Origin of the sequence: Polaribacter uvawellassae, assembly GCF_039748955.1 — a bacterium.
Classification (GTDB): domain Bacteria; phylum Bacteroidota; class Bacteroidia; order Flavobacteriales; family Flavobacteriaceae; genus Polaribacter; species Polaribacter uvawellassae.
On record NZ_JBDIZN010000001.1, the window covers coordinates 576713 to 807398 of the forward strand.

At 30.6% G+C, this 230686-nt stretch carries 208 protein-coding genes and 3 tRNA genes (2 of these 211 cut by a window edge); 96 read left to right on the top strand and 115 right to left on the bottom strand.

The window, feature by feature from the left end; all coding sequences use genetic code 11:
• From ABDX67_RS02640 to ABDX67_RS02675, 8 genes are all read left to right on the top strand, one after another.
• On the top strand, positions 1-232 hold the end of the coding sequence (locus ABDX67_RS02640; RefSeq protein ID WP_347173350.1) for a cytochrome c oxidase subunit 3. The gene continues 353 nt to the left of window position 1, outside the view; only the last 232 of its 585 coding nucleotides appear in the window; its start codon lies off the left edge, out of view; it ends in the stop codon at positions 230-232.
• Positions 233-286: 54 nt separating this feature from the next.
• Positions 287-1267 (top strand): cytochrome c oxidase subunit 3, encoded by a 981-nt coding sequence (locus ABDX67_RS02645; RefSeq protein ID WP_347173351.1) that lies wholly within the window; start codon positions 287-289, stop codon positions 1265-1267.
• Between the two features lie 19 nt (positions 1268-1286).
• Positions 1287-1634: a cytochrome C oxidase subunit IV family protein gene (locus ABDX67_RS02650; RefSeq protein ID WP_347173353.1), complete on the top strand. Its 348-nt coding sequence runs from the start codon at positions 1287-1289 to the stop codon at positions 1632-1634.
• A gap of 50 nt (positions 1635-1684) precedes the next feature.
• Complete coding sequence (locus ABDX67_RS02655; RefSeq protein ID WP_347173355.1) at positions 1685-2332, top strand: hypothetical protein; 648 nt, start codon at positions 1685-1687, stop codon at positions 2330-2332.
• Between the two features lie 6 nt (positions 2333-2338).
• On the top strand, positions 2339-2983 hold the full coding sequence (locus ABDX67_RS02660; RefSeq protein ID WP_347173357.1) for an SCO family protein: 645 nt from the start codon (positions 2339-2341) through the stop codon (positions 2981-2983).
• Positions 2976-3521, top strand: coding sequence for a DUF420 domain-containing protein (locus tag ABDX67_RS02665; RefSeq protein ID WP_347173359.1), 546 nt, complete (start codon positions 2976-2978; stop codon positions 3519-3521). Before ABDX67_RS02660 ends, ABDX67_RS02665 begins: the two co-directional genes overlap by 8 nt.
• A 2-nt stretch (positions 3522-3523) precedes the next feature.
• On the top strand, positions 3524-3736 hold the full coding sequence (locus tag ABDX67_RS02670) for a hypothetical protein (RefSeq protein WP_347173361.1): 213 nt from the start codon (positions 3524-3526) through the stop codon (positions 3734-3736).
• A gap of 230 nt (positions 3737-3966) precedes the next feature.
• Complete coding sequence (locus tag ABDX67_RS02675; protein WP_347173363.1) at positions 3967-5301, top strand: TolC family protein; 1335 nt, start codon at positions 3967-3969, stop codon at positions 5299-5301.
• Positions 5302-5372: 71 nt separating this feature from the next.
• On the opposite strand, the gene ABDX67_RS02680 is transcribed toward ABDX67_RS02675, so the two are convergent.
• A complete protein-coding gene (locus ABDX67_RS02680) occupies positions 5373-6569 on the bottom strand; it encodes a serine hydrolase domain-containing protein (protein WP_347173365.1) in 1197 nt (398 codons plus the stop codon).
• Between the two features lie 139 nt (positions 6570-6708).
• On the opposite strand from ABDX67_RS02680, the gene tsaB reads away from it, so the two are divergent.
• On the top strand, positions 6709-7395 hold the full coding sequence (gene tsaB, locus ABDX67_RS02685; protein ID WP_347173367.1) for a tRNA (adenosine(37)-N6)-threonylcarbamoyltransferase complex dimerization subunit type 1 TsaB: 687 nt from the start codon (positions 6709-6711) through the stop codon (positions 7393-7395).
• Here tsaB and ABDX67_RS02690 read toward each other — a convergent pair whose 3' ends face one another.
• The 6 genes from ABDX67_RS02690 to ABDX67_RS02715 form a co-directional block, all read right to left on the bottom strand.
• Positions 7396-8070 (bottom strand): hypothetical protein, encoded by a 675-nt coding sequence (locus ABDX67_RS02690; RefSeq protein ID WP_347173368.1) that lies wholly within the window; start codon positions 8068-8070, stop codon positions 7396-7398.
• Between the two features lie 36 nt (positions 8071-8106).
• Positions 8107-8796 carry a hypothetical protein gene (locus ABDX67_RS02695; protein ID WP_347173370.1) on the bottom strand — a complete coding sequence of 230 codons (690 nt, stop codon included), beginning with the start codon at positions 8794-8796 and terminating at the stop codon, positions 8107-8109.
• A 20-nt stretch (positions 8797-8816) separates the two neighbouring features.
• Positions 8817-9617 carry a mechanosensitive ion channel family protein gene (locus tag ABDX67_RS02700; protein WP_347173372.1) on the bottom strand — a complete coding sequence of 267 codons (801 nt, stop codon included), beginning with the start codon at positions 9615-9617 and terminating at the stop codon, positions 8817-8819.
• A gap of 2 nt (positions 9618-9619) precedes the next feature.
• The gene (locus ABDX67_RS02705) at positions 9620-9982 is read right to left on the bottom strand and encodes a DUF1304 domain-containing protein (RefSeq protein ID WP_347173374.1); all 363 of its coding nucleotides are present in this window, start codon (positions 9980-9982) and stop codon (positions 9620-9622) included.
• Positions 9979-12021: a thioredoxin domain-containing protein gene (locus ABDX67_RS02710; protein ID WP_347173375.1), complete on the bottom strand. Its 2043-nt coding sequence runs from the start codon at positions 12019-12021 to the stop codon at positions 9979-9981. Before ABDX67_RS02710 ends, ABDX67_RS02705 begins: the two co-directional genes overlap by 4 nt.
• A gap of 85 nt (positions 12022-12106) precedes the next feature.
• Complete coding sequence (locus tag ABDX67_RS02715; RefSeq protein WP_347173377.1) at positions 12107-13321, bottom strand: OprO/OprP family phosphate-selective porin; 1215 nt, start codon at positions 13319-13321, stop codon at positions 12107-12109.
• A gap of 148 nt (positions 13322-13469) precedes the next feature.
• Here ABDX67_RS02715 and ABDX67_RS02720 point away from each other — a divergent pair, with 148 nt between their 5' ends.
• A complete protein-coding gene (locus ABDX67_RS02720; protein ID WP_347173378.1) occupies positions 13470-15728 on the top strand; it encodes an inorganic phosphate transporter in 2259 nt (752 codons plus the stop codon).
• Positions 15729-15783: 55 nt separating this feature from the next.
• On the opposite strand, the gene ABDX67_RS02725 is transcribed toward ABDX67_RS02720, so the two are convergent.
• The 6 genes from ABDX67_RS02725 to ABDX67_RS02750 form a co-directional block, all read right to left on the bottom strand.
• On the bottom strand, positions 15784-16155 hold the full coding sequence (locus tag ABDX67_RS02725) for a VOC family protein (protein WP_347173719.1): 372 nt from the start codon (positions 16153-16155) through the stop codon (positions 15784-15786).
• 151 nt (positions 16156-16306) lie between these two features.
• Positions 16307-18712 (bottom strand): helix-turn-helix domain-containing protein, encoded by a 2406-nt coding sequence (locus ABDX67_RS02730; RefSeq protein ID WP_347173379.1) that lies wholly within the window; start codon positions 18710-18712, stop codon positions 16307-16309.
• Positions 18713-18774: 62 nt separating this feature from the next.
• Positions 18775-19371, bottom strand: a complete 597-nt coding sequence (locus tag ABDX67_RS02735) for a hypothetical protein (protein ID WP_347173381.1) — start codon at positions 19369-19371, stop codon at positions 18775-18777.
• A 204-nt stretch (positions 19372-19575) separates the two neighbouring features.
• On the bottom strand, positions 19576-21126 hold the full coding sequence (locus tag ABDX67_RS02740) for a M28 family peptidase (RefSeq protein WP_347173382.1): 1551 nt from the start codon (positions 21124-21126) through the stop codon (positions 19576-19578).
• Positions 21127-21361: 235 nt separating this feature from the next.
• Positions 21362-22573 (bottom strand): 2-oxoglutarate dehydrogenase complex dihydrolipoyllysine-residue succinyltransferase, encoded by a 1212-nt coding sequence (gene odhB, locus ABDX67_RS02745; protein ID WP_347173384.1) that lies wholly within the window; start codon positions 22571-22573, stop codon positions 21362-21364.
• Between the two features lie 39 nt (positions 22574-22612).
• Positions 22613-25345 carry a 2-oxoglutarate dehydrogenase E1 component gene (locus ABDX67_RS02750; protein ID WP_347173385.1) on the bottom strand — a complete coding sequence of 911 codons (2733 nt, stop codon included), beginning with the start codon at positions 25343-25345 and terminating at the stop codon, positions 22613-22615.
• A 181-nt stretch (positions 25346-25526) separates the two neighbouring features.
• On the opposite strand from ABDX67_RS02750, the gene ABDX67_RS02755 reads away from it, so the two are divergent.
• Positions 25527-25600: transfer RNA gene (locus tag ABDX67_RS02755), tRNA-Asn, on the top strand.
• Between the two features lie 52 nt (positions 25601-25652).
• Here ABDX67_RS02755 and ABDX67_RS02760 read toward each other — a convergent pair.
• The 7 genes from ABDX67_RS02760 to pdxA form a co-directional block, all read right to left on the bottom strand.
• Positions 25653-26114, bottom strand: a complete 462-nt coding sequence (locus tag ABDX67_RS02760) for an Lrp/AsnC ligand binding domain-containing protein (protein ID WP_347173386.1) — start codon at positions 26112-26114, stop codon at positions 25653-25655.
• Positions 26115-26221: 107 nt separating this feature from the next.
• Positions 26222-27562: an acetyl-CoA carboxylase biotin carboxylase subunit gene (gene accC / locus ABDX67_RS02765; protein WP_347173388.1), complete on the bottom strand. Its 1341-nt coding sequence runs from the start codon at positions 27560-27562 to the stop codon at positions 26222-26224.
• Positions 27563-27632: 70 nt separating this feature from the next.
• A complete protein-coding gene (gene accB, locus ABDX67_RS02770; RefSeq protein WP_347173389.1) occupies positions 27633-28100 on the bottom strand; it encodes an acetyl-CoA carboxylase biotin carboxyl carrier protein in 468 nt (155 codons plus the stop codon).
• Positions 28101-28125: 25 nt separating this feature from the next.
• Positions 28126-29121, bottom strand: a complete 996-nt coding sequence (locus ABDX67_RS02775) for a beta-ketoacyl-ACP synthase III (RefSeq protein WP_347173391.1) — start codon at positions 29119-29121, stop codon at positions 28126-28128.
• A gap of 164 nt (positions 29122-29285) precedes the next feature.
• Positions 29286-29480, bottom strand: coding sequence for a 50S ribosomal protein L32 (gene rpmF, locus ABDX67_RS02780; protein WP_347173393.1), 195 nt, complete (start codon positions 29478-29480; stop codon positions 29286-29288).
• A 1-nt stretch (position 29481) separates the two neighbouring features.
• The gene (locus ABDX67_RS02785; RefSeq protein ID WP_347173395.1) at positions 29482-30018 is read right to left on the bottom strand and encodes a YceD family protein; all 537 of its coding nucleotides are present in this window, start codon (positions 30016-30018) and stop codon (positions 29482-29484) included.
• 73 nt (positions 30019-30091) lie between these two features.
• Positions 30092-31135, bottom strand: coding sequence for a 4-hydroxythreonine-4-phosphate dehydrogenase PdxA (pdxA, locus tag ABDX67_RS02790; RefSeq protein WP_347173397.1), 1044 nt, complete (start codon positions 31133-31135; stop codon positions 30092-30094).
• 64 nt (positions 31136-31199) lie between these two features.
• Here pdxA and ABDX67_RS02795 point away from each other — a divergent pair, with 64 nt between their 5' ends.
• Positions 31200-31790, top strand: a complete 591-nt coding sequence (locus ABDX67_RS02795; RefSeq protein ID WP_347173398.1) for a riboflavin synthase — start codon at positions 31200-31202, stop codon at positions 31788-31790.
• On the opposite strand, the gene ABDX67_RS02800 is transcribed toward ABDX67_RS02795, so the two are convergent.
• From ABDX67_RS02800 to ABDX67_RS02810, 3 genes are all read right to left on the bottom strand, one after another.
• Complete coding sequence (locus ABDX67_RS02800; RefSeq protein WP_347173400.1) at positions 31787-31969, bottom strand: PID-CTERM protein-sorting domain-containing protein; 183 nt, start codon at positions 31967-31969, stop codon at positions 31787-31789. The genes ABDX67_RS02795 and ABDX67_RS02800 overlap by 4 nt on opposite strands.
• Positions 31970-32054: 85 nt before the next feature.
• A tRNA-Ile gene (locus ABDX67_RS02805) sits at positions 32055-32128 on the bottom strand.
• A 62-nt stretch (positions 32129-32190) separates the two neighbouring features.
• Positions 32191-33162 carry a polyprenyl synthetase family protein gene (locus ABDX67_RS02810; protein WP_347173401.1) on the bottom strand — a complete coding sequence of 324 codons (972 nt, stop codon included), beginning with the start codon at positions 33160-33162 and terminating at the stop codon, positions 32191-32193.
• A 126-nt stretch (positions 33163-33288) separates the two neighbouring features.
• Here ABDX67_RS02810 and ABDX67_RS02815 point away from each other — a divergent pair, with 126 nt between their 5' ends.
• The 5 genes from ABDX67_RS02815 to ABDX67_RS02835 all read left to right on the top strand — a co-directional run bounded on the left by ABDX67_RS02815 (position 33289) and on the right by ABDX67_RS02835 (position 40488).
• Positions 33289-33909, top strand: a complete 621-nt coding sequence (locus ABDX67_RS02815) for a TetR/AcrR family transcriptional regulator (RefSeq protein ID WP_347173402.1) — start codon at positions 33289-33291, stop codon at positions 33907-33909.
• Entirely contained in the window at positions 33899-35242 is a 1344-nt protein-coding gene (locus ABDX67_RS02820; protein ID WP_347173404.1) for a TolC family protein, read from the top strand. The genes ABDX67_RS02815 and ABDX67_RS02820 overlap by 11 nt, the downstream gene beginning before the upstream one ends.
• Before the next feature lie 10 nt (positions 35243-35252).
• On the top strand, positions 35253-36425 hold the full coding sequence (locus tag ABDX67_RS02825; protein ID WP_347173406.1) for an efflux RND transporter periplasmic adaptor subunit: 1173 nt from the start codon (positions 35253-35255) through the stop codon (positions 36423-36425).
• A 10-nt stretch (positions 36426-36435) separates the two neighbouring features.
• On the top strand, positions 36436-39903 hold the full coding sequence (locus ABDX67_RS02830; RefSeq protein ID WP_347173720.1) for an efflux RND transporter permease subunit: 3468 nt from the start codon (positions 36436-36438) through the stop codon (positions 39901-39903).
• Positions 39904-40008: 105 nt separating this feature from the next.
• A complete protein-coding gene (locus ABDX67_RS02835) occupies positions 40009-40488 on the top strand; it encodes a regulatory protein RecX (protein WP_347173721.1) in 480 nt (159 codons plus the stop codon).
• A gap of 26 nt (positions 40489-40514) precedes the next feature.
• On the opposite strand, the gene ABDX67_RS02840 is transcribed toward ABDX67_RS02835, so the two are convergent.
• Both ABDX67_RS02840 and ABDX67_RS02845 read right to left on the bottom strand, forming a co-directional pair.
• On the bottom strand, positions 40515-43976 hold the full coding sequence (locus ABDX67_RS02840; RefSeq protein WP_347173407.1) for a T9SS type A sorting domain-containing protein: 3462 nt from the start codon (positions 43974-43976) through the stop codon (positions 40515-40517).
• A 21-nt stretch (positions 43977-43997) separates the two neighbouring features.
• Positions 43998-44528: a hypothetical protein gene (locus ABDX67_RS02845; protein ID WP_347173409.1), complete on the bottom strand. Its 531-nt coding sequence runs from the start codon at positions 44526-44528 to the stop codon at positions 43998-44000.
• 126 nt (positions 44529-44654) lie between these two features.
• Here ABDX67_RS02845 and ABDX67_RS02850 point away from each other — a divergent pair, with 126 nt between their 5' ends.
• The 4 genes from ABDX67_RS02850 to ABDX67_RS02865 all read left to right on the top strand — a co-directional run bounded on the left by ABDX67_RS02850 (position 44655) and on the right by ABDX67_RS02865 (position 47409).
• Positions 44655-45593: an NAD-dependent epimerase/dehydratase family protein gene (locus tag ABDX67_RS02850; RefSeq protein WP_347173411.1), complete on the top strand. Its 939-nt coding sequence runs from the start codon at positions 44655-44657 to the stop codon at positions 45591-45593.
• 112 nt (positions 45594-45705) lie between these two features.
• On the top strand, positions 45706-46299 hold the full coding sequence (locus tag ABDX67_RS02855; RefSeq protein WP_347173413.1) for a thioredoxin family protein: 594 nt from the start codon (positions 45706-45708) through the stop codon (positions 46297-46299).
• Between the two features lie 87 nt (positions 46300-46386).
• Positions 46387-46872 (top strand): ABC transporter ATPase, encoded by a 486-nt coding sequence (locus tag ABDX67_RS02860; protein WP_347173414.1) that lies wholly within the window; start codon positions 46387-46389, stop codon positions 46870-46872.
• 6 nt (positions 46873-46878) lie between these two features.
• Positions 46879-47409 (top strand): hypothetical protein, encoded by a 531-nt coding sequence (locus ABDX67_RS02865; protein WP_347173415.1) that lies wholly within the window; start codon positions 46879-46881, stop codon positions 47407-47409.
• Positions 47410-47450: 41 nt separating this feature from the next.
• Here the strand turns inward: ABDX67_RS02865 and ABDX67_RS02870 are convergent, their stop codons facing one another.
• The 6 genes from ABDX67_RS02870 to mce all read right to left on the bottom strand — a co-directional run bounded on the left by ABDX67_RS02870 (position 47451) and on the right by mce (position 51196).
• Positions 47451-47990 (bottom strand): hypothetical protein, encoded by a 540-nt coding sequence (locus ABDX67_RS02870; protein WP_347173417.1) that lies wholly within the window; start codon positions 47988-47990, stop codon positions 47451-47453.
• 35 nt (positions 47991-48025) lie between these two features.
• Positions 48026-48718, bottom strand: coding sequence for a tRNA pseudouridine(55) synthase TruB (gene truB / locus ABDX67_RS02875; protein ID WP_347173418.1), 693 nt, complete (start codon positions 48716-48718; stop codon positions 48026-48028).
• Between the two features lie 80 nt (positions 48719-48798).
• Complete coding sequence (locus tag ABDX67_RS02880; RefSeq protein ID WP_347173420.1) at positions 48799-49593, bottom strand: undecaprenyl-diphosphate phosphatase; 795 nt, start codon at positions 49591-49593, stop codon at positions 48799-48801.
• A 2-nt stretch (positions 49594-49595) separates the two neighbouring features.
• The gene (locus ABDX67_RS02885) at positions 49596-49841 is read right to left on the bottom strand and encodes a DUF3098 domain-containing protein (RefSeq protein ID WP_347173422.1); all 246 of its coding nucleotides are present in this window, start codon (positions 49839-49841) and stop codon (positions 49596-49598) included.
• Between the two features lies 1 nt (position 49842).
• Entirely contained in the window at positions 49843-50721 is an 879-nt protein-coding gene (locus tag ABDX67_RS02890) for a cell division protein FtsX (RefSeq protein ID WP_347173423.1), read from the bottom strand.
• A 73-nt stretch (positions 50722-50794) separates the two neighbouring features.
• Positions 50795-51196, bottom strand: coding sequence for a methylmalonyl-CoA epimerase (gene mce, locus ABDX67_RS02895; protein WP_347173424.1), 402 nt, complete (start codon positions 51194-51196; stop codon positions 50795-50797).
• Positions 51197-51258: 62 nt separating this feature from the next.
• Between mce and rbfA the strand changes: the two genes are divergently transcribed.
• Genes rbfA through ABDX67_RS02920 form a run of 5 tightly spaced genes read left to right on the top strand, consistent with a single transcriptional unit; the run spans position 51259 to position 55076 of the window.
• Positions 51259-51654 (top strand): 30S ribosome-binding factor RbfA, encoded by a 396-nt coding sequence (gene rbfA / locus ABDX67_RS02900; protein ID WP_347173425.1) that lies wholly within the window; start codon positions 51259-51261, stop codon positions 51652-51654.
• A 57-nt stretch (positions 51655-51711) separates the two neighbouring features.
• Entirely contained in the window at positions 51712-52917 is a 1206-nt protein-coding gene (locus ABDX67_RS02905; protein ID WP_347173426.1) for an ABC transporter permease, read from the top strand.
• Between the two features lie 5 nt (positions 52918-52922).
• Positions 52923-53975 carry a hypothetical protein gene (locus ABDX67_RS02910; protein ID WP_347173427.1) on the top strand — a complete coding sequence of 351 codons (1053 nt, stop codon included), beginning with the start codon at positions 52923-52925 and terminating at the stop codon, positions 53973-53975.
• Positions 53972-54487 carry a hypothetical protein gene (locus ABDX67_RS02915; RefSeq protein ID WP_347173429.1) on the top strand — a complete coding sequence of 172 codons (516 nt, stop codon included), beginning with the start codon at positions 53972-53974 and terminating at the stop codon, positions 54485-54487. The genes ABDX67_RS02910 and ABDX67_RS02915 overlap by 4 nt, the downstream gene beginning before the upstream one ends.
• A 7-nt stretch (positions 54488-54494) precedes the next feature.
• Positions 54495-55076, top strand: a complete 582-nt coding sequence (locus ABDX67_RS02920; protein WP_347173430.1) for a hypothetical protein — start codon at positions 54495-54497, stop codon at positions 55074-55076.
• On the opposite strand, the gene dusB is transcribed toward ABDX67_RS02920, so the two are convergent.
• The 5 genes from dusB to ABDX67_RS02945 form a co-directional block, all read right to left on the bottom strand.
• On the bottom strand, positions 55069-56070 hold the full coding sequence (dusB, locus tag ABDX67_RS02925) for a tRNA dihydrouridine synthase DusB (protein WP_347173431.1): 1002 nt from the start codon (positions 56068-56070) through the stop codon (positions 55069-55071). The genes ABDX67_RS02920 and dusB overlap by 8 nt on opposite strands.
• A gap of 86 nt (positions 56071-56156) precedes the next feature.
• The gene (locus ABDX67_RS02930) at positions 56157-59051 is read right to left on the bottom strand and encodes a T9SS type A sorting domain-containing protein (RefSeq protein WP_347173432.1); all 2895 of its coding nucleotides are present in this window, start codon (positions 59049-59051) and stop codon (positions 56157-56159) included.
• A 111-nt stretch (positions 59052-59162) separates the two neighbouring features.
• Positions 59163-59849 (bottom strand): LytR/AlgR family response regulator transcription factor, encoded by a 687-nt coding sequence (locus ABDX67_RS02935; protein ID WP_347173434.1) that lies wholly within the window; start codon positions 59847-59849, stop codon positions 59163-59165.
• The gene (locus tag ABDX67_RS02940) at positions 59842-61557 is read right to left on the bottom strand and encodes a histidine kinase dimerization/phosphoacceptor domain -containing protein (protein ID WP_347173435.1); all 1716 of its coding nucleotides are present in this window, start codon (positions 61555-61557) and stop codon (positions 59842-59844) included. Before ABDX67_RS02940 ends, ABDX67_RS02935 begins: the two co-directional genes overlap by 8 nt.
• Before the next feature lie 22 nt (positions 61558-61579).
• A complete protein-coding gene (locus ABDX67_RS02945) occupies positions 61580-62800 on the bottom strand; it encodes a M28 family peptidase (protein ID WP_347173437.1) in 1221 nt (406 codons plus the stop codon).
• 66 nt (positions 62801-62866) lie between these two features.
• On the opposite strand from ABDX67_RS02945, the gene ABDX67_RS02950 reads away from it, so the two are divergent.
• Both ABDX67_RS02950 and lepA read left to right on the top strand, forming a co-directional pair.
• Complete coding sequence (locus ABDX67_RS02950; protein ID WP_347173438.1) at positions 62867-63973, top strand: hypothetical protein; 1107 nt, start codon at positions 62867-62869, stop codon at positions 63971-63973.
• Between the two features lie 109 nt (positions 63974-64082).
• Positions 64083-65879 (top strand): translation elongation factor 4, encoded by a 1797-nt coding sequence (lepA, locus tag ABDX67_RS02955; RefSeq protein WP_347173439.1) that lies wholly within the window; start codon positions 64083-64085, stop codon positions 65877-65879.
• Positions 65880-65953: 74 nt separating this feature from the next.
• On the opposite strand, the gene ABDX67_RS02960 is transcribed toward lepA, so the two are convergent.
• The 4 genes from ABDX67_RS02960 to ABDX67_RS02975 form a co-directional block, all read right to left on the bottom strand.
• Positions 65954-66718 carry a LytR/AlgR family response regulator transcription factor gene (locus ABDX67_RS02960; RefSeq protein WP_347173441.1) on the bottom strand — a complete coding sequence of 255 codons (765 nt, stop codon included), beginning with the start codon at positions 66716-66718 and terminating at the stop codon, positions 65954-65956.
• Positions 66719-66813: 95 nt separating this feature from the next.
• Positions 66814-67821 carry a sensor histidine kinase gene (locus ABDX67_RS02965; RefSeq protein WP_347173443.1) on the bottom strand — a complete coding sequence of 336 codons (1008 nt, stop codon included), beginning with the start codon at positions 67819-67821 and terminating at the stop codon, positions 66814-66816.
• Positions 67811-68359: a hypothetical protein gene (locus tag ABDX67_RS02970; RefSeq protein ID WP_347173444.1), complete on the bottom strand. Its 549-nt coding sequence runs from the start codon at positions 68357-68359 to the stop codon at positions 67811-67813. Before ABDX67_RS02970 ends, ABDX67_RS02965 begins: the two co-directional genes overlap by 11 nt.
• A 16-nt stretch (positions 68360-68375) precedes the next feature.
• Entirely contained in the window at positions 68376-70748 is a 2373-nt protein-coding gene (locus ABDX67_RS02975; protein WP_347173446.1) for a TonB-dependent receptor, read from the bottom strand.
• A gap of 216 nt (positions 70749-70964) precedes the next feature.
• Between ABDX67_RS02975 and ABDX67_RS02980 the strand changes: the two genes are divergently transcribed.
• The 6 genes from ABDX67_RS02980 (at position 70965) to ABDX67_RS03005 (ending at position 75348) form a co-directional block, all read left to right on the top strand.
• A complete protein-coding gene (locus ABDX67_RS02980) occupies positions 70965-71996 on the top strand; it encodes an asparaginase (protein WP_347173447.1) in 1032 nt (343 codons plus the stop codon).
• 274 nt (positions 71997-72270) lie between these two features.
• Positions 72271-72990 carry a MotA/TolQ/ExbB proton channel family protein gene (locus tag ABDX67_RS02985; protein ID WP_347173449.1) on the top strand — a complete coding sequence of 240 codons (720 nt, stop codon included), beginning with the start codon at positions 72271-72273 and terminating at the stop codon, positions 72988-72990.
• An 8-nt stretch (positions 72991-72998) separates the two neighbouring features.
• Entirely contained in the window at positions 72999-73460 is a 462-nt protein-coding gene (locus ABDX67_RS02990; protein ID WP_347173451.1) for a hypothetical protein, read from the top strand.
• Between the two features lie 3 nt (positions 73461-73463).
• Positions 73464-74084, top strand: a complete 621-nt coding sequence (locus ABDX67_RS02995; RefSeq protein WP_347173452.1) for an ExbD/TolR family protein — start codon at positions 73464-73466, stop codon at positions 74082-74084.
• 20 nt (positions 74085-74104) lie between these two features.
• A complete protein-coding gene (locus tag ABDX67_RS03000) occupies positions 74105-74572 on the top strand; it encodes an ExbD/TolR family protein (RefSeq protein ID WP_347173453.1) in 468 nt (155 codons plus the stop codon).
• A gap of 101 nt (positions 74573-74673) precedes the next feature.
• Positions 74674-75348: a porin family protein gene (locus ABDX67_RS03005; protein WP_347173454.1), complete on the top strand. Its 675-nt coding sequence runs from the start codon at positions 74674-74676 to the stop codon at positions 75346-75348.
• On the opposite strand, the gene ABDX67_RS03010 is transcribed toward ABDX67_RS03005, so the two are convergent.
• The 10 genes from ABDX67_RS03010 to rplM all read right to left on the bottom strand — a co-directional run bounded on the left by ABDX67_RS03010 (position 75343) and on the right by rplM (position 85681).
• The gene (locus ABDX67_RS03010) at positions 75343-75942 is read right to left on the bottom strand and encodes a hypothetical protein (RefSeq protein ID WP_347173455.1); all 600 of its coding nucleotides are present in this window, start codon (positions 75940-75942) and stop codon (positions 75343-75345) included. The genes ABDX67_RS03005 and ABDX67_RS03010 overlap by 6 nt on opposite strands.
• 3 nt (positions 75943-75945) lie before the next feature.
• On the bottom strand, positions 75946-77403 hold the full coding sequence (gene rpoN / locus ABDX67_RS03015; protein ID WP_347173456.1) for an RNA polymerase factor sigma-54: 1458 nt from the start codon (positions 77401-77403) through the stop codon (positions 75946-75948).
• 20 nt (positions 77404-77423) lie between these two features.
• Positions 77424-78857, bottom strand: a complete 1434-nt coding sequence (gene asnS, locus ABDX67_RS03020; protein ID WP_347173458.1) for an asparagine--tRNA ligase — start codon at positions 78855-78857, stop codon at positions 77424-77426.
• Between the two features lie 106 nt (positions 78858-78963).
• Positions 78964-81345, bottom strand: coding sequence for an efflux RND transporter permease subunit (locus tag ABDX67_RS03025; RefSeq protein WP_347173459.1), 2382 nt, complete (start codon positions 81343-81345; stop codon positions 78964-78966).
• Between the two features lie 101 nt (positions 81346-81446).
• Positions 81447-82001: a ribosome recycling factor gene (gene frr / locus ABDX67_RS03030; protein WP_347173461.1), complete on the bottom strand. Its 555-nt coding sequence runs from the start codon at positions 81999-82001 to the stop codon at positions 81447-81449.
• Positions 82002-82029: 28 nt separating this feature from the next.
• Positions 82030-82737 carry a UMP kinase gene (gene pyrH, locus ABDX67_RS03035; protein WP_347173462.1) on the bottom strand — a complete coding sequence of 236 codons (708 nt, stop codon included), beginning with the start codon at positions 82735-82737 and terminating at the stop codon, positions 82030-82032.
• 163 nt (positions 82738-82900) lie between these two features.
• Entirely contained in the window at positions 82901-83872 is a 972-nt protein-coding gene (gene tsf / locus ABDX67_RS03040) for a translation elongation factor Ts (RefSeq protein ID WP_347173464.1), read from the bottom strand.
• Between the two features lie 24 nt (positions 83873-83896).
• Positions 83897-84691: a 30S ribosomal protein S2 gene (rpsB, locus tag ABDX67_RS03045; RefSeq protein WP_347173466.1), complete on the bottom strand. Its 795-nt coding sequence runs from the start codon at positions 84689-84691 to the stop codon at positions 83897-83899.
• 148 nt (positions 84692-84839) lie between these two features.
• Positions 84840-85226 carry a 30S ribosomal protein S9 gene (gene rpsI, locus ABDX67_RS03050; protein ID WP_347173467.1) on the bottom strand — a complete coding sequence of 129 codons (387 nt, stop codon included), beginning with the start codon at positions 85224-85226 and terminating at the stop codon, positions 84840-84842.
• Positions 85226-85681, bottom strand: coding sequence for a 50S ribosomal protein L13 (gene rplM / locus ABDX67_RS03055; protein ID WP_301402519.1), 456 nt, complete (start codon positions 85679-85681; stop codon positions 85226-85228). Before rplM ends, rpsI begins: the two co-directional genes overlap by 1 nt.
• A gap of 254 nt (positions 85682-85935) precedes the next feature.
• Here rplM and ABDX67_RS03060 point away from each other — a divergent pair, with 254 nt between their 5' ends.
• Positions 85936-88596: a DUF5916 domain-containing protein gene (locus tag ABDX67_RS03060; RefSeq protein ID WP_347173468.1), complete on the top strand. Its 2661-nt coding sequence runs from the start codon at positions 85936-85938 to the stop codon at positions 88594-88596.
• A 33-nt stretch (positions 88597-88629) separates the two neighbouring features.
• Here ABDX67_RS03060 and ABDX67_RS03065 read toward each other — a convergent pair whose 3' ends face one another.
• The 7 genes from ABDX67_RS03065 to polA form a co-directional block, all read right to left on the bottom strand.
• Positions 88630-90300, bottom strand: coding sequence for an RluA family pseudouridine synthase (locus tag ABDX67_RS03065; RefSeq protein WP_347173470.1), 1671 nt, complete (start codon positions 90298-90300; stop codon positions 88630-88632).
• A gap of 65 nt (positions 90301-90365) precedes the next feature.
• The gene (locus ABDX67_RS03070; protein WP_347173472.1) at positions 90366-91082 is read right to left on the bottom strand and encodes a LamG domain-containing protein; all 717 of its coding nucleotides are present in this window, start codon (positions 91080-91082) and stop codon (positions 90366-90368) included.
• A gap of 296 nt (positions 91083-91378) precedes the next feature.
• A complete protein-coding gene (locus ABDX67_RS03075; protein ID WP_347173473.1) occupies positions 91379-91576 on the bottom strand; it encodes a type II toxin-antitoxin system RelE/ParE family toxin in 198 nt (65 codons plus the stop codon).
• Positions 91576-91794, bottom strand: a complete 219-nt coding sequence (locus ABDX67_RS03080; RefSeq protein WP_347173474.1) for a hypothetical protein — start codon at positions 91792-91794, stop codon at positions 91576-91578. Before ABDX67_RS03080 ends, ABDX67_RS03075 begins: the two co-directional genes overlap by 1 nt.
• 235 nt (positions 91795-92029) lie before the next feature.
• Positions 92030-92782, bottom strand: coding sequence for a hypothetical protein (locus ABDX67_RS03085; protein WP_347173475.1), 753 nt, complete (start codon positions 92780-92782; stop codon positions 92030-92032).
• A gap of 174 nt (positions 92783-92956) precedes the next feature.
• Positions 92957-93337, bottom strand: a complete 381-nt coding sequence (locus ABDX67_RS03090) for a hypothetical protein (RefSeq protein ID WP_347173476.1) — start codon at positions 93335-93337, stop codon at positions 92957-92959.
• A gap of 11 nt (positions 93338-93348) precedes the next feature.
• The gene (polA, locus tag ABDX67_RS03095; RefSeq protein WP_347173478.1) at positions 93349-96213 is read right to left on the bottom strand and encodes a DNA polymerase I; all 2865 of its coding nucleotides are present in this window, start codon (positions 96211-96213) and stop codon (positions 93349-93351) included.
• A 172-nt stretch (positions 96214-96385) separates the two neighbouring features.
• Between polA and ABDX67_RS03100 the strand changes: the two genes are divergently transcribed.
• Positions 96386-97315 (top strand): isoaspartyl peptidase/L-asparaginase family protein, encoded by a 930-nt coding sequence (locus ABDX67_RS03100; protein ID WP_347173479.1) that lies wholly within the window; start codon positions 96386-96388, stop codon positions 97313-97315.
• 50 nt (positions 97316-97365) lie between these two features.
• On the opposite strand, the gene ABDX67_RS03105 is transcribed toward ABDX67_RS03100, so the two are convergent.
• Positions 97366-98229, bottom strand: coding sequence for a cyanophycinase (locus ABDX67_RS03105; RefSeq protein ID WP_347173481.1), 864 nt, complete (start codon positions 98227-98229; stop codon positions 97366-97368).
• Between the two features lie 94 nt (positions 98230-98323).
• On the opposite strand from ABDX67_RS03105, the gene cphA reads away from it, so the two are divergent.
• The gene (gene cphA, locus ABDX67_RS03110) at positions 98324-100966 is read left to right on the top strand and encodes a cyanophycin synthetase (protein ID WP_347173482.1); all 2643 of its coding nucleotides are present in this window, start codon (positions 98324-98326) and stop codon (positions 100964-100966) included.
• A 138-nt stretch (positions 100967-101104) separates the two neighbouring features.
• Positions 101105-101398: a thioredoxin family protein gene (locus tag ABDX67_RS03115; RefSeq protein WP_301402527.1), complete on the top strand. Its 294-nt coding sequence runs from the start codon at positions 101105-101107 to the stop codon at positions 101396-101398.
• On the opposite strand, the gene ABDX67_RS03120 is transcribed toward ABDX67_RS03115, so the two are convergent.
• Both ABDX67_RS03120 and ABDX67_RS03125 read right to left on the bottom strand, forming a co-directional pair.
• A complete protein-coding gene (locus ABDX67_RS03120; RefSeq protein ID WP_347173483.1) occupies positions 101395-102021 on the bottom strand; it encodes a polysaccharide deacetylase family protein in 627 nt (208 codons plus the stop codon). The genes ABDX67_RS03115 and ABDX67_RS03120 overlap by 4 nt on opposite strands.
• Before the next feature lie 11 nt (positions 102022-102032).
• A complete protein-coding gene (locus ABDX67_RS03125) occupies positions 102033-105146 on the bottom strand; it encodes a protein O-mannosyl-transferase family (protein ID WP_347173485.1) in 3114 nt (1037 codons plus the stop codon).
• Between the two features lie 160 nt (positions 105147-105306).
• Here ABDX67_RS03125 and ABDX67_RS03130 point away from each other — a divergent pair.
• Positions 105307-105378, top strand: a tRNA-Gln gene (locus tag ABDX67_RS03130).
• 55 nt (positions 105379-105433) lie between these two features.
• Here the strand turns inward: ABDX67_RS03130 and ABDX67_RS03135 are convergent.
• On the bottom strand, positions 105434-106261 hold the full coding sequence (locus tag ABDX67_RS03135) for a universal stress protein (RefSeq protein ID WP_347173486.1): 828 nt from the start codon (positions 106259-106261) through the stop codon (positions 105434-105436).
• Positions 106262-106422: 161 nt separating this feature from the next.
• Here ABDX67_RS03135 and rimP point away from each other — a divergent pair, with 161 nt between their 5' ends.
• The 3 genes from rimP to infB all read left to right on the top strand — a co-directional run bounded on the left by rimP (position 106423) and on the right by infB (position 110995).
• On the top strand, positions 106423-106884 hold the full coding sequence (gene rimP / locus ABDX67_RS03140; RefSeq protein ID WP_347173488.1) for a ribosome assembly cofactor RimP: 462 nt from the start codon (positions 106423-106425) through the stop codon (positions 106882-106884).
• A gap of 12 nt (positions 106885-106896) precedes the next feature.
• On the top strand, positions 106897-108153 hold the full coding sequence (nusA, locus tag ABDX67_RS03145) for a transcription termination factor NusA (RefSeq protein ID WP_347173489.1): 1257 nt from the start codon (positions 106897-106899) through the stop codon (positions 108151-108153).
• A 97-nt stretch (positions 108154-108250) separates the two neighbouring features.
• A complete protein-coding gene (gene infB, locus ABDX67_RS03150; RefSeq protein ID WP_347173490.1) occupies positions 108251-110995 on the top strand; it encodes a translation initiation factor IF-2 in 2745 nt (914 codons plus the stop codon).
• Between the two features lie 66 nt (positions 110996-111061).
• On the opposite strand, the gene ABDX67_RS03155 is transcribed toward infB, so the two are convergent.
• On the bottom strand, positions 111062-111412 hold the full coding sequence (locus ABDX67_RS03155; RefSeq protein ID WP_347173491.1) for an SPOR domain-containing protein: 351 nt from the start codon (positions 111410-111412) through the stop codon (positions 111062-111064).
• A gap of 222 nt (positions 111413-111634) precedes the next feature.
• On the opposite strand from ABDX67_RS03155, the gene ABDX67_RS03160 reads away from it, so the two are divergent.
• The 13 genes from ABDX67_RS03160 to ABDX67_RS03220 all read left to right on the top strand — a co-directional run bounded on the left by ABDX67_RS03160 (position 111635) and on the right by ABDX67_RS03220 (position 127759).
• Positions 111635-112921: a c-type cytochrome gene (locus ABDX67_RS03160; protein WP_347173722.1), complete on the top strand. Its 1287-nt coding sequence runs from the start codon at positions 111635-111637 to the stop codon at positions 112919-112921.
• Positions 112922-112993: 72 nt separating this feature from the next.
• The gene (locus ABDX67_RS03165) at positions 112994-116044 is read left to right on the top strand and encodes a TAT-variant-translocated molybdopterin oxidoreductase (protein ID WP_347173492.1); all 3051 of its coding nucleotides are present in this window, start codon (positions 112994-112996) and stop codon (positions 116042-116044) included.
• Between the two features lie 21 nt (positions 116045-116065).
• Positions 116066-117460 carry an NrfD/PsrC family molybdoenzyme membrane anchor subunit gene (gene nrfD / locus ABDX67_RS03170; protein WP_347173494.1) on the top strand — a complete coding sequence of 465 codons (1395 nt, stop codon included), beginning with the start codon at positions 116066-116068 and terminating at the stop codon, positions 117458-117460.
• Positions 117453-117977 carry a DUF3341 domain-containing protein gene (locus tag ABDX67_RS03175; protein ID WP_430438035.1) on the top strand — a complete coding sequence of 175 codons (525 nt, stop codon included), beginning with the start codon at positions 117453-117455 and terminating at the stop codon, positions 117975-117977. Before nrfD ends, ABDX67_RS03175 begins: the two co-directional genes overlap by 8 nt.
• A 10-nt stretch (positions 117978-117987) precedes the next feature.
• Positions 117988-118542 (top strand): c-type cytochrome, encoded by a 555-nt coding sequence (locus ABDX67_RS03180; RefSeq protein ID WP_347173496.1) that lies wholly within the window; start codon positions 117988-117990, stop codon positions 118540-118542.
• A gap of 26 nt (positions 118543-118568) precedes the next feature.
• On the top strand, positions 118569-119942 hold the full coding sequence (locus tag ABDX67_RS03185; protein WP_347173498.1) for a quinol:cytochrome C oxidoreductase: 1374 nt from the start codon (positions 118569-118571) through the stop codon (positions 119940-119942).
• A 26-nt stretch (positions 119943-119968) separates the two neighbouring features.
• Positions 119969-120976, top strand: a complete 1008-nt coding sequence (locus tag ABDX67_RS03190) for a cytochrome c oxidase subunit II (protein WP_347173499.1) — start codon at positions 119969-119971, stop codon at positions 120974-120976.
• Between the two features lie 32 nt (positions 120977-121008).
• Positions 121009-122778, top strand: a complete 1770-nt coding sequence (locus ABDX67_RS03195) for a cytochrome c oxidase subunit I (RefSeq protein WP_347173501.1) — start codon at positions 121009-121011, stop codon at positions 122776-122778.
• Positions 122779-122910: 132 nt separating this feature from the next.
• Positions 122911-123933, top strand: a complete 1023-nt coding sequence (gene ruvB / locus ABDX67_RS03200) for a Holliday junction branch migration DNA helicase RuvB (RefSeq protein WP_347173503.1) — start codon at positions 122911-122913, stop codon at positions 123931-123933.
• A complete protein-coding gene (locus ABDX67_RS03205) occupies positions 123934-125661 on the top strand; it encodes a SulP family inorganic anion transporter (protein WP_347173505.1) in 1728 nt (575 codons plus the stop codon).
• 15 nt (positions 125662-125676) lie between these two features.
• The gene (locus ABDX67_RS03210) at positions 125677-127089 is read left to right on the top strand and encodes an MBL fold metallo-hydrolase (protein ID WP_347173506.1); all 1413 of its coding nucleotides are present in this window, start codon (positions 125677-125679) and stop codon (positions 127087-127089) included.
• Positions 127090-127094: 5 nt separating this feature from the next.
• Positions 127095-127487: a rhodanese-like domain-containing protein gene (locus ABDX67_RS03215; RefSeq protein ID WP_347173508.1), complete on the top strand. Its 393-nt coding sequence runs from the start codon at positions 127095-127097 to the stop codon at positions 127485-127487.
• Positions 127487-127759 (top strand): heavy-metal-associated domain-containing protein, encoded by a 273-nt coding sequence (locus ABDX67_RS03220; RefSeq protein ID WP_347173509.1) that lies wholly within the window; start codon positions 127487-127489, stop codon positions 127757-127759. Before ABDX67_RS03215 ends, ABDX67_RS03220 begins: the two co-directional genes overlap by 1 nt.
• Before the next feature lie 95 nt (positions 127760-127854).
• Here the strand turns inward: ABDX67_RS03220 and ABDX67_RS03225 are convergent, their stop codons facing one another.
• Positions 127855-130227: a TonB-dependent receptor gene (locus tag ABDX67_RS03225; protein WP_347173511.1), complete on the bottom strand. Its 2373-nt coding sequence runs from the start codon at positions 130225-130227 to the stop codon at positions 127855-127857.
• 412 nt (positions 130228-130639) lie between these two features.
• Between ABDX67_RS03225 and ABDX67_RS03230 the strand changes: the two genes are divergently transcribed.
• The gene (locus ABDX67_RS03230; RefSeq protein WP_347173513.1) at positions 130640-131035 is read left to right on the top strand and encodes a hypothetical protein; all 396 of its coding nucleotides are present in this window, start codon (positions 130640-130642) and stop codon (positions 131033-131035) included.
• Positions 131036-131078: 43 nt separating this feature from the next.
• On the opposite strand, the gene ABDX67_RS03235 is transcribed toward ABDX67_RS03230, so the two are convergent.
• Positions 131079-132779 carry a helix-turn-helix domain-containing protein gene (locus ABDX67_RS03235; RefSeq protein WP_347173514.1) on the bottom strand — a complete coding sequence of 567 codons (1701 nt, stop codon included), beginning with the start codon at positions 132777-132779 and terminating at the stop codon, positions 131079-131081.
• 170 nt (positions 132780-132949) lie between these two features.
• Here ABDX67_RS03235 and ABDX67_RS03240 point away from each other — a divergent pair, with 170 nt between their 5' ends.
• On the top strand, positions 132950-134221 hold the full coding sequence (locus ABDX67_RS03240; RefSeq protein ID WP_347173516.1) for a peroxiredoxin family protein: 1272 nt from the start codon (positions 132950-132952) through the stop codon (positions 134219-134221).
• A 5-nt stretch (positions 134222-134226) separates the two neighbouring features.
• Here the strand turns inward: ABDX67_RS03240 and arfB are convergent, their stop codons facing one another.
• The 5 genes from arfB to ABDX67_RS03265 all read right to left on the bottom strand — a co-directional run bounded on the left by arfB (position 134227) and on the right by ABDX67_RS03265 (position 137415).
• The gene (gene arfB, locus ABDX67_RS03245; RefSeq protein ID WP_347173518.1) at positions 134227-134631 is read right to left on the bottom strand and encodes an alternative ribosome rescue aminoacyl-tRNA hydrolase ArfB; all 405 of its coding nucleotides are present in this window, start codon (positions 134629-134631) and stop codon (positions 134227-134229) included.
• A gap of 10 nt (positions 134632-134641) precedes the next feature.
• The gene (locus tag ABDX67_RS03250; protein ID WP_347173520.1) at positions 134642-135244 is read right to left on the bottom strand and encodes an AAA family ATPase; all 603 of its coding nucleotides are present in this window, start codon (positions 135242-135244) and stop codon (positions 134642-134644) included.
• Entirely contained in the window at positions 135205-135915 is a 711-nt protein-coding gene (pnuC, locus tag ABDX67_RS03255) for a nicotinamide riboside transporter PnuC (protein ID WP_347173521.1), read from the bottom strand. The genes ABDX67_RS03250 and pnuC overlap by 40 nt, the downstream gene beginning before the upstream one ends.
• A gap of 19 nt (positions 135916-135934) precedes the next feature.
• Positions 135935-136660 (bottom strand): phosphoglycerol geranylgeranyltransferase, encoded by a 726-nt coding sequence (locus ABDX67_RS03260; protein ID WP_347173522.1) that lies wholly within the window; start codon positions 136658-136660, stop codon positions 135935-135937.
• A 128-nt stretch (positions 136661-136788) separates the two neighbouring features.
• On the bottom strand, positions 136789-137415 hold the full coding sequence (locus tag ABDX67_RS03265) for a 4'-phosphopantetheinyl transferase family protein (RefSeq protein ID WP_347173523.1): 627 nt from the start codon (positions 137413-137415) through the stop codon (positions 136789-136791).
• 65 nt (positions 137416-137480) lie between these two features.
• On the opposite strand from ABDX67_RS03265, the gene ahcY reads away from it, so the two are divergent.
• The 11 genes from ahcY to ABDX67_RS03320 all read left to right on the top strand — a co-directional run bounded on the left by ahcY (position 137481) and on the right by ABDX67_RS03320 (position 148174).
• Positions 137481-138794, top strand: coding sequence for an adenosylhomocysteinase (gene ahcY, locus ABDX67_RS03270; protein WP_347173524.1), 1314 nt, complete (start codon positions 137481-137483; stop codon positions 138792-138794).
• Positions 138795-139004: 210 nt separating this feature from the next.
• Positions 139005-139493, top strand: coding sequence for a c-type cytochrome (locus ABDX67_RS03275; RefSeq protein ID WP_347173525.1), 489 nt, complete (start codon positions 139005-139007; stop codon positions 139491-139493).
• A 6-nt stretch (positions 139494-139499) separates the two neighbouring features.
• Positions 139500-140060: a fasciclin domain-containing protein gene (locus tag ABDX67_RS03280; protein ID WP_347173526.1), complete on the top strand. Its 561-nt coding sequence runs from the start codon at positions 139500-139502 to the stop codon at positions 140058-140060.
• Between the two features lie 27 nt (positions 140061-140087).
• The gene (gene nosZ / locus ABDX67_RS03285) at positions 140088-142046 is read left to right on the top strand and encodes a Sec-dependent nitrous-oxide reductase (protein WP_347173527.1); all 1959 of its coding nucleotides are present in this window, start codon (positions 140088-140090) and stop codon (positions 142044-142046) included.
• Between the two features lie 146 nt (positions 142047-142192).
• Positions 142193-142810, top strand: a complete 618-nt coding sequence (locus ABDX67_RS03290; RefSeq protein WP_347173528.1) for a hypothetical protein — start codon at positions 142193-142195, stop codon at positions 142808-142810.
• A gap of 28 nt (positions 142811-142838) precedes the next feature.
• Positions 142839-143276 (top strand): nitrous oxide reductase accessory protein NosL, encoded by a 438-nt coding sequence (locus tag ABDX67_RS03295; protein WP_347173529.1) that lies wholly within the window; start codon positions 142839-142841, stop codon positions 143274-143276.
• A gap of 9 nt (positions 143277-143285) precedes the next feature.
• The gene (locus ABDX67_RS03300; protein ID WP_347173530.1) at positions 143286-144524 is read left to right on the top strand and encodes a nitrous oxide reductase family maturation protein NosD; all 1239 of its coding nucleotides are present in this window, start codon (positions 143286-143288) and stop codon (positions 144522-144524) included.
• On the top strand, positions 144518-145225 hold the full coding sequence (locus tag ABDX67_RS03305; protein ID WP_347173531.1) for an ABC transporter ATP-binding protein: 708 nt from the start codon (positions 144518-144520) through the stop codon (positions 145223-145225). The genes ABDX67_RS03300 and ABDX67_RS03305 overlap by 7 nt, the downstream gene beginning before the upstream one ends.
• Complete coding sequence (locus ABDX67_RS03310; protein WP_347173532.1) at positions 145218-146000, top strand: ABC transporter permease; 783 nt, start codon at positions 145218-145220, stop codon at positions 145998-146000. The genes ABDX67_RS03305 and ABDX67_RS03310 overlap by 8 nt, the downstream gene beginning before the upstream one ends.
• Before the next feature lie 180 nt (positions 146001-146180).
• Positions 146181-146651, top strand: a complete 471-nt coding sequence (locus ABDX67_RS03315; RefSeq protein WP_347173533.1) for a DUF1569 domain-containing protein — start codon at positions 146181-146183, stop codon at positions 146649-146651.
• Between the two features lie 89 nt (positions 146652-146740).
• Positions 146741-148174, top strand: coding sequence for an alpha/beta hydrolase (locus ABDX67_RS03320; protein WP_347173534.1), 1434 nt, complete (start codon positions 146741-146743; stop codon positions 148172-148174).
• 18 nt (positions 148175-148192) lie between these two features.
• On the opposite strand, the gene ABDX67_RS03325 is transcribed toward ABDX67_RS03320, so the two are convergent.
• Together ABDX67_RS03325 and ABDX67_RS03330 are read right to left on the bottom strand one after the other, a co-directional pair.
• Complete coding sequence (locus ABDX67_RS03325) at positions 148193-149230, bottom strand: N-acetyltransferase DgcN family protein (protein ID WP_347173535.1); 1038 nt, start codon at positions 149228-149230, stop codon at positions 148193-148195.
• A 201-nt stretch (positions 149231-149431) separates the two neighbouring features.
• Positions 149432-150967 (bottom strand): YifB family Mg chelatase-like AAA ATPase, encoded by a 1536-nt coding sequence (locus ABDX67_RS03330; RefSeq protein ID WP_347173536.1) that lies wholly within the window; start codon positions 150965-150967, stop codon positions 149432-149434.
• 262 nt (positions 150968-151229) lie between these two features.
• On the opposite strand from ABDX67_RS03330, the gene ABDX67_RS03335 reads away from it, so the two are divergent.
• The gene (locus tag ABDX67_RS03335; RefSeq protein WP_347173537.1) at positions 151230-153968 is read left to right on the top strand and encodes an outer membrane beta-barrel protein; all 2739 of its coding nucleotides are present in this window, start codon (positions 151230-151232) and stop codon (positions 153966-153968) included.
• A gap of 63 nt (positions 153969-154031) precedes the next feature.
• Here ABDX67_RS03335 and ABDX67_RS03340 read toward each other — a convergent pair whose 3' ends face one another.
• The 6 genes from ABDX67_RS03340 to ABDX67_RS03365 form a co-directional block, all read right to left on the bottom strand.
• On the bottom strand, positions 154032-155522 hold the full coding sequence (locus ABDX67_RS03340; RefSeq protein WP_347173538.1) for a S10 family peptidase: 1491 nt from the start codon (positions 155520-155522) through the stop codon (positions 154032-154034).
• A 58-nt stretch (positions 155523-155580) separates the two neighbouring features.
• On the bottom strand, positions 155581-157569 hold the full coding sequence (locus ABDX67_RS03345) for a protein-disulfide reductase DsbD family protein (RefSeq protein WP_347173539.1): 1989 nt from the start codon (positions 157567-157569) through the stop codon (positions 155581-155583).
• 112 nt (positions 157570-157681) lie between these two features.
• Positions 157682-158992 (bottom strand): tRNA lysidine(34) synthetase TilS, encoded by a 1311-nt coding sequence (gene tilS, locus ABDX67_RS03350; protein ID WP_347173540.1) that lies wholly within the window; start codon positions 158990-158992, stop codon positions 157682-157684.
• A 17-nt stretch (positions 158993-159009) separates the two neighbouring features.
• Positions 159010-160311, bottom strand: coding sequence for a serine hydrolase domain-containing protein (locus ABDX67_RS03355; RefSeq protein WP_347173541.1), 1302 nt, complete (start codon positions 160309-160311; stop codon positions 159010-159012).
• On the bottom strand, positions 160311-160559 hold the full coding sequence (locus tag ABDX67_RS03360; RefSeq protein ID WP_347173542.1) for a hypothetical protein: 249 nt from the start codon (positions 160557-160559) through the stop codon (positions 160311-160313). Before ABDX67_RS03360 ends, ABDX67_RS03355 begins: the two co-directional genes overlap by 1 nt.
• A 1-nt stretch (position 160560) precedes the next feature.
• Positions 160561-161874 carry an anthranilate synthase component I family protein gene (locus ABDX67_RS03365; RefSeq protein WP_347173543.1) on the bottom strand — a complete coding sequence of 438 codons (1314 nt, stop codon included), beginning with the start codon at positions 161872-161874 and terminating at the stop codon, positions 160561-160563.
• A 98-nt stretch (positions 161875-161972) separates the two neighbouring features.
• Between ABDX67_RS03365 and ABDX67_RS03370 the strand changes: the two genes are divergently transcribed.
• Positions 161973-163793, top strand: coding sequence for a sodium:solute symporter family protein (locus tag ABDX67_RS03370; protein WP_347173544.1), 1821 nt, complete (start codon positions 161973-161975; stop codon positions 163791-163793).
• Positions 163794-163795: 2 nt separating this feature from the next.
• Complete coding sequence (locus ABDX67_RS03375) at positions 163796-164884, top strand: acyltransferase family protein (protein ID WP_347173545.1); 1089 nt, start codon at positions 163796-163798, stop codon at positions 164882-164884.
• Between the two features lie 2 nt (positions 164885-164886).
• Here the strand turns inward: ABDX67_RS03375 and ABDX67_RS03380 are convergent, their stop codons facing one another.
• Entirely contained in the window at positions 164887-166101 is a 1215-nt protein-coding gene (locus tag ABDX67_RS03380; RefSeq protein ID WP_347173546.1) for a hypothetical protein, read from the bottom strand.
• A 109-nt stretch (positions 166102-166210) separates the two neighbouring features.
• On the bottom strand, positions 166211-167611 hold the full coding sequence (lpdA, locus tag ABDX67_RS03385) for a dihydrolipoyl dehydrogenase (RefSeq protein WP_347173547.1): 1401 nt from the start codon (positions 167609-167611) through the stop codon (positions 166211-166213).
• Between the two features lie 45 nt (positions 167612-167656).
• Here lpdA and ABDX67_RS03390 point away from each other — a divergent pair, with 45 nt between their 5' ends.
• Together ABDX67_RS03390 and ABDX67_RS03395 are read left to right on the top strand one after the other, a co-directional pair.
• Positions 167657-168181, top strand: coding sequence for a heme-binding domain-containing protein (locus ABDX67_RS03390; RefSeq protein WP_347173548.1), 525 nt, complete (start codon positions 167657-167659; stop codon positions 168179-168181).
• Positions 168182-169423: a glycosyltransferase family 4 protein gene (locus tag ABDX67_RS03395; protein WP_347173549.1), complete on the top strand. Its 1242-nt coding sequence runs from the start codon at positions 168182-168184 to the stop codon at positions 169421-169423.
• Positions 169424-169431: 8 nt separating this feature from the next.
• Here the strand turns inward: ABDX67_RS03395 and ABDX67_RS03400 are convergent, their stop codons facing one another.
• From ABDX67_RS03400 to ABDX67_RS03425, 6 genes are all read right to left on the bottom strand, one after another.
• Positions 169432-170649, bottom strand: a complete 1218-nt coding sequence (locus ABDX67_RS03400) for a carboxypeptidase-like regulatory domain-containing protein (protein WP_347173550.1) — start codon at positions 170647-170649, stop codon at positions 169432-169434.
• 56 nt (positions 170650-170705) lie between these two features.
• On the bottom strand, positions 170706-172727 hold the full coding sequence (locus tag ABDX67_RS03405) for a M3 family metallopeptidase (protein ID WP_347173551.1): 2022 nt from the start codon (positions 172725-172727) through the stop codon (positions 170706-170708).
• 44 nt (positions 172728-172771) lie between these two features.
• Positions 172772-173383, bottom strand: coding sequence for a hypothetical protein (locus tag ABDX67_RS03410; RefSeq protein ID WP_347173552.1), 612 nt, complete (start codon positions 173381-173383; stop codon positions 172772-172774).
• 17 nt (positions 173384-173400) lie between these two features.
• Positions 173401-173880, bottom strand: coding sequence for a 5-(carboxyamino)imidazole ribonucleotide mutase (gene purE / locus ABDX67_RS03415; RefSeq protein ID WP_347173553.1), 480 nt, complete (start codon positions 173878-173880; stop codon positions 173401-173403).
• 85 nt (positions 173881-173965) lie between these two features.
• On the bottom strand, positions 173966-175123 hold the full coding sequence (locus tag ABDX67_RS03420; protein ID WP_347173554.1) for a 5-(carboxyamino)imidazole ribonucleotide synthase: 1158 nt from the start codon (positions 175121-175123) through the stop codon (positions 173966-173968).
• Between the two features lie 59 nt (positions 175124-175182).
• The gene (locus ABDX67_RS03425; protein WP_347173555.1) at positions 175183-175608 is read right to left on the bottom strand and encodes a hypothetical protein; all 426 of its coding nucleotides are present in this window, start codon (positions 175606-175608) and stop codon (positions 175183-175185) included.
• 118 nt (positions 175609-175726) lie between these two features.
• On the opposite strand from ABDX67_RS03425, the gene greA reads away from it, so the two are divergent.
• The 3 genes from greA (at position 175727) to ric (ending at position 177537) form a co-directional block, all read left to right on the top strand.
• Positions 175727-176200, top strand: a complete 474-nt coding sequence (greA, locus tag ABDX67_RS03430) for a transcription elongation factor GreA (protein ID WP_347173556.1) — start codon at positions 175727-175729, stop codon at positions 176198-176200.
• 127 nt (positions 176201-176327) lie between these two features.
• Positions 176328-176765 (top strand): RrF2 family transcriptional regulator, encoded by a 438-nt coding sequence (locus tag ABDX67_RS03435; RefSeq protein ID WP_347173557.1) that lies wholly within the window; start codon positions 176328-176330, stop codon positions 176763-176765.
• Positions 176766-176811: 46 nt separating this feature from the next.
• Positions 176812-177537 (top strand): iron-sulfur cluster repair di-iron protein, encoded by a 726-nt coding sequence (ric, locus tag ABDX67_RS03440; RefSeq protein ID WP_347173558.1) that lies wholly within the window; start codon positions 176812-176814, stop codon positions 177535-177537.
• A gap of 64 nt (positions 177538-177601) precedes the next feature.
• Here the strand turns inward: ric and ABDX67_RS03445 are convergent, their stop codons facing one another.
• Positions 177602-178243 (bottom strand): hypothetical protein, encoded by a 642-nt coding sequence (locus ABDX67_RS03445; protein WP_347173559.1) that lies wholly within the window; start codon positions 178241-178243, stop codon positions 177602-177604.
• Between the two features lie 60 nt (positions 178244-178303).
• Here ABDX67_RS03445 and ABDX67_RS03450 point away from each other — a divergent pair, with 60 nt between their 5' ends.
• Positions 178304-178696, top strand: coding sequence for an HIT family protein (locus ABDX67_RS03450; RefSeq protein ID WP_347173560.1), 393 nt, complete (start codon positions 178304-178306; stop codon positions 178694-178696).
• Here ABDX67_RS03450 and ABDX67_RS03455 read toward each other — a convergent pair.
• A complete protein-coding gene (locus ABDX67_RS03455; protein ID WP_347173561.1) occupies positions 178693-179841 on the bottom strand; it encodes a sensor histidine kinase in 1149 nt (382 codons plus the stop codon). The two genes, ABDX67_RS03450 and ABDX67_RS03455, sit on opposite strands and share 4 nt — an antisense overlap.
• 81 nt (positions 179842-179922) lie before the next feature.
• Between ABDX67_RS03455 and ABDX67_RS03460 the strand changes: the two genes are divergently transcribed.
• The 3 genes from ABDX67_RS03460 (at position 179923) to aat (ending at position 181886) form a co-directional block, all read left to right on the top strand.
• Positions 179923-180783: a flavin reductase family protein gene (locus tag ABDX67_RS03460; RefSeq protein ID WP_347173562.1), complete on the top strand. Its 861-nt coding sequence runs from the start codon at positions 179923-179925 to the stop codon at positions 180781-180783.
• A gap of 8 nt (positions 180784-180791) precedes the next feature.
• Positions 180792-181157 (top strand): DUF3127 domain-containing protein, encoded by a 366-nt coding sequence (locus ABDX67_RS03465; RefSeq protein WP_347173563.1) that lies wholly within the window; start codon positions 180792-180794, stop codon positions 181155-181157.
• 87 nt (positions 181158-181244) lie between these two features.
• Positions 181245-181886, top strand: coding sequence for a leucyl/phenylalanyl-tRNA--protein transferase (gene aat / locus ABDX67_RS03470; RefSeq protein WP_347173564.1), 642 nt, complete (start codon positions 181245-181247; stop codon positions 181884-181886).
• On the opposite strand, the gene ABDX67_RS03475 is transcribed toward aat, so the two are convergent.
• Genes ABDX67_RS03475 through ABDX67_RS03485 form a run of 3 tightly spaced genes read right to left on the bottom strand, consistent with a single transcriptional unit; the run spans position 181887 to position 185114 of the window.
• Positions 181887-183344: an aminopeptidase P N-terminal domain-containing protein gene (locus tag ABDX67_RS03475; RefSeq protein ID WP_347173565.1), complete on the bottom strand. Its 1458-nt coding sequence runs from the start codon at positions 183342-183344 to the stop codon at positions 181887-181889. It lies immediately after the preceding gene.
• A gap of 21 nt (positions 183345-183365) precedes the next feature.
• The gene (locus ABDX67_RS03480) at positions 183366-184643 is read right to left on the bottom strand and encodes a M24 family metallopeptidase (RefSeq protein WP_347173566.1); all 1278 of its coding nucleotides are present in this window, start codon (positions 184641-184643) and stop codon (positions 183366-183368) included.
• 51 nt (positions 184644-184694) lie between these two features.
• Complete coding sequence (locus ABDX67_RS03485; protein WP_347173567.1) at positions 184695-185114, bottom strand: N-acetyltransferase; 420 nt, start codon at positions 185112-185114, stop codon at positions 184695-184697.
• A gap of 101 nt (positions 185115-185215) precedes the next feature.
• On the opposite strand from ABDX67_RS03485, the gene ABDX67_RS03490 reads away from it, so the two are divergent.
• Together ABDX67_RS03490 and ABDX67_RS03495 are read left to right on the top strand one after the other, a co-directional pair.
• Complete coding sequence (locus ABDX67_RS03490; RefSeq protein WP_347173568.1) at positions 185216-185542, top strand: nucleotide pyrophosphohydrolase; 327 nt, start codon at positions 185216-185218, stop codon at positions 185540-185542.
• Complete coding sequence (locus ABDX67_RS03495; protein ID WP_347173569.1) at positions 185542-185790, top strand: hypothetical protein; 249 nt, start codon at positions 185542-185544, stop codon at positions 185788-185790. The genes ABDX67_RS03490 and ABDX67_RS03495 overlap by 1 nt, the downstream gene beginning before the upstream one ends.
• Before the next feature lie 46 nt (positions 185791-185836).
• Here the strand turns inward: ABDX67_RS03495 and ABDX67_RS03500 are convergent, their stop codons facing one another.
• Positions 185837-188947, bottom strand: a complete 3111-nt coding sequence (locus tag ABDX67_RS03500) for a WD40/YVTN/BNR-like repeat-containing protein (protein ID WP_347173570.1) — start codon at positions 188945-188947, stop codon at positions 185837-185839.
• Positions 188948-189001: 54 nt separating this feature from the next.
• Between ABDX67_RS03500 and ABDX67_RS03505 the strand changes: the two genes are divergently transcribed.
• From ABDX67_RS03505 to ABDX67_RS03520, 4 genes are all read left to right on the top strand, one after another.
• A complete protein-coding gene (locus tag ABDX67_RS03505; protein ID WP_430438071.1) occupies positions 189002-190243 on the top strand; it encodes a 3-phosphoshikimate 1-carboxyvinyltransferase in 1242 nt (413 codons plus the stop codon).
• A gap of 74 nt (positions 190244-190317) precedes the next feature.
• On the top strand, positions 190318-191367 hold the full coding sequence (gene queA, locus ABDX67_RS03510) for a tRNA preQ1(34) S-adenosylmethionine ribosyltransferase-isomerase QueA (RefSeq protein WP_347173572.1): 1050 nt from the start codon (positions 190318-190320) through the stop codon (positions 191365-191367).
• A gap of 110 nt (positions 191368-191477) precedes the next feature.
• Entirely contained in the window at positions 191478-192512 is a 1035-nt protein-coding gene (gene rlmN, locus ABDX67_RS03515) for a dual-specificity RNA methyltransferase RlmN (protein WP_347173573.1), read from the top strand.
• 114 nt (positions 192513-192626) lie between these two features.
• Positions 192627-193604, top strand: coding sequence for a polyprenyl synthetase family protein (locus tag ABDX67_RS03520; protein ID WP_347173574.1), 978 nt, complete (start codon positions 192627-192629; stop codon positions 193602-193604).
• Between the two features lie 7 nt (positions 193605-193611).
• Here ABDX67_RS03520 and ABDX67_RS03525 read toward each other — a convergent pair whose 3' ends face one another.
• Both ABDX67_RS03525 and ABDX67_RS03530 read right to left on the bottom strand, forming a co-directional pair.
• Positions 193612-195483 (bottom strand): mucoidy inhibitor MuiA family protein, encoded by a 1872-nt coding sequence (locus ABDX67_RS03525; protein ID WP_347173575.1) that lies wholly within the window; start codon positions 195481-195483, stop codon positions 193612-193614.
• Positions 195484-195621: 138 nt separating this feature from the next.
• Positions 195622-197157 (bottom strand): GH3 auxin-responsive promoter family protein, encoded by a 1536-nt coding sequence (locus tag ABDX67_RS03530; protein WP_347173576.1) that lies wholly within the window; start codon positions 197155-197157, stop codon positions 195622-195624.
• A gap of 112 nt (positions 197158-197269) precedes the next feature.
• Here ABDX67_RS03530 and ABDX67_RS03535 point away from each other — a divergent pair, with 112 nt between their 5' ends.
• Complete coding sequence (locus ABDX67_RS03535; RefSeq protein WP_347173577.1) at positions 197270-198064, top strand: DUF2797 domain-containing protein; 795 nt, start codon at positions 197270-197272, stop codon at positions 198062-198064.
• A 56-nt stretch (positions 198065-198120) separates the two neighbouring features.
• Here the strand turns inward: ABDX67_RS03535 and ABDX67_RS03540 are convergent, their stop codons facing one another.
• The 6 genes from ABDX67_RS03540 to ABDX67_RS03565 all read right to left on the bottom strand — a co-directional run bounded on the left by ABDX67_RS03540 (position 198121) and on the right by ABDX67_RS03565 (position 205583).
• Positions 198121-198789 (bottom strand): EndoU domain-containing protein, encoded by a 669-nt coding sequence (locus ABDX67_RS03540; protein WP_347173578.1) that lies wholly within the window; start codon positions 198787-198789, stop codon positions 198121-198123.
• Between the two features lie 74 nt (positions 198790-198863).
• Entirely contained in the window at positions 198864-200354 is a 1491-nt protein-coding gene (locus ABDX67_RS03545; protein ID WP_347173579.1) for an MptA/MptB family glycosyltransferase, read from the bottom strand.
• A complete protein-coding gene (locus tag ABDX67_RS03550) occupies positions 200354-201847 on the bottom strand; it encodes a cellulose synthase family protein (protein WP_347173580.1) in 1494 nt (497 codons plus the stop codon). Before ABDX67_RS03550 ends, ABDX67_RS03545 begins: the two co-directional genes overlap by 1 nt.
• Positions 201844-202548, bottom strand: coding sequence for a glycosyltransferase family 2 protein (locus ABDX67_RS03555; protein WP_347173581.1), 705 nt, complete (start codon positions 202546-202548; stop codon positions 201844-201846). The genes ABDX67_RS03550 and ABDX67_RS03555 overlap by 4 nt, the downstream gene beginning before the upstream one ends.
• 42 nt (positions 202549-202590) lie before the next feature.
• The gene (locus tag ABDX67_RS03560) at positions 202591-204213 is read right to left on the bottom strand and encodes a 4Fe-4S binding protein (RefSeq protein WP_347173582.1); all 1623 of its coding nucleotides are present in this window, start codon (positions 204211-204213) and stop codon (positions 202591-202593) included.
• A gap of 5 nt (positions 204214-204218) precedes the next feature.
• Complete coding sequence (locus ABDX67_RS03565; RefSeq protein ID WP_347173583.1) at positions 204219-205583, bottom strand: NAD(P)/FAD-dependent oxidoreductase; 1365 nt, start codon at positions 205581-205583, stop codon at positions 204219-204221.
• A 140-nt stretch (positions 205584-205723) separates the two neighbouring features.
• Between ABDX67_RS03565 and ABDX67_RS03570 the strand changes: the two genes are divergently transcribed.
• The 3 genes from ABDX67_RS03570 (at position 205724) to dcm (ending at position 208975) form a co-directional block, all read left to right on the top strand.
• Complete coding sequence (locus ABDX67_RS03570) at positions 205724-206728, top strand: glycoside hydrolase family 113 (RefSeq protein ID WP_347173584.1); 1005 nt, start codon at positions 205724-205726, stop codon at positions 206726-206728.
• Between the two features lie 86 nt (positions 206729-206814).
• Positions 206815-207648, top strand: coding sequence for a universal stress protein (locus ABDX67_RS03575; RefSeq protein ID WP_347173585.1), 834 nt, complete (start codon positions 206815-206817; stop codon positions 207646-207648).
• Positions 207649-207730: 82 nt separating this feature from the next.
• A complete protein-coding gene (gene dcm, locus ABDX67_RS03580) occupies positions 207731-208975 on the top strand; it encodes a DNA (cytosine-5-)-methyltransferase (RefSeq protein WP_347173586.1) in 1245 nt (414 codons plus the stop codon).
• Here dcm and ABDX67_RS03585 read toward each other — a convergent pair.
• The 6 genes from ABDX67_RS03585 to ABDX67_RS03610 all read right to left on the bottom strand — a co-directional run bounded on the left by ABDX67_RS03585 (position 208948) and on the right by ABDX67_RS03610 (position 213578).
• Positions 208948-209712: an Eco47II family restriction endonuclease gene (locus tag ABDX67_RS03585; RefSeq protein WP_347173587.1), complete on the bottom strand. Its 765-nt coding sequence runs from the start codon at positions 209710-209712 to the stop codon at positions 208948-208950. The genes dcm and ABDX67_RS03585 overlap by 28 nt on opposite strands.
• A gap of 48 nt (positions 209713-209760) precedes the next feature.
• Positions 209761-210576, bottom strand: a complete 816-nt coding sequence (locus ABDX67_RS03590) for a purine-nucleoside phosphorylase (protein WP_347173588.1) — start codon at positions 210574-210576, stop codon at positions 209761-209763.
• 29 nt (positions 210577-210605) lie between these two features.
• Positions 210606-211280, bottom strand: coding sequence for a TIGR04282 family arsenosugar biosynthesis glycosyltransferase (locus ABDX67_RS03595; protein ID WP_347173589.1), 675 nt, complete (start codon positions 211278-211280; stop codon positions 210606-210608).
• 60 nt (positions 211281-211340) lie between these two features.
• Positions 211341-212393, bottom strand: a complete 1053-nt coding sequence (arsS, locus tag ABDX67_RS03600; RefSeq protein WP_347173590.1) for an arsenosugar biosynthesis radical SAM (seleno)protein ArsS — start codon at positions 212391-212393, stop codon at positions 211341-211343.
• 99 nt (positions 212394-212492) lie between these two features.
• Entirely contained in the window at positions 212493-212825 is a 333-nt protein-coding gene (locus tag ABDX67_RS03605) for an arsenosugar biosynthesis-associated peroxidase-like protein (RefSeq protein WP_347173591.1), read from the bottom strand.
• 51 nt (positions 212826-212876) lie between these two features.
• Positions 212877-213578: a queuosine precursor transporter gene (locus ABDX67_RS03610; protein WP_347173592.1), complete on the bottom strand. Its 702-nt coding sequence runs from the start codon at positions 213576-213578 to the stop codon at positions 212877-212879.
• A gap of 78 nt (positions 213579-213656) precedes the next feature.
• Here ABDX67_RS03610 and fabD point away from each other — a divergent pair, with 78 nt between their 5' ends.
• On the top strand, positions 213657-214541 hold the full coding sequence (gene fabD / locus ABDX67_RS03615) for an ACP S-malonyltransferase (RefSeq protein ID WP_347173593.1): 885 nt from the start codon (positions 213657-213659) through the stop codon (positions 214539-214541).
• A 52-nt stretch (positions 214542-214593) separates the two neighbouring features.
• Here fabD and ABDX67_RS03620 read toward each other — a convergent pair whose 3' ends face one another.
• The 4 genes from ABDX67_RS03620 to ABDX67_RS03635 all read right to left on the bottom strand — a co-directional run bounded on the left by ABDX67_RS03620 (position 214594) and on the right by ABDX67_RS03635 (position 218414).
• Positions 214594-214788: a hypothetical protein gene (locus ABDX67_RS03620; RefSeq protein WP_347173724.1), complete on the bottom strand. Its 195-nt coding sequence runs from the start codon at positions 214786-214788 to the stop codon at positions 214594-214596.
• Between the two features lie 266 nt (positions 214789-215054).
• Positions 215055-216119 (bottom strand): magnesium/cobalt transporter CorA, encoded by a 1065-nt coding sequence (gene corA / locus ABDX67_RS03625; RefSeq protein WP_347173594.1) that lies wholly within the window; start codon positions 216117-216119, stop codon positions 215055-215057.
• A gap of 71 nt (positions 216120-216190) precedes the next feature.
• Positions 216191-217204, bottom strand: a complete 1014-nt coding sequence (gene galE, locus ABDX67_RS03630) for a UDP-glucose 4-epimerase GalE (RefSeq protein ID WP_347173595.1) — start codon at positions 217202-217204, stop codon at positions 216191-216193.
• Between the two features lie 82 nt (positions 217205-217286).
• Positions 217287-218414, bottom strand: a complete 1128-nt coding sequence (locus ABDX67_RS03635) for a DegT/DnrJ/EryC1/StrS family aminotransferase (protein WP_347173596.1) — start codon at positions 218412-218414, stop codon at positions 217287-217289.
• A 109-nt stretch (positions 218415-218523) separates the two neighbouring features.
• Here ABDX67_RS03635 and ABDX67_RS03640 point away from each other — a divergent pair, with 109 nt between their 5' ends.
• Entirely contained in the window at positions 218524-220905 is a 2382-nt protein-coding gene (locus ABDX67_RS03640; protein ID WP_347173597.1) for a penicillin acylase family protein, read from the top strand.
• Between the two features lie 470 nt (positions 220906-221375).
• Here ABDX67_RS03640 and ABDX67_RS03645 read toward each other — a convergent pair whose 3' ends face one another.
• From ABDX67_RS03645 to ABDX67_RS03670, 6 genes are all read right to left on the bottom strand, one after another.
• The gene (locus ABDX67_RS03645; protein WP_347173598.1) at positions 221376-224099 is read right to left on the bottom strand and encodes a ligand-binding sensor domain-containing protein; all 2724 of its coding nucleotides are present in this window, start codon (positions 224097-224099) and stop codon (positions 221376-221378) included.
• Positions 224100-224153: 54 nt separating this feature from the next.
• Entirely contained in the window at positions 224154-224891 is a 738-nt protein-coding gene (locus ABDX67_RS03650; RefSeq protein WP_347173599.1) for a nitroreductase family protein, read from the bottom strand.
• A 4-nt stretch (positions 224892-224895) separates the two neighbouring features.
• A complete protein-coding gene (locus ABDX67_RS03655; RefSeq protein ID WP_347173600.1) occupies positions 224896-226272 on the bottom strand; it encodes an aldehyde dehydrogenase in 1377 nt (458 codons plus the stop codon).
• 61 nt (positions 226273-226333) lie between these two features.
• Positions 226334-227020 carry an RluA family pseudouridine synthase gene (locus ABDX67_RS03660; RefSeq protein ID WP_347173601.1) on the bottom strand — a complete coding sequence of 229 codons (687 nt, stop codon included), beginning with the start codon at positions 227018-227020 and terminating at the stop codon, positions 226334-226336.
• Between the two features lie 5 nt (positions 227021-227025).
• A complete protein-coding gene (yihA, locus tag ABDX67_RS03665; RefSeq protein ID WP_347173602.1) occupies positions 227026-227637 on the bottom strand; it encodes a ribosome biogenesis GTP-binding protein YihA/YsxC in 612 nt (203 codons plus the stop codon).
• Between the two features lie 6 nt (positions 227638-227643).
• Positions 227644-228408: an alpha/beta fold hydrolase gene (locus ABDX67_RS03670; RefSeq protein ID WP_347173603.1), complete on the bottom strand. Its 765-nt coding sequence runs from the start codon at positions 228406-228408 to the stop codon at positions 227644-227646.
• Between the two features lie 209 nt (positions 228409-228617).
• Here ABDX67_RS03670 and mraZ point away from each other — a divergent pair, with 209 nt between their 5' ends.
• The 4 genes in view from mraZ to ABDX67_RS03690 are tightly spaced (at most 4 nt apart) and all read left to right on the top strand, a layout consistent with a single transcriptional unit that may run on beyond the window.
• Positions 228618-229082, top strand: a complete 465-nt coding sequence (mraZ, locus tag ABDX67_RS03675) for a division/cell wall cluster transcriptional repressor MraZ (RefSeq protein WP_347173604.1) — start codon at positions 228618-228620, stop codon at positions 229080-229082.
• The gene (gene rsmH, locus ABDX67_RS03680) at positions 229069-229965 is read left to right on the top strand and encodes a 16S rRNA (cytosine(1402)-N(4))-methyltransferase RsmH (RefSeq protein WP_347173605.1); all 897 of its coding nucleotides are present in this window, start codon (positions 229069-229071) and stop codon (positions 229963-229965) included. Before mraZ ends, rsmH begins: the two co-directional genes overlap by 14 nt.
• Before the next feature lie 4 nt (positions 229966-229969).
• Complete coding sequence (locus tag ABDX67_RS03685) at positions 229970-230299, top strand: FtsL-like putative cell division protein (protein ID WP_347173606.1); 330 nt, start codon at positions 229970-229972, stop codon at positions 230297-230299.
• A gap of 2 nt (positions 230300-230301) precedes the next feature.
• A protein-coding gene (locus ABDX67_RS03690) for a penicillin-binding protein (RefSeq protein ID WP_430438036.1) crosses the window boundary here: on the top strand, positions 230302-230686 show its 5' end (the start). The gene runs 1637 nt beyond the window's last position; only the first 385 of its 2022 coding nucleotides appear in the window; it begins with the start codon at positions 230302-230304; its stop codon lies beyond the right edge, outside the window.

Consider the following 230686-nt stretch of genomic DNA (forward strand, 5'->3'; position numbering starts at 1 on the left):
TTTTACTGGACCAAACAGTACAGTATCTACTTCTTTTATTATTGGTATTACATTTATGCACGTTTTACACCTAATTGCAGGACTAATTGTATTATTAGTTGTAATTTATAATCATTTTAAATCTAAGTATAATTCCGCAGAAATGCTTGGTTTTGAGCTAGGTGCAATTTTTTGGCACTTTGTTGGAGTACTTTGGATGTATCTATTTTTCTTTTTCTATTTTATTAGATGATGAAAATTATGTAATTTTGACAAACTATTTTAAAAATAATTAACATAGCTATTTATGGGAGCAACTATTGCTGTAAATTCTGAAGACAAAACTACCTGGGATGGTGGTGGAAAAAAACCTTTCGGAGCAAGTTACGGAAAAATGATGATGTGGTTTTTTATCGTATCAGATGCATTAACTTTTTCTGGATTTTTAGCCGCTTACGGTTTAACAAGATTTAAATTTATAGACTCTTGGCCAATTGCCGATGAAGTTTTTACTCACTTTCCTTTTTTACATGGAGTACATGCACCAATGTACTATGTAGCATTAATGACATTTATCTTAATATTTTCTTCTGTAACAATGGTGTTGGCTGTTGATGCTGGTCATCAAATGAAGAAAAAGAAAGTAGCTTGGTATATGTTATTAACCATTATTGGTGGTTTAATTTTCTTAGGCTCTCAAGCTTGGGAATGGAAAAACTTTATCAAAGGATCTTACGGTGCAGTTCAAACAACAGATGGTAAAATTTTACAATTTGTAAAAGATGGTCATCAAATTGCATTATCAGATTTTGTAGTTGAAGGAAATCAAGAAAGAGTAGCACATACAAGAAAAAATGGTTTATGGTTTGAAGGAAATGAAACATTACCAACCTATTCTCTTAACGAAGTTGTAAACTCTTACAAGAACAATCCGGAAGTTTTAATAAGAACAGAAAAAATTGATCTTGCTACAAAACAAAAAACAATACTTTCTAGAGAAGAAGGAGAGCGCTATTTATTGAATGCAAAACAAGTAGTTGAAGGTGCAAACCTTCAAGTAAATGAATATGGAAATCCAATTTTTGCAGATTTCTTTTTCTTTATTACAGGTTTTCACGGTTTTCACGTATTCACAGGAGTTCTTATAAATATTATCATATTTTTTAATGTTCTTATTGGCACCTACGAACGCCGTGGACATTATGAAATGGTAGAAAAAGTAGGATTATATTGGCACTTTGTAGATTTAGTTTGGGTATTTGTATTTACATTCTTCTACTTAGTTTAATTATAAAAAGATTATAAAAATGGCACACGCGCACGAGTCAAATACAAAAAGAATATGGATGGTTTTTGGAGTACTATCTGTAATAACAATTGTAGAAGTTATTTTTGGTATAATAAAACCTGATTTTTTACACTTAACAAGTTTTTTAGGAACTAGCCCTTTAAACTGGATATTCATCATTTTAACAATAGCTAAAGCTTATGGTATTACTTGGGCGTTTATGCATATGGAAGGTGAAAAAAAATGGTTTAGAAGAGCTGTAGTTTGGACAGCAGTATTTTTAATTTCCTATTTAGTTACTTTGTTATTAATTGAAGGAGAATACATATTTGATGTAATGGCTCCTTTAACAAAATGGAATTATTAATTTGTTTTAAAATATTTTAAGGTGGTTTTTACCACCTTTTTTTTTGGCATATGAAGAAAGTTAGAATTAAAAAAGGATTCGCATTATCGGCATTATTTTTAGGACCGTTAATCTTTTATATTTTTTTGTCTTTAGGAATTTATCATCATGCAAATTTGCCTATTCTAACAAAAAATGTAGAAAATATAAAAGGAGAAGTTTCTTTTAAAGATCATTTTTCTGTTGTTAGTTTTTTAGGAACAGATATCGAAAAAAGTAAAGGCGGACTTTTTAATTTAAACGAAGTTATATATAAAAGATATCGTAAAAGCATGTTTTTTCAATCTGTACTAATTGCCCCAAAAGGAACAGAAACTCAAGTAGAAGCTTTAAAAACTAAACTAAGTACTTATACAGATATTAAGAGTTGGAAGTTTGTTTTTATGGATGCTGACGATATTAAAACAGTGTTTAATAGTTTTGATTCTCCATATACAATCAATCAAGATTTAAGCTCAGAATACGTTTTTATTGTTGATAGAGAATTGCGTTTACGTGGTAGAAAAGACGATGAAGATACAGAAAACGGAAGGTTATATGGTTATGATATGAATTCTGTAAATGATCTTAAAAACAAAATGAAAAATGATATTGAAATTATATACTATCAATTAAAAAAATCGTTAGAAAAAGAGAAACGCTTTAAACGTAAAATATAAAGTAAAATGAAAAAAAAGTATTCTTATATCGGTATCTCATTTGTTATCTTACTTTTTGGAATTTATGTAGTACCAAAAGTGGTAAAGAAATTTCAAAAATCTGATTTGGTTACTTTTAATAAAGTTCCAGAATTCGAATTTATCAATCAAAAAGGAAACACAATTACCAATAAAAACTTTGAAGGTAAAGTATTTGTAGTTGAATTTTTCTTTACTACATGTCCGTCAATTTGCCCAATTATGAATCAAAAAATGATTGATGTGCAAAACGAGTTTTACGGAAACCCAAACTTCGGAATTGCATCTTTTTCAATCACACCAGACATTGATACTCCAGAAGTTCTAAGTCAATATAGAAAAGAACACAATATTACAAGTACTAATTGGCAAATGTTAACAGGTAAAAGTCAAGAATATGTGTACGATTTATCTAACAAAGGCTTTAAATTATACGCCGGAAATGGTGATGGAGAACATGGTGGATTTGAACATTCTGGCTTGTTTGCTTTAATAGACAAAGAAGGTAATATTCGCTCTAGAAGAGATGCACACGGAAACCCAATAATGTACTATAGAGCTTTAGAAGAAAATGGTTTTGCAGATCAAATAACAGAATTAAAAGAAGACATTAAGATTTTGTTAAATGAGTAAAGAGATTTCTAATCAAGAAAAAAAATACAATAGAATAATTATTTTTTTATCAATAATTATTCCTCTAGCTGTTGCTATTTTGTTTGGTGTAAACTTAAAAAAGTTAGGTTATAATGTAGAACCTTTATCTTTTTTACCTCCAATTTATGCAACAATAAACGGAGCTACAGCTTTACTATTAATCTTTGCAGTTATCGCAATTAAAAAAGGAAACAGAAAACTGCATGAGCAATTAACTACAACTGCAATATTTTGTTCAGCATTATTTTTGTTAATGTATTTAGCGTATCATATGACTTCAGAATCTACTAAATTTGGTGGAGAAGGAACAATAAAATACGTGTATTATTTTATTTTGATTACTCATATATTGCTTTCAATAGTTGTAATTCCTTTTGTGTTAATTACCTTTGTAAGAGCAAGATTAGGAAAGTTTTCTAAGCACAAAAAAATAGCAAAATTTACATTTCCTTTGTGGCTGTATGTTGCAATAACAGGTGTTTTAGTTTATATAATGATTTCTCCATATTATTTATAGTTATGAAAAAAAGTATCGTTTTAATAGTCGTTTTATTTTTTACAATTGATGCGAATGCACAATGCGCAATGTGTAAAGCTGTAGTAGAAAATGGCGATCAAGAAATGGCAGAAGGAATTAACTCTGGCATTACCTATTTAATGGCTTTTCCTTACCTTTTAGTTGCACTTTTAGCATATGTTTTATTCAGATATAAAAAAAGAATAAAAAATTAACGCTTCAATAAGATAAAAAATCTGTAACAAATTCTATTTTCGCTCGTCATATAAACACTATCAAATAAATTTGTGTTTGATTATAATTAATAGTGTTCATTATCAAACACTTGCATTTAATTACATTGATTTTAAATTACAGTAAAACAGGTACTTATATATTTATTTGTTTTGGCTTGACTATTGAATCATAATATAAAGAGTGAATAGAAACTAACAAAATATCATTAATGAAAACAAAATTTTTAGTAGTTATAGCATTAATTGCTTTTTCTTTCTCAGGAATATCTCAAAAAAAATGGGACTTAAAAGAAGCAGTTGAATATGCATTAAAAAATAACATCACTATAAAAAAAGGTGAATTAACTTTAGAAAAGGCAAACCAAAATATTATAGGTGCAAAAGGAAATTTTTTACCAAATTTAAATGCTTCTTCTGGAGCTAATTTAAATTTTGGATCTACCATAGATCCTGTAAGTAATGGTAGAATTTCTTCTACAAGCTTTAGCTCTTCTTATAGTATAAACAGTAGTGTTACTATTTTCAACGGCTTTAGATTATTAAATACCTATAAAAGTAACCAATTAACACTTATAGGTAATCAATTAGATTTACAAAATATTAAAGATGATATTTCTTTAAATGTTGTCAACTCTTATTTAAACATACTGTTTGCTAAAGAAAATTTAGCAGTTGCAAAAGTGCAAGCAGAAATAAGTAAAAAGCAAATTGAAGTAGCTAAAAATCAAGTAGATGCAGGTTCTAAGCCTAAAGGTGAATTACTAAACGCGCAATCTGCTTATGCAAACGATTTACAAACTATTGTTTCTTTAGAAAATACGTTAGATATTGCATTATTAGGTCTTGCTCAATTATTACAAGTTGATCCTAATAACTTTGATGTTGCAAAAATAGATGTTGGTGCTCCTTCTGCTTCTTTAATGTTTAAAAGTCCAGATGCAGTTTATAAAAAAGCTGTAGAAACTAGGCCTGAAATATTAAGTGCTAAATTACAAGGTGAATACGGAGATTTACAAATTGCAATTGCTAAAAGTGGATTTTTACCAAGTGTAAGTGCTTCTGCAAGTGCAGGAACTAATTTTAGTCACAGATTCACTATTTTTCAAGGACAACAAAATGATTATTTCTTTAAACAATTAAACGATAACTTTGGATATGGTATTGGTTTATCAGTGAATATTCCTATTTTTAATAGATTTCAGAACAAAGTCAATCTTAACAGAGCAATAATTGATAAAGAAGACTCAAAATTAAATCTTGAAAATGCAAAGTTAAGCCTACAACAAACAATTCAACGAGCTTTTTTAGATGCTAAAGCAGCATTAAAAAGTTATGAGGCAGCTAGATTATCTTTAGAAGCACAACAAGAAGCTTTTAAAAATGCACAACAAAGATATACTTTTGAAGCAATTACTTCATTTGAATTTGATCAAGTAAGAAATAGATTAGTAAATGCAGAATCAACATTAATTAGAGCAAAATACGATTATGTATTTAAATCTAAAGTATTGAAATTTTACTACGGAGAATCTGTATTTGATTAAACGTAATCTAAAAAACATAAAAAAATCCCTGAGAATTTTCTCAGGGATTTTTTTATGAACTATTTTTTAAGTTATGCATCAAAATTTTCATCAACAATCTTGCGAATCTTTTTATTTAAATAATCTATTGATCGGTAACTTGTATGCTCTAAAATAATAACCACCAAATCATCATCTTGATATTGAGTTATTCCTGTACTAAATCCATTCCATTTTCCATAATGATAAACAATCTTTTCGTCATTTTTGGTATTTATTCTAAAACCAAATCCATAAGGAATTTCACGTCCATATTTGTTCTTTCCTTTCGTGTACATCAATTCTAAAGATTCTTCAGAAATTAGTTTTCCGCTATTTAAACCGTTTACCCATTTTAATAAGTCTTCATTTGTGGCATAAATATTTTTATCACCAACAATTGCGTCATTAATTGTATTTGGTATTGTACGGTGTCTCCAACCTCTATATAATCGATAGCCAATTAATTGATTTGCTCTTATAGTGTCATTTTCAAAACTAAAAGCAAAAGAATTATTCATCTGTAGCGGTTTAAAAATAGTAGTTTCTAAAAAATTAGAATAACTCATTTTTGATATTTTCTCGATTAAAGATGCTAAAACAAAATAACCAGTATTTGAATAATCAAATCTTCTGCCAGGACTAAAAAACGTTGAAACATTGGTTGTTTCAAGAAACTCCATCATTTCATTATTACTTGGAGCTTTTTCTCTTTTCCATTGATTTTCTGCAACCCAAAAATATTTAGGTAAACCAGAAGTATGATTAAGTAAATGTTGAATTGTAATATTCTTAAAAGGAAATTTTGGAAAGTATTTGGTAATTGTATCTGTTAATTGTAGTTGATTTCTTTCCTTTAAAATCATAATTGAAGCAGCCGTAAATTGTTTACTTACAGATGCTAATTGAAAAATTGACTCTTCATTTAGTTTGCTTTTCTTTCTAAAATCTGCAAATCCAATTTGATTTTGATAAATTAATTTTCCTTTTTTTGCAACAAGAATTGAACCATGAAAATCGTGTCTTTTATTTATTCTTTTTAGTAAAGAGTCTAATTTGTGACTTACCTTTTTGGTTTCATCTATAGAAAATTTTTCTAAAATAATCGTTGGATCCTTTAGAATAACAGAATCTTTTACAACATCTTTAATGGCTATTTTTGGTGCTGCTTTTACAGTTTTAGTACTTAGTACAAAACTGCTTAAGAGTATGATAAAGAGACCAATAAGATATTTTAATTTAATTTTCACAAGGGGAATATATTGTGTTTCATATGCTAAAAGTAACAATGCTAGACGAACTTTCAAAATTTTATTTCATATTAAGGAATAATAATAAACTATATGTATTTTTTTGAAGCTTAATGTATCTTTGTAAAAAACTATTCTATTGGCATATATTTTAAATATTGAGACTTCTACAAAAAACTGTTCGGTGAGTATTTCTAAAGATGGAAAACTAATCGCTATTAAAGAATTAAACAATGGTAATTATTCTCATGCTGAAGTTTTACATCCTTATATAAACGATGTTATTACTAAAGCTAAAATTACTTTTAAAAAATTAGATGCCATTGCAGTAAGTAAAGGTCCAGGTTCTTATACTGGGTTACGAATTGGTGTTTCTGCAGCAAAAGGATTGTGCTTTGCATTGAACATTCCTTTAATTTCTGTAAACACATTGCAATCACTTGCAATGTCAATTACGTCTATTTCAGATGATAATAGTGTTATTATACCAATGTTAGATGCTCGTAGAATGGAAGTGTATTCGGCTGTTTTCAATTCAGATTATAATCAGATAAGAGATACAAAAGCAGAAATTATTTGCGAAACTTCTTTTCTTGATTATTTAGAATTTTCAAAAGTTTATTTTTTAGGTGATGGAGCAGAAAAGTGCAAATCTTTAATAGCACATTCAAATGCAATATTTATAGAAGCTAAATTCCCGTCAGCAAAAGAAATGGGCATTTTATCTAATGATAAATACAAAAAAAACGACATCGAAGATGTCGCTTATTTTGAACCTTTTTATCTAAAAGATTTTATTGTTGTTCCTCAAAAAAAGAGAGTATAGTTATTTTAGTGAAGTATAAAAATTAAAGATTTTAATTAAATCTTCCTCTTTCTTTATACCTAACCTTTCTTTTTTAATAAAACTCTTAATGTCATTTGCTTTTGAATTAAAAACTTTTAAAAATTTACTTTTTCTAGTTGGCAATTCAACAACAATATCTTGATTATTAAACTTTATGTAATATACATCATCCTTTCTTTCATACTTTGCTGGTTTAGCAATTTCAAAACTACTTTTTGGCTTAACCAGTGGAAAATACTTTATAAATTGTTTACTAAGTAAATGCGCATTTTCTTTTTTTGCTATTACTTTAAAGAATGCAAGCTTTAAATTTTCATATTCAAAAGCTTTATAAGTTGTATTATCATCAGTAAAGATAACTTCATAACGATGCTCTACAGCTGGTCCAAAGAAAAGAACCTTTCCTTTATTATCTATTTCAAAATAGTCAAGATTGGCATTGTATTTTCCTTTCATTGCAACACCTTTAATTTTTATATTTTGGTATTCAGTATGTAGAAAAGGAGAACCTTTAATGCTAGGATCATTTTGACGATTATACTTTGCGTCGACATCACTTTTTAAAGTATACATGTCTTCTAAATTGTTGATTTGATTTATTTGTGAAAATGCAGAAGCAGAAATAAAAAATAATGTTATTAGAATTGATTTCATGGTTTTTAATTTTAAGTTAGTAGCAATTTTTATTAATTATCGTGTTTGATTATCATATAGTTTTAATAACTGTATAAAATCATTTTCTTTTTTTACATTCAATTTGTTCTTTTTAATTAAAGAAGAAATTGTTTTAGAATCGTTTCCAAAAAACTTGATAACATCCTTTTTTCTAAGTCTAATTTCACTTAAAGCTTCAGCTCCTTTTATTCTTAAATAATATGTGTCTTTAACTCTTTTTAATTCAGGATTTTTATATTTTTCATAAGGTGTTTTAGGCTTTTTCTCTTCTACATAAACTATTTTTTCTTTTACTGCAAAATCGTAGTTTTTACCTTTACTTTTTATAACAAAAAAACCAGCTTTTAAGTCATCTTTGTATAAATAGTTATAGATTTTATAAGTTTTATTTAACGATATAAAGTGCACTTGTACTTTACTTTCTAGAGAAGGAACAATGTATTTTGTTTTTCCCATATGCTTTACTTCAAAATTATCTGTATAGCCATTATATCTTGCAGGATATTGAATAGGAATATCATCAATTTTTACAGTTTCAAAATTTTCATTGATAAACAAACTTCCTTTTATTGTTTTATCAAATTTTTGCTTGATGGTTAAAAAAGAATTTCCACCTTCTAACGCGAAAGAGGCTTCGTTTTGACCGTTAACAAACAATCCTATTGATAAAAACAAAAGCGTTACTGAATATTTTAAATTTTTCATTTTTGTTATTTTTTAAAGTGTTATTTTTTTATTTGTACTTGATGTGGATAAGGAATATCAATATTCGCTTTATCTAATGCTTCTTTAGTTTGTTCTAAAACTTCTGTGTAAACAGCCCAATAATCACTTGATTTTACCCAAGATCTAACAGCAAAATTAATAGAACTATCACCTAATTCTGTTAATAAAATTACCGGTGCAGGATCTTTTAAAATTAATGGATGATTGTTTACTATCGTTGCAAAAACATTTTTAGTTTCTTTAATATCTGCATCATAAGAAACGCCAAATTTTAAATCAACTCTACGTTTTTCTTCTGTAGAAAAATTAACAATATTGCTGTTTGATAATGCTCCATTCGGAATAATAATTTCTTTATTGTCTACAGTATTTAATTTAGTTGTAAATATTTCGATACTTTTTACCGTACCAGATTCTCCTTGAGCTGTAATAAAGTCTCCAATTTTAAATGGTTTAAAAATCATAATTAAAGCACCTCCAGCAAAATTAGCAAGAGAACCTTGTAAAGCTAAACCAACAGCCAAACCTGCAGCCCCAATAATTGCAACAAAAGATGTTGTGGGAACCCCAAGTTTAGAAATTACGGTAATTATTAATAACGCTTTTAAAATCCAACTTAATAAATCACTTAAAAATTTTTGTAATGTAAGCTCTACATTGCTTTTTGTCATGATCTTTTTTGATACTTTAACAAGCATGTTTATAACAAATAAACCAATAATTAAAATTAATAATGCTGTGAGCACATCTGGTCCGTATTTTATTAAAAAAGCTTCTGCTATCTCTATGTATTTATCCATTTTTAAGTTTTATTTATGAAAAAAATTATTACTGCTAAAATAGCTGGAATTGATTGAATATAAAAGAGTCTTATCTTTTTTGTTGAATAAGCTCCGTAAATACCTGCTACAATAACACAACTTAGAAAAAATACACTCACATTTAAGTCTTTTGTTAGTAAAGACCAAATTAATCCTGCGCTTAAAAAACCGTTGTACAATCCTTGGTTTGCTGCTAGTACCTTTGTTTCTTCTGCAAATTCTTTAGATTTTAATCCAAATGTTTTTATACCTTTAGGTGTTGTCCATAAAAACATTTCTAATACTAAAAAATAGAAGTGTTCTAAAGCAACAAAAGCAATAAGAATTATAGTTATTAGTGTCATTCAATATAATTTTTTAGTTGACAAATTGCTTCTTCGGTAATTTCTGTAGGTAAATTACACGTTTTATTTTTACAAATATACATTAGTGTTTTGTTTTCTATAAACCTGTTTTTTAACAAAGGTAAACTACTTTTAGTTACACTACCACAAATTAATTTATTAGGAATATATTCTTTATGAATTTCTAGTAATTTCTCTTTTGCATTAGCTCCACTAATTGCAATTTCAAAATAATTATCTATAAAATTACTGTATACTTCTAACCAGTTAGAATAAGCTGAGCCAAAATTTTGCATTGTACTCGTCATATTATTCAACATTTGTTTACTAGTTTTTAAATAGTATTCATTTTCAAAATAATGACTTAGTTTAAATAAATTCTTTGCCATCATCGAATTTGAAGAAGGCATAACATTGTCTTCAGTTTCGGTTTTTCTGGTGATTAATTCTAAATCTTTATTTGATGTAAAATAAAACATACTCGTTGCTGTATTAAAGAAATAGTCAAAACAAGTATCGGTTAGATTTTTAGAAAGCATCAGCCACTTTTCATCTAAAGTTACTTCGTATAACGAAATGAAAGCATCAATAACCATTCCATAATCTTCAAGATAACCGTTTATGCTTGCTTTTCCATTTTTATAATTACGATATAAAGTTCCGTCTTCTTTGAGCATCTTTAACTCTAAAAAGTGTGCGTTTTTTAAAGCAATTTTTAAAAAGCGGTTATCATTAAAAACGCGATATGCATCAACATAGCCTTTTAACATAATGCCATTCCAAGAAGTTAAAACTTTATCATCTAATCTTGGATATGCTCTTTTTGCTCTTTCTTTTAATAAAATTGCTTTCCATTTTACAACGTTGTTTTTTAAATCAGAAATTGCTAGATTGTGTTTTTTAGCAAACTCTGTGTCAGAACTATTTTTTATTAAATGATAGTTGTTTTGTTCCCAAAAACCGTAAGAATTTATATTATAATACTCAGAAAACATCACGAAATCTTCTTTTAAAACAGTTTGTAGTTCCTCTTTTTTCCAAACATAAAAAGCACCCTCTTCTAATTCGTTTTTAGCATTTAAACTATCTGCATCAATTGCAGTATAAAACCCGCCAGAACCATCTAATAGTTCACGCTCAATAAATTGTAAGGTGTCATAAACTGTTTCTTTATACAGTTGATTTTTTGTAATTAAATACGCATCTGCAAACAAACTTACTAATTGACCATTATCATAAAGCATTTTTTCGAAATGCGGAATATGCCATTTTGTATCTACAGAATATCTAGAAAATCCACCGCCAACATGATCAAAAATTCCGCCTAAAGCAATTTTTGTAAGTGTAGTATTTACATATTTTAGTAAAGATTTATCGTTGTTTTGATAAGCATGTCTCAATAAAAAATGATAATTATTTGGCATCGGAAATTTTGGAGCTTTGTTAAACCCGCCTAACTCTTCATCAAAATAAATACTCCATTTTTTTACAGTTTCATTTAAGTATTCTTTTGTAAAGAGCGCTTTTTCAGGATTTAAAGTTATCAATCCAGATTGTTGAATTCCTTCAGTTAATTTTTCGGCATATTCAACAACTTTCTCAGGATTTTTTCGATACAATTCTCCAATTTGATGTAAAATATTAGACCATTCTTTTTTCTTAAAATATGTTCCGCCCCAAACTGGTCTTCCGTCAGGTAAAGCGATACAGTTTAATGGCCAACCGCCAGCGCCAGTCATTAATTGAACAGCATTCATGTAAATTTGATCAATGTCTGGTCTTTCTTCTCTATCAACTTTTACATTGATATAATGATGATTCATAATTTCGGCAACAGCTTCGTTTTCGAAACTTTCTTTTTCCATTACATGACACCAATGACATGAAGAATATCCGATAGAAATCAATAATAATTTGTTTTCTTTTTTTGCTTTTGCTAAAGTTTCTGTATTCCAGGCAAACCAATTTACAGGATTGTTTGCGTGTTGCAATAAATACGGACTTGTTTCTGAAGCTAAATGGTTCTTAAATTTTTCCATTGGTGATTTTGTGTCTAACCAAAGATAAAAAAAGCGATTTGATAAAAACCAAATCGCTAGAAATTATAATTATATTAAATGTAGCTTAAAAATCGATTTGAAAACGAAATTGGAAAATGGTTGCTTTTCCTTTGTTTTTTACATCTGCAAAAACGTTGTTCACCATAAATCGAGTTGATGGGTTTAAGTACCAGTTAAGTCCCAAGGTAACATCAGTTTGCTCTCCGCCATAAATATCACGATTATTTAAATCAGAATTAGAATACCTTAAGGCTATTTCCCAAGCTCCAGATCCACTTTTACCATAATTATTTTTTGGACTTAATCGATCAAATCCAGCATAAGAGCTTTTAAATTTTTTGCTTTCTCCAGTTAAAAAATAACTTACTTCTCCGTAATAACTAGAAAAATGATAAGTATCAATTGGATTAGCAATTCCTGTATTTATTTTCGTCGTTAAATATTCAGCTTGAAAAGCAAAAGCTTTTTTTACATAAGCGGTTTCAAAATTAACTATACTTACATTTTTAACACTACTTATTGGACCAGTAAAGATATATTTAATTCTACTTAAATGACTTTCTGGTCTTGATTCAATTTTATATTCTTTAGAATTAGGTTTTCTATTTGTATAGGCAATCCCAGCATGTAACATTTCTTTTTGTTCTTTATCATTAATTAATAAACTTGTTACTCTACCTGTAATTGCATAACCATTATTTGCGGCTTTGTCATCTGAAGAATTGTCTTCGTTTAAAAAATAACCAGCTTGAACAGATAATTTATTGCCAAAATAATCATTAAAAAATACGATTCCGTTGTTTCTTGTTTGCATAAAATCATCGGCAAAAGAACGCTCCATGAAAGTCATGTATTTGCTGCTTGTTATTACACTTAACCTAAAAGGTTCTTTCACATGACCAATTCTAAGATTGCCAATTATTGGTAAATTTTTTAATCCAATATAGGCGTCTTTGATAGTTGATTTATTGTCTGCAAAATCTACAGAGAACTTATAATCTACATTCCCATATAAAGTTCCAGAAGTAAATATTCTAGCGCGTCTAAGTTCAGTTCCAGCTGTTGTTGTTAACGGATTAAAAGCAGCATCTAAACCTTCATCCTGAGAGAAGAATGCATGATCTATCATAATTCTTCCTCCAAATTTTAATTGAAATTGTTTGTCTGCATTTTCAACTTTAAACCCTTTGTCCCATTTAAAATCAAACGAATTTTGAGAAAAACCAATTTGACTGATTAACAACAGAATAAATGAAAAATAATTTTTAGATAACGTCATTTTAAATTTTTATTAAAGTGCAAATGTTATAAATTTTAAGATAAGTTAACATATACAATGTTATTTCATAACACTTTGATAACATTAAAATAACATTGCGTGAGGATGCTGTATCTAATTTTGCAGAATAATAATTTAAGTAAATAAAATGGAGAATCCATATATTTTAATGCTAATTGCATTGACCGCTTTAGCAATTATAGATTTAGTTGTTGGGGTAAGTAATGATGCAGTCAATTTTTTAAACTCTGCAATTGGTTCTAAAGCTATTTCAGTTAAGAAAATTTTGATTATTGCTAGTATTGGTGTTTTTGTTGGCTCAGTAACATCAAGCGGAATGATGGAGGTTGCTAGAAAAGGGATTTTTGTTCCGAGCGAATTCTATTTTAATGAAATCATGTACATTTTTATGGCCGTAATGATTACAGACATACTACTGTTAGATGTTTTTAACTCGCTAGGAATGCCAACTTCTACAACAGTTTCTATTGTTTTTGAATTGTTAGGAGCAGCTGTAGCAATGGCGTTGATAAAAATTTACACATCTGATAGTGGAGAAACTGCTGCAAATCTTGGTAAATATATCAATACAGAAACAGCAATGTTTATCATATTTGGTATTTTACTTTCTGTGGTTGTCGCCTTTTCTGTTGGAGCAATAGTACAATTTGTATCTAGGCTAATTTATTCTTTTCATATAGAAAGTAGACCTAGTTATGTAAATGCATTGTTTGGTGGATTTGCCATTACTGCAATAACCTATTTTATTGTGATAAAAGGGTTAAAAGGAACTCCTTTTTATAAAGATGTAAAGCACTTAATAGAAGGGAATCTTGCAATAATTTTGTTAATAGGATTTACTTTTTGGTCTATCGTATCTCAACTTTTAATAAAGCTATTTAAAGTAAACGTTTTAAAATTAATTATTGGTATTGGTACCTTCTCATTAGCGTTGGCTTTTGCTGGAAATGATTTGGTAAACTTTATTGGTGTACCAATTGCTGCTTGGAATTCTTATGAAGCATGGCAGGCATCTGGTGTTGCTGCTGATTCATTCTCAATGGGAGTGTTGGCTAAAAAAGTGCCATCTAATGTTTGGTTATTATTAATTGCAGGGGCTATAATGGTCGTAACTATCTGGACTTCTAAAAAAGCAAAAACGGTAATTGAAACTGGAATTAATTTATCTCGTCAAGGAGAAGGGCACGAGAAATTTCAGCCAAACCCAATGTCTAGAGTAGTAGTTAGAGCAGCAATGGGGTTAAATATTGGTATCAGTTATTTATTTCCAAAGAAAACATTAGCATATGTAGATTCTAAATTTCAAAAACCAGTCATAGAATTATCAAAAGATAAATCTTACGAAATGCCAGCTTTTGATATGATTAGAGCTTCTGTAAACTTAATTGTTGCCGGAATTTTAATTTCAGTTGGTACTTCGTTAAAATTACCATTATCAACAACCTATGTAACTTTTATGGTTGCAATGGGTACATCATTAGCAGATAGAGCTTGGGGAAGAGAAAGTGCAGTGTATAGAGTTGCTGGAGTGTTAAATGTAATTGGCGGTTGGTTTATGACAGCACTAGTTGCCTTTGTTGCAGCTGCAATAGTTGCATACTTAATTAACTTAGGAGGAATTGTAATGGTTGGTGTTTTACTTTTATTAGTATTTGGTTTGATTGCAAGAAATTCTATCAAACACACAAAGAAAAATCAAGAAGTTAAGAAAAAAATGTATATCGAAAGAGCAGAATTAATTACTATTAACGGTGTAATTGAAGAAAGTTCAGATCATATTGCAGAAGTGGCTTCTCGTGTTAACAAACTATACACAAATGTTGTGAATGATTTAGCTAATCACGATTTAAATAAATTACGTAAAACCGACAAACATGTTGGTAAATTAAACGATGAAATTGATGATTTAAAAGATGGTGTTTTCTACTTTATTAAATCGCTAGACGAAACATCTGTGCAAGCAAGTAGATTCTATATTTTAGTATTAGGATATCTACAAGATGTTGCACAATCTATTAGTTATATTTCTAGAGCAAGTTTTAAACACGTAAATAACAATCATAAAAATCTTAAAAAAGGACAGTTAAAAGATTTAAAAGAAATTGATAATCAATTAACAGAATTATTAAACAAAGTGAGTATTGTTTTTGAAAACAGAACTTTTGATCGACTAAACGGAATTTTAGTTGATAAGCAAGCGTTGCTAAACGATGTTTCTGAATCAATTGAAAAACAAGTTGCAAGAATTAGAACAGATGAAACAAGTCCTAAAAACACTACTTTATATTTTAGTGTTTTATTAGAAACTAAAGATTTGGTTGGTGCATTATTAAATTTATTGCAAACCTATCAAGAGTTTCATTTATCCACAAAAGAAGTAAAATAACACAAAGAGTTGTTTGAATTCACAATCCCGAGTTAATTTTAACTCGGGATTTTTTTTATACATGTTGATCTATTAAAATCGTATTACCGTCCGGATCAAAAAACACGATGCTTGCCGGTCCAAAATCAGAACCATCTGTTTCTCTTTCTAGTTGGATATGGTTTTTTTTCAAGTGTTTTTGAATATCTCTTACATCATCAAAATTGTTTAACTTGTTTGCGTTTTCATCCCAACCAGGGTTAAATGTTAAAATATTATTTTCGAACATTCCTTGAAAAAGCCCAACCAAAGCATTGCCATTTTTCATGATTAAATAACCCATTTCTAATTGACCTGCAAAAACACAAAAACCTAATTTTTCGTAAAACTCTTTTGATTTGTTGATGTCTTTTACCGCTAAACTGATAGACATTGCGCCTAATTTCATGTGATGTGTTTTTAATATTATCGCATTAAAGTTAGGAAATTCTTTTGTCATTTCGAAAGAGGGAAGAATGAACGACGAGAAATCTTACTTTTTTATAGATTCCTTAATCGACTAAAAAGTCTCATTTCGGGATGACAAATAAAACCTCAAACTATTTTTCCATAGAAAGCAACACCATTCTTAATTCCATAAATGTGAATGATTTATCTACTTTTTCTTTGAGTTCTGTTAAGTTTTTAAACTCAACTTCTTCTATTTTTTTGATGAGTTTTTTATATTTTTTCAACGGAATTAATTCTAAAACATCAATTTCTCCAGACGGAATATAACTAGCCAAATGACTTTCAATTGTACCAGTTGTTAAGCTACGTTCTTTCGCAATTTCTTTTACTGATAAACCGCTTTTAAACAACTCAAAAGAAATCTGTTTTGTTGGTTTTTTATCTTCTTTCTTCTGCTGATTTAAATGATTGATACCATTTTCTTCACAGTAAGAATTAATTAATTCTAAAATTTCTTCACCATATTTTTGAACACGGATTTTTCCCATTCCGTTTATTTTCAACAGCTCTTTTTCAGTTCTAGGAAGTTCATCACACATCAAGTATAACGTTTCTTGTGTAAAGATTTGAAAATGAGGAATGTTTTCTGCTTTGGCAATATCATCTCTTAATTCTCTTAATTTTAACGCAATAATTGGATCTCTTTTAGAAGCAACCTTCTTCTTTTTTGGTTTTTCTACATTTTGTAAAACCGCGTTTGCTCTAACTTGCAAATAGGTTTTTGTAGTAAAACCTTCTGTCATTTTTTTAAGAGCAAAAACTTTCTCGGTTAATACTTCTTGTAATGCATCAAACTGCTTGTCAAAATCTTTTTTTACCGCTTTGTTATCAGACGAAAAGGAAATTTTTGACAAAGGCTGAACGATGTTTTTAATAGTTTGTGTTAAAAAATAATCAACTGCTTTTGTAAATCTTTCTTGAACTATCGAACTATTTTCTGGTAAAATTTCATTTTCGGAAATTTGGTTTAGCTGGTTTTTAAACCCGTTTGCAACTTTCATCAAGGCTACAATTCCGTTGTCTTTTATAATTTGTAAATGCTCAATTACGTCACCTTTTATACTCGTTCTATTTTTATAAAAAATGTCAATTAATCGAGAAGTTGGATATAAAAATTGTTGATAATCAAACAATTCTGAGATTAAATTGAGTTGAAATTGTTTTTCAGATTCTATTAAAATACTTTCGTCAGGATGATTTTCTTCTACGCTTTTATTAAACGAACCAACAGTTGCATCGTTTATAATTGCGTTACTATTAATTTTTGTTTTCAAGACTATACCTTCTAACGAAGTACATCTACTTAACGCAACATAGGTTTGTCCGTGTGCAAAAGAAGCTTCGGCATCAATAATTGCCTTTTCGAAAGTTAAACCTTGACTTTTATGGATGGTAATTGCCCAAGCCAAACGCAACGGAATTTGAGAAAAAGAACCAGTAATATCTTCTTTTATTTCTTTGGTTTCATCGTTAATGGAGTAGTTGATATTTTCCCAAGTTTCTTTTTCGGTCACAATTTCGTCAATTTCATTGGCGCATTGTACGGTTACTGTTTCTTTAGAAATGTCTGTAATAACTCCAATTTTTCCGTTGTAATATCTTTTTTCTTGCGAAGAATCGTTTTTGATAAACATGACTTGCGCACCAATTTTTAATGCTAGTTTTTCGTCGTTCGGAAAAGAGTTTTCGTTGAATTTTCCAGAAATATCCGCTTTAAAGAAAGAAGTTTTGGATTTGAGCTTTTCAAGCTCTAAATTATTGATGGCATTTGCTCTATTATTATGCGTTGTTAAGGTAATATAACCATCGTCTTTTTTTGGAGAGAAAGTTGGATTGTAACGTTCGTTTAATGTTTTTGCGGATGCTTCAGACAAATTATCATTTCTAATTTCATTTAGAATTTTGATGAAATCTTCGTTTTTTTGACGATAAATATGTTTCAATTCTATAGAAACCACATTGGCTTCTTGATAAGCTTTTGAGCTAAAAAAATAAACCGTTTTATAATGTTGTTGTAGCAAACTCCATTCGTTTGGTTTTACAACTGGCGCTAATTGTTGTAAATCTCCAATCATTAAAACTTGCGCACCGCCAAACACTTTATTTCTGTTTTTATAACGACGCATCACTTGGTCAATTCCGTCTAATAAATCGGCTCTAACCATGCTTATTTCATCGATAATAATTAAATCTAACGATTTGATAATATCAATTTTTGTTCTAGAAAATTTACGTTGTGCGTTAGAAGTATTTGCAATCTGATTGGGTAAAATTGGACCAAAAGGCATTTGAAAAAACGAATGAATGGTAACACCTTTTGCATTAATTGCAGCAACACCTGTTGGCGCAACCACCACCATTCTTTTTAAAGATTCGTTTTTAATTTTATGTAAAAAAGTAGTTTTTCCTGTGCCTGCTTTTCCGGTGATAAACAAATTTCGATCTGTCTTTTCTATAAAATCTAAAGCAAGTTCTAATTCATTATTTTTTGACATGGTAGCATTTTTGTTGCAAGATAAACAATCAAAAAAAGAATATTTAAATGATGTTTGTTTTTTTAATACCTATGACCAATTATTATCCCAATTCTTGGATAAATAAGATATTGTGAGTTAAAACCAATACCAGCAATAAATTCTAAAGAAAAATTATTTTCGGCTAAATGTTTATATCCAACAGCAGCTCCAAGCCCAAACCCAAAAGAAGGCTGAATACCTTCATCAATTCCATCTTTATTAATATAATTGTATTTGTAGTAGGTGAAAAGACTATTTATTTCAGCAAAAAGTCCAGCAGCTATTTTACTATTTGAAAAATAATCTCTATAATAGGGCATGAAGGCGATATCTGGTAAACTAAAAAAACCAGGAATATCACTATAAGTTTCAGTAGAACCAAAAATAAATCTACCACCAAAAGAAAAGCCTATACTAGATTTTGGACTTAATATTCTCTCGTAATCAATGCTGTAAAAATAAAAATTATCATCTAAAATAGTAGAGTATAAGAGTAAATTAATTCTTAACTCATTTGGTTTTTCTATTTCTGTGACAGATAAATTTATATCAGTATTCATTTCTTGCCCTGTAACTTCAGTAAAAGACAAGAGCAGAATTAAATTTAACACAATTAGTGGATTAAATAATTTTAACATAGCATTTTTGTTGCAAGATAAACAATCAAAAAATGAGTTTGTAAAAAATGGATAAAATTGTTTAGATATAAAAATTTTGTTAAGCAACAAATAGGATTCCCGTTTTAATAAAATTTATCTAATGTTATCAAATTATTTGAAAGTGTAAATAAAAAAGCCTCCCAAACGGAAGGCTTTTTATAGTTTAGGTAAGTATGTATATAATTATTCTGTAGCTTTATCTACAACAATACGATCTTTTCTATTTGCTAATTCCCAAGCTGTATGGAAAACAAGACGAGATCTGTTTTCTAGCAAGTCATAGTTAATTTTGTCTGGAGTATCTGTATGTCTGTGATAGTCATCATGTGTTCCATTAAAATAGAAAATAATTGGAATGTTATTTTTTGCAAAGTTATAGTGGTCAGAACGGTAGTAAAAACGATTTGGATCGTTTTCGTCGTTGTACGTATAATCTAACTCAATATTTGTAAACGTTTTGTTTACTTGTTCAGAAACTTTGTGTAAATCTGTACTTAATTTATCAGCACCAATTAAATATATATAATTTCTGTCTCCTTCACGTTTTGGATCAATTCTACCAACCATATCAATATTTAAGTTTGCAACTGTATTTGCTAAAGGAACTAAAGGCTCATAATCTGTGTAATATCTAGAACCTAATAATCCTTTTTCTTCTCCAGTTACGTGTAAGAAAATAATAGAACGTTTTGGTGTATGACCATTATCAACCGCTTTTTTAAATGCTTGAGCAATTTCTAACATAGAAACTGTTCCAGATCCATCATCATCAGCTCCATTAAAGATTTCTCCTTTTGCATTTACGCCAACGTGATCTAAATGTGCAGAAATAATAATGTATTCTTCTGGTTTTTCAGAACCTTTAATCATTGCTACAACATTTTCTGATGGTTGAGAAACGGTAATACTTTTAAAATTCATATCAACTTTTGTAGCAACAGATGCAGTTTTAGTAGATTTAGTAATGTTACTTACCAATGCTTTCCCCATTTTTTCGCTAATTAAGAAATAGTACATTTCTGCATCACCACCTTCTTTAGTTGGTAATGATAATCTATTACTTCCTCCTTTTTCTTCACGTTCTTTATAGAATTTTGAGTATCGAGTAAATAATGCGTCATCCATAAAAAATAATGCTTTAGCACCATTTTCTTTTGCTGCATCTCTTTTTGAAGAAAGTGCTTGACGGCCATTAGACCATTTTGAAGCTTTTTTATCACCAGTAATTACATTGTTACCGGCTTTATCTGTTGGTTCTCCACCTCTAACAACTACTATTTTTCCTTTTACATCAAGGTTTTTGTAGTCAGAATACTTATCATCATCAATTCCGTAACCAGCATATACAACTTCAGAAGCATTTACTGTTCCTGTAGCTGCTGCAGTTTGTGAAATAAAATCGTCAAAATAACTAAATGATTTTCCGTTCACAGAAATACTTACTTCTGGAGTTTTTACAATGTTTAACGGTACATTTTGAAGATAGTTTCCATCAATTAAAGAGTTAATTCCTAAAGCTTCGTAGTGTTTTTTAATGTATTCAACAGCTTTCTTTTGTCCTGGAGATCCTGTATCACGTCCTTCGAATTCATCAGAAGCATAAATATATAAATGCTCTTTTAATTCTTCTTGAGTAATAGTGTTTCCGTAAGCGACAACATCCTCGTGTGTTGCTTCTTTTTTACAAGAAAATGCTATAAACATTACGCTTAATAGTAATAGTGTTTTTTTCATTTGATTCGGTTGTTATAGTTAAGTGATGCGATATTACAAAAAAGAACCATTAAGACGCTCTAAAAGCATGTCTTTTAACAGTTTTTAACATAATTTTTGTAATTGTTGCCTTCAAAGCTGTATAAATGTATTATTATTAGCAAGTTAGTTGTTAATAATAGCTAAAAAATCCCAAGCAAATGCTCAGGATTATTTTATCTAAAAATCGAAATTTCTAATAATCTAGAAACTCAATTTACATTTCTAATGCTTTTTTAATATCATTATCCATTAATAATTCTACAGGATTTTCTAATGCTTCTTTAACAGCAACTAAGAACCCAACAGATTCACGTCCGTCAATAATTCTGTGGTCATAAGATAAAGCAACATACATAATTGGTTGAATAACTACTTTCCCATCAACAGCCATTGGTCTGTTTACAATATTGTGCATTCCTAAAATTCCACTTTGTGGAGGATTGATAATTGGCGTAGATAACATTGAACCAAAAATTCCACCATTTGTAATGGTAAATGTTCCGCCAGTCATTTCATCAATAGTTATTTGTCCGTCTCTAGCTCTTAAAGCCAAACGTTTTACTTCTGATTCTACACCTCTAAAAGATAAATTTTCTGCATTTCTAATTACAGGTACCATTAATCCTTTTGGGCCAGAAACTGCAATAGAAATATCTTGAAAATCGTGTTTTATTTGAAAATCTCCATCAATCATTGAGTTAATATCTGGATACATTTTTAACGCTCTAACAATTGCCAATGTAAAGAAAGACATAAAACCTAAACCAACTCCGTGTTTTGCTTTAAAATCTTCTTTGTATTGAGAACGCAAATCAAAAATTGGCTGCATGTTTACTTCGTTAAACGTTGTTAGCATTGCAGTTTCGCTTTTTACAGCAACCAAACGTTCAGCAACTTTTCTACGCAACATAGACATTTTTTTACGCTCTGTTCCTCTAGAACCGTTGGTGGGTTGAGTACCCATAGAAGGTACTGCTTTTACCGCATCGTCTTTGGTAATTCTACCAGCTTTTCCAGTTCCACTTACAGAAGCTGCATCAATTCCTTTTTCTGATAAGATTTTTTTAGCAGCAGGAGACGCTGTTCCAGTTGCATATGTTGTTGTTTTCGGAGCTTCAACTTTCTTTTCTACAACTTTTACTGAAGGTTTTGAATCTTCATTACTTGTTGAGCTTCCTTCTGGTTTAGCAGCGCTTGTGTCTATTAAACAAACTACTTCACCAACAGCAACGGCATCGCCTTCTTCTGCTTTTAGCGTAATAATACCGCTTTCTTCAGCAGGTAACTCTAAGGTTGCTTTGTCAGAATCTACTTCTGCAATTGGTTGATCTTTCTCAACATAATCTCCATCTTCAACTAACCAAGTTGCGATTTCTACTTCTGTAATTGATTCTCCCGGAGAAGGAACTTTCATTTCTAAAATCATCAGTACTGAATTTTATTTTTATCTAAATTTCTTTATTTTTTAATCAAAAACTTTGTCTAAAACTTTTTGTTGTCTCTTTTTAAAACGTGCGCTAGATCCAGCTGCCGGAACCGCATGATATTCTCTAGATGCAACTTCTAATCTTAACTTCGGAAAACGCTCTAACATATAACTCCAAGCTCCCATATTCTTTGGTTCTTCTTGTGCCCAAACAAAACGTTCTGCGGTTGGATATGCGGCTATTACACTTTCTAATTGTTTTTCATTCAACGGGAATAATTGTTCAATTCTTACCAAAGCAATATCGTTTCTTTCTAACTTTTCGCGTTCTTCTATTAGATCATAATAGAATTTACCCATACAAAATACAACTTTTTTAACTTTTGATTTATCAACCAAATGATCATCTATTACTTCTTGGAAAGTTCCGTTTGCTAATTCTTCAATAGGATTAACAGCTTTTGGGTGACGTAATAAACTTTTAGGTGTAAAAACAATTAAAGGTTTTCTGTAGTTGCGTTTCATTTGTCTGCGTAAAATATGATACATGTTTGCAGGCGTTGTACAATTTGCAACAGTCATATTATCGATTGCGCATAATTGTAAATAGCGCTCTATTCTTGCAGAAGAATGTTCAGAACCTTGTCCTTCATATCCGTGTGGTAATAAGATTACAATTCCGTTCTGTAATTTCCATTTATCTTCAGATGCAGAAATATATTGATCAAACATAATTTGCGCTCCGTTAGAGAAATCACCAAATTGTGCTTCCCAAATTGTCAAACAATTCGGAAAGGCCATTGCGTACCCATAATCAAATCCTAAAACACCATATTCTGATAAGTGAGAATTGTAAATGGTCATATTTCCTTTATTCTCAGAATTGGTATTTAGTAAGTTGATTCTTTCTTCGGTAACTTCATCTCTTAAAATTGCATGTCTGTGCGAAAAAGTTCCACGTTCTACATCTTGTCCAGAAATACGTACGTTAAATCCTTCTTCTAATAAAGAACCATACGCAAGCGTTTCTGCCATTCCCCAATCTAATTCATTAGATTCGAAAACCATTTTTTCTCTTCCTTTTAAAATACGTTCAGCTTTTCTAACAAACTTTACAGTTCCAGGAACTGTAGAAACTACTTTTGCAATATTTTTTAATTTTTCTACAGAATAGCTTGTGTCAATAGGAGTTAACATTGCTTCTTTTCCTTGACGTTCAAAACCTTTCCATGTGGTTTTCATGAATTCTCTTACCTTAGATGATGTGTCTTGTTTGGCTTTTTCAAATTCAGCTTCTAACATAGACTTAAATTCATCTGTAATTTGTGTTAAATATTCACTTGTAACAGTTCCTTCATTAAGCAATTGGTTCGCATAAAGTTCTTTTAAATTTTTATGTTTTGCAATTGCTTTGTATAAGTTTGGTTGTGTAAAACGAGGTTCATCACCTTCGTTGTGACCATATTTTCGATATCCTAGAAGATCTATAAAAACATCTTTTTTGAATTTCATTCTGTATTCAATAGCAATTTCCATAGCATGGCAAACTGCTTCAACATCATCTGAATTTACATGTAAAACTGGAGATAATGTAACTTTTGCTATATCTGTACAATAAGTGCTTGATCTTGCGTCTAAATAATTTGTTGTAAAACCAACTTGGTTGTTAACTACTACATGGACTGTACCACCAGTTTTATAACCGCTTAACTGTGCCATTTGTACTATTTCATAGACAATTCCTTGACCAGCAATAGCTGCATCACCATGAATAACAATTGGCAATATTTTTGAGTTGTCTCCTTTATATTTTTTATCAATTTTAGCACGAACAATTCCTTCGGTAACAGCACCAACAGTTTCTAAATGCGAAGGGTTTGGTACTAAATTCATTTTAATACTTTGCCCGTTTTTATAAGTTTTACTGAGTGTTAAACCTAAATGATACTTAACATCACCATCTAAATCTTCATCTTCAAAATCTTTGCCTTCAAACTCGTTGAATAGTTCTCTAACAGGTTTTTTAAAAATATTTACAAGTGTACTTAACCGTCCACGATGAGCCATTCCAAGAACACATTCTTTTACTCCGAAATTTTCTGCAGCTGATCTAAGTAAAACACTTAAACCGGGTATTAATGCTTCTCCGCCTTCTAAAGAAAAACGTTTTTGACCTACATATTTAGTCTGTAAAAAATTTTCGAAACCAACAGCTTGATTTACTTTTTGTAAAATGTACTTTTTAGCATCTACATTGTAATTAGGTAAGTTGTTATTTTTGTGTAATCGATCTTGCCACCATTTCAATTCTTCAGGATTTCTTAGATACATATACTCAACACCAATAGAATTGCAATACACATTTTCTAAATGTTCAATAATTTGTGTTAGAGTTTTTGCTCCGATACCTAAAACATCACTTGCGTTAAAAACTGTATTTAAATCGTTTTGCGATAATCCAAAGTTTTCAATTGCTAAAGTTGGAGCGTATTTTCTTCTATCTCTAACCGGATTTGTTTTGGTAAATAAATGCCCACGAGTTCTATAACCGTTTATTAAATCGATTACTAAAAATTCTTTTTTAACATCTTCAGGAACTTCTACGTAAAATTCATCATCATCTGTTAATGAGTAATTTTCATTAGCCAAATCATAACCTTGAAAAAAACTCCTCCAACTTGGTTCAACAGCATCTGGATTTATTAAATATTGATCATATAAATCTCCTATAAAACCTGTGTGTGCTGCGTTTAAGAACGAAAACTTGTCCATATATTTATTTAATACTTTTGGTATAATAAAATAACTGACACAAAAATACAACTTTTGCTAAAAATGAGCTTTCTTTTTTTAATTTATTGAATGAATATTTCTTTCTTTTTTCTTGAAAAAAATTTGGCGGTTTTTTAAAAAGATTTATATTTGCACTCGCAAAACTTTTAGTCTTGCAAACTCCTCCTTAGCTCAGTTGGTTAGAGCATCTGACTGTTAATCAGAGGGTCCTAGGTTCGAGCCCTAGAGGAGGAGCAAAAAAGCCTTAACTAAATGTTAAGGCTTTTTTATTTATATGTGCTAAAAATCAAATAGTTATCTGTCTATCTATTTGTTGATCCAGTGAAATAAAGGTTTCAGTTCTAGCAACTCCTTTTATTTTTTGAATATCTTGATTTAACAAATGCATTAAATCTTCATTATTTTTACATAATATTTTAATAAAAATAGCATAATTACCTGTTGTGTAATGACTTTCTACTATTTCTGGTATTTCTTCTAATTTTTTGATGGCAGATGAGTACATACTAGCCGAATCTAAGAAAACACCTACAAAAGCAGTAGTTGTATAGCCTAGTGCTTTGGGGTTTAGTATCATTTTAGAACCTGCTATTAACTTAGAAGATTCAAGTTTTTTTAATCTTTGATGAATAGCAGCACCAGAAATTCCAACTTCTTTAGCAATAGTTAAAATAGGTGTTCGAGCATCATTAACTAGGTTTTTTATGATGATTTTATCAATACCATCGATTTTTACTTTATTAATCATAGCTTAAGGATGTATTTAGTTGATTTTATTATGTGTAAATATAAAAAAAATTAGGATATATAACTATATCCTAACTTTTTATTTAACTATTAAACTAAATACTTGATTTACAGTTTCATTTCGAAATTTTCCATGAATTTTGTAGTGTAATTTCCTGAAATATAGTCTGGATGCACCATTAATTGTCTATGAAATGGAATGGTTGTTTTTACACCTTCAATTACAAATTCATCTAAAGCTCTTTTCATTTTATTAATAGCTTCTTCTCTTGTTTGAGCAGTTACAATTAATTTAGCAATCATAGAATCGTAGTTTGGCGGAATAGAATATCCTGCGTAAACATGTGTGTCGATTCTAACTCCGTGCCCTCCAGGTGCATGAAAAGTTGTAATTTTTCCTGGCGCTGGTCTAAAGTTGTTGTATGGGTCTTCAGCATTTATTCTACATTCAATAGAGTGCATTTTTGGAAGATAATTTTTACCAGAAACAGGAACTCCTGCTGCAACTAGAATTTGTTCACGAATTAAATCGAAATCAATAACTTGTTCTGTAATTGGATGTTCTACTTGAATACGCGTATTCATTTCCATAAAGTAGAAATTTCTGTGCTTATCAACTAAAAACTCAACAGTACCAGCACCTTCGTATTTTATATATTCCGAGGCTTTAACTGCAGCATCACCCATAGCTAAACGCAATTCGTCTGTCATAAATGGAGAAGGAGTTTCTTCAGTTAACTTTTGATGACGACGTTGCACAGAACAATCTCTTTCTGATAAATGACAAGCTTTTCCGTATGAATCTCCAACAATCTGAATCTCGATATGTCTTGGTTCTTCAATTAATTTTTCTAAATACATTCCGTCATTACCAAAAGCAGCTTTTGCTTCTTGTCTTGCAGAATCCCAAGCATCTTGTAAATCTTCATCTTTCCAAACGGCACGCATTCCTTTTCCACCACCACCAGCAGTAGCTTTTAGCATTACAGGAAAACCAAATTCATGAGCTAATTTTTCACATTCATCAAAATCTTCGATAATTCCTTCAGAACCCGGAATACATGGAACACCAGCTGCAATCATTGTTGCTTTTGCCGATGCTTTATCACCCATCTTATCAATCATTTCTCCAGTTGCGCCAATGAATTTTATTCCATGTTCTGCACATAAGTTTGAAAATTTAGCATTTTCAGCTAAAAAACCATATCCTGGATGAATTGCATCTGCATTTGTAATTTCTGCTGCTGCAATTATATTTGACATTTTTAAGTAAGATTCGTTACTTGGCGGAGGTCCAATACAAACAGCTTCGTCTGCAAACTTTACATGTAAACTTTCTGAGTCTGCAGTAGAATAAACTGCTACAGTTTTGATTCCCATCTCTTTACAAGTTCTAATTACACGTAGTGCAATTTCACCTCTATTTGCTATTAATACTTTTTTAAACATATTTTATGTATTAGTAATAATGTTCAATTAAAATTGAATTGTAAAGACAATCAATTCAATCGATATTAAATTATGATGGATCTACTAAAAATAATGGTTGATCAAATTCTACCGGAGAAGAATCATCAACTAATACTTTAACGATTTTTCCTGAAATTTCAGATTCAATTTCGTTAAATAATTTCATGGCTTCAATAACACAAACTGTATCACCTGCATTAATTGTGTCACCAACTTCTGCAAAATTTGGTTTTTCTGGAGAAGGTTTTCTATAAAAAGTTCCTATAATTGGAGACTTAATTGTTACATAATTTGAATTTTCTTCAGTAGTTGCAGCTGGTTTAGGTGTTTCTGTAATTGTAGGTGCGGCAACTTGAGTTGGCATTTGCGCCACTGGATTAGCTTGTACAATAGTTGTTTCTGTTTTTTCAGAACCAGTTTTTATGGTGATTTTTATATCTTCCATTTCTAACTTTACTTCACTTGCACCAGATTTTGCTACAAATTTAATAAGATTTTGAATCTCTTTAATATCCATGTTCTTAAATTTTAGTTATTTGATTTTATGCGTTATAAGCCCATTTTAAGTAGATAGCTCCCCAAGTGAAACCACCACCAAATGCGGCAAAAATTATATTATCTCCTTTTTTTAATTGACTTTCATAATCGGCTAATAATAAAGGTAAGGTTCCTGAAGTTGTATTTCCGTATTTGTGAATATTTACCATTACTTTATCACTTTCTAAGCCAACTCTATTCGCGGTAGCTTCAATAATTCTATTGTTTGCTTGATGCGGTGCCAACCATTGAATGTCGTCTTTTACTAAGTTATTTCTAGTTAACATTTTTTCTGCAACATCTGCCATATTAGAAACTGCAAATTTAAATACAGTTCTACCTTCTTGATGCACAGAATGTTGTTTGTTTTTTAAGGTTTCTTCAGATGTTGGTAATATAGAACCACCAGCATCAATTTTTAGAAACTCTCTTCCATTTCCATCACTTCTAAGATATTCATCTTGTAAGCCAAGTCCTTCATTATTTGGTTCAAATAAAACTGCTCCAGCACCGTCACCAAAAATAATACATGTTGCTCTATCTGTATAATCAATAATTGAAGACATTTTATCTGCTCCAATAAGTAATACACTTTTATATCTGCCAGATTCAATATAACTAGCTGCTGTAGACATTCCGTATAAAAAACTAGAACACGCAGCCTGCAAATCGTAAGAGAAAGCGTTTGTTGCGCCAATTTTTGTTGCTACAAAAGCAGCTGTAGATGCTACTGGTAAATCTGGAGTAGCTGTTGCTACAATAACCAAATCTATATCTAACGGATTCTTATTGGATTTTTTTAGTAGGTTTTCTGCGGCTTTAATTGCCATATAAGAAGTTCCTTTTCCTTCTTCTTTTAGTATTCTTCGTTCTTTAATACCAGTTCTTGATGTTATCCATTCATCGTTGGTATCTACCATTGTTTCTAACTCTTTGTTGGTTAGAATATAGTCAGGAACATACTTTCCTACTGCTGTAATTGCTGCAGTTATTTTTGTCATATTTTACCTTAATTATTTAGAAGGAAACTTTAAATGCATTATTCAAAGAAATGAAAATTATTTTACATTTTTATGTAAAAAGCATCAAAAAGCATTTGAATTTAGTTAAAAAACAAAAAAAACTCTCAAAAATAGAGAGTTTTGTGTGTTTTATGGTTGGTCTATTATGCTTCTGCAACTGCAGATTCTAATACAATTTGACCTCTGTAGTATAATTTACCTTCGTGCCAGTGAGCTCTGTGATATAAATGAGATTCGCCAGTTGTAGGATCTACGGCAATTTGAGGAACACTAGCTTTGTAATGAGTTCTTCTCTTGTCTCTTCTAGTTTTCGATATTTTTCTCTTTGGATGTGCCATTTTATGTCTTTTTTTCTGTTATTAAACTTTTTAATTTATCCCATCTTGGGTCTACATCTTCTGTAGTTTTTACTTCTTTTACTCTTAATTTTTCTAACTTCTTTAGTGCTTCTGATTCCATTGAGCCATCTAAAACTTTTGGATGAACTCTTTTTGTTGGTACTGATAATACAATCATTTCATAGATGTATTGTGCAACATTTAATTGAAATTCTGAATAGGGAAGAATTAATATTTCTTCATTATCATCATTATATTCTTCTCCAAATTTTACAATTAACTTTAATTCGGTTTCAATTTCTTGATCAAAAGGTTCACCACTAACATCACAAGTTACATTAATGGTGCCTTGTGCATTAAACGATAAGTTTAACAATGTGTTTTTCTTATCTAGTGTTAAAGCGACATCAATATTGGCATCAAAAAATTCGTCAAAATTAAAAGCGTCAAAGAACGTTTTTCCAATTTGATATTCAAACAAATGACTTTCTTCTTTTAATCCTACGTATTGGATATTAAATTGTTTTAAGTCTTTCATCTACAAAATCAATTTGAGCGTGCAAAGATATAAAAAATTGTTTTATTAAATAAAGAATCTTTAAAAAAGAAATTTATCTTATTTGTTTCACTTCAAGTACGTTAAGAGTTAAGTTATTGTACTCTTTTCTTTTTCTGTAAATTTCGATTGCCGTAAAAAGTGCTTCTTTAAATGACGTGTTATTTGCTTCGTTTTTTCCAGCGATTTCAAATGCTGTTCCGTGATCTGGCGAAGTTCTTATTTTTGATAAACCCGCAGTATAGTTTACTCCGTTGCCAAAAGACAATGCTTTAAAAGGCGCTAAACCTTGGTCGTGATACATTGCTAATACACCATCAAACTGTTTGTATGTGTTAGAGCCAAAGAATCCATCTGCAGCATAAGGTCCAAAAACTAATTTACCAGATTCTTTTATCTCGTTAATTGTTGGTTTTATAATTTCATCATCTTCTTTGCCAATAACACCTTTATCTCCACAATGTGGATTTAATCCAAGAACTGCAATTTTTGGTTTGTTAATTCCAAAATCTTTTACCAAAGTAGCGTGCATAATTTCTACTTTCTTTTTTATTAGTTCTGGTGTAATTGTTTCAGAAATTTTAGAAATAGGAATATGACCAGTAATTAAACCGACTCTTAAATTGTCAGAAATTAAAATCATTAAACTATCGCCATCTAATTCGTTTTCTAAATATTCTGTATGACCAGGAAAATTAAAACTATCTGATTGTATATTTTCTTTGTTAATAGGGGCCGTTAATAAAACATCAACTGTGTTTTCCTTTAAATGTTTTACTGCAGATTCTAACGATTTAAAAGCATATTCTCCAGAAATTTTTGTGGCAGTTCCTATTTCAAACGGAACTTCTTCTTTCCAAATATTTAATAAATTAACTTTATTATTTGTTATTTGCTTTATGGATGTAATGCCGTGTATTTGTGTATCAGAATTTAATAGTTTCTTGTGATACGAAATACTTTTTGTTGACCCAAAAATAACTGGAGTACAAAAATCTAGCATTCTTTTATCCTCAAAAGTTTTTAAAATGATTTCAATTCCAATACCATTTAAATCTCCAATTGATATTCCAACAACTATTTTTTCTAATTTATCCATCATTTATGATTCAATATTATTAGTTTTGATTCGTGCAAAAATAACGAATTAAAATTTAGAATCTATGTTTACTGGAATTATTGAAAGCTTAGGAGAAGTAAAGCAAATCGTTAAAGAAAAAGACAATTTACATCTAACAGTAAAGAGTAATTTTACGAATGAATTAAAAGTAGATCAAAGCGTTGCGCACAACGGTGTTTGTTTAACGGTTGTTGCAATAGATAATGATGAATATACAGTAACGGCAATTAAAGAAACAATTGATAAAACTGCAATTGGCAATTTAGTTGTAGGCGAAAAAGTAAATCTAGAAAGAGCAATGAAACTAGGAGATCGATTAGATGGTCATATTGTGCAAGGTCATGTTGATGAAACTGGAGTATGCTCAACTATTTTAGAACAAAACGGAAGTACTGTTTTTACGTTTAGGTATAGTTCAAAAAGTAATAATTTAACCATAGAAAAAGGCTCAATAACGATAAACGGAGTTAGTTTAACCGTTGTGAACTCTAATGATTTTGAATTTAGTGTAGCCATAATTCCTTTTACAAAAGAACACACAACTTTTAATTATTTAAAAATAGGAGACAAAGTAAACTTAGAATTTGATGTACTTGGAAAATATGTTGTTAAGTTGAATGCTTTAAAAAACTAGTTTTTCTTTAGTTTTTTAACACCTAATAGTATTCCAGAAATAAGTAAAAATAAAACACCTCCATCAATTGGTAAACCTGGTGGTGGTGGTGGTGGTATTGGTGGTGGAACCATTTGTCCAAAAGTAAAAGTTGTACATAATACAACAAGAATGAACAATATTTTAGTTTTATATTTCACTTTTAAAATTTATTGAGATTATAAATAGTGATAAAAAATCAACACTTATACTCCCAAATATAGGGATTAAATTTAAATAAAATAGTGGACCCACCAGGGCTCGAACCTGGGACCCTCTGATTATGAGTCAGATGCTCTAACCAACTGAGCTATGGGTCCTACTAAAGTTTGGCAAAATTACTATCTTTTTTGAATTACACCAAACTAAAAATATGTTTTCTTTATACGCTGCGTGTCATTAACGCTTTTCCAAATTCTAACAATCCGTTTTTAGCATCATAAGAAATATTAATATCATCTAAAACAGCAAAAGCTTTTTGGCTATAATCATTTATTTGTGCTTTCATATAATTTGGTATCTGATATTTATCAAATACTTTTTTAACCAATGCTATTTTATCATTATTATCATCTAATTTAGATTGATAGAACTTATTTAACATGCTTTTATCTTCTAATGAAGCTAATTCTAAAGCTTTTAAATACAAATAAGTTTTTTTATTTTCAATAATATCTCCACCAACTTGTTTTCCAAAAGTTTCAGGATTACCATAAGTATCTAAATAATCGTCTTGTAATTGAAATGCGATTCCTAAGTTTAATCCAAAATCATATAAAATATCGGCGTCTTTTTCATTCGACTCACAAACAATTGCGCCCATTTTTAAAGCTGCACCAATTAAAACAGAAGTTTTTAAAGAAATCATTTTAATATATTCTTCAATAGAAACATCATTTCTTGTTTCAAAATCTACATCTAATTGTTGTCCGTCACAAACTTCAAGAGCAGTTTTACTAAATAGTTTTGCTAATTTTTGAAAAATATCAGCAGGATAATTCTCAAAATATTGATATGCTAAAATTAACATGGCATCTCCAGATAAAATTCCGGTATTGATATTCCATTTTTCGTGAACGGTTTCTTTTCCTCTTCTCAACGGAGCATCGTCCATAATATCGTCATGAACTAAAGTGAAATTATGAAACATTTCAACTGCATAAGCAGCCGGAAGTGCTTTTTTATACTCATCAGAAAACAAACTAGCCGCCATTAATGTTAGAACTGGGCGAATTTTTTTTCCGCCTAAACTTAAAATATAACGGATTGGTTCGTAGAGGTTTTTTGGCTCTCTAGTTAAGTTCTGAGCATCTTTATAAGCAAAAAACTCTTGCTGAAATTTTGATAAATCCAAAGTAATAATTTTAGAAAACAAATGTAACAAAGATTTTACATTGTAGCCTCTAATGTTAAAAGTTTTAAAAAACTTTGGAAACTTTTATTGTTTTTCTAGTTTCCTAATGTATATTTGCACTCGATTATGAAAGATAAAATATTACATAAAGCAACTGAGATGTTTTTAAATCTAGGGTTTAAAAGCGTTACAATGGATGATATTGCTAATGAATTAGGAGTTTCTAAAAAAACAATTTACACTCATTTTAGCAATAAAACAGATTTGATAAAAGAAGCAACAGATTCTGTTTTTGAGATTATTTGTGCAGGAATTGATGTTATTTGTAGTAAAGAAGAAAACCCGATAGACGAATTGTATGAAATAAAACGTTTTTCTATGGAATATTTAAAAAACGAAAAATCATCTCCACAGCATCAATTACAAAAATACTATCCAAAAATTTATGCATCGCTAAAAAGCAAACAATTTGACGTAATGCAAGATTGTGTTTTAGAGAACTTAAGAAGAGGTGTTGCACTAGGTTTTTATAGAGATACAATAGATTTAGGTTTTATTTCGAGAATTTATTTTCACGGAATGATTGGCTTAAAAGACATTGAGTTGTTTCCGTTAAAACAATTTTCGTTAAATAAAATCATGAGTTTTTATTTAGAATATCATTTAAGAGGAATTTGTACAGAAAAAGGAATTAATAAATTAGAAGAAATTATAATCAACAATCAATCAGAAAAAAATGCAAAATAAATTAATACTATTACTTAGTTTATGCTTTATTGCTTTAGGTTTCTCGCAAGAAAAAACAAAAGGTTTTTCTTTAAAAGAAGCTGTAGATTTTGCAATAAAAAACAACTATAATGCAAAAACAGCACAAAATAATGTGTTGGCAGCAAAAGAAAAACAATGGGAAACTACTACAATAGGTTTACCAAAAATTAGTGCAAAAGTAGATTACCAAAACTGGTTAAAACAACAAATTTCTTTATTACCAGCAGAAATTACTGGCGGTCCTGCAGGAACTTTTGTTCCAGTAACCTTTGGTACAAAGCAAAATATTAATGCAGCAATTACATTAAATCAATTAATTTTTGATGGATCGTATATTGTTGGTTTACAATCTGCAAAAACGTATTTAAACATTTCTAAACAAGCAAAAGAAAAAACAGAATTAAGTATTAGAGAAGCTGTAATTAATGCTTACGGAAATGTATTGATTGCAGAAAAAAGTATCGAAATTCTAAAAAGAAATTTAAAAACGTTAGAAAAAACACTTTCAGATACTCAGAAAATTTATAAAAACGGATTGACAGAAGAAGAAGATGTTGAGCAATTACAAATTACATTAACAACAGTAAAAAGTCAGTTAAACAAAACCATTAGATTAAGAAATATTGGCTATAAAATGTTAAATATTTCTATGGGAAATTTAATTGATGAAGAAATTGTTTTAACCGACAATTTAGACTCATTAATTTTAGGTAATATTGATTTAAATCTATTAGCTAAAAACTTTAATGTTGCAAATCATATAGATTATAAAATTGCAGAAAACACAAAAGAAGGAAATAGGTTATTGGTGTTGTTAGAAAAATCGAAAGCATTACCTTCTTTAAGTGCTTTTGTAAATTATGGTTATGCAGGAAATTCAAATTCGTTTGATTTTTTAAACAGAAATCAAAAATGGTACAATTCTTCTTTATTAGGAGTTAGTTTAAATATTCCAATTTTTAGCAGTTTTGAAAGAAGATCAAAAACTAGACAAGCTAAATTTGAATACGATAATGCAGATATTCAATTATTAGAACTCAAAGAACAACTAAACTTGCAAGCAGCTGCAGCAAAAAGCGATTATAAGTTTAGTATTGAACAATATCAAGCTGCGAAACAAAATTTAGAATTAGCAGAAAGAATAGAAAGAAAACAACAAGTAAAATTCTTTGAAGGTGTTTCTACAAGTTTCGATTTATCGCAAGCTCAAAATCAATTATATACACAACAACAAAACTATGTGCAATCAATGCTAGATGTAATTGCTAAAAAAGCAGCATTAGAAAACGCATTAAATATCCCATTAAAATAATCAATCAGGCATGAAAACAATTTATACAGTATTAATAGCAACCGTTCTTTTTATTTCTTGTGGAGAAAAAAAAGAACCAACAATAGATGAAATAATTGCAACCAATGATATTTCAAAAATTAAAGCAAAAAAAGCAGAATTAGAAACAGTTCAGCAAGGTTTTTCTGAGCAATTAATAAAGCTTAACAATAAAATTGATGCTTTAGATACCAATAAAAGAGTTCCTTTAATTACAACATTTAAAGCTAAAGAAGAGGTTTTTACACATTATGTAGAATTGCAAGGAAATGTAGAAACAAAACAGAATTTATTGATTTACCCTGAAATACCAGGAATCTTAGAAACTGTGTATGTTAAAAATGGACAAAGTGTTAAACAAGGACAAATTTTAGCAAAAATAAAAGATGGCGGAATGAGTCAACAATTAGCACAATTAGAAACTCAAGTAGCATTAGCAAAAACGGTTTTTGAACGTCAACAAAGATTATGGGATCAAAAAATAGGATCTGAGATGCAGTTTTTACAATCGAAGACAAATTATTTAGCACAGCAAAAAACGGTAGAACAATTAAAGGCTCAAATTGAAAAAACAACTATTACATCGCCATTTGATGGAATTGTAGATATTGTTTTTAAAGAAGAAGGCACTGTTGTTGCTCCAGGACCAGGATCAGAAATATTTAGAATTATAAACTTAAGTAATATGTATATTTCTACAGAAGTTCCAGAAAAATACATTAATAGTATTACAAAAAATAAAAAGGTTAAAGTAGAGTTTCCAGTTTTAGGAGAAACTGTAACTAGCGCTATTAGACAAGTTGGTAGTTTTATAAACCCAAACAATAGATCTTTTAAAATAGAAGTTCCGGTAGCAAACAAAAACGGTAATATTAAACCTAATTTAACAGCAAAACTTCAAATTAATGATTATACAAACCCTAGAGCAATCTTAATTCCACAAAGTATTATTTCAGAAAATGCACAAGGAGAACAATTTATTTATGTTGTAAAAAGCAAAAATGAAAATAAAGAGGGCGTTGCTCATAGAATAATTATTAAAACAGGTAAAACACAAGGAGATATTATAGAAGTTATAGCAAATGTTAAAGCCGGTACAGAAATAGTTAAAGAAGGCGCTCGTAGTGTAAATAACGGACAAACCGTAAAAGTTATCAATCAGTAAAAAATAAATGATGACAAAACAAAAAAAACAAGTAGATAAAGAGTTTAAATTATCATCTTGGGCAATTCATAATAAAACAACCATTTACGTAATAATGGCAGTCTTGTTTTTCTATGGTATTTCTGCCTATTTTTCTATGGCAAGAGAGAGTTTTCCAGAGGTAAAAGAAACTAAAATATATATAAGTACAATTTTTCCTGGAAACACAGCAGAAGATATTGAAAAGCTAATTACAGACCCGCTAGAAGATAAATTAAAAACGGTAAGTAATGTTGTAGAGGTTACATCAACTTCTCAAGAAGACTACTCAATGGTAGTTGTAGAATTTGATGAGAACATTACTGTAGATCAAGCGAAACAAAAGGTAAAAGACGAAATTGCTACAGAAACTTCTAGTGAAGATTGGCCAACTTTTAACGGTGCTAAAATAGAACCAAATGTTTTTGAATTGAGCATGTCTGAAGAAATGCCAATCTTAAATATTAATATTTCAGGAGATTACCCGGTTTATAAATTAAAAGAGTTTGCAGAATATTTACAAGACGAAATTGAAGATTTACCTGAAATTAAAAAAGCGGATATTCGAGGAGCACAAGACAAAGAAGTCGAAGTTGCGGTAGATGTGTATAAAATGATGGCCGCCAAAGTCAGTTTTAATGATATTACAAGCGCAATTAGTAACGGAAATGTAACGATGTCTGCTGGTAATTTTATTACAAGCGGTCAAAGAAGAACAATCAGAATTATTGGAGAAATTGATGCTCCGTCAGATTTAGGAAACTTTGTAATTAAATCTGAATTTAACAATCCAATTTATTTAAAAGATGTAGCAACAATTTCTTTTAAAGACAAAGACAAAACTACTTATGCAAGAGAAAGAGGTGCAGATGTTGTGATGTTAGATGTTAAAAAACGTGCTGGAAAAAACATGGTTGCGGCAGCAGAAAAAATTCGAGTAATTGTTGATAATGCCACCGAAAATTATTTTCCAAAAGATTTAAAAATTACCATAACAAACGATCAATCTTCAAAGACAATTGGACAAGTTGATGATTTAGTAAACAACATTATTTTCGGAGTAATTTTAGTAGTAACCGTTTTAATGTTTTTCTTAGGATTTAAGAATGCAGTATTTGTTGGATTTGCAATTCCGATGTCGATGTTTATGTCTTTAATGATTTTAAATTTATTGGGATATACAATGAATACCATGATTCTTTTCGGATTAATTATGGGACTCGGAATGTTGGTTGATAACGGAATTGTAGTGGTAGAAAACGTATATCGTTTAATGGATAAAGAAGGAATGAGCAGAGTAGAAGCTGCAAAAAAAGGAATTGGAGAAATTGCTTTTCCAATTATCATTTCTACAGCAACAACCGTTGCAGCATTTATTCCGTTAGGTCTATGGCCTGGTATTATGGGAGATTTTATGATTCTTTTACCAATAACACTATCAACAGTTTTAGGATCATCATTATTTGTAGCTATTTTCTTTAACTCAGTATTGGTTTCACAGTTTATGACTGTAGAAGATGTTGATATGCCTATGAAAAAAATTATTATCACAACAAGTATTATGGTAATAATAGGAATTTTAGTTTTAATTACTGGAGGCGACTATAGCTCTTTAGGGACGTTAATGATTTTTACAGCAATTATGTTGTGGATTTATAGGTTGTTTTTAAGAGGTTGGGCTAATAGTTTTCAAACAAAAGTGTTGCCAAAATTAGAGTCTTGGTATGAAAGACGTTTAGTAAGTGCTTTAACTGGTTGGCGTCCATATGGATTAGTAATAGGAACATTTATATTATTATTTGCTGCTTTTGCAACATTTGGGTGGTCTTTAGGTGCTCAAAGAACAAAAGTTGAATTCTTTCCAGATAATAAACCTAATCAGATTATAGTATATATTGAATATCCAGAAGGAACAGATATTGAAAAAACAAATACAATAACAAAGCAGATTGAAGAAAAAGTAGCTAGTGTTTTATACAGCGATACTTATATGGATGGCGATTATAACTTTATGATAGAAAGTGTTGTTTCTCAAGTTGGTGAAGGAGCAGGTAATCCTCAAACAGATATGGGATCTGCTGCAGAAATGCCACACAAAGGAAAAATAACTGCTTCTATGCGTGAATATAAGTTTAGAAGAGGTTTAGATAGTGAATTGTTACGTCAAAAGGTACAAACCGCTTTGGTTGGTATTTATCCTGGAGTATTAATTTCAGTTGAAAAAGATGCAAACGGGCCACCAGTAGGTTCTCCAATAAATATAGAAATTGAAGGAGACGATTATGCTGAGTTGATTCATACAGCTCAAAGAATGCGCGATTTTATCAATACAAAAAGTATTTCGGGAATTGATGAATTAAAAATTGATGTAAACAGAGATAAACCAGGAATGCAAGTGCTAGTTGATAGGAAAAAAGCTGGAGAATTAGGTGTTACAACTGGTCAAGTTGGACAACAACTAAGAGCATCAATTTTTGGAAACAAAGCAGGAATTTATAAAGAAAGTGGCGAAGATTATGATATTTATGTTCGTTTTAATAAAGAAGACAGATATAATAAAAGTGCAGTTTTTAATCAGAATATTATCTTTAGAGACATGGCTTCTGGTAAAGTAAAAGAGATTCCGGTTTCTGCAGTTGCAACACAAAGTAATAACTCAGGTTTTAGCGCCATCAAACACAAGTCTGTAAAAAGAGTTGTAACAGTTTACTCTGCATTAGCACCAGGAGAAACAGATGCAAGTGCAGTTGTTCGTAAAATTCAAGAAGAAATGAAGAGTTTCAAAGATTTACCGAATGGAATTAAGATTGATTACACAGGTCAGATTGAAGAACAAAACAAGCAAATGAACTTTTTGGTTGGCGCATTCTTTACAGGTTTAGGGTTAATTTTCTTTATTTTAATTTTCCAATTTAACTCTGTTTCAAAACCAGGAATTATTATGCTGGCAATCTTTTTAAGCTTTATAGGAGTTTTTGGAGGCTTGGTAATTTCAGGAGCATCTTTTGTAATTATGATGACAATGATGGGTATTATATCACTTGCAGGAATTGTTGTAAATAATGGGGTTGTATTGTTAGATTATGCGCAATTATTAATCGATAGAAAGAAAGAGGAACTAGGCTTAGATGAAAATGAGTATTTAGATAGAGAAAATCTTTTTGAAAGTATTGTAAAAGCTGGTAGAGCTCGTTTAAGACCAGTTTTATTAACAGCAATTACAACTATTTTAGGGTTAATTCCACTAGCAATAGGCTTAAATATAAACTTTTTTACATTGGCAAGTGAGCTAAATGCACATATTTATGTAGGAGGAGACAATGTTGTATTTTGGGGGCCATTAGCTTGGACAGTTATTTACGGTCTTTTAATTGCAACATTTTTAACATTAATAGTAGTGCCAATTCTATTTTACTTAATCACAAGATTTAAAATGTGGTTACGTTTAAAAATAGCATAATAATTATTTTTAATAGTTTAGAAAGGCTGAGGAAAATCCCTCAGCCTTTTTTTATTTTTAGCAATTATAAATTATTTATTTTTGAAAAGAAAAACATCAGTTTTTATGGATGAACAAAAATATTTTTCAATTGAAGAGGTTAAAAGGAAACTAGAAAGATATTGTGTCTATCAAGATCGTTGTCATAAAGAAATTGAGACAAAATTAAGAGAGTTCATTTTAATTGAAGAAGCAAAAAATCAAATAATTTTACATTTGATGGAACATGATTTTTTAAATGAGGAACGCTTTTGTAAAAGCTTTGCTAGAGGAAAATTCAACATTAAAAGTTGGGGAAAACAAAGAATAATTAGAGAGTTAAAATTTAGAGATATTTCTGAGTATAATATAAAAACCGCACTTAAAGAAATAGATGAAGGTGAATATTTAGAAACCATCAATAGAATAGCTCTTAAACGAAACTCAATATTAAAAGAAACAGATTTTTATAAAAGGAAAAAGAAATTAACAGATTACCTTATAAGAAAAGGGTTTGAATTTGATCTTATTTTTTCAACTGTAAAAAATGTATTAGAAAAAAAATAGCCTCTTAAAAAGAGGCTATTTTTAATTTATTTAAGAATTAACTTTTTAGTACTTAAAGAATCATCAACTTTAATTTTAGCAAAGTAAATTCCTTTACTGTACTTAGACATATCTAATTCAAATCTTTTTACTGCAAGAGAATTATTTTTTTCTTGTAAAACTAATTTACCTGTAATATCAAAAACAGAAATAGAGAAATCAGATCCTTGTAACCAATTAATGTTAAATACACTACTTGATGGATTTGGTGATACTTCTAATCCATCAATTTCATTAAATTCTTCAACTGGTAAAATACCTGTAATTACTAAATCATCAATTAAAGCTCCTTCTTCATTTGATTGATCATTTGCTAAAAATTTAAACCTAAAGATTACATTAGATTCATTTTTAAATGCAGCCAAATCAAAACTATAGTCATGTAATGTTGCATTTGTGCCTCCAAGAGGATTTGAATCTTCTCCTTCCCCTGTCCATTGTTTTCCTGGTAAGCTAGATCTTCCAGTAGCATCTGAGGTAGCAGAACTATTATACCAATTGGCATCTGTTGAAGAACCAAGAATAGACCAATTTTTTCCTTGGTCAGTGGTGTATTCTACATTCATATAATCCCAATCTTGCTCAATATCAAAAGCCATTTTAAAGCTTAATACTGGGTTTGTAACCAAGGTTAAATCATAACATTTTGTATACAAATAACCAATTGTTTTATCAGGATGATTTCCATTTAAACTAGTAACATAAGCTGCGTTTCCAGAACCAACAGTTGTTAAAAGTGATTTTATTGGCGTTCCTCTTTGCCACAAACCAAGTAATCCAGCGCCAGAACCACTAGCTTCAGTTACTAGATTATCGTTTGAAGATTCGAAAGTATTTACTGTTGTTGGCGTTGCGTTAGAACCATTTATAGAAAATGACACACTGTTAGCGTTGTTTGTAGTATAGGTATCATTATTGATAACAGTTTCTACGTTAAAAGTATGATTTCCTTCTGCTGCAGCAAATGCAGGAATATTTATTTGAGTAGTTTCATTTGAAGCTAAACTACCTGTCCAATTATAAACAGAATTTGCTCCTCCGTCAATATTGTAATTAACAGTAACAGCAGTAATGGTATTTGTACCTTTATTTTGAATTGTAATAGTTGGAGCAAGAGAACCACAACCTGTAGAATTATTTATTGGAGAATCAATAGAAACTAATTTTACTTCATTTTCGGGGAAAGAATTTGTAATGTCTGAAACCCAAACTCCTCTTCCATAGGTAGCAATTACTAACTTAGCTTCTTTTTCATTAATCTCTATATCTCTAACTGCTGTATTAGGTAAATTATTGTCAAAAGTTACCCAATTGGTTAGTGTATCATCAATATAATAAACGCCTAAAGTAGTTCCTAAATACACTCTATTATCCTTATTACCAGCATGATGTCTTAATACAAGTTTGTTGTCATTAAAAGGTAAGTTTCCGTTAATATTTGTAAATGTAGGATTCGCATCATGTATGTTTGTGGTTTTATATACAGCTCCATTAGAAACCAACCATGCTACATTACTATCATTATGACTTATTTCTATTGAGTTTATCGTTGAAGTACTATATATTTTGGTAAACGTTACTCCAGCATCTATACTTTTAAATAAATTTCCTTCTCTAGAAACATAAATGTTTTTCTCATTATTTGGGTCAATTTCAATAGTGTATAAATCTCCACCAAAATCATGATTTGAAACTTTAGACCAAGCTCCATCAACTAATTTGTATAAGCTGCTATAACCTGCATAAAGATTCCCTTTTCTATCAGCAACTAAAGGAGTTACCCATCTTCCGCCACTATCGTTTGTGCCAGTTTCAGCAGCAGGAGCATCAACAGAACTAGTTCTTGTTAACCCACCATCTTTAGATTCGTATAAAGAAGCGCCGTATTGTATAAAACCAAAATAATTTTCTGGATCAAGTGGATTTATTGCACAATCCATTCCGTCTGCTCCATGATAAACACTCCATTGATTACTTTTTAAGGCATAACCCCCATTATCTTGAAGCCCACCAACAACATTACCTGAGTTTTGATTTGCTACAGAAATTTTATAGAACTGCCCAATTGCTAGATTTTTTGTTAAGTCTGTAAAACTTGCGCCGTGGTTTGTTGAAACATAAACACCACCATCTGTACCTGCAAAAAACTTACCATCAATAAAATCTAAAAAATGAATATCTGCATGTGTATATGAAGGACTATTTGGTGAGCTCCAACTATTTATTGCTGTAAAATTATCTCCTCCGTCAGTAGATTTCCAAATATTTAAAACTCCAACGTATAAGGTGTTTTCATCTGTATCAGAAACCGTAATATCTAAATCGTACCAAGACTGTGATCCTCCAAAAATATCATCAGTTTCTGCTGTTTTAGTAAAACTAAAGCCACTTGTCGTAGATTTATAAATTCCGTTAAAACCATTCTTAGTTGAACTACCATTCCAACTAACAAAATAAACGAGATTAGGATTTGCAGGAGTTACAGCTAAAGCTATTCTTCTTGAATTAGTAAATCCAGTTATTTGAACTGCAGTGAATGTATTTCCTGCATCAAAAGATCTATATATTGTGTTAGATGTTGCTGCATAAAAAATTGACGTAGCTCCTGAAGTACCTGGTTTTCTTTTTAGGTCAGTAATATTTTGATTTAATGTTCTTGTCCAGCTTGCTCCACCATCGGTACTTTTATGAACACCAGTACTTGTTGCAACAAGTACTATTTCTGGATTTGCACTATCAATAAAAATGTCATTCATAGAACTTGGGTTTCCTGCCATTGCGCCAGTACTATTCCATGTTGTTCCACCATCTATAGACTTCATAACTCCAATTGCAGACGAATCATTTGCATCATCATCTCCAGTTGCTATATAAATAATATTAGAATTTGTTGGGTGAATTGCAATTCCAGATACACCAATTTGAGGTAAAAAATCGTTTAATGGTTGCCAATTAACACCAGCATCGGTAGATTTCCAAATTCCACCTGCCGGAGCACCAACATAATAAGTATTTGCGTTACTTGGATCTACAGCTACAACATTAATTCTTCCTTGGCCAGAAGACCAAGAAGCAGTATTTGTATGTGAAAACGGACCTAGTGAAGTCCAATTACTTGTGTCGTTTGCATTGTTTTGTGCAGATGCGTTCATTTTATTTTTCTGCTGCCAGGCATCTATTTTTTGAGCAGTAGTTTTTAATGTTCCGTCAGGATTAGTATAAAAACCACTTTGGTATTCCCATCTTTTAAAAGGTTTATATCCACTTCCTTTTTTGTATCTATCAATCGTAGAAAAGTATTTTTCTGCAGCATTAGAGATATCATTCAATGTAATTTTTCCTTTCTTTTTTAAATTACTATCAGTCATCCATGGTGCGTTATCTTGATAGTTTTGAGAAAAACCTAAAACTGGAATTATAAATAATAAGTAAAGAGTAATTTTTTTCATAATTGGTGTTTTTAAAAGTGTTTAATCAATATTGTCTATATCTTCTTCTACTTCTAGTTGAGAATAGATGGTGTTTATTTTAGAGTTTGTTGCAGAAAAAGCTGCGATAATTTTGTTTACTTGAGTATTTACTTCATCTGCTGTAATAGCTGGTATAAAGGTCATGTCTTTTAATCGAAGAACTTCGTTTTCTAAAACATTTATTCGTGTCCTAAAAGATAAATTTAGTAGTTCTTTAGGTCTAATACTATCTTTTAAATTCTTAACTATTTCAGATAATTTTAAAGCATTATTTAAAGCTTCATTCGCAGAAATAGATGAAAACTGTTTTAAGTTTTTTGTAACTGATTGATATTCTTTCCAATTCGCAATTTTGTTTTTTGAAACAGTTTCTAGGTCCAAAGCAGCATTGTGTTTCTGAACAATATTCATATCAGATTTTTGAACCCTAGATTCTTGATCAGTACTAGTATTCTCTTTACAAGACAAGAAAATTAAAAAAAAGAGAATAAAAAAAATACGCATACTTAAAATATATTTGTAAAAATACATTTTTTTAGGATTGTTTATTTGACTTTAACATTTAATTTTAAATCAATAAAAACATATTTTTTGTTCTTGTATCTAAGAAAGTATAAATTATGTACTTTTGTTTTACATATTTTTGATTTATAACGAATGAGTGATACCATCTTAATTATTGGAGCTTGCGGGCAAATTGGCTCTGAACTTACACTAAAACTTAGAGAGATCTACGGAAACGATAATGTGATAGCATCAGATATTAGAGAAGGAAAACAAGATTTGATGAGCTCTGGTCCGTTTGAAATTTTGGACGCAACAGATAAAGAAGGTATTTTAAAAGTTATTCAAAAATATAAAATTACTCAAGTGTATTTAATGGCAGCAATGCTCTCTGCAACTGCAGAAAGATTTCCGCAGAAAGCTTGGGAATTAAATATGAACTCTTTACTCGGAGTTTTAGAATTGGCAAAAGACAAACACATAAAACAAGTATATTGGCCAAGTTCTATTGCTTCTTTTGGACCAACATCACCAAAAATAAATACACCACAACAAACCATCATGGAACCAACAACTGTTTACGGAATTAGTAAATTGGCTGGAGAACATTGGTGTAATTATTATCATAGTAGATATGGAGTTGATGTTAGAAGTCTTCGTTATCCGGGAATTATAAGCTGGAAAACAAAACCGGGCGGAGGAACTACTGATTATGCAGTTGATATTTATTTTCAGGCAAAAGAAAAAAAATCGTACGAATGTTTTTTAAGTGAAAACACACGTTTGCCAATGATGTTTATGGATGATGCAATTGATGCAACCATTAAAATTATGCAAGCAGATGAAGCATTAATTAAAACCAGAACTTCCTATAATTTAGCTGCAATTAGTTTTACGCCAGAAGAAATGGCAACTGAAATTAAAAAGCATATTCCTGAGTTTAAAATTTCATGTAAAAGTGATTTTAGACAGCAAATCGCAGACAGTTGGCCACAGATTATTGATGATGCAAAAGCGAGACAAGATTGGAACTGGAATCATAAATTTGATCTTGAATTAATGACTAAAGAAATGCTTAAACATCTTACTTAGTTTATTGACAATTATCAGTATTTATTAAAAAAAGCAATGTTACTTTTGTTACAATTTATAGCGTGTAAGATTTCTAAATTTACACGTCTAAAAAGTAAAATTTAAAGGATACATGAACACGATAATTAAAGATAGTTTGGCAAAAAGTTTGTCGTACGAAACCTATAGAAAAACGGTTAGCGATTTGTTAGAAGAAGGCAAATCTACTGGACCAGAACAATCTGCAGATTTACTAAATTACAGTACTTTAAACGATGCAAGAATGAATCGTTTAGACAAAAAAACAACGCTTACTAATGCTACAATTGAAGCTTTAAAAAACACAAAAAACAAACAAACTTGGTTGTTAATTACAGAAGGTTGGTGTGGCGATGCAGCTCAAATTGCTCCGGTAATTCATAAGATGAGCTTAGAAAGCGATAAGGTAGATTTAAAAGTTGTGTTGCGTGATGAAAATGAAGAGTTGATGAATCAATTTTTAACAAACGGAGGAAAAGCAATTCCGAAATTAGTTGTCTTAAATGAAAATGATGAGGTAATTTCTTCTTGGGGACCAAGACCATCAATTGCTACAAAAATGGTAAATGATTACAAAGAAAAACATGGTGGTTTAGACGATAATTTTAAAAAAGAATTGCAAGTTTGGTACAACAAAAATAAAGGCGAAAATATTCAAGAAGATATCGTTGCTTTTTTAGAAAAATAAAATTATAAAGAGTGATAGAAAAGTCCTTTTGCATTTTGTGAAAGGACTTTTTCTTTTGTGCTATCTTTGCAGTATCAAAACTAAAAAATGTTAGTAGCATATACATCGCTCCCAGAAACTGCCAAGGTTTGGATTTATCCATCAAACAGAAAATTTTACGATTCAGAAATTGACGGAATTCACGAAAAAATAAAAACTTTTTTAGAAAGCTGGAAAGCTGATGATGCAACGTTTCAGGTTTCTTACCAATTGTTATACAATCGGTTTATTGTATTGTTTGCAGATGGTTCGGGTTCGCAATTATCAAATACTGATATTGATACTTCTGTTCAATTTATTTTACAAATCCAACAAGACTACGAAGTGGAATTGTTAGACCGAATGAATGTGTGTTTTAAGCAAGGCGAATTTGTACAATACAAAGAGTTAAAAGATTTTAAAAAACTGGTTAAAAATAGAGCCGTTACCGGAAAATCTATTGTGTTTGATAATTTAGTAACAACTAAAGAAGAATTTGAAAACTATTGGGAAGTACCCATTTCTGAAAGTTGGTATGGACGTTTTTTAAAGTAAGCTGAAATGAAGCAACAAGGAATAAAGAAAAAAGTGAAAAATGTAACTAAATTGATAATGTTATTTATGATCATTAGTTGCTCAACATTAAAGAAAAGTGTTGATAATCAAAATGACATTAAGAATATATTGGAAAATATAATTAATAAAAATCAAGTTTATTATAAAACTATAATTAAAGATTTAGGGAAACCAATAGATTATTACATTGAGCCACATTTATTAGAATTTCATCTTTGTGGTTCTGAATTAAATAATGATTTAATTACAATTACAAATAATGAGATAGATTCATTAAAAATAGAATTTAGTAATCAAAAGGTTACAATAATTAATAAGTTAGATTTAAACATTAAAAATAATTTAACTAAAAAGCAAAAATTAAATACTAGTTTTATTTCTATGCCAGTTTTATTTAGAAATAATCATTTAGCAATATATTATTCTTACTCTAGAAACGGTGGAGGTTTTAATTTACTGAAAAAGATTAATGGTGAATGGAAAAATATATGTGCGAACTCAGTTTGGATAGAATAATATTATCTACAACCTCTAAATTTAAATTTAGAGGTTGTTTTTTAAAACAAACTAATTCCAATTCCCAAAGAAACACTGTCTAAATTACCGTCTTTAAAATTATCAATTCGTTTGCGATGAAAATCTAATCGAAAGACAAAATTTGTTTTTGAGTAGCTGTCGTTTCCTTGAAAACCAATTCCGAAGCCATGATATTTTCCTTTTTCGAAATTAGAAGAAGGTTTCCATAAATTTCCATAACTACCATTTACAAAGAATTTAAAATCTTCATTGGCAATTAAACTGTACTGTACATTTAGATAAGACGGAATTGCTTGTATTTTAAAACGCAAGTGAAAATCCAATCCAAAATTAATACTAGATTCTATTCGTTTGTTAAATCGATATCCAAATCCAGAACGGATAAATATTGCCGAAAAATCGAGTAAATATTCTCCATCATCAGGTTCAAACAATACGTAGTTTTCATTTAAAGCAAATGTTAAATGTAAATTAGTATTGAAAAATGATCCTTTGTCTTTGGTTTGAGATGTTCCTAAAAATGTTGAAAATAATAGTATTAAAAGCAGAAATTTTTTCATGGTAATTTTTTTTGTTCCGTTTGCAGAAACAAAAACTATTCCATTTCTAAGTTTTCAATAAAAGCATTAATAGAAACTGCTTTCCCTACAGAATAATTGCCAATTTTTGTGCGTCGCAACGCAGATAAATGTGCACCTGAACGCAATGCATTTCCGAAATCAAAAGCTAAAGATCTAATGTACGTTCCTTTGCTACAAGCTACTCTAAAATCAATTTTTGGCAAATCAATATTGGTAATTTCAAATTGGTTGATGGTAATTTCTCTTGTAGCAATTTCGGTAGTTTCTCCTTTTCTAGCCAATTCATACAAACGTTTTCCGTCTTTTTTGATTGCAGAAAAAATAGGTGGTCGCTGTTGAATTGCTCCAATAAATTGTTCGGTTGTTTTATGAATCAATTCATCGGTAATATGTTCAGTTGTAAAAATTTCGTTTACTTCGGTTTCTAAATCGTAACTCGGCGTTGTTGCGCCAATAGTAAATGTTCCTGTATATTCTTTAACTTGACCTTGATATTCGTTGATGTTTTTGGTTTGCTTTCCTGTACAAATAATTAACAATCCAGTTGCCAACGGATCCAAAGTTCCTGCATGACCAACTTTAATTTTTTTGATATTGAAACGTTGTCTAATGTGCCAACGAATTTTATTTACTGCCTGAAAAGACGTCCATTCTAATGGTTTATCAATCAGTAAAACTTGTCCGTTTTTGTAGTCTTCTCCAGTCATTTTTTTTGTAATTCTGTGTCAGGTCGAGCGGAGTCGAGACCTCTTAAAAATCTCTCGACTCCGCTCGAGGAGACATTTTTTTAATTCATTAAAGAATAACCAATTGCAATAACACCAACAACTGCACAATAAATTGCGAAGTAAGATAATTTACTTTTCTTCACTAAAGAAATCATCCAAGTACAAGCAAATAAACCAGCAATAAATGCTGCTAAAAATCCGGCAGACATTGGTAAAATTTCTGCGCTTTCAAAATTGATTTCTCCGCTCATTAAATCTTTGGCAATTTTTCCAACAATTAACGGAACCACCATTAAAAATGAAAAACGAGCAGCTTTGTTTCTGTCAACACCTAATAAAACAGAAGTAGAAATGGTTGCGCCAGATCTAGAAATTCCTGGTAACATGGCAATTGCTTGCGAAACTCCAATGATTATTGCATTTGTAAAAGATACTTTTTTGTCTGTTTTTTTTGCTTTATCAGCCAGTAATAATAGTAAAGCTGTTACAAGTAGCATACAACCAACTAATAAAATTTGTCCGCCAAAAAAAGCTTCTAATTCTTTTTCAAAAAGGACTCCAACAATAACTGCAGGAATCATAGATGCAATAATTTTTAAAGAGAATTCAGTTTCATCATTCCATTTAAATTGAAACAATCCTTTAAAAATTTCTGCAACTTCTTTTCTGAAAATAACAATGGTGCTTAATGCAGTTGCAAAATGCAATACAACAGTAAACGTTAAACTTTCTTCGGGCACAGAAGTATCTCCTAAAATGGCTTTTGCAATTTCTAAATGTCCGCTAGAAGAAACTGGTAAAAACTCGGTTAATCCTTGAATAATTCCAAGAACAATTGCTTCGATAAAATCCATTCTTATTTTTTAGGTTTTGCTAAAATTGCATAAATCTCGATTCCTAACCCAATAATTACCAAAGTTGGGGCTAATCGAATGCGTCTCCAATTGTAAATTTCTTCATTAAATACATTTGGGTCTTCGCTTCCGCCGCCAGCCATTAAGATAAATCCCAGGGCAATAAAAGCAGCACCAATTAGCATGATGATATAATTTCTTTTACTAAAAAGAAATTCTGGTTTTGTATTGTTTTCTTTCTTGCTCATATTAATAGTATAATTCGTCTGTTTGTAGATTTAAAAAACGTTGTGTTGCAAAAAAAGTACTTAGCCAAGTAATTAAAAATGCCACCACTAAAACGCCGCCAAATAAATAACTTAACAAAACATAATCGTTAAGTAATTGCAAAGCTGGTATGTATTTATTTGTGTAGTAAATAACGGTTCCTAAACCAATTAATGATATGATAGAACCAATCAATCCTAATTTTATTCCTTGTAAAATAAAGGGTCTTCTAATAAAGCTTTTTGTTGCGCCAACCATTTGCATGGTTTTAATATTAAAACGTTTAGAATAAACTGATAAACGCAAAGCACTGTTGATTAATAAAATGGAAATCAAAGCAAAAAACGCACTAACAATTAACAGCCAAAAACTCATTTTTTGAATGTTTTTTGTTAAAAATTGAATCAAAGGTTTGTCATAAGAAACTTCTAGAACAAAAGCATTTTTCTGAAATCTTTTTTCGATTTCTGCCATTTTTTCTGGCGTAACATATTCGGCTTTTACGTATAAATCAATTCCGTTTTTTAAAGGATTTGTTCCTAAGAACTTTACAAAATCTTCTCCTAAATCTTTGCTGTGAGTTTTTGCAGCTTGTGTTTTAGAAATGTATAATGTTTTTTTTGTGAATTTTTCTTTTGCTAAAGAAGCTCTTAAATTATCGATGTTTTTTTTAGTAACATCGTCTTTTAAAAACAAGGTCATTGCCGTTTTTTCTTTTACGTGATTGGCAACACTTGTAGATTTTAATAAAATCAACCCTAAAACGCCAACCATAAATAATACCAACGAAATACTTACAATTACAGAAAAGTAAGAAGAGCGTAATCTTCGTTTTTGATATTTATCAAAAGATGTAGACATAAATGTTGTTGAATTCTAGCTCGCAATATAATAATTAGTAAACAGTTGACAGTAACAGTTGGCAGTATTTTAACTAATCAATTTCTTGACACAATTCTATTAAAACGCCGTTGGTGGTTTTTGGATGTAAAAATGCAACCAATTTATTATCTGCGCCAAGTTTTGGTTCTTCATTTAAAACGGTAAATCCTTCAGCTTTTAAACGCGTTATTTCTGCTTTAATATCTGAAACTGCAAATGCAATATGATGAATTCCTTCGCCTTTTTTATCGATAAATTTTGCAATTGGACTTTCTGGATTTGTTGCTTCTAATAACTCAATTTTATTAGGACCAACATCAAAAAAAGAAGTTTTAACACCTTCGCTTTTTACCTCTTCAACTTTATAATGTGGTTTTCCAAAAAGTGCAGCAAATAATTCATTTGATTTCTCTAAATTTTTTACGGCAATTCCAATATGTTCAATTTTGTCCATTAGATCGTTTTCTATCCATCAAAAATAAACATTCTTTTGGGAATTATGCGTAAATTTGCAGCATGGAACAAACAAATAGACAGAAAAAAATTGCTGGAGTAATTCAAAAAGACTTAGTTGATGTGCTTCAGAAAGCGGCACAAGACGGAATGAAAGGAACTATTATTTCGGTTTCTAAAGTTACTGTTACTACAGATTTGAGTATTGCAAAAGTGTATTTGAGTATTTTTCCATCAGAAAAAAGAGACGAATTGGTAACAGGAATTCAGTCTAATACTTCTATGATTAGACACGAATTGGCAAAACGCACAAAAAATCAGTTGCGTAGAATGCCAGAATTATCATTTTTTGGAGACGATTCTTTAGATTATATCGAAGAAATTGATAAATCTTTAAAAGGTGAAGATGTAAACCCGATTAAAAACCCAGAAGTATTACCAAGACGTCAAAAACGTTAATTTGTTTGCTTCACAACTTTTTTTGCAGTTAGTTTGTATTGATTTGATACAAAAATTGTGAATTTTCCTTTTTACATAGCTAAGAGATATGTATTCGCCAAAAGCGGAAACAATACCATTAATATTATTACCATTATTGCATCTTTTGGTGTAATTGTTGGTTCGTTGGCGTTGTTTATTATTCTTTCAGGATTTTCTGGTTTTAAATCTTTTACCAATAATATGTTGGATTATTCTGATCCAGATATAAAAATTACGGCAACAAAAGGAAAATCATTTGTAGTTTCAGATTCAATTACTTCTTTTTTAAAATCATCCGAAGAAATTAAAGCATTTGCAAATGTTGTTGAAGAACGTGCCTTTTTACAATACAAACAAAGAGATCAAATTGCATACGTAAAAGGTGTGAGCGATAATTATATGTCGATTACAAAAATAGATTCTACTTTACATATTGGTCAGTGGTTAGATCCAGAATTTATAAATACCGCAGTTATTGGTTTTGGCATTTCTGATAAATTATCGTTAAGCATTTTAAATTTTGGTGAGCCGTTACAAATTAAAGTTCCGAAAGCTGGCGAAGGATTAATTTTAAGCGCAGCTTCTGCATTTAATTCTGCTGATGTTCAAATATCTGGAGTCTATACCGGAATGGAAGAATTTGCAAATAAATATGTGTTTGTGAATTTGAGATTGGCGCAAAAACTATTGGGTTATGATAAAAATGAAGTGACTTCAATTGAATTGCGATTAAACGAAAATATTGATTCAGATGATTTTGCTTCCGACTTACAAAATGCTTTAGGAAATAATTTTACAGTAGCAACAAAAACACAGTTTAACGCCATAACCTACAAAGTTTTAAACACAGAAAGATTGATTTCGTATTTAATTTTTACGTTGATAATTATCATTGCATTGTTCAATGTAATTGGCGCAATTATAATGATGATTATTGATAAAAAGCAGAACTTAAAAACGCTTTTTAACTTGGGCGTTACCATAAAAGAAATAAAGCGAATTTTTGTATTACAAGGATTTTTGCTAACACTTTTTGGATTGTTTATCGGGTTGTTAATTGGTACAATTTTGATTTTATTACAAAAACAATTTGCCTTTTTTATGATTACACAATCGATTCCGTATCCAGTAGTATTCCGATTTATGAACTTATTTATTGTGGCAATTACCATTAGTATTTTAGGATTTATCGCTTCAAAAATTGCAAGTAGCAGAATTTCTGCTAACTTTATAGAAAAATAAAATTCATGAAAAAGAAAGTATTCCTCGTGCTTTTTTTGGGAGCTACAAGCCTTGTCTATTCTCAACAAAACAATAATAATCTACACGAAATTTTTGATTCAGAAGCTTTTGAAATTATGGTTCCTGATACTTGGAAAGAAGTTGAGCCCTATTATCCTTTTAACTGGGTAAAACAATATGTTTTAAAAGATTCTTTATCTAAAGGGTATTTTAGAATTGGACAATTTGAAATTAAAAATTCAAACCGTTCTAAACTGAGAAAAATTGTCAATACAAGAAATCAAAATTTAAAAAAAGCGAGATATAAAAAGTTTTCGAGTACAATAAAAAAGAAAGAATCTAATTTTGAAAATCATTATGTTTTAAACACTTCTTGGAGAAGTTGGCAAGACAAAAACGTTACATTAAAACACACAACGGAATATATTCAAAAAGATAATATAGTTTATGTTTTAAGATATTCAGACAGTACATATTCTTCATCTTCATTTAATAATGATGTTCAAAAAATGATAGCATCTTTTAAAATTAAAAGAAAAGCAAAAGGCTTATTAATAAAGAAAGAAATTCCAAAAAGCGAACTTAAAAATCATTTTAAAAAATATACATTAACTGTTCCAGAAAATTGGTATGGTTTTATAAGTGAAACGGGCGATTTACAATTTGCACCTTATGAGTTTGATCATAAAGAATATACAAGAAATAGAAATGTATTTTTTGTTAAAGAGTATACAGATAACGATTTTTATGGTGAAAATTTATTAGAATTTGTTCAAAAGAGATACAAGTATATCAATAGTTTTTACAGAAAACTAAAAACAACTAGAAGAAAAGCAGCTCATAATAAATATGGTAATTATTTTTTAATTCAATATTCAAATCGGGTAATGGTCTTAAATAATAACAAATTAAGTTCCACAACCGCAACAGTAGCGGAAGCAATTATTGTTTACAAAATGAAGAAATATATATTGACATATTATTTTGAGAATAGCTACTTTAATGATTATGTGAAACAAGTAAATGAAATGATAAACTCTTTTGAAATTAAAGAATGATGAAGAAAATATTTTTATTACTTATTTTATTAACCATTGTTAGTTGTACAGCTTCAAAAAAAATAATAGAAACTCCTGTAATTAAAACACTTAAAAGACCAGGTTTTGAAGTGAAGCACATGAGTAATTGGTTTGTTGGAAAAGTAAGAGGAAAAGACACCATTAAAGTTGTTTTGATTTCAAAAAGGGAAAAATCATATTCGCCATTTTTTATTGTAGAATCAAATTATTTTATTTTAGAAAAAGATTTATCATCAAAAGAATTATTAAGGTTTATTCTAGAAAATGATTCGCAATTAAGAAATGATAAGGAATTAAAATTTAGAGTATCAAAAAATTATATAGAGGCGATTGGTATTTGGAAACAAGGGAAAAGCTTCAGAAAAAAGAAAATAAGATATTATAAACTTAACAATTCAATTTTTAGAGCGGAGTATAGCAGCAGTATAAAGCATTTTGATGAAAATGAAAAAGAAAAAAAGTTGTTTTTTGGAAGTTTAAAGTTTAATTAATCATTGTATGAGAAAAGTAATTTATAGCTTATTTCTTGCTTTATTTATTGGTTGTACAACAATCAAGAATGTTAAAAAATTTACGATTCCACCTGTTCAACAAGAAATGTTAGATAGTATTTCTTTAGAAAAAGAAATGAAAACATATACATTAGAGATTCCAAAAACGTGGTATTCCTACAAAGAAGTCCATGGTCATATAATGCATTCACCAAAAGTGATGCAAAAAAGGAATACCAATTTTTATGCAAATAATTTATACGTTACAGAACTTTCTCAAAAAGAAACGAAAGCAAAAAGTATTGAAGTGCTTTTTGAGTATTATCATCAAAAAATGAAAGGATTTTATCCAACAATTGATTTTATTCCACAGAAATTAAATCACAAAAAATATGGTAAATACTATCTAATTAAATATGGAAATTTTTTTGGAAATAAAAATCGGCCAACTACACAGATAGATATTTTATTTCATTATAAAAATAGAAATTTTGAGTTAAGATATATTTCTGAAAATAAATATTATGATGAGTTTATTAAAGATGTAGAAAATATTGTGAAGTCTTTTAAGATAAAAGAGCCTAACTAAAATCTGGAATTACAGTATCACCAAATTTTTCAAAAACTTCATCAAAAGCAGCAAAAACATCATTTGCATCATCAGAAGTAACCATTTTCATTCGGTATTCTTTAAAATGCGGAATTCCTTTAAAATAATTGGTGTAATGTCTTCTCGTTTCTAATACTCCCAACGTTTCACCTTTCCAATCAATTGCCATTTTTAAATGTCTGCGTGCAAGTTCTACACGTTCTGCAATTGTTGGAGAAGCCAAATGCTCGCCCGTTTTAAAGAAGTGTTTTACCTGATTAAAAAACCAAGGAGAACCGATTGAAGCTCTGCCAATCATGGCGCCATCTAAACCATAAACATCACGCATTTCCATTGCTTTTTCTGGTGATGTAATATCGCCATTTCCAAAAACCGGAATGTGCATTCTTGGGTTGTTTTTTACTTCTGCAATTGGTTTCCAATTAGCATTTCCTTTATACATTTGCGCACGTGTTCTTCCGTGGATAGAAATTGCTTTACAGCCAACATCTTGCAAACGTTCGGCAACTTCTACAATTCTGATAGAATCTTCGTCCCAACCCAAACGTGTTTTTACGGTAATTGGTAAATTGGTGTGTTTTACCATCGCATCGGTTAATGAAACCATTAAGTCGATGTCTTTTAAAATTCCAGCTCCGGCTCCTTTAGAAACCACTTTTTTTACAGGACAACCAAAATTGATATCAATAATATCTGGATTTGATTTCTCAACAATTTCAACGGTTTTTAACATCGATTCTAAATTGGCACCAAAAATTTGAATTCCAACCGGACGCTCTTTTTCGTAGATGTCTAATTTCATCACACTTTTTGCAGCATCACGAATCAATCCTTCAGAAGAAATAAATTCTGTATAGACAACATCAGCACCATTTTCTTTGCACAAAGCTCTAAATGGTGGATCACTAACATCTTCCATTGGTGCTAACAACAACGGAAAATCTGGTAATTCTATGTTTCCAATTTTAACCATGGCGCAAAGATAATTTATTATTTAGCATAAAAAAACCTCATAAAAATTTATGAGGTTTACAGAACTTATAATTGGTTATTTCTTTTTCAAAATTTGACTATTTTTTTAATGATTGTTCCTTTATTGGTATCAATTTTTAACAAATACATTCCTTTTGATAATTGATGTACATTGATAGATTTTTCATTACTTTTTAAAACTATTTTTCCTGTTAAATTAGTAATGGTTGCTTTCTTATATTCAACTTGATTTGATAATTCAATAGTTAAAATATTTCTAACAGGATTTGGGTATACTTTTAAATTTTTTAAAATAACGTCATCTACCGATAAAACATTTTGCCTACAATCTGTGCTGCTATTTGCAAAGCTGTTAGCTACATCTATGTTCCAATTATTTAGATAAGGTGCACTTTTATCATCAACCAAAATACAAGTAAGTTTTGAGGTTCCTGTTGAAATGAAAGAAGTAATTGCTTCATTTTTTCCGTTTTTAATACTTAATGTAACCAAATCTTGATTGTTATTAATATCAACAGTTTTTAAATTTTCTAAAAATTCTAAATTTAATGTTTCAAAACTATTGTTACTAAGTATTAAGTTTTCTAATGCCAACGGAGTTGTACTTACAGTTTTTGTTGTGTTGCTATTTTTACTTAGTAATTCTATGGTTAAACCTGTTAACGGACTTAAATCTGAGATTCCGTTTCCAGAAAGGTTTAAAGTGGTAATTTTTGTGAATGCTTGTAAGCCATCAACAAGTGTAATTCCCTTATTGCTTAAGTCAAGTTCTCCAACAAAAGCAGCAGCTTCTGCAAGTGTTATGTTGCCGTCATTATTTGCATCTAAACCTTGAATTTGCATTAGCGTTGTAAGAATAGTTGGATCTACTTTTATAGTCCAAACATCTGAACAATCTGTACTAAAAGAAACATCTGCATCTGTATGACTAGACCAATTTACATTTGCATAATTAACATCAGCAACTTGCACACATTCTAGTGAGTTGTTCTTTGCAAATAAATTTTCTAAACCAGTATTTGTACTTAGGTCTAAACTGCTTAATTGATTGCTTTCTACTTTTAGTGTTTTTAAATTGGTAGCACCAGAAATAGTAATGTTTTCTAGGTTATTAATATTTGCATTAATGCTTTCTATTCCTGTATTATTTTTAAGTTCAAGTTTGGTTAATCTGTTGTTTTCTATATTGATTAATCTAAGGTTTGGATTAAAAGATACATCTATTTCTGTAATAAAGTTTTCGTTTAAGATTAACCAATCTAAATCTTTTTGTTTGGTTACATCAATTCCAGTCATTTGGTTTCTTGAAGCTATTATGCTTTGTAACTTAGAATTGAAACTTAAATCTATGGTGTTGATGTTATTATCTGCAAAATCTAACTGAAGCAGTTTAGTGTTTTTACTTACATCTAAACTTGTTAAATTGTTATTAGCAAGGTACACGTATTTTAAATTTACGTTTTTAGTAATATCTAAATTAGAAACATTATTACGTGATATATTTATGTTTTCAAGAGCAGTAAAATCTTCTATACCTGTTAAATCAGCAATGTTTTTGTTCTCTAAATTTAAAGATGTTAAGCCGCTAATATTTCCTTTGTTTACAAAATTATCTAATACAGTATCTCTACCTAAATCTATTAGCGCTTGCTCAAAATTATCATCAGGAACATAAGTAATAGTAGCAGTGTTAACATTGTTATTTTTATATACCTTAACAATACCTGCATTTGTTTCGGTTGTACCATCTACATAATTATAGAATAGTGTTTTTTTACCATCAGTACTAATATTAGAAAAACTATGATAGACAGAAATACCATTTCCTGGACCTTCTAAATTTTCTCCTTGTTGCAACCATTGTCCGTTTTTAAATTGATAAAAAGCTAAAGCACCAGGATTATTAATGGCAGATGTTTTATGAAATTTATTATAAATACCAATAATATTTCCATACCCATTTAGACTTACTTCGCTAGATCCATTGGCAACTCCTCCTCTTACTTTTAAGTTATTGCCAACTTGTGTCCAGTTGTTGTTATCTAATTTATATACTTTAGTGTATCCAAAATCTCCTGAAGAAGAATAATTTGTACTCAGAGCAATAATTTCTCCATTTCCACTAATACTAACACTGCTTCCAAAGCGTTCTCCTATGTTTTGTCTGCCTTCTATTTTACCACCTAACAGTGACCACTGGTTGTTGGTAAAGATGTAAACAGATACTCTTCCAGTATAGGCTGTTTCAGTATCATATTTGTTTTCACCAACTATTAGGATATTTCCATCATCACTTAAATCAATATCGTTTCCAAAATCTGAACTGCCATGCGTATTATGAGAAAAATACTGTTCGCCGTCTGCCAAACTAGTTCCTTTTTGTACCCAATTTGTGTCTGTAAGGTTATAGATTTTTACAAATCTATGTAGCGTATCATCATTATCATCTCTAAATCCTCCTGAAAAAGCAAGTATTGTGCCGTCTTTATTTAAACTTATTTTGTTTAAACCAACTGTATTTACATTATCTGTATTGTTATGCGTGCGCACAAATACATTCCCTAAACTAAAATAAGCGTTATTTGTACCTTCTTTATAAACTGTTATTTTAGTTGTATTTTGGTTTGTAGAAGAGAAAGCAAACACTTTGCCATCTCTACTCATTTCTACATGATATGGATTTATAGAGTTTTCTGTATCATCATTAAAATCTTCTTTTAAAAATACTCTAGACCAAGCATCATTATTGCGTTTAAATACTTCAACTAAATTTTTATAACCAGAAGCGTCAAACGGCCTACTTCCAACAATTATAGTATTTCCATCGCCACTCATAGCAGTTCTATAACCAAACTGCTGGTTTTCAATTGTTCCAGAAAGAGCGTCGCCAACTTGTTCCCATTGGGCAAATAGGTTTACTGTAAAAAAGCAAAGTATAATAATGTATAGTTTTGTTTTCATGACAAATGATTTTAAGATTGTAAATCAAAAGTAGCATCTATGTACAATGAAAAGGATTACTTTTTAGTGAAGTAGGGTTGTTTTTTTAGTGAAATAGGCTTTTTTAGAAAGCTAAGAAATCTCTTTAAGAGTTGTTAATAAATCTGTTCTTCTTGCCTCACTAACGGGTAATTCAAAATCTTTAATTGTAATTATTCTTTTACCAACATTGGTTATTTTTTTAACATTTACCCAATAAGATCTGTGTGGCATAAAAAAATAATTAGCCTCTAATTGTTCGTGTATTTTCTTAAGTGTATGCGGAACTAGGAGTTTTTTATTTGTAGTTTGGATGTAGCAATAATTATCAAAAGCTTCTAAAAAAAGAATGTCTTTTTCAGAAACTCTATGTGTAATTCCGCTAGATTTTACAGTAAGTATTGCTTCTTTATTTTCTAAATATTGATTCCAAACAACGCTAATACTACTCCATAAGCCAGAAGTTGTAAAGGGTTTTACCAAATAGCCTAAAGGCGAAGTCTTTTGGACTTCAGATAAAGTTAACGGATCTGTTTGTGCCGTTAAATAAAAATAAGGAATAACCAATTTGTCTAATTTTTTCGCAAATGTAATTCCGGTTTCAGCTCCTTTTAATTGAATATCTACCAAACATAAATCTGGTGGATTTAAATTTAAAATAACATTTGCTTTTTCTACAGTTTTAACCACACCAACAACATCAAAACCTTTTTCTTTAAGAAGATTTTCGATGGTTTTTGAAATAAATGGATCGTCTTCTAAAACTAAAACTCTATGCATTGATTTCTGAAATTAGAAAAGTAAGATACAAAGAAAATTGATTTTCAGAAAAAGATTGTTTTTCTGCATCCAATCTATCAATTAATATGTCTATTAATTCGCTACCATAATTTTGAGTTAATTTTGAGGTGTTTTCAATTCCGTTATCAAACATTTTAAAATGGATTGTGTTGTCTTTTTCAAAAATATCAATTGATATTTTTTTATTGGTATCACTACTTTTCCAAGCGTGTTTTATAGAATTTGTAGCTAATTCGTTAATTAATAAACCAATTGATGTTGCTGTTTCTACATCTACAATTATAGGTGATACTACTTGTTTTATATTTAATTTTTCAGAAGCATAAGAAGTTAAAATTTCTTGTACTAAATCGGTTACATAAATTTTTAAGTTTACGCCTAATAAATTGTCTTTAGCATACAATTGTTGATGCAAAACAATCATAGAGTTTACTCTTTGCACAGCATTTTCTAAAGCTTTAATAGCGCTTTCCGCTTTACTTCCTTGTGCTTGTAATTGCAATAAACTACTAACCATTTGAAAACTATTTTTTACACGATGATGTGTTTCTCTTAACAACATATTTCGCTGATTTAATAGATTTTCTAATTCAATTTTATTTTGTTTTAATTGTTTTCTTTTTTTACTATTTTTTTGCAGTAAAATGGCAACAAAAAGCAATGAAATAAATGCAAAAACCGAAATGTAAACCCAAAGCATTCTTTTGTTTTTTTCAATAATAATTTGCGCTTCTTTCTTTTTGGTTTGGTATTGCGTTTCTAATTCTGCAATTTGTTTGTTGTACTTTTTAGAGTTTAAAGAGTCTTTAAGTTCTAAAGATTTTTGTTGGTATAAAAAAGCATCATTTGTTTTGTTTAAAAACACAGAAACCTTAACCATAGTTTCATAAAAACTATCTAAATATTCTAAACTTTTTTCATCTTTAAAACTGTTTTTAAATGCAGCTAAGTATTTTAAAATGGTTTTTTTATCTTTTAGTTGTATCGAATTTTTTATCAACTCGCTATAATCTAAATTGTAATTACGCTGCCCTTTTAAAGAGTCTGGCGCCACAACTTTTAAAAGTAAAGGTTGGGCTTTATTATATTTTTTTTGTTCTGTATAATTCTTGGCAATTCTTAAATTGGCAATATTTCTTTCAAATTGAGAAAGTATTTTTAGACTTAAAAAATAATTGAAAGTTGTATTAGCTTCATTGTATTTTTTTAACAGGCTTTGCGCAATTCCTAAGTTAACATAAGCTTTTGCTTCTGCACGGGTTCCTTTTATGTATTTGCTGGTTGCAGTTGCTTTTTTACCATATAATTCGGCTTTTTTATAATCTTTTGTAGCAATGTACATTATGCACAAATTATTATATAAAGACGATACATGTTTTTGCTGATATTTCTCAGCAATTTCAATAGCTTTAAAATAATTTTCTGATGCTTTTGAATATTCGTTTTTTACTTCTTCTAAATATATCCCTTTAATTTCTAGGTTTAAAATTTCGCCAATTGTAGATTTATTTTTCTTAGAATATTCAATGCCTTTGTCAGCAAAATACAAAGCACTATCGTTTTGAACCTCAAAATAATTCCATGCTTTATTAGAAAATGATGTTGCTACAGAATCTGCATTTTTTTGTTGTGCAAAACTGGTAAAACCAATCAATAAAAATGGAATTATTTTTTTAAAGCTGTTCAATATATGTTGGTTTTACTTTTGATTAAAACTGAATAGTTAGTTTTACTTCTTTACCATTTCTGTTTACAATTATTTGCTTTTTATCGCCTTCTTTCGTTTTAGCAAGTGCTTTCATATAACCCATCATGTCTGTGATTTTTTCGCCATCAAACCGAACAAGAATATCTCCTTTATTAACTCCAGCTTTTATTGCAGGTCTGTCTTCGGTTACACCGTCAATTTTCATTCCTTTTCCATCAAACATATAATCTGGAACAACGCCCATACTTACTTTATATCGAGGCGCTTCTTCACTTTCGTTTTTTGTTTTTCTAAATGCTAACTTTCCGTTGTCATTTAAATCAGAAATAATATTAAAAATATAGTTAGAAATGCTGGCCATTCCTTCATAATTTAATGTTTCTGTATCATCACTTGGTTTATGATAATCTTCATGTTGACCTGTAAAGAAATGCAAAACTGGCATATCAGCTAAATAAAAACTTGTATGATCTGATGGTCCAACTCCAGATTCTTTTTGAATCAATTTAAAATCATTGTTATGCGATTTTAAAGTTTGTTTAAAAATTGGAGAAGTTCCTGTTCCGTAAACTGCTAAAGCGTTATCTTTTAATCTACCAACCATATCCATGTTTATCATATAAGAAACAGTTTTTGTATCGATTGTTGCGTTTTTTACAAAATAATTAGAACCTAATAATCCCATTTCTTCACCAGAAAAAGCAATGAAAAGGTAGTTGTTATTAGTGTTTGTGTTTTTTAATTTACTCGCTAAATTTAACATTACGGCAACACCACTTGCGTTATCATCTGCACCGTTATGAATTGCCTTAATAGTATCTCTGTATAAAGAACCATCGCCACCATAACCTAAATGATCAAAATGAGCTCCAATAATTATGGTATTTTTTGCTTTGTTATCTATAAAACCAACTACATTTCTTCCAGTAATTGTTCCGTCTGTATTTTCTGTGAATTTTACTTCATCGTGCGGATGTGTTTTTGGTTTAAAAGTAAAAGATTGATAAAAACCATTTGTTCCTTTAGGTGATAAACCTAACTTCTCAAATCTGTTTTTTATGTACTCCGAAGCCTTTTCTCCTCCTGGTGTTCCTGTTTGTCTTCCTTCTAATTTGTCATCAGCTAAAAAAGAAACATCTTCTTTAATCTTGTTCTCTGGTTTGTGTTCTGTATTGCAAGAAATTAGTAGCGATAAAAAGATTAAAATTATTAAGTTTTTCATTGTTTATGTATTATTTTTGTCAAAAATAACTAATAATTATTAGTTGTAAAATTAAAATAGTATATAATGAAATTAAGAGGTATTTATTTGGTGATTTTTGCACTTGTAATCGTTTCGTGTAAAACAGATAAAAAGGATAAAACAGATGCAAAATCTGGAGCAACAAAAAAGTGGGATACAACATTAATTTACCCAGAAGAAGTGCATTTTAAATCGATGCAACAAATTACATTTGGTGGAGATAATGCAGAAGCCTATTGGAGTTTTGATGATAAACAAATTGTTTTTCAATCGAACAATAAAAATTGGGGAGCAGATTGCGATCAAATGTTTTTGATGAATGTTGGTGAAACGTTTCAAGATTCTAAACCACCAATGATTTCTACAGGTTTAGGAAGAACAACGTGTGCATATTTTTTACCAGATAATAAAAGTTATGTGTATGGTTCTACTCATTTAGGAGGAAAAGAATGTCCGCCAGCTCCATTAAAAAGAGATGGAAAATACATTTGGCCAATTTATGAAAGCTACGATATTTTTATTTCAGATTTAGAAGGAAATATTACAAAACAATTAACTACAGAACCAGGTTATGATGCAGAAGCAACAGTTTCTCCTAAAGGAGATAAAATTGTTTTTACATCTATGAGAACTGGAGATTTAGAATTGTTTACCATGAATATTGATGGTTCTGATGTAAAGCAAATTACTTATGAATTAGGTTACGACGGAGGTGCGTTCTTCTCGCCAGACGGAACAAAATTAATTTTCCGTTCTTCGAGACCAAAAACCGAAGCAGAAATTAAAGAATACAAAGATTTATTAAAAGAAGGTTTGGTGCAACCAACAAAAATGGAACTATACATTTGTAATGCAGATGGTTCTGATTTACGTCAGTTAACAGATTTAGGAAACGCAAACTGGAGTCCGTTTTTTCATCCTTCTGGAGAGAAAATTTTATTCTCATCAAACTTTGAATCTGAAAGAGGGTTTCCTTTCAATTTATATATGATTGATATTGACGGGAAAAATTTAAAAAGAATCACACACGGAGAAACATTTGATGCATTTCCAGTATTTTCTAACGATGGTAAAAAATTAATTTTTTCATCAAATAGAAATAACGGCGGAGGACATGATACCAATTTGTTTATTGCAGAATGGCAAGATTAGCAACGCAGTTGCTTTTTGCTTTGTAACTCGTGAACTTTGCAACTTTGCCGCTTTTTCAATACCAAAAAGCCTATATTTGCAGACCATATTTAGAAATAAGATTTAACGAATGAAGAATATTAGAAACTTTTGCATTATCGCACATATTGATCACGGTAAAAGTACGTTGGCAGATAGATTGTTAGATTTTACAGGATCTGTAACAGATCGTGAAAAGAAAGATCAGTTATTAGATAACATGGATTTGGAGCGCGAACGTGGTATTACCATTAAGTCGCACGCAATCCAAATGGATTATACGCACAACGGAGAACAATATATTTTAAATTTAATTGATACTCCAGGACACGTAGATTTTTCTTACGAAGTTTCCCGTTCTATTGCCGCTTGTGAAGGCGCACTTTTAATTGTTGATGCTGCTCAAAGTATACAAGCGCAAACAATTTCTAATTTATATTTAGCTTTAGACAACGATTTAGAGATCATTCCGATTTTAAATAAAGTGGATTTGCCAAGTGCAAATCCTGAAGAAGTTACAGACGATATTGTAGATTTATTAGGTTGTGATCCAGAAGAAGTTATTCATGCAAGTGGAAAAACTGGTTTTGGAGTTGACAATATTATTGCTGCAATTATTGATAGAATTCCTGCTCCGAAAGGAGATCCAAATGCACCGTTGCAAGCTTTAATTTTTGATTCTGTTTACAATTCTTATAGAGGAATCGAAACGTATTTTAGAGTGTTGAACGGAGAGATTAAAAAAGGGCAAGAAATCAAGTTTATGGCAACTGGCAAAAAATATTTTGCAGATGAAGTTGGTACTTTAAAACTAAGTCAAGTTGTTAAAAAATCTGTTAAAACGGGTGATGTTGGTTATTTAATTACAGGAATTAAAACAGCAAAAGAGGTAAAAGTAGGAGACACAATTACTGATGCTGCAAACCCTACTAATGAAATTATTGATGGTTTTGAAGATGTAAAACCAATGGTTTTTGCAGGGATTTATCCAGTTGATACAGAAGATTATGAAGAGTTGCGTTATTCTATGGAAAAATTGCAATTAAATGATGCTTCGTTGGTTTTTATTCCAGAAAGTTCTGCGGCTTTAGGTTTTGGTTTTCGTTGTGGGTTCTTAGGAATGTTACACATGGAAATTATTCAAGAACGTTTAGAACGTGAGTTTAATATGACTGTTATTACAACAGTACCAAACGTTTCGTATCATGCTTTTACAAAGAAAAATCCTGATGAGATTATTATGTTAAATAATCCTTCAGATTTACCAGATCCATCAAGTTTAGATAGAGTAGAGGAGCCATATATTAAAGCGTCTATCATTACAAAATCTGATTTTGTTGGACAAGTAATGAGTTTGTGTATCGAAAAAAGAGGTGAAATTACCAACCAAACCTATTTAACAACACAAAGGGTTGAGTTGACTTTTGATATGCCATTGGCAGAAATTGTATTTGACTTTTATGATCGACTAAAAACAGTTTCTAAAGGTTATGCTTCTTTTGACTATTCGCCGATTGGTATGAGAACTTCTAAGTTAGTTCGTGTAGATATTTTATTAAACGGGCAACCAGTTGATGCACTTTCTGCGCTTTTACATGCAGATAATGCGTATTCGATTGGTAAAAAAATTACTGAAAAATTAAAAGAATTAATTCCGAGACAACAGTTTGATATTCCTATTCAGGCAGCCATTGGAGCAAAAATTATTGCAAGAGAAACTACAAAAGCGTTGCGTAAAGATGTAACAGCAAAATGTTATGGTGGAGATATTTCTAGAAAACGTAAATTACTAGAAAAGCAGAAAAAAGGAAAGAAAAGAATGCGTCAAGTTGGTAATGTAGAGATACCGCAAGAAGCATTTATGGCAGTTTTAAAGTTGAATGATTAATTTTTTTTAGAAACAAGATATTTAGAGCCAAGAGTCAAGATTAAATTTTTTTGATCTTTGACTCTTTTTTTTGTCTAATTTTCCAACCACTTTCTAAAACCAGAAGTTGTAGAGGAACTCGTCATTACTTTTTCTTTTACGTTTGTTATTGTGATTAACAATCTGTTTTTAAAATGACTTTCTATATGTTCAATCGCATCAATACTTACAATTTCACTTCTGTTAATTTTAAAGAATTTTGTAGGATTTAATTGCTGAAGAATCAATCCTAAGGTTTGTGAAATAGCATGTCTTTTTCCTTCTTTATCTGTGGCAATACAGAAATCGCCAGAAGCTTCTATCAAACAAATATCTGTGACACTTAACAACTGAATTCCTTTTGCTTTTTTAATGACAAAACGTTTTTTATAAATAGTATTTTCTTCTTGTAAAGCAGATTTTAAATTAGACAAGGTTTCAGAGTTTAAAGCGTCGTATTTTCCTTGATTAAATAAAGATTGATATTTCTCTATCGCTTTATTAAACTCTTCTTGAGAATAAGGTTTTAAGATGTATGCAATTCCGTTTGTGTTAAAAGCTTTGAACAAATATTCATCGTGTGCAGAACAGAAAATAATTGGACAATCAATTGAAACAGTATCAAATAAATCGAACGAAATTCCGTCTAACAATTGAATGTCAGACAAGATGAAATCGTATTTATTTTTAGATAAAAATTCTTTTCCTTCTTTGTTGGTTCTTGCCCAATCGAAAGATATTTTTATATCAAAAAACTGATCAAAACAATTGATTAATTTTTGATACGCCGGAATTTCGTCTTCGAGAATTAGTATTTTCATATTGTTTACTTTGACTGTCATTTCTACTTTATGGAGAAATCTTTTTATTTTTGATGAGATTTCTCAATTCCACTTCACTTTATTTGAAATAACAATTAGCTACTTAATTGAATTATTGGTATAAATACTTCAAACTTTTTATCCATATTATGAATTTGAATTTGCTGATCTGAAAGTAATTTATAACGTGCTTTTAAATTTTCTAAACCTGTACCAAAAGACTCTTGATTAGTAACAATTTTAGATTTTGTGTTTGTAATAATTAACCAACCATCATTTATTAAAATGGTGGTTTCTATTGGTGTTTCTCCATCAGATTTATTGTGCTTTACAACATTTTCTAACAATGCTTGAATTGATCCAGTTGGAATAAATTTATCAATAATATTGATGTTTTTTTCGATGTTAAATTCGTAATCATTTCCAAAACGAGTTTTAATTAAGAAAATGTAATTTTCTGCAAATTGTAGTTCGCTAGAAAGTTCCATCACTTCGGCATCTTTAGTTTTTATCAAGTAGCGATATATTAAAGACAATCTATTAATGTATTCTTTTGCTTTTTTAGCATCTGTATCTACTAAAGAATCTAAAGTGTTTAAATTGTTGAACAAAAAATGTGGGTCTATTTGAGAGCGTAATAACTTTAATTCGTTCTCCTTTTGTTGTTCTTTAATCTTTGAAATTTGAGATTGAGATTCGTAAAATTTCTTTGTAAGTAAAACACCTAACGCAAGTCCGATAGAATCTGAACCGTTAAAAACAGAATATAAAATCAAATTAAAAACTGAAGGAAAATTTTCTAAAGCTGCTCCGCTTGATAAAAATCCGGTAATCCTTTCTATGATTCCGATGAAACTAACAGTAAGAAGTCCCCAAAAGGCAAAAAGCAAATAGTTTTTTTTCTTGATTAAAAACCTAGGAATAATTAAGTACATAAAAATTAAAACACCTAAAAAAGAGGTAACCATAAACATAGGAATGTCTATTAAATATTCAATTAAATCCTCTTGGTCTTGATAATAATCTAAAATGTTTATTGCCGCGCTTATAACATAAAAAAAGGCTAGAATTACATAATCAGATTTGTTAAGTTTAGTGTTCATTAATAAGTGGTTTTTTATAAAAGAAAATACTAAAACCTATTGCGGTAATGAAGTATACAGTTATCAATCTAAACGGAATAAATCTACCAAAAAATAAAATAAATGTAGCTAAAATAATTAACGAAACACCAAGCTTATTTTGTTTAAAATAATTAAGTGCCAAAAGTAATAAACCAACATTTAAAAAATTTGGACCTGTTGTAATAAATGGTTTCCAAATACTAGGAATTTTAGATATTTGAACTGCAAATTCATTTCTAACTTCTTGAGTTGGTTGACTCCACCAAATAAAATCTAAAACGCACATTCCTATAATACATACAATACCAATTATTATTATTGGAACACCAATATAAGTAAATATGCTTTTTGGAAATTGCCCTAATTGTGGAATTAACAAAGCAACTCCTATTAATAATGACCAATGCGCAAAATCTATAGGTTTTAACGCGTACACAAAATCGTTTCCTTGTGCTAAAAGAATCTGACCGAATGCCTCAAACAGTAAGCCAATTATAAATAGTGGTTTGTAGTTCATGTTAATTCAAAGTTACTTAATTATTGTTATTAATTCTTTCTACTTCGTCTTCAGCAGAATTTCTTCTGGTTTTCTTTTTTCCGAATTTAGAACCAAAACTATACGTTAAACGTAATTGTATATTTTGTCGAGAACCATTACTTTCAACACTTGCAATTCCGTTTCCATAATCAATTGTGCCTACAAATCCACGATTTAAAACTTTACTAATTCCTAGGTTTACTTTTAATTTATCGTCTAAGAATTTTTTACCGAAAGACATATCTACTTCTGCCAACCAATCAACTTCAATCTGACCTTCTAATGCGCCAGTTCCGTAATTTCCACTTAATTCAAAATTAACATCCCAAGGCAATTTATAATTTGCTTGTACAAACCAGAATAAGTTCCATTTGTTTAAATCTACATTAAATGTTGATGATTTATAATCTGTATTCATTACAATAAAGCCAGTATAACCATCAACACCTTTTATAAAACTTAACGGCGCAAACAATCTAATATTCCAGTTAGAATTGTTTTCTACATTTACATCTCTTTGTCTTATTTGAGCGGTTGCATTGTCTTGTTGAATCAACTGAAAAATAACATCTTCAGTTTTACTATATCCAACAGTAAAAAACGGTTGTCCTTCATATGTTAAATTAAATTGATAATTATTGGTAAATGCTGGTTTTAAATTTGGATTTCCAACTCCAGAAGAAAACGGATCTAAATAAGTGGCAAAAGAATTTAAACTATTGTAAGATGGTCTTTGAATTCTATAACTATACGATAAACTTGCGCCTAAAACTTCAGAAATTTCTCTACTAAAAGAAGCGCTCGGAAACAATTTTTTAATTGGTCTTTTATTAGTTTCTGTAGTTGGAATTCCATTTTTGATAAAATGCGATGTTCCGTTTGTATTACTATTTTCATAACGCAATCCACCAGAAAAAGACCATTTTCCGAAAGTTGCATTTACTTTAGAATAGATAGCGAAAATAGATTCATCAATTAAAAATTGACTGCTATTATCAATATCTGAATCAAATCCGTTTGTGTTATTTTCTGTAAAAGATTGTAAATCGTTGTCTGTGTTTACAGTAGCATATTTACTTCCGAAACTCAATTTTAAATTATCAGAATAGGTTTTAGAGTAGTCTGCTTTGTAGGTTTTAATATTGTATTTTCCGTCTTGAATGTATCTTTTATCTTGATAGTTAATTGTGCTTCCAGCAACATCAGATAAGGTGTTCATACTGTTATTTTCATAATCGATATAATTAAAATCGATGACTAATTTTTCTGAATCTGTTTTGTATTCGTAATATGGATTGAAGTTAAAATTTTTACTAACTCGATCAAAAACATTTTCTGAAAACAACACATTTGAGGTATTTGCATCAGAAATAATAGTTTTACTAGAAACAATTCTGTCAGAAATTCTTTTGTTCCAACGACCGCCAATTCCGATTGAATGTTTATCACTTAAATAATAATCTACATTTCCACTAAAAGTTAAATTGTTTGGATTGTGTGGTTCTTTAGTTTCTTGATTATATGTTTCGTTGCCAACAGTTCTAACTAAAAATAAATCGTCTCTCCAAGTAGGTTTTGAGTGACTTATATTTGTTTGCCAATTTAATTTATTCTTATAACTAGCTAAAGAAAAACCTGTTCCGTATTCAAAACCATTGTCTTTTCCAATCCAACCATTTACACTTCCATGAGTTCCTAAACGCACATTTTTCTTTAAAATAATGTTGATAATTGCACCAGAACCAGAAGCTTCATATTCTGCGCCAGGTTGTTCTACAACTTCAATTTTAGAAATATTATCCGCAGGAAAATCGCGCAATAACGTTTCTACATCCATATATTCTGTAGTTTTTCCGTTGATAAGAATTCGAACACCACTTTTACCAGCAATCGAAATTCCGTTATTGGTAACTAAAACACCAGGAATTTTACGCATTACATCTTGTAAAGTAGTATTTATCATTTCAGATTTTTCTAAATCGATAGTTAGTTTTTCTGCGGTTTGTTTAATAACAGGACGCTTACTTGTAATAATAACTTCATTTAAAGTCTGACTTTCTTCTTTTAAAGTGATGTTAAAAATTTTATTTTCGTTTAATTGAAATTGGTTAATTTTTTGAGTTTCAAAACCAAGCATAGAAACTTCAATTTTATAATTTCCTGAGGTAATGTTCTCAAATATGAAGTTTCCAAGATCGTCAGAAACAGTTCCTTTCGGATTACTTTCTTCTCCTATTTTATATAAAACAATATTAGCATAAGGTAAAGTTTGATTTTGAGTATCTACTATTTTTCCTTTAATACTGTTTTGAGAAAATCCAAAATTGATTGTAAAGATTAATAATAACGTTGTTGTGAGAAATTTCATAATTGTCTTTTTTTGATTGACACTTCAAAAGTGCGATGATAAAATTGTATTAAAAATCAAAATCTGATGAAACGGTATAAATTTCCGATGAACAGAGACTGAGAATCTATGTAAGTAGAGACGCTAAATAATTAATAATGGTTTCCTCGAAACAAAATCTTTATTTATAATTCAATTATTAATGATAAATTTACCCGACAATTACAGACATCAAAAATGACAAAACCAAAGATTCTATTAATTTATACTGGTGGAACAATCGGAATGGTAAAAGACTACGAAACAAATGCGTTAAAAGCATTTAATTTCGAACAACTATTAGATAGAGTTCCAGAGTTAATTCAGTTAAATTGTACAATTGACACTTATTCGTTTAAAGAACCAATAGATTCTTCTAATATGAATACAGAATATTATGTAACAATTGCAGAAGTGATAGAAAGTAACTATTCTAAATTCGATGGGTTTGTTGTGCTAACTGGTTCTGATACGATGGCGTACACATCATCAGCAATTAGTTTTATGCTAGAGAACTTAGCAAAACCAGTAATATTTACTGGTTCGCAATTGCCAATTGGTCATTTAAGAACCGATGCAAAAGAAAATTTAATTACATCCATAGAAATTGCTTGCTCTAGAAAAGATGATAAACCTGTAATTTCTGAAGTTTGTTTGTATTTTGAATACAAATTATATAGAGCGAATAGAACCACAAAAATAAATGCAGAACAATTTGAGGCTTTTGCATCGTTAAACTATCCGCCTTTAGCAGAAAGTGGTGTGCATTTACATTTTAATTATAAGTTGCTTTTAAAGCCGGCACCAAAAGATTCAAAGCTTGTTGTTAGAAAAGCAATGAATAACAATATAGTTGTATTAAAGTTGTTTCCAGGTCTTACAGAAGAAGTAGTAAAAAGTATTACCGAAATTAAAAATTTAAAAGGAATTGTTTTAGAGACTTATGGCTCTGGGAATGCGCCAACATATCCATGGTTTATTCAGTTATTAGAAAAAGCTGTAAAAAATGGCATACAAATTGTAAATGTTACTCAATGTGTAGGAGGAAGTGTTATTTTAGGACATTATGAAACGAGTGTAGATTTAAAGAGAATTAAAATAATTGATGGAAAAGATATAACAACAGAATCTGCCATTGCAAAATTAATGTATTTATTAGGAGTAGGAATTCCAAATAAAGAGTTTAAAAGAACATTTGAAAAACCATTAAGAGGAGAATTAGATTTTTAAATAAAAACGTAAACTCATGCAAATTTAACATAGTAAAACACTCTTCATTATTGAATTAATAGAAAATAGAGTTAAATTTTACTTTTTAAGCATAAAAATTTGCTGTTTTTTTTTAGAGACTCAACAATTTTTTGTTAATTGGCACTCTCAAAACGATAAAATTTGAATTTGAATAATTTTTTCATAAAAATTAGAAAAGACATTTTTTGTTAATTTGAATTTAAAATCAATATCTTTAAACCCGTTAACTATTAAAAATTAATTTATAACAAAGATGAAAAAAGTATCAAACATCCTAACAGTAGCTGGATTCATGTTTTTTGGAGCTATTCAATCAACTTTTGCTCAAGAAGCAGCTCAATCAGAAACTTTCCACCAAGAATTAAAGAAACGTTTTATTGAAGGAGATCCTCAATTTATGGGAATTGTATTAGTAGCCTTAATTTTAGGTTTAGCAATTGCTATCGAAAGAATTATTTATTTAAATATGGCAACAACAAACACTAAGAAATTAGTTGCTAGTGTTGATGAAGCATTAAGTTCTGGTGGTGTAGAAGCTGCAAAAGAAGTTTGTAGAAACTCAAAAGGACCAGTTGCTTCTATTTTCTATCAAGGATTAGATAGAATGGACGAAGGAGTTGAAGCTGCAGAAAAAGCTGTTGTTGGATATGGTGGAGTTCAAATGGGATTATTAGAGAAAAATGTTTCTTGGTTGTCTTTATTTATTGCTTTGGCGCCGATGTTAGGTTTCATGGGAACTGTAATTGGTATGATTGAAGCATTTGATAAAATTGCTGTTGCAAATGATATTTCTCCAGGAGTTGTTGCAGGTGGTATTAAAATAGCACTTTTAACAACAGTATTTGGATTAGTTGTAGCAATTATTTTACAGATTTTTTATAATTACATAGTTTCAAAAGTTGATAGTATTGTAAACAGCATGGAAGATGCGTCTATCTCTTTAATTGACTTATTAGTGAAATATAAAAAATAATCATAATTATGAATCTATCAAAAATATTAAGTTTATTTGTTGCTCTAATAGCAGCTATAGGTGCATTTCTATTTATTAGAGTGTTCATGGCTGATGGAGAAGCAATTTTAAACGACCCTGAAGTTCAGGGTAGCGTTATAGACCCAATTATTACTTTTTCAACAATTTTGTTATACTTAGCTGTTGGAACTGCGGTAGTTATGTCTGCCTTAGCTTTAGTAAAAAACCCAGAAAGTTTAAAAAAGACTTTACTTGGTTTGGTAGCTTTGGGAGTTGTTTTATTAATAGCTTATTTTACAGGAGACAGTTTAGCTGTTACAGATCCTCAAGGAAAAGTTCTTCCTGGTGGTGAAGCAGGTTCTTCTATAAATCACTGGGTAAGTACAGGTATATGGTATAGCATGTTCTTAGGAATCATTGCTGGAGCATTCTTTGTATACGATTTAATAAAAGGATTAATAAAATCATAAATTATGGCAAGAAGAGAAACCCCAGAAATTAATGCAGGTTCTATGGCGGATATCGCCTTCTTGTTATTAATCTTTTTCTTAGTAACAACTACTATGGATGTGGATTCAGGAATTTCAAAAAAATTATCTGAAAAACCACCAAAAGATTATGTACCACCTGTTATTAAAGAAAAAAACATATTTGAAGTTAATATCAATAGAAATAATGAATTGCTTGTTGAAGGTGAAACTATGAAATTAGGAGAGCTTAAAGAAGCCGCAATAAAGTTTATTGATAATGGTGGTGGTGAAGGAAAAGAAATAGACGGAGTCTCTACGGGTCCTTGTGATTACTGTAAAGGAGCTAGAAGTGCTACTTCTTCAGACCATCCAAATAAAGCTATTATTTCTGTTCAAAGTGACAGAGGTACAGAATATGGAATGTATATTAAAGTACAAAACGAGTTGTTAAGAGCTTATACAGAACTAAGAAATAGATTAGCTCTAGAAAAGTATAATGTTTCTTATGATCAACTAGAAGAAGACTTTAAAAAGGATTTAAAAAATGAAGATTTGAAGAAAAAAGTTGAGTTTATAAAAACCAGCTATCCTCAAATTTTATCTGACGCAGAACCAACATCATAATCAATTAAAAAATAATAAATATGTCTAAATTCGGAAAGAAGAAAAAAGAAATGCCAGCTGTAAACACGGCCTCTTTACCTGACATTGTTTTTATGTTATTGTTCTTTTTTATGGTTACAACAACGATGAGAGAAACAGATTTAAAAATTGAAAACCCAGTACTTCCGAATGCTACAGAAGTAAAAAAATTGGAGCATAAAAGTTTGGTTAGTACTATCTACGTTGGTAAAGCAAAAGACAAAAAGTTAGGAAGTGGAGATAAAATTCAATTGAATGATAAGATTGCAACTCCAGATGATGTAACTGCATTTATTTTAAATGAAAGATCTCAAAGATCTGAAGCAGAAGTACCATTTATGACTACTTCTATTAAAGCAGATATTAAATCTAGTGTTGGTACGATTACAGATATTAAACTTAAACTTAGAGACGTAGGTGCTTTAAAACTTAGTTTATCTAGTCGTAAATCTGAAGCAATTCAAGAATAAGTTATTTTCTATAGAATATTTAAAAAAGGGCAATCAAACGATTGCCCTTTTTTTATACAAAAACTGTATATTTAACGTTGTAAGTTTGTCAAAATCTATTTATGAAAAAATTATTTTCTATTTTATTAATGTTGATCTCTTTTTGCCTTTATGCACAAAAGGATTCGCTGAATTTAGGAGATAAATATTTAGAAGATCAATTGTATGTTAATATTAGCTACAATCAATTATTTAATCAACCTAGTAACGTAATTGGTAGTGGATTTTCATATGGGTTAAACACAGGTTATATAAAAGACATTTCTCTAGTTAAAAGCGGAAGAGTAGCTTTAGGAATTGGTATTGGTTATGCTTTTGATTCTTTTAACCATGGATATAAAATAACCAAACCTAGTAATACAGTAATTGTTGATGTTGACCCAAGTGTTGTTGGTACAAGTGGACTAAAATTACATTCCTTAGAATTTCCTTTTGAGATTAGATGGAGAACATCAAATGCTAATAAGTATAAGTTTTGGAGGATTTATACAGGTTTTAAAATCAGTTATAATTTAAAAAACACATTAGAATATACTTCAAATAGTGTGTTAATTGAATATGATAATATAGAACGATTTAATAAAGTACAATACGGATTAACAGTTGCCGCTGGGTATTCTACATTTAACTTTAGTTTGTATTATGGTTTATCTCCGTTGTTAAAATCATCTATTTTAGGTACAAATCCAATCGACACAAAAGTGTTAAAATTAGGATTGATTTTCTATATTTTATAACAAGCTATACGCAATAAACTGTCCAGCCAAACCAATAAAAAAGCCAAGATATATCTCTTTTTGATTGTGTGCTTTTAATTGCAATCTTGAACTTGCTAAAACTCCAATAAGGATAATTAAAATCACAGCAATTGGTAAAATAGAGATAGAATATATATTTCCAAAGAGAAGAAAAAACCCTAAAGCACTACTTAAAGACATGATGTGTAAGCTAGATTTTATCTGAAAAGAGAATAATAAATAAATAATAGCTAGTGAAACATTTGTTCCGTAAAAAAGCATCCCCAGCTCTTTAAAATCTGAAATATTGATAAGTGAATTACCTAAAATATAGAAAATAAGTAACATTAAAAAAAGTGGAATTTTCCGTTCTTTTATGCTTTCTACCTGAAAACTTTCAATTAATCCAAGTGTTTTTAAGATAATTAAAGAAATTAACGGAACAATATAAGTTGAAAAAAACACAATACTAATCAGTAAATATTGACGTTCTTTTCTGATTTCATTTGGTGTAATGCTAAGAAATAATAAAACTCCAATTGTTGGTATTACAATTGGATGTAAAATTACAGATATGAATTTGTGAAATTTCAAAAACTAAATTTCTTTTCGTAATCTAGCAACAGGAATGTCTAATTGCTCTCTATATTTGGCAATAGTTCTTCTAGCAATTGGATATCCTTTTTCCTTTAAAACTAAAGAAAGTTTATCGTCTGTTAATGGTTTTCTTTTGTCTTCCTCACCAATAACATTTTGTAATATTTTTTTAATTTCTCTGGTAGAAACATCTTCACCTTGATCATTTTTCATAGATTCTGAGAAGAATTCTTTAATCAATTTTGTTCCATAAGGTGTAGAAACATATTTGCTATTTGCAACTCTAGAAACCGTAGAAATGTCCATGTTTATTTGATCTGCAATATCTTTTAAAATCATTGGTTTTAACTTTCGCTCATCACCAGTTAAAAAATATTCGTATTGATAGTGCATAATGCTGTTCATGGTAACTAACAAGGTTTGTTGACGTTGCCTAATTGCATCAATAAACCATTTTGCAGCATCTAGTTTTTGTTTGATAAATTGCACAGCATCTTTTTGAGATTTTGATTTCTCTTTAGATTCTTGGTATCCTTTTAGCATATTATTATACTCTCTTGATACATGCAATTCTGGTGCATTTCTAGAGTTTAAGGTCAAATCTAATTCGCCATCTATAATTTTGATTGAAAAATCTGGAATAATTTGTTCTGCAAATTTATTATTACCCGCATAAGAACTGCCGGGTTTTGGGTTTAACTTACTAATTTCTTGGATAACTTCTTTAAGTTCCTCTTCAGAAATAGTAAATTTTTCCATTAATTTTTTGTAATGTTTTTTTACAAAATGATCAAAAGAAGTTTCTAAAATAGCAATTGCTAAAGTTCTTATTTTTTGTGCTGATTTTGTTTTTAGCTGAATAACTAAACACTCTTTTAAATCTCTTGCGCCAACACCAATTGGATCTAATTTTTGAACAACATTAATTAATAATTCAAGAACTTTTTCTTCTGTTGTAAAAACATTTTGAGTAAAAGCTAAATCATCAACTAAATCTAATAAGTCTCTTCTAATATATCCGCTATCATCAATACTACCAACTAAGAATTCGGCAATAATTCTTTCTTCGTCATTTATACGAAATGTATTTAATTGGTTTAATAATGATTGATGAAAAGTAGTTCCTGAAGCATACGGCATTTCTCTATCTTCATCATCTGCAGCATAATTGTTTGCTTGTGTTTTATAATTAGGAATTTCGTCATCGCTCAAATACTCATCTATGTTGATGTCTTCTGTGTCAATTTTTTCATTCCCATCATCTTCATATTCATTTTCTAAAGAATCTTCAAAATCTTCGGGTTCTTCTTTGCCAGTATCTAATGCCGGATTTTCTTCTATTTCTTGCTTTAAACGCTCTTCAAAAGCTTGTGTAGGCAACTGAATTAACTTCATCAGCTGAATTTGCTGTGGAGATAATTTTTGTAGTAGCTTAAAATTTAAACTTTGTTTTAGCATTTATTTTGTATAAAATAATATTAAAATTCTGCGTTTTGTGGTGTTCTAGGAAACGGAATAACATCTCTTATATTTCCCATTCCAGTTGTAAATTGAACCAATCTTTCAAACCCTAAACCAAATCCAGAATGTACTGCTGTTCCGTATTTACGAAGGTCTAAATACCACCATAATTCTTTTTCATCAATATCTAAAGCAGCCATTTTTTCTTTTAAAACATCTAAACGTTCTTCTCTTTGAGAACCTCCAACAATTTCTCCAATTCCAGGAAATAAAACATCCATGGCTCTTACTGTTTTTCCGTCTTCATTTAAACGCATGTAAAATGCTTTTATAGTTGCAGGATAATCAAATAAAATTACCGGACATTTAAAGTGTTTTTCTACCAAGAAACGCTCGTGTTCAGATTGTAAATCTGCTCCCCATTCGTTAATTGGATATTGAAATTTTTTCTTTTTATTCGGTTTGCTATTGCGTAAAATATCAATTGCTTCTGTATAACTAACCCTTTTAAAATTATTTTCTGTGATAAAACGAAGCTTTTCTAATAAAGACATTTCACTTCGTTCTGCTTGTGGTTTTGATTTCTCTTCTTGTGTTAAACGTTCGTCTAAGAACGCTAAATCATCTTTACAAGTTTTTAATATATCCGCTAAAACCGATTTGATAAAATCTTCAGCCAAATCCATATTACCATCCAAATCCATAAAAGCAACTTCTGGTTCTATCATCCAAAATTCTGCTAAATGACGCGTTGTATTTGAATTTTCAGCTCTAAAAGTTGGGCCAAAAGTATATACTTTACCCAATGCCATTGCAAAGGTTTCTGCTTCTAATTGCCCAGAAACAGTTAAGTTGGTTTCTTTGCCAAAAAAATCTTGTTTGTAATCTATATTTCCGTCTTTGTCTGTCGGAGCTTTGTTAGGTTCAAAAGTAGAAACACCAAACATTTCTCCTGCTCCTTCTGCATCAGAACCTGTAATTATTGGAGTATTTACATAGTTAAATCCGTTTTCTTGAAAGTATTTATGTACAGCAAAAGAAAGTGCAGAACGAACTCTCATTACTGCGCTAAATGTTTTTGTTCTTACACGTAAATGTGCATTTTCTCTTAAAAATTCTAAGCTGTGTTTTTTTGGTTGAATAGGAAATTCATCAGGATTAGAATCTCCTAAAATCTTTAATTCAGAAACCTGAATCTCAACATTTTGTCCTTTTCCTTGGCTTTCAACTAAAGTTCCTTTTACGCTAACTGCTGCGCCAGTAGTAATTCTTTTAATTGTTGCTTCATCTGTTTTTTCAAAATCTACTACACACTGAATATTATGAATTGTAGAACCATCATTTAAAGCTATAAAACGATTGCTTCTAAAAGTTCTAACCCAACCATTAACGGTTACTTCTTGTAAAATTTTGTCTGATTTTAATAATTCTAATACGCTACTTCTAATCATCTTCTTAAAATAAAAAATTAACAGGATTACTAAGGTAATAATGAAAGACAAAGATACCTTTTTAGCGTAAAATTAACAACGAAACTCTTGTTAATAAAATTTGAAATTATTCTGCTTCTTCTTCCTGATTTTCTTTTGGAGGAAAAATTTTCATTGAAGGTTCTTTGAATACTTTCTTATTGGTGATTTTTTTCTCGAAAGAAAGTAATAATGATGGCAGTAATAATAAGTTAGAAACCATTGCAAATAATAAGGTTACAGAAACCAAACCACCCAACGCAATTGTACCACCAAAGCTAGAAACTGTAAACACTAAAAACCCGAAAAACAAAACAATTGATGTGTAAAACATACTAACACCAGTTTCTCTTAACGCGCAATAAACAGATTTTTTTATTCGCCAATTATTGGCTTGTAATTCTTGTCTGTATTTTGCTAAAAAGTGTATGGTGTCATCAACCGAAATACCAAATGCAATACTAAATACCAATATGGTTGATGGTTTTATAGGAATTCCAATAAAGCCCATTAATCCAGCGGTTATTAATAATGGCAGCATATTCGGAATCAACGAAATTAAAATCATTTGATACGATCTAAACATCCAAGCCATAAATAATGCAATTAATAAGATAGCGAGTGATAAAGAAATAACTAAATTGTTGATTAAATAATTGGTTCCTTTTAAGAAAACCAATGCTTTTCCTGTAAGGTGAACATCAAATTTATCTGAAGGAAATTCTTTAGCAATAATTGTGTTTAAATGGTCTTGTATAATCGTCATTTTATCGGTGCCAACATCTTTCATAAATGTTGTAATTCTGGCATATCTACCAGTAGAATCAACAAAATTGGTTAACATGTTAGAGTTACTGTTAGAATTTTTGGTGTACGCAAAAATATAACTTTGCTCTTGTGATGTTGGCAATTGATAATATTTTGGATTGCCTAAATAATAGGCTTGCTTAGAATATTTAACCAAGTTTGTAATAGAAATTGGCTTTGATAATTCTGGAAATTGTCCAATGGCTTCATTGATTTTTTCCATCTTTTTTAGTGTAGAAAGTTTCATTACACCTTTTTCTTTTTGAGTGTCAATAAAAATCTCTAACGGCATAATTCCGCCAAACTCTTTTTCGAAAAACTTAATGTCTTTATAAAATTGCCTTCCTTTTGGCATGTCTTCAATCAAACTTCCAGAAACTCTAATTTGATAAACGCCAATAATTCCAAGAATAATAACAACAACTGTTGTAATGTAAATGGCAATTCGGTTATGACGAACCATTTTCTCCATCCAATTTACAATAGTATCAATCCATTGTTTTTCTAAATGATTAAGATGCCTTTTTTTAGGCAATGGCATAAAACTATAAATAATTGGAATGATTAAAAGTGCTAAAATAAAAATACCAACAATGTTTATTGAAGCTATAATTCCGAATTCTTTTAACAGTTGACTCTTTGTAAATACAAAAGTCGCAAAACCAGATGCCGTTGTAATATTGGTCATTAATGTTGCATTTCCAATTTTAGAAATTACACGTTGTAAAGATTTTGCTTGGTTACCGTGTTTCTTAACTTCTTGCTGATATTTATTGATTAAAAATACTGCATTTGGAACACCAATTACAATAATTAAAGGCGGAATTAAAGCTGTTAAAACCGTAATCTCATATCCAAATAATCCAATAAAACCAAACGCCCAAGTAACACCAATCATTACTACCAAAAGTGTAATAAATGTTGCTCGATACGATCGGAAAAAAAAGAAGAAAATAATTGCTGTAATTAATAAGGCTCCTCCAACAAAAAGTTGAATTTCATCTTGTATGTTTTGAGAATTTAAAGTACGTATATAAGGCATTCCAGAAACACGAACTTGCATGTTGTGTTCTTTCTCAAATTTTTCTATTGCGGGAATTAAAACATTAAAAATAAAATCTCTACGAACAGGTGTATTTACTATTTTTTTATCAATATAAATAGCTGTTTGAACTGTTCCAGTTTCTTTATTGTATAATAAATTATCATAAAAAGGAAGGTTTTCAAACAATTGTTTTTTTATTGCTGAAACCTCTTTTTGAGTAGTTGGAGTTTTATTTAATAAAGGTTCTAAAACAAATTTTCTATTTTTTCTATCTGCTTTTAATTGTTGAACATCTGCAATAGAAACTGAGAATTCTACTTCTTCAGTAGCATCAATTTGTTTGGTAAGATTGTTCCAAGCATTAAATTTTTCTGGAGTAAATAATGTAGAATCTTTTACTGCTAGAATAATTAAATTTCCTTCTTCACCAAAAATATCTAAAAACTGATTGTATTCTATATTGGCTTCATGATTTTCTGGCAGTAAGTTTGCCTCTGTATATGAAAACTTCATATACTTCATTTGTGTAGCCAAAAAAGCGGTAAAAGCAGCAACTAATAATAAAACAAGATATCTGTTTCTTAAAATTAATCCGGCAACTTTGGTCCAAAAATTCATGCAGTAAAATTTATGCAAATGTAGGAAATGTTTAAGAACCTATCACATAAAAAAGGAGCGTTCTAGAACGCTCCTTTTTTTATTTTATAAATATTTTTTTATTAAACAGTCATAATCTCTTTTTCTTTAACATCAAGAATTGCGTCAATTTCTTTTACAAATTTATCTGTTAAAGTTTGTACTTCTGCTTCAGATACTTTCTTTAAATCATCAGAAATATCTAATTTTTTAATTTCGTTATTTGCATCTTTACGTGCATTTCTAACACCAATTTTGGCATGTTCGCCTTCAGCTTTTGCTTGTTTAGATAAGTTAATTCTTCGTTCTTCTGTTAAAGGCGGAACGTTAATCATAATAAGGTCACCATTATTCATTGGGTTAAAACCTAGATTAGCTAACTGAATTGCTTTTTCAATTTCTTGCAACATGTTTTTCTCCCAAGGTTGTATGCTAATGGTTCTAGCATCTGGTGTGTTTACATTTGCAACTTGACTTAACGGTGTTTGAGAACCGTAATAATCTACTACTACATTTGCTAGCATTGCAGGTGTTGCTTTTCCTGCTCTAATAGCTCTTAATTCTTTTATTAAATGCTCTATTGCATTTTGCATTTGCTCTTTTGTGCTGTCTAAAATAAACTCAATTTCTTCGTTCATCACTTAAAATTTTATAAAATATAGCTAATTAATTATTAACAATTGTTCCGATTTTTTCTCCAGAAACTAACTTTAGTAAGTTGCCTTTTGTATTCATATCAAAAACAATAATAGGCAATTTATTTTCTTCACTTAATGTAAAAGCTGTCATGTCCATTACTTTTAAGCCTTTTTCAATTACTTCTTTAAAAGTAATGTTTTCGAATTTTATTGCATCTTCATTTTTTTCTGGATCAGAAGTATAAACTCCATCTACACGAGTTCCTTTTAATATAGCATCAGCATTAATTTCGATAGCTCTTAAAACCGCAGCTGTATCTGTTGTAAAATAGGGATTTCCTGTTCCGGCACCAAAAATAACAACTCTTCCTTTTTCTAAATGACGAACTGCTCGTCTCTTAATAAAAGGCTCTGCAACCTGTTCCATTTTTATAGCGGTTAGCAATCTTGTTTTAACACCAGCAGATTCTATGGCGCTTTGTAATGCCAATCCATTTATACATGTGGCAAGCATTCCCATATAATCTCCTTGTACGCGATCCATTCCGTTGCTCGCTCCTGCAACGCCTCTAAAAATATTTCCACCACCAATAACAATTGCAACTTCAATACCTTTTTCTACTACTTGCTTTATTTCTTTTGCGTATTCTGATAGGCGTTTTGGATCAATTCCATATTGTCTGTCTCCCATTAATGCTTCTCCGCTTAATTTTAAAAGAATTCTTTTGTATTGCATGTGTTGCTTTTATATTTAAAAGGTTTCCACTTTTGTGGGAACAAAGGTTTGGCAAATATAAGAATTTCCTAGAAAGCTTTTTGTATTGATGTTTATGATTTTATAAATAAAAAAACCATCCTAAAAGGATGGTTTTTAATATAGTTTTTTGAGAATTTTAAGATTACCCTAAAGTAACTCTTTTAAATCCACTTACTGCAACATCTCCATACGTTTTAACGTATTCGGCAACATTTTTCTTTTCGTCTTTAATAAAAACTTGATCTAATAAACATTGTTCTTGATCTAATGTTGTGTTGTCAGAAATGAATCTTTCCATTTTACCTGGTAAAATTCTATCCCAAATTTGTTCTGGTTTTCCTTCAGCTTTTAATTCTGCTTTTGCAGCTTCTTCCGCTTTTGCTAAAACTTCTTCAGTTAACTGAGCCATAGAAATATATTGAGGGACATTTTTTAATGTTTTCCCTAATCTACCTAACTCAATATTATCTTTTTCGATAACTGCAATTCTTGCTTCAGTTTCTGCAGCAATAAAAGCAGGGTCAAAATCTTTATAAGATAAAGTTGTAGCTCCCATTGATGCAATTTGCATTGCAAGATCTTTTGTTAAAACATCTGCATTATCAACAACACTAGTTAAGCCAACTATTGCTGCAATTTTACCAATATGCGTGTAAGAACCAACATAAGCAGCTTCAATTCTTTCAAAAGCAGTAATGTCTAACTTTTCACCAATAACTCCTGTTTGCTCAATTAATTTTTCTGCAACAGTCATTCCTCCAAAATCAGCAGCTAAGAACTCTTCTTTGCTATTGTAATTTAAAGCGATTTCTGCAAATTGATCAGCTAATGCAACAAATGATTCATTTTTACCAACAAAATCAGTTTCACAAGCTAAAACGATAGCAACACCAGCAGTGTTGTCTGCGTTAATTTTAGTTACAGCAGCACCTTCTGTAGATTCTCTATCAGCTCTTTTTGCTGCAATTTTCTGACCTTTTTTACGTAAAACATCAATTGCTTTATCAAAGTCACCTCCAGCCTCTACTAATGCCTTTTTACAGTCCATCATTCCAGCTCCAGTTGCTTCTCTTAATTTTTTAACATCAGCAGCACTAATCTTAACTGTTTCCATGTTATGTATATTTTTTAATTATAATTATTTTGTTTCTTCTGTAGAAGTTTCAGTTTTTTTAGCTTTAGGAGCTGCTTTTTCAGTAGTCTCTGCTTTAGCTTCTTTAACCTCTTTTGTCTTTTCTTTTCCTGCTTTTCTTTCAGATAAACCGTTAGCGATAGCGTCAGTTATAAAAGTTAATACTTTTTCTATAGATTTCGATGCGTCATCGTTAGAAGGAATTACAAAATCAATTGGTCTTGGATCAGAATTAGTATCAACCATAGCAAAAATAGGAATGTTTAAGTTTTTAGCTTCTGCAACTGCAATGTGCTCTTTCTTAACATCAACTACAAAAATTGCTCCTGGTAAACGAGTCATATCAGTAATAGAACCTAAATTCTTTTCTAGTTTTTCTCTTTGACGGTTAATTTGTAATTTTTCTCTTTTTGACAATGCATCAAAAGATCCATCTAACTTCATTCTATCAATAGTTGCCATTTTCTTAACAGCTTTTCTAATAGTTACAAAGTTTGTTAACATTCCTCCAGGCCATCTTTCAGTAATGTAAGGCATGCTAATGCTTTTTGCTTTTTCTGCAACGATATCTTTTGCCTGTTTTTTAGTTGCAACAAATAAAATTTTTCTACCTGAATTAGCGATTTTCTCTAATGCAGCAGCAGTTTCTTCTATTTTTGCAGCTGTTTTATACAAATCGATGATGTGTACACCATTACGTTCTGTATAAATGTAAGGAGCCATGTTTGGATCCCATTTTCTAGTTAAGTGACCAAAATGCACTCCACTATCTAGTAATTCTTTAATGTTTACGTTTGCCATTGTTTACTTTCTTTTAATGTAGCAATAAGTAAGTAGCCTTATAAAAAGAGTCTTACCTATTTAGATGCTAAACTGTTTATTTAAATTATAAATGAACAATTCATCGCTACGTTTGTATAGAAATACCGAAATAAATTCGAGTATGCTATTAACGTTTCGAGAATTGGAACTTTTTTCTTGCTTTTTTCTGACCAAATTTCTTTCTTTCTACCATTCTTGGATCTCTTGTTAATAATCCATGAGGTTTTAAAAGTGCTTTGTCTTCTTCGTTTATAAATACTAATGCTCTAGTAATTGCTAAACGAATTGCTTCTGCTTGACCAGTTACACCTCCACCAAAAACATTTACTTTAATGTCATAAGACGTTAAGTTATCTGTTAATTGTAAAGGTTGTTGAACTTTATATTGTAAAGTTGAAGTTGTAAAGTAATTTGTAAACTCTCTTTTGTTGATTGTAATATTACCTTTTCCTTTTGTAAGATAAACACGAGCAACAGCTGTTTTTCTTCTACCTATTTTGTGTACAGTTTCCATTATCTAAGATCGTTAAGGTTAATAGCTTTTGGTTCTTGAGCAGTGTGAAGGTGCTCTGTACCAGCATATACATATAAATTTCTAAAAAGAGCTGCTCCTAATTTGTTTTTAGGTAACATTCCTTTTACTGCTTTTTCGATTAATCTTGTAGGATCTTTCTCAAACATTTCTGTTGCAGTTAGCGATCTTTGTCCACCAGGATAACCTGTGTGACGGATGTACGATTTATCAGCCCATTTGTTTCCAGAAAGGGTGATTTTTTCTGCGTTAATTACTACAACGTTATCACCACAATCTACGTGAGGTGTAAAGTTGGTTTTGTATTTACCTCTAATAAGCATTGCTATTTTAGAAGCAAGACGACCCAATGTTTGCCCGTCCGCATCAACAACTAACCACTCTTTATTAGCAGTTTCTTTGTTTGCTGATACTGTTTTGTAACTTAATGTGTTCATTACACTTTAGTTTTTGTCAATTAATAAATAAAAATTTTCCCTTAAAAAAGGTCTGCAAAGGTACAACTAAATATTAAATAGACAAACACTGTTTAATAATATTTTACAAGCTGAAAATTAAGAGAATACATATAAATTTTAACAAATAATTAAGAGACTAAAATCCTACTTTCGTTTTATCAATGTAACAATTCCATTTTCTTTAAGTCTTTTTAACAGAAAAGACTTTTCTAGATTAAAATCAATTATTAAGAATGATAAAAAAACTCTCACTTTTTCTTGCATTTTTTGTTGTGCAAATTACTTACTGTCAAGAAAATACAGACGAAAAAGTTCCGAAAAGAATTTACACAACAAAAAAAATAACAAAGGCACCTATTATTGATGGCAATATTACCGATGAAACTTGGAACGCAGTTCCTTGGAATGCTAATTTTACACAATTATCGCCAGTAGAAGGAAATAAACCTACACAAAAAACGAAATTTAAAATTATTTATGACGACAAGAATTTATATTTAGCAGTTCGTTGTTTTGATTCTGAGCCAGATAAAATTGTAAAACGATTGTCTCGTAGAGATGGAAATGATGGAGATTGGATTGAGATAAATTTAGATAGTTATCACGATTTAAGAACGGCTTTTGCATTTACAGTAACCGCCGCAGGAGTAAAAGGAGAAGAATTTGCTTCTTTAAACGGTAAAAGTTGGGATAAAAGTTGGAACCCAATATGGTTTGTGAAAACGAAAATTGACGAAGAAGGTTGGACGGCAGAATTTAAAATCCCGCTTTCTCAAATTCGATTTACAGATGCTGTAGAACAAGTTTGGGGAATGCAAATTCAACGAATGGATTTTAGATTAAATGAGCGTACGCTTTGGCAAAGAATGCCTAGAACTGTTTCTGGTTGGATTAGTAATATGGGAGAATTACACGGAATTAAAAACATTAAACCCCAAAAGCAATTAGAAATTCAACCTTATGCAGTTGGACAAACAGAAACTTTTGAAAAAGAAATTGGAAATCCGTTTGCAACAGGAAAAAGAAGTAGCACCAATTTTGGATTAGATGGTAAAGTTGGAATTACAAATAATTTAACATTAGATTTTACTGTAAATCCAGATTTTGGCCAAGTTGAAGCAGATCCATCTGCAATTTCGTTAGATGGTTTTCAAATTTTCCAAGAAGAACAACGTCCTTTTTTTGTAGAAAACAAAAACATTTTTGATTATCAAGTTACCAAAGCAGAAGCTGGCGGCCCTTTTACAAGAGACAATGTTTTTTATTCTCGTAGAATTGGTAGAAGTCCGCAAGGAGGAACAACAGCAGGAGCTGGAGAATTTGTGCAAAGGCCTGGAAATACTACAATTTTAGGAGCTGCAAAATTCTCCGGAAAAACAAAATCTGGTTTATCTATCGGAATTTTAGAAGCAGTAACTCAAGAAGAATTTGCAGAAATAGACACTAACGGAACGCGAAGACAAGAAGTAATAGAACCTTTAACAAACTACTTTTTAACAAGATTGCAAAAAGAATACAACAATAGTAATACACTTATTGGCGGAATTTTTACAGCATCAAATAGAAATTTAACAGACACAAATATTACAGATATTCATAATGCTGCTTATACTGGCGGAGTTGATTTTAAACATCAATGGAATGAAAGAACTTGGTACGCCGCAGGAAACTTAGTTATGAGTAAAGTTTTAGGAAGTAAACAAGCAATTTACAATACGCAAACAAGTCTTAGACACAATTTTCAAAGAGTAGATGCTACGCATGTAAATGTTGATCCAAACAGAACCTCTTTAACAGGAACTGGAGGAAATTTTAAAGTAGGAAAAGGTGGCGGAGGAAAATTCCTTTTTGAAAGTGGAGTAACTTGGCGTTCACCAGAATTAGAAATGAACGATATGGGTTTTCAACGAAATGCGGATGACATCACGCATTATAATTGGATGGCGTATAAATCATTAAAACCATTTTCTGTTTTTAGATCTTTACAAGTAAATTACAATCATTATGCTTCTTGGAATTTTGAAGGAAAACATACGTATTTAGGTTTTAATAATAATGCACATGCAAAATTTAATAACAATTGGGGAACTGGTTACGGAATGCACTATGCTGTTGTAGACTTTACAGACTCTGCTTTGCGTGGCGGACCCATGTTGCGTTTGCCAAAATCATTTGAAACAAATTGGTATTTACAAAGTGATGAAAGAAAAAAACTTCAATTTAGAATAAGCTTAAATCAAACCAAAGGTGAAAGCAATTCGTTTACAAGAAAAAACGCATCGATAAACTTGAAGTATGTACCAATAAACTCGTTCAATATTTCTGTATCTGCAGGTGTTAATTCAAACAATCAAGAATTGCAATATGTAACAACTGAGAATTTTGGAATTGGAAATAATAGTATTCCAAAATATATCAATGCAAGTTTAGACCAAGATACATTCAATTTGTCATTGCGATTAAATTATACAATTACTCCAGAACTAACCATACAATATTACGGTTCTCCGTTTATTTCTAGAGGAAGATATAACAACTTTAAATACATTACCAATTCGTTGGCAAGCAATTTTACAGACAGATTTCAACAATACGATAGCAATCAAATTATGTACGATTCTAATTCTGATAGCTATTTGGTTGATGAAAATACAGATGCAACTACAGATTATACTATTGGAAATCCAGATTTTTCTTTTATCCAATTTCAATCTAACTTAGTTGCCCGTTGGGAATATATTCCTGGATCAGAAATCTTTTTAGTTTGGTCTCAAGGATTGACGAGAAACGGAAATCCGATGGATAAATTATTGCCAAGTTTAAACGATAATATTTTTGGACAAACAGCACACAATATCTTTTTGATAAAAGCAACGTATCGATTTATGTTGTAGTTGATTATAAATAGATACCAGAAAGCCGAGTTTTTAAAACTCGGCTTTTTTATGAAACGCCATTTTTTCTTTTGTTGTTGGATGTGTAAACTCTAAAAACGCTGCGTGTAAATGCAATCGATTTGCTTTTTTACCATACAAATCATCGCCAATTATTGGAATATTTAATCCCAAAGAATGCGATGTGTGAACTCTTAATTGATGTGTTCTACCAGTTATTGGAAATAAATGAACTCTGGTTGTATTGTCTTTTCGTTCGATAACTTCCCATTTAGTTTCTGCTTTTTTTCCGTGTTCAAAACAAACCAATTGTCTTGGTCTGTCATCTAAATCTACTCGCAAAGGCAAACTAATTGTTCCAGAATTTTCTTTAAGATTTCCATCCAATAAAGCCACATATTTTTTGGAAACTGTTTTATTGATAAACTGACTTTGTAAGTCTTTGTGTGCCTTTTTGTTTTTTGCCAAAACTACCAATCCAGAAGTAGACATGTCTAACCGATGGACAATTATTGGACCTGAAATAGTTGGATATTGTTGTTTGATTCTCGTATAAACAGAATCCTGAATGTGAATTCCAGGAACCGATAAAAACTCTGCAGGTTTGTGAACAACGATTACATCTTCATCTTCAAAAATGAGTTCGAGTTCTTTTCCAATTGCTGGATTTTGCAACATCGGATTTGTATCCATTTCAATTCCCGATAACATGTGTGCTAAAATTGGTTTGCATTTTCCTTGACACGCTGGGTAAAAATACTGGTGTTTTCTGACTTCTGTATTTGGCGATTTTCCCCACCAAAACTCAGCCATTGCAATGGGTTTTAAATTGTGTAAAAATGCATGTTGTAATAATTTCGGTGCAGCACATTCTCCAGAACCCGCAGGCGGATTTTGCTCAGTTGTTTTTGCAAAAAGTTCTGACAAGTTTTTAGTTTCTTTTGCCGAATTTAAAAACTGATATTGTTCAAATAAATACTGTTGTAAAGCAGCAGATTTTAGTTTTCGCTCTTCTTTTAAAGCATCAATTTGAGTAGTAAAAACAGCAAGTTTTTCTTTGATAGCATTTAAAGTATGTTCCCAAAAACGAGTTACATTGTTAAAAAAATATTTTGCTTCTAAACTTTCTTTACTAAGCAATTCTTCAAAAGCTGCATATTCTTCTAATTTCAATTGCGCTTTTATTCTTTTGATATCGCGCTCTTTTTTAGCAGCTTTTAAAGCTTCTTTTTTCTCTCGAATATCAATCGCCGCTTTTTTCTTTTCTGATTTTAATTGAGAAATCAACTCTATATATTCTGTATTGTTTTCTAGGTTCTCAAGATTAGAATTGATGTTATTTAAAACAGCTTCTTCCTGTAAGAAATAAGAATCTTTGGTCAACATATCAAAAACTGGCGGGACAAACTTTTTATGAATATTTGTATTGGCTAATTTCCCTGAAACCGCAGTAATATAACCAATTTGGTTTTGTTGGTTTTCAACAACCAAAACACCAAACATTTTTCCAATAGCCAATCCTTTTTTAGAAGGATCTAAACCAAAATTATGCTCAAAATCAGTTTGAGTTTCTATATAGTTTTGTACTTCTTTTGCTGCTATTTCACATAACAAATGCGGTTCATAATAAAACGGAAATGTAAACTTTTTGGGAAGTTCAATTTCGTTTATAGATCTAGAAAAGGTTTGAAAATATGTAGACACTAAAGCATGAATTAAATTGTATGCAAATATACTTTATAAAATTCAGGTTTTTAAAGTTGGTTTTTTTAATGAAACGTAAAAGAATTAAACAGCACATAATTTTCTTTAGAAGGTAAATGTTCTCCCATAAACGATAAATTTTCTAGACTGTTATGAACAGTAAACTTGTGTTTTGTTTTTATTTTGGTTTGTAATGTTTTTACCAAAACATCATTAATATACCATTTTACAAAATATCTATTCTTTTTTTCTGTCAATTCAAGTTTAAAAGTATGCCATTGTTCGGTAATTACTTTAAAAGTACCAGAAGAATTAGGGCTGTATTGCGATGTGCAATGTACAAGTGCTTCATTAGGTTTTGCGTTTACTTCTTTTCGATCTTCCTTGTTTCCTGATCCTATTTCAAAATCTATTTCGTAAGATGTTTTTCCTGAATGATAAATAAAAGCACCAATACTACATTGGTCGTTTAAGTCAAATTGAGGCACATAAATACTCCATTGATAAGTACCAAGCCCAAAATCTTTTCGTACAGTTTTTACTTTTACTCGGTCTTTTCGGTGAGCACGTGTTGTAATTTTTAAACGATTGTTTTCTAAGGAATACGATTTAGGATGCCCAAAAGAGTTGTCTATCCAATTTGTTTTAAAAGCTTCTTGATTATCAAAACTCTCTATAAAAGGAACGTTTTTAATAGGAACATTTTTTAGAAAAAAATAATTGGTACAACTACTCATAACAATAATTAGTAATATCAGAAGTGTTTTAGAATTGGTGTTCATTTAAAATGGGCAACTAAGTTCAACTTTAAAGATAACTTTATTTTATATGAAAAAAAACAACTGTTGTTTTATCTGTTTTGTGTTTGATTAGTTGCGAGGATTTTTATAAGTAGGCGAGAACTAGTCATTAATTATATACGACTTAAGTTTGTTTTTTAGCTCAGATTTTTGTTGGATTTTTCTACTTTTTAATCAATGTCTTTTTTTAATTTATCAGGGTGTTGCCTTGTGTCAAAAATTGTAATTATTTCAATTTCTTTTCGTTCAATTATTATTCTGTAGAAAAAAGTCGTTTGCTATGTAACAACACATTTATAAAGATTTTTAAATTCCAATGATTTCGGACAACTATCAGGTTGATTTGATATTTGTTTGATTTTGTCGTTTAGTTTTGAGATAAACTTGTCACGAGTTTTTAAACTCCACTCTTCGAGTAAATATTCAGATAGTTTTATAAGTTTTGATTCGGCAAGTTCGGATAAGAATACTTTCATTAAGAAATTTTCTTTAAGAATGAGTCGTAGGAAACTCTTTTGCCTTTGTTTAATTCCTCAATACCTTGTTTTATTTCAGATTGTTCGGATAGAGATAGTTCGTCCCAAAAATCGATTTTTTCTTTTTTTACAAAGTCAGCTACTCTTTGGATAAATTCAGTATTTTCATTTTCCAAAATTGTTTTTAGCAGTTCAAGTTTCGTTGTTTGAATATCCATTTTAAATTTCTTTATTTAATCAAATGTACAAAAAATATGATTTAGTTCTACTCTTTGTCAGTATGAAACCCAACGGATTTGTACAAGCTTTGTTGCGTTAGCTTATCAGTAAAGTTGCTAAATAATTACCAACCAAGAAAGTCTGTGAGGATTTTTATAAGTAGGCGAGAATTAGTTATTAATTATATACGACTTAAGTTTGTTTTTTAGCTCAGTTCTTTGTTGTAAAACGTTTTTAATAATCATAGCTTAATTCAATTGTATTATTTGTTGGCACAAAAATAGGGAAATCTTCAATAGAATTTATTCCGTTTTTTCTACGAGCAATTCTAATTATATTTCTTTCGTTTTCTGCAACATAGGGATTTAATTGCGAATTAACTCCATTTGCTTTAAAAGCTCCCCAGCCACTAGAACCGGTTGAATATTCAGAATCAAGAAAATTATTTGCCCCAATATTTGGTCCAAAAGGATATAAAGTTATCACTTCAAAATAATCATCATCTTTTAGTGGAGAAAAATTATTTAGATTAACTTTAATGTATGTTTTTTTTGGAATATAATATGTGTTTCCAATTATTGTATCGCGATTACTAATTGAATATTTTGTTTGCATTGCAACCGCAAAATTATTGTTTGAAAAAATATATTTTGTTGAATCAAGATTTATACTTTCATAATAAGTTGTAAAGTGGCCATTTGCATTTCCTAGTTCATCATCTTGAATATAGAATTCTACTTCAAAATTTCCATTTTCATCTGTTTGCGCATTCGCAACTAATTTTGTAAAACTTTCACCTAATAAACCTCCGTCAGAATATCTATATTGTAATTGACCTTTAACACCTTGTATTCCAACGTTATTTGTCGTAATGAATTTTTCTTTAATTATTGTACAATTTGAAGTGCAAATATTTTCATTATCATCATCTGTTTTTGAACAACTATAAAACGATAATATTAGTATTATAAAAAAATATCTAATCATAATTTCTTTTTTTATTGATTCTGAATCCTCTAAACTTGGGTTCAATGTTTTACAACTGGTTATATACAATCAAATATATTGTTTTTTGGTTATAATTCTCTGGATAACAGCACTTTTCTCTTGTGTTATCAGTTTACTTTAAACACAAATTTTGCATAGTATTTTTTCTTTCTTTTACCAACTAGCAGTCGGAAAAAACAATAAATCAGTTGGATTGTCAATATCATATAAATATTGAAAACCTCTAGATTCTTTCTGGCAAAAAGGTTCTAAAAGTTGCACCATGTTTACAAAGCTTTCCATGGTTAAAACACAGAAAAAGGTCTCATTGTCTTTGGTAAGTATTCCTTCGTCAGAATTAAATAAACCAAAAAGTAAATTGCAATTACGAGGCTGAATAAAATCAACTTCAGATAAATCTAATCGTTGCTTTTTAGCAATAATAATGTCTTTAATTAAATCTCTAAATTGAATTGCTTCTGCTTTGTCAAAGTTGTACAACCGAACTACGTTTTCGCCATGATCGTTTACGTTTTCTATATAATCTAATTCCATTTACAATTTTATTAATGTGCTTCCAACCAATTTTGTCCAATTCCTATTTCTACATCTAACGGAACAGCCATTTTAAAAGCATTTTCCATTTCTTCTTTGATAATTGGTTTGATAATTTCTAACTCGTCTTTATGTGCATCAAAAACCAATTCATCATGTACTTGCAATAACATTTTAGACTTAAAGTTTTCTTTTTCAAAACGTCTAAAAATATGAATCATTGCGAGTTTAATAATATCCGCAGCCGAACCTTGAATTGGCGCATTTACCGCATTTCGTTCAGCAGCATTTCTAACAACTGCATTTCTAGAATTGATGTCTTTTAAATAACGACGTCTTTTTAAAACCGTTTCTACATACCCATTATCTCTAGCAAAATCTACCAAAGAAGACATGTAACTTCTTAACTTTGGATAAGTTTCGTAATACGTATCAATTAACTCTTTGGCTTCGCTTCTAGATAAATCTGTTTGATTGCTCAACCCAAAAGCAGAAACGCCGTAAATAATTCCGAAGTTCACCGTTTTTGCATTGCTTCTTTGTTCTCGAGTTACTTCGTTTAACGGAACATTAAATACTTTTGCAGCGGTTGAAGCGTGAATATCTTCACCGTTTTTAAACGCTTCAATCATGGTTTCTTCTTCACTTAAAGAAGCAATTATACGCAATTCAATTTGAGAATAATCTGCCGCTAATAAAACATGATTTTCATCACGCGGAATAAACGCCTTCCGAACTTCTCGTCCGCGTGCTGTTCTAATCGGAATGTTCTGTAAATTCGGATTGTTAGAACTCAAACGACCAGTTGCAGCAACTGCTTGTGCATACACGGTGTGAATTCTTCCTGTTTTTGGATTTACTTCATTTGGCAACGCATCAACATAGGTGCTTTGTAATTTTTTATACTGACGAAATTCTAAAATATCTCTAATAATTTGGTGATCTTTTGCCAAATAACTTAAAATATCTTCTGAAGTTGCATATTGTCCTGTTTTGGTTTTTTTAGGTTTGTCAACCAATTTTAGTTTTTCAAACAACACAATTCCCAATTGCTTTGGCGATGCTAAATTAAATTCTTCTCCAGCTTGTTCGTATACGCTTTTTTCTAAGCGATCAATGTCTTTTGCCAACTCAACCGACAATCCTTTTAAAAATTCAGAATTAATGTTGATTCCTTCAATTTCCATCGCAGAAAGTACAGAAACTAACGGAGTTTCAATTTCATCAAACAATTTGGTAACATTTCCACTTTCTAATTCTTTGGTAAAATGTTCCTTTAATTGCAATGTGATGTCTGCGTCTTCAACAGCATATTCTGTTTGATCTGCAATAGGAACAACACGCATAGAAAGTTGGTTTTTTCCTTTTTTACCAATCAAATCGGTGATAGAAACAGGTTGATAATTCAAATAGGTTTCTGACAACATGTCCATATTATGTCGCATATCTGGATTGATTAAATAATGCGCAATCATCGTATCGAACAATTTCCCTTTTACAGGCATTTCATAATTCGATAATACTTTGATATCATATTTTAAATTATGTCCAATTTTTTCAATTCCCTCGGATTCAAAAAACGGACGAAATTCTTCTAAAATTTCTTTTGTTTCACCTTGATTTTCTGGAAACGAAACATAATATCCTTTTCCGATTTCGTACGAAAATGCAATTCCGATTAACTCAACTTCTAAGGCTTTTAAACCTGTAGTTTCGGTATCAAAACAAACCGATGTTTGTTGTAGTAGTTTTTTTAACAACATTTTTCGAGACAAAGGCGAATCGATATGTTGGTAAAAATGATTGGTTGTTGCTATGGTTTTAAATCCCGATGCAACTTCTTCTTCAGAAACGCTTCCAGTTCCTGGAGTAGCAAATAAATCAAACTGTCCGTCTTTATTTGTGTTTACAGGTTTTTTTGGTTTTTGTTCGCTGAGCGTAGTCGAAGTGATCTCTTTTGTTTCTGTAGTTTTTGTGGAATTTTCTTCTTCTTTAACGGCAAAAGTTCTGGTAAAGTTGACCAATAAATTCCTGAATTCTAATTCGTTAAAAAGTTCGGTAACTTTTTCAATATCTGGTTGATCGAGTTCAAAATCCTTTGCATTAAAAGTAACAGGAACATCCAACATAATAGTTGCCAATTTCTTAGAAAGCAATCCTAGTTCTTTTGCGCCTTCCACTTTCTCTTTCATTTTTCCTTTCAAGTCGGCAGTATTTGTTAACAGGTTCTCCATAGAACCATAAGCGGCTAAAAACTTCTTTGCTGTTTTTTCTCCAACGCCAGGCAAACCAGGAATGTTATCCGAAGAATCTCCCATCATTCCTAAAAAATCAATGACTTGTAACGGATCTGTAACTCCAAATTTTTCTTGCACTTCCGGAACTCCCCAAACATCATAACCACCACCAAAACGAGGTTTGTACATAAAAATATTTTCTGAAACTAACTGAGCAAAATCTTTATCTGGCGTTACCATAAATGTTTGATAACCTTCTTTTTCTGCTTGTTTAGAAAGTGTTCCAATAACATCATCAGCTTCAAAACCTTCTTTTACCATAATAGGAATGTGCATGGCTTTTAAGATTTCTTGAATATATGGAACTGCAATTTTAATAGCTTCTGGAGTTGCATCTCTATTTGCTTTATAAGCTTCAAACATTTCTACTCTATCTACACTGCCGCCTTTATCAAAACAAACCGCCAATTTATCTGGTCGTTCGCGTTTTATAACATCTAATAATGAATTCATAAAACCCATAATTGCAGAAGTATCTAAACCTTTACTATTGATTCTTGGATTTTTAATAAAAGCATAATATCCACGGAAAATTAATGCATAAGCATCAACTAAAAAAACTCTTTTTTGTTCTGACATAGTAAATTGAAGTATTAAAAATGTCTCCTCGAGCGCAGTCGAGAGGTTATTATAAAATAGAACATTAATGGGTTCTCGACTGCGCTCGAACAGACAACGCAAATTACAATATCTTTCAAAAAGAAAACAAACTTATATAGAAAAGAATGTATTTTTGTACAAAATATAAATGATGAATACTATTTCAATTGCCATTCACGGTGGCGCAGGAACTTTAGTAAAAGGAATGATGACTTCTGAATTGGAAGCACAATACAAATTTGCGTTAAAAGAAGCGTTAGATGCAGGATATTCAGTTTTAGAAAATGGCGGAACTTCAGTTAATGCTGTTGAAAAAGCAGTTATTGTTTTAGAAGATTCTCATTTGTTTAATGCGGGAAAAGGAGCGGTTTTTACTGCGGATGAAACCCACGAAATGGATGCATCCATCATGGATGGAAAATCCTTAAATGCAGGTGCGGTTTCTTTAATTTCCGGAATTAAAAACCCAATTTCTCTCGCAAAAGATGTAATGGAAAAAAGCGAACATGTTTTTTTAGCTGGAGAAGGCGCAATGCAATTTGCAAAAATAAACAATTATACCATTGAAGAACCATCTTATTTTTATGATGAATTTCGTCATAATCAATGGTTAGAAATTAAAGATACTGATAGTTTTCAATTAGATCACGCAAAAAAGAAAGATTCTAAATTCGGAACAGTTGGTGCGGTTGCTTGTGATACAAATGGAAATATTGCTGCGGCAACATCAACAGGTGGAATGACCAATAAAAAATTTGGTAGAGTTGGAGATTCGCCAATGATTGGTGCAGGAAATTATGCGAACAATAAAACCTGCGCAATTTCTTGTACAGGAAGTGGTGAGTTTTTTATCCGTGGAGTTGTTGCGTATGATGTTGCGTGTTTAATGGAACATAAAAATTTATCTTTAGAAGAAGCATCCAACGAAGTAATCAATAAAAGAATTTTAGAAATTGGTGGCGATGGTGGTTTAATTGCTGTTGATACCAAAGGAAATATTGCTATGCCTTTTAACACAGAAGGAATGTATCGCGCAAGCAAATCATCCAGCGGAAAAGAGGAGGTTTCTATTTATAAATAAATTGTCAGTTCGAGTCAAATTCTGAGAGACGAAGAATTTAGTATTGAGAACTAAATAAAATCGGCTTCAATAGGTAAAACAGATACTTTTCTGTTTTTAATATCGTAATTATCTCCGTTTGATAGTACGTGAATTGTAAGATTTGCCATGGTCATTGGCGTTCCTTCATCAAGAATTTTTTCGTTGTTATGAGTTAATTTACTTCCGTCAAAAACAATTGCCATTCCAGAACCAATTACAGTACAATCTTTTCCGTTTTTAATAATCATTCCGGTATCTTCTGCGAGTCCAATTCCAATTAGATTAGGGAATTTAGCAACCGCTTCAGATTGTCTTCCAAAACGTCCGCGTCTAATAAAATGCGTATCAATAATTAATTCAGGAATTAAACCTAATCCTTTATACATAGTTACGGCACCTTTAATAAAAGCTTCAGTTGCGCTTCCGCCTGCAATCATTTCTGTTGCCATTGCCATTGCGCCAGCACTTGTACCTGCAATAACAAAACCTTCCTCGTTTTTATAACGATCTAATAAAATCTGATGAATGGTTGTTCCGCCAATTTTCTTAGTAATTTTTGATTGATTTCCGCCAGAAAACATCACACAATTAGCATTTTTTATTAATTCAATTGATGCTTCTTTTTCAGAATCCTCTTTACTTCTGATATCTAAAACTGCAATATTTTTACATCCTAATGTAGTAAAAGCTTCTAAATAATTTTCACCAACTTCTTTAGGAATGCTTGATGCAGTTGGTATAATTACAATATTTGCATCTTTTCCTCCAGCTTCTTCTACAACGTGAAATAAAATACCATCATCAATAAACTCGAGAGTGTACATTTCGTTTTTAGTATTCCCTTTATCTTCATTTCCACCAATCGGAATTAATGTCCCTTTTACCTGCTGCATAAAATTATTTTTTATCAGCGCAAAAATAAAGGATTTTTTTTCTTAAAAAATGTATATATTTATAAACTTTCAATAAATAATAAAAACCACAAATATGAAGATTAGAGAAATCAATGCAATGAGAGGACCAAACTATTGGTCTATTAGAAGACATAAATTAATCGTAATGGTATTAGATCTTGGAGAAATGGAAGAGAAACCATCTAATAAAATAGAAGGTTTTTCTGAACGATTAAAAACAATGTTTCCCTCAATGTATTCTCATAGGTGTTCAGAAGGATGTGAAGGTGGGTTTTTTATGCGTGTTGATGAAGGAACTTGGATGGGACATATCATAGAACATATCGCATTAGAAATTCAAACTTTGGCTGGAATGGATACAGGTTTTGGAAGAACGCGCGATTATGGAGAAAAAGGTGTTTACAATGTGGTTTTTTCTTATATGGAAGAAAATGTTGGAAGATATGCCGCCAAAGCTGCAGTTGAAATTTGTGAAGCATTAATTGCTGGAGAAGCATATGATTTAACTGATGATATTCAAGAAATGCGAGAGTTAAGAGAAAGCTCGCGTTTAGGACCAAGTACAGGTTCTATTGTAGAAGAAGCAGAGGCGAGAGGAATTCCTTGGATTAGATTGAATAAATATTCGTTGTGTCAATTAGGTTATGGCGCAAATCAAAAACGAATTCAAGCTACAGTTACTAGTGAAACAAGTAGTATTGGAGTAGAATTAGCCTGTGATAAAGAAGATACAAAATACTTGTTAGAACAAGCGGAGGTTGAAGTGCCAAAAGGAGATATTATTAGAAGAGAACGTAGTTTAGAAGATGCTTGCCGTTATGTTGGTTACCCTTTAGTGATAAAGCCAATTGATGGAAATCATGGAAGAGGAATTACGGTTGATATTCAAAATTATGAAGATGCGCTGCAAGCATTTCATCATGCTAAAGAAAGCTCTAAAAGTGGCGCAATCATTGTTGAAAAATTTATTGAAGGTGAAGATTTTAGGCTGTTAGTAATTAACAATAAATTAGTTGCTGCTGCAGTTAGAACACCAGCACATGTTATTGGAGATGGAAAATCTACCATTCAAGAATTGATTGATGAAGTAAATAAAGATCCACGACGTGGTTATGGTCATGAAAACGTGTTAACACAAATTACTGTAAATGAACTAACAAAAACCATAATTAAAGATGCTGGTTATACCTTAGATTCTATAATTTCAAAAGGAAAAAGACTCATTTTAAAAGATACTGCTAATTTAAGTACCGGAGGAACGGCAGAAGATGTTACAGATATTGTGCATCCAGCAAATGTGAGTATGGCAGAACGTATTTCTAAAATTATCGACTTAGATATTTGTGGAATCGATATTATGACAACAGATATTTCGAAGCCGCTTTCGGAAACTGGAGGTGCAGTTTTAGAAGTAAATGCGGGGCCAGGATTTAGAATGCATTTAGCACCAACAACTGGATTACCAAGAAATGTTGCTGCTCCGGTAATAGATAAATTATTCCCGCAAAAAGGCGATACAGGTCGCATTCCAATTATCGCAACATCAGGAACAAACGGAAAAACAACCACGACTCGTTTAATTGCACATATTGCAAAAATGAAAGGTTATCGCGTTGGTTATACAACCAGTGATGGCGTGTATATTCAAAATAGATTATTAATGACTGGCGATTGTACTGGCCCGGCAAGTGCAGAATTTGTATTGAAAGATCCAACGGTGAATTTTGCGGTTTTAGAATGCGCTCGTGGCGGATTATTAAGAGCTGGATTGGGTTTTAAAAAATGTGATGTTGCTGTTGTTACTAATGTTGCAGCAGATCATTTAGGGTTAAAAGGAATTCATACAATAGAGCAATTGGCAAAAGTAAAAGCAGTTGTTCCAGAAACAGTGTTGCCAGATGGTTACGCAATTTTAAATGCTGATGATGATTTGGTGTATGACATGAGGCGTAATGTTGAATGTAATGTTGCGTTGTTTTCTATGGATGAAAATAATCCACGAATAAAAGCATTGCAACGTTTAAACGGAATTACAGCTGTGTATGAAAATGGCTACGTTACAATTTGTAGAGGTGAATGGAAAATGCGCTTGATGAAAGCAGAAAACATTCCGTTAACGTATGGCGGAAAAGCAAAATTCATGATTCAGAATGTTTTGGCAGCAGTTTTGGCGGCACACGTTCAAGGAATTAGTATTGAAGATATGAAAGCAGCTTTAGAAACTTTTATTCCATCTGCTTCACAAACTCCTGGACGTTTAAATTTATTTAAGTTTAACAACTTTACCATTTTGTTAGATTATGCACATAATCCTGCAGGAATGAGAGCTTTACAAAAATTTACAGATGAATTAGACGCAACTATAAAAGTAGGAATCATCGCTGGAGTTGGAGATAGAAGAGAACAAGACACTAACGAAATAGGAAGCATTGCTGCAGAAATGTTTGATGAAATTATTATCAGACAAGACAAACGTTTGCGCGGAAGAACAGAAGAAGAATTGATTAAAATGTTGAATGATGGGATACAAATGAAAGATCCAAATAAAAAAACAACCATTATTCCATCAGAAAAAGAAGCAATTACTTATGCAGTTAAAAATGCAGTAAAAGGTTCACTTATTGTATTGTGTAGCGATGTAATTCCTGATGCTTTAGATTTGGTACAAGAATTTAAAGAGCTAGAAGCAAAAGGAGAATTGGTTTTTAATGATTAATTCTAAAAGAATTATAATTACTAAGCTGTTGTAAAATTGAAAAATGCTTGATAATCAGTAGATTTAATCAAAAATGTTATATTTGTAAACTAGCAAATAGATAACCAGTATGTTTTTCCCCCTAAAAACTTATAGATTATGACAAAATTTGGAGAGTTAATTAATGTAAAAAAACCAGTTTTAATAGATTTTTATTTTGATTGGAATGACGAGGAAAACAACTTAGATACATTAAAAGACGTTGCAGCAGCTTTAGGAGATAAAGCTAAAGTGATAAAAATAGACATAAAAAAGAACGAAATTCTTGCTGATACATTGCGTGTTAAAGGAAATCCAACTTTTATGATTTATAAAAATGGTGAAATGAAATGGCGTCAAACGGGTGAGCAAGATGCCAATACTTTAATTGGTTTGGTACAACAATATGTTTAAGCAATAGCTTTAAAAACAAATCCTTTTTCAGAATAATATTTCAAGACTTTTGGTAAAACATATTTTAGTTTTTCTGACGCTTTTACGCTGTCATGAAAAACAATTATACTTCCGTTTGTAGTGTTTTTTAATACATTTTCTAAGCATTTATTTTTACTTATTGAAGTATCGAAATCTGCACTTAAAACATCCCACATAATAATTTTAAAACCTAAGCTTCTTAATTTTTTTGCTTGACTTCTTTTTATTTTTCCATAAGGAGGACGAAATAATTTTGCATTGTTTTGAAGCTGCTTTTCTGCAAGCATAATATTTTCTATATATGCTTTTGTTTTTGTTTTGCTCCCTTTTGTATGATTATTAGTGTGATTACCAATTTGATGTTCTTCTTCTATAATTTGGTTGTATATTTCTGGTTCTTCAGCAACATTTTTTCCGATACAAAAAAAAGTAGCTTTTGCATTGTGTTTTCTTAATTCTGATAAAACAAACTCGGTTATTTCTGGAGTTGGACCATCATCAAAAGTGAGGTAAATTTCTTTTTTATCCGAAGAAAAATACCACGTATAATTCTTGAAAATCTGTTGAATTATACGTGGTGTTTTTGTTAGATACAATTTCATAATCTGACTTCTTATTCTTCCATTAAATGGTCAAATAACTTCATTGAATCCATAAAATCTTGTTGCAGTTTATTAACATAAGTGGTGTCTTTGTCACTGAAAGCAACTTGTTCAAGAATACCTCTTTTGTACATTAACAATTCGTTTTGAAGTTCATCAATAATTATATTGTTGTATTTTAAATCAAAAGTACTATACCAAAGTAGTTTTTGTTGTATTATTTTAATAAGAGTTTCTGCAGCCTTTCTAGCTTTTTCTGGTTTTCCAATTTGATAATATATTTCTGGATATCCTAAAGCAATACTATAATGATCAAACTCTTCAATTGGCATTTTATCTAAAGATAAATCTAGAATTTCTTCTGCTTTTTCAAAGTTATTTTCATCTGCAAAAGTTTCTGCTAAACGTAACATATTATTACGTAACGAAATTGCATTTTTACGCGTTTGCTCGTCAATATAAATTTTACCACTATTGATGTTTCTCCATTCTAATTTCTGAATATTGTTGTACATTTTTTCAGAATCGATTCTTCCCATATCAAACATAGTTCGCTCTCTAATTTTATTTCCAGCAGCATCAACTTCAACCATTGGTGTTCTAATAGGAACCAATTTAAAAGCCATTCCGTCTAACTGTAAATAATCTTTCAACCAAATATATTCTCCATCTTCATTTGCTCCACCTGTAAAGTAAATAGGTTGTTTCCAATCAAAATTAGCTAAGATGTCTAACATTAAAATCCTATTTTTAGATAAACCTCTTTCGTCAATAGTAATGTCGATAAAATCAACCATTTTATCTGCATCTTTTGCAGCAACAATTCCACTTTTTAAGGCGTTTTCTTTGTTAACAGGAATTCTAATTCTGTTTGTTGGATATGTTTTTAATCTGTCCTCTTCATTGATATAATAAGTAACATCATTATCGCTTTCTATCCATCTCATAAAATCTTTTATTCCGATAACAGAATCTTTAAATTGTGGATGCGGTAAATGATACGCAACATCTAAAGAACCAGTTTTGTATTTGTCATGCGATAATTGTGATGGTATCGGCGGCGCTTCATACGTTGCTCTTTTCATTTGATCGATATACCAATCTGTTGCAAATAAACTTGTGTTTACTAGCTTTATATCTCTTCGGATTCCTTCAACTTCTTGCATGTACCAAAGCGGAAACGTATCGTTATCACCGATAGTAAACATAATTGCATAAGGATCTGTAGATTCTAAATAAGCTTGTGCATTTAAACGCGTTGTAAATCGATTAGATCTATCGTGATCGTCCCAGTTTTCTGATGCCATTAAAGTAGGAACTGCCAATAATGAAATTACAGAAACTGCAATTGCAATGGTTTTTTTGTTTCCTAAATGTTTTAAATATTGATACAAGGCAAAAACTCCAAAACCAATCCAAATAGCGAAAATGTAAAAGGAGCCAACAATAGCATAATCTCGTTCTCTAACTTCAAATGATTTAGGATTTGTGTAAAAAATAACAGCAAAACCAGTGAAAGCGAAAAATAAAAATAAGGAATAGAAATTTTTCTTGTCAAATTTTATTTGATATAACAAACCAATAATTCCTAAGATTAGTGGAAGGAAATAATACTTGTTTCTTCCTTTATTTTCTTTGACATCGTCAGGTAAATTTTGTTGTGAACCTAATCTTGCTTCGTCAATAAAATCAATACCACTAATCCAATTCCCATTAAAAATATCTAATTGACCTTGTTTGTCATTTTGTTTTCCAACGAAATTCCACATAAAATAGCGACCATACATATAACCAAATTGAAAACTAAACATAAAATGAATGTTCTCAGAAAAAGTTGGTCTTCGTTTAGAATTTGCAGGAATACCAACAATTGCTTTGTAATTAGCCTCTCGATCTGGATCTACCATTCTTGGAATAAAACCTTTGTGTCTTGAAGAATAATTAGGTTCTGTGTTTTTGTATTTATTTACAATAACATATTTTTTGTTCTTTAAATCCTTTTCATATTTTGGTTTTCCATCTACATACGGATTCTTTTTATCTAAATCGTCTGTATTGTATTTTATAGAATAATACGTGTCGTAAAAAACATTGGCATCGCCATATTGCTCTCTATTATAATATGCTAATAATTCTCTTGCACTTGACGGATTATTCTCGTTAATTGTAGTGTTTGCGTTTGCTCTAATTGGCAACATCAACCACGATGAGAATCCCATCATAATAAATAATATTGATAAAATAAGCGTGTTTAAGTTTACTTTATTGTTTTTGCGAGTATATTTTATTCCAAAGTAAAACGCTGCAATTAGTATAATTGCGGCAATAATACTACCAGAATTAAAAGGTAATCCGATGGTGTTTACAAAAAATATTTCTGTTGAACTGAAAAACTGTAATGTGTAAGGGAATAAAAACTTAAAGACAAATGCTAAAATGATTACAGAAATTACCGTTGCAATTGCTGTAGTTTTTATGGTTATTGTATGATATGTTTTAAAGAAATACAACATTACAATTGCAGGAATTACCAATAATGATAAGATGTGCACTCCAAATGATAACCCAACAACAAAACTTATAAGTAACAACCATCTATTTCCTCTTGGTAAATGCATTTCATTTTCCCACTTTAAACCAAGCCAAAACAAAATTGCCATTAAGAATGATGACATTGCATATACTTCTCCTTCTACAGCGCTAAACCAAAAACTATCTGAAAAAGTATAAGCCAAAGCTCCAACAACTCCAGACCCAAGAATTGCAATCACACTAGATAAAGATGAATCACCTTCGTCTTTTGTCATTTTTTTAGCCAAATTGGTAATGGTCCAAAACATAAATAAGATGGTAAATGCGCTCGCTAAAGCAGACATAAAGTTTACCATTTTTGCAATTCCGTCTAATTCACTCGTAAACATTGCAAAAAATGCTCCTAACATTTGAAATAATGGCGCTCCTGGCGGATGACCAACTTCTAATTTTACAGCTGTAGAGATATATTCTCCACAGTCCCAAGCACTAACTGTTGGCTCTAATGTTAGTGTATAAGTTATTAAAGCAATAGCAAATACAACCCAACCAGTAATTGTATTCCATTTTTTATAAGAAGCTTGTGTCATCATCTAATTTAAATATATGTGGCGAATTTACTAATTTATAAGTAATTTTGAGTTGGTAAAACGTGGTAACTAGTATTTTACTGTAATAAAAATATGTTAAAAATAAAAAAACAAAGAAAATATTTGCAGTATTAAAAGTTTGAATTAAATTTGCAGCCGAAATTGGCCTATGGTGTAATTGGCAACACACCGGTTTTTGGTACCGACATTCAAGGTTCGAGTCCTTGTAGGCCAACAAAAAAACCTCACTTTTTAAAGTGAGGTTTTTGCTTTTTATGCTTTTTTGTATTCTAAATAAAGAAAGTAAATACGGGTTTTAAAGATTTTTTTGAAAGACTTTTACTAATACTTCTGTTAAAAAGTCTAAATAATCCGCTACTTTCATGAGTAGAAAGTGCAATTAAATCTGCATTTATTTCTTTAGAAAAGTTTAAGATTCCGTTTTCTATAGAATCATCGTCATATACATTAATAGAATGTTCTAAGTTTTGGTATGAGCTTAAAAAAGCTTCCATTTTTTGTTTTGCTTTTTTAGTGCTTTTAAAACGATTCATTGTATTAACATTTAATAAATGAATTTTGCTTTTAAACTTTTGTGAAAAATCTAATAAAACTTCAAAAGATTTTCTGTCTTCTTCATTAAAGTTTGATGTGAAAACTAACTCTTTAATATTAAATTCTTTTGGGTCGTTTTTAACAACTAAAACAGGAATGTTAGATTTCTTAACAACTCTTTTAATATTTGAGCCAATTATTAACTCATCAAAAATGCTCATTTCTTTAGATCCCATTAAAATAAGATCGGCATTTATTTTTGAGCTAAACTTCATAATGCCTTCAGAAGGTTTGTCAAAACGGATTGCGTACTTAACTTTTGTGTCAGAACTAAAAAAGTCTTTTTTTATTTTGATAATTTTCTCTTGAATCTTTTGAATGTAAAACATACTTTGAGGTATGCCAAAATTACTTCCAGACCCCATATCTACGTGGCCTTTTGGTAATTCTAATAAGTGTAAGAGATGTACTTCTATTTCTGTTTCATTTGCAATTTTCGAAGCTAATTTTATTGCATACTCAGACTGTACAGAAAAATCTATAGGAACTAGAATTTTTTTCATCTTTGAAAAATTTTGAAAAAGTTACAGGAGGTTTACAAATGTACAAAAAAATATTTAACTCTAAGCTATTTGGGTATTTATGAATAAGTTAGTATATTTGCAGCGAAAATAACGCAAAAGAAGAATGAAGGGGGCTATAAGCCCCTCTTTTTATACCAAAAATGGATAAAAAAAAAGTACAAGAATTATTAGAAGAAGCATTGGCAGAAAACCAATCTTTATATTTAATTGATTTGTCTTTTTTGCCAGGAAATAAAATTCAGATTATTATTGATGGTGATGAAGGAATTTCTTTAAGTGAGTGTATAAGAATAAATAGAAGTATTGAGAGTAATCTTGATAGAGAAGAAGAAGATTTTGCGTTAGAAGTTACTTCTCCAGATATTGCAGAACCATTAAAGGTTAAAAGACAATATGTTAAAAACCTTAATAGAATAATAACTGTTAAGTTAAATGATAAAAAGATTGAAGGAACTTTAATAGAGGTAAATAAAGAAAACATAGTGCTATCTTGGAAAGCAAGAGAACCAAAACCAATAGGTAAAGGAAAAGTTACTGTTAATAAAACAGAAAGGATTGCTTATCAAGATATAATTGAAGCAAAAGTGAAGATAATTTTTTAATAAAAGAGTTGAATGGAAAATATAGATTTAATTGATTCATTTTCAGAATTTAAAGATAATAAAAGTATAGACAGAGTAACATTAATGTCTATTTTAGAAGAAGTTTTTAGAGCTGCATTGAAACGTAAATTTGGATCAGATGATAATTTTGATATCATTATCAATCCAGATAAAGGAGATTTAGAAATTTGGAGAAATAGAGTTGTTGTTGCAGATGGAATGTCAGAAGATGACAATGAAGAAATCGAACTAACTGAAGCTAGAAAAATTGAGCCTGATTTTGAAATTGGCGAAGATGTATCTGAAGAAGTAAAATTAATTGATTTAGGAAGAAGAGCTATCTTAGCATTGCGTCAAAATCTAATTTCTAAAATTCAAGAACACGATAGTACAAACATCTTTAAGCAATTTAAAGATTTAGAAGGAGAAATTTATAGCGCAGAAGTACATCATATTCGTCATAATGCTGTAATTTTACTTGATGATGAAGGAAACGAATTGGTATTGCCAAAAAGTGAACAAATTCGTTCAGACTTTTTTAGAAAAGGAGATTCTGTAAGAGGAGTTATTAAAGCGGTAGAATTAAGAGGAACAAAACCTGCAATTATTTTATCAAGAACATCTCCAGAGTTTTTAGTGAAATTATTTGAACAAGAAATTCCAGAAGTTTTCGACGGTTTAATTACAATTGAAGGTGTTGCAAGAATTCCTGGTGAAAAAGCAAAAGTAGCTGTAGATTCTTATGATGATAGAATTGACCCAGTTGGAGCGTGTGTTGGAATGAAAGGATCTCGTATTCACGGTATTGTTCGTGAATTAGGAAATGAAAACATTGATGTAATCAATTACACAAAAAACGAACAATTATATATTGCTAGAGCATTAAGTCCAGCTAAAATTGTTTCAATGGAAATAAAACCAGCAGAAGAAGTTATAGATGGTAAAAAAGGACGTGTAAATGTATTCTTAAAACCAGAAGAAGTTTCTAAAGCTATTGGTAAAGGTGGTGTAAATATTAGATTAGCTAGTCAATTAACGGGTTACGAAATTGATGTGCAGAGAGAAGGAATAGAAGATGAAGATGTTGAATTAACAGAATTTGGTGATGAAATCGAAGGATGGGTAATTGACGAATTGAAAAAAATAGGATTAGATACTGCAAGAAGCGTCTTAGAAAAAGATGTTGCAGAATTATTGAAAAGAACTGACTTGGAAGAAGAAACAATCTTAGAAGTTCAAAAAATATTAAAAGACGAGTTTGAAGATTAATATTGTTTTATTAATCTTAAAATCATAAATTATTCTGAAAATATAACTATACTATGTATAAAGTGTATTTTCTTTAAAAGCAAAATAGTAAAAATATATGGCTGAAGGCAAAACAATGAGGCTTAATAAAGTTTTAAGAGAATTAAATATTTCTCTAGATAGAGCGGTAGAACATTTATCAAAAAATGGACACGAAATAGATGCGCGTCCAACTACTAAAATATCTGGTGAAGTATATCAAGTTTTACTTGATGGTTTTCAAACGGATAAAACTAAAAAAGCAGCCTCAAAAGAAGTAGGAGAGGAAAAAAGAAAAGAAAAAGAAGCCATAAGATTAGAGTTAGAAGCTAAACTAGAGAAAAAACGTTTAGAAGAAGAAGCTAAAAGAGAAGTTTTAAAAGCAAAAGCTGAAAAAGTTGAAGTTAAAACGGTTGGTAAGATTGATATTAATCCGCCTGTTGTTAAAAAGCAACCAAAACCAGAAGCGGAAAAACCTGTTGAAAAGAAAACAGAAAAGAAAGAACAACCAAAGGCAGTAGAAAAAGTTAAAGAAGAAAAGCCTGTTGTTAAAGAGGTTAAGGAAGTTAAAGAAGTAAAAAAAGAAGTAAAAAAAGAAGCAAAAGAAGATATTACTCCAATTGAAGAAGAAGTTACAGCAGAAAATGCAGAAAAACTTACTACACAATATAAAAAACTAGACGGACCAAGAATTACAGGTCAAAAAATTGACTTAAAGCAATTCGAGAAACCTAAAAAGAAGAAAACAGAAACGAAGCCAGCTCCTAAAAATGCTGCTGCAGATAAAAAGAAAAGAAAAAGAATTGTTAAGCCGGCAAATAATGCCAGAAACAACCCTGGAAGAGCTACTGGCGGAAACAATAGAGGCGGATTTAATAAAGGAAGAGGTTCAGCAAGGCCAGCTGTAAAAAAAGAAGAACCGACAGAAGCAGAAGTTCAAAAACAAGTGCGTGAAACGTTAGAGAGACTTCAAGGAAAATCTAACAAAGGTAAAGGAGCAAAATACCGTAGAGATAAAAGAGATCAACATAGACAACAGTCAGAGGTAGACCAAGAATTAGCTGCTGCAGAAAGTAAAATTTTAAAAGCAACAGAATTTGTTACAGTAAGTGAAATTGCAACCATGATGGATGTTCCTGTTACTGATATCATTTCGGCATGTATGTCTTTAGGAATGATGGTAACGATGAATCAGCGTTTAGACGCAGAAACATTAGTGATTGTTGCAGAAGAATTTAATTACAAGGTAGAATTTGTTGGAGCGGAAGTTGAAGAAGCTGTAGTTGAAGTTGAAGATAAACCAGAAGATTTAGAAACGCGTGCGCCAATTATTACAGTGATGGGTCACGTAGATCATGGTAAAACATCTTTATTAGATTATATTAGAAAAGCAAATGTTATTGAAGGAGAATCTGGAGGAATTACACAACATATTGGGGCGTATTCTGTAAAAGTTGGAGATCAAAAAATAGCATTTTTAGATACTCCTGGTCACGAAGCCTTTACGGCAATGCGTGCTCGTGGAGCTCAAGTTACAGATTTAGTAATTATTGTTGTTGCAGCAGATGATGATGTGATGCCGCAAACAAAAGAAGCAATTTCTCATGCGCAAGCAGCAGGAGTTCCAATTATTTTTGCAATTAATAAGATTGATAAACCAAATGCAAATCCAGATAATGTAAAAACACAATTATCTGCGATGAATTTATTAATTGAAGAATGGGGAGGAAATATTCAATCACAAGACATTTCTGCTAAAACCGGAGAAGGAATTCCTGAGTTATTAGAAAAAGTTTTATTAGAAGCAGAAGTATTAGAACTTAAAGCAAACCCTAATAAATTGGCAACTGGTGCAGTTGTTGAAGCTTTATTAGATAAAGGAAGAGGTTATGTGACTACAATTTTAGTGCAAGCCGGAACTTTAAAAATCGGAGATTACATGCTAGCTGGTAAAAACAGTGGTAAAGTAAAAGCCATGTTCGATGATAAAGGAAATAACTTGACAGAAGCAAAACCATCAACGCCAGTATCAATTTTAGGATTAGATGGAGCGCCACAAGCTGGAGACAAATTCAATATATTTGAAGATGAAAGAGAAGCAAAACAAATTGCATCTAAACGTTCTCAATTACAAAGAGAGCAATCTGTAAGAACGCAGAAAACACTTACGTTAGATGAAATTGGAAGAAGAATTGCTTTAGGAGACTTTAAAGAACTAAACATTATCTTAAAAGGAGATGTAGATGGTTCTGTTGAAGCATTAACAGATTCGTTCCAAAAATTATCTACAGATGAAATTCAAGTAAATATTATTCATAAAGGAGTTGGTGCCATTACAGAATCTGATGTTTTATTAGCATCAGCATCTGACGCAATTGTAATCGGATTTAACGTTCGTCCTCAAGTAAATGCCAGAATAATTGCAGATAAAGAAGAGGTTGATATTAGAAACTACTCAATTATTTATGACGCAATTAATGACCTTAAAGATGCCATGGAAGGAATGCTTTCTCCAGATATGAAGGAAGAAATCACAGGAAATGTTGAGATTAGAGAAGTGTATAAAATCTCTAAAGTTGGTAATATTGCAGGTTGTATGGTGGTGTCAGGTAAAATTTTAAGAAGCTCTTTAATTAGGATTATTAGAGATGGCATTGTGGTGCATTCAGGAACTTTAGAAGCATTAAAACGATTTAAAGATGATGTAAAAGAAGTTGCCAAAGGATATGATTGTGGTATTCAAATAAAAGGATACAATGATATTAAAATTGGAGATGTCATTGAAGCTTATCATGAAGTAGCCGTTAAGAAAAAATTGAAATAAAAATCAATTATAACCATAAAAAAAGGAGCGATTTTTCGCTCCTTTTTTGTTTTCAAATATTTTCTTTTATCTAGGAACAATAATTGCTGAAGGAAACTTTACTTTAATTTCATTCAAAAATTTATCAGCCTCTAATCTTGTTTTATAATCTCCAACCTGTACTTTCCACTCTGGAGATTCAAATAAAATGTATGTTTTAATTGTTGGTTGTTCTAATCTAAATTTACTTTGAGTTGTTTTAATTGCAGTTTCGAGTCCGCTTTCTAACTGAATTCTAAAGCCATAACCATTCTTTTTATTGTATTCAATCTTCTTTTTGATAAGAGATTTTACTTCATTACTTGTTGTTGTTTGTCCATTTACGCTTGTTAATCCAAGAATAAGAGTAAATAAAAAACTTACAAAAACTGATTTCATATTCATCATTTAAAAACTTTTTTACAAAAGTAACAACTTGTTTCATACAAGTTTAGTATTCATCTTTATTTAGAATCGATATAAATTATGAATTAACATTATATTAGCATTTCAAAATTTAGAGATAAATGCTACTTTTGTGGAGTTGTTCAAACATCTGTTGATTTAGGTTTTGAATTTAATATGGGCATCAAATTAGATAGAAAATTTATATTTTATAATATGAAAAGTGTGGAAAATCACAGTCAATTAACCAGATTACTACTAAAAAGTTTCACTTTCCTTTTATTTTTTTCAATGAGTTTTTCCTTGCAAGCGCAAGATGCAGTAGATGCAGAAAGACATCAGGAAGGTAGAAAATTGTTTAAATCATTATGTTCTGCGTGTCATAAACTTGATAAAAAGTTTATTGGGCCGGCTTTAGGTAAAATTGAAGAAGTAAGAGAGGCAGATTGGTTAAAATCTTGGATTAAAGATAATAATGCTTTAAGAGCTTCTGGAGATGCAGATGCGATAGCTATTTTTGATGAGTATAAAGGTTCTCCAATGACGCCTTTTCCTCAGTTAACTGATAAAAATATCGAAGATATTCTTTATTATACAACTGTTGGTGAGATTAAAAAAGAGACATCTGCTGGAGGTGATACTGTTGTTGCAGTTGAAAAAGAAGCTTCTCCGTGGTTAACTAGAATTTTAATTGCAATCATAATAGTTGGTATTTTAATTATATCAAGCTTATTAAAGGTTATTAGCGAATTAAAAGGAGCTCCAAAAACACCTGGTTTGGCTGCAAACATTCAGGATTTGTGGGTAGGGTTTAAAAGAAATACATTTTTACATGTATTACTTACAATCTTCTTAGCTTTAACAACAGCCTATGTTTTGTTTGGAACGTTGTTCCAAATTGGAGTAGATGAAGGATATCAACCAATTCAGCCAATTGCATTCTCACATACAATACATGCAGGAGATAATAAGATAGATTGTCAATACTGTCATTCATCTGCAAAACACAGTAAAACATCTGGAATTCCTTCAGTGAATGTTTGTATGAATTGTCATAAAAATATTTCTGAAGTAGCAGAAGATACTAAAATTGAATCTATGGGCTTTGGAAAAGCTGAGTTAGATGCAGAAATTCAAAAGTTATATAAAGCTGCTGGTTGGGATGCGGATAACTTAACTTACACTGGAGAAACTCAGCCTATTAAATGGGTAAGAGTACATAATTTGCCAGATTTCGCATATTTCAATCACTCACAACACGTAACAGTTGGTAACCAAAAATGTCAAACATGTCATGGCCCAGTAGAAACAATGGATGAAGTTTATCAATTCTCGCCATTAACAATGGGTTGGTGTTTAGATTGCCATAAAGAAACGAAAGTAGATTTAAAAGGAAATGCATATTACACTAAAATTCACGAAGAGCTATCTAAAAAGTATGGTGTTGAGAAAGTAACGGTAGCTCAATTAGGAGGAATGGAATGTGGTAAATGCCATTATTAAAGAATTAAAAATTAAAAGATTGAAAGAACGTTTTTTCAGTCTTTCAATCATTAAATAAATAAATAGATATACATGGCTTCAAACAAAAAATACTGGCAAAGTGTTGAGGAACTTAAAGAAGGTTCTATTGTTGAAACGCTAAGTAAAAATGAATTTGTAGAAGAAATTCCAACAGATGCATTTTTAGGAGATAAAGAAACATTAGAAGCGTCATCTACATCAAGAAGAGATTTCTTAAAATATGTAGGATTTACAACTGCAGCAGCATCTTTAGCTGCCTGTGAAGGTCCTGTTAGAAAATCGATTCCTTATGTAGTAAAACCAGATGACATTACTATTGGAGTTGCAGATTGGTACGCAACAACAATTGCAGATGGTTATGATTTCGCAAATATTTTGGTAAAAACTAGAGAAGGTCGTCCTATTTTAGTCATGCCAAACAAAGATGCAGGCGGAACAACAAATGCCCGTGTTCAAGCTTCTGTTTTATCTTTATATGATAACCAATTACGTTTAAAAGAGCCTCAAGATAGAGAGTCTTTTTTAACGTGGGACGATGCAAATACTCAAATTGCTAAAAAGCTAAATGAGTTAAAAACTGCAAATGAAGCTGTTGTTTTATTAACCGGAACATTAGCAAGTCCATCTACAGAAAAAATTATTTCAGAATTTACAACTGCATATCCAAATGTTAAACATGTTGTATATGATGCGGTTTCAGAATCAGGAGCTCTAGATGCTTTTGAAGCATTTTATGGAACACGTTCTTTACCAACTTATAATTTTGATACAGCCAAAGTTATTGTTTCTGTTGGAGCAGATTTCTTAGGAGATTGGCAAGGTGGTTATGGTAAAAGTTATGCAGCAGGTAGAAAACCTGCAGAAGGTAAGATGTCTCGTCATATTCAGTTTGAATCTAACATGACATTAACTGGAGCAAATTCAGACAAGAGAATTCTATTGAAACCATCTGAACAAGTTTTTGCGTTAATCAATTTATACAATCAAGTAACAGGATCTAATTTATCATCTAAATCAACACCAGTTGATGCAGAAATAAAGAATGCAGCTGATCAATTAAAGAAGGCTGGTAAAAACGGAGTTGTAGTTACTGGTTTAAATGATAAAAACGCTCAAATAATTGCAATGGCAATTAATATTGCATTACAAAGTGATGTAATGGATGCAGCAACAACAAATAATGTCAGAGAAGGAAACGATGCTGATGTTGCTCAATTAATTGCTGATATGAAATCAGGAAAAGTAAAAGGATTAATTACACATAATGTAAATCCAGTTTACTCTTTAGCAAACGGAAGTGAATTAACTGAGCAAATAGAAAAATTAAAATTATCTGTTGCACTATCTGAGCAATTTGATGAAACAGCAAGTGTAACTGAATTTGCATTACCAATGTCTCATTTCCTTGAGTCTTGGGGTGATGTTAGTACAACATCTGGAGTTTATAGTTTAGTTCAACCAACAATTCAACCATTATTTAATTCTCGTCAATTACAAGATGTATTATTAACATGGTCTGGAAACTCAACTTCTTATTACGATTATTTAAAAGCTTTTTGGGCCTCAAATATATTAGAAGGAAAATCTTGGAATCAAGCATTACATGATGGAACATTTAAAAAAGCTGTTTCTAGTTCGGTTTCTGCTAAATCTGTAAATATTGCAGCAGCAGCTTCTGGATTAAATAAAACAACAAAATCTTCTAGCATGGAGTTAAATTTGTTTACATCAATAGCTTTAGGTGATGGTAAGCAAGCAAACAATCCATGGCTACAAGAATTGCCAGACCCTTTAACAAGAGCTTCTTGGGATAATTATATTACTATGTCTCTGCCAGACGCTAGAGAATTAGGTTTCTCTAATCCTGTGCAAGATAATGGTGCTATTAACGGTCAATATGCAAATATTACTGTAAACGGAGTTACAGTTTCTAACATTCCAGTAATGGTTCAGCCAGGACAAGCAAAAGGTTCTGTTGGATTAGCTTTAGGATATGGAAGAACTCAGAATTTAAAAGATGCAATGGTAGTTGGAGTTAATGCTTACCCATTATACTTCAATTCAAATTATATTCAAACAGGTGTAACAATAGAAAAAACTAGTGGAACACATAAGTTTGCTTGTACACAAGTACAAAAAACAATTGCGGGAAGACATGACATTTTAAAACAAGCTACATTAAAAGAAGTAACTAGTAATGTAGATCCAAATCATACTTGGAATCAGAAAGCAAAAGTGTCTTTAAACCATAAAGAAATAGATGCAAATTCTGTTGATCTTTGGGATAAACACGATAGAAGTGTAGGGCATCATTTTAATTTATCAATCGACCTTACATCTTGTACAGGTTGTGGAGCCTGTGTGGTTGCGTGTCATGCAGAAAACAACGTTCCTGTTGTTGGTAAAAATGAAATGAGAGTTGGTAGAGATATGCACTGGTTGCGTATTGATAGATATTACTCTTCGGAAGTAGAAACAAGAGAAGAAGCAAAAGCACAAGGTTTAAGTGGTGGAAGTTTTTATAAAGCACTAGAAACCGTTGCAGAAAACCCAACTGTTGCTTTTCAGCCTATGATGTGTCAACACTGTAATCAAGCTCCTTGTGAAACTGTTTGTCCTGTTGCGGCAACTTCACATGGTCGTCAAGGTCAAAACCAAATGGCGTATAACCGTTGTGTTGGAACAAGATATTGTGCAAACAACTGTCCATATAGAGTTCGTCGTTTTAACTGGTTTAACTACAGTAACAACAAAGAATTCGACTTTAATATGAATGATGAATACGGTAAAATGGTGTTAAATCCAGATATCGTTGTGCGTTCTAGAGGAGTTATGGAAAAATGTTCTATGTGTATTCAAATGACGCAAGCTACTATCTTAAAAGCTAAAAACGAAGGTAGAAAGATAGACAAAGATGAATTTTCGACAGCATGTTCAACAGCTTGTACAACTGGAGCTATGGTATTTGGAGATGTTAATAATTCAGAAGATGAAATTACACAATTAATAGAGGATAAAAGAGCTTATCATGTGTTAGATTATATTGGTACAAAACCAAATGTAGTTTATCAAGTAAAAGTAAAAAATACAAACGAAGCGTAATTAAAATTTAAGATATAGAATATGTCTCATTACGAAGCACCTATAAGGGAACCATTAATATTAGGTAATAAAAGTTATCACGATATTACTGAAGATATTGCAAGACCTATCGAAGGAAAAGCAAATAAAAATTGGTACATCGCATTTTATATTTCTTTGGCAGCAATGCTTTGGGGATTTGGATGTATTTTCTACACGGTAGGAACAGGAATTGGAGTTTGGGGATTAAACAAGAACATTGGATGGGCTTGGGATATTACCAACTTTGTTTGGTGGGTTGGTATTGGTCACGCTGGTACATTAATCTCAGCAGTATTATTATTATTCCGTCAAAAATGGAGAATGGCAATTAATCGTTCTGCAGAAGCAATGACAATTTTTGCGGTTTTCCAAGCAGGATTGTTCCCAATTATTCACATGGGACGACCTTGGAATGGATATTGGACATTACCAATGCCAAACCAGTTTGGATCATTGTGGGTTAACTTTAACTCACCATTATTGTGGGATGTATTTGCAATATCAACTTATTTATCTGTATCATTAGTTTTCTGGTGGACAGGTTTATTACCAGATTTTGCAATGATTAGAGATAGAGCTGTAAAACCTTTTCAAAAGAAAATTTATTCATTATTGTCTTTTGGATGGTCTGGTAGAGCAAAAGATTGGCAACGTTTTGAAGAAGTATCATTAGTATTAGCAGGTTTAGCAACTCCATTAGTGCTTTCTGTACATACAATTGTATCGATGGATTTTGCAACTTCTATAAACCCTGGTTGGCACTCAACAATTTTCCCTCCTTATTTTGTGGCAGGAGCAATCTTTTCTGGATTTGCAATGGTACAAACCTTATTGGGAATAATGCGTAAAGTAACAAACTTAGAAAATTACATTACTCGTTTACATGTAGAGTATATGAATATTGTAATTATCTTAACAGGAGGAATTGTAGCTGTAGCTTATGCAACAGAATTTTTTATTGCATGGTACACAGGTTCTCCTTATGAAAATTACACTTATTTATCTGTAGGTGCAGCAACTGGACCTTATGCTTGGGCATTTTGGTCATTGATTATTTTCAATATATTAATACCACAATTATTGTGGATTAAGAAAGTAAGAAGAAGTTTTATTTGGTCTTTCATTATTTCTATTGCAATTAATATTGGAATGTGGTTTGAGCGTTTTGATATTATCGCAATTGTATTAAGTAAAGGACATTTACCATCAACTTGGTGGCGTTTTGAGCCAACATTTGTTGATGTAGGAATTTTTATTGGAACAATCGGGTTTTTCTTTGTATTGTTCTTATTGTATGCAAGAACTTTCCCAGTAATTGCACAAGCAGAGGTAAAAACAATCTTGAAATCATCAGGAGAGAATTATAAAAAATTAAGAGACGGAAATCATGAGTAACAAAGTTATACACGCATTTTATAATGATGATGAAGTTGTTCTTGACGCTGTTAAGAAAGTGAAAGCAGCACATCATCATATCGAAGAAGTATTTTGTCCTTTTCCGGTTCATGGACTAGACAAAGCAATGGGCTTAGCTCCAACACGTATTGCTATTGCATCTTTTATGTACGGGATTTTAGGATTATGTGTTGCAATTTGGATGACAGATTATATGATGATTCAAGATTGGCCACAAGATATTGGAGGTAAACCAAACTTTTCTTGGTGGTCAAATATGCCAGCTTTTGTGCCAATCTTATTTGAGTTAACTATTTTCTTTGCTGCTCACTTAATGGTAATTACTTTTTATATGAGAAGTAGAATTTGGCCATTTAAAGAAGCAGAGAACCCAGATCCAAGAACTACAGATGATCATTTTTTAATGGAAATTCCTGTTCATGATAATGAAGAAGAATTAACAACTCTATTAAAAGAAACAGGAGCTGTAGAAATAAATATAGTAGAAAAGCACTAATAAAGAGACGATGAAGAATTTTACAAAAATAATTTTCGCTTTAGTTACACTAGTAACAATTGCTTCTTGTGGAGACAAACGTACACCAAGTTTACAATATATGCCAGATATGTATGTTGCTGTTCCTTATGAGCCAAATGGAGCTATTGGATTAAACGACAACATTAATGGTTCTAATTTAAAACCAGTTGAAGGAACAGTAGCTAGAGGACAAGTGCCTTATGATTATCCTAATACAATTGAAGGATATAATGCTGCTTTAAATGAGTTAAAATCTCCATTAGAAGATACTGAAGAAAATATGGAAAATGGAAAAAAGATGTACGATATTTATTGTGCAACTTGCCATGGATCTAACGGAGATGGAAACGGTGTTTTAGTTCAAAGAGATAAGTTTAGTGGAATACCAAATTATAAAGATAGAGCTATTACAGCTGGAAGCACATATCATGTAATAATGTATGGTAGAGGAATTATGGGATCTCACTCATCTCAATTAACAGTAAAAGAACGTTGGCAAGTTGTTCACTATGTAGAAAAACTTAGAAACGATTTATTAAACTAAGTCTTTAAAAGAAAGAATTAAAAGATATGTATCAATTCTCAGGTAAATTAAAAACATTCTCAATTGCTTTAATGATTATTGGAGTATTGGGTGTTGGATATAGCTTTTTAACTGCACCAAAAACAGTTGAAGACGCTAAAGAAATCATAGCAAGTCAACATGATAGTCATGGAACTGTTGCAGCAACTCACGCTCCAGTAGATTCACACGACAACACAAAAACTGCAGAACAAGCAGAAGATGAGCATGCAGAACACGTTTTACACGCATTACAAAACAGACCTTGGGCTGCAAGTTATGTTGCATTGTTTTTCTTTTTAGGAATTTCATTAGTTGTATTGGCATTTTATGCAATACAAAGAGTGGCACAAGCAGGTTGGTCAATTGTTCTTTTTAGAGTGATGGAAGCAATTTCAGTAAACTTAGTTCCTGCAAGTATTTTAATGTTTGTAATAATTATGACTTCTGCAGGTCATTTAAATCATTTATTTGTTTGGATGGCTGATGGAACTGTAGATCCTGCAAGCCCTAACTATGATGCCATTGTAGCAGGTAAAAAATGGTGGTTAAATATTCCAGGTTGGACCATAAGAAGTGTTGTTTATTTATTAGGTTGGAATGTTTATAGGTTCTTATCTAGAAAATGGTCAATAGCAGAAGACACAGCCAATGATGGAAATAAAATTTATAAGAAAAATTATCATGCATCAGTTGTCTTTTTAGTATTCTTTATGATTACTGAATCTATGATGTCTTGGGATTGGATTATGGGATTAGATCCACACTGGTTTTCATCTTTATTTGGATGGTATGTTTTAGCTACTTTTTTAGTAAGTGCTTTAACAGTAATTGCATTTGTAACAATCTATTTACGATCTAAAGGTCATTTACCTTTTGTAAATGATAGTCACTTACACGATTTAGCTAAATACATGTTTGGATTTAGTGTGTTTTGGACATACTTATGGTTCTCACAATTTATGCTAATTTGGTATTCAGATATGTCTGAAGAAACTGTTTATTTTATCGCAAGATTTAATGACTATAAGTTACCGTTCTTATCAATGGTAGTTATGAACTTTGTATTCCCTGTATTGTTATTAATTAATAGTGACTATAAAAGCAAATCTTGGTTTGTTGTTATTGGAGGATTAGTAATATTAATTGGGCATTATTTAGATGTGTTTGTAATGATTATGCCAGCAACAGTTGGTGATCAATGGTTTATTGGAATTCCAGAATTAAGTGCATTAGCATTTTTTATTGGGCTCTTTATATTTGTTACTTTTAGTGCTTTTGCAAATGCGGCACCTTTAGCAAAAGGAAACCCATTTTTACATGAAAGTGAACATTTTCATTATTACAATATTGAACACGAAGGAGAAGAAAATCATCATTAATAATTAAATAATTAAGACAAAATAATATGCTAGCTTTATTTTATATTTTTATAGCTGTTGCAATAGGTGTAAGCTTTTGGCAAATCACTAGAATTCTAAATTTTAGATCGGTAATTGCTACAGACAAAGATAATGATACACAAGGAAAATTATTTCTTTGGTTTACAGCATTCTTATATGCAATGATGATTTACTGTTTAATCTTCATGAATGTATTAATGTTACCAGAATCTGCTTCAATAGAAGGAGAGCATGATGATAATTTATTCAACATTACTTTTATTTTAATTGGAATTGTTCAATTTATTATGCAATTCTTATTATTCTATTTTGCATATAAATACAGAGGAAAAGAAGGAAAGAAAGCATTGTTTTATGCAGATAGTCATAAATTAGAAGCAATTTGGACAATTACACCAGCAGTGGTTTTGGTAGTTTTAATTGGTTACGGATTATGGCAATGGAATAATATAATGGATTTATCAGATGCTGAAGATCCATTAATTATAGAAGTATATGCAAAACAGTTTCAATGGGAAGCACGTTATGCCGGTGAAGATAATGCACTAGGTAGAGGAAACGTAAACTACATTAAAGGTGTTAATACTATGGGTGTTGATATGACTGATTTAAATGCTCATGATGATAAAAAAGTTACAGAGTTACACCTACCTAAAGGACGTAAAGTAATTTTTAAATTCCGTTCTCAAGATGTATTACACTCAGCTTATATGCCACACTTTAGGGCACAAATGAACTGTGTTCCTGGAATGGTAACTGAGTTTGGATTTACACCTAAGTTTACTACAGAAGAAATGAGAGTACAATCTGAAGTTGTAGCTAAAACAGCAGACATTAATAAAATTAGAAAGGCAAAAGGCGAAGATCCTTATGAGTTTGATTTTGTGTTATTATGTAATAAAATTTGTGGAGCTTCACACTTTAATATGCAAATGAAAATTGTTGTAGTCGAAGAAGAAGAGTTCAATAAATGGTATGCAGAGCAACCAACATTAGCTGAAGTTATTAAATAAGATATTTTAAAGTAGATAATAAAAAATAAGATATGTCAGAGCATCATCATAAAGAAACATTTGTAACTAAATATATTTTTAGTCAAGATCACAAAATGATTTCTAAGCAGTTTTTAATAACTGGTATTTTTATGGGAGTTATTGGAGTGTTTATGTCAATGTTATTTCGTTTGCAAATTGCATGGCCAGATAAATCATTTACAATTATTGAAGCTTTCTTAGGAAGTAATCAAACTAATGGAGTAATGGATCCAGATATGTATCTAGCTTTAGTTACAATTCATGGTACAATAATGGTTTTCTTTGTTTTAACTGCTGGTTTAAGTGGTACATTTTCTAACTTATTAATTCCATTACAAATTGGGGCAAGAGATATGGCATCAGGTTTTTTAAACATGATTTCTTATTGGTTATTCTTTATCTCTAGTGTTATAATGGTTGTTTCTTTATTTGTTGAAGCTGGACCAGCTTCTGCAGGTTGGACAATTTATCCACCGTTAAGTGCATTGCCACAAGCAATTCCAGGTTCTGGATTAGGTATGACATTATGGTTAGCATCTATGGCTATATTTATTGCATCTTCTTTAATTGGATCTTTAAATTACATTGTAACCATATTTAACCTAAGAACAAAAGGAATGAAAATGACAAGATTGCCATTAACAATGTGGGCATTCTTTGTAACTGCTATTATTGGAGTAGTTTCTTTCCCAGTATTATTATCTGCTGCACTTTTATTAATTATGGATAGAAGTTTTGGAACCTCATTTTTCCTGTCAGATATTTTTATCAGTGGAGAAGTCTTACATTATCAAGGAGGTTCGCCAGTTTTATTTGAACACTTATTTTGGTTTTTAGGACATCCAGAAGTATATATTGTTATTTTACCAGCAATGGGAATTGTCTCTGAAATTATTGCGATAAATTCACGAAAACCAATATTTGGTTATCGAGCAATGATTGGTTCTATTTTAGCAATTGCATTTTTATCTACAATTGTTTGGGGACACCACATGTTTATTTCAGGAATGAATCCTTTCTTAGGATCTGTATTTACATTTACAACGTTATTAATTGCAATTCCATCTGCAGTAAAAGCCTTTAACTGGGTTACCACATTATGGAAAGGAAATTTACAATTAAATCCCGCCATGTTATTCTCCATCGGATTAGTTTCTACATTCGTTACAGGAGGTTTAACAGGATTGGTTTTAGGAGATTCTGCATTAGATATTAATGTTCATGACACGTATTTTGTTGTTGCTCACTTTCACTTAGTAATGGGTGTGTCTGCAATCTTCGGAATGTTTGCTGGTGTGTATCACTGGTTCCCAAAAATGTATGGTAGAATGATGAATAAAGTATTAGGTTATTGGCATTTTTGGATCACAATTATTGCTGCGTATGGAGTATTTTTCCCAATGCACTTTATTGGTTTAGCGGGTTTACCAAGAAGATATTATACCAATACAAGTTTTCCAATGTTTGATGACCTTGCGGATGTAAATGTTGTAATCACATTATTTGCAATCTTAGGAGGTTTAGCACAATTAATTTTCTTAGCAAATTTCTTTATCTCTATTTATAGAGGTCAAAAAGCTACACAAAACCCATGGAAAGCAAACACATTAGAATGGACTACACCTGTAGAAGCTATTCATGGAAACTGGCCAGGTAAAATTCCAGAAGTACATCGTTGGCCATATGATTATAGTAAGGTTGATGAAGATGGAGAATATACTCATGGAGAAGACTTTGTATTACAAACAGTACCGTTAAAAGACGGAGAAGATCCTTCTTAAGAATTATAAAATTAAAAAAGCCTTTCCAATTTGGAAAGGCTTTTTTGTATATTAGAGTTTTCATAAAAGTTATGCTTTTTAGTGTAACATTTATTGCTTGACGAAAATTTAAATTCAGTTATCTTTGTACGTATGAATGAAAACTTAAATCCTGAAAACACAAATCTTTCAAATGAAGAATTGGATGTAGAAAAAAAATTACGTCCATTATCATTCAACGATTTTACAGGGCAAGATCAAGCAATTGAGAATCTTAAAATATTTGTAGAAGCTGCAAATCAAAGAGATGAAGCATTAGATCATACCTTATTTCACGGACCTCCAGGTTTAGGGAAAACAACCTTAGCGCACATTTTAGCAAATGAATTAAATGTAGGAATTAAAGTTACTTCTGGTCCAGTTTTGGATAAACCAGGAGACTTAGCAGGTTTACTAACCAACCTTGATGAAAGAGATGTGTTATTCATTGATGAAATTCATCGTTTAAGTCCAATTGTAGAAGAATATTTGTATTCTGCAATGGAAGATTATAAAATTGATATTATGATTGAATCTGGCCCAAATGCCAGAACCGTTCAAATCAATTTAGAACCATTTACATTAATTGGAGCAACAACACGTTCTGGTTTGTTAACGTCTCCAATGCGAGCCCGTTTCGGAATTAGTAGTCGTTTAAATTATTATAAAAAAGAATTATTAACAACGATCGTTCAACGAAGTGCAGAAATCTTAAAAGTTCCTATTTCTATGGAAGCTGCAATAGAAATTGCTGGTAGAAGTAGAGGAACACCAAGAATTGCAAATGCGCTGTTAAGAAGAGTAAGAGATTTTGCACAAATCAAAGGAGATGGAAGAATTACTATTGAGATTGCACAATATGCGCTAAAAGCATTGCGTGTAGATGCTTTTGGATTGGATGAAATGGATACAAAAATACTAACAACCTTAATAGATAAATTTAAAGGCGGTCCAGTCGGAATTTCTACGTTGGCAACTGCAGTTGGAGAAAATGCAGAAACAATTGAAGAAGTGTACGAACCGTTTTTAATCCAAGAAGGATTTATCATGAGAACACCAAGAGGAAGGGAAGTTACAGAAGCTGCTTACAATCATCTTGGAAAACAAAAAGGATTGAATCAAGGAGAATTGTTTTAAATGAAAATTAAAAAAATAATACCCATATTAGAATGGTTACCAAACTATACATCTTCTAGGTTTAAAGGAGATTTTATAGCTGGAATTACTGTGGGAATTATTTTAATTCCACAAGGAATTGCCTACGCATTAATTGCTGGTTTACCGCCAATTTATGGTTTGTATGCTGCGTTAGTTCCACAAGCAATTTATGCTATTTTTGGTTCTTCTAGACAAGTTGCAATTGGTCCAGTTGCAATGGATTCTTTAATTGTTGCTGCAGGAGTTTCAACATTAGCATTAGTAGGTTCTGATAGTTATATTGCAATTGCAATTTTATTGGCTTTGGTTGTTGGTGCAATTCAGTTTTTGATGGGTGTATTTCGTTTAGGATTTATCGTAAACTTTTTATCGAAACCAGTTATCACAGGATTTACATCTGCAGCTGCATTAATTATCGGATTTAATCAATTTAGAAATTTATTTGGAGTCGATTTTGTTAGAAGCAATCAAATACAACATGTTATAAAAGATGTTTGGAATAATATTTCATCATTTAATATGCATACTACAGTTTTAGGCTTTGTTGCTATTATTATAATTCTATCACTTAGAAAAATAAACAAAAAAATACCAAATGCACTAATTGTTGTCATCTTCGGAATACTTGCAATTAAATACTTTGGAAAGAGTTTGTCTGATGTTGATATCATTAGAGAAGTTCCTTCAGGATTACCATCATTTAGCATTCCAGAAATAGATTTTCAACAAATTAAAGAATTATTACCAATTGCTTTAACCTTGGTTTTAGTTGGTTTTTTAGAAACAATTTCAATCGGAAAATCTTTAGAAGCAAAACAAGACGAATATAGAATACGTCCAAATCAAGAACTAATAGCTTTAGGATTAGGAAACATGGCAGGTTCTTTATTTAAAGCATATCCAACAGCATCAAGTTTTTCACGCTCGGCAATTAATCAAGAATCTGGAGGAACAACAGGAATGTCTGCTTTAGTTTCAGTAGCAATGGTTGTAGTTACATTATTATTTTTAACTCCAATTTTTTATTTTTTACCTAAAACAGTTTTAGCAGCAATTATTATTGTAGCAGTTTTTGGCTTGGTAAAAGTGAAAGATGCAATTTATTTATTGAAAACCAATAAGTTAGATTTTTATTTATTACTAACAACCTTTTTATCAACTCTCTTTTTAGGAATAGAATACGGAATTTTTGTTGGAGTAGGAATGTCAATAATCATCTTAATTTTTAGAACCTCTAAACCTTATATTGCAGTTTTAGGAGCAGTTCCAGATTCAGATTTTTATAAAAATAGCGAACGATTTAAAAATGTAATTATAGAAGAAGATGTTTTAGTAATTCGTTTTGATGCACAATTATTCTTTGCAAATGCAAGTTATTTTAGAGACAACTTAGACGATTTGGCAGAAAAAAAAGGCAAGGCATTAAAATTGATAGTTATCGATTCTGAAAGTATTAATAGAATTGATAGTACTGGAGTAGAAATGCTAATGGAGCGGATTATGTTTTATAAGAAAAAAGGAATTACCTTTTATTTTGCTGGTGTAAAAGGACCAGTTAGAGACACATTATTTAGAGCAGGATTATTAAATATTATAGACATCAATCACTTTTTTATGAACATTTTTACAGCAGTAAAATTTTATAAAACTGGCGATAGAGAACATCAAATAAAGTATGCTGAATATATTCATCAGACATATAAATAAAGAAGAAAGTAAATTATGAGAGTTGAACAAATTTATACAGGTTGTTTAGCGCAAGGTGCGTATTATGTAGAAAGTAACGGAGAAGTTGCAATTATAGATCCCTTAAGAGAAGTATCTCCTTATATGGAGAGAGCAGCAAAAGACAATGCGAAGATTAAATATATTTTCGAAACACATTTTCATGCAGATTTTGTGAGCGGACACGTAACACTTGCAAAAAATACAGGAGCAAAAATTGTATTTGGACCAAATGCAGAAACAAGTTACGAAGCATACATTGCAAAAGATAATGAAGAGTTTAAAGTTGGTGATGTTACCATTATTGCACTTCATACGCCAGGACACACAATGGAAAGCACATCGTATTTGTTAAGAGATAAAAACGGAAAAGATTATGCATTGTTTAGTGGCGATACTTTATTTTTAGGTGACGTAGGTAGACCAGATTTAGCACAAAAAGAAGGCGTTTTAACAGAAGAAGATTTAGCAGGATTTTTGTTTGATAGCTTACGCACTAAAATTATGCCTTTAGCAGATGATGTAATTGTGTATCCAGCGCATGGAGCAGGTTCTGCTTGTGGTAAAAATTTGAGTTCAGAAACTGTTGGTACAATTGGCAATCAAAAAGAAACCAATTATGCATTAAGAGCAGATATGACTAAAGAAGAATTCATTAAAGAAGTTACTGACGGATTATTGCCTCCGCCAGCATATTTTCCTTTAAATGTAAAATTAAATAAAGAAGGATATCAACATATAGATGAAATTATTACAAAAGGAACAGCCGAGCTTTCTGTTAAAGATTTTGAAAGAATAGCCAATGAAACAGATGCATTAATTTTAGATGTTCGTCATCAATCAGAATTTATAAAAGGATTTATTCCGCGTTCAATTTTTATTGGAATTGATGGTGGTTTTGCTCCTTGGGTTGGTGCTTTAATTAAAGATATTAAGCAACCAATTTTAATTGTGGCTCCAGAAGGACGAGAAGAAGAAGTAATCATTCGCCTTTCTCGTGTTGGTTTTGACAATACATTAGGATGTTTAAGAGGAGGTTTTACAGCTTGGAAAAATACCGGAAAAGAAGTTGATACGTTAAAATCTGTTTCTGCCGAAACTTTAGAAAAAGAAATGAATGAAAATAAAGTTCCTGTTTTTGATGTGCGTAAACCTGGAGAATATGAAAGTGAGCATATTATAGACGTGCCAAGTACACCATTAGATTACTTAAATAATCATATTAACGAGTTTCCCACAGATACAGATTTTTATGTGCATTGTGCTGGCGGTTATCGTTCTGTAATTGCTTCATCAATTTTAAAAGCAAGAGGAATTCATAATGTAATTGATGTTGCAGAAGGATATAATGCTATCAAGGAAACAAGTATTTTAAGAACAAAAACAGTTTGTCCATCAACATTAAAATAAAAAAAATGAGAAAAATTATTGTAGTTTGTTTGTTTTTAGGGTTGATTTCTTGCAAAAGTCAAGAAAAAAAAGACACTTCATTTATTGATGTAAGTGTAGAGGATTTTCAGCGACTTATTTCTAAAGAAGGAGTTCAGTTGGTTGATGTTAGGACTCCACAAGAATTTAATGCCGGACATATAAAAAATGCCAAATTAATTGATTTTTATAATTCAAGTTTTGATGAACAATCAGCCAAGATATTAGATAAAAATAAACCCGTGTATTTGTATTGTAGATCTGGAGGAAGAAGTGCAAATGCAGCAAAAAAATACAAAGAAGCAGGATTTACAGAAGTATATAATTTACTTGGCGGAATGAACGCTTGGTCTGCTAAAAATTTAAAAATAGAAAAATAATGGAAACAAAAATTTATATAGAAAATTTAAAATGTGGTGGTTGTGCTGCTACAATTAAAAAAGGAATTTTAACTGTTGATGGCGTTGCAGATGTCAACGTAAATGTAGATGAATCTTTGGTAGAAGTTACCACAAAAAGTGATGCAATTACTGCGGTAAAAGAGAAGTTAGCTAAAATGGGATATCCAGAAGTTGGCGACGTAAATACTTTTTTACACAAAGCAAAATCGTATGTAAGTTGTGCAACAGGAAAAATGAGTTCTGAAACATGAACAAAAATTTAAAAGTTAAAAAACCCGATGTGTTACTGAAATAAATTCAGCATAAATACATCGGGTTTTTTGTTTCTTTTCAATATTAATTCTTCCTAAAACTTTAAAGTAACTCCAACTAAAAAATTACGTGTTGCTTGCGGATAATAGCCAGCGCCATCTAATGTTGTGGTTTGGTTTGGTACAGACCAAGTATCATCATAGGTATAATAATAACCTCTATCTACATATTCTTTATTAAAGATATTGTTTATTAATCCTGAAAAAACAACTTCACTAAAAATACTTTTTGGTTTTAAAACATACGTAAAGTTGATATCTGATGTAAAGTAACTTTCTAACACATCATTATTAGAAACAGCACTGTTTAAATTACTCATATATTGTTTGCCAACATATTTAGATAAGAACGAAAATTGTAAATTTTCTGATGGAGAAAACACCAACGCATTTCCTGCAATAATTGAAGGTGAAAACGAAATATCTGTATTTCCTAAATCTTCTAAATTTCCATGAATTGAAGAAACAAAATCAGTGTTTTTATTATCACTGAAAGCAATATTTGGTCTGATACTAAATTGATTTGAGAATTTAATTGCTGCATCAATTTCCAACCCTAAACGGTAACTTTTTCCGCTTGTTGCTCTAACTGGAGCACCGACGCCATCAATAGCGCCTGTTAATACCAATTGATTTTTATACAACATATAATATACATTGGTATTTAATGTAACTGATTCGTTTTTTAAACGCCAACCCAACTCATAATCGTTTAAATTTTCTGGTGTTTTAATTCCGTTTTCAAAATCGTTTCTATTTGGTTCTTTATTGGCAACAGCAAAAGAAAAATACAAATGCTGATTGTCATTCAATGTATACGTTGCTCCAAATTTTGGATTGAAAAAACTGAAATTTTCATCAACATTAATTGGATCTCTATCCGAAGTTAAACCGTTGGTTTTAAAAGCTACATTTCTGTATTGTAAATCTGCATAAAAACTCATTTTATCACCAACTTTAAATGTAGCTTTAGAGAACATGCTAAAGTCATTTTTTGTAGAATAACTATCGTAATAATGATCTCTAATAGTTGCAGTTGGAGCAAATTCTTTTGCCCAAATTACTTCTCCAAAATGCTTGTTAGAATAGTTACTATAAGAAAATCCTGAGATAATTTCTAAGCTTTCTTCTTTATAAGTAGCGTTAAAATTTGTTACATAAAATTGATTGTCTAACCAACGACGAACAATCACATCTGTTTTTCCGTTGTTTGTTGCAACCACTAAATTTGCATAATCTGCAGGATCTTTATCGGCTTTGTATTGTTCAAAAAAACCTTGTCCTTTTGTGTAGTTCAATCCGATATTTGTTGACCAATTTTTGGTGATTTTTTCATTCCAATGAAATTGATAATGATCTTGTTGAAAATCATCCACTTCGTTTTCGTAGGTGTACGGATTTTGTCTTCTATCAGCAGCTAATTGATTTCCGTCAATTCCTGCCCAAGCTTGATAGGTTCTTTCTTTTCCGCCAAAAGTGATTGCTTTAATCAAGGTATTATCGTCTACATAAGACGCTTGTAAAAAGTAGGATTTTAAATCTGTAAAAGCGCGATCAATATAACCATCAGAATAAATTTTTGACAATCGACCCGCAATTTCTATACTTCGACTACGCTCAGTGTCCATTAAATTTCCGGTGCTAAATTTCACGGTGTGTTTTTTGGTGTTGTAAGAGCCAAAAGAATTCGAAATTTCTCCAAAAGATTTTTCTGAAATCGCATCCGTTAAAATATTTAAACTCGCGCCAAATGCTGCCGTTCCGTTTGTTGATGTTCCAACGCCACGTTGTAGTTGTAAACTTTGTGTAGAAGAAGCAAAATCTCCAAGATTTACCCAAAAAGTTCCTTGACTTTCGGCATCGTTATACGGAATTCCGTTGATGGTTACATTTACACGTTCTGCATTAGAACCACGCACATTAATGTACGTATAACCAACGCCAGCACCAGCATCCGAAGAAGTTACAACAGAAGGTAAATAGTTTAGTAAAATAGGAATGTCTTGACCTAAATTACGTTTTTCGATTTCCTTTTTTGACAAGTTAGAATGTGTTACGGGCGAGTTTGCTTTTACACGAACCGCAGAAACCAACACTTCATCTAACACATTCTCTTTTGGTTGTAAATCAAAATTAATGATGACATTTTGATTGGTAATTGTCACCGTTTTAGAAACGGATTTGTAGCCAATAAATCGAACTTCAACTTCATGTGTTCCAACAGGAACTCTTAGTTGGTACTTTCCATCAAAATCAGAGGAAGTTCCTTTGTTGGCATTTTTGATAAAAACAGAAGCGCCAACTAAAGGATCTTTGTTTTCATCAATAATTTTTCCAAAAATTGTAAAACTCTGGGAGTTTACAAGCGTGCTTGTAAACAAGAACAAAAAAAGGATATTTTTTTTCATTTTAAAAAATTTTAAAACGAATAAAAAGAGGTAATTATTCTTGTGATTAATAGTGAATAATTAATTGTTGAACTTACTAAACTTTTAGTTTGTAATGTCACCTCGAGCGGAGTCGAGAGGTCTTGTAGTTCTCGACTCCGCTCGAACGGACAACTAATCCATTTAGTTTAGTTCGAATTTTCCTAAACAGCATTACCTGTTCTAGGTTCAATGGGTATGATCTCAGCCTTTTTGTAAGTTGAAAGTTAAAAAGTTAAAAGTTTGAAAGTCGAATAAACTACTTACTGATAACTGTTCACTGATAACTGTAAAAGCACCCCTTTATGAGAACGCTGCAAAAGTAGAATAGATTTTTGAATTAGAAAACAACTAAATGATTTTTTTGTAGATTTGATTTTTAACAAAAAAAATTATGAATACTATAAACGGATTAGAAACTTGGCACGAATTTGTAAATAATAAAAATCATGAAAACTTAGGTGATTTTATAGATGATGATGCTGTTTTGTATTCTCCAATTGTTTTTAAACCCATTGAAGGAAGTTTTATGGTAACTATGTATTTGATGGCAGCGGCAGAAATTATTGCAAATAACAATTTTAAATATGTTAGAGAAGTTTGTGATAATGAAAATGCGATGTTAGAATTTATTACTGAAATTGATGGAATTTCTGTAGAAGGAGTTGACATGATTAAATTTACCAAAGAAGGAAAATTAAAAGAAATTAAGGTAATGATTCGCCCATTAAAAGCGGTGAATATTGTACACCAAAAAATGGGAGAATATTTGCAAAAAATGAATTCTTAATTGAGTTTAGGTTTCTTACGCAATGCTTTTTTTACAGAAGGCGTTATTTTATTTTCTCTAGCTCTTTGATAAAATAAGAAGGCTTAATTCCTGTTTTTGAATAAAAAGCTTTTGAGAAAGATTCTGAATTGTTAAAACCAACTTCTTTAGCAATAGCATTAATTGTATATTTTCTAAATGTATTGCTTGTGTTTAATGTATCAATTGCAAACTGCACTCTTAAACTTGTAATATATTTAGAAAACGACATTTTTTTAAAATGATTAATCACTTTAGATAAGTAATTTGTATTGGTGTCAAACTCGATTGCTAAATTCTGCAATGTTATTTCTGAGTTGATGTATTTTTTTTCATTTTCAAATTTTTCTAGTGAAATTAAAATGTTAGAAATAATTTCTTTTGAAATGGTTAGTTTCTCTAAATTTTTATCTAGTTCAACTTTAACTTGCTTTTTTAATGTGCTATTATTTACAATTTCATTGAAACGCTTTTTATACAATTTCCGTCTTCTATATTGAAATACAAACAAGAAGATAACACTAATTAAAACGAATGTAATGGCTCTGATAATAATAGTTAGATTTTGTTTCTTTTTTTCTAATAATGAATTAATTCGATTTGTTTCACCAACTATTAACGGTAAGTCATACTCTTTAAGCAGTTTTGTGTTAGCATAATTGCCATGAGAAACTAAAATACTATCCATTTTTTTTAGTTGGAGTAAGTATTTAAGTTGACTTTTTAAATCATTCTTATTTTTATAATGATTTATTAAATGCTCAAAGCTATTTCTTGTTATTGGGAGTAGTACAGGATTTATATTAAAAGCTGAATCTACTTTTTTAAAATACAACATTGCTTTTTCTGTATTACTAGTTTTTAAATAGGATTCTCCTAAATAATAACTAGTTTCTGCATAATTATAGACATCCTTTTTTATTCTAAAATATTTTTCAGCAATTTTTAAACTATCAATAGCTACTTTATACGATTTATTTAGATAATCTACAGTTCCTTGGTTTAGCAAAAAATAATAGTAAATGCTTAATGTTTTTGGTTCTTTAGATTCTCTTAATCCTATTTTATTATAATATCTAGCTGAATCTAATAAACCTAAATCCTTATAAGAATTCGCTATAGCATATTTGATACTTAAAATAGAGCTTTTTGGAAATCTGGAGCGTTTATCTTTGTAGTACTTCCTTTCTTCATTAATTTTCTCTCTAAAAGAAAGAATTTCTTTGAAAATATTTAGTGCATCACGATATTTCTCTATTCTGGTTTTAATTAATCCTAGATTATAATGAATTTCATAATATAAATGTTCATTTTGTGCATATTCTCTTGCTTGTAAATAATAGTCAAGTGCTTTTTTTATATTCCTTTTTTTATAATAATAACTTCCTTTGCGTTCAATAGCTCTTGTTGCATTAAAATAATCATTGTCTTTTAAGCTAAAGTGAAGCATACTATCTGCATATATTAATACTTTTTTATTATCAAAGTTTAGCCACATTAACATTTGATACCCATTTTTACTCTCTTTAATATTATTCTCTTTTTTAGCTTTTTTGGTATAGTATTTTGAAATTAATTTTCTTTCATCATCGTCTTTAGCTTTTAGATATATATCAATTAATTCCTTATAAGATTTAGTCTTTAAAGAATCTATTTTAGACTGTGCAAAAAGAGTAGTACTTAAAATAAGAAATGCAATTAAAAAGAAAGATTTTTGAGGTTTCATGTTTCAATACAATTTGTAATTTACAAACCATGTGCAATTTGACTAAATCTTATATATAATTCAAGTTTTAATGGGTGAAATCTCTCCAAATTCATGAATCTGGACTTTAATAGTTTGTGTTTTTACCTTTTTTGCCCCTATATTTGGATAAACATTTTAAAAAATTTGTTATGAAAAAGATGTACTTACTATTATTTATTTGTTCAGTTTTAATGTATAGTTGTAACACAGAGAATAAAACTACAACCAAAACAACAGTATTAAAAGGAAAGGTTATTGATAGAGAATACAGTAAATCTTTACACCTTATTAAAAAAAATGGTGATTATAGAATTGATTATATAAATGTCCCAATTATAAACGGAGAGTTTAATTACACAATAAAATCAGATGTTACAGAACAGTATCAAATGGCCTTTGAAGATGAATTAGCCAAAGGTGCTTGGATGAAAGTTAGTTTTTTTAATGATGCAGACACAATAAAGTTCGCATTACATCCAAGAGATAATTATAAAAGTAATGTTGTTAAAGGTGGGGATTTGAATGAAAAAGTTATTAGTTTTAGAGATAAAACAAGTTTTTTGTTTTTTGATGAAGCAGAATTATTATATCCAAAAATAGATTCTTTAGATAAAATAAAACAATGGAATAGTAAAGAGGCTACAGAAATTTACACACGTTTATCAAAAGAAAAAGATAGGGTAAAGCAAAAGATAATATACGCAAATCTAGAAAAGTTAATAAAAGCTAAAAAAGATTTAACTCCACAAGGAAGAAAGATTAAAAATCAAATTGATAGAATAATAAAGAATTATGAAGATTGGAAGATAGATTTAATAAAAACTGATAAAACGTTGTTTGGTTATTCTATGTTAATGGATGAACTATATTCAAATACCTATGAACCTAATTTTGATGTTACAGTTATAGAAAAACAATTGAAAGCATATCAATTTAAATTTAAAAATCATCCTTATACTGCAACATCTACTAATATGATTAATGGAATAAAAAACGCTAAGGTTGGTGGTTTTTATAAAGACATTTCTGCTTATACAGAAGAAGGAAAATTAATATCACTTTCTGAAACTATTTCTAAAAACAAATTAACGTTGATAGATTTATGGGCGCCTTGGTGCGGACCATGTATTGCAAAAGACAAATTATTAAAACCAGAATATAGTAAATTAAAAGAAAAAGGTTTTGGAGTTTTTGCTGTTTTGGGAGCAATTAAAGAGAGAAAACAATATATAGAAACTAAAGAAAAGTACAATTACCCGTGGAAACTGAATTATGAATTGAACCAAGAATTTAAAATTTGGGAAAAGTATAATATTAGTCGTTCTGGTGGAGGTCAGTTTTTAGTTAATTCTAAAGGGAAAATTTTAGCGGTTGATCCGTATCCAAAAGTGATTGATTCTTTGTTGAATATAATACCATAATAGATTCATTCCAAACCAGGTTTCTTACGCAATGCTTTTTTTACAGAAATTTTCTTTTTGTTTTCTGCTTTTCTTCTAACAGAAGCTTTACTTGGTTTTGTAGGTTTTCGTTTTTTAGGAATGATTAATCCTTGTGTAATAATGGCTAAAAAACGTTGAATTGCTATCTCTTTATTTTTATGTTGACTTCTACTTTCATCACAAGTTAGGATTAGGATGTTTTCTTTTGTAAGTCGAGTTGCTAAGTTTTTAAAAAGTAAATTTTTTTCTTCCTCAGAAAATTGGGCTGAGTTTTCTAGGTCAAAAAACAATTCAATTTTAGACGACACTTTATTTACATGTTGCCCGCCAGCACCGCTACTTCTAGTTGCTTTAAAATTGAGTTCATTTATGAGTTTTTCTGCGTCCAAAATAAGTTTTTTAGTTTTCTAAACTTTTAGAAAAAGAACTTAGATTTTTTCTGTTTGCTATTAACTGGTCTATAGCTTTAACAGCAGTTTGTAGACGAACTTCTTTATTGCCCTCCAACAAAATATATGGTCGATTGTGTTTTTTTAATGCGTTTTCAAAAGCATCAAACATTTCTCTTCGCAAACCTGGTCTGTCTCGTAAATCGTCTTCTTCCCAAGGCGTATCTATAAAGGTTAATAGATACAAATCGTAGGTATTATTTTTTGCTGCTTTATCTAAAATTGGATCAACAAATCCGCCATAATATTCTTCAGAATACACTTTGGTTTCTAATAAATCGGTGTCGCAAATTAAAACTCTGTCGGCTTTTTTAACCAATTTATTTTCTAATTTCATTTGCCCAATTGCAATCGGAACCAAATCATCAGCTTCACAAGTTTTACGTTCGTTATTCCACTTTTTTTGTAAATATTCTCGCGCATATTCTGGCGCCCAAACCGTGTGATAATAACGTGCTAATTGTTTAGAAAGTGTTGTTTTTCCTGTAGATTCTGGTCCAAATAAAACAACTTTTATAATGTTTGCTGGTTGCTGTTTAAGCTTTTCTTCCATGCTGTATATCCTTGTATTGCTAAGATTAAAAATATAGTATATTGAATTCCTGTAAAACCGTATCCTTTAGCAAAATATAAAGGAATTGAAACGATGTTACCTGCAATCCAAAAAATCCAATGTTCAATTTTTTTATTTGCCATTAACCACATTGCGGCAAAAAATATTCCTGTTGTAAATGTGTCTAAATAGGGTGTTCCTTCTCTAAAATTAGTCAAATTTCCTGACATAAGTTTTTCAGAAGCATACTTTATACTTTCTGTAAAACCAAGATTATTTGGCATTACATTATAATATCGATATACAATAATTACAAATATTGATGTGAATGCAAAAATACCAAAAGCTTTTAGTTTGTCGGATGTGTTGGTTCTAGAAATTGGAATATGATTTTTTTTGTCATCTGTAAACTGTCTCCACATATACCAACCATACACACTCATAATTGTATAATAGATATTGATAATAAGATCGCCATATAAGTTCCATTGAGATAAAAGAAATACATAGATTGCTGTGCTAATTATTCCTGTAGGAAACACTAAAATGTTTTCTTTTTTAGCATAAAAAACACTGAATACACCAAATAAAGCTGCAATAAATTCTAATAGAATGTTAAGTGTAGTTGCAGTTTTGTAGGGTTCTAAGAAAAAGTCAATAATTTGATCCATAGTGAAGTTGTAAAAATACTTATTGTTTTTTCAAATCATTAAAAAAAGAAACATCATTTTCAAAAGCTGTTCCGATGACAACCAAATCTGCACCAGAGGAAAAAGCATTTTCTAATTGTTCTTTAGAACGAATTCCGCCTCCAACAATTAATGGAATTGATAAATTTTCTGAAACTTTTTTAATATTTTTTTGGCTGACTGCCTCAGTCGCTCCACTTCCAGCTTCTAAATAAATGATTTTTTTTCCAGAAAATTCTCCAGCTAATGTAGTGTTTAGAATTAAATCAGTGTTATTTTGAGAAATCGGTGTTGTATTGCTTACTTTTTGAACAGCAGTTTCTTTTCCGCCATCAATTAAAATGTAGCCAGTCGGAATAATCTCTAATTTGGTTTGTTGTAAAACTGGCGCAGCTTTAATCTGTTGTTCAATTAAATATTCAGGATTTCTTCCAGAAAGTAAACTTAAAAAGAGGATTCCGTCTGCTTTATTTGTAATCTGATTTACATCACCAGGAAATAAAATAACAGGAAGTTTGGTTGCTTTTTTTATTTCTGAAACAAGATTTTCTGTTTGATTCTTCTCATCTGTACTTCCGCCAACAAAAATATGAGTTGTAATTGATTGATGTACTTTTTCGAAAAAGGAAGATACATTTTCAAGTTCCATTTTTTCAGGATCAATTAAAACCGCGAGTAGTTTTTTGCCTTCTTTTTTTGCTGATATAATATTTTGGTAAATGTTCATATTAGATTTCAAAAATACGTCTTTACGAGGAAGAATGACAAAGTTATCTGTTTTTAAAATAAGAGATTGTTTCGTAAACTCGCAATGACTGAGTACTGACACGTTGAGCTTTTGTCTCTTTGTAGCTTCTAGAAAGCAAACACACAGGTAAAGTTTTCAAACTCTAGAAAGTAAACTTGATAGGTATTTGTTTCTCCGTTATAATCAATTCTACCAGATGTTTCTTCATCTTCAAACTTAAAGTCATCGATGTAAATATTTTCTAAAAAGCGCAATTTTTTCTTTCCGTAAATTTTATATAACGATTCTTTTGCGCCCCAAACAATTGTTAATTTACTAATCAACGCTGTATGATTTGCAATGGTTTTGTATTCTTGAAAAGGTGTGAATTTATGTGCGATTTTTAAAATTTTATCGCGTTGCATTTCAATATCTATTCCAACAGGAACATCATCCGAAATTATAATTCCGGTAAAAGTAAATGAATGTGTTATTGAAATGAATTTTCCGTTTTTTAAATGTGGTTTTCCAAATTCATCGTAAGATAAATCGGCGTCAACCAAACCAACTTCTTTTAGTAAATGGCGAATACTTAAAAAACCTCGTTGGTGTAATTCAGATTTCATAGAATCTAAACGTTCTTGGCTTTTGTCTGTTAAATGAATGCCAAAGGATAATTCTTCGAAAGATTCTTTAATCTTCCAAATCAATACTTTAGTAGCATTATTAACAATTATCGTTTTGTAAAGAGGCATAAATTTTAAAAGTTATTACGTAACTTTGCAGTTCTAAATTTTTGAAATAAAACAAATATACTAATATGAGCACAAAAACAGCTTACGTACCAAACAAAGTTAAGGATATTTCTTTAGCAGCTTGGGGAAGAAAAGAAATGGACTTGGCAGAAGCAGAAATGCCAGGATTAATGTCGTTAAGAGAAGAATATAAAAATTCTCAACCATTAAAAGGAGCAAGAATTGCAGGATGTTTACACATGACAATTCAGACTGCAGTTTTAATTGAAACTTTACAAGCTTTAGGTGCAGAAGTAACTTGGAGTTCTTGTAATATTTTTTCTACTCAAGATCAGGCTGCTGCTGCTGTTGCTGCTGCAGGAACTGCTGTGTACGCTTGGAAAGATATGACAGAAGAAGAATTTGACTGGTGTATAGAACAAACGTTATTTTTTGGTGAAGACAGAAAACCATTAAATATGATTTTAGATGATGGTGGAGATTTAACAAACATGGTTTTGGATAAATATCCAGAATTAGCTGCAGGGATCAACGGTTTATCGGAAGAAACTACAACAGGTGTTCACAGATTGTACGAAAGAGTAAAAAACGGAACATTACCAATGCCAGCAATTAATGTAAATGATTCTGTAACAAAATCTAAGTTCGATAATAAATATGGGTGTAAAGAATCTGCAGTTGATGCAATCAGAAGAGCAACCGATATTATGTTAGCAGGAAAACGTGTAACTGTTTGTGGTTATGGCGATGTTGGGAAAGGAACAGCTGCATCTTTTAAAGGAGCTGGTTCTATTGTAACGGTTACAGAAATTGATCCTATTTGTGCGTTACAAGCTGCAATGGACGGATTTGAAGTAAAGAAATTAGAAACTGTTGTTGCAAATTCTGATATTATTATTACAACAACAGGAAACAAAGATATTATTCAAGGTCGTCATTTCGAAGCAATGAAAGACAAAGTAATTGTTTGTAACATTGGTCATTTTGATAATGAAATTGACATGGCTTGGTTAAATGGAAATCACGGAGTTACTAAAGATACTATCAAACCACAAGTTGATAAATACAATATCAACGGAAAAGATATTATCATTTTAGCAGAAGGACGTTTGGTAAACTTAGGTTGTGCAACCGGTCATCCAAGTTTTGTAATGTCAAATTCATTTACAAACCAAACTTTGGCGCAAATTGAATTGTGGACAAACAAAGATGCTTACGAAAACGAAGTGTATATGTTACCAAAACATTTAGATGAAAAAGTAGCAAAATTACACTTAGCAAAAATTGGTGTTGAGTTAACTGAGTTAAGAGAAGAGCAAGCTACTTATATTGGTGTAACAGTAGATGGTCCTTATAAGCCAGAACACTATAGATACTAATTTGCAAATAAATTTTGGTTTTTAAAATCTAAAAATAAACCAAATATTACTTTTTTAAGTAATAAAGAGTTACCCAAAAAGGTTAAAGGAAACAGCTGTTTCCTTTAACCTTTTTTTATTGCTTTAAATGTTAAAATTATGATAAAAGTCATAATTTATATTCTTGTTTGATTGTAGCTTTACACCGTAAACGTATTAAACTAAATATACATGAAAACATCACTAAAATTAGTAGCTATTTTATTTGTAACATTATTAATTAGCTGTGGAAGCAATGAAGAAAAAAAGGTAAAAACCCAAACAAATAAAAAGAAAAATGTAACTGAAAAAGTTAACAAAGTACCGGCTTCAAAAAGAGTAGACTTAACATCAAAAGGTGTTGGGCCGATTACATCTATAACATTAGAGACAGATATTAATCAAAAAATGGCTGATAAAGGAAAAGATATTTATAGTAAAATGTGTTTAGCCTGTCATAAACTAGATAAAAAGTTTATTGGACCAGCACCAATTGGAATCATGGAAAGAAGAACTCCAGAATGGATTATGAATATGATTTTAGTTCCTGAGAAAATGGTAAAAGAAGATGCTTTGGCTAAAGATTTATTAATGGAATTCAACGGAGCGCCAATGGCTAACCAAAACTTAACAGAAGAAGACGCTAGAGCAGTGTTGGAATATTTTAGAACCTTAAAATAATAAATTATGAAATCAATTAAACACTTGTTTTTTATTTTTACAGTTGCAGTACTTTTCTGCTCATGTAAAGATGCATCAACAACCAATACGGAAACAACCGGAGTGGAAACAACAGAAAAAACTGGACAAGCATTTATTAAGGATGATGGATCAACACCTAACGTATTGCAAATAGCAATTGGTTCAAAAGATCATTCTACTTTAGTTGCTGCTGTACAAGCTGCACAATTAGAAAATGCACTAGTAAACGCAGGTCCTTTAATGGTTTTTGCACCAACTAACGAGGCATTTGCAGCTTTACCAGAAGGTACAGTTGAAAATTTATTAAAACCAGAAAACAAAGATGCTTTAGCAAACATTTTAAAGTATCATGTAACTCCAGGTAACTATTCAAAAGAATTTTTAAAGAAATTTAAAAAACTAGGACAAGCAAACAATGCTTATGTAAAAGTAGAAGTTGTAAATGGTGAGCCAATGATTGGAGGAGCAAAAATCTTAGCGAGTATTAAAGCTGGTAACGGCATAATTCACGTTATAGACAAAGTTTTATTACCACCAACAGAATAATTTAAAAACTAATTAAATCTATATAAAATGAAACATATATTAAAATCAACAATTGCACTTTTAGCAGTTCTTACGGCGTTTACAAGCTGTAATAACTCAGGTAACTCTAAAGGTGGAGCTTTGTCTGGTAACAACGCAGAAAAAGTTTACATAGCACCAGGAGAACATGATTCTCATTACGCTTTTATCTCTGGAGGTTATAGTGGTAACTTAACAGTTTACGGCTTGCCTTCTGGAAGAATGTTTAAAGAGATTCCAGTTTTCTCTCAATTTCCAACGAATGGTTATGGATATTCTGAAGAAACTAAACCAATGTTAGAAACGTCTTTTGGATTTATCCCTTGGGATGATTCACATCATCCAGATATTTCTCAAACTAATGGGGAATTAGATGGACGTTGGATTTTTATCAACGGTAACAACACACCTCGTATTGCAAGAGTTGGTCTAAGATCTTTTGAGACAGAAGAAATTATTGAGATTCCAAATAGTGCAGGAAATCACAGTTCTTCTTTTATCACAGAAAACACAGAGTATGTAGTAGCAGGAACACGTTTTTCTGTACCTGTACCACAAAGAGATATGCCAATTAAAGAGTATAAAGGAAACTTTAAAGGCGCTTTGACTTTTATTTCTGTTGATCCAGAACACGGACACATGGATATTAAATTTCAAATCCTAATGCCAGGTTTTAACTACGATTTATCGCACCCTGGACGTGGAAAATCTCACGGTTGGTTCTTCTTTACAACATATAATACAGAAGAAGCAAGTACTTTATTAGAAGTTAATGCGTCTCAAAATGATAAAGATTTTATTGCAGCAATTAACTGGAAAAAAATTGAAGAATATGTAAATAAAGGTGGCGGAACAATGATGCCAGCTAATTATGCACATAACTTATTAGATGAAGATACGCACACAACAACTTCTACAATGAAAAAAGAAGTACGTGTAGTAAATCCTGCTGATGTACCTGGAGCTATTTATTTATTACCAACACCAAAATCACCTCATGGTTGTGATGTTGATCCTTCTGGAGAGTATATTGTAGGTAATGGTAAATTATCAGCAAACTTAACAGTACACTCATTTACAAAAATGTTAGATGCAATTGATAAAGAAAAATTTGCGGGTGATGCTTATGGTATTCCAATTTTAAACTTCGAAGATGTTTTAGCAGGTTCTGTAGAACAACCAGGATTAGGTCCTTTACATACTGAGTTTGACGGAAAAGGAAATGCATATACTACATTCTTTATTTCTTCTGAGGTTGTAAAATGGAAATTAGGAACTTGGGAGGTTATCGATAGAAAACCTACATATTACTCTGTTGGTCACTTAACAATTCCTGGAGGAAACTCTAGGAAACCTTTTGGTAAATACATGTTTGCAATGAACAAAATTACTAAAGATCGTTATTTGCCAGTTGGTCCAGAAATGGAGCACTCAGCGCAATTGTATGATATTTCTGGAGATAAAATGGAACTACTATTAGATTTTCCAACACATGGTGAACCACATTATGCAGCAGCTATTCCTGCTGATATAATTAAAGCAAACTCACTAAAGTTTTATAAGTTAGCTGATAACAAGCATCCGCGTAAAGCGCTAAATAGTTCAGAAACTAAAATAGTTAGAGATGGTAAAAACGTTCATGTTTATATGACAATGATTCGTAGTCATTTTACACCAGATAATATTGAAGGTGTTAAAGTAGGAGACAAAGTTTTCTTCCATATTACTAACTTAGAGCAAGATTTTGATGTACCTCACGGTTTCGCAATGATTGGTGCTAATAACGCCGAGCTGTTAATTGCTCCTGGACAAACCAGAACGTTAACATGGGAACCTAAAAGAGTAGGTGTATGGCCATTCTATTGTACAGATTTCTGTTCTGCACTTCACCAGGAAATGCAAGGTTACGTTCGTGTATCTCCATCTAACTCAGATATAAAATTATCTTGGTCTTTGGGTGAAGATTAGTGCGAAGTTCATTAATATAATAAATTTGGGAAATATTTATTTATAGTGTTTGTTTTCCCAATATCATAAAGGCGAGAGTTGATTTATCTCTCTCGCCTTTTTTTTAAACTACTATTAACTAAATGGTTAATTAAATAATAAGTATTATGAAAAAAGCTGGTATTATAATGATGATAGGTTCTCTTTTATTATTAGGGCTTTTTAAATTCCCTTTATGGAACATCATGCTTGGTGCTCCGCAATATCCAGAACCATTAGGAATGAATATTTATATTCTAGGTATTCAAGGCGTAGAAGAGTTTGATTTGCAAAACATAGACGGTTTAAATCACTATATTGGTATGAAAACAATCCCGAAAGCAGAAGATATGTGGGAGTTTTCGGTTTTTCCAAAAGTTATTATTGGTATGGTAGTTTTAGGAGTTGTTATTGGCTTGTTGGGTTATTTTGAAAAAGTAAGTTATAAGTTTTTTTTAGGATGGTTTATTCTAATGTCAATTTTAGGAATTTTAGGAATGTACGATTTTAACAATTGGCTAACTGATTATGGTAGCGATTTAGATCCAAATGCAATTTTAAAATTAAACAACCCAGATGGAACGCCTATGTCTTATAAACCACCGTTATTTGGGCATCAGAAATTATTGAATTTTGATGTAACTTCCTTGCCACATATTGGAGGATATCTTATGTTTGTTGGTATGACATTGACTATTGTTGCATTTTGGCTTGGAAAAAAAGCTGGCATAAAGAAAACAGCATAGCAATACAGCACTTTAAAAATTCTAAAAAATGCAAAAACTAAAACACTATTCAATTGTTGCATTACTACTCATATTTTTTAGTTGTAATGTTGGTCCAGAACCTATAAATTATGGAAGTGATGGTTGTTATTTTTGTCAAATGACTATTGTAGATAAAGTTCATGCGGCAGAGGTTGTCACTAAAAAAGGGAAAGTTTATAAATTTGACGCTACAGAATGTATGGTTAATTTTATGGACGACTTTGATACTTCTGAAATTAAACTTTATTTATCAAATAACTACACAGAGCCAGAAGTTTTAATTGATGCAACACAAGCAACGTTTTTAATAAGCGAGAATATTCCTAGTCCAATGGGAGCATTTCTTTCAGCTTTTAAAAACAAAGTAGATGCTGAAAAAATTCAATCAGAAAAAGGAGGAGAATTATACACCTGGGAAACCTTACTAGTTAAACTTAAAGACTAGTCTAATAACATGAAACATATTTTAGTTTTATTAATAGTCATTTTTATGGCTAACCCAATTAATGCCCAAAAAAGTATTGAGGTTTGTAAAACTTGCCCAATTTCAACATTAAAAGCTGGGATTGCACAGGCAAAAGATTTTGATACAATTGTGGTAAAAAAAGGGACTTATAAAGAGTATAATATTATTGTAGATAAACCGCTAACTATTATTGGGGAAAATTATCCAAAAATTGATGGCGAATTAAAAGGTGAAATTATTACAGTTATTTCAGATAATGTTACTGTAGATGGCTTATTTATTATAAATGTTGGCAATAGTTATCTTGAAGATTATGCAGCAATTCGAGTTAAAAACAGTAAAAATTTTTTGATTCAGAATTTAGTTTTAGAAAAATTGTTTTTCGGTATTTATATCGAAAAATCAAGAGACGGAAAAGTGTTTCATAATAAAATTATTGGCGATGCAGTAGAAGAATATAATTCAGGAAACGGTATTCAGCTTTGGTATAGTAAAAATGTACAAATTGAACACAATTTTGTTCAACATGTAAGAGACGGAATTTATTTAGAGTTTTCAAATTTTTGTACGATTAAAAACAACGTAAGTTCTTTAAATGTACGTTATGGATTACACTTTATGTTTTCTAACGACGACACTTATGAAGACAATGTTTTTGAAAATAATGGAGCTGGTGTTGCAGTAATGTTTTCTAGACGAATAAAAATGTACAACAATATTTTTAAAGAAAATTGGGGAACAGCATCTTATGGTTTGCTGCTTAAAGAAATTAATGATGCCGAAATTGAAGGCAATACTTTTGCTGATAATACAATTGGTATTAATGTAGAAGGTTCTAATCGAATTAATTATAAACACAACAATTTTCAAAATAACGGTTGGGCAATAAAAGTAAAAGGAGCATGCTACACTAATAAGTTTACAGAAAATAACTTTTTATACAATTCCTTTGATATTGCTTATAATAGCAAGGTGAACGACAATGAATTTGATAGAAATTATTGGAGTAATTATACAGGTTACGATTTAGATAAAAACGGAATTGGAGATATACCTTACAGACCTGTAAAACTATTTTCTTACATTGTAAATAGAACTCCAGAAACCATCATTTTATTACGAAGTATGTTTATAGATATTATAGATTTTTCTGAAAAAGTATCACCTGTTTTTACACCAGATGATTTATTGGATAACAACCCACAAATGAAAAGAATAACATGGTAATTATTGAAAATTTACATAAAAAATTCGGAAAGAATCAAGTGTTAAGTGGTGTTGATTTAGCCATTAGCGAAGGCGGAATTTTTGCAGTACTTGGTCCAAATGGATCTGGTAAAACCACTTTAATTAAAGCAGTTTTAGGAATGGTAATTCCTAATAAAGGAAATATTACTGTGTTAGGAGAAAACATTAAAAAAAATTCAGAATACAGACATAAAATTGATTACTTACCGCAAATTGCTAACTTTCCAAGTAATCTTCGCGTAAAGGAATTAATTAAAATGATTAAAGATTTACGCAAGCCTACAAATGAGGATCAACGCTTAATAGAACTCTTTAGATTAGAATCTTTTTTAGATAAAAAATTAGGACAACTTTCTGGAGGAACAAAACAAAAAGTAAACCTTGTGTTAACTTTTATGTTTGATAGTCCGTTAATTATTTTAGACGAACCAACAACAGGTTTAGATCCAATTTCGCTTATTAGATTAAAAGATTTAATTAAAGCCGAAAAAGCCAAAGGAAAAACAATTTTAATTACATCTCATATTATGAGTTTTGTAGAAGAAATTTCTGATGAAATTGTATTTATCCTCGAAGGAAAAATATACTTTAAAGGCAGTATTCAAAAATTAAAAACCAAGACCAATCAGCCTGATTTTGAACATGCAATTGCGTCTATATTATCCGATAATCATGCTTAAAATATTAAAATATAGTTTTTACGATTTAATGCGTAGCCGTTGGAGTTACGTCTATTTTGCTTTCTATTTATTGTTAGGCATTGTGTTGTTATTTTTAAATAACGATTTATCTAAAGCCGTTATTACTTTAATGAATGTTATCATTGTTTTAGTACCTTTAATCGGTACTGTTTTTGGAGTCATGTATTATTATAATTCCAAAGAATTTACAGAACTCTTATTAGCGCAACCTTTAAAACGTTCGTCTATCTTTTTGGGGCAATATTTGGGTGTAGCTTTATCGCTTTCTATGAGTTTAATTTTAGGTTTAGGACTTCCGTTTGTATTTTATGGTTTGTTTGAAAGTAGTGCAATTTGGGATTTCTCATTGTTGCTAATTACAGGAACATTTTTAACCTTAATATTTACAGCTTTAGCGTTTAATATTGCTTTATCTAACGAAAATAAAATTAAAGGATTTGGTTATGCTATTTTGTTATGGCTTTTCTTAGCGGTAATTTATGATGGCTTATTTTTAATGACCTTAATATTGTTTGAAGATTATCCGTTAGACAAAGTATCGTTAATTGGTACAATGTTAAATCCTATAGATTTATCGAGAACTTTAATTCTTTTAAAGTTAGATATTTCTGCACTTTTAGGTTATACCGGAGCAGTTTTTAAGCAATTTTTTGGAACTAGTTTTGGGCTAATTGTATCTTTTGTAATGCTAACTCTTTGGGTTGTAATGCCAGTATTAAGAATTGTTTTTAAATCAAAAAAGAAAGATTTTTAATTTTTTTTGTTCTTGATACAAATTTGTTCATTCTTTACAAATTCACTCGAACTGACAATAAAAGAAGGTTAAATTTTTAAAAGGATTATCACATCGTGTGAATTTGATTTTTCATCAAATTTGTATCGTTATGTTTTTCAACGATTACTTTTCAGTACCTTTCAAAAAAATATACTCTGAATGAAAACAATAAACACTTCAGCATTAGAAAACAGATTGCAACTTTTAGAAAGTTATATTCCAAATTACAAAGACATAAATACGAATGTTTCTAAAGCAGGTGTTGCTTGGCATTTAGATCATAGTTTAAAAGTGATAAATGCTGTTGTAAAAAATATGGAAAATTCAGATCCAAATTTGTATGAAGACAATTTTAAGTTTGTAGGAAAAGTACTTTTAAAGCTTGGCTTTTTTCCAAGAGGAAAAGCCAAAGCGCCAAAATATGTAAAACCACCAGAAGTTATTTTAAAATCAGCAATTATTACACAGTTAGCTGAAGCTAAACAAAACATAAAAGAAATCCAAAATCTAAATGAAAACGCTTATTTTAAACATCCATTATTTGGCAATACAAATAAGTTTAGAGTAGTCCGTTTTTTAGACACACACACAAATCATCATTTAAAAATTGTAAAGAAAATTCTAAAATAATTTTCTTAATCTGCTAATTCTGAATTAGTATTTTTAAAAATTTAAATTTCATTTTACGTATCTTTATATCGATAATAAATCATCGAATTATGAAACGTATCTTTCTTCTGTTATTTCTAATTACATTTTCAATTTCGCAAGCACAAACCAATTCGGTAGTTTTTGAACTTACAGATAATTTAAAAACCTACAATTCACAGAACTGTTTAACCAACAAAACAGATTATAGCAAAGTCTTTTTAGGTTTTGTTAAGGGTGATGAATCTGACATTAAAACGTTTAAACTAACCATCTCTTTAAATAACGAAATTAAATACACTTTTAATAGTTATAGCGAATTAAGAAATACAGATCCGTTAAGTTGGTTAGAAGGTAATAAAGCATTTCAACAATTTAAAAACATCTATTTTTCGATACAAGTTGAATTGCAAAACAACAAAAAAGAAGTTCAAAATTTTAGTGTTTGTTTAAGAGAAATTTCTACAACTACTATCGTTACAAGATCAATAACAAAAACTACAGAGAAAAAAGATTATATAGAAATTCCTGTTTCGTTTGCAACCGATAGAAATGATACAAAAGACAGTGATTTAAACGAAAGATTTGGAGGCAAAAGAGCAGAGCTTCAATACGGAAGAACTGTTGTTAGTATTCCGTACACACATAAATTAGGCGAAATAGAAAGACCATCTTATTGGAGATTAGAGTTTTCTGAAGATCCAAAAAAGCACATCATGATCCAGTCTTTACAAAAGCAACATAAAGACGATTTTTTCAATCAAATGAAAACAAGAATTGCTAAAAACGGAAAGAGCACTTTTTTGTTTGTGCACGGTTATAATGTTTCGTTTGCTGATGCAGCAATGAGAACTGCACAAATTACGTTTGATTTACGTTTTAGCGGAGAACCTGTTTTTTACAGTTGGCCATCACAAGGCTCAACAACTGGTTATACAGTTGATGAAGCAAATATTGAGTGGGCAAGATTAAATATGAAAAACTTCTTAAAAGATTATTTAACCAAAACAGAAGCCGATGATATTTATTTGGTTGCGCACAGTATGGGAAATCGTGGATTAACAAAAGCATTGATTGAATTGATGAATGAAAATCCGGAGTTAAAAGATAAAATTACAGAAGTTATTTTAGCGGCACCAGATATTGATGCAGATGTTTTTAGAAGAGATATTGCGCCTCAAATGGTTAAAAAAATAGCAAAACCAATTACATTATATGTTTCTTCTGATGATTTAGCATTAATTGCTTCAAGAAAAGTACATGGAAATAAACGTGCTGGTGATGCTGGCAAAGGAGTTGTAATTGTAGAAGGTGTAGAAACTATTGATGCTTCTGGAGTTGATACCAGTTTTTTAAGTCATTCTTATTTTGCAACTACAAAATCAATAATTGCAGATATTTTAGATTTAATGAAATCTGGAAAACGTGCGCCAGACAGAGAAACTTTAGAAAGAGTAAGTAGAGAAAATGTTATTTACTGGAAAGTAAAACAAGGGAAAAATTAACTCTACTAAATCCTCTTTTTAAACTTTTATGTTATTATTATAAAATTCTGTGTTTAAATAATCTATAATTTTTTGAGTACCATTTTTAAGTGGATCAACACAAGGTAGCCCAATTTCTTTAGAAAGATTATTTAAATATTTTTCACGTTCTTTTGAATTAAGACTAGATGTATTTACACTAACTCCAACACATTTTATTACTTTATTTGTTAGACTTCCAATCTGTGTTGTTCTTTCTATAACTTCATTAATTGTTGGTGCTTTAAAATTAGGCCATCCCATAATTTGATCTCTACCAACTTCATGACAAACAACAAAAGCATCTGGCTGAGAACCAACAAGAAGTCCCATACTAACTGCTCCGTAACCTGGATGGAAAATTCCACCTTGACCTTCAATAATATCCCAATGATTTGGTTCATTATCTGGAGATAGTAGTTCTGCTGCTCCAGAAATAAAATCAGCAACTACTGCATCAATAGGAATCCCTGTTCCTGCAATCATGATTCCTGTTTGTCCGCTAGCTCTAAAATCTACATTCATTCCAACAGATTTCATGTCTCTTTCTAATGCTAAAGCTGTATATTTTTTTCCAAGTCCACAATCTGTTCCTACTGTAAGAAGCCTAAGTCCAGTACGTTTTTTGCCACTTGCTATTGGTAAATTTTCTGGCGGAATACGAATATCGACCAAACGTGCTCCAGATTTTTTGGATGCTTCTCTAAAACGAGGAATATTATTTAATCGGGTGTGTACGCCTCCAACAATATCAATACCTGCTAATAAAGCTTCCTCAAAAGTATCTATCCATGAGTCAGGAATATCACCGCCAACTGCAGCAGTACCAATAATTAACGAACCAACTTTTGCCTCAACAGCTTCTTTTATTGTCATTGATGGTAAACCTAAGTCTACTGTACCTTCTTTAAGACTTATTTGACCTTTACAAAGTGAACGTCGCCACTCTACAATACCAAAACCAGTTTTTGCATAACCATCTTTAGTTTCATTTCCTAAAAAAATTAAATAAGGAGTTTTAAGTTCAATTGATTTCATTTAATAATTAAATCTTAATTGTTGATTTAACCTCTAATTCACTTTCTTTAAGTTTTGTTCCAAAACCAATATCATCTGATATATTAAGGAGTTCACTTAAATTACGTATAAAATTAAGAATATATAATTTCTTAAAACAGATATTTTCTTGAATAATAGTGAAATCTATTTTATGTTTTTTTGTGAAAAGTGATATTTAATTTATCCCAACCAACCATCTCTATCTAAACTTCTATATTGTATTGCTTCTGCAATATGTGTAGGAGAAATATTTTTTGCAGCATCTAAATCTGCAATAGTTCTCGCAACTTTTAAAATTCTGTCGTATGCTCTGGCTGATAAATTTAATTTTTCCATCGCTGTTTTTAATAAAGACATACTTTCATCAGACAATTTACAGAATTTTCGGATTTGTTTCACATTCATTTGCGCATTGTAATGTAGGTTTTCAAAATCAGAAAAACGTTTAGATTGAATTTCTCGAGAAGCGGTAACACGTTTTCTAATGTCAACACTACTTTCTCCTTTTCGTTCTTCTGTTAATTTTTCAAACGGAACGGGAGTTACTTCTATATGAATATCAATTCGATCTAATAAAGGACCAGAAATTTTACTTAAATATCGCTGCATTTCTTGCGGAGAAGAAGTCATTGGTGAATTTGGATCGTTAAAATATCCAGACGGACTCGGATTCATACTGGCAACCAACATAAAGCTACTCGGATACGTAACTGTAAATTTTGCTCTAGAAATAGTAACTTCTCTGTCTTCTAACGGTTGACGCATTACTTCTAAAACAGTTCTTTTAAATTCTGGTAATTCATCTAAAAATAAAACACCATTATGCGATAAAGAAATTTCTCCAGGCTGCGGATATTGTCCGCCGCCAACTAAAGCAACATCAGATATTGTGTGATGCGGACTTCTAAACGGACGTTGATATAACAATCCGTTGTTTTTAGTTTTACCAACTACAGAATGAATTTTTGTAGTTTCTAACGCTTCGTGCAACGTCATTGGCGGTAAAATAGAAGGCAATCGTTTTGCCAACATTGTTTTTCCTGATCCGGGCGGACCAATGAGAATAATATTATGTCCGCCAGCAGCGGCAATTTCCATACAACGTTTAATAGATTCTTGCCCTTTTACATCAGAAAAATCAAACTCAGGAAAATCAATATTTTTATAAAACTCTGCACGAGTATCTACAATTGTGGGTGCTATTTTTTCATCACCATTAAAATGATTTATAACTTCCATGATAGTCGAAACTCCTAAAACTTCTACATTATCTACAATTGCAGCTTCTTTGGCGTTTGCATTCGGTAAAATAAAATATTTAAAACCTTCTTCTCTGGCTTTTATGGCAATTGGCAAAGCACCTTTTATGGGTTGTAAACTTCCGTCTAAAGACAATTCGCCCATAATAATGTACTCGTCAATCTTTGGTGATTTTATTTGATTGGACGCAGCCAAAATTCCGACTGCTAAGGTTAAATCATACGCAGCGCCTTCTTTTCTAATATCGGCAGGCGCCATATTAATAATAATTTTCTTTCCAGGAAGTTTGTAATTATTGTTTTTTAGTGCAGCAGAAATTCTAAAAGAACTTTCTCTAACAGCGTTATCTGGCAATCCAACCAAGTGATAACCTATTCCTTTATCAATATTTACTTCTACGGTAATGGTGGTAGCTTCAATGCCAAAGACGGCACTACCATAAACTTTAACTAGCATTTTTTCTTTTTTTTAAAAATACGAAAAATTTTAAACTTTTAGATTCTGCTAAATTCTTGTTAAATAATGTTAAAAAGAAGTTGATATATATTTAAGCTCCATACATTTACGCGTTGAAAATTTGAAAGTAATTACATTAGGTAAATGTTAAAGAAATATTAAAATAAAAAATTGCAATTAAACCTTTACAAAAATTCAAGGTCTTAGCAGAAGCTATTCAATATAGCTTTATATAAAAACCAAACAAATCAATAAAAAAATAATGATTAAATCAATTACAACAAAACTAGTAGTATTCGCTTTATTATTAGTTTCATCAAATACAATTGCGCAGAGTATTTCTGGTAAAATTATAGATGAAGAAAAAAATCCTTTGGAATTTGCTTCTGTAGCAGTTCTTAACGCAGCAGATTCTACTTTGATTAGTTATGCAAGTACAGACATTAAAGGAAACTTTAAAGTTGTAGAAATATCTAACGGAAAAAGAATTTTTCAAATTAATTTATTAGGATATCAAGTTTATCAAAAGAAAATTGACTTTACAGGTAAATCTTTAGATTTTGGTACTATTACATTAAAAGAATTAGACAATACTTTAGATGAAGTAGTTGTAACAGCTGTAATTCCAATTACAATTAAAAAAGACACAATGGCGTTTAATGCAAAAGCATTTAAAGTTAGAGTTGATGACACTGTTGAAGATTTACTAAAAAAATTACCAGGCGTAGAAGTTGATGCAGACGGAAAAGTAAAAGCACAAGGAGAAGATGTTTCTAAGGTTTATGTAGATGGAAAAGAGTTTTTTAGTGGAGATCCTTCGGTAGCATTAAAGAATTTATCTGCAGACGCAATTAAAAAAATTCAATTAATTGATGAGAAAAGTGATAAAGCAAGAGTTACAGGTGTTAATGATTCTAACAGAACTAAAGTAATTAACTTAACTTTAAAAGACGATAGAAAAGTAAGCGCCTTTGGTAAGTTTCAAGGAGGTTATGGTTCAGATGAGCGTTATTTAACAAGTGCTAATTACAATCGTTTTTCACCAAAAATGCAAATCTCTCTTATTGGTAGAGCTAATAATGTAAATAGTTCTGGTTCTGATATTTCTGAAATTATGTCTTTTGGTGGCGGAAGCGGCGGTTTTAGAGTTTCTAGAGGTGGAAGCGGTGGAAGTTCTTCAGGGTTTATAACTACCGGAATTGCTGGTTTTAACTTAGGATATGAATTCAAGAAAAAACAAAATTTAAACGCAGATTATTTTTACAACTTTACAGGTTCTGAATCTGGTGATGTATTTTCTAAAAGAACAGAATTTGTTGGTAATCAACAATTATATTCTGAAAGATATTCTACAAGTGATAGTGAAACAAAATCCAACAGAGCTAACTTTAGCTATATAGATAGATCTAACGACTTAAGAACAATTACCTTAAGAGGTAGATTAAATGCTAGTACTACAAGTGGAAGTAGTATTAGTAACTTAGATGCCTATGTACCAGACAGTAAAACATTAAAAGATGTTGAAAACGAGAGCGTTTCTAATAGTGATAATAAAAGTAGTAGTGCAAGTGTTAACTTAGATTATATCAAAAGGCTTAATAAAACAAGTAAGCGTAGTTTTGAAATAGAATTTGATTTTTCTGCAAACAAAAGTGATAATACAAGCGGAAATACAAACACAAAAGATTATGTAGATGCTTTAAAGACTGATGAAACTACAGTAAATACGCAAACAAATAATAGTAAAGGAAGCAATATTAATTTTGAATTACAATACACAGAACCTTTAAATGATAAACATTTTATTGAAGTTGGTGGTGGAATGAGATTGCAAGAAGAAGATGAATACACAAATCAATCTTCACTTTTAAATGGAGCAACAAATGCAGGTTCTACTTTTACAGCAGATTTATTTGAAGAAAAAACAACTACTTATGGTTCTGTAGATTATAGATATAACAACGAGAAAACATCTTTAACTATTGGTACAGAGTTTCAAGAACAAAAACAAGATTTTGGATTAAGAAATGGTATTGAATTTAATAAAAGTTATTCTGCCGTAAACCCATCATTTAGATTTAGATATCGTCCAAAAAGAGGAAGTTGGGTGTTTTTTAGATATAGAAAATCTTTAAATTTACCTAGTTTAAGTAGATTATCGCCAGTGGTAAATAACTTTAATCCTTTATTTATTAGAACAGGAAATCAAAACTTAACTCCAGAAACAAACCATTCTTTATTTGGTATGTATGGTAATTATAACTTTGTAACTGGATTTAGTTTCTTTGCGCATTTAAGCTATAACAGAACTAGCGATGCTATTGTAAATACAGAGAGCACAGATATTGCAACAAGAGTTAGAACAAGTAGTTTTATAAACTTAGGAGAAAGAGATAATTTTAGTGCTGATGTTAACTTTGGTAATCGATTAAAGAAATTAGGAATTCGTTATAACTTAGGCGTAAATTACTCTACAAACAATTATCAATCTGTTATTAATACAGTAAATAATCAAACAGATTCAAAGAATACAAGTTTTAGAGCAACTATAGAAAACAACAAAAAAGATAAATTAGATTTAGCAGTTGGAGGTACAATTACTAAAAATAATACTACGTTTTCTATCGCATCAGACAGAGAGTTTGTGCAGCAATCTTATTTTATAAAATCTGATTGGAACATTACTAAATCTTTCAACTTTAATACACAATTTAAATACGATATTTACACAGATAGCAATTTTGGAACAGATCAAACTGTGCCAATTTGGAATGCTTCAATTTCTTACAATTTCTTAAAATCTAAAGCAATGAATCTTAAATTAACAGCATTAGATATTTTAAATAAAAATATTGGCTTCTCTAGAAGTAGTACAGACAATTATTTTGAAGAAGTAACTAGAGATGTGTTAGGGACTTATTATATGGTTAGTTTAACGTATACATTAGGAACTCAACAAAGCACCTCAAGAGGAAGAGGAAGAAGAATGATGAGACATTAAGCTATAAAATTTCACACAAAAAGCAGCTACTTTTGTAGCTGCTTTTTTATGATTTAAAGGCAATTAATATTTTGCAGGTTTTCCGTTAGAAGCACTTGCTTTTATTAAGTTTCTAATATCGTCATTAGCAGCTTTTAAATCTGGTTTGCGTAAGTACATCATATGTCCACTTCTATAGCCTTTAAAACTCATTCTGTCTTTTAATTTTCCGCTTGGGTCAAGTTGCCACATCGTGTATTTTGTGTTAAAATAAGTGGTTGCGCCATCGTAATATCCTGCTTGAAATAACACATTTAAATATGGATTTGTAGCCATTGCTTTACGTAGTTCTTCCCGAGTATTATTGTTTCTCCAATCCCAAGGATGGACAGGACCAAACATATTGTATTTTACATCTGTATTAAAATTTAAATGTTCTTTAATGTACAAATTGATTGCTGGAGTAAAAGAATGCAACCAAGAAGTTAATTCTGAGTTGTAATCAGGAGAATCTCCTGCTTCTTTTTTGTCGATTCCCATATATCTAGAATCTAATCTTCCGATGGTTTTACCATTTTTGTTTCTTAATAATTCTTTCCAAAAGAAACTATTCGGAATTTCTAAATTATGCTGTAAAATTACTTTTTTAGAAAGTCCGGTGAAATAAGCCATTTTTTCTGCAACCTGATTTTTTTCAGCAGCACTTATAAATCCACCTTTGGCAATTGCAGGCATTAAAGTGTTGATTGCAAAGTTTTCAGATTCTGGTAAAATGGCTAATAAATCTTTGTTTTGTAATGCTGGCGATAACATTTTATGATACCAGGCTGCAGCAGTAAAATATGGAAAATCTATTGAAGAAGCAACAGCGTTATCAGAATTTTTTGCTCCATAATCTGCAGGAGAAACTAAAATAACTCCATTTAAATACATCCACTCGTTACTTTGTAAAGCATTTGCTAAACCAGAAACTCTAGTGCCTCCGTAACTTTCTCCAATAATATACTTTGGTGATGACCAACGATTATTTCTAGAAACAAAGGTGGTAATCCATTCTGCTAAGTATTTTACATCTGCATTTACACCAAAAAAATCTGCTCTATTTACTTTTTTTCCTTCGCGTTCTACAATTCTAGAATAACCAGTATTTACAGGATTTACAAAAACAATATCTGCAACGTCTAAAACAGAATGCGGATTGCTTTTGTATCCGTATGGTTGAACAGGATAACCTTCGTCGTCAATCTTTAAAACATTTGGTCCCGTATATGCTAAATGCATCCAAACGGATGCAGAACCTGGACCGCCATTAAACGAAATTAGCAAAGGTCTATTTGCTGTATTTACATTGTTGGTTCGTTTATAATACGTGTAAAATAAAGTTGCTTTTGGTTGCCCTTCTTTGTCCCAAACAGGCTGAGTTCCCGTATAAGCAGTGTAATTAATCTTTTGCCCTTTAATTGTTGTTGTATGATTTGTTACAACGGTTGTGTCTGTAGGAATTGTTCTTTTTTGTGCGTAAGAAGTTATTGTTAAACACAAAAAAAATAAAATAGATGTGAGTTTTGTTTTCATTATTTGGTTACTTTTTTATAAAAGTAACCAAATATTCTGAATTCAATTTTTATCTAAATTATTTTTTAGAAGATTTCTTAAATTTTTCTAAGCCTTCTTTTAACCAATTATAATACGTATCTCTATCTGTATATTGTTGTGCAGCATGTAAAATTTCTAAATCTGGACTCATTAAAACATAATAAGGTTGCGAAGCAGATTTAAAATTAATGGCTTGAAAAGTTGCCCATTTATCACCAATAGTTTTTATTTTTTTGAGGTTTCCGTTTTTCTTTATAAAATTAAATTGTGCATCATCTGGTAACTCTTTCCTGTCGTCAACATATAAAGAAATAAGTACATAATCTTCATTTATAATGGTAAAAATGTCGTTTTCTACCCAAACATTTTCTTCCATTTTTCTACAGTTTACACAAGCCCAACCTGTAAAATCTAATAAGATAGGTTTGTTGTTCTCTTTTGCGTATTGTAAACCTTCGTCAAAATCTTTAAAGCAATTTAATCCAAGTGGGCAATCAGTATCTGTTTCATAAATGCTGTAAAATTGTGGAGGTGGAAAACCACTTAATAAACGTAAATCCCAAGTAGGACTTTTCATTGTTCCCGGAATTAAATATACCACAAATGCAATAACTAAAACTCCAAATGAAATTCTAGAAAAGCTTAATTTTTTGATTTTGGAATCGTGTGGAAATTTAATTTTAGCGAAAATATATAAGGCTAATCCAACAAAAATTACAATCCAAATTCCAATAAATATTTCACGTTTTAAAAGTCCCCAATGTTCTACCAAATCAGCATTTGATAAGAATTTAAAAGCAAAAGCCAATTCTAAAAATCCTAAAACAACTTTTGTGGTATTTAGCCATCCGCCAGATTTTGGTAATGAATTTAACCAGCCAGGGAATAATGCAAACAAAGCAAAAGGCAAAGCCAACGCTAACCCAAAACCACTCATTCCGGCAGTTAATTGCATGGCGCCACCATCTGAAGTTAATGAGCCTGCTAATAATGAACCTAAAATGGGTCCGGTACAAGAGAAGGAAACAATTGCCAATGTTAATGCCATAAAGAATATTCCGATAAGTCCTCCAATTCCAGAAGCAGAATCTAATTTATCTCCCCAAGAAGCAGGTAAAGTTATTTCGTAATACCCAAAAAATGAAAATGCAAAAAACACTAAAATGGCAAAAAAGAAAATATTTAACCAAACATTTGTTGAGATATTATTTAAGATTTCTGGATCTAAACTGTCTAGAAAATGAAACGGAATACTTAATAAAATGTATATGATTACAATGAATAATCCGTATAAAATGGCATTACTAATTCCTTTCTTTTTGTTTTGTGATTGCTTTGTAAAAAACGAAACTGTTAATGGTATCATCGGAAACACACACGGTGTTAAAAGCGCTAATAATCCGCCTGCAAAACCTAACAAAAAGATATTTAATAAGCTTGAGTTCCCGTCAGAACTTGATTCGTTTTCATTTTTTAAAATCTCTGTATTTTTTAAATTTAATCGTAATTTATTGCTTAATAACTTACTTTTTTCATCTAAAACTACTTTCTCTTTTACAGATGCTTTTCCTTTAAAAGTAAACGTAAAATCTTCATCTATTTGAATACAAACACCATTAATTTCTTTACAAACTTGTCCAGTTAAATTTAAGTTTACTTCATTAATAGTTGTGTCGTTTAAAAGAATGCGCTGTTTTAAAACAGCAGAATTATCAAAGTAAGATTCGTAGACTTCAAAAACATCGCTAAACTTTTTTATCGTGTCGCTTTCTACAGCTTTACCAACCAATTTAAAATTAGCAGTTTCATCGCCTTTTTTAATAATTATGGGTAAAGATCCGCCTTCTTCTGTAAACTGAGAATACAAATGCCAACCAGGAATAATGTTAGCGGTCATAATTAAATCATACTCGGTTTCACTAATTTTTTCAAACGAAGAAGACCAAGTAACTGGAGTTTCTGTTTGTGCATTTACAACGCTAGAGAAACTAAAAAGTAGGGCGAATAATAGAAGTAATTTTTTCATAAATAATCCTCTGTTCAAATAAGAGGATAAAAGTACGAAATCAATTTTGAATAACTAAAGTCTAGAAATTTATTAATAGGATATTCGTTAAAATTAACAAAGTTTTATACGTTTATCGAAGCGCTATTTTTAAAACAGTTACCGTGTTTTTATCAACTAAAAAACGATTGTCTTGTCGGTAGCCAACAATCCAAAGTACAGTATCATTAGAACACAACAACCACGTATTTTCTTTTTCTAGAAGAGAAAATTTTTCATCTTTAAAGTATTTAGAAACTTTCTTTTTTCCTTGCATTCCTTTCGGATAAAAATAGTCGCCATGTTGCCATTTTCTAAGTATTAACGGATAGGTTACTTTTTCTAAATCTATAAAAATAACATTCTTGTTTTCTGAGGAAATCTCTGTCGTTTTTTTAAATGTTAAGTGTAACGGAATTGTAATTTCTAAAGTGTTTTCTGTAATTTTATATTCTAAATTTTTATTGTTTTCTTTCATTTCTGATAACAATAAGAAACCTCTATCTTTTAATAAACGATGTGTTTTAGAAAGCACTTCTTTTCCGGATTGCGCGCTTAATAAATGCGTAACATCATTCCATTCTGTAAAACCAAATTCCTTTAACAATTGATATACATATGCTTTGGGATTTGTAGTTTCTTGAATTTGTGAAATATCAATTTTTTGCGTTCCGTTTTCTGAAATTGTTACTACTTTATTTTTAAAATCAAAAATAGATTCATCAATTAAATATTGACTTTCTTGTAAATGCTCAGTTGTTTTTTGAAAACTATTTAAAAGTGTTGGATTGATTTCTTTTAAAATAGGAACAATTTGATGACGAATTTTATTGCGAAGGTATTTTGTTGATGCATTGCTTTTATCTTTTCTCCACTTGATGTTATTTTCTGCTGCGTAGATTTCAATTTCATCACGAGAAAAAATTAAAAACGGACGCACAATATGATTGTTCACTTCTGGAATTCCGGTCAAACCTTCCAAACCTGAACCGCGCGTTAAATTGATAAGAAAAGTTTCTAAATTATCATCTGCATGATGCGCTGTAAGCACATAATCAAAATGATGTTTATTGATTAGCTTTTGAAACCAATTATAGCGTAAGTTTCTAGCAGCAACTTGGGTTGAAAGCTGATTTTCTTTCGCATATGTTTCCGTTTCAAAACGGATAGAAAAAGTTTTTACATTTAATTGTTTTCCAAGTTTCTTTACAAATTCTTCATCTTTATCACTTTCTTTTCCGCGTAAATTAAAATTGCAATGCGCTAAAGAAATGTCAAAATTTAATTGATGAAAAAGGTGTGTTAGCACAACACTATCAACACCGCCAGAAATAGCAATTAATAGTTTTTTCTCTTTTAAAAAAGAAAATTTATGGTTGATGTGTTGATCTAGTTTTTCTAACATTTAGGGTGTAAATTATTTTACTCTTTCACTTTATTAATAGCTTGATAAAAAACTTGTTGCACTTTTGGCCTCACATTTAAATTGTAAATATTTCTGTGTGTTCTGCTAGGATACACTCGGTTTGATAAAAAGATAAAAATTAAATCGTGCTTTGGATCTGCCCAAACAAAAGTTCCTGTAAATCCAGAATGACCAAAACTTTCTGCGCTTACTTCTGGTGCTGGATATGCTTCACTTATCGATAACGTATCATTGCCAATTAAAGGTTTATCAAAACCCAAACCACGACGATTTTCATTTTCTGGAAACTGAATTTTTGTAAACTCTCTTAAAGTGCTTTTAGAAATATATTGTTTGTAATCGTAATATCCGTAATTTGAAAACATTTGCATCATTTTTGCCAAATCTAGTGCACTTCCAAACAAACCAGCGTTACCAGAAACTCCGCCCATTAAAGCTGCATTTTCATCATGAACCCAGCCATTCGTTAATTCGTGTCTAAACAAAGAATCTACTTCTGTTGGAATAATTTTATTAGTAAGATTCTTCGTTTTTGGTGTAAATCCTAAAGTAGCTGCTCCAAGTGGTTTGTAAAAATTTTCTTGCAGATAATCTTTATAATTTTCATTGGTAATATCAGAAATTATTTTAGGATACAGTAAAAATGTTAGCCCAGAATATCTGTATTTTTTAACGTCAGAAACTTTAGATCTGTTGATTTGTCGATACATTTTATTTTTAAAACGATCTTTAACAAAAATGTTATCATAAGCCTGACGTGTAAATTTTTTTTTAGGATTTGTCTTCACAAAACGAGGTTTTAAAGACTTATCTTTCTTTAGTATTTCACTTAAAAAAACGATGTACGGATTTAATCCAGCTTGATGTGCTAATATTTCTCTAACAGTTAAATTCTCTTTGTCGCTTCTTCCTTGCCAAGGTTTCCAATACTTGCTAAAAGGAGCGTCTAATTCTATTTTTCCTTCGTCATATAATTTCATAATTGCTGGCAGCGGACCTAAAATTTTTGTTACAGAAGCAATATCATATAAATCATCTAAATGCACCTTTTGAATGCTGTCGTACGTTTGAAATCCGTAAGCTTTATGAAAAATAATTTTATGGTTTTTAGCAACTAAAATTTGCGCCCCAGGAAACGCTTGTTGTTGAATTGCATCTGTAATAATTGAATCTACTTTTTGATGCATAAAGAGAGAATCCATGTGTGCTTCAGACGGATTTCCATAAGTTAGTTTTTGAGCATTGATTGAAAAACTCAATACAGATAAACTCAAAAAAATAATTTTTCTTGTCAACATTATTGTTGTGCTTTTTTGTTTTTTGACATCCAAACTTGAATCATTTTTTTTAAAGAAACCTCTGGTTTTGGTAACGGAATGGTTTTTCCGAACTGTTTACTTCGGTTAAATTTAGAATAATTTATTTTTAATTGTTTCCAATCTTCTGGATACAACGCAATAAATGTATTAAAAACATCCTGAACTTGATAAGTTCCTTCAAAAGTTGCAATTGTTTTTTTAAATTTTTCGTCTTGGTCAATAATCATTTTAGTCTGATTTTGTTAGCGCATATTTCATGGCTTTGGCTTTTAATAAACACTCTTCGTATTCTTTTTCTGGAGTAGATTTTGCTGTAATTGCGCCGCCAACAGAAAAGGAAATATACTTATTTTCTTCGTTGTATAAAATGCTTCTAATGACAACGTTAAAATCGAAATCGCCATTTGGAGTAAAATACCCAACAGCGCCAGAATACAAGCCGCGTTTGGTTTCTTCTTGTTCCTCAATAATTTTCATGGCTGATACTTTTGGCGCGCCAGTCATGCTACCCATCGGAAAAGTTTCTCTAATAATATCTACAGGATGCGTGGTGTTTTCTACTTCAGAAACTACGGTAGAAATTAACTGATGCACTTGTTTAAAAGAATATACTTTACACAACTCTTCTACTTTTACAGAACCTTTGATGGCGGTTTTAGATAAGTCGTTTCGCACCAAATCTACAATCATTATATTTTCTGATCGTTCTTTTTCATCTCTAGACAACTCAACCGCAATTTGGGCATCATCAATTTTACTAATCAATCTTTTAGCAGTGCCTTTTATGGGTTGAGAAATTACTTTGTTTCCTGTTTTTTTGATATATCTTTCTGGTGATGCCGATAATAAATATTGATATTCACATTTTAAAAAAGTAGCAAAAGGCGGTTCAGAAATTTCATTTAATTGATGATATACTTCCAGCGGATTAATCGTTGCATTCTCTGCATAAAACTCTTGACAAAAATTGGCTTCGTAAATATCGCCTCTATTGATGTGATTTAAAATAGCAGTAACTTTTTGATGATATTCATCTTTCTGAATTCTTAGTTTTACTTTTATTTCTTTAGATGGTTTGTCAGGTTGATCGGAGCCGAAACCTAAAGAAATTTTGTTTATTTCTTCAAAATCAGCATCAATTTCATCATCAATCATTTTTAAATAAGAAAACTCAACTGTGTTTCCTTTGATAAAAAGAATGCGTTGCGGTTGAAAGAAATACAAATCAGAAAAATGCAATCCGTCGAAATTTTTAGAAGATAAATTTTCAACATCATTTTTTAAATCATAACTCAAATAGCCAAACAAATAATCGTTTGTAATCGATTGATATTCTTTTAAGGTATCAAAAGCATTGGTGTAATCTGTTTTGATGGAAGTAAACTCATCAACCGCTAAAACAGCGTCAAAGGAAGAATATTTTTGGTTGTATTGATTAGAATCTAACCAAGAAATTGCCTCATACTGTTGCGCCCAAATCAAAATTTTTGATTTAAATTCATCAATAGATTCAACCGAAAAACTTTTTTGTACTCTTTGCATGCAATTACAAAAATACAAATCTTAATGGTGTAGCTTCATTTTTATCTTGCAATTATTTTCTAAAATTGTAGTACTTTACAGCCTCCAAAAATTATATAATGGTTTCACTAAGTACATTTGATTACGTTTTAATTATTTCCTTTTTTGCAATTACACTTTTTATTGGGATTTATGTTTCAAAAAAATCAGGTAAAAATTCTTCTGAATATTTTTTATCTGGTAGGAATATGCCGTGGTGGTTATTGGGTTTGTCAATGGTTGCAACAACGTTTTCAACAGATACACCAAATTTAGTAACAGATATTGTTCGTAATAATGGAGTTTCAGGAAACTGGGTTTGGTGGGCGTTTTTAATTACAGGATTATTAACTGTTTTTGTCTACGCAAAGTTATGGAGAAAATCTGCAGTAAATACAGATATTGAATATTACGAATTGCGTTACGGAGGAAAACCAGCAAAGTTTTTAAGAAAATTTAGAGCAGTCTATTTAGGAGTTGTTTTTAATATTTTGGCAATGTCTGCTGTTACTTTAGCGGCGATAAAAATCGGACAAATTATGTTGGGTTTAGAGCCTTGGGAAACCGTAATTTATGCCGGAGTTATTACAGTTGTTTTTAGTGCGGTTGGCGGATTTAAAGGTGTAGTTTATACAGACTTTTTATTGTTTTTTGTTGCCATGGCAGGAGCCATCGGTGCAGCATATTATTTGGTGAATATTCCAGAAGTTGGTGGTTTAGAAGCTCTGTTGACAAATGAAAATGTTGCTGATAAATTATCACTTTTACCAGACTTTAATGATAAATCGGCTTTAATTACGTTATTAATTATTCCCTTAGCTGTACAATGGTGGAGCGCTTGGTATCCAGGAGCAGAACCTGGTGGTGGTGGTTATATTGCACAAAGAATGTTAGCAGCAAAAGATGAAAATCATGCAATTGGTGCAACCTTCTTTTTTAATATTATGCATTACGCTTTACGTCCTTGGCCATGGATTATTGTAGCGTTGGCTTCTTTGGTTTTATATCCAGATTTGGCAAGTATTCAAGAAGCTTTTCCGAATGTAACTCCAGATAAGTTAGGACACGATTTAGCCTATTCTGCAATGTTAACAAAGTTACCAAGTGGTTTATTAGGATTGGTGTTGGCTTCTTTAGTTGCTGCATATATGAGTACTATTTCTACACATTTAAATTGGGGCTCATCTTATATTGTAAATGATTTTTACAAACAGCAAATAAACCCTGATGCTTCAGAAAAAAAATTAGTTGCTGTTGGAAGATTATCAACAGTTGTATTAATGATTTGTAGCGCTTTGTTAGCGTTGGTATTACAAAATGCATTGCAATTGTTTGATGTAATTTTAATGTTTGGTGCAGGAACTGGATTGATATTTATTTTACGTTGGTTTTGGTGGAGAATCAATGCTTGGAGTGAAATTGCTGCCATGTTTTCATCAGGAATTATTTCAATCATTATCAATTTTACTTCTGTAGGAATATTTTTATTTGGAACGAAAGAATCCGCAGGTGTTTTACCAGATTGGTCAAGATTTCCAATGGTTGTTTTAATAACAACGTTTATTTGGTTGCTTGTCACATTCTTAACTCAGCCAGAAAGTAAAGATGTATTGCGTAATTTTTATCAAAAAATACAACCTGGCGGACCAGGATGGTCAAAAGTAATTGATGAGGCAAAATTAGAGAATATTGATATTGTAAATGATAAAGAAGGTTGGAGTGTACCGTCTGGAATCTTAGCTATGTTACTAGGTTGTGTGTTTATTTACAGCTGTTTGTTTGCAACAGGATATTGGATTTACGGACAAACTACATTAGCAATTAGTATCACAATAACAGCAATTTTAAGTGGATATTTATTAAAAAGAGTTTGGGTGAAAATTAGAGCAAAAATTCTTTAAAAATGAATGCAAGAATTGAATCTGTAGATATATTAAGAGGTTTAACAATTGTTGCCATGATTTTGGTAAATACTCCAGGAACTTGGGCGCATATTTATCCACCATTATTACATGCAGAATGGCATGGGTATACACCAACAGATTTAATTTTTCCTTTTTTCTTATTTATTGTCGGAGTTTCTATCGCTTTTGCATATCAGAACAAATCACCAAATGTTAAAACCTACCAGAAAATTGGAGTCAGAAGTCTAAAATTGATTGGATTAGGATTATTTCTTTCCGCATTTTTACCTTATTTTCCATTTATAAAAGATCTTTCAAGATTGCGATTTCCAGGAGTATTACAACGAATTGGAGTAGTTTTCTTTTTTGCTGCAATATTAAGTTTGCATTTTAATTGGAAAATACTTTTAGGAACAGTATTCATTTTACTCTTTGGTTATTGGATTTGGTTAGGTTTTATTCCGTTGCCAGACGGAACACTTCCAACTTTTGATAGAGCTACAAATAATTGGGCTAATTATGTTGATGTTACATTTATGAAAGGTCATATTTGGAAAAAAGATTATGATCCCGAAGGATTGCTAAGTACTTTACCAGCTATTGCAACTTCATTAATTGGTGTCTTAATTGGAAAAATTATGCTACATCAAAAGTCTATGAAAACTATTAAATTGTTTTCTTTGGGAGCAATAATGATTGGTTTAGGATACGTTTGGAATGTATGGTTTCCGTTCAACAAAGCAATTTGGTCTAGCAGTTTTGTGTTAGTAACAGCTGGTTGGGCAACTGTTTTTTTAAGCATTTTATATTATATAAATGATGTAAAAAAAATAGCGATTGGATCTATTTTTAAATATGTTGGATCTAATGCAATTGTCATTTTTTTTGCCTCAAGTTTTATTACAAAAGTGTTCTATTTAACAAAAGTAGGAGACACAACAATTCATGGTTGGTTATATAAAACATTCTTTACAAGTGTAATTTCTATAGATAAATTGGCGTCTTTAAGTTACGCGTTAGCTGTGGTAAGTTTTTACGTATTGATTGCTTATATTCTTTACAAAAAAAGAATATTTATTAAAGTATAATCTTAATTAGAAATCGGAATTTGAATACTGATTCCAGTTTGTGCATCTGGCGCATTATTTACCAATAAATCTTCTTTTAAATACAAGGTAATTTTATAGTTTGGTCTTCTGTAAGAATACAAAAAAGTCCAAGCAGATAAACCTTCATACAACGTTGTAAATCCGTGTTGCCAACCTGCTTTTATTTCTCTCCATTTTCCTTTTAGATGATAATAACTAGCTTCCTTATGTTTGTTATATCTTGTTTGAATTTGATAATGAATTCCGAAAGAATGATAGTTCTTTTTTCGTGTAAATTTTGTAAACTCTATTTCACTTTCTACACTTCCTAAAAATTTATTATTCCCTAAGTCAATTGCATCTTTAAAGTTGATGAGGTTTTTTCTCAGCACACTTCCACCTATAGCAATATTGAATTCGTTTTTATTTTGTAGTTGAATTTTATGAATCAGATTTGCAGAAAACCCAACATCAATAGATGAATTAAATTTGGAAGTATTGACTCCTAAGTGTGAGCCAAAATTGACAAACAAATTTTGTTTTTTATTGATTAAAAATTTAGGATAATAATGATGATTGAATTCAATTCCGCCTAAAAAGAAATCGTTATTTTTTAATTCTAAAATCTTTCCATTTCTATCAGTATATTTAAAATGAACTTGATTTAATCCGTAATATCTTCGTCCGTAAGGATCCTCTCCTCCAGCAATATTGCTGTGAAACCATTCGATGCTTTCATCACTTGTAATCAAAGAAAAAGGGTCATTTCCTTTGGTAATTAAATAGGAGCGAAGAGTAATTCCGAGTTCATGTTCTTTGGCAATCGGGAATGCAACTTGCAACCGAAAACCTCTTATAACGGCGTCGATAATAATGTTAGAATATTCTGCAGGAGTTGTTGCTTGATTGATAAAAGTAAATTGTCTATCATACCAAATAGTATTGCTAAAATTTTCTCTAATGGCTGGGTCTTTTGGTATGTACATTTCTACAAAAGGATGAAATGTATTGCCGCTTTCTGAGCTAAACGTAAATGTGGTTTTTTTTGCTGCTGTCCGTTTAAAATTTTGATTGATTCTTGCACTAAAAATACCAAAATGATGTGTTGTTAGTAAACTCGGATTTTCAATTCCGTTTTTAAAATACAAACTGTCTTTTTCTTGTGAAAAAGAAATTATTGAGAAAAGGAAAAATACAAGAAAGCACCATTTTTGCATTCGATAAAAATACGCTAAAGTTTTAAAAAGAAAAAAGCAACTCTTTTGGTTACTGAGCGTAGCCGAAGTAGAGTTGCTTTTTTAATCTTGTTTTTATTTAAAAAATAAATTAAGCATTTAATGGCATTCCGTCCCAAGCAGTTTTTGCCGCTTCTTTAATGGCTTCAGAATAGGTTGGGTGTCCGTGACAAATTCTAGCCACATCTTCAGCAGATGCTCTGTATTCCATTGCTACAGCAGCTTCCATAATTAAATCTGCAGCACGAGCACCAACAATATGAACTCCTAAAATTTCATCGGTAGTTTTATCAGCCAATACCTTTACAAATCCGTCTAAATCTCCACTCGCTCTAGATCTTCCTAAAGCACGCATTGAAAATTTTCCAGCTTTATAAGCTACACCAGAAGCTTTTAATTCGTCTTCTGTCTTACCAACAGCAGCAACTTCTGGCCATGTATATACAACACCAGGAATTAAATTATAATCGATATGTGGTTTTTGTCCAGCTAAATATTCTGCAACAACAACACCTTCTTCTTCTGCTTTATGCGCTAACATGGCACCTTTGATGACATCACCTATTGCATAAATAGTAGCAACAGACGTTTGTAAATGACTGTTTACTTCAACTTGCTTTTTTTCGTTTAATTTTACGCCAACATTTTCTAAACCTAATCCTTCAGTATAAGGTTTACGCCCAACAGCAACTAAACAGTAATCACCTTTAAACTCAACTTCTCTGTCTTTTTTATCTGTAGCTTTTACAATAACTTCATTGCCTTTTCTTTCAACAGCAGTTACTCCATGACTCACTGCGAATTTCATTCCTTGTTTTTTAAGTACTTTTTGCAATTCTTTAGACACATCAGCATCCATCGTTGGAGTAATTTTTGGAGCATATTCTACAACAGTTACATCAGCGCCTAAACGTTTGTATACCGAACCTAATTCCAATCCAATAACACCACCACCAATTACGATTAAATGTTTTGGAATTTCTTTTAATTTTAAGGCTTCAGTAGAAGTAATAATACGTTCTTTATCTAAAGTGATAAAAGGCAACGTTGATGGTTTTGAACCTGTAGCAATAATAATATTTGTTCCTTCAATAGTTTCTGAAGAACCATCATTTTTTGTAACTTTTACATTTGTTGCATCAACAAAAGAACCTAATCCTTCAAAAACATCTACATTGTTTTTGTCCATTAAATATTTGATACCGCCAGTAGTTGTTTCAACAATATTTGCTTTGCGTTCAACCATTTTAGAGAAATCTACTTTTGGAGCTTCAACAGAAATTCCATGAGCATCTAAATGATTTACCGTATCGTAAAAATGATGCGAAGAATCTAACAAAGCTTTAGATGGAATACATCCAACATTTGTACATGTTCCTCCTAAGTTTGAATATTTTTCAATAATTGCTACTTTTTTGCCTAATTGAGAAGCTCTGATTGCAGCTATATATCCTCCAGGACCAGAACCAATAACGATGATGTCGTATTTCATTTTAATATAATTTTGGAATACAAAAGTAAACATTATTGTTTAAAAATGATAGAATCGAGAAGAATTACTATCTTTAATTCTTTAAAATCTACACAAATGAAATTATTAAAAAAAATAGGTTGGTTGCTGTTATTTGTTTTTATTGTTGCTCAGTTTTTTGGGCCTGAAAAAAACGAAGGAGATTTAACTTCTTTAGCAACTTTTATTGAAGAGACAAATCCGTCAGAAGAAGTTTATAAAATTATGAAATCGTCTTGTTTTGATTGTCATTCTGATACTACAAATTATCCTTGGTATAGTACTATTACTCCTATTAATTATTGGATGGATGATCATGTGAAAGTTGGGAAAAAGAAATTAAATTTTTCTAATTGGAGTGAATATTCTTTAAAGAAAAAAGAGCATAAGTTTGAAGAATTACACGAAGAAGTTGAAAAGAAAAACATGCCTTTAGATTCTTATACTTGGACGCATTCTGAAGCAAATTTAACCGATGCACAGATTAAACTAATTGTAGATTGGGCAAAAGGAGTTCAGTCTAATTACGCATTACAATTAAAAGCAAACTAATTGATTCATCAATCTGTTTTAATAATAGGAACTGTTTGGGTTGAGCCAAATTCTTCGGCTGCTGGGAGTAGAATGTTGCAACTCATTGAGTTGTTTTTACAACAAAATTATACAATTACATTTGCTACAACTACCCAAAAAACAAACAATGCTTTTGATTTAAAATCTATTGGAGTTAATGAGGTTGCTATTGAATTAAATTCATATTCTTTTGATGATTTTATAAAAGAGTTAAATCCAACAATTGTTGTTTTTGATCGCTTTATGATTGAAGAACAATTTGGTTGGAGAGTTGCGGAAAATTGTCCAAGTGCAATCCGGATTTTAGACACAGAAGATTTGCATTGTTTGCGGAAAGTAAGAGAAGAAGCAATCAAAAAACAAGAAGAGTTTACAATTGAAAAATTATTAACTTCTGATATTGCTAAACGAGAAATTGCTGCAATTTTACGTTGCGATTTATCTTTAATTATTTCTACTTTTGAAATAGATTTGCTAAAATCTGTTTTTAAGATTGATGAAAATATTTTGTATTATTTACCTTTTTTATTGGATAAAATAGATGAACATCAAACTAAAAAATGGAAAGATTTTTCTAAAAGAAACCATTTTGTATTTATTGGCAATTTCTTTCACAAACCTAATATTGACGCTGTTATTACTTTAAAAAAACACATTTGGAGCGCCATTAGAAAAGCAATTCCAAAAGCAGAAATTCATATTTATGGAGCTTATATAACTGAACAAATTCAGCAATTACATAACCAAAAAGAGGGCTTTATTGTAAAAGGTTTTGTAGAAAACGCAAACGAAGTAGTGCAAAATGCAAAAGTAGTTTTAGCTCCGTTACGTTTTGGTGCAGGAATTAAAGGAAAACTCACTGAAGCAATGTTGTCTGGAACACCGAGTGTTACAACTACAATTGGAGCAGAAGGAATGCACGATAATTTCCCTTGGAATGGTTTTGTCGAAGATGATTTTCCCCTTTTTTCTAAAAAAGCGATTGCACTTTATTCTGATAAAAATTTATGGAATCAATCTCAGAAAAAAGGAATTCTAATCATCAATAAAATATACGATAAAGAAAAAATTGGAACACAATTTATAAACCAATTATCGTTACTCCAAAAAGAAATTACACAACACAGAATACAAAATTTTTTAGGAAATTTACTACAACATCAAACTTTACAAAGCACAAAATACATGAGTAAATGGATTGAAGAAAAGAATAAAAAATAAGTTAAAAATCAATTTTTTATTGGAATATAATCTAGTGGCAACATGTTTGCAAAAGATTCAAAAGCCCAATAACCTTCTATAAAAATAGCATTCGGATTTACTAAAACACCACTTGGATCAATAATAGATTTTCCGTTTATTAGTGTTATGTTTGAGGTTTGAACTCCCGATGCTTTTTTTCTTTTACCAAACATTCCTCTTAAATAATTTTCTTCTTCTTTTTCGTTTTTATAAATAATAGAAAGATGGTTTTCAAAATCAAGAAATGGAGTTTGCTTTTCAAAAGAAATCATTTCGTTATAATCAACATTTCTTTTATATAAAAAATCTTGATATTTAGGTTTTGAACTCTTTTGTACAATAACTAAAGCACTATCTAAGGGAGTTAATGGGATTGTTATCTTTTTTGAATAATTTATGATTTCTCTATTTAGATAAATTAATTCTCTAGCGGATTTAATATCTGCATCAGTTGGTCTTTCTGGGTTTAATTCTCTTTTAAATTGATTTATTACAAAACCATCAACAGTAAGGTTTTTTTCTAGTAAACTTCTTAAAAAATGCATTTGAGATCCGTTATAAGCTTCAAGCCTATTTCGTTTCCATTTCTTCTTTATTTTCTTTTTTAAATTGGTGTATCTGGCGTAACCACTAAAAAATAAACGATTCTTTTTTACAGAAAAATGAACCAAATCATAAGTAATTAAATATCCTAAACTTTCATGTTTAATTTTAAGTGGTTCTTTGGCATCAGCAATTAATTCGTCAGTTTTTATATTGTATTCAAAATGCAGTGTTTTTGGATTTAAAATAATAGCTTTTTCAGCTAATTTAGTTTTTCCTAAAAACAAACTTTTAAATCGAGATAAATTATATTTCCAATCATCATCGTATTTAGTTTTCCTTAGAACAACTTCATCTAAAACATTTACTTCTAGAGTTAATTTAATGTGTAGAAAATCGACTTTTAAATTTGTATTTACTTTAATTCTTGATGTAGTATGACCAATAAAAGAAACAACTAAATCGTAATTTCCTTTTTGTACTTTTAATGTAAATTCTCCTTTGCTATTTGTAGTAGTTCCAATAGTGGTATTATTTAAATAGACTGAAGCTCCTTCTAAAATTTCGTTTGTATTTGTGGTTACCTTTCCTTCAATATAAGTTTGTGAAAAAACGGAAATTGAAATACAGAATAATAGAAAGGTTAAAAGTCCTTTTTTCATAGAAAATAGTTTCGATAAAAATAAGGACTTCAATTGAATGTTTTAACAAGAAAAAGTTAATTGTTGATTAAACCTGCTCTTTTTAATAAGGCATCTGGTTTTGGTTCTTGTCCGCGAAAGCGTTTGTACAATTCCATTGGTTTTTCTGTTCCACCTTTTGATAAGACATTTTCTTTAAATTTTGTGGCAACTTCTTTGTTGAAAATTCCTTTTTCTAAGAAATATTCAAAAGCATCTGCATCCAAAACTTCTGCCCATTTGTAAGAATAATATCCGGCTGAATATCCGCCTTGAAATATATGAGAAAAAGCAGTACTCATACAGTTTTCTGCAACATCAGGATATAATTTTGTTTCAGCAAAAGCGTCATTTTCAAATTCTTTTACAGAAGAAATTTCTGATGGATTTTTACCATGCCAACTCATGTCTAATAAGCCAAAACTTAATTGACGAAGTGTTTGCATTCCTTCATGAAAACTTGCTGATTCTTTTATTTTTTTTACATATTCCATCGGAATGATTTTACCAGTTTCATAATGTTTAGCGAATAACTCTAAAGCTTCTTTTTCGTAGCACCAATTCTCTAAAACTTGACTTGGTAATTCCACAAAATCCCAAGAAACAGAAGTTCCTGACAAACTATTATACGTTGTATTTGCTAACATTCCGTGTAAAGCGTGACCAAATTCGTGAAATAATGTTGTTACTTCGTTAAAAGTTAATAAAGATGGTTTTGTTTCGGTAGGTTTTGTGAAATTACAAACGATAGAAACGTGCGGTCTTTCGTTAATTCCGTTTTTAATTTGTTGCGGTTTGTATGAAGTCATCCACGCGCCATTTCGTTTTCCTTTCCTTGGATGAAAATCGGCATAAAAAACAGCAATAAAGTTCCCAGTTGTATCTGTTACATTATACGTTTTAACGTCTTGGTGATATGTGTCAATGTTAAAAACTTCTTCAAATTGTAAATCATATAAACGATTAGCAATTTCAAAAACTCCATCAATTACATTTTCTAATTTGAAATACGGTTTTAAAATTTCTTGATCTAAATTAAAACGTTCTTTCTTTAATTTTTCTGCATAATAAGCGCCGTCCCATTTTTGTAATTGATCAATTCCGTCTAGTTTTTTTGCATACGCTTCTAATTCGTCAAATTCTTTTTGAGCAGCTGGTTTTGCTTTGACTAATAAATCATTCGAAAAAATAATCACTTTTTCTGGAGTTTCTGCCATTCGCTCTTCTAATACAAAATGCGAATGTGTTTTATAACCTAATAAATTTGCACGTTTGTGACGTAATTTCACGATGTTTAAAACAATTTCTTCATTGTTGAATTTGTTATCCTGGAATGCTTTTTTACCTGCAGCAATTGCTAGTTTTTTTCGTAACTCACGATTGTTAGCATAAGTCATAAAAGGAATATAACTCGGATAATCTAAGGTGAAAATCCAACCTTCCTTTTCGTTTTCTTTTGCAAGTTGATTTGCAGCTTCTTTTACACTTTCTGGCAAACCAGCAACTTCATCTTCTTTTGTTAAATGCATCTCAAAAGCATTGGTTTCTACCAATACATTTTCTCCAAATTGTAAAGATAATTTTGATAATTCAGTATCAATTTTACGCAATTCAGCTTTTTTTTCTTCAGATAAGTTGGCACCGTTTCTAGCAAAACCTTTGTACTGTTTTTCTAACAACATCTGTTGTTCGGCAGTTAAATCTAATGTTTCTTTTTGATCAAAAACTGATTTTACGCGTTCAAATAATTCTTTATTTAGTTTGATGTCATTAGAGAAATCACTTAACCAAGGAGAAATTTCTTGTGCTATTTTCTGAATTTCATCGTTGGTTTCTGCAGAATTTAAATTGAAGAAAATACTGGTAATTCTTCCTAGTTTTTCACCAGTAAAATCCAACGCAACTGTGGTATTTTCAAAAGTTGGTTCGTTTTGATTCTGAACAATTTTATCAATTTCTTCTTTTGCAATTTCAATGGCTTTTTTAATGGCTGGTTTATAATCTTCGTTTGAAATTTTTGAAAAAGGAGCAGTATTAAAATGGTGTAAAAGTGGATTCATTTATTGGAATTAATTAAGAAATTCAAAGATACAAATTCTATAATTTATTTGTAATCTTTATAGTAACCAAATCCAAAATTGAGTGCTAAACCAACATACGATTTTTTAGAAATTGTTGCAAAAAGTTTAAGCCCGCTACTAGCACCAAAACCAGTTTCTTTGCTTATGGGAATTAATCCCAAAAGTTTATTTGCTTTTTTATCTCCTCTAAACCATCTAAGATTAAATTCTAAAGGAATTCCTAAAGTAGATTCACTAGATCCTATTTCTTGAAATATTGGATCAATTGTATTGTGTTTGATTAAAGAAACTCCAATAGATGTTGAATACGAAAAATCATTTTTAATAAACCTTTTACCATAAAGAAAAGAATATTCTTGAGAATTTTTTGGAGTAGCCGAAAACGAAAATGGAAGAAGCCAGAAAATTACTGTTGCATTATCTTGTAATTTCTTAGAGTTACTTGTTCTAAACGTAAATAAATCTTTATTGTTTTGAAAATTTATTGATAATCCGCTATTAACATTTCCGTTAGAATAAGTTGAGCCACCAACAAAAAAATCTACAAAGAAAATTTTATTTCCTTCTTTCTTATCTTGAGAATAGCAAAATACTGTAAATACAATAAATATTATTGTGAGTGTTTTCTTTTTCATAGATGTAAAGATAAAAACTATTTCTTCACTCTATCAGAAGCTTGTTCAACTTTTTGCTTTAATTCTTCTTTGTAAGCAATAATTTTATCGAGTACATTTTTGTCTGAAGCTCCGATAATTTGTGCCGCTAAAATTCCGGCATTTTTTGCGCCATCTAAAGCAACTGTTGCAACTGGTACACCACCAGGCATTTGTAAAATTGATAAAATAGAATCCCAACCATCAATAGAATTTCTGCTTTTTACAGGAACACCAATTATTGGCAACGGACTCATAGAAGCAACCATTCCAGGTAAATGAGCTGCTCCACCAGCGCCTGCAATTATAACTTTTATTCCGCGTAAGTGTGCATTTTTTGAATAGTCAACTAATTTTTCTGGAGTTCTGTGAGCAGAAACAATATCTACTTCAATTTGAATGTCAAAACTTTCTAAAATATCGATTGCTTCTTGCATGATTGGAAGATCTGAATCGCTTCCCATTATAATTCCTACCATAATAATTTATTTAGTCATTGCGAATGAAATGAAGCAATCTGTTTTTAATTTGTGAGATTACTTCGCTAAAGCTCGTAATGACGTGTTATTTACTTATCACTCGAATCGTTTCTTTAACTTTTTGAGCCATTTTTCTCGCCTTGTCAATATCAGTGTTTACAATAGTTACGTGTCCCATTTTTCTGAATGGTTTGGTTGTCTTTTTTCCGTAGATATGCGGTGTAACACCATCAATTTGTAATACTTTTTCAATATTTTCATACACGACATCGCCAGAAAAATCTTCTTCGCCAACCAAATTTACCATAATTCCGGCAACTTTACTATCGGTATTTCCTAAAGGAAGATTTAAAACCGTTCTTAAATGTTGTTCAAACTGATTTGTATAAGAAGCTTCAATAGAATAATGCCCAGAATTATGTGTTCTTGGTGCTACTTCGTTCACTAAAATTTCATCGTTTTCTGTTTGAAATAGTTCTACAGCTAACAAACCAACATGTTGAAAAGATTCTGCAACTTTTAAAGCGATTTCTCTTGCTTTTGTAGCAACAGAAGCATCAATTCTTGCAGGACAAATTACATATTCAACTTGGTTTGCTTCTGGATGAAATTCCATTTCTACAACAGGATATGTTTTAATTTCTTCATCAAAATTTCTAGCAACAATTACTGCTAATTCGTTTTTAAACGGAATTAATTCTTCAATAATACAATCTGTATCTGCTAAATTCTGAACATCTTTTTCTGTACGAACTACTTTTACGCCAGTTCCGTCATAACCAAATTGTGCAGATTTCCACACAAAAGGGATTTGAAATTTGTTCTTTTCAAAAGCAGTAATTAATTCGCTCTTTGTAGCAAAACGTTGATGTGGTGAAGTCGGAATGTTATTTTCAACAAAAAAATCTTTCTGTTTTCCTTTGTGTTGAATAATTTCAATCACAGAAGGTTGCGGATAAATTTTCAATCCTTCTTTTTCTAATTGATATAAAGCATCAATATTTACATGTTCAATTTCAATGGTTAGAACATCAACCAATTTTCCGAAGTTATAAACCGCATCAAAATCTAATAAATTTCCAACATGAAATTCATTACAAATTTGCGCACAAGGAGCTTCAGGTGAAGCATCTAAAATTGCTGTATAAATATCGTATTTTTGAGTTTCGGCAAGTAACATTCTTCCTAATTGACCGCCGCCTAAAACGCCTAATTTAAAATCGGAAGAAAAGTAATTTTTCACTTTAGTAGGTTTGTTGTGTTTGTTCTTGCAAAAATAACAATCTATTTGATTTAGAACTACTAAAAGTTAGTGATTCGTAAAACCGTTCCGTTTAAATTGGTTACTAAATATTCTCTAGCAGAATACGTAACACCAGCTGTTAAAGGTGCACCATTTAAGATGTTAAACTCGCTATCATCACAAGAACATTTCATTCTTAAACCGTTTTCTACCACCATTTGAGAACAAGAACTTGGTTGAAGGTGCGGAGCGGCACGTTCAAAAGCTTTAAACTGTGTTCCGTTTATATTATAAATAATAACACCTTTTATTCCGCCACTTCCATAAGCCCAATTTCCTGGAACATTTAAATCCACAAATTCTGGCAAACTTAAATCTACCGTTTCATTAATTTGAACATACGGTAATATATCGTTGTTTTGAAAACTTGAAGAACAATTACTAAAAACTAGAACTGTTAAAAATGCAAAAATGACTTTTTTCATTGACAAATGTTTGTGTGATATTAAAACGATTGCAAGTTACAAATATTTTGTACATTTGTAACTGAATCTCATTCTGATAAAACGGTAATGAGATTTTGTATTTTAAAACTATACGATTATGAGTGAAGTATCATACTATACGCCAGAAGGACTTAAAAAGTTAAAAGAAGAATTAGAGCATTTAGAACATGTAGAGCGTCCAAGAGTTACGCAAGAAATTGCAGATGCACGCGATAAAGGTGATTTAAGTGAAAATGCAGAATATCATGCAGCAAAAGAAGAGCAATCTCTATTAGAGTTTAAGATTGCAAAATTAAAGAATGTGGTTTCTAATGCAAGAATTATTGATGAATCTCAATTAGATACCTCAAAAGTATTGATTCATTCTGTAGTGAAGTTAAAAAACACTGCAAATAAAATGGAGTTTACTTACACGTTAGTTGCAGATTCTGAATCTGATGTTAGAAACGGAAAATTATCTGTTAATTCTCCGATAGGAAAAGGTTTGTTAGGAAAAGAGGTTGGAGAAATTGCTGAAATTCAGGTTCCTAACGGAATTATGAAGTTTGAAATTTTAGAAATATCTAGATAATATTTATCAAAATAATTTTTAAAAACCTTGTCTTTTTTGATGAGGTTTTTTTTACATAAAAATAATAAAGGATAAATTTGTCCTTTATGTAAATATTGAATATCTTTGTGGTGTAAAAAACGAATATATGTTTTCAAAATCTTGCGAATATGGTTTAAGAGCAGTGCTATTTATAGCACAAAGTTCACTTTCTAACACAAAAGTTAGTTTGGTAGAAATTGCGCAAGAAATTGATTCACCATCAGCTTTTACAGCAAAAATTTTACAACAATTATCAAAAGCAAACATTATAGATTCAACTAAAGGACCAACAGGAGGTTTTATAATGTCGCAAGAAAATTTAAAAAATCAAACATTGGCAGATGTGGTAACAGTTTTAGATGGCGATAAAGTTTATAACGGTTGTGGTTTAGGGTTAACACAGTGTGACGATCAGTTTCCGTGTCCAGTTCACGATCAATTTTTAAAAGTAAGAACAGAACTAAAAGCAATGTTAGAAAACACCAATTTATACGATTTAGCAATTAAAATTGACGGTGGATTAACTTGGTTAAAAAGAGCGTAAAAAAAATTAAATAAGTAAAGGATAAAAATGTCTTAAATAATAAATTATGAAATTACAAGCAGACACATTAGTAAGCGATATTGTAGCAGAAAATTACAACGCCGCAGCCGTTTTTAGCAAATATAAAATAGATTTTTGCTGTAACGGAAATAGAAGTTTAGCAACTGTTACAGAAAAGAAAGGTATCAGTTTAGAAGAGGTTTTAGAAGATTTAGAAAATCAAATGAAAACCAAAGAAGATCAATCTAGTTTATATCAAAATTGGGGAATCGACTTTTTATCAGATTATGTTGTAGAAACACATCATACATATGTAGAAAAAAGTATTCCACCGATTAAACTATATGTAGATAAAATTAGTAAAGTTCATGGCGAAAGACATCCAGAGTTATTAGAATTAAGAGAATTGTTTTTTGGTGCTGCTGATGCTTTAACTACGCACATGAAAAAAGAAGAATTGATTTTATTTCCGTTTTTCAAGAAATTAGCAAAATTAAAGAAAGAAGGCGGAGTTTATGAAAAGCCAAATTTCGAAACTGTAGAAAACCCAATTGCAATGATGCATCACGAACATGATGTAGAAGGTGAGCGTTTTAGAAGAATTGCAGAATTGACTGATAATTATACGCCGCCATCGGATGCATGTACAACGTATAGAGTTGCATTTTCTATGTTAAAAGAATTTGAGGAAGATTTACATAAACACATTCATTTAGAAAATAATATCTTGTTTAAAAGAGGAATTAAATTAGAACAAGAATTATCGAAGTAAAAAAAATATCCCCTAAATATTTTGAGAAAGCAGTAACGGATCCCTATGTATGTTACTGCTTTTTTTAATTTATTTTTATTAATTCTCCAACGAAAATCATTCCATTGGAATTTGTTTTGTAAATGTAGCTATTCTTTAATAAACCTATTATTTTAGTTTTCATTTTTACTCCAATTAAATATTGATTTTCTTTTCGCCGAACATTTATAAACTCTAATTCGTATTCGCATGGATTATTCCAAGTGATTTTTAATTCGGCGTCAATATTATTATTTTTTTCTTTTTGAATTTCTCTTCCTCTATTAATTTCTGTTTCATAAACTCTAACATCTTTATATCTGAATTGCCCCATTTTATACTCAGAACATTTTGAATAATCTGACTCATCTAATGTTGAGTTTTCATATTTTTTATTCACAAATAAAAAAGTAAAATCAATATTATTGTTTATTAATTCACTATCTAATTCATACTCGAAATTTTTTAAAAAACTAGTAACTTTTTTTAAAGCATTGTCATTTTTATAAGTTGTCATTTTTGGAATTAAAATCACCTTATTTATTTGACCATTTTTATCTACAGAATAATTTACTGTAACATATTCAATTGTTTTTACATCATTAACATAAAAAGTGTCTTTTATTTGTGAAAATGAAATTGAAGTAAAAAATAATAATGGAAGTAAATAATTTTTTTTGAGAAACATTTTTATTGATTGTTTTAGTGAAAATAAGAATTATATTTGACGATAAGTGTTTTTAAAATTATGAGCAGTATTTTTACAAAGATTATCAATCAAGAAATTCCATCGTATAAAATAGCAGAAGACGCACATTTTTATGCTTTTTTAGACATCAATCCAAATGCAAAAGGACATACATTAGTCATTCCGAAAAAAGAAGTTGACAAGCTTTTTGATTTAGATTCAGACACGTATTTAAGTTTAATGCAGTTTGCGCATAAAGTTGCCAAAGCGTTAGAAAAAACAATTGCTTGTAACAGAATTGGAATGTCTGTTGTTGGATTGGAAGTTCCTCATGCACACGTGCATTTAATTCCGATAAACCGAGTTGCAGATATCAATTTTACGAGTAAAAAACTAAAAATGCAACATGAAGATTTTGTAAAACTAGCGGAAGAAATTTCTAAAAATTTTTAAGCTTTCTGAAGTGAAATCTGAATACTTGTTCCTTTATTAATTTCTGATTTTTTTACGAATATTTTTCCGTTGTGATATTCTTCTACAATACGTTTAGATAGCGATAAGCCCAAGCCCCAACCACGTTTTTTTGTTGTAAAACCAGGTTTAAATATTTGTTTAAATTGTGATTTCAGAATTCCTTTTCCCGTGTCAGTAATTATAATTTCTATTGCTTTACTTTTCTCTGAAATTGTAAGCGAAACACTTCCTTTTCCTTTCATAGCATCTATAGCATTTCTTACCAAGTTTTCGATCACCCAACCAAATAATTCTGCATTGATGTTAGAAAATAATTCATTTTTATCAGCGTTAAACTCGAACGAAATTTGCTTAGAACTTCTACTTTTTAAATAATCAAAAGACTTTTTGGTTATCGAAACAATTTCATTTTTTTTCAATTCTGGAGCAGAACCAATTTTAGAAAATCTGTTAGCAATAATGTTTAAACGATGTACATCATTTTCTATTTCATCAACATATTTTTCGCTAATATTTTCTGCTTTTAAAATGGCAATCCAACCTAATAAAGAAGACAAGGGCGTTCCTATTTGATGCGCAGTTTCTTTTGCCATTCCTGTCCAAAGTCTATTTTGTTCAGCAATTTTGTTAGAAGAAAACAACATGTAAATTACCGTTAAAAACAACAGTAAAATTAAAATTAATGCAATCGGATAATAGGTGAGTTTGTCTAATAAATCAGAATCTCGATAATAAACATATTCGGTTACATCTAAATACTTAATTTCAATTGGCGCATTTTGTTTTTTCATTTTTGCCAATTGATTTTCTAAATATGCTGGATTATCTGTTTTAGAAGGATCTAAATTTTGCCAATCTTTAATGGTTCCGTCTTCATTAACTTGAATTAAAGGAATATTGGTAATGTTTTCAAAAATCTTTGTTTCTAAATTAATATTTGCATTTAAATCAGGATTGGTTGCTAACTCTTTAATTGCAGTTGCAAAAATTTCCATTTTTGAACGTTCATCTTGTTTAAATTTTTGGAAGAAAATATACGTGTTCCAAAGAATTAGGGAAACAATAACAAATAAGACAAAAATGACTATTCGTTTGGTTAGCACAGTATTTTTAAAAAAGCTCATCTATTACAAATATAATCTATATTATAACATAACACATTTTATAAAATGATAGTATATTTACAATTCAAAATAAATTGACACATGATTTCTATAGACCCAAAAGAAATACCAACTGGTAAATTACACGGTTATTTATTAGGTGCAATTGCACCAAGACCAATTGCGTTTGCAAGTACAATTGATGCTGATGGAAACCCGAATTTATCGCCATTTAGTTTCTTTAATGTGTTTAGTGCAAATCCGCCAATTTTAATTTTTTCTCCGGCGCGTAGAGTTAGAGGAAATACTACAAAACACACGTTAGAAAACGCATTAGAAACCAAAGAAGTTGTTATAAATGTGGTCAATTATGATATTGTTCAGCAAATGTCTTTGAGCAGTACAGAATATGCAAAAGGCGTAAATGAATTTGAAAAAGCAGGCTTTACAATGTTAAAATCTGATGTAGTAAAACCGTTTCGAGTTGCAGAATCTCCAGTACAATTTGAATGCAAAGTAAATGAAATTATCCATTTAGGAAATGAAGGCGGCGCAGGAAATTTAATTATTTGTGAAGTTGTAAAATTACACATTAAAGAAGCTGTATTAGATGAAAACGGAGCCATAGATCAACATAAAATTGATTTGGTTGCAAGAGCTGGCGGAAGCTATTATTCAAGAGCAAAAGATGGTTTTTTCGAAATTCCAAAACCAATTTCTACCTTGGGAATTGGAGTAGATGCAATTCCGAAAGAGATAAGAGAAAGTAAAATTTTAACAGGAAATAATTTTGGTGTTTTAGGAAACGTAGAGCAAATGCCAACTCAAGAAAATGTTGATAACTTTGCAAAAGTGAATCCACAATTTATTGGGTTAGAAACCACAAAAAAACATACATTTGCCAAAGCCTTTTTAGAAAAAAACGATGTAGAAAGTGCGTGGAAAGTACTTTTAATAAAATAGAATAAGATATGGAAGTAATAGGAAAAATTAAATTAATTAACGAAACACAAACTTTTGGAACTAGCGGATTTAGAAAACGTGAAGTGGTTGTGACAACAGATGAGCAATATCCTCAGATGATTATGGTTGAGTTTGTACAAGACAAATGTGATTTATTAAACAGCTATAAAGTTGGGCAAGATGTAAAAATCTCTATCAATTTACGTGGTAGAGAATGGATCAACCCAGAAGGAGTTGCAAAATATTTTAACTCAATTCAAGGATGGAGAATTGAAGCAATGCAAGCTGCAGCGCCACAAGATTTACCTCCAGTAGATCAATTTCAACCAGCTGATAATACAACTTCTGCTGAACCAGACGATTTACCTTTCTAGGAAAACCGTAATAATTTTTAAAAAGCAACTTTATGCTGAATTCATTTCAGTATTCGGTTGCTTTTTTATTTTGAATATTTTTGAAAAATGATTTGGCTAACAGATAAAATTGAATTTCCAAAACCAGAAACTGCTTCTGAAGAAGGCGTGATTGCTTTGGGTGGAGATTTATCTGAAGAACGTTTAAAGCTTGCGTATCAAAACGGAATTTTTCCTTGGTATTCTGAAGGAGAACCAATTGTTTGGTATTGTCCGCCAGAAAGAATGGTGTTGTTTCCAGAAGAATTAAAAGTTTCTAAATCGATGCGAAAAATTATCAAAAAAAGAAATTTTACAATTACAGAAAATACCGCTTTTAACGAAGTTATTTTTAATTGCAAACACATTCATAGAAGTGATGATTTTGGTACTTGGATTACAGATAAAATGGAGCAGGCTTATATTAATTTACATAAAAAAGGAATTGCAAAATCTGTAGAGGTTTGGTTTTACAATACAGCAACAAAAAAACAAATTTTGGTTGGCGGTTTGTACGGAATTGATTTAGGAAATGGAATTTTTTGTGGAGAAAGCATGTTTAGTTTGATGAGTAATGCATCAAAATTGGCGTTTATTCATTTAATACAAAACCATAATTACAAACTAATAGACTGCCAAATGTACACTGATCATTTAGCAAGTTTTGGCGCAAGGGAGATTTCTAGAAGAGAGTTTTTGGAAATGTTGTAATTATTTTTTTAAAGGCAATTTTTTAGCAGGTCTAAATTCTGTAATTCCTTTTTCTTTGATTGTTTTTTCAATTTCTTTAATGGTTGTTGGTACAAAAGCACTCATATTTTCTACTCCAGTTGCAGTAATAACTGCAACATCCTCAATTCGTACATACAAACGTTCTTCTGTAATCCAAATCATAGGATCGATGGTAAAAACCATTCCTTCTTTTAAAACAACATTTCCACGAACTCTTCCTACATCATGAACTCCCATTCCAACTGGATGTTGAAAGTGACCTCTAAATTTTATACCTTTTTGTACCGCTTTTAAATGATTTGGATTTGCAAATTTCTTCCCTTTTAAATAGTTCTTCATATCTGCTGAAGCTTTGTCTAAAACGTAGTTAGCAGTTACGCCAGGTTTTATGTATTTGAATAAAGCATCTTTATACGCAATAATGTATTCGTATAAAGCCGTTTGTGCTTTGTCAAATTTTCCGTTTACAGGCCAAATTCTAGTAACATCACTTGTGTAGTATTTATAATCTGGAGCATAATCCATCAACACCAAATCACCATTTTTTAAGACATCTGTTTTATGAAAATAATGTCCCATAAAAGCATTTGTTCCTCCGCCAATAATTGCCGGATACGCATCTCCTTGTGCATCGTGTTGATAAAAAATATATTTTGCTGCAGCAGCTAATTGATATTCATACACTCCAGCTTTGGTAGATTTCATCGCTTCTATAATTGCCAAACCAGCAATTTGTGTAGCTTTTCTAATAATTTCAATTTCTTTTTTGCTCTTTATCAAACGCATATCATCTAAAGTTGGCGACAAATCTTTGATCACAAACTGAGGAAATCGCTCGTTTAACAATCGTTTAAAATGCGCTTCTCTTGATGCTTGTCCGTCCCAAGGATCTGATGCGGCTCTTGCTTGTCCGTGAACTAATTCATCTCTACTATCTGTTCCAGTTTCTGCCGGACTTAAAGGCGTGTATAAAATTGGAACGCCATCTTTTATCAATCCAGAGCCTGCTAAATCAGACGATAAAAACTCAATTGCTTTTACTTGATTTACTCCTGTAAGTTTGATAATTAATTCTGCATCTTCTGCGGATAAAATTTTTCCTTGACTACGTTCTCTTCCAGTGTCTCGATGAGGTAAATACAAGGTAGTGGTTTTTCTTTTTCCGCTGAATAATAAATACGCATGACCCGTTTCAATTCCTGTTAAATAGTAAAAAGTATTTGTTTGTCTAAATGCTTCAAAACCATCTACACTTCTAGCTCCTTGAATTAAAGCAATTCCGTTTGTGCCAATTGCATCGAATATCTTCGTTCTTCTTTCATTAAAATCTTGAATAGAAAAATCTGTTTGGTAATAATGTTTTTCTTGTGCAAAAATGTTTATTTGAAAAAGAAATACAATAAAAAGGATGCTTAAGGTTTTGATTTTTAGATTCATGGTTAAAAGAAGTTAGTTTTTTTATGCAAATGGTTGATCTATTGATGGACTTGGTTGTGAAAACCACTTTGGGCCATCTTCTGTCATATACACACAATCTTCGTGTCTAACTCCAAATTCTCCAACAATAGAAATATTTGGTTCTATACTAAAACACATTCCGGGTTTTAATTTTCTTGTATTTCCTTTTACTGCATTTCCCCATTCGTGTCCGTCCATTCCAATTCCGTGACCAGTTCTGTGTGGCAAACCTGGTAATTTATATCCAGGACCAAACCCAGCATCAATTAAAACTTGCCTAGAAGCAAAATCAACATTTTGTAATTCTTGCCCTAATTGTGCGGCTTTAAATCCTGCTGCTTGAGATTTTTTCTCTAAATCCCAAATTTCTTGTTGTCTTTTTGTGGGTGCTGCTCCAAAAACAATGGTTCTACTCATATCAGAATTATAACCTTCTACTGTACAACCGCAATCAACCAATACAACATCTCCTTTTTTTAAGATTTGTGGTTGACCGCTTCCGTGAGGAAAAGCAGAATCTGGGCCAAAATTAGCCAAAGCAAATCCGTGATTTCCACCTAACTTGCTATGTGCTTTTGCAACTGCGGATGAAAAATCTGCAGGAGTAGAACCCACTTTTAAAACTGATAAACCAATTTTTATTGCTTCAATTGTTATGTCTGTTGCTTTTTGCATTAATGCAATTTCTGCTTTCGATTTTATCAATCGACAAGGAATTGTAACAACATCTGCACTAACGTATTGATAATTTGGCGCATCTTTTTGCAATCCGTTTAAAATGAAATATCGAAAACGTTCTTCTAAACCAACTTTTCCATTTGAGATTCCAGCTGCTTTTAAAGCATTTCCAATTTGTTTGTAGGGGCTTTCGTCTTCTTCCCAAGGAAATACATTTTTACCAATGCTTATTTTTTTTAGCAAACGAGATTCTTCAAAAGCCGGACAAATATAACTGACGTCTCCAGAAACAGGAATCATTGCAATCATTGGTCTTTCGCTTGGCCACCAAGATAAGCCTGTGAAATATTTTAAAGAGGTTCCGGCATCTAACAAAATGGCTTGTAAACCATTTTCTTTCATTAACTGTTGTGCTTTTTTTATTCTTAATTTTCGTTCTTCATCAGAAATAGGAACAACATCTGATGTCATTGATTTTAATGAATCAAAAATTGAAATTTCTTCTTTGTCAGATTCAGAAGTTACACAAGAACTTACACCCACAAAAACAGCTGCACTAGCACCAATTGCAGATTTTTTAATAAAATTTCTTCTTTTCATTTTAGTTGGTTAATAGATTATGAGACAAGATACTAATACTTATTTTGTCTTTTATTTTTGCATTCTTAAAACTTTCTGATTGGTTTCTTTCATCACATATTCTTTGATTACTTTAAAACCGTACTTTTCATAAAATGGTTTTCCTATTTTATTTTTTTCAAAAACTTCTACTTCTAAAGTATTATGAAACTGACTGATGTGTTTTACTAAAGAAGTTCCAATTCCTTTTGCTTGTTGTTTTGGATCAACAAATAAACCACCAATTTCATTATTTATCATTGCAATAAAACCAATAATAGTTCCAGATTCTTCATAAATCCACGTATCAGAATTAGGTAAATACATGTCTTTCATGGCTTTTTTTACCATTTGATGAAACTCATCACTTAAAAAAGGATGCGCAATTAAAGCTGCTGATTCCCAAATTTCTAGTAATCTAGGAATTTCACTTTCGTTATATTTTCTAATCATTTTTTTGCTTTTATATCGAGCTAAGTTATTGTATTCAATAGTATGAAACAAAAGATATAGAAAGAATTGTATCTTTGTATTTCAAAACAAAACCAATATTAATGGGAATAAAAACAACACAAAAGCAAGTTGATGATTGGATTCAAAACCATGGAGTTCGTTATTTTAACGAATTAACAAACATGGCGCAATTGACGGAAGAGGTTGGAGAAGTAGCAAGAATTATTGCAAGACGTTATGGAGAACAAAGCGAAAAAGAATCAGATAAATCAAAAGATTTAGGAGAGGAATTGGCAGATGTTTTGTTTGTTACGTTGTGTTTGGCAAATCAAACAGGTGTAGATTTACAAGCTGCTTTTGATAAAAAATTAGACATTAAAACAAAACGAGATCACGATAGACATCACAATAATAAAAAACTACAATAATGACGATATTAGAGAAAATGAAATCTCCAGGATTCTGGACAAACGTATTTAAAATAGCGTTGCCTTTTTTTATTTTAGTAACGGTAATTTCATTATTTATGAATAGTTGGCGAGAAATTTTTGCTGGCGATTTTGCCGAAGTAAATGAAGCAAATTTTGCAGACGGAAAATGGAAACGATTTTTCGCATTAAAAATAATTATCAGTTATTTTTATGCGTTGTATGTTGCAATTAAAAAAACAAAATAAATAAAAAAGAGGCTTTTTAAAAGCCTCTTTTTTATTTCTAAATCTTTTATTTATCTAACTGAATCAAATCAATCTGACTGTCTTTTACTTTCTTATTCAGTTGTTTTACATCTTTATTAAATAAGATATACAACTTTGATAACTCGTTGTCAATGTCTTTTGTGATTTCATTTTTAAAAGCAATTGCTTGGTCAGTTGGTTTATAAGTTCCCATTCTTGTAAGCGAATTTAAATGCGCTAATTTATTGTTTAATCTGATTGGGAAATTCAACGGATCTTGACCACTTTTACTTTTTGTTTGATACAAAGTAGTTTCAATTTTTGTAATTTTTTTTGTCAACTTATCAGCAAAGGACAATAATTCTTTGTGTTTTTGTTTGTCTTTTATCGAGCTCTTTAATGTCTTAATTTGTGCTTTTACTTTACCAACATTAATTAACGCTTTATGTATTTCAGACATTTTTGTATTGATGTCATTAATAAAATCGAATTGCAGTTTCATATCAGCCAAAGAATTTTCAGAAACAGGATTCTTTAAAATAGTAAATGGTTTTTCTAACGTAGTTTTATTTACTGATAAACCAACTGTATAATTTCCTGGTAACGCCATTGGTCCATTTAAAGAAGCCCACCACAAAATCATTCCTTTTACTTTTGTAGCATCAGGATACATCATATTCCAATAAAAAACATTGCTACCTTTTTTAACAGATAGTTTTTTCTCGTTTTCTTTTGTATTTGGATGCGAACTGAATTTCTGAATTAATTTTTTTGAAGCATCATAAAATGATAATGATATCGTATCTTTTTTAGAAAACTCATTCACATTAAAATACACCGAAACTCCACCAGGATGATTGGTTCCTTGCGTTTTAGAAGTTCTACCATTTCCACCGCTTAATTGATAACTTGCTTTTGGCGTAAATAAGGTTACTTTTTCTTTTGAAGTATTGTTTCTTAATTGATGAATTGGCGTTAAATCGTCAATCATCCAAAAAGATCTACCTTGCGTTGCCGCAATTAAATTATCGTCTTTAATTGCCAAATCTGTAATCGGAACAATTGGTAAATTCAATTGAAATTTTTCCCAGTTAGCACCATCATTAAAGGAAATATACATTCCTCTTTCTGTTCCAACGTACAATAATCCTTTACGCTTAGGATCAGCTCTTAAAGCCCTAGTAAAATCTTCATTTTCAATTCCGTTTACAATTAATTTCCAAGATTTTCCATAGTTTTCTGTTTTGTAGATATACGGTTTGTAATCACCAGATTTGTATTTTGTTCCAACTAAATAAACGCTTCCTTTTTCAAACGGATTTATTTCAATCGAATTAATCATCATCCATTCTGGCATTTTTTTAGGTGTTACATTTTTCCAGTTTTTCCCACCATCTCTTGTTACATGAACCAATCCATCATCAGAACCTGTCCAAATAAGATTTTTTTCTGTTGGAGATTCTGCAATCGCAAAAATAGTTCCGTAATATTCTACTCCAGTGTTGTCTTTGGTAATTGGTCCACCAGAAGGACCTAATGTTTTAGGATCGTTTCTTGTTAAATCTGGACTGATTAATTCCCAAGATTGGCCCTCATTATAAGTTACATGCAAATGATTTGATGCAGCATATAATTTGTTTTTTTGATTTGGAGAAAACATGATAGGAAAATTCCATTGAAAACGATATTTAAAATCTTCAGCTCCGTGTCCCATCGGATCATCTGGCCAAACATTAATTGCTCTAGTTTCTCCAGTTTTATGATTTTTTCGAGTTAAAAATCCGCCATAACTTCCACCATACACAATATCATTATTATTTGGATCAATAGCAATATGGGCACTTTCTCCACCAGCAGTAGATTCCCAATCTCTATCTGTAATAAATCTTCCTCCAGTTCTATGAGAAATTCTTACGGTAGAATTGTCTTGTTGTGCGCCATAAATTCGATACGGAAAATGATTATCTGTTACAACTCTATAAAACTGTGATGTTGGTTGATTATCCATGGTTGACCAATTGATTCCTGCATCAAAAGAGATTTGTGCGCCACCATCATCTCCAATAATCATTCGTTGATTGTCTTCTGGAGCAATCCATAAATCATGATGATCTCCGTGTGGAGCGTTAAAAGTTTTATACGATTTTCCTCCATCTGTCGATTTATGATAATTAACATTTAAAACGTAAATAATATTTTCATCTTTTGTGTCGGCATACAAACGTGTGTAATACCAAGCTCTTTGTCTTAATTTACGTTCATTATTTATTAGCTTCCAAGTTTTTCCTGCATCTTCAGATTTATAAACTCCACCATCTTTATTTTCTACTAACAACCAAACAAAATCAGAATTTACTGGCGAAACTGTAACGCCGCTAATTCCCCAAATTCCTTTTGGCAACCCTTTATTTTCTGAAATATTGCTCCAAGTTTCTCCGCCATCAGTACTTTTCCAAAGTGCAGAACCATCGCCGCCACTAGATAAACTATAAGGCGTTCTTCTAACATTCCATGTTGTTGCGTATAAAACACGCGCATTATTTGGATCGATAATTAAATCAATTACACCAGCATCTTTATTTGCAAACAACACCTTTCTCCAAGTTTCGCCACCATCTGTAGATTTATAAACGCCACGTTCATCAGAAGATTTGTATAAATCTCCCATTACACCAGCATATACAATATCTGCATTTTTAGGATGAATTCTAATTCTTGGAATATGTCTAGAATTTGGTAATCCCATATGTTTCCAAGTTTTACCAGCATCAACAGTTTTCCAAATTCCGTCTCCAGAAGAAACATTTCCTCTTACAGTTTTTTCTCCGTTTCCAACATAAATTACATTGTTGTCCCATTCGCTAACAGCAACTGCACCAACAGAGCCGCCAAAAAATCCATCAGAAATATTAGACCAAGAATTTCCAGCATCTGTAGTTTTCCATACTCCACCACCAGTTGCGCCCATATAAAATAAATTAGATTTTCCAGAAACGCCAGTAACAGCAGCACTTCTTCCGCCTCTAAAAGGACCAATGTTTCGCCATTTAATTGCGCTATAATTTTCTTCAGAAAATTTGGTAGTATTCTTTTGTGCGTTAACTTTGTGGCTAGATGCAATTAGAAGCATCGCCAGAAATAAAGTAATTTTTTTCATAAAAAGGTTCGTTTGGTTACTAGCTTCTAAAATTACAAATTTTTAACGAATACAATATTGATTTTTAATCTATCAACAAATAAGACAGAGTTAAATGCAGAAATTTCTATTTCTGGTTCTAAAAGTGAATCAAATAGATTGTTAATTTTACAACAATTAATTGCTGGTTTAACAATAAAAAATGTTTCAGACTCTGATGATTCTAAGTATTTAGAAAAAGCATTAAACTCTACGGATAGAACCATTGATATTGGTCATGCCGGAACAGCAATGCGTTTTTTAACTTCCTATTTTTCTATCAAAGAAGGCAGAGAAGTTGTTTTAACAGGTTCTGAAAGAATGCAAAATAGACCGATTGAAATTTTGGTTAATGCACTACAAGATTTAGGCGCAACTATTTCTTATGAAGATAAAATCGGTTATCCGCCAATTCGAATAAAAGGAACAAAACTTACTAAAGATAAAGTTCAGATAAACGGAAATGTAAGCAGTCAATATATTTCTTCTTTACTGTTGATTGCTTCGAGTTTACCAAATGGTTTAGAAATTGAATTATTAGGTAAAATCACTTCGGTTCCTTATATTAACATGACGTTGAGCTTATTACAAGAACTCGGAATTGAAGCAGGTTTTGAGGGAAATAAAATTAGTGTAAAACCTTTTAACTCATCAATTACTAAAAAGGTAATTGTAGAATCTGATTGGAGTTCCGCTTCGTATTTTTACAGTTTAATCGCTTTGAGTACTATTGGTTCAGAAATCAAATTATCATCATACAAAAAAAACAGTTTACAAGGAGATTCTTGTTTGTCAGAAATCTATCAACATTTTGGGGTTAGAACCATTTTTAAAGAAGATTCAATTGTGCTTAAAAAAACGAATGTTATTTCGAGTGAAATAGAGAAATCTCATTTAGAAGTTAATTTAAGTAATGTGCCAGACATTGCACAGACAATTGTTGTTTCTTGTTTTGGATTGGGAATTTCTTGTGAATTAACAGGTTTACATACGTTAAAAATTAAAGAAACAGACAGATTGGTTGCTTTAGAAAACGAATTGACAAAATTAGGCGCAACTATTTCTGTTACAAATGAAAGTTTAACACTGAAAAAGTCTACAAAAATTAACTCGAATATTGCAATAGAAACCTACAAAGATCATAGAATGGCAATGGCTTTTGCTCCGTTAGCAATTAAAGTTCCAATAACAATTTTAGATGCAAATGTGGTAACAAAATCGTATCGAAATTTTTGGAAAGACATGCAAAAAATTGGATTTCAAATAAGCTCAATTTAAATTAAACCGCAAAACACTTGACAACGCCTATTCTGATGTCGTATATTTGCCAGCATTCTTAGAAAAATAAGCACATGAAATTATCGAATTTTAATATTGAATTGCCAAATGAATTATTGGCAAAATTTCCAGCAGAACATAGAGACGAGTCTCGTTTAATGGTGTTAAATAGAAAAGAACAAACTATAGAACACAAAAAATTTAAAGACCTAATCGATTATTTTGATGAAGGTGATGTGATGGTTTTGAATAATACAAAAGTATTTCCGGCTAGAATGTTTGGAAATAAAGAAAAAACCGGTGCACGTATAGAAGTGTTTTTGTTGAGAGAATTAAATCAAGAAAACAGATTGTGGGATGTATTGGTAGATCCAGCTAGAAAAATTAGAATTGGAAACAAATTATTTTTTGGAGAAGATGATAGTTTAGTTGCAGAAGTAATTGATAATACAACTTCTAGAGGTAGAACTTTACGATTTTTATTTGATGGTTCTTACGAAGAATTTAGAGAAAAATTATTGGAACTTGGACAAACTCCGTTGCCAAAAGAAATTGACAGACCAGTAGAAGAATCAGACGCAGAACGTTATCAAACAATTTATGCAAAAAACGAAGGAGCTGTTGCAGCACCATCTGCAGGATTACATTTTTCTAAACATTTAATGAAACGTTTAGAAATTAAAGGCGTAGATTTTTCTGAAGTTACTTTGCATGTTGGTTTAGGAACTTTTGCCCCTGTTGAAGTAGAAGATTTATCGAAACATAAAATGGACTCTGAGCAAATTATTATTTCAAATGAAACTTCAAAAAGAATTAATGATGCTTTAGATAATAAGAAAAGAGTTTGTGCGGTTGGTACAACTGTTATGCGTACAATTGAATCTTCAGTATCTTCAAACGGAAGATTAAATGCTTATGAAGGTTGGACCAATAAATTTATTTTTCCTCCGTACGATTTTAGCATTGCAAATTGTATGATAACAAACTTTCACAAATCTAAATCTACGTTATTAATGCAAGCTGCCGCTTTTGGTGGTTACGATTTTGTAATGGAAGCGTACGAAGTAGCAATTAAAGAAAAATACAACTTCTCTTCTTACGGAGATGCTATGTTGATTATTTAATGACTGAAAAATTAAAAAATTAAATAAAAACTGGTCTTTTAAAAAGCACCAGTTTTTTTATAACTATTTTTGTAGTAATCTTTACTTTAAATCTTTAAATCTTTAAATCTTTGAATAAAAAAGACATACGCGCATTAACCAAAGATCAATTAAGAGACTTTTTTGTAGAAAAGGGAGATAAAGCTTTTCGAGGAAATCAAGTCTATGAATGGTTGTGGGGAAAAGTGGTACATTCTTTTGAAGACATGACAAATATCTCTTTAGAAACAAGAGAAATGTTGCAGGAAAATTTTGTCATCAATCATATTGAAGTTGATAATATTCAGCGAAGTAAAGACGGAACTGTAAAAAATGCCGTTCGTTTACACGATGGATTAGTTGTAGAATCTGTTTTGATTCCTACGAATACAAGAACAACAGCATGTGTTTCTAGTCAAGTTGGTTGTAGTTTAGATTGCAAGTTTTGTGCAACCTCTCGTTTAAAGAGAATGCGAAACTTAAATGCCGATGAAATTTACGATCAAGTAGCTGCAATTAACAAAGAAAGTTTGTTGTATTACAATCATAAATTATCGAATATTGTGTTTATGGGAATGGGAGAACCATTGATGAATTACAATAATGTAATCAAATCGATTGAAAAAATTACGTCTCCTGAAGGATTGGGAATGTCGCCAAAAAGAATTACAGTTTCTACTTCTGGCGTGCCAAAAATCATCAAAAAAATGGCGGATGATGAAGTAAAATTTAATTTAGCTGTTTCTTTACATTCTGCAATTGATGAAGTAAGAACTTCAATTATGCCGTTTAACGCAACGTTTCCGTTGAAAGATTTAAAAGAATCGTTAGAATATTGGTACGAAAAAACACAACGAAGAATTACCTACGAATATGTTGTTTGGGGCGGAATTAATGACCGAAAAGAAGATATTGAAGCATTGATTCAGTTTTGTAGTTACGTGCCGTGTAAAGTCAATTTAATAGAATACAATCCTATTGATGATGGCGAATTTCAACAAGCAAGTCCGCAAGCAATCAACAATTATATTTCTAATTTAGAAATGCACGGAATTATTGTAAATGTGCGTCGTTCTAGAGGAAAAGATATTGATGCAGCTTGTGGTCAATTGGCAAATAAATCATAGAGAAACTTGGTGTCCGTTCTAGTGTAGTAAAGAACTTCTTATAATAAAAATTTCCTTACTTTTGATTTTAAAATATAGACCTCTCGACTCCGCTCGAGGAGACATGAATAATAGATGAAACCTGTAGAGCAAATAAAACTTCCTATTAAAAACGAAATGGAACTCTTTGAAGAAAAGTTCAAAGAATCGATGTTGACTAAAGTTCCTTTGTTAAACAGAATTACCTATTATATTGTTCGTAGAAAAGGAAAACAAATGCGTCCGATGTTTGTTTTTTTAGTTGCAAAAATGGTTTCTGATGGCGGTTTTGATGAACGAACGTATCGTGGAGCTTCTGTTGTAGAATTAATTCATACTGCTACTTTGGTACATGATGATGTTGTTGACGATAGTAACAGAAGAAGAGGTTTTTTCTCTGTAAATGCATTGTGGAAAAATAAAATTGCTGTTTTGGTTGGTGATTTTTTATTGTCTAAAGGATTGTTGCTTTCTATTGATAACGAAGATTTTGATTTGCTAAAATTGATTTCTATCGCCGTTCGAGAAATGAGTGAGGGCGAATTGTTACAAATAGAAAAAGCACGAAAATTAGATATTACTGAAGAGGTGTATTTTGAAATTATCCGTAAGAAAACAGCAACTTTAATTGCTGCTTGTTGCGGAATCGGAGCTGCTTCTGTTGGTGCAAATCAAGAAACGGTTCAGCAAATGAGAAAGTTTGGAGAATATATCGGAATTGCTTTTCAAATTAAAGACGATTTGTTTGATTATACGGATGCTAAAATTGGAAAACCAACCGGAATCGATATTAAAGAACAAAAAATGACCTTACCATTAATTTATACGTTAAATACCTGTTCAGAAAAAGATAAAAAATGGATTATCAATTCGGTAAAGAAATACAATAAAGACAAAAAACGAGTAAAAGAAGTCATCACTTTTGTAAAAGAAAATGGCGGAATTGAATACACAACCTCTAAAATGAATGACTACAAAAATAGAGCGTTAGCTATTTTAGAAAACTATCCAAAATCTCCTTATAAAGATTCACTTATTCAAATGATAGATTACGTTGTGGAGCGTAAAATATAATTACTTTTTACTCCAAAGTTAATACTCTGTTTTTTGGATATTTTACAGAATACCTTAAACTCAAATCTTTAGTAGAACTTGGGTTCAATTCAAACTTCCATAAAATTTCTCCAGTTTCTGCATTAAATTCCCCAGTGTTCGATTTATCTAATTCAACTTTAATTTCTTCTAAAGTAGAAACCGGAATTTGATCAAAAATAGAAATGCTAATTTTTTGAGATTTATTATTTTTTATAGAAATATTCCAAGCTCTATTTTCTTGTTTTTTACTTCCAATAAATTGTCTTGTTGTAAAATCTTTCGTTTTTTCTCTGTTAACAATAATGTTTTTATCTCTTCCTAAAGATATTTTTAATTTATCAGTAATAAAGCGAGTGTCTAATAAAGATTTACCAATATATGTTCCTTCAAAATAAATATTAGCTTCTCCTTCCAATAAATTTAGTTTTTCCCAATTATCTGCGGACGCAATTAGAAAAGCATTTTTATCAATTTTTGGAATGCTGTAATATTGATAATCTACATTTAATTCATACGTTTTCATCCCGACAGAATAATTCTTATTATCAGATTTTAAAGAATATGGTGAAGCAATTTCAAAATTAACAGTTGTTTGATTTACAATTTGGTTTGTTGGAATTGAATAGTTATTTTCTTTTTTTCTTGAATCATTAGTAATTTGAACACCAGAAATTTTTCCTGCCAAAACAGAAGAAATTGGTTTTCTGTTACCGTATCCTGTAACAACAACTTCATCTAAAACATTTGCGTCTTCTTTCATTTGAACATTTATATTAGAACTGTAAATGTTTCTTTTAACTGTACTGTATCCTAAATAAGAAAAAGTTAAAGTTGAAGCATTTTTTGGAATTGTGATTGAATAATATCCATCAAAATTTGTTTCTGTTCCAATGGTTGTTCCATCAATTAAAACACTAACTCCGGGCAACGCGCCGCTATTATCAGAAACAATTCCTGAAACAGTTTTAATGTTTTTTGTATACACTGGCGGAAGCGAATTGTAATTTAAAAAATAGGTTTTTAATTCTGGCGCTTCGCTTGAAACACTTGGGTCTGATGATGAAAAACTAAGTTTTACATTAGTCCAATCTACTTTTGTGTTCTGTTTTACATTTGCTTTATACACTAAATGTAACGGACTATTAATGTCTTTTACTCTAATATCATACGTTGGAAACCAACCCGCATTTGCAACATTATAGACCAATTCTAGTTGAATAGTTGTTGTTTTAGTTGCTTTAATTTTTACTAAAGCTTCACCAGAAGCAAATTCTTTTTTTGAAGAAAAACTATTTATTTGGTTTCTTATACTATTAAAATCATCTCTAATTGTATTAATTCTTTCTCTAATTTTTAGAGCTTCTAATTTTAATGTTTTGTATTTAGTTCCATAATAAGTAGCCGCATTTTTAAGATTAATTGCAGTTAATGTTTGGTTTTTACCTCCAATATTTCTGTTAGATTGTAAAAATTCAGTTTCTTCTTTGTTAATACTTAAATACGTGTTTTCTATGTCAAGTTTTTTTTGAGCTGCCTTTAAATCGTTCTCAAGTTTTAAAAGTTCATCACTTTTGGTCTGCTTGTCTAAATAATTTTTTTCAAAATTTACAGACTGAATTTCAACATCATTTGTTGTTTTAACTTGAATGCTTTTTCCATCAATAAACGGAGAAAGTTTGGTGAATCTTAAAACGGTAGTTCCTTTGTTAATTGTTACCGTTTTCTTTCTCGTAATCTGAGCACTTTCAAGAAAAACTGTAACTTCATTTACTTTTGAAGTAACTTTTTTTTCTAAATTGATTTGAGAATAAGTAGAAAGTGAGCTTAAAAAAGCTAGCAATAAAATATATTTTTTCATAGTTGGAGGTTTTCGATATAAAAATAGTAATAATATTTTGATGTTTGTTACAATTTCAAAGTGTATTCGTTTTATAAGTAAGTAAACTAATAAAACAAAGTGTAAGTTAAAATTGTAGTTGCCAAGAACTAAATTCGTTTATAAATTTGCACTTTGTTGCTTTGTAGAAATTTTTAATAATTCTTCAAGATAATCTCTTTTATTAGACAATCTCGGCACTTTATGTTGTCCGCCTAATTTCTGTTTTTGCTTTAACCAATTGTAAAATAAGCCTTGTTCTGCAACATGAATTTTAGGCAAAGCCAACGTCATATTATGATAGCGTTTTGCTTCGTAATCAGAATTGATTGATTTTAAAGCATTGTCTAACAGTTCGGTAAAATATTCTAAACTTTTTGGTGCTTTTTTAAATTCAATCAACCATTCATGTCCGCCACTAGATTTTCCTTCCATAAAAATGGGTGCAACTGTATAATCTGTAATGGTTGCTTTTGTTTTTTTACAGGCTAATTTTAAAGCATCTTCTGCATTTTCAATAATTAATTCTTCGCCAAAAACATTGATAAAATGTTTGGTTCTTCCTGTTATTTTTATGCGATACGGATTTGTTGATGTAAACTTTACGGTATCGCCAATTAAATAGCGCCATAAACCACCATTTGTTGTAATTACCATGGCGTAGTTTACGTTCTTTTTTACTTTTGATAATGGAATTGCGGTTGAGTTTTCGCCTTCATAAGCATCCATCGGAATAAATTCATAGAAGATTCCGTAATCTAACATTAACAATAATTCTAACGAATTATTTCTGTCTTGTAATCCAAAAAAACCTTCTGAAGCATTATAAGTTTCGTAGTATTTAAAATCGGCTTTCGGAATCAGTTTTTTGTATTGCTCTCTGTAAGGATTAAAATTTACGCCGCCATGAAAATACACTTCTAAGTTTGGCCAAACTTCTAAAATATTGTCTTTTCCTGTTTTTTCTAACACACGATTTAACAACAACAACATCCAACTTGGAACACCAACTAAACTGGTAATATCTTCGTGAATGGTTTCATTAATAATGGCTTCCATTTTGGTTTCCCATTCGCTCATTAAAGCAGTTTCTTGACTCGGAGCAGAACTGAAATCAGCCCAAAAAGGAAGATTTTCTGTAATAATTGCAGACAAATCTCCGAAATACGAATTGTTGTCTTCATAAATTGCAGAACTACCGCCAAGCTTTAATCCTTTTCCTGTAAACAATTGTGTGTCTTCATTATTGTTGATATACAAACACAACATGTCTTTTCCTGCTTTTAAATGGCAATATTCTAGAGCTTCATCACTCACAGGAATAAATTTACTTTTGGCATTTGTGGTTCCGCTAGATTTAGCGAACCATTTTATAGGAGTTGGCCAAAAAATATTTTGTTCTCCTCTTCTACAACGTTCAATTAAAGGTTCAATGCTTTCATATTTTTGAATCGGAACAGCATTTGCAAAATCGGTATAATCTCTAATGGATGAAAAATAATGCGCTTTACCAAATTCTGTATTTTTTGCAGTATTCAATAATCTAAATAACAATTCGTCTTGAACATCTAACGGATATTTTAAAAATAGCTCCATTTGATGCTTTCGTTTCTTTAAAAACCAAGAAATAATTGAATTTACGAAAGGAAATGCCATTTGGTTAGGTTCTCTTTAATTTATGAATACAAAATTCTTAAAACTTGCTTTTTTATAGTAAGTTTGTTTGTTGCCGATTGGCATCGGAGTTAAAAATACTAAAAATAGTTGTATGCAATATCAAGGAGTCTTAAAAAAAATGCCAACCGAAAATTTAGAGATCATTCAATATTATTTAGAATTGGGTGATGACTTCTTGAATATGAATCAGTTATTGGGTAAAATCCTTACAATGACCTTTGTGAAATACGAATGTTTAAATTGTCATTTAAACAAACAAATTTACCGTCAAGGGTTTTGTAAAAGCTGTTTTTTTGAAACCCCAAATGCTGGCGATTGGATTATGAGACCAGAACTAAGTACTGCACATTTAGACATTGAAGACAGAAATTTAGAATACGAAAAACAAGTACAATTAAAACAGCATATTGTGTATTTAGCGAATTCTAGCAATGTAAAAGTTGGTGTTACTAGAAAGCAACAAGTTCCGACGCGTTGGATAGATCAAGGAGCGCACGAAGCAATTGAAATTGTAGAAGTGCCGAATCGATATTTAGCAGGAATTACAGAAGTTGCTTTAAAAGAACATGTTGCTGATAAAACCAATTGGCGAAAAATGTTAAAGAATGATATTGTGGATGAAAATTTAGTGGAATGGAGAAACAAATTAGCGCAATACATTCCGGAAGAAGCAAAAGAATATTTTATAGAAAATAACACCGAAACCAATCTGAATTTCCCGGTGGAAAAATATCCGTTAAAACCAAAAAGTTTAAACTTGGTAAAACAACATTCTTATACAGGTAAGTTAGTTGGCATAAAAGGACAGTATTTAATTTTTGAAGACGAAACTGTTTTTAATGTAAGAGCAAATGAAGGTTTGGTGGTAAGTATTTTAATTGAGTAATTTCGTTAACGGTTTTGTATAAGAATAGTTCGGTTTTGTGTGCTGTACTTTCTGTTTTAAATAATCGGATAGAATGTTATTATTTTTCCGTCCTCATTAATTATAAATTTAATCTTAATTCCACTTGGCGTTTCGGATAAATAAACATTTCCTGATTCGTTTTTTTTAATTGAATAAGCCGATGCACATTCATGAAATAATTGATTAATTGTCCAATTGTCAGGAAAAAAATTAGTTATTTCTTCTTTTATAATCCATTGTTTTGTATTTGGATGAAGCTTCTCAATTACCGCTGAATATACACCCAAATCATTAGTTTGTATAACTTTTAAAACTTTAATAGAATCAGGATTATAAAAATGAACTCCACTGACTTTTTTTCTTGTGATTTTTCCTACGATTGTATGATGTAAAGCACCTACAAAAGTTTTTTCATAAGAATTTCCTTTTGTGGTAAGTACATAATCTTTGATTTCCTTAATATGCTTATTCTTTAGGACTCTATCTTTATGCTTTTGCAACCGAATTGAAGAAAAGATTGTTGATTGTCTCCGAAGTTCAAATTTTGAAACGAAAGGACCTTCGGCCTCATTCTTATCGTTAAGGTTAATGTCCATACCAAATAGTGCTTTACTAATTTTAATTACTACTGGTAATTCACTTGCTTGAAGTGATTTATTATCAACGGGATTTTTGAGAATATAGTACTTAAAATCTTGTTCCAAAATATGAATTAATGTTTATTCGTATTGCATACAACTATTATGATATAGTGAGTTTTAATTTATTAAAACAGAACTTAACGAAGTTCGTTAATTTTTCTAAGAAAATCAAGTTTTTTATTCTTTAGCTCCCAAATTAAATACCCATAAACGATTGAATATTCTAATCCAACAAACCATAAGTTTTCTTTCCAAGGAAGATTTGCATAGGCTTGATAACTTAAAATAATGACCAAACTCCAAACAATTGGAAAACGATATTTGGTAAAAACAGACAACAAAATCAACGTTGCCAAATACCACGGATGCATCGTTGTTGTTGTAAAATAATAAAATGACAATCCGAATAATAACACAGTAATGAGTTCTTTCGGATTTTTATTTTTTCTAAAAAAAGTAATGATTCCTAAAAACACAATTGTTAAAATAGGAATGATTTTTCCAATAACAGCAATTTCATTATAACCTCTAAACAAATATCCAATTTCTCTAAAAATATAATAGAAACTTGCATTGAATTCGAAGCTTCTAAACCACAATCCAACAGAATTAAAATAATTGTCAATCAATTCTGAATTGTTAAAAGGTAGAAAAAGTAATATAGTTGTTGAGAAAATAATTATGTAAAACACAACTAGTTTTGTCATTCCTGCGAAAGCAGGAATCCATAGAAACTTTTGTTTAGATTTCTGCTTTCGCAGGAATGATAAATAATTCCAAATACTTTTAGTTCTAGACTCCGCTCGAACTGACAAAGATTTGTCATCTCGAGCGGAGTCGAGAGATTTTTTCACAAACCATTGATAAAACAACGGTAAAAACAACAAAGGAATTAACTTCACAGAAATAGAACACGCTAATAATACTGCAGCCCAAATCCATTTGTCATTGAAAAGCAAATACAAACTCCAAATTAAAAAGAACAATAGCACTGGTTCAAAATGGATGTTTCCTGTTAATTCAATAATTATAAATGGATTTAAAGCATATAAAAAGATATTGTGAATTGGCAATTGTAGTTTTTCTAAAATCTTTTTTCCGAAGTAGATAATTCCGATATCAGCTAAAATTAGTTGAAGTCGAAAAACAATTACAGCACCTAAAATACTGTTGCCCGCTAAAAGTGCCGCGATGTAAAAACTCAATTGATTTAACGGAGGATAATTGGTGTAATTACTTCCGTTTAAAGTTCCCATTCCGGCATACAATTCTGCTGCTTGATGTACTGGAAACTCTTGTTGATTGATAAAGTTTTCCGGCAAATACAAATACGGATTCAATCCTTCAAATAGCATTCTTCCGTCCCAAATAAAGCGGTAAAAATCTTGTGATAAATTGGGAATTGAAAACAAGAAAATCAACCGGAATAAAATGGATAAACCAGTTAATAATTTAAAATTTTCTTTTCCTTTTTTTAAAATATAAAAGGATGTTGCAAATAGCGAAACATATAAAAAAAGCACCATTGAAAATTGTGTTCTTTCTACATAAAATGCAAATAAAAAATAGAGGATAATAGTAAGAGTTACTGCAATTATAAATCCTGTATTTTTTCTGCTATAAACCATTATGCTTTAGAAAAAATAGATTTAAAAAACACGTAGCCAAATCCTAAAAACAACATCAAATGAAAAGGAAACAAACCAAAATCTCCACCTTCATTTCCAACTACAAATGCGCTATACATTCCAAATGCAAAATACAAGGCTAACAATCCTTCTAAAATTACATGAACAGATATTTTTTTAGAAATGTATTTGTTGTTTTTCCAACTGTCTTTTAATGAGTTAATATTGAATTTTGGTGTTCTAATAAAATCACTTTTTTTACCAAAATGTCCTTCTAAAACAGCAATTGAGTTGTGTAAAGAAAATCCCATCGCAATAGAAAAAAAGGTAAAAAAAGTAACAATGTATTTTAAGAATTTTTTAAATCCGCCACCATAAATACTTTTAAACATAAACCAATAACAAATAAAAAAAATGAGTGAACTTATTACAAAGAAACTCATCAAATAAAAGTAGTTTTTTAAATGTGCATAATCATTTTTAATATACAACATGGGCACGCTTAAAACCGCTACAATTAACACATTTAAAAACATTGTGCTATTTAATAAATGTAAAATTCCGTGAATTTTTGTTTTAAAACGAACGTTTTTATTAGACAAAACTCGTTTTGCCATTTTCTGAAAATTTTCTGCGCCGCCTTTATTCCATCTAAATTGTTGCGATCTTGCCGCGCTAATAACAACAGGCAATTCAGCCGGAGTTTCTACATGTTCTAAATATTTGAATTTCCAGTTTTTTAACTGCGCTCTATAACTTAAATCTAAATCTTCAGTTAATGTGTCGCCTTCCCAATTTCCAGCGTCGTAAATACATTCTTTTCGCCAAACGCCAGCAGTTCCGTTAAAGTTGATAAAGTGATTTTTACTATTTCTGCCGACTTGTTCTAAGGTAAAATGTGCATCCAAAGCAAAAGTTTGGATTCTTGTAAGTGTAGAATAATTTCTGTTGATATGTCCCCAACGTGTTTGTACAACGCCAATTTCTGAGTTTTTGAAATACGGAATGGTTTCTGTCAACCAATTTTCTTTTGGTAAAAAATCTGCATCAAATATGGCAATAAATTGGCCTTTTGCACTTTCTAAACCTTCTTTTAATGCTCCAGCTTTAAATCCTTTTCTGTTGGTTCTTTGGATGTGTTTAATGTTGACTCCAGATTGTTGAAGCGCTTCAATTTGTTTTTTAGTTGACACAACAGATTCATCTGTAGAATCATCCAACACCTGAATTTCTAATTTGTCTTTTGGATATTTTAACTTTACAATGTTCGTTAACAACCGTTCCATTACATACAACTCATTAAATACAGGAAGTTGAATGGTTACAAACGGAATTTCATCAGAATTAGAAAAATCGAATTTATCAGAAATGTCTTTATTTTTTTGCGCTTTTAAATAATTGAAAAGCAAGTTGAGTTGTGCAATGGCGTACATAAAAATGAGCACCAAAGCAATCGTATAAATCGCTATAATTATATACGCAACAACAATCATTTAAAACTATATTTAAAAATCCAACCTAATATTTTAATTCCCGCCATCACACTTCCTTTTACAGTTCCAGAAACTTTAGAAACGCCAATTCTGTTTCTGTATTTCATCGGAATTTCTACGTAAGTCAGTTTTTGTTTCAGTGCTTTTAACTGCATTTCAACCGTCCAGCCGTAAGTTTTGTCTTCCATGTTTAAGGCTAATAATTTGTTGTATTTGATTGCTCTAAACGGACCTAAATCTGTAAATTTTGCTCCGAAAAAAAAATTCATTAAAAACGTTGCTAACCAATTCCCGAAGACTTGTTGCGGAGTCATAGAACCTGTTTCTCGTAATTCTTTTACTCTTGCGCCAATTACAAAATCGATATTATCATTGATAATCGGAGCAATAACTTCTGTTAATTGTTCTGGATAATCAGAATAATCACCATCTAAAAAAACAATAATGTCTGGTTTTTTATTAGGATCTTTGAACGAAGTCGAAGCGATATAATCCATTCCTTTTAAACAGGCAAAACCATAACCTTTTCTATTTTCTTGTAAAACCGTTGCGCCAGCATTTTTGGCATTTTCTTCTGTGTTATCTGTAGAATTGTTGCTAATCACAATAATTTCATCAACAAGTGATGGAATATCATGAATTACATTCGCAATAGAATCTTGCTCGTTAAAAGCAGGAATGATGACTTTAATAATTGACATTAATATTTTTTAAGTTTCGGTAAAAATACGATTGTTTCTTTGTTATTTGTCGTTGATCAATTTCATTAAATCAACATCATTTCCTAATAAAATTTCTGTCGGATTGATACGTCCATCTTCTGGTCCGTTTTCTAATTTTAAAACGCCACGTGGACAAACAGCAGAACAAATTCCGCAACCAACACAACTAGAACGCACAATATTTTCTCCTTTTTGAGCGTACGCTCTTACGTCAATTCCTTGTTCACAATACGTAGAACAATTTCCGCAAGAAATACATTGTCCGCCATTTGTGGTAATTCTAAAACGAGATTTAAAACGTTGTACAAATCCTAAATAAGCAGCTAACGGACAACCAAAACGACACCAAACTCGATTACCAAAAATGGGATAGAACCCAGTTCCGATTACGCCAGCAAACCAAGCTCCAATTAAGAAACTATAAGAATCTTTTATCCACTGCGAATTGATTCCTAAAAAGGATTGTGATCCTGTAAAGTAACAATACAATGTTACAGCGGTCATCACTAAAGAAAAAATTAAAACCGAATGAATGATCCAGCGTTCTAATTTCCATGATTTTAACGTTTTACTAGAATGTTGTCTGTACGGATCGCCCAATGTTTCTGCCAATCCGCCACAACCACAAACCCAAGAACAATACCAACGTTTACCGAAGAAATACACCATTACAGGAACTATAATTAAGGTTAACACAATTCCCCAAACTAAAATAAAAAGTCCAATAGATCCACTACTTTTTAAAGCTTCTAGATTCCATTCAAAGAAGAAATCATAATCTAACGGAAAAGCATTTTTAAAATCATATCCAGGCATATTTAAGCTTGTCATAATTTCTGGAATTAAAAAAGCAAAGACAATTTGAAAAAATAAGACAGAAGTTGTTCTTATAATTTGATATTTATTGTGTCGGTATTTGATGTACATTCTTGTTGCCATCACCAACATAATTACAGAATATAAAAACCCGTACACAAACCATTGAGAAGCCAAACCGCCGTTAAAAAATTTACTAAGCGGATCAAAAATGAATGTCCAGTTTACAATATAATCTGGTAGAAAGTATAAAACGAGGTAAAAAGAAACCAAATAGACAAGTACCAACCATGCAATCCAACCACGATTTGTACTCGATTCTAAATAAATTCCGTTGTTTTTAATTCCGGCTTTTCCTAATAAAATAGCGTTTGGTAAAATAAAAAGCAACGCACCAAAAATTGCCAAACCAAAAGTAAACCACCAAAATAAAACCGCATTTTCTTTTACAAAACCATTGCCTGCAATTTTTGCCAATTCAAAACTTAAAGTATGCGGTTTTCCGTAAATTTTATATTGATATTGTTCTCCTTTTTTATCCCAATTTTTTTCTGAATCGTATTTTGCAATTAATGCATCATAATGATCGTTTGAAACTTTAAATGCATTTCTAACACGACTAGAAAATTCAAAGATGTTTAAATCTTCTGAAGTGACAATTGCTTTTTGTAGTTCGTCTTTTATCAGTTCATTTTTAAAGTTCTTCTCTTTGATAAAAACATCTAATTGATCAGAGTTTAATTGAAAAGAACCTGTAAAAATAGTTCCAGTAAAAACTGCCAACCCGATTAAAAAGAAGACTAAACCTATGTTTTTTATTATTTTCATAACTATTATGCGCTAAAAATTCTTTTCCAGCTTTTCTTTTTCAGTTGGATGTTTGTATTGTTTTCTCGATTGAATTTTGCTACAATTTCTGCTTCGTGTAGTTTGTAAAACTCAGGATCAAAATTAGCATCTGCTAAATGCTCTAAGACATCATTTACAGATTTTTTTTCTGTGAGAATTTTATCAAAAAAGGCATGTCGCATTCTAATTCCGAAGGTGTTAATTCCGATAAATTCTCCAGTATTTTTATCATAATTGATATGAATACATTTTTTACCTTTTTTATGTTCCCAATAAAAATGAGTTTCATTTTCTTTTGGTTCTGCCCAAACCCAACCATAAGTTTGATATTCAATATCAAAAAACTTTGCGGAGTTAAACCAATGTCCGGGTTTGTATTCAATTCTATTCCCACAAATTGTTTGCGCAACGGTTTCTCCCATCATTCTACCAGTGTACCAAACCGCTTCAATTGGTCTTCTTTGTCCGATTGCTTCGTGTTGTTCCGCGCAATCACCAATGGCATAAATATTTTTAATATTGGTTTCTAAAAAGCGATTTACTTTTACACCACGACCAATTTCTATACTTCGACTACGCTCAGTAACCGATTCAGAGTTTTTTAAAAAATCTACATTTGGCGAAACTCCTGCGGTTAACCCAACAACATTACATTCAATTTCTTCACCGGTTTCAGCAATAATTACGGATTTTACATTCCCGTTTTCATCAGCAATAATTTCTTCTAAATTGACTCCTAATCGTAAATCAATATGATTGTCTCTAATTTCTTTATTGATAATTTCAGATTCTTCTTTTGGCAATACATTTCTCCAAAAACTTTGTTCTCTAACTAAAAAAGTAACCGGAATATTTCTGCTGTGTAACATTTCTGCCAATTCAATTCCGATTAAACCACCACCAACAATTACAGCACGTTTACACGTTTTATTATCGGGCGCAAATTTTTCTAAAGTTTCTAAATCTTGCTTGTGATACATTCCAAAAACGCCATTTAAATCTTGACCAGGCCAACCAAATTTATTTGGTTTAGAACCAGTTGCGATTATCAGTTTGTCGTAATTTAATTTTTCGCCGTTAGAAAATTCAAGTTCATTTACATCAGAATTTACTTTTGATACAAATCCTTTTTTAAGATTGATGCGATTTTTTTTCCAAAACCAAGATTCGTACGGTTGCGTATGTTCAAATTTTAGATGTCCCATATACACATACATCAACGCAGTTCTAGAAAAGAAATACTCGGCTTCTGCAGAAACTATCGTGATTTCTTTGTCAGAATTTTTTCTAATATGTCTTGCGGCTGTAACGCCAGAAATTCCGTTTCCTATAATAACAATGTGCTCCATAAATTTCTTTGTTGGCTATTCTGTCGAGTTGTAAGTTACAAACTTAATATAAGATTCTAATTTATAATCAATTCAGATAAGTAAACTATTTTTAATTACCGTTTGCTATTTATTTTATCAAAAAAACATACTTTAGAAGAATGAAAATCACGAATTTTATTTTTCTTTTGGTATTGCTATTTTCTTGTGCGAAACCACATCAACAAGAAAAAATAAATGGAATTAGTTTTGTTGCTTCAAATGCTGCAATTGATACAAAACACGTTGAACCAGTTGTAGCAGTAAATGGAAATTTTGTTGCTTTAATGCCTTTTGGTTTTTTTAGAGATTTAAAAAACCCGAAAATTAGATACAATTCACAAAGACAATGGTTTGGTGAAACTAGAAAAGGATTAGAGCATTACGCAAAAGAGTTTAAAAAACGAAATATAAAAATTATGATGAAACCACAATTGTGGGTTTCTAGAGGTTTATATACTGGTTATATTGATTTAAAATCAGAAGAAGAATGGAAAATTTTAGAAGATTCGTATGAAGATTTCATCTTAGAATTTGCAGAAATTGCTCAGAAAATGAATGCAGATATTTTATGTATCGGAACTGAATTAGAAAAATTTGTATCGAAAAGACCTGCATATTGGAATCAATTAATTACAAAAATTAAAAAGATTTATACAGGAAAATTAACATACGCAGCAAATTGGGACGAGTTTAAAAGAGTGCCTTTTTGGAGTGATTTAGATTTAATAGGAGTTGACGCTTATTTTCCTTTAAGTGATAAGAAAACTCCGACGGTTTTAGATTTTGAAAATGGATGGAAACCTCATAAAGCATCCATCAAAGAAGTTCAACAAAAATTTAACAAGCCAATTTTATTTACAGAATTTGGTTATAGAAGTATCGATTTTAACGGGAAAAAACCTTGGGAATCAAATAGAGTAGAAGGAAATGTAAATCTTGAAGCTCAAAAAAATGCAACGCAAGCAATTTACAATCAGTTTTGGAAAGAAGATTGGTTTGCTGGCGGATTTTTATGGAAATGGTATCATAATCATGAAGATGTTGGCGGAGAAAACAACAACAGATTTACACCACAAAACAAACCAACAGAAGCTTTGTTAAAAAAATTATATGAAATTAAATAAAACTTAAAAAAACTCAAAACATGATAAATGTTATAATTTACAAGATATCAATAACTTAAATTTGTTTTTATCCAAAATTATTTATCATGAAAAAAGTTATTGTTCCTATAGATTTTTCTGAGCATTCCGAACACGCTCTAAAAGCTGCAGCACTTTTAGCAAAAAGAAATACAATAGAAATTGTTGTATTGCACATGTTAGATATTAACATATCATCGTTAAGCGAAAGTGCAAGTGATATTCAAGCACAATCTGTTTTTTATTTAAAATTAGCAGAAAAAAAATTTAAAACCTTTTTAAAGAAAGATTATTTAGAAGGTTTAAAAGTAACACCAATTATAAAGCATTACTTATCATTTAAAGAAATAAATGAGATTGCAGAAGAAGTGAATGCAGATTTAATAATAATGAGTTCTCATGGCGCAACCGGAATGAAAGAATTTTTTGTTGGTTCTAATACCGAAAAGGTTGTTCGGTTTTCAGATATTCCTGTTTTAATTTTAAAAGAAGAATTGTTCGATTTAAATTTTGAAGACGTGGTTTATGCGTGTGATTTTTCTGAAGAGTCAATTCCTGCTTACAAAAAAGCATTAAAATTGATGGAATTTTTTAAAGCAGAATTGCACTTGTTGTATGTGAATACGCCAAATGACAAGTTTAAAGCTTCATCTGAAATGCAAGAAATGGCGGTTCATTTTTTAACTAAAGCAAACCAAGATATTAGTAAGTTAAAAGAAATTACTTTTGAATGTGATTATACAATTGAAAAAGGGATTTTAAAATTTTCTAACTTGATAGGAGCAGATTTAATTGCAATTAGCACAAATGGTAGAAAAGGATTGTCTCATATCTTTAAAGGAAGCGTTGCAGAAAATGTAAGTAATCATTCTATGTTGCCAGTTATTACTATTAAGATATAGATTTCTTTTTTTTGATTTTATTTTTTTGTTTCTTCTCTAATTTTTATTGTAAATTTGTAACCAATGTATAAGGTTGTGTAATATGGTTTCAAAAGAATATTATTCTTTAAATGAAGTTTCTGAAATTTTAGGAAAAAGTAAAGAAACACTTAGGCGATGGGATAGAGAAGGTAAATTTTCTGCTGTTCGAGAGCCAATAAGTCAATATAGAATTTATAAAAAAGAACAAATTAATGACCTTTTAAAACAATTATCAATTGATTACGAAGATACAGTAGATAATTCTGTAACTCCAAATAATGAGTATAAAGTATTAGAGTTATTTGCTGGTGCAGGTGGTTTAGCTGTTGGTTTAGAAAAAGCAGGAATAAAATGTATCGCCTTAAATGAAATTGATAAATGGGCTTGTCAAACATTGCGAGAAAACAGACCAAATTGGAATGTTTTAGAAGGTGATATTAAATCATTTGATTTTTCTGAATACAATAACCAAGTAGATATTGTTACTGGTGGTTTTCCTTGTCAAGCATTTAGTTATGCAGGGAAAAAATTAGGATTACAAGATGCAAGAGGAACACTTTTTTATGAATTTGCAAGAGCTGTAAAAGAAGTGAATCCGCTAATTTGTATTGGAGAAAATGTTAAAGGATTGTTGTCTCACGAAAAAGGAAAAACAATTGAAGGAATGATTTCCATTCTAGATGAAATAGGTTATAACGTAGTTCCGGTTAAAGTTTTAAAAGCAATTAAATATAAAGTACCTCAAAAAAGAGAACGTGTAATCTTAGTCGGAATTAGAAAAGATATTGATATAAAATATGAATATCCAAAACCACATAATAAAATATATAATTTAATTGATGCTTTAAAAAAAGGAGAATTATATGATTCTAATGTTCCGAAGTCTGAAGGTTCTAAATATCCTGAGCATAAAAAAAATGTATTAGATTTAGTTCCTCAAAAAGGTTATTGGAGAAATTTACCTTTAGATATTCAGAAAGAATATATGGGAAAAAGCTTTTATTTAGGTGGAGGAAAGACAGGAATTGCTCGTAGAATTGGTTGGGATGAACCTAGTTTAACACTTACGTGTAGTCCAGCGCAAAAACAAACAGAAAGATGTCATCCAGAAGAAACACGACCGTTTACAGTAAGAGAATATGCAAGAATTCAAACTTTTCCAGATGATTGGAAGTTTATAGGTTCTGTTTCTCAACAATATAAACAAATAGGAAATGCTGTTCCGTGTAATTTAGGACAAGAAATAGGATATTCTATTATTAAGTTTTTAAATGAATATTATTTAAGTTTGTCAAAACCTAAATAGTAACTGTAGTTTTCAAAAGTAATTTCATCTAAAACACCTCTCTTAGATTCTTTTGAGCTTTTATAAATTTCTTCAAGTGCAGAATTACTTTGTGCTGTTTTGTTTTCTTGATTATTCAAATAATCTGAAATTGCTTTTGGTAAAATTTGATATAATTCAAATAAGGCATTTTCTTTTCCAGAAAGTAATTTGTAAAATTGATCTCCTGAAATTTTATAAACTCTACTGTGACTATATTCTTTTCCATTAATTTCTCCGAACCATTTTTCGTTGAAGCTATTTTTAGCTAAAACTTGCACCCAATAACATTTTGCATTTTTATATGTGTCGGCATAATTTGCTAATTTTTGAAACAAACTTTCTGCAGAACTACTGTTCATCGTATTGTGTTTGTTTTTTATGTCAGCAAACAAAGTGTTGTCATTTGCTTTGATATCAAAACCACTTAACTTTCCTATTTCAAATCCATTAATTCCACCTAAGATTTCTTCGTGAAAAGTTCCAATAGAATTATTTGTAGATTTATCTATTTGTCGATTTATTTCAGTTTTAATCAACGTTTCTTCATCTAAATTATTAAACTTTGCATCAAAAGTTAATTTGATTGTATCAATCTTGTTTTTATAGAACTTCTTTTTACTCACATTTGCTTTCGCTTTCAAATATGATTTGTGAAGGTTTTCAATACAAGAAAATAAGTGTTCGTCAGATATAAAACTTAAATAAGTGTTTTTCATTTTTTAAATTCAATTTATTTATGACTAATTTAGAAATTATAATTGATTCTAAATTATTTTAATCAACTCTTTAAATAAAGTAATCATTTTTGGCTCTGCATCCCCAGCAACAGCAATAATTTCGGCAATATCTACAGGTTGTAAGTTTTTTGGATCACATTCATCTGTTAATACAGAAATTGCAGCGCAAGGCAAGTTTAATTGTTTTGCAACAATTACTTCTGGCACAGTGCTCATTCCGACTGCATCCGTTTCTAAAATTTGCAACATTCTATATTCTGCCCTTGTTTCTAATTGCGGACCAACAACACTTGTGTAAATTCCTTCGTGCAATTGGATGTTGTTTTTTTGAGCAATTTCTTTCAATTTATTGTTGATTTTTATTGAATACGGTTCAAGCATATCCGCAAAAATATTTCCAAATTCATTGGCATCTTTAAAAGCTAAAGGAGAACTTCCTTGTAAATTGATATGATCTTCAATCAGCATTAAATCGCCTTTTTTATAATTTAAATTGATGGCACCAGCTGCATTTGAAATCAATAAATTTTTAATTCCTAAAGCATGCATGGTTCTAATTCCGTACGTTACTTCCCACAAATTATAACCTTCGTAAACATGAAAACGACCTGACATAACAACCACTTTTTTGCCAGATAAATTTCCGTATATTAATTTTCCAGAATGAAACTCTACAGTTGCTTGTGGGAAATTTGGAATATCTGCATAAGCAATTTCTTTTTCAATGTCGATTTCATCAACCAACTTTCCTAAGCCAGTTCCTAGTACAATTCCGATTTCTGGAGCTGTAATTCCATTTACTTTTAAATAATTTAATGTTTCTTGTAATTGCTGTTTTTTCATATTCTGGCTGAATTTATTTCAGTATTTTTTTATTTTAAAGCTGTGTCTTTTATTTCAATAATTTTTTGAATCTTCGGGTTGTTTTTATAGAAATCAGAAGCAATTAAGTCTTCAAAAGTATCAATGTCGTTTAACGTTTTCATCAACCCAACAGTTTGTTTTTGTGATTTTAATTCAGCTAAAGTTACATTTAATAAATCTGATTGACTCCAAGGCTTGTCTTCAAAAACAGATGGAATCATTTTAGACAATCCAATTAAATAATAACCGCCATCTTCTGCTGGTCCAAAAATTACATCATTGTTTTCTAATTTTTCAAAAGCTGAATCAATAATTTCTTTAGAAATATCAGGTAAATCAGAGCCAATTAATAGGATGTTTTCGTAACTATCATTAAAACCACTTTGAAAAGCATTTTGCATTTTAATTCCTAAATCTTTTCCTTCTTGTATAAATTTTTTACTGCCTTTCCATTTTGATGAAATTATGACATCAGAAAAATAAATGTATTTGTCAGCTGTAATATTAGAAGTTGATTTTTCGGTGATATTGACCAATTCTGAATAAATTTTAAAAGCACCAACATCTCCAATTGTTTTAGCCAAACGTGTTTTTACTTTGCCTAAGATAATGTTCTTTACAAATACAATAAGCAAATCATTTTTTTTTCTAGTTCTTTTCTCTTGATTCTTTTTATCACTCATGAATTTAAACTTCTTACTTTTTTCGCTACTGATTACTGGTAATTGTTAACTGAAACTGATTTACGCAACAACTCCTTGGCAACTACTTCCTGCGCCAGCAGTACAGCCATAGCAATGTTGATTGATAATTATATTTCTATTTTGCAACAATTCTTCGTTGTATTCAGCAATGTGTTTAACGCTAGAGTTTATTTTTAAATTTAACATCTGATTGAAATCACAATCGTATAAAAATCCGTCCCAACTGATAGAAATGGTATTGGTACACATTACATTTTCTACCGCCAACGGATTGTATGCTTCAACCAAAGCAAACATATAGTCTTCATAATTTTCTGAAGCAATTAAATAATCTAAAAACCTGCTGATTGGTAAATTGGTAATGGCTAATAAACTGTGAAAAACAATATTAAAATCTTCTTTCAAAGCTTTCTTAAAATCATTTTCTAAGGCTTGCTGATCTCCTGGTAAAAATGCGCCAGACGGATTGTAAACTAGATCTAATTTTAAATCGGAATTTTCAATTCCATAACCAACTTCATTCAGCATTTGCAATGCTTTGATTGATTTATCAAAAACACCATTACCACGTTGCTTATCTGTTTTTCCTCGTGTATAATGTGGCATCGAAGAAATTACATGTACGTTGTGTTTTTTAAAAAATTCTGGTAAATCGTGGTATTTTTTATTGGCTAAAATGATGGTTAAATTAGAGCGGACAATAAAATCTTTAATTCCAACTTTACTTGCTTCTTCTACAAACCATCTAAAATTCGGATTCATTTCTGGTGCGCCACCAGTTAAATCCAACGTATGCGCTTCTGTTTTTTTGATAACATCCAAACATTGTTTCATCGTTTCAATAGTCATGATTTCTTTTCTGTCTGGACCAGCATCAACGTGACAATGAGAACAAACTTGGTTGCACATATAACCCAAATTAAGCTGTAAAATTTCTAATTTTTTAGGACGTAGCGGAAACTGATTGGTTTCTTTTATTTTGTTTGCAAACGTAAGTAATTCACCATCAGCAAAAATCCCGTTTGATAGAATTTCTAATTGACGTTCTGTATTTGCTAAATCGTTATTTCTTGCTTGAAGAGATTTTTTCATGTATGTTGATTCAGTATCTTTTTGTCTCCTCGAGCGGAGTCGAGAGGTTAATTAGGTCTCGACTCCGCTCGACCTGACAAAATAGGTTTGTATCTAGTTTTAGCCGTCTAATTTATTCACTTTATTCATCATTTGAACACCGTGAACTAACGTTGCTCCACTTTTTATTGCAGCACCAACATGAATGGCTTCCATCATTTGCTCTTTGGTAATACCTCTTTGTAAGCCATCTTTAGTATAAGCATCAATACAATACGGACATTGTTCTGTGTGTGCAACAGCCAAGGCAATCAATGATTTTTCTCTTGCTGTTAAAGCACCTTCTTCAAATACTTTTCCGTAATAATCAAAGAATTTTTCACCAAGTTCTTCGCTCCATTCTGTAATATTTCCAAATTTCCTTAAATCAGCCGGGTCGTAATATGTTTTCATATAATAGGATTTGTGATTTTTTGTCGTAATAAAAAGTAATTGTATACAAAGTTAATCGGTAATTTCTTCTCCTGGTTTTAAATTGAATTTTTTTCGAAACCAAAATACAATTATATAAAGAATTGGTGTGTCTAATGCGGCAATGCAAATTTTAAAAAGAACACCTCCAATTAATAAACCTAAAAACTTGTTCCAAGCAATAATTTCAAAAAAACAAAGCAGTGTTAAAACGGTAAAAGTATCTATAAACTGTGATGTAAATGTTGAGAAATTATTTCGCAACCAAAGGTGTTTTCCTTTGGTTAATTTTTTCCAAAAATGATACACTCTAATATCAATAAATTGAGCAAATAAATAAGCCATCATAGACGCAAATACAGCTAACGGTGCAGCGCCAAAAACATTTAAAAAAGTTTCATCATTTACTTGCGACCAAGAAGTTGCTGGAACTTGTTTGGAAACAAAAATGATTAACAACGAAAAAAATGAAGCAAATATTCCGGCAATTACTACTTGATTTGCTTTTTTCTTTCCATATACTTCGGATAAAATATCAGTAATTAAAAAAGTGATAGGATAAGGCAATAAACCAACTGATAACTCAAATAGTTTTACATCAAAAATAGTAATATCAAAAGGATACCAATAAAAGAATTTTTGAAAAATTAAATTAGAAGTAACCAAAGAAGCGATAAATAGTGCTGCTAAAATCAAATAAATTAATTGTGCAGAAGATTTTTGTTGTTCGGTCATTGAACGAAAGTAAGAATTTAGTTTGATTTTAAAAATTTGTATGTTTGCAGAACCAAATAAAGAATAAAAAAGAAGTACATGAAAGCATATATTTTTCCAGGTCAAGGAGCACAATTTTCAGGAATGGGATTAGATTTATACGAAAAATCTACCATAGCACAAGAGCTATTTGAGCAAGCAAATAAAACTTTAGGTTTTGCAATTACAGACATTATGTTTGAAGGAACCGCAGAGCAATTAAAAGAAACCAAAGTTACACAACCAGCTATTTTTTTACATTCTGTAATTTTAGCAAAAGTAATGGGAGATTCTTTTCAGCCAGAAATGGTTGCAGGACATTCTTTAGGAGAATTATCTGCATTGGTTGCAAATGGTGTTTTGTCTTTTGAAGACGGATTAACATTGGTTTCTAAACGAGCTTTAGCAATGCAAAAAGCGTGTGAAATTGCACCCTCAACTATGGCTGCAGTTTTAGGATTAGATGATAATGTAGTTGAAGAAGTTTGTGCAGCAATCGATGGAGTTGTAGTTGCTGCAAATTATAATTGTCCTGGACAATTGGTGATTTCTGGAGAAGTTTCTGCAGTAGAAAAAGCCTGTGAGGTTTTAACTGAAAAAGGAGCAAGAAGAGCTTTGTTGTTGCCAGTTGGCGGTGCATTTCATTCACCAATGATGGAGCCAGCAAGAGAGGAATTAGCCGCAGCAATTAAAGCAACAACATTTAGCGAACCAATGTGTCCTGTATATCAAAATGTTACTGCAAGTGCAGTTACAAATCCAGAAGAAATAAAGAAAAATTTAATGTTGCAGTTAACAGCACCTGTTCGTTGGACGCAATCTGTACAAGCAATGATTGCTGATGGAGGAACAGAATTTATAGAAGTTGGTCCAGGAAAAGTACTACAAGGATTGATGCGTAAAATTGATAGAAATGTTGCTGCAAGTGGAGCTTCAATTGAATAAATAAAAATGTGATAAATAGAAAATCCCACTCAATTAAGTGGGATTTTTTTGTTTATTTTGAAAGAACGCAGTCCTCACAATCTTTAATTTCACCGTAATACGTTTCTCTGTATTTGTGAAGAGTTTCTAGAGGAATAATGTTTAAAAACATTTTTTTAATGTAGGTAACTCTTGTGTGTAATCTTCCCATTTGTGGAGTAAATCTCTTTTCTAAACGGGTTTTTCTTTTAATTTGAATCAGTTTCATGTTGTCTTTTATCATTAAATTAATATGATGCAAAGATATGAAGATGGATAGGTTATGTCAATTTTTAAATGTTAAAACATTAATTTTCAGCTCATTAATGTTGTATTGAAAATTATAAGGCTTAATTTTTACGGATATGCTAAGTATATCCGTTTTTATTTAAGTATTTACAATGTTAAAATGGTAAATTTTATCAATAAATGACAGAAAAAAGCTAAAAGACATACGAAAATGAGTAAAAAATGAATAAAAATGGCATTTTTTTATTAAAACCATTTTTTCTTTTTAAAATAATATAACATCCCAAGTGCTATAATTGCCATAACGCCTAACATAATAAAATAACTGTATTTATAATGTAGTTCTGGTAGCACATCAAAGTTAGTTCCGTAAATACCAGCGATAAAAGTAAGCGGAATAAACACAACAGAGAACACTGTTAAGAACTTCATAATGTCATTTAATTTTGTGCTAACAGTAGTATGATATATATTTAATTGATCTGATAAGATTTCTCTATAACTATCAGAAATTTCTACTGCATGGTTGATATTGTTTTGTAGTTCTTTAAAATGAATGTGGTTTTTATTATTGATATAATCAGAATCAATTTTAGTTAAACTTAAAAGCATTTCTCTTGCCGGTAGAATATTTTTTCGTAAATAATTTAATTCTTTTTTATGAATGTTTATTGTTTCAATAATTGTTTTATTTGGGTTTTGAAGTAATTCTTCATCTAGGTTCTCGATCTTATTTCCAAGGATGCTTAAAATGTAAATATAATTATCAATAACTACATCTAGCAGTGCAAATAATAAATAATCTGGACCTGAGTTTCGTATTCTTTTCTTCTGTTTACGTAGACGATTTCTAACGGGTTCAAAAACATCACCTGTTTTTTCTTGAAATGATAATAAAACAGATTTGGTAATTATTAGACTTAAGTTTTCAAAAGAAATTAAATTAGAGCTTTCATTTATTTGAAGCATTTTTATCGATAAAAACAAGCAATTGTCGTTTTCTTGCGCTTTTGGTCTTGCATGTGTATTCATTACATCTGCAATAATAAAATGATCGAATTGAAAACCTTCTGCAATTTTGTGCATAATTTCAGTTTTATCAATTCCATCAACATTAAACCAAGTGGTAGAATTTTTTTCTTGGTAGGCTAAGGCTTCTTCAACAGAGTTAATAGGTGTTTCTTCTAAGTTGTTTTTATCATAATCAATAATTCTTAGAACAGTGTTTTCTGTCTTTTTTTTACCAATAAATATTAATTCGTCAGGAGAAGCACCAATTTCTTTTTGTTGCTTTTTTATAAATCTAGCCATAAAAAAATCAATTTAAGCATCAAACTTTAGTTTGATAAGTGAAAGGTATTTCTTTTTATTTAAAACAACAATTAAGATTGTTGTTTTAATTGCCATTTCCAAGCAGAAGATAGCGCATCATCTAGTGATTTTTCTGTTTTCCAATTTAATTCTTTATTGGCAATTGTGGTGTCTGCAAAAGCAGCAGTAATATCGCCTTCTCGTCTTCCAACAATTTTATAATTTAATGGTTTTCCAGAAACTTTCTCAAAAGATTTTATGACTTCTAAAACCGAACTTCCTTTTCCGGTGCCCACATTAAAAAACTCAAAATTGGTTTTATTATTCTTGTTGATTAATCGCACTAATGCAGCAATATGTGCTTTTGCTAAGTCTACCACATGAATGTAATCACGAACTGCTGTTCCATCAATTGTATTATAATCATCACCAAAAACTGACAATTCTTTTCTGATTCCGACTGCAGTTTGTGTAATAAACGGAATTAAATTTTGCGGAACACCTAAAGGCAATTCGCCAATTTTTATGCTTTCGTGTCCGCCAATCGGATTAAAATATCGCAAAGCAATAGCATTTAAATTGTATGCTTTACAGCTTTCTTTTATGATTTCTTCTCCAATTTGTTTGGTGTTTCCGTACGGAGATTCTGCTGGTTTTGTTGGTGCATTTTCTGTAATTGGCAACTCATCGGCTTGTCCATAAACTGTACAAGAAGAGCTAAAAATAAAATTATCGAGATTTCTATTTTTCATTTCTTGTAACAAATACACTAAAGAACCAATATTGTTTTCGTAATACTCTAAAGGTTGATGTACGCTTTCTCCAACTGCTTTAAATGCTGCAAAATGTATAATTCCATCAACGTTATTATTTTCAAAAAAAGAAGTTACATCCTTTTTAATACGTAAATCTAGTTGATGAAACTCAGGTTTTATTCCTGTGATATCAGTAATGTTATCTAGAACATTTATCGAAGTATTTGATAAATCATCAATAATTACAACGTTGAATCCAGCATTTTGTAATTCTACAACAGTGTGAGAACCGATAAAACCTAAACCTCCAGTTACTAATATTTTTTTCATAAAATATACTTTTAACCTCTCGATTCCGTACGAAGAGACAAACATAACGCATGTCCGGTCGAGCGGAGTCGAGACCTAAATATTATCCAACAAAATCTAAAACTGTTTTGGTAATAAACTCTAATTGATCTTGTTCTAATTCGGTATGCATTGGCAATGAAATAACTGTTTGTATCAATTGATTTGTAACAGGAAAATCACCTTCATTATAACGTTTGTCTGCATATGCTTTTTGTGCATGTAACGGAACTGGATAATAAATTGCATTTGGAATGTTGTTTTCTAATAAATGTTTGTGTAATTCGTCACGCTTTCCGTTTGTAATTTGTAATGTATATTGATGAAAAACATGTGTTGTAAAATCACTAATTTTTGGAGTGATAATATTTTTATTGCTTGCAAAAGCATTCGAATAAAACTCGGCAGCTTTTCTACGAGCATTACAATAAGAATCTAACAACGGTAATTTTGTTTTTAAAACTCCAGCCTGAATAGAATCTAAACGAGAATTTACACCAACAACATCATGATAATAACGTGTGTACATTCCGTGATTTACAATTCCGCGTAAAGTATGCGCTAATTCATCATCATTGGTAAAAATTGCGCCGCCATCACCATAACAACCTAAATTTTTTGAAGGGAAAAATGACGTTGTCCCTACATTTCCAATAGTTCCAGCTTTCTTTTTTGTTCCGTTTGCAAACGTATAATCAGCACCAATTGCTTGTGCATTATCTTCAATTACAAACAAATTATGTTCTTTCGCAACTTCTAGTATCGCTTCCATATTTGCACATTGTCCAAATAAATGAACAGGAACAATGGCTTTTGTTTTTGGTGTAATTGCTTTTTTTAAAGCATCAATATTTATGTTAAAAGTATCTGCTTCAACATCAACCAAAACAGGCGTTAATTTTAACAATGCAATAACTTCTACTGTTGCCGCAAATGTAAAATCTGCAGTAATTACTTCATCGCCTTGTTCTAAACCTAAACCCATCATTGCAATTTGCAACGCATCGGTTCCGTTTGCACATGGAATTACATGTTTTACGCCTAAATATTTTTCTAAATCTGCTTGAAATTGTCCAACTAAAGGGCCATTAATATAAGTTGATGAATCTAACACTTCTTGTATTGAAGCATCAACCGTGTCTTTAATTTTAGCATATTGACTTTGCAAGTCAACCATTTGAATTTTTTTCATCTAATTTGTTTTACAACGAGTAACAAAAGTACAAAATTCTACTTGTTTAAAGTAGTTTCTTTTTTGATTGATTTTTCTATTATCTTTGAAGAAATTCAAATTCAATTTCATGAAAATTTTCAAAAAATCACTAAAAGTAGTTGCTGTACTCATCGTTTTAATTTTTGTTGGACTTTGGTTGTTTACCAGAACTTTATATCCAACATATAACGGAGAATTAGAGTTGGCAAATATTTCTGATGAGGTTACTGTTTATTATGATGAGGTTGGCGTGCCGCATATAAACGCGCAAAATCAAAAAGATGCTTTTACTGCTTTAGGATATGTGCACGCGCAAGATAGATTATGGCAAATGGAATTAATTAGAAGAATTGCAGCGGGAAGATTGGCAGAGATTTTCGGAAAAGAATTGATAAAAACAGACAAGTTTTTCTCTGGATTGGGAATTGAAGAAGCATCTGCAAAAACCATAAAAAACTTAGATAAAAATTCTGAAGCCTACAAATTAACGATGGCGTATTTAGACGGAATTAATCAATTTATGGAAAACGGTCCAACACCAATAGAGTTTTTATTAGTTGGCGTTGAAAAAGAAAAATATACGCTAAAAGATGTGTATAATGTGTTTGGTTATATGGCGTTTAGCTTTGCTGCCGCTCATAAAACAGATCCGATGTTAAACGAAGTAAAAGAAAAATTGGGAGCAGCTTATTTTAATGAAATTAGTTTGTCAAATGTTAAAAATACGGAGATCATTCAAAATGAAAAGAAACCAATTTTAACAGCAAGCGTTGCTGCCGCAATGCAAGATTTGTATAAAAATTTACCATTATCGCCATTTATTGGAAGTAATTCTTGGGTAATTGGAGCAGATAAAACCAAAAACGGACGCGTAATTTTTGCAAACGATCCTCATATTGGATTTGCGCAACCTTCGGTTTGGTATCAATCTCATGTTAAAACTCCAGATTACGAAATGTATGGCTTTAATTTAGCGCTTTCTCCGTTTTCTTTAATCGGACATAATAGAGAATATGCTTACGGAATGACGATGTTTGAGAATGATGATGTCGATTTTTATTTTGAAAAAGAAAATCCAGAAAATCCGAATGAATACTTAACAGAAAATGGATATAAAGCGTATGATATTATAGAAAAAAGAATTAAAGTAAAAGGCGAAAAAGATGCTGTATATCAAATTAAAGTGAGTCAGCACGGACCAATTATGAATGATTTAATTGAGCATATTGATGATAAAAGACCCATGGCAATGCAATGGATTTATACCAAATTAAACAATGAGTTGTTAGAAGTTGGTTACGATTTATCGCATTCTAATTCGTTAGCAGAATTTAAAAAGGGTGCTCGTAAACTACATGCTCCAGGATTAAATATTATGTATGGTGATGCTAAAAATAATATTGCTTGGTTTGCTTCTGGAAAGTTGTATAAATACAGAGAAGGCATCAATACAAAAACCATTTTAGATGGTGCATCTGGTAAAGATGAAATCTTAGAATATTTCGATTTTGAGGAAAATCCAATGTCTATAAACCCGAGTTTAAATTATGTGTATTCGGCTAATAATCAGCCAGATTCTATAAAAGGAGGTTTGTATCCAGGTTATTATTTGCCAGAAGATAGAGCCAAAAGAATTGTTGCTTTATTAGAAGCTAAAAATGATTTTACAAAAGAAGATGTAGCCAAAATGATCTACGATGTTACTTCTGCAAGTGTTTCAGACAATATTACAAATTTAGCAACTGGAATCGATAAAAAGAACTTATCGCCAAGCGAAAAATTAAGTTTAGATTATTTGTCTAAATGGAATGGTTTTTACGGACAAAAAGAAATTGCACCAACTATTTACAACCGATTTATTTATGAAGTTTTGGTTGCAACATATCAAGATGAAATGGGGAAAAGCTTCCATCAATTTATAAATACACCGTATCAAGATAAAGCATTTGCAGAGCAAATTGTAAGAGAAGCATCTGTTTGGTGGGACAATATTAAAACTATAAATAAAAAGGAAACGAGAACAGATATTATTACCAGTTCGTATAAAAAAGCCATTGCGTTTTTAGGAAATCAATTGGGAGAAAACGTACAAGATTGGACTTGGGATCGAGTTATTTCTGTAGAATATGAACATGCTTTAGGTAAAGTTGCGGCATTGCGTAGCTATTTTAATGTTGGGCCTTTTAAAACTCGTGGAGGAAACGAAGTGATTAATAATCAAATTTTTAATTTAGATAGCACAGGCGTTTATAAAATTAAAGCTGGACCTTCAACACGTAGAATTGTCGATTTTTCTGATGTTGAAAATAGTTTAGGAATTTTACCAACCGGACAATCTGGAAATTTGTTTAGCCCGCATTATGATGACCAAGCACAAAAATATATTGATGGCGAATTTGTAAAAATGAAACTGAATCAAAAAGAAATTGAAGCTTCTGAAAATGTGTTGATATTTAAGATTAAGAATTAATTACTTCTCCGTCATTGCTAAGAATGAAGCAATCTCATTATCAAAACTGTCCTCGAATTAGTTGACTTGTGCAGCAATGACGAAAACACACTGGGTTTTCTTGTGAATTTCTTTTTCAGTTCTAATTCCGCAAGAAGCAAGCACACAATTATAGGTAAATTAAAATCTACTCATTATGTATTTGTAATGATGCTTTGAGTATTGAAAAACTAGTGTGAAACTGAAAAACTGGAATATTTTAGACTGAAGTAAATAAAATAAAGGTCATTGTCAACTTAAATAATTTTATAAACTAATTTACTGTCCCCCGATTATAAACTAATTTTTTCGAACTCTTTAAAGAATCTATATGACCTTTATATTAATAGTCAAATATAGCTTCTAAAGCACTTAATAAAACAGACGTGCAAGTTGAATAAACAGACGTTTTTAAAAACTTTGAGCCAAAAACCCTAGTAAATAGACGTCTTCTAGAGATTTAAGAAATCAGAAGGTTTTTTACCGAATTTTTCTTTAAAGAGTTTAGAAAAATAATCTGGTGTATTATAACCAACTTTTTTTGATAATTCTTTTACAGAACTAACCTCTTTTTCTTTGATTAAACGAAAAGCTTCATTAAGTCTTATTTCTGTAATATATTTATTAGGTGATATCCCTGTCAATTTTTTAATTCGTCTGTTAAGTTGCCTTTCACTTAATTCCATTTCTTGCGATAAATAATACAAACCAAAATTAAAAGAATCCATGTCTTTTAAAATAGTTTGGTTTAAGTGATTTAGCCATTCATTTTGTTTTGTTTCAGAGAATGTTTCAAGATCTAAAGTGTTATTTTCTTCCACTAAGTTTTCAAGGATTGTTGTTTTTTTCTTTTTCTCTTTTTTTATGAAAAAGAATAAACTTATAATTATGATAGGAAAAATAGCGAGCATCCATTTATTTAAGAAGCTACTTGTTACCTCAATATGTATTTGCTCTTTTAAATCAGCCCAAGTTCCATCAGAACTTTGAGCTTTGACTTGTAGTGTGTATTTTCCATTATCTAATTGTGGCAATATAATTGAATTGCTTTTTGCTACAATAAAATCTTGATGTAATGGTGTTATTTTATATTGATATTGCAAAGGTAAATTACTTTTAAAATCGAGTAATAAAAATTCTAACTCTTTACTTTTAATATCAGAATTTATGCTAATTGTGTTTTCTATTAGATATGAATTATCAATTATAGTATTGTCTTTTAATGTTGTTTTAACATTGTTTAATACCAAATTGTAACTTGTATTGTTTGTTGTTAAGAAATCTGTTGGATTAAAAACAGTTAGCCCATTTATTCCTCCTAAATAGAGTTTGCCATCTATATCTTTAAAAGAAGATAAGTGATTAAATTCTTTATTGCTAACTTCATTTGGTAAAAACACTTGGTTTTTTAAAGTTTTTGGAGCAAATCTGTTTAATCCATTATCTGTTGGTAGCCAGAAAAAACCATATTCATCTTTAAAAATAGCATAAACATTGTTGTTAGAAAGTCCTTCTTTTGTAGTAAAAGCTTTAAAACTATTTTGAGTTCTGTCCCATTTAATTAAGCCTTGTCCTTGAGTTCCTAACCAAATTGTGGTTTTATCTTCTATAAAAATATATTGTATAATTAGGTTTTCTGGTAGTCCATTTTTTGGTGTTATAGCGCTACTTATTTTTTCTTCGTGGTTCATTAAAAATAAACCTTTAGCAGTACCAATCCAAAGACTATCACCAGAAACCTGAAGGCTTCTAACGTTTATTCTATTTCTATCTTTTTTATCAATAAAATTATCTAACTTTTTTACAACAGATGCGGTTTTTATATCTTCATTAACATTTACTAAATAAAAATAACTACCAATAAAAACAGTTTTTGTTTTTGGATGACGTGCCATAATTCCAAAACCAATATTGCTATCATCAACAGCTTTATCTTTAGTGTATTCTATAGTTTTTTTGGTTTTAAAATTGTGGTTAAACAAACGCATTCCAGTAGAAATCCAAAGTGTATCACTATAATAAATAGACCCAAAAAAACTATAGTTATCTTCTAAATAATTATACTGATTAATTTTATTCTTTGTGTCTAATGTTTTAAGCCCAGAACTAAAACCGGATATGTATATAGTAGAGTCTCTTTTGAATATTGATTTTAAACTATAACCTTCAAGGTATTTTTTAAAATTGTTTTTATGTAGATTAATTTTATATAAACTTGTTTCAGTAAGGATCCATACAATATTATTTTTATCAACAAAGAATGAACGGTATCTTTTTTTAAAAGGTAAATCATCCTTTTTTATTCTTATTTTAACATTTTTATCTTTATCAACTTGCGTTAAATAGGCTTCTTCATTTATCCAATAAGAATTAGAATTTGTTCTTTGAAATACTCTATAGGCACTAAAAGCAAACGAGTTTAAATTAAGTTTAGTAAATACATCTGTAATTTTATTATTTATAATTTTTTTTACTTTAAAATTTTGTAATGGTAAAGTATCTGCTTCAATAAAAATAGCTTCATTGTTAAAAATATGAGCACTCAAAATAGTATTATCAACATTAAAAATTTCTTCAAATAAAGTTTTTTTATTTTGCTTAATTATTTTCTTATCATAAGCAAACCAATTATGTAATTCTGTGTTAACATAATATATGGGTTTGTCATTTTCATCTTCAATTAATTTGACAAGTGTTATCTTTTCACCATCAAACTTAAAAAGTCCTTTATTTTTTATTGATATATAAATATGATGTGATAAATCTCTGTATATTTTATCAATAATATTGGATTCAGAAAACGGAAGGTTTGGGAAAACTTCTGATAGAGAAGCTGTTTTATTTTTTTTTGTATCTAATATTTGAAGCTTAAAGTCATTTTTTGGATAATACCATATATTTCCATTAATATCAGCTGTTATATCAACTGTTGTATGATTAGATTTTAGATTAAGGTCTTCTTGAGAAAATTTTAGAAAATCTTTATGATTATTTCTGTAAATTGATTTGTTCGTGGCAATCCAAATATATCCATTAATATCTTGTTCTACATCAGTAACAATACTTTCATCTATTCCAGAAACTTTAGACACTTCAATTTCATACTCTTGACTAAAACTAGTATTGGTTAGCAAAGAGAAAAGGCAAAAGAGTAGTAAAGCTATTTTTTTTTTCATCAATTTTTTTAAATCAAAAGTAAGTTACTTTTTTAGACTAAAATAACTAATTTCCTATACTTCCTTATAAACTTCCTCAAACGGAATTCTAAAACGCTCACCATAGACTCCTTTTTCGGTTCTAATTCCGCAAGAAACAATCATATTTATTTCTGCGCCAAAAGGCAAACCTAATGCACGTTTTACGCGCCAAGTATCAGAACCTTCCATTGGGCACGTATCATAATTAATTGCCGCCATACTTGTCATAAAATTTTGCGCTGCCAAACCAGCAGATTTGTGTGCTACAACACACATGTCTTTTTGACGAACTTCTCTATAAATGGGTCTAAAAAGTCCTGTTATTAAAATGATTAAATATTTGATCCAACCTAAAATCCCAAAGAAATCTGCGTATGCAAACGGAATGATTTTTCCATAATAATTTCGCGCAACTTTTTCTCTACTTCGTTGTTCATGTTTTGGATTGTTTTTACCAAAAGTAAAATCGATAAAACCTAAATTAGCTTTTGCACGTTGTTTCCATAAATCTTTTCTGACTACAAAAACAACTAATTGTTGTGCGGTTCTTGCTGCATTTTGATTGAAACAAAAAGGCGCTATTTTGGCAATCATGTCTTTTGAAGTGATGTGATAAAATTCCCACAATTGCATGTTGCTACTATTCGGAGCAAGACTTGCTTGCTCAATACATTTTTTTACTCGTGAAATGTCTAATGGTTTTTCTGCGTCAAATATTCTTACAGAACGTCTATAATTGATTGCTTCTGAAACTGTTTTTTCGTTTGTCATAATTTTATGAAAATAATTTTATGAAGGTTTTTAATGTTTTTAATTTTCCTTTGTACGGTGCGTATCTTACAGGAATATCGAGCCAATTGTAACGTTTGGTGATTCCTTTTTTGTGTGAAAACAAATCGAATGTTTGCTTTCCATGATAACTTCCAATGCCGCTTTCTCCAACGCCACCAAAAGGTAAATTATGATTTGCAAAATGTACCGTTGTGTCGTTAATGGTTCCGCCACCAAAAGAATAATTGGCTATCATTTTATTAGCAAATTTTTTATTTCCAGAAAACACATAAAGCGCCAACGGTTTTTCGTAGTTGCCTATTATTTTTTCTAAATCTTCTTCAGTTTGAAAAGAAATCACAGGAGAAATTGGTCCAAAAATTTCACCTTTCATTACTTCGCTATCTAAACTTGGTTCATCAATTAAAGTCGGAGCAATATAATTGTCTTCTCGGTTTGTTTTTCCGCCAACTAAAAAGGTTTCATTCTCTAACATTGCTGCTAATCTGTCAAAATTACGTTGATTTACAATTCGTGGATAATCGTTAGAATTTTCTGGATTTTCTCCGTAAGCATTTTCAATTTCGGCTTTAAAATAACTCACAAATTTATCTTTTACAGAAGCGTGAATCAATAAATAATCTGGCGCAATACAGGTTTGTCCGCCATTGATGAATTTCCCCCAAACAATTCGTCTTGCTGCTAATTTTATGTTGGCAGTTTCATCAATAATACATGGATTTTTTCCGCCTAATTCTAAGGTTACTGGAGTTAAAAATTGTGCAGCAGCTTTTGCTACAATTTTACCAACTTGTACACTTCCTGTAAAGAAAATATAATCCCAACGTTGCTGTAGTAATTCTGTAGAAACGTCTACGCCTCCTTCAATAACACTTACCAGGTTTTTGTCGAAAACCGATTCGATAATTTCTTTGGTAATTTTACTTGTGTTTGGTGTTAATTCTGATGGTTTTAAAACAACGGTATTTCCTGCTGCTATTGCACCAATAAGCGGAACTAATGCTAATTGATACGGATAATTCCATGGAGCAATTATCAAAACAGTTCCGTAAGGTTCTTTGTAGATTTTACTAGAAGACGGAAAGTTTAAAAATGCAGGCATCACACTTTGTGGTTTTGCCCAGTGATGGATGTTTTTTATGGTTCTTTTTAACTCGGAAATCACGATAGAAGTTTCGGTCATCACACTTTCGTATTCCGATTTTTTAAAATCTACATACAACGCATTAACAATGTCTTTTTCTCTTTCGATGACTACTTTTAATAATGATTTTAAAAGCTGTTTTCTTTCAAAAACATTTTTAGTTTGCTGACTTGAAAAATGTTTTTTTTGCGCTTGAACGAGTCTTGTAATATTCATAAATTCGATGCTGCTTTTAGGCTTTTCAATTAAAAGTTGATTTCTGCCTAAAGATACAAAATTAAGTACACGAATCCCAAATAGGATCTTTAGATAACGGAGCAATCACAGAAATTTTTTCTTTGCTTACAGGATGAATAAAATTGATTTTTCGAGCGTGCAAATGAATACTTCCGTCTTTATTACTTCTGTTAAAACCATATTTTAAATCTCCTTTAATTGGAGAGCCAATTGTAGAAAGTTGACATCTTATTTGATGATGACGACCGGTTTCTAAATCGATTTCTAACAAGGAATAATTATCGAGTTTTTTGATGGTTTTATAATGTAAAATGGCTTTTTTACTTCCATCAATTTCTTTAGAATAGGCTGTGGATTTATTATTCTTCGGATTCTTTTTTAGAAAATTAATTAAGGTATCCGATTCTTTTGCTGGTTGATTTTTTACAACCGCCCAATAGGTTTTTTGAATGGTTTTCTCACGCAACATTTTATTTAAACGTTCCAAGGCTTTTGAAGTTCTTGCAAAAATAATAATTCCACTTGTTGGTCTGTCTAATCTGTGGACAACTCCTAAAAAAACATCACCCGGTTTGTTGTATTTTTCTTTGATGTATGCTTTCACAACATCACTTAGTGGTTTGTCACCTGTTTTATCGCCTTGAGAAATATCTCCAGCACGTTTATTTACAATAACAATGTGATTGTCTTCATATAAAACTTGCAAATTTTCTTTGGTAGATAACATGGCTGTTATTTGAAATTATCAGCAACATCAACATTTACGTTATCAATAAAATCTAGTAATTCTTTTCTTCCTAGGCTTTTTGATGAAGAGGTTAAAAATGATTCAGGAAGCGCTTCCCAATACGTAAGTAATTTCTTTTTATAAGATGCAATTTGATTATTTATTTTAGAGTTTCCTAATTTGTCTGCTTTTGTAAAAACAATGCAAAACGGAATTTGATTTTCGCCTAAAAATTGCATAAATTCGATGTCAATTTTTTGTGGATCGTGTCTGCTATCAACCAATACAAATGTGCAAACTAATTGTTCTCTTTCTTTAAAATAGTTTTCTATAAAATGTTGAAAAATAGTTCTTTTCTTTTTTGAAATTTGCGCATAACCATAACCAGGTAAATCAACTAAAAACCAAGAATCATTTATTTTAAAGTGATTGATTAATTGCGTTTTTCCAGGTTTTCCAGAAGTTTTTGCTAAATCTTTTCGCTCCATCAACATGTTGATTAATGAAGATTTACCAACATTAGAACGACCAATAAATGCGTATTCTGGAATTCTGTTTTTTGGTGCATTTATAACATTGCTGTTACTCATTACAAACTCTGCCGATTTGATTTTCATGTGAAATTAAATATTTCTAGAAGTAAGCCAAGCGTTTAAAACTTTATTGAATTCTTCTGGTCTTTCCATCATAGCTGCATGACCACATTTTTCTATCCAAAACAAATCAGAATCTGGTAAAAGTTTATCAAAATCTTCTGCAACTTGTGGCGGAGTTACTTTATCGTGTTTTCCCCAAATCAAACAAGTTGGTTGATTCATTTTTGGCAAATCTTTTGCCATATTATGTCTAATAGCACTTTTGGCAATTGCTAGCGTTTTTATCAAAGAATTTCTGTTGTTAATTACTTCGTAAACATCATCAATTAATTCTTCTGTTGCTATCGCTGGGTCATAAAAAACATCTTGTGCTTTTTTAGTTACATAACCTCTGTCTCCTCTTTTTGGATAGCTATCTCCCATTGAGTTTTCGTACAAACCAGAACTTCCGGTAAGTACTAAAGCTTTTACTTTTTCTGGATAATGTTTTGTAAAATATAAACCAATATGTCCGCCTAAAGAATTTCCTAAAACAATCACCTTTCCGAGTTTTTTATACTCGATAAAATCGTTTAAAAACTTCGCTAAATTTTTAACGTTTGTTTTTAAAATTGGTAAAGAATAAAGAGGTAATTCTGGGATTAAAACTTTGTATCCATTTTTAGAAAAATGATTAAAAGTAGCATCAAAATTACTTAATGCTCCCATTAGCCCATGCAATATAACTATTGCTTGCCCTTCACCTGCTTCTGCATACGTAAACTTACCTTCTGTAATTAAGTTTTCTGTCATGGTCTAATTTGATTTGACTTTGTGGCAAATGTAGTTTTTTTTTAGGACATATACATCTTTAATAGAAAGTGTAGAATTCTAAACGTATATGTTAAAGTGTCAATATTTTACGTAAAAATGAAATTTTTGTAATAAAGTGGTAAAAAGTGGTAAAAAGTGGTAAAAAATTTTTACTTTTGAAAATCAAACTAAGAGGTAACTAGAAATTAATGAATCTAATTGGTACATACGAATGTAAGGCCGACGCTAAAGGAAGAGTGATGTTTTCATCAGCTCTAAAGAAGCAGTTGTTGCCTGTTGTATCTGAAGGATTCGTGGTGAAAAGAGCCGTTTTTCAATCTTGTTTGGAGTTGTATCCGATGAAAGAGTGGAATTTGATGATGGATAAAATTAATAAGTTAAATCGGTTTGTAAAAAAGAATAATGATTTTATCAGAAGGTTTACAGCTGGTGTAAAAGTGGTTGAGTTAGATGCTTCTGGAAGATTATTAATTCCGAAAGATTTATGTCAGTTTGCAGGAATAGAAAAGCAAGTTGTATTGTCGTCAGCAGTTAATATTATTGAAATCTGGGACAAAGATAAGTATGAGAATGCAATAGATGATGCTGCCGTTGATTTTGCAGAATTGGCAGAAGATGTAATGGGAAATACTGATGCGGATGAGTTATCATGATCCGGTTTTGTTAAAGGAAAGCGTTGATGCTTTAGATATTAAAGAAAACGGAATTTATGTTGATGTTACGTTCGGTGGCGGCGGCCATTCTAAAGAAATATTAAGTCGTTTAGGAAAAGACGGAAAGTTGTTTGCTTTTGATCAAGACCCAGATGCACAAGAAAATAAAATTGATGACGAACGTTTTGTTCTGATTGCAGAAAACTTTAGATACATAACAAGGTTTTTAAAGTTTTACAGAATAAAAAAAGTAGATGGAATTTTAGCTGATTTAGGAGTTTCGTCACATCAATTTGATGAAGCAGAAAGAGGTTTTTCTACTCGATTTGATGCGGATTTAGATATGAGAATGGATCAGAAATCTAAAATATCGGCAAAATATGTTGTAAACAAATATTCTGAAGAAAGATTGTCGGATGTATTGTTTTTATATGGCGAATTAAGAAGTGCAAGAGCGTTAGCAAAAGAGATTGTTGAGGCAAGAGTAGAGGCAGAAATTGAAACAAGTTTTCAATTAAAAGAAGTTTTGAAAAGACATTTGCCTAAGGCAAAAGAACATAAAATTTTAGCTCAGATTTATCAAGCTATTCGAATAGAAGTAAATCAAGAGTTAGAAGTATTAAAAGAATTTTTAAATCAAATTCCAGATTTGTTAAAAGAAGAAGGAAGATTAAGTGTAATCTCTTATCATTCTTTAGAAGATAGATTGGTAAAGAGATTTATAAGAACAGGATTATTTAGTGGCGAGCCCAATAAAGATTTTTACGGTAATACAAATGAACCCTTAAAAAAAGTTGGAAAGTTAATAGTGCCTACCCAAGATGAAGTTAAGTTGAACAACAGGGCTCGCAGCGCTAAATTAAGAGTGGCAACATTAAAATAAAATAATGACAAAAGCGAAAAGAAATATTTACGATTTATTACGTGGAAGTTTCCTTACAGATGCTTCGGCATTTAAAAATTGGCGCATTATCATTTTTGTTGTTGGTCTGTTATTATTTATGATTACTAGTGGACATAAAGCCGATAGTAAGGTTATTAAAATTGCAGAATTAAATAAAAAGAAAAGAGAATTAAGAGCAGAATATGTTGATACTGGAACTATTTTAATGCGAATGAAGATGGAATCAAATATTCGACAGAAGGTAAAATCTAGAGGAATATTTCCTTCCAAAACGTCTCCACAAAAAATTAAAATCATCCGAAAAACGAACTAACCTTGGCAACCATTAAAAAAAGCATATTAAACAAACTATATATAGTCACTGTTTTAATGACGCTTCTTTTTATCGTCATTATCGGACGAATTATCAACATCCAATATGTACAAGGTGATGAATACAGGAGGCAATCTGTAAAAAGTACTGTAAAAATCGATACAATTTTTTCTAACAGAGGAAATGTATATGCAGCCGACGGAAATTTATTAGCAACATCTATGTACAAGTACACAATCCGCATGGATTTGGTTGCTGTTAAAAGTTCAGTCTTCGAAAAAAACATCAAAGCTTTATCAAATTCATTATCAGAATTGCTTGGCAAACCAGCTTCTTATTATCAGCAAAAATTAAGAAATGCCCGTAAACGAAAAAACAGGTATTTGT

Coding starts and splice junctions, on each gene's coding strand:
- ABDX67_RS03280 (WP_347173526.1), top strand. CDS start 139,500: ATGAAATCAATTAAACACTTGTTTTTTATTTTTACAGTTGCAGTACTT.
- ABDX67_RS03260 (WP_347173522.1), bottom strand. CDS start 136,660: ATGAACATTTACCAAAATATTATATCAGCAAAAAAAGAAGGCAAAAAA.
- ABDX67_RS03290 (WP_347173528.1), top strand. CDS start 142,193: ATGAAAAAAGCTGGTATTATAATGATGATAGGTTCTCTTTTATTATTA.
- ABDX67_RS03605 (WP_347173591.1), bottom strand. CDS start 212,825: ATGAAAACATATTACGACCCGGCTGATTTAAGGAAATTTGGAAATATT.
- ahcY (WP_347173524.1), top strand. CDS start 137,481: ATGAGCACAAAAACAGCTTACGTACCAAACAAAGTTAAGGATATTTCT.
- ABDX67_RS03355 (WP_347173541.1), bottom strand. CDS start 160,311: ATGTTGACAAGAAAAATTATTTTTTTGAGTTTATCTGTATTGAGTTTT.
- truB (WP_347173418.1), bottom strand. CDS start 48,718: ATGACTGGAGAAGACTACAAAAACGGACAAGTTTTACTGATTGATAAA.
- ABDX67_RS03175 (WP_430438035.1), top strand. CDS start 117,453: ATGAGTAACAAAGTTATACACGCATTTTATAATGATGATGAAGTTGTT.
- ABDX67_RS02700 (WP_347173372.1), bottom strand. CDS start 9,617: ATGGATAAATACATAGAGATAGCAGAAGCTTTTTTAATAAAATACGGA.
- ABDX67_RS03475 (WP_347173565.1), bottom strand. CDS start 183,344: ATGAATCTAAAAATCAAAACCTTAAGCATCCTTTTTATTGTATTTCTT.
- ABDX67_RS02865 (WP_347173415.1), top strand. CDS start 46,879: ATGAAGCAACAAGGAATAAAGAAAAAAGTGAAAAATGTAACTAAATTG.
- ABDX67_RS03090 (WP_347173476.1), bottom strand. CDS start 93,337: ATGGAATTAGATTATATAGAAAACGTAAACGATCATGGCGAAAACGTA.
- ABDX67_RS03485 (WP_347173567.1), bottom strand. CDS start 185,114: ATGATTAGAAAATATAACGAAAGTGAAATTCCTAGATTACTAGAAATT.
- ABDX67_RS03645 (WP_347173598.1), bottom strand. CDS start 224,099: ATGAAAAAAAAAATAGCTTTACTACTCTTTTGCCTTTTCTCTTTGCTA.
- ABDX67_RS03195 (WP_347173501.1), top strand. CDS start 121,009: ATGTCAGAGCATCATCATAAAGAAACATTTGTAACTAAATATATTTTT.
- ABDX67_RS03005 (WP_347173454.1), top strand. CDS start 74,674: ATGAAAAAATTATTTTCTATTTTATTAATGTTGATCTCTTTTTGCCTT.
- ABDX67_RS03405 (WP_347173551.1), bottom strand. CDS start 172,727: ATGAATCCACTTTTACACCATTTTAATACTGCTCCTTTTTCAAAAATT.
- ABDX67_RS03570 (WP_347173584.1), top strand. CDS start 205,724: ATGAAAATCACGAATTTTATTTTTCTTTTGGTATTGCTATTTTCTTGT.
- lepA (WP_347173439.1), top strand. CDS start 64,083: ATGAAGAATATTAGAAACTTTTGCATTATCGCACATATTGATCACGGT.
- ABDX67_RS03165 (WP_347173492.1), top strand. CDS start 112,994: ATGGCTTCAAACAAAAAATACTGGCAAAGTGTTGAGGAACTTAAAGAA.
- ABDX67_RS03575 (WP_347173585.1), top strand. CDS start 206,815: ATGAAAAAAGTTATTGTTCCTATAGATTTTTCTGAGCATTCCGAACAC.
- ABDX67_RS02760 (WP_347173386.1), bottom strand. CDS start 26,114: ATGATTAATAAAGTAAAAATCGATGGTATTGATAAAATCATCATAAAA.
- ABDX67_RS03380 (WP_347173546.1), bottom strand. CDS start 166,101: ATGCAAAAATGGTGCTTTCTTGTATTTTTCCTTTTCTCAATAATTTCT.
- ABDX67_RS03075 (WP_347173473.1), bottom strand. CDS start 91,576: ATGAAAGTATTCTTATCCGAACTTGCCGAATCAAAACTTATAAAACTA.
- ABDX67_RS03335 (WP_347173537.1), top strand. CDS start 151,230: ATGATTAAATCAATTACAACAAAACTAGTAGTATTCGCTTTATTATTA.
- ABDX67_RS02735 (WP_347173381.1), bottom strand. CDS start 19,371: ATGTTAAAATTATTTAATCCACTAATTGTGTTAAATTTAATTCTGCTC.
- ABDX67_RS03330 (WP_347173536.1), bottom strand. CDS start 150,967: ATGCTAGTTAAAGTTTATGGTAGTGCCGTCTTTGGCATTGAAGCTACC.
- ABDX67_RS02995 (WP_347173452.1), top strand. CDS start 73,464: ATGGCAAGAAGAGAAACCCCAGAAATTAATGCAGGTTCTATGGCGGAT.
- ABDX67_RS02935 (WP_347173434.1), bottom strand. CDS start 59,849: ATGCATAGAGTTTTAGTTTTAGAAGACGATCCATTTATTTCAAAAACC.
- ABDX67_RS03495 (WP_347173569.1), top strand. CDS start 185,542: ATGACGATATTAGAGAAAATGAAATCTCCAGGATTCTGGACAAACGTA.
- rbfA (WP_347173425.1), top strand. CDS start 51,259: ATGGAACAAACAAATAGACAGAAAAAAATTGCTGGAGTAATTCAAAAA.
- nosZ (WP_347173527.1), top strand. CDS start 140,088: ATGAAACATATATTAAAATCAACAATTGCACTTTTAGCAGTTCTTACG.
- ABDX67_RS03080 (WP_347173474.1), bottom strand. CDS start 91,794: ATGGATATTCAAACAACGAAACTTGAACTGCTAAAAACAATTTTGGAA.
- ABDX67_RS03555 (WP_347173581.1), bottom strand. CDS start 202,548: ATGTCAATTATTAAAGTCATCATTCCTGCTTTTAACGAGCAAGATTCT.
- rplM (WP_301402519.1), bottom strand. CDS start 85,681: ATGAACACATTAAGTTACAAAACAGTATCAGCAAACAAAGAAACTGCT.
- ABDX67_RS02645 (WP_347173351.1), top strand. CDS start 287: ATGGGAGCAACTATTGCTGTAAATTCTGAAGACAAAACTACCTGGGAT.
- ABDX67_RS03155 (WP_347173491.1), bottom strand. CDS start 111,412: ATGAAATCAGTTTTTGTAAGTTTTTTATTTACTCTTATTCTTGGATTA.
- ABDX67_RS03545 (WP_347173579.1), bottom strand. CDS start 200,354: ATGGTTTATAGCAGAAAAAATACAGGATTTATAATTGCAGTAACTCTT.
- purE (WP_347173553.1), bottom strand. CDS start 173,880: ATGGTAGGAATTATAATGGGAAGCGATTCAGATCTTCCAATCATGCAA.
- ABDX67_RS02660 (WP_347173357.1), top strand. CDS start 2,339: ATGAAAAAAAAGTATTCTTATATCGGTATCTCATTTGTTATCTTACTT.
- ABDX67_RS03390 (WP_347173548.1), top strand. CDS start 167,657: ATGATAGAATCGAGAAGAATTACTATCTTTAATTCTTTAAAATCTACA.
- rpmF (WP_347173393.1), bottom strand. CDS start 29,480: ATGGCACATCCAAAGAGAAAAATATCGAAAACTAGAAGAGACAAGAGA.
- ABDX67_RS02815 (WP_347173402.1), top strand. CDS start 33,289: ATGAAAGATAAAATATTACATAAAGCAACTGAGATGTTTTTAAATCTA.
- ABDX67_RS02880 (WP_347173420.1), bottom strand. CDS start 49,593: ATGGATTTTATCGAAGCAATTGTTCTTGGAATTATTCAAGGATTAACC.
- ABDX67_RS02840 (WP_347173407.1), bottom strand. CDS start 43,976: ATGAAAAAAATTACTCTTTACTTATTATTTATAATTCCAGTTTTAGGT.
- ABDX67_RS03490 (WP_347173568.1), top strand. CDS start 185,216: ATGGGAATAAAAACAACACAAAAGCAAGTTGATGATTGGATTCAAAAC.
- ABDX67_RS02705 (WP_347173374.1), bottom strand. CDS start 9,982: ATGACACTAATAACTATAATTCTTATTGCTTTTGTTGCTTTAGAACAC.
- ABDX67_RS03345 (WP_347173539.1), bottom strand. CDS start 157,569: ATGAAAAAATTACTTCTATTATTCGCCCTACTTTTTAGTTTCTCTAGC.
- ABDX67_RS02740 (WP_347173382.1), bottom strand. CDS start 21,126: ATGAAAAAAACACTATTACTATTAAGCGTAATGTTTATAGCATTTTCT.
- rpsB (WP_347173466.1), bottom strand. CDS start 84,691: ATGGCAAACGTAAACATTAAAGAATTACTAGATAGTGGAGTGCATTTT.
- ABDX67_RS02690 (WP_347173368.1), bottom strand. CDS start 8,070: ATGAAATCAATTCTAATAACATTATTTTTTATTTCTGCTTCTGCATTT.
- ABDX67_RS03445 (WP_347173559.1), bottom strand. CDS start 178,243: ATGTTTCTCAAAAAAAATTATTTACTTCCATTATTATTTTTTACTTCA.
- ABDX67_RS02775 (WP_347173391.1), bottom strand. CDS start 29,121: ATGACAAAAATAACTGCAGCAATTACAGCAGTAGGAAAGTATGTTCCT.
- ABDX67_RS03365 (WP_347173543.1), bottom strand. CDS start 161,874: ATGCAAAGAGTACAAAAAAGTTTTTCGGTTGAATCTATTGATGAATTT.
- ABDX67_RS02730 (WP_347173379.1), bottom strand. CDS start 18,712: ATGTCAAAAAATAATGAATTAGAACTTGCTTTAGATTTTATAGAAAAG.
- ABDX67_RS03230 (WP_347173513.1), top strand. CDS start 130,640: ATGAATACTATAAACGGATTAGAAACTTGGCACGAATTTGTAAATAAT.
- ABDX67_RS03215 (WP_347173508.1), top strand. CDS start 127,095: ATGAGAAAAATTATTGTAGTTTGTTTGTTTTTAGGGTTGATTTCTTGC.
- ABDX67_RS03640 (WP_347173597.1), top strand. CDS start 218,524: ATGAAAATTTTCAAAAAATCACTAAAAGTAGTTGCTGTACTCATCGTT.
- galE (WP_347173595.1), bottom strand. CDS start 217,204: ATGAAAAAAATATTAGTAACTGGAGGTTTAGGTTTTATCGGTTCTCAC.
- ABDX67_RS03320 (WP_347173534.1), top strand. CDS start 146,741: ATGAAACGTATCTTTCTTCTGTTATTTCTAATTACATTTTCAATTTCG.
- fabD (WP_347173593.1), top strand. CDS start 213,657: ATGAAAGCATATATTTTTCCAGGTCAAGGAGCACAATTTTCAGGAATG.
- asnS (WP_347173458.1), bottom strand. CDS start 78,857: ATGATTAGAAGTAGCGTATTAGAATTATTAAAATCAGACAAAATTTTA.
- nrfD (WP_347173494.1), top strand. CDS start 116,066: ATGTCTCATTACGAAGCACCTATAAGGGAACCATTAATATTAGGTAAT.
- ABDX67_RS03100 (WP_347173479.1), top strand. CDS start 96,386: ATGAATACTATTTCAATTGCCATTCACGGTGGCGCAGGAACTTTAGTA.
- yihA (WP_347173602.1), bottom strand. CDS start 227,637: ATGAAAATCAAATCGGCAGAGTTTGTAATGAGTAACAGCAATGTTATA.
- accC (WP_347173388.1), bottom strand. CDS start 27,562: ATGTTTAAAAAAGTATTAATAGCAAATAGAGGTGAAATTGCACTACGT.
- ruvB (WP_347173503.1), top strand. CDS start 122,911: ATGAATGAAAACTTAAATCCTGAAAACACAAATCTTTCAAATGAAGAA.
- ABDX67_RS03520 (WP_347173574.1), top strand. CDS start 192,627: ATGAAACCTGTAGAGCAAATAAAACTTCCTATTAAAAACGAAATGGAA.
- ABDX67_RS02695 (WP_347173370.1), bottom strand. CDS start 8,796: ATGAAAAATTTAAAATATTCAGTAACGCTTTTGTTTTTATCAATAGGA.
- ABDX67_RS02855 (WP_347173413.1), top strand. CDS start 45,706: ATGAACACGATAATTAAAGATAGTTTGGCAAAAAGTTTGTCGTACGAA.
- ABDX67_RS03185 (WP_347173498.1), top strand. CDS start 118,569: ATGTATCAATTCTCAGGTAAATTAAAAACATTCTCAATTGCTTTAATG.
- ABDX67_RS03225 (WP_347173511.1), bottom strand. CDS start 130,227: ATGAAAAAAAATATCCTTTTTTTGTTCTTGTTTACAAGCACGCTTGTA.
- ABDX67_RS02975 (WP_347173446.1), bottom strand. CDS start 70,748: ATGAAATTTCTCACAACAACGTTATTATTAATCTTTACAATCAATTTT.
- ABDX67_RS03595 (WP_347173589.1), bottom strand. CDS start 211,280: ATGAGTGATAAAAAGAATCAAGAGAAAAGAACTAGAAAAAAAAATGAT.
- ABDX67_RS02835 (WP_347173721.1), top strand. CDS start 40,009: ATGGATGAACAAAAATATTTTTCAATTGAAGAGGTTAAAAGGAAACTA.
- ABDX67_RS03400 (WP_347173550.1), bottom strand. CDS start 170,649: ATGAAAAAAGGACTTTTAACCTTTCTATTATTCTGTATTTCAATTTCC.
- ABDX67_RS03300 (WP_347173530.1), top strand. CDS start 143,286: ATGAAACATATTTTAGTTTTATTAATAGTCATTTTTATGGCTAACCCA.
- ABDX67_RS02655 (WP_347173355.1), top strand. CDS start 1,685: ATGAAGAAAGTTAGAATTAAAAAAGGATTCGCATTATCGGCATTATTT.
- ABDX67_RS03340 (WP_347173538.1), bottom strand. CDS start 155,522: ATGAAAACAAAACTCACATCTATTTTATTTTTTTTGTGTTTAACAATA.
- mraZ (WP_347173604.1), top strand. CDS start 228,618: ATGAATCTAATTGGTACATACGAATGTAAGGCCGACGCTAAAGGAAGA.
- lpdA (WP_347173547.1), bottom strand. CDS start 167,611: ATGAAATACGACATCATCGTTATTGGTTCTGGTCCTGGAGGATATATA.
- ABDX67_RS03670 (WP_347173603.1), bottom strand. CDS start 228,408: ATGACAGAAAACTTAATTACAGAAGGTAAGTTTACGTATGCAGAAGCA.
- aat (WP_347173564.1), top strand. CDS start 181,245: ATGATTTGGCTAACAGATAAAATTGAATTTCCAAAACCAGAAACTGCT.
- ABDX67_RS02920 (WP_347173430.1), top strand. CDS start 54,495: ATGAGAAAAGTAATTTATAGCTTATTTCTTGCTTTATTTATTGGTTGT.
- ABDX67_RS03205 (WP_347173505.1), top strand. CDS start 123,934: ATGAAAATTAAAAAAATAATACCCATATTAGAATGGTTACCAAACTAT.
- rimP (WP_347173488.1), top strand. CDS start 106,423: ATGGATAAAAAAAAAGTACAAGAATTATTAGAAGAAGCATTGGCAGAA.
- ABDX67_RS03295 (WP_347173529.1), top strand. CDS start 142,839: ATGCAAAAACTAAAACACTATTCAATTGTTGCATTACTACTCATATTT.
- ABDX67_RS03315 (WP_347173533.1), top strand. CDS start 146,181: ATGAAAACAATAAACACTTCAGCATTAGAAAACAGATTGCAACTTTTA.
- ABDX67_RS03590 (WP_347173588.1), bottom strand. CDS start 210,576: ATGAAAAAACAGCAATTACAAGAAACATTAAATTATTTAAAAGTAAAT.
- frr (WP_347173461.1), bottom strand. CDS start 82,001: ATGAACGAAGAAATTGAGTTTATTTTAGACAGCACAAAAGAGCAAATG.
- ABDX67_RS03210 (WP_347173506.1), top strand. CDS start 125,677: ATGAGAGTTGAACAAATTTATACAGGTTGTTTAGCGCAAGGTGCGTAT.
- rpsI (WP_347173467.1), bottom strand. CDS start 85,226: ATGGAAACTGTACACAAAATAGGTAGAAGAAAAACAGCTGTTGCTCGT.
- dusB (WP_347173431.1), bottom strand. CDS start 56,070: ATGGTTAAAATTGGAAACATAGAATTACCAGATTTTCCGTTGTTGTTA.
- ABDX67_RS03325 (WP_347173535.1), bottom strand. CDS start 149,230: ATGAAATCAATTGAACTTAAAACTCCTTATTTAATTTTTTTAGGAAAT.
- ABDX67_RS03180 (WP_347173496.1), top strand. CDS start 117,988: ATGAAGAATTTTACAAAAATAATTTTCGCTTTAGTTACACTAGTAACA.
- ABDX67_RS03240 (WP_347173516.1), top strand. CDS start 132,950: ATGAAAAAGATGTACTTACTATTATTTATTTGTTCAGTTTTAATGTAT.
- pnuC (WP_347173521.1), bottom strand. CDS start 135,915: ATGGATCAAATTATTGACTTTTTCTTAGAACCCTACAAAACTGCAACT.
- ABDX67_RS03220 (WP_347173509.1), top strand. CDS start 127,487: ATGGAAACAAAAATTTATATAGAAAATTTAAAATGTGGTGGTTGTGCT.
- ABDX67_RS03135 (WP_347173486.1), bottom strand. CDS start 106,261: ATGAAAAAAATTCTAGTTCCTATAGATTTTTCTGTACAGTCTGAGTAT.
- ABDX67_RS02985 (WP_347173449.1), top strand. CDS start 72,271: ATGAAAAAAGTATCAAACATCCTAACAGTAGCTGGATTCATGTTTTTT.
- ABDX67_RS02970 (WP_347173444.1), bottom strand. CDS start 68,359: ATGAACTACAAACCACTATTTATAATTGGCTTACTGTTTGAGGCATTC.
- ABDX67_RS03115 (WP_301402527.1), top strand. CDS start 101,105: ATGACAAAATTTGGAGAGTTAATTAATGTAAAAAAACCAGTTTTAATA.
- ABDX67_RS02725 (WP_347173719.1), bottom strand. CDS start 16,155: ATGAAATTAGGCGCAATGTCTATCAGTTTAGCGGTAAAAGACATCAAC.
- ABDX67_RS03250 (WP_347173520.1), bottom strand. CDS start 135,244: ATGGAAGAAAAGCTTAAACAGCAACCAGCAAACATTATAAAAGTTGTT.
- ABDX67_RS03550 (WP_347173580.1), bottom strand. CDS start 201,847: ATGATTGTTGTTGCGTATATAATTATAGCGATTTATACGATTGCTTTG.
- ABDX67_RS03070 (WP_347173472.1), bottom strand. CDS start 91,082: ATGAACACCAATTCTAAAACACTTCTGATATTACTAATTATTGTTATG.
- ABDX67_RS03000 (WP_347173453.1), top strand. CDS start 74,105: ATGTCTAAATTCGGAAAGAAGAAAAAAGAAATGCCAGCTGTAAACACG.
- ABDX67_RS02945 (WP_347173437.1), bottom strand. CDS start 62,800: ATGAAAAACTTAATAATTTTAATCTTTTTATCGCTACTAATTTCTTGC.
- ABDX67_RS02710 (WP_347173375.1), bottom strand. CDS start 12,021: ATGGAAAAATTTAAGAACCATTTAGCTTCAGAAACAAGTCCGTATTTA.
- ABDX67_RS03460 (WP_347173562.1), top strand. CDS start 179,923: ATGATTTCTATAGACCCAAAAGAAATACCAACTGGTAAATTACACGGT.
- ABDX67_RS03500 (WP_347173570.1), bottom strand. CDS start 188,947: ATGAAAAAAATTACTTTATTTCTGGCGATGCTTCTAATTGCATCTAGC.
- ABDX67_RS02665 (WP_347173359.1), top strand. CDS start 2,976: ATGAGTAAAGAGATTTCTAATCAAGAAAAAAAATACAATAGAATAATT.
- ABDX67_RS03650 (WP_347173599.1), bottom strand. CDS start 224,891: ATGACAAACGAAAAAACAGTTTCAGAAGCAATCAATTATAGACGTTCT.
- ABDX67_RS03310 (WP_347173532.1), top strand. CDS start 145,218: ATGCTTAAAATATTAAAATATAGTTTTTACGATTTAATGCGTAGCCGT.
- nusA (WP_347173489.1), top strand. CDS start 106,897: ATGGAAAATATAGATTTAATTGATTCATTTTCAGAATTTAAAGATAAT.
- ABDX67_RS02915 (WP_347173429.1), top strand. CDS start 53,972: ATGATGAAGAAAATATTTTTATTACTTATTTTATTAACCATTGTTAGT.
- ABDX67_RS03190 (WP_347173499.1), top strand. CDS start 119,969: ATGCTAGCTTTATTTTATATTTTTATAGCTGTTGCAATAGGTGTAAGC.
- ABDX67_RS02910 (WP_347173427.1), top strand. CDS start 52,923: ATGAAAAAGAAAGTATTCCTCGTGCTTTTTTTGGGAGCTACAAGCCTT.
- ABDX67_RS02650 (WP_347173353.1), top strand. CDS start 1,287: ATGGCACACGCGCACGAGTCAAATACAAAAAGAATATGGATGGTTTTT.
- ABDX67_RS03620 (WP_347173724.1), bottom strand. CDS start 214,788: ATGAAACTGATTCAAATTAAAAGAAAAACCCGTTTAGAAAAGAGATTT.
- ABDX67_RS03530 (WP_347173576.1), bottom strand. CDS start 197,157: ATGGCATTTCCTTTCGTAAATTCAATTATTTCTTGGTTTTTAAAGAAA.
- ABDX67_RS03565 (WP_347173583.1), bottom strand. CDS start 205,583: ATGGAGCACATTGTTATTATAGGAAACGGAATTTCTGGCGTTACAGCC.
- ABDX67_RS03305 (WP_347173531.1), top strand. CDS start 144,518: ATGGTAATTATTGAAAATTTACATAAAAAATTCGGAAAGAATCAAGTG.
- ABDX67_RS03120 (WP_347173483.1), bottom strand. CDS start 102,021: ATGAAATTGTATCTAACAAAAACACCACGTATAATTCAACAGATTTTC.
- ABDX67_RS03560 (WP_347173582.1), bottom strand. CDS start 204,213: ATGAAAATAATAAAAAACATAGGTTTAGTCTTCTTTTTAATCGGGTTG.
- ABDX67_RS03085 (WP_347173475.1), bottom strand. CDS start 92,782: ATGATTAGATATTTTTTTATAATACTAATATTATCGTTTTATAGTTGT.
- corA (WP_347173594.1), bottom strand. CDS start 216,119: ATGGCTAGATTTATAAAAAAGCAACAAAAAGAAATTGGTGCTTCTCCT.
- rsmH (WP_347173605.1), top strand. CDS start 229,069: ATGAGTTATCATGATCCGGTTTTGTTAAAGGAAAGCGTTGATGCTTTA.
- ABDX67_RS02965 (WP_347173443.1), bottom strand. CDS start 67,821: ATGAACACTAAACTTAACAAATCTGATTATGTAATTCTAGCCTTTTTT.
- ABDX67_RS03360 (WP_347173542.1), bottom strand. CDS start 160,559: ATGATTATTGACCAAGACGAAAAATTTAAAAAAACAATTGCAACTTTT.
- ABDX67_RS03535 (WP_347173577.1), top strand. CDS start 197,270: ATGCAATATCAAGGAGTCTTAAAAAAAATGCCAACCGAAAATTTAGAG.
- ABDX67_RS02820 (WP_347173404.1), top strand. CDS start 33,899: ATGCAAAATAAATTAATACTATTACTTAGTTTATGCTTTATTGCTTTA.
- ABDX67_RS03105 (WP_347173481.1), bottom strand. CDS start 98,229: ATGCAGCAGGTAAAAGGGACATTAATTCCGATTGGTGGAAATGAAGAT.
- ABDX67_RS02670 (WP_347173361.1), top strand. CDS start 3,524: ATGAAAAAAAGTATCGTTTTAATAGTCGTTTTATTTTTTACAATTGAT.
- odhB (WP_347173384.1), bottom strand. CDS start 22,573: ATGATTTTAGAAATGAAAGTTCCTTCTCCGGGAGAATCAATTACAGAA.
- tilS (WP_347173540.1), bottom strand. CDS start 158,992: ATGTTAGAAAAACTAGATCAACACATCAACCATAAATTTTCTTTTTTA.
- cphA (WP_347173482.1), top strand. CDS start 98,324: ATGAAGATTAGAGAAATCAATGCAATGAGAGGACCAAACTATTGGTCT.
- ABDX67_RS03375 (WP_347173545.1), top strand. CDS start 163,796: ATGAATGCAAGAATTGAATCTGTAGATATATTAAGAGGTTTAACAATT.
- ABDX67_RS03480 (WP_347173566.1), bottom strand. CDS start 184,643: ATGAAAAGAAGAAATTTTATTAAAAAATCTGCAATTGGTGCTAGTGCA.
- ABDX67_RS02720 (WP_347173378.1), top strand. CDS start 13,470: ATGGAGAATCCATATATTTTAATGCTAATTGCATTGACCGCTTTAGCA.
- ABDX67_RS03455 (WP_347173561.1), bottom strand. CDS start 179,841: ATGAGCTTTTTTAAAAATACTGTGCTAACCAAACGAATAGTCATTTTT.
- mce (WP_347173424.1), bottom strand. CDS start 51,196: ATGGACAAAATTGAACATATTGGAATTGCCGTAAAAAATTTAGAGAAA.
- ABDX67_RS02990 (WP_347173451.1), top strand. CDS start 72,999: ATGAATCTATCAAAAATATTAAGTTTATTTGTTGCTCTAATAGCAGCT.
- ABDX67_RS03685 (WP_347173606.1), top strand. CDS start 229,970: ATGACAAAAGCGAAAAGAAATATTTACGATTTATTACGTGGAAGTTTC.
- arsS (WP_347173590.1), bottom strand. CDS start 212,393: ATGAAAAAATCTCTTCAAGCAAGAAATAACGATTTAGCAAATACAGAA.
- ABDX67_RS03450 (WP_347173560.1), top strand. CDS start 178,304: ATGAGCAGTATTTTTACAAAGATTATCAATCAAGAAATTCCATCGTAT.
- tsf (WP_347173464.1), bottom strand. CDS start 83,872: ATGGAAACAGTTAAGATTAGTGCTGCTGATGTTAAAAAATTAAGAGAA.
- ABDX67_RS03585 (WP_347173587.1), bottom strand. CDS start 209,712: ATGAAAAACACTTATTTAAGTTTTATATCTGACGAACACTTATTTTCT.
- ABDX67_RS02860 (WP_347173414.1), top strand. CDS start 46,387: ATGTTAGTAGCATATACATCGCTCCCAGAAACTGCCAAGGTTTGGATT.
- accB (WP_347173389.1), bottom strand. CDS start 28,100: ATGGATATTAAAGAGATTCAAAATCTTATTAAATTTGTAGCAAAATCT.
- ABDX67_RS02715 (WP_347173377.1), bottom strand. CDS start 13,321: ATGACGTTATCTAAAAATTATTTTTCATTTATTCTGTTGTTAATCAGT.
- ABDX67_RS02845 (WP_347173409.1), bottom strand. CDS start 44,528: ATGTATTTTTACAAATATATTTTAAGTATGCGTATTTTTTTTATTCTC.
- ABDX67_RS02890 (WP_347173423.1), bottom strand. CDS start 50,721: ATGTCTACATCTTTTGATAAATATCAAAAACGAAGATTACGCTCTTCT.
- ABDX67_RS03655 (WP_347173600.1), bottom strand. CDS start 226,272: ATGAATATTACAAGACTCGTTCAAGCGCAAAAAAAACATTTTTCAAGT.
- ABDX67_RS03465 (WP_347173563.1), top strand. CDS start 180,792: ATGGAAGTAATAGGAAAAATTAAATTAATTAACGAAACACAAACTTTT.
- ABDX67_RS03160 (WP_347173722.1), top strand. CDS start 111,635: ATGAAAAGTGTGGAAAATCACAGTCAATTAACCAGATTACTACTAAAA.
- rpoN (WP_347173456.1), bottom strand. CDS start 77,403: ATGCTAAAACAAAGTTTAAATTTTAAGCTACTACAAAAATTATCTCCA.
- queA (WP_347173572.1), top strand. CDS start 190,318: ATGAAATTATCGAATTTTAATATTGAATTGCCAAATGAATTATTGGCA.
- ABDX67_RS03265 (WP_347173523.1), bottom strand. CDS start 137,415: ATGCCTCTTTACAAAACGATAATTGTTAATAATGCTACTAAAGTATTG.
- ABDX67_RS03435 (WP_347173557.1), top strand. CDS start 176,328: ATGTTTTCAAAATCTTGCGAATATGGTTTAAGAGCAGTGCTATTTATA.
- ABDX67_RS03370 (WP_347173544.1), top strand. CDS start 161,973: ATGGTTTCACTAAGTACATTTGATTACGTTTTAATTATTTCCTTTTTT.
- polA (WP_347173478.1), bottom strand. CDS start 96,213: ATGTCAGAACAAAAAAGAGTTTTTTTAGTTGATGCTTATGCATTAATT.
- ABDX67_RS03410 (WP_347173552.1), bottom strand. CDS start 173,383: ATGAAAAAGAAAACACTCACAATAATATTTATTGTATTTACAGTATTT.
- ABDX67_RS03610 (WP_347173592.1), bottom strand. CDS start 213,578: ATGACCGAACAACAAAAATCTTCTGCACAATTAATTTATTTGATTTTA.
- ABDX67_RS02980 (WP_347173447.1), top strand. CDS start 70,965: ATGACAAAACCAAAGATTCTATTAATTTATACTGGTGGAACAATCGGA.
- ABDX67_RS02950 (WP_347173438.1), top strand. CDS start 62,867: ATGAAATTAAGAGGTATTTATTTGGTGATTTTTGCACTTGTAATCGTT.
- ABDX67_RS03235 (WP_347173514.1), bottom strand. CDS start 132,779: ATGAAACCTCAAAAATCTTTCTTTTTAATTGCATTTCTTATTTTAAGT.
- pyrH (WP_347173462.1), bottom strand. CDS start 82,737: ATGCAATACAAAAGAATTCTTTTAAAATTAAGCGGAGAAGCATTAATG.
- ABDX67_RS02830 (WP_347173720.1), top strand. CDS start 36,436: ATGACAAAACAAAAAAAACAAGTAGATAAAGAGTTTAAATTATCATCT.
- ABDX67_RS03525 (WP_347173575.1), bottom strand. CDS start 195,483: ATGAAAAAATATATTTTATTGCTAGCTTTTTTAAGCTCACTTTCTACT.
- infB (WP_347173490.1), top strand. CDS start 108,251: ATGGCTGAAGGCAAAACAATGAGGCTTAATAAAGTTTTAAGAGAATTA.
- ABDX67_RS03635 (WP_347173596.1), bottom strand. CDS start 218,414: ATGAAAAAAATTCAAATGGTTGACTTGCAAAGTCAATATGCTAAAATT.
- pdxA (WP_347173397.1), bottom strand. CDS start 31,135: ATGGATAAATTAGAAAAAATAGTTGTTGGAATATCAATTGGAGATTTA.
- ABDX67_RS02870 (WP_347173417.1), bottom strand. CDS start 47,990: ATGAAAAAATTTCTGCTTTTAATACTATTATTTTCAACATTTTTAGGA.
- ABDX67_RS03060 (WP_347173468.1), top strand. CDS start 85,936: ATGATAAAAAAACTCTCACTTTTTCTTGCATTTTTTGTTGTGCAAATT.
- ABDX67_RS03125 (WP_347173485.1), bottom strand. CDS start 105,146: ATGATGACACAAGCTTCTTATAAAAAATGGAATACAATTACTGGTTGG.
- ABDX67_RS03025 (WP_347173459.1), bottom strand. CDS start 81,345: ATGAATTTTTGGACCAAAGTTGCCGGATTAATTTTAAGAAACAGATAT.
- ABDX67_RS02850 (WP_347173411.1), top strand. CDS start 44,655: ATGAGTGATACCATCTTAATTATTGGAGCTTGCGGGCAAATTGGCTCT.
- ric (WP_347173558.1), top strand. CDS start 176,812: ATGAAATTACAAGCAGACACATTAGTAAGCGATATTGTAGCAGAAAAT.
- ABDX67_RS02795 (WP_347173398.1), top strand. CDS start 31,200: ATGTTTACTGGAATTATTGAAAGCTTAGGAGAAGTAAAGCAAATCGTT.
- ABDX67_RS02960 (WP_347173441.1), bottom strand. CDS start 66,718: ATGAAAATACTAATTCTCGAAGACGAAATTCCGGCGTATCAAAAATTA.
- ABDX67_RS02930 (WP_347173432.1), bottom strand. CDS start 59,051: ATGAAAACAAAACTATACATTATTATACTTTGCTTTTTTACAGTAAAC.
- ABDX67_RS03275 (WP_347173525.1), top strand. CDS start 139,005: ATGAAAACATCACTAAAATTAGTAGCTATTTTATTTGTAACATTATTA.
- ABDX67_RS03425 (WP_347173555.1), bottom strand. CDS start 175,608: ATGAAAAAAGTCATTTTTGCATTTTTAACAGTTCTAGTTTTTAGTAAT.
- ABDX67_RS03660 (WP_347173601.1), bottom strand. CDS start 227,020: ATGTTATCTACCAAAGAAAATTTGCAAGTTTTATATGAAGACAATCAC.
- greA (WP_347173556.1), top strand. CDS start 175,727: ATGAGTGAAGTATCATACTATACGCCAGAAGGACTTAAAAAGTTAAAA.
- ABDX67_RS02885 (WP_347173422.1), bottom strand. CDS start 49,841: ATGAGCAAGAAAGAAAACAATACAAAACCAGAATTTCTTTTTAGTAAA.
- ABDX67_RS02825 (WP_347173406.1), top strand. CDS start 35,253: ATGAAAACAATTTATACAGTATTAATAGCAACCGTTCTTTTTATTTCT.
- ABDX67_RS02750 (WP_347173385.1), bottom strand. CDS start 25,345: ATGGACAAGTTTTCGTTCTTAAACGCAGCACACACAGGTTTTATAGGA.
- dcm (WP_347173586.1), top strand. CDS start 207,731: ATGGTTTCAAAAGAATATTATTCTTTAAATGAAGTTTCTGAAATTTTA.
- ABDX67_RS02675 (WP_347173363.1), top strand. CDS start 3,967: ATGAAAACAAAATTTTTAGTAGTTATAGCATTAATTGCTTTTTCTTTC.
- ABDX67_RS02785 (WP_347173395.1), bottom strand. CDS start 30,018: ATGAAAGACTTAAAACAATTTAATATCCAATACGTAGGATTAAAAGAA.